The sequence below is a fragment of the Nocardia sp. NPDC049526 genome, assembly GCF_044465765.1.
In the GTDB taxonomy this organism is placed as follows: domain Bacteria; phylum Actinomycetota; class Actinomycetes; order Mycobacteriales; family Mycobacteriaceae; genus Nocardia.
The window spans coordinates 1-175362 of the sequence record NZ_JBITMA010000016.1 but is presented as its reverse complement, the minus strand read 5'-3'; the positions used below and the strand labels follow the sequence as shown (position 1 = coordinate 175362).

The 175362-nt window shown below is 65.3% G+C and carries 155 protein-coding genes and 6 pseudogenes; 93 read left to right on the top strand and 68 right to left on the bottom strand.

What is annotated here, in order from left to right; all coding sequences use genetic code 11:
- Positions 1-281: 281 nt before the first annotated feature.
- From ACIBW7_RS36680 to ACIBW7_RS36665, 4 genes are all read right to left on the bottom strand, one after another.
- The gene (locus ACIBW7_RS36680; RefSeq protein WP_397054589.1) at positions 282-1661 is read right to left on the bottom strand and encodes a tyrosine-type recombinase/integrase; all 1380 of its coding nucleotides are present in this window, start codon (positions 1659-1661) and stop codon (positions 282-284) included.
- A 421-nt stretch (positions 1662-2082) separates the two neighbouring features.
- A complete protein-coding gene (locus tag ACIBW7_RS36675; RefSeq protein ID WP_397054587.1) occupies positions 2083-3582 on the bottom strand; it encodes an MFS transporter in 1500 nt (499 codons plus the stop codon).
- A 117-nt stretch (positions 3583-3699) separates the two neighbouring features.
- Positions 3700-4719 (bottom strand): NAD(P)/FAD-dependent oxidoreductase, encoded by a 1020-nt coding sequence (locus tag ACIBW7_RS36670; protein WP_397054585.1) that lies wholly within the window; start codon positions 4717-4719, stop codon positions 3700-3702.
- A 97-nt stretch (positions 4720-4816) separates the two neighbouring features.
- Positions 4817-5632 carry an oxidoreductase gene (locus ACIBW7_RS36665; protein ID WP_397054583.1) on the bottom strand — a complete coding sequence of 272 codons (816 nt, stop codon included), beginning with the start codon at positions 5630-5632 and terminating at the stop codon, positions 4817-4819.
- Between the two features lie 204 nt (positions 5633-5836).
- Between ACIBW7_RS36665 and ACIBW7_RS36660 the strand changes: the two genes are divergently transcribed.
- Positions 5837-6460, top strand: coding sequence for a TetR/AcrR family transcriptional regulator (locus tag ACIBW7_RS36660; protein ID WP_397054581.1), 624 nt, complete (start codon positions 5837-5839; stop codon positions 6458-6460).
- Between the two features lie 1181 nt (positions 6461-7641).
- Here ACIBW7_RS36660 and ACIBW7_RS36655 read toward each other — a convergent pair.
- Entirely contained in the window at positions 7642-7770 is a 129-nt protein-coding gene (locus tag ACIBW7_RS36655; RefSeq protein ID WP_397054579.1) for a hypothetical protein, read from the bottom strand.
- A 515-nt stretch (positions 7771-8285) separates the two neighbouring features.
- Here ACIBW7_RS36655 and ACIBW7_RS36650 point away from each other — a divergent pair.
- From ACIBW7_RS36650 to ACIBW7_RS36640, 3 genes are all read left to right on the top strand, one after another.
- Entirely contained in the window at positions 8286-8717 is a 432-nt protein-coding gene (locus tag ACIBW7_RS36650; protein ID WP_397054577.1) for a hypothetical protein, read from the top strand.
- A gap of 899 nt (positions 8718-9616) precedes the next feature.
- On the top strand, positions 9617-10132 hold the full coding sequence (locus ACIBW7_RS36645) for a hypothetical protein (protein WP_397054575.1): 516 nt from the start codon (positions 9617-9619) through the stop codon (positions 10130-10132).
- Positions 10129-10863: a hypothetical protein gene (locus tag ACIBW7_RS36640; RefSeq protein WP_397054573.1), complete on the top strand. Its 735-nt coding sequence runs from the start codon at positions 10129-10131 to the stop codon at positions 10861-10863. The genes ACIBW7_RS36645 and ACIBW7_RS36640 overlap by 4 nt, the downstream gene beginning before the upstream one ends.
- Before the next feature lie 411 nt (positions 10864-11274).
- Here ACIBW7_RS36640 and ACIBW7_RS36635 read toward each other — a convergent pair whose 3' ends face one another.
- From ACIBW7_RS36635 to ACIBW7_RS36620, 4 genes are all read right to left on the bottom strand, one after another.
- On the bottom strand, positions 11275-11727 hold the full coding sequence (locus ACIBW7_RS36635; RefSeq protein WP_397054607.1) for a retropepsin-like aspartic protease: 453 nt from the start codon (positions 11725-11727) through the stop codon (positions 11275-11277).
- Entirely contained in the window at positions 11678-11902 is a 225-nt protein-coding gene (locus ACIBW7_RS36630) for a DUF5678 domain-containing protein (protein WP_397054571.1), read from the bottom strand. The genes ACIBW7_RS36635 and ACIBW7_RS36630 overlap by 50 nt, the downstream gene beginning before the upstream one ends.
- Before the next feature lie 2 nt (positions 11903-11904).
- A complete protein-coding gene (locus ACIBW7_RS36625; RefSeq protein ID WP_397054569.1) occupies positions 11905-12234 on the bottom strand; it encodes a trypco2 family protein in 330 nt (109 codons plus the stop codon).
- A gap of 1639 nt (positions 12235-13873) precedes the next feature.
- Complete coding sequence (locus ACIBW7_RS36620) at positions 13874-14440, bottom strand: PadR family transcriptional regulator (protein ID WP_397054567.1); 567 nt, start codon at positions 14438-14440, stop codon at positions 13874-13876.
- A gap of 120 nt (positions 14441-14560) precedes the next feature.
- On the opposite strand from ACIBW7_RS36620, the gene ACIBW7_RS36615 reads away from it, so the two are divergent.
- The 4 genes and pseudogenes from ACIBW7_RS36615 to ACIBW7_RS36600 form a co-directional block, all read left to right on the top strand.
- On the top strand, positions 14561-14977 hold the full coding sequence (locus ACIBW7_RS36615) for a nuclear transport factor 2 family protein (protein ID WP_397054565.1): 417 nt from the start codon (positions 14561-14563) through the stop codon (positions 14975-14977).
- 141 nt (positions 14978-15118) lie between these two features.
- On the top strand, positions 15119-16954 hold the full coding sequence (locus ACIBW7_RS36610) for an acyl-CoA dehydrogenase (protein ID WP_397054563.1): 1836 nt from the start codon (positions 15119-15121) through the stop codon (positions 16952-16954).
- 109 nt (positions 16955-17063) lie between these two features.
- Positions 17064-17742, top strand: a pseudogene (locus tag ACIBW7_RS36605) (acetyl-CoA C-acyltransferase); the annotation flags it as partial.
- A 259-nt stretch (positions 17743-18001) separates the two neighbouring features.
- Positions 18002-18097, top strand: a pseudogene (locus ACIBW7_RS36600) (transposase); the annotation flags it as partial.
- Between the two features lie 415 nt (positions 18098-18512).
- Here the strand turns inward: ACIBW7_RS36600 and ACIBW7_RS36595 are convergent.
- The 6 genes from ACIBW7_RS36595 to ACIBW7_RS36570 form a co-directional block, all read right to left on the bottom strand.
- A complete protein-coding gene (locus tag ACIBW7_RS36595; protein WP_397054561.1) occupies positions 18513-18737 on the bottom strand; it encodes a tyrosine-type recombinase/integrase in 225 nt (74 codons plus the stop codon).
- 11 nt (positions 18738-18748) lie between these two features.
- Entirely contained in the window at positions 18749-18916 is a 168-nt protein-coding gene (locus tag ACIBW7_RS36590; RefSeq protein ID WP_397054559.1) for a hypothetical protein, read from the bottom strand.
- A gap of 153 nt (positions 18917-19069) precedes the next feature.
- Positions 19070-20173: an MFS transporter gene (locus ACIBW7_RS36585; RefSeq protein WP_397054557.1), complete on the bottom strand. Its 1104-nt coding sequence runs from the start codon at positions 20171-20173 to the stop codon at positions 19070-19072.
- Between the two features lie 201 nt (positions 20174-20374).
- The gene (locus ACIBW7_RS36580; protein WP_397054555.1) at positions 20375-20503 is read right to left on the bottom strand and encodes a hypothetical protein; all 129 of its coding nucleotides are present in this window, start codon (positions 20501-20503) and stop codon (positions 20375-20377) included.
- Between the two features lie 194 nt (positions 20504-20697).
- Positions 20698-21627 carry an NmrA family NAD(P)-binding protein gene (locus tag ACIBW7_RS36575; RefSeq protein ID WP_397054553.1) on the bottom strand — a complete coding sequence of 310 codons (930 nt, stop codon included), beginning with the start codon at positions 21625-21627 and terminating at the stop codon, positions 20698-20700.
- 986 nt (positions 21628-22613) lie between these two features.
- A complete protein-coding gene (locus tag ACIBW7_RS36570; RefSeq protein WP_397054551.1) occupies positions 22614-23360 on the bottom strand; it encodes a GntR family transcriptional regulator in 747 nt (248 codons plus the stop codon).
- A gap of 285 nt (positions 23361-23645) precedes the next feature.
- Between ACIBW7_RS36570 and ACIBW7_RS36565 the strand changes: the two genes are divergently transcribed.
- The 4 genes from ACIBW7_RS36565 (at position 23646) to ACIBW7_RS36550 (ending at position 28490) form a co-directional block, all read left to right on the top strand.
- Positions 23646-24644, top strand: a complete 999-nt coding sequence (locus ACIBW7_RS36565) for an acyl dehydratase (RefSeq protein ID WP_397054605.1) — start codon at positions 23646-23648, stop codon at positions 24642-24644.
- Positions 24641-25861 (top strand): CoA transferase, encoded by a 1221-nt coding sequence (locus tag ACIBW7_RS36560; RefSeq protein WP_397054549.1) that lies wholly within the window; start codon positions 24641-24643, stop codon positions 25859-25861. Before ACIBW7_RS36565 ends, ACIBW7_RS36560 begins: the two co-directional genes overlap by 4 nt.
- Positions 25862-25944: 83 nt before the next feature.
- Positions 25945-27156, top strand: a complete 1212-nt coding sequence (locus ACIBW7_RS36555; protein WP_397054547.1) for an acyl-CoA dehydrogenase family protein — start codon at positions 25945-25947, stop codon at positions 27154-27156.
- A 140-nt stretch (positions 27157-27296) separates the two neighbouring features.
- On the top strand, positions 27297-28490 hold the full coding sequence (locus ACIBW7_RS36550) for an acyl-CoA dehydrogenase family protein (RefSeq protein ID WP_397054545.1): 1194 nt from the start codon (positions 27297-27299) through the stop codon (positions 28488-28490).
- A 72-nt stretch (positions 28491-28562) separates the two neighbouring features.
- Here ACIBW7_RS36550 and ACIBW7_RS36545 read toward each other — a convergent pair whose 3' ends face one another.
- From ACIBW7_RS36545 to car, 3 genes are read right to left on the bottom strand one after another with little or no spacing between them, the layout of a single operon-like run.
- Positions 28563-29345 carry an SDR family NAD(P)-dependent oxidoreductase gene (locus tag ACIBW7_RS36545; protein ID WP_397054543.1) on the bottom strand — a complete coding sequence of 261 codons (783 nt, stop codon included), beginning with the start codon at positions 29343-29345 and terminating at the stop codon, positions 28563-28565.
- A complete protein-coding gene (locus ACIBW7_RS36540; protein WP_397054541.1) occupies positions 29342-30496 on the bottom strand; it encodes an acyl-CoA dehydrogenase family protein in 1155 nt (384 codons plus the stop codon). The genes ACIBW7_RS36545 and ACIBW7_RS36540 overlap by 4 nt, the downstream gene beginning before the upstream one ends.
- Before the next feature lie 52 nt (positions 30497-30548).
- A complete protein-coding gene (gene car / locus ACIBW7_RS36535) occupies positions 30549-33974 on the bottom strand; it encodes a carboxylic acid reductase (RefSeq protein ID WP_397054539.1) in 3426 nt (1141 codons plus the stop codon).
- A 743-nt stretch (positions 33975-34717) separates the two neighbouring features.
- Between car and ACIBW7_RS36530 the strand changes: the two genes are divergently transcribed.
- From ACIBW7_RS36530 to ACIBW7_RS36490, 9 genes are all read left to right on the top strand, one after another.
- Complete coding sequence (locus ACIBW7_RS36530; protein WP_397054537.1) at positions 34718-35626, top strand: SDR family NAD(P)-dependent oxidoreductase; 909 nt, start codon at positions 34718-34720, stop codon at positions 35624-35626.
- A gap of 55 nt (positions 35627-35681) precedes the next feature.
- Positions 35682-36659 (top strand): NAD(P)H-dependent flavin oxidoreductase, encoded by a 978-nt coding sequence (locus ACIBW7_RS36525; protein WP_397054535.1) that lies wholly within the window; start codon positions 35682-35684, stop codon positions 36657-36659.
- Between the two features lie 29 nt (positions 36660-36688).
- Positions 36689-37165, top strand: a complete 477-nt coding sequence (locus ACIBW7_RS36520) for a PaaI family thioesterase (RefSeq protein ID WP_397054534.1) — start codon at positions 36689-36691, stop codon at positions 37163-37165.
- A 101-nt stretch (positions 37166-37266) separates the two neighbouring features.
- Complete coding sequence (locus ACIBW7_RS36515) at positions 37267-38745, top strand: aldehyde dehydrogenase family protein (RefSeq protein WP_397054532.1); 1479 nt, start codon at positions 37267-37269, stop codon at positions 38743-38745.
- Positions 38655-39632 (top strand): NAD(P)-dependent oxidoreductase, encoded by a 978-nt coding sequence (locus ACIBW7_RS36510; protein ID WP_397054603.1) that lies wholly within the window; start codon positions 38655-38657, stop codon positions 39630-39632. Before ACIBW7_RS36515 ends, ACIBW7_RS36510 begins: the two co-directional genes overlap by 91 nt.
- Positions 39625-40452, top strand: coding sequence for an N-acyl homoserine lactonase family protein (locus ACIBW7_RS36505; RefSeq protein WP_397054530.1), 828 nt, complete (start codon positions 39625-39627; stop codon positions 40450-40452). The genes ACIBW7_RS36510 and ACIBW7_RS36505 overlap by 8 nt, the downstream gene beginning before the upstream one ends.
- Positions 40449-41597: an acyl-CoA dehydrogenase family protein gene (locus ACIBW7_RS36500; RefSeq protein ID WP_397054528.1), complete on the top strand. Its 1149-nt coding sequence runs from the start codon at positions 40449-40451 to the stop codon at positions 41595-41597. The genes ACIBW7_RS36505 and ACIBW7_RS36500 overlap by 4 nt, the downstream gene beginning before the upstream one ends.
- 4 nt (positions 41598-41601) lie before the next feature.
- Positions 41602-43671 carry an acetate--CoA ligase family protein gene (locus ACIBW7_RS36495; protein WP_397054526.1) on the top strand — a complete coding sequence of 690 codons (2070 nt, stop codon included), beginning with the start codon at positions 41602-41604 and terminating at the stop codon, positions 43669-43671.
- Positions 43671-44996, top strand: a complete 1326-nt coding sequence (locus ACIBW7_RS36490; protein WP_397054524.1) for an MmgE/PrpD family protein — start codon at positions 43671-43673, stop codon at positions 44994-44996. The genes ACIBW7_RS36495 and ACIBW7_RS36490 overlap by 1 nt, the downstream gene beginning before the upstream one ends.
- A gap of 69 nt (positions 44997-45065) precedes the next feature.
- Here the strand turns inward: ACIBW7_RS36490 and ACIBW7_RS36485 are convergent, their stop codons facing one another.
- The 6 genes from ACIBW7_RS36485 to ACIBW7_RS36460 form a co-directional block, all read right to left on the bottom strand.
- Complete coding sequence (locus ACIBW7_RS36485) at positions 45066-45215, bottom strand: hypothetical protein (protein ID WP_397054522.1); 150 nt, start codon at positions 45213-45215, stop codon at positions 45066-45068.
- Positions 45216-45342: 127 nt separating this feature from the next.
- Positions 45343-46182 (bottom strand): enoyl-CoA hydratase-related protein, encoded by an 840-nt coding sequence (locus tag ACIBW7_RS36480; protein ID WP_397054520.1) that lies wholly within the window; start codon positions 46180-46182, stop codon positions 45343-45345.
- Positions 46183-46234: 52 nt separating this feature from the next.
- Positions 46235-47455: an acyl-CoA dehydrogenase family protein gene (locus tag ACIBW7_RS36475; protein WP_397054518.1), complete on the bottom strand. Its 1221-nt coding sequence runs from the start codon at positions 47453-47455 to the stop codon at positions 46235-46237.
- Positions 47452-48246: an enoyl-CoA hydratase/isomerase family protein gene (locus ACIBW7_RS36470; protein ID WP_397054516.1), complete on the bottom strand. Its 795-nt coding sequence runs from the start codon at positions 48244-48246 to the stop codon at positions 47452-47454. The genes ACIBW7_RS36475 and ACIBW7_RS36470 overlap by 4 nt, the downstream gene beginning before the upstream one ends.
- Positions 48243-48983 carry an SDR family NAD(P)-dependent oxidoreductase gene (locus ACIBW7_RS36465; protein WP_387285387.1) on the bottom strand — a complete coding sequence of 247 codons (741 nt, stop codon included), beginning with the start codon at positions 48981-48983 and terminating at the stop codon, positions 48243-48245. Before ACIBW7_RS36465 ends, ACIBW7_RS36470 begins: the two co-directional genes overlap by 4 nt.
- Before the next feature lies 1 nt (position 48984).
- Positions 48985-49800, bottom strand: coding sequence for an enoyl-CoA hydratase/isomerase family protein (locus ACIBW7_RS36460; RefSeq protein WP_397054514.1), 816 nt, complete (start codon positions 49798-49800; stop codon positions 48985-48987).
- Between the two features lie 205 nt (positions 49801-50005).
- On the opposite strand from ACIBW7_RS36460, the gene ACIBW7_RS36455 reads away from it, so the two are divergent.
- From ACIBW7_RS36455 to ACIBW7_RS36445, 3 genes are read left to right on the top strand one after another with little or no spacing between them, the layout of a single operon-like run.
- On the top strand, positions 50006-50452 hold the full coding sequence (locus ACIBW7_RS36455; RefSeq protein ID WP_397054601.1) for a MaoC family dehydratase: 447 nt from the start codon (positions 50006-50008) through the stop codon (positions 50450-50452).
- 22 nt (positions 50453-50474) lie between these two features.
- Complete coding sequence (locus tag ACIBW7_RS36450; protein ID WP_397054512.1) at positions 50475-51650, top strand: acetyl-CoA C-acyltransferase; 1176 nt, start codon at positions 50475-50477, stop codon at positions 51648-51650.
- A gap of 34 nt (positions 51651-51684) precedes the next feature.
- Positions 51685-52869: an acyl-CoA dehydrogenase family protein gene (locus ACIBW7_RS36445; protein WP_397054510.1), complete on the top strand. Its 1185-nt coding sequence runs from the start codon at positions 51685-51687 to the stop codon at positions 52867-52869.
- A gap of 22 nt (positions 52870-52891) precedes the next feature.
- Here ACIBW7_RS36445 and ACIBW7_RS36440 read toward each other — a convergent pair whose 3' ends face one another.
- Positions 52892-54115, bottom strand: a complete 1224-nt coding sequence (locus tag ACIBW7_RS36440) for a CaiB/BaiF CoA transferase family protein (RefSeq protein WP_397054508.1) — start codon at positions 54113-54115, stop codon at positions 52892-52894.
- 203 nt (positions 54116-54318) lie between these two features.
- Between ACIBW7_RS36440 and ACIBW7_RS36435 the strand changes: the two genes are divergently transcribed.
- Positions 54319-55086 (top strand): enoyl-CoA hydratase/isomerase family protein, encoded by a 768-nt coding sequence (locus ACIBW7_RS36435; protein WP_397054506.1) that lies wholly within the window; start codon positions 54319-54321, stop codon positions 55084-55086.
- A 3-nt stretch (positions 55087-55089) separates the two neighbouring features.
- Positions 55090-56205, top strand: coding sequence for an acyl-CoA dehydrogenase family protein (locus tag ACIBW7_RS36430; RefSeq protein WP_397054504.1), 1116 nt, complete (start codon positions 55090-55092; stop codon positions 56203-56205).
- A gap of 67 nt (positions 56206-56272) precedes the next feature.
- On the opposite strand, the gene ACIBW7_RS36425 is transcribed toward ACIBW7_RS36430, so the two are convergent.
- Complete coding sequence (locus ACIBW7_RS36425; protein ID WP_397054502.1) at positions 56273-57460, bottom strand: CaiB/BaiF CoA transferase family protein; 1188 nt, start codon at positions 57458-57460, stop codon at positions 56273-56275.
- 248 nt (positions 57461-57708) lie between these two features.
- Between ACIBW7_RS36425 and ACIBW7_RS36420 the strand changes: the two genes are divergently transcribed.
- Positions 57709-58479, top strand: a complete 771-nt coding sequence (locus tag ACIBW7_RS36420; protein ID WP_397054500.1) for a FadR/GntR family transcriptional regulator — start codon at positions 57709-57711, stop codon at positions 58477-58479.
- A gap of 57 nt (positions 58480-58536) precedes the next feature.
- On the opposite strand, the gene ACIBW7_RS36415 is transcribed toward ACIBW7_RS36420, so the two are convergent.
- On the bottom strand, positions 58537-59352 hold the full coding sequence (locus ACIBW7_RS36415; protein WP_397054498.1) for an SDR family NAD(P)-dependent oxidoreductase: 816 nt from the start codon (positions 59350-59352) through the stop codon (positions 58537-58539).
- 259 nt (positions 59353-59611) lie between these two features.
- Between ACIBW7_RS36415 and ACIBW7_RS36410 the strand changes: the two genes are divergently transcribed.
- On the top strand, positions 59612-60955 hold the full coding sequence (locus ACIBW7_RS36410; protein ID WP_397054496.1) for a phenylacetate--CoA ligase family protein: 1344 nt from the start codon (positions 59612-59614) through the stop codon (positions 60953-60955).
- Entirely contained in the window at positions 60952-61653 is a 702-nt protein-coding gene (locus tag ACIBW7_RS36405; RefSeq protein WP_397054494.1) for a hypothetical protein, read from the top strand. Before ACIBW7_RS36410 ends, ACIBW7_RS36405 begins: the two co-directional genes overlap by 4 nt.
- Positions 61654-61765: 112 nt before the next feature.
- Here ACIBW7_RS36405 and ACIBW7_RS36400 read toward each other — a convergent pair whose 3' ends face one another.
- Positions 61766-62596: an HpcH/HpaI aldolase/citrate lyase family protein gene (locus tag ACIBW7_RS36400; RefSeq protein WP_397054492.1), complete on the bottom strand. Its 831-nt coding sequence runs from the start codon at positions 62594-62596 to the stop codon at positions 61766-61768.
- A 781-nt stretch (positions 62597-63377) separates the two neighbouring features.
- On the opposite strand from ACIBW7_RS36400, the gene ACIBW7_RS36395 reads away from it, so the two are divergent.
- The 4 genes from ACIBW7_RS36395 to ACIBW7_RS36380 all read left to right on the top strand — a co-directional run bounded on the left by ACIBW7_RS36395 (position 63378) and on the right by ACIBW7_RS36380 (position 68025).
- Positions 63378-64517, top strand: a complete 1140-nt coding sequence (locus tag ACIBW7_RS36395; RefSeq protein ID WP_397054490.1) for an acyl-CoA dehydrogenase family protein — start codon at positions 63378-63380, stop codon at positions 64515-64517.
- 145 nt (positions 64518-64662) lie between these two features.
- A complete protein-coding gene (locus tag ACIBW7_RS36390; protein WP_397054488.1) occupies positions 64663-65865 on the top strand; it encodes an amidohydrolase family protein in 1203 nt (400 codons plus the stop codon).
- A gap of 55 nt (positions 65866-65920) precedes the next feature.
- Complete coding sequence (locus ACIBW7_RS36385) at positions 65921-67045, top strand: serine hydrolase domain-containing protein (protein ID WP_397054486.1); 1125 nt, start codon at positions 65921-65923, stop codon at positions 67043-67045.
- Between the two features lie 71 nt (positions 67046-67116).
- Positions 67117-68025: an enoyl-CoA hydratase gene (locus ACIBW7_RS36380; RefSeq protein WP_397054484.1), complete on the top strand. Its 909-nt coding sequence runs from the start codon at positions 67117-67119 to the stop codon at positions 68023-68025.
- 153 nt (positions 68026-68178) lie between these two features.
- Here ACIBW7_RS36380 and ACIBW7_RS36375 read toward each other — a convergent pair whose 3' ends face one another.
- From ACIBW7_RS36375 to ACIBW7_RS36330, 10 genes are all read right to left on the bottom strand, one after another.
- Complete coding sequence (locus tag ACIBW7_RS36375) at positions 68179-68697, bottom strand: MaoC family dehydratase (protein ID WP_397054482.1); 519 nt, start codon at positions 68695-68697, stop codon at positions 68179-68181.
- 111 nt (positions 68698-68808) lie between these two features.
- A complete protein-coding gene (locus tag ACIBW7_RS36370; protein WP_397054480.1) occupies positions 68809-70002 on the bottom strand; it encodes a thiolase family protein in 1194 nt (397 codons plus the stop codon).
- Positions 69999-70457 carry a Zn-ribbon domain-containing OB-fold protein gene (locus tag ACIBW7_RS36365; RefSeq protein WP_397054478.1) on the bottom strand — a complete coding sequence of 153 codons (459 nt, stop codon included), beginning with the start codon at positions 70455-70457 and terminating at the stop codon, positions 69999-70001. The genes ACIBW7_RS36370 and ACIBW7_RS36365 overlap by 4 nt, the downstream gene beginning before the upstream one ends.
- A complete protein-coding gene (locus tag ACIBW7_RS36360; RefSeq protein ID WP_397054476.1) occupies positions 70450-71607 on the bottom strand; it encodes an acyl-CoA dehydrogenase family protein in 1158 nt (385 codons plus the stop codon). Before ACIBW7_RS36360 ends, ACIBW7_RS36365 begins: the two co-directional genes overlap by 8 nt.
- Complete coding sequence (locus ACIBW7_RS36355) at positions 71604-72821, bottom strand: acyl-CoA dehydrogenase family protein (RefSeq protein WP_397054474.1); 1218 nt, start codon at positions 72819-72821, stop codon at positions 71604-71606. The genes ACIBW7_RS36360 and ACIBW7_RS36355 overlap by 4 nt, the downstream gene beginning before the upstream one ends.
- A gap of 120 nt (positions 72822-72941) precedes the next feature.
- Positions 72942-74480 carry an AMP-binding protein gene (locus ACIBW7_RS36350; RefSeq protein WP_397054472.1) on the bottom strand — a complete coding sequence of 513 codons (1539 nt, stop codon included), beginning with the start codon at positions 74478-74480 and terminating at the stop codon, positions 72942-72944.
- Positions 74481-74640: 160 nt separating this feature from the next.
- Positions 74641-76224, bottom strand: a complete 1584-nt coding sequence (locus ACIBW7_RS36345; protein ID WP_397054470.1) for a class I adenylate-forming enzyme family protein — start codon at positions 76222-76224, stop codon at positions 74641-74643.
- A 99-nt stretch (positions 76225-76323) separates the two neighbouring features.
- On the bottom strand, positions 76324-77172 hold the full coding sequence (locus ACIBW7_RS36340) for a PaaI family thioesterase (protein WP_397054468.1): 849 nt from the start codon (positions 77170-77172) through the stop codon (positions 76324-76326).
- A 4-nt stretch (positions 77173-77176) separates the two neighbouring features.
- Entirely contained in the window at positions 77177-77923 is a 747-nt protein-coding gene (locus ACIBW7_RS36335; RefSeq protein WP_397054466.1) for an SDR family NAD(P)-dependent oxidoreductase, read from the bottom strand.
- A 92-nt stretch (positions 77924-78015) separates the two neighbouring features.
- Entirely contained in the window at positions 78016-78447 is a 432-nt protein-coding gene (locus tag ACIBW7_RS36330; protein ID WP_397054464.1) for an SDR family oxidoreductase, read from the bottom strand.
- 115 nt (positions 78448-78562) lie between these two features.
- On the opposite strand from ACIBW7_RS36330, the gene ACIBW7_RS36325 reads away from it, so the two are divergent.
- Both ACIBW7_RS36325 and ACIBW7_RS36320 read left to right on the top strand, forming a co-directional pair.
- Complete coding sequence (locus tag ACIBW7_RS36325; RefSeq protein ID WP_397054462.1) at positions 78563-79312, top strand: enoyl-CoA hydratase; 750 nt, start codon at positions 78563-78565, stop codon at positions 79310-79312.
- A gap of 33 nt (positions 79313-79345) precedes the next feature.
- Positions 79346-80995, top strand: coding sequence for an AMP-binding protein (locus tag ACIBW7_RS36320; RefSeq protein ID WP_397054460.1), 1650 nt, complete (start codon positions 79346-79348; stop codon positions 80993-80995).
- 79 nt (positions 80996-81074) lie between these two features.
- Here ACIBW7_RS36320 and ACIBW7_RS36315 read toward each other — a convergent pair whose 3' ends face one another.
- Positions 81075-81707: a TetR/AcrR family transcriptional regulator gene (locus ACIBW7_RS36315; RefSeq protein ID WP_397054458.1), complete on the bottom strand. Its 633-nt coding sequence runs from the start codon at positions 81705-81707 to the stop codon at positions 81075-81077.
- 79 nt (positions 81708-81786) lie between these two features.
- Between ACIBW7_RS36315 and ACIBW7_RS36310 the strand changes: the two genes are divergently transcribed.
- The 4 genes from ACIBW7_RS36310 to ACIBW7_RS36295 all read left to right on the top strand — a co-directional run bounded on the left by ACIBW7_RS36310 (position 81787) and on the right by ACIBW7_RS36295 (position 85758).
- Entirely contained in the window at positions 81787-82629 is an 843-nt protein-coding gene (locus ACIBW7_RS36310) for an SDR family NAD(P)-dependent oxidoreductase (protein ID WP_397054456.1), read from the top strand.
- Positions 82626-83873, top strand: coding sequence for a cytochrome P450 (locus tag ACIBW7_RS36305; RefSeq protein ID WP_397054454.1), 1248 nt, complete (start codon positions 82626-82628; stop codon positions 83871-83873). The genes ACIBW7_RS36310 and ACIBW7_RS36305 overlap by 4 nt, the downstream gene beginning before the upstream one ends.
- A 48-nt stretch (positions 83874-83921) precedes the next feature.
- Positions 83922-84926 (top strand): LLM class flavin-dependent oxidoreductase, encoded by a 1005-nt coding sequence (locus ACIBW7_RS36300; protein ID WP_397054452.1) that lies wholly within the window; start codon positions 83922-83924, stop codon positions 84924-84926.
- Positions 84927-85005: 79 nt separating this feature from the next.
- Positions 85006-85758 carry an SDR family NAD(P)-dependent oxidoreductase gene (locus ACIBW7_RS36295; RefSeq protein ID WP_397054450.1) on the top strand — a complete coding sequence of 251 codons (753 nt, stop codon included), beginning with the start codon at positions 85006-85008 and terminating at the stop codon, positions 85756-85758.
- A 63-nt stretch (positions 85759-85821) separates the two neighbouring features.
- Here ACIBW7_RS36295 and ACIBW7_RS36290 read toward each other — a convergent pair whose 3' ends face one another.
- The gene (locus tag ACIBW7_RS36290) at positions 85822-86448 is read right to left on the bottom strand and encodes a PaaI family thioesterase (RefSeq protein ID WP_387285322.1); all 627 of its coding nucleotides are present in this window, start codon (positions 86446-86448) and stop codon (positions 85822-85824) included.
- A 117-nt stretch (positions 86449-86565) separates the two neighbouring features.
- Between ACIBW7_RS36290 and ACIBW7_RS36285 the strand changes: the two genes are divergently transcribed.
- Positions 86566-87330 (top strand): crotonase/enoyl-CoA hydratase family protein, encoded by a 765-nt coding sequence (locus ACIBW7_RS36285; protein WP_397054447.1) that lies wholly within the window; start codon positions 86566-86568, stop codon positions 87328-87330.
- Between the two features lie 103 nt (positions 87331-87433).
- Here the strand turns inward: ACIBW7_RS36285 and ACIBW7_RS36280 are convergent, their stop codons facing one another.
- Both ACIBW7_RS36280 and ACIBW7_RS36275 read right to left on the bottom strand, forming a co-directional pair.
- On the bottom strand, positions 87434-88912 hold the full coding sequence (locus tag ACIBW7_RS36280) for a class I adenylate-forming enzyme family protein (protein WP_397054445.1): 1479 nt from the start codon (positions 88910-88912) through the stop codon (positions 87434-87436).
- Between the two features lie 50 nt (positions 88913-88962).
- Positions 88963-90183, bottom strand: a pseudogene (locus tag ACIBW7_RS36275) (acyl-CoA dehydrogenase family protein).
- A 185-nt stretch (positions 90184-90368) separates the two neighbouring features.
- Between ACIBW7_RS36275 and ACIBW7_RS36270 the strand changes: the two are divergent.
- From ACIBW7_RS36270 to fabG, 4 genes are all read left to right on the top strand, one after another.
- Complete coding sequence (locus ACIBW7_RS36270; RefSeq protein ID WP_397054443.1) at positions 90369-91229, top strand: NUDIX hydrolase; 861 nt, start codon at positions 90369-90371, stop codon at positions 91227-91229.
- A gap of 175 nt (positions 91230-91404) precedes the next feature.
- The gene (locus ACIBW7_RS36265; protein WP_397054441.1) at positions 91405-92058 is read left to right on the top strand and encodes a PaaI family thioesterase; all 654 of its coding nucleotides are present in this window, start codon (positions 91405-91407) and stop codon (positions 92056-92058) included.
- Between the two features lie 69 nt (positions 92059-92127).
- Positions 92128-94443 carry an ATP-binding protein gene (locus tag ACIBW7_RS36260; protein WP_397054439.1) on the top strand — a complete coding sequence of 772 codons (2316 nt, stop codon included), beginning with the start codon at positions 92128-92130 and terminating at the stop codon, positions 94441-94443.
- A 53-nt stretch (positions 94444-94496) separates the two neighbouring features.
- Positions 94497-95225, top strand: a complete 729-nt coding sequence (fabG, locus tag ACIBW7_RS36255) for a 3-oxoacyl-ACP reductase FabG (RefSeq protein WP_397054437.1) — start codon at positions 94497-94499, stop codon at positions 95223-95225.
- Positions 95226-95285: 60 nt separating this feature from the next.
- On the opposite strand, the gene ACIBW7_RS36250 is transcribed toward fabG, so the two are convergent.
- The 3 genes from ACIBW7_RS36250 to ACIBW7_RS36240 form a co-directional block, all read right to left on the bottom strand.
- Positions 95286-95867 (bottom strand): TetR/AcrR family transcriptional regulator, encoded by a 582-nt coding sequence (locus tag ACIBW7_RS36250; RefSeq protein ID WP_397054435.1) that lies wholly within the window; start codon positions 95865-95867, stop codon positions 95286-95288.
- A gap of 132 nt (positions 95868-95999) precedes the next feature.
- A complete protein-coding gene (locus ACIBW7_RS36245) occupies positions 96000-97250 on the bottom strand; it encodes a CaiB/BaiF CoA transferase family protein (RefSeq protein WP_397054433.1) in 1251 nt (416 codons plus the stop codon).
- Positions 97247-97756 (bottom strand): DoxX family protein, encoded by a 510-nt coding sequence (locus ACIBW7_RS36240; protein ID WP_397054431.1) that lies wholly within the window; start codon positions 97754-97756, stop codon positions 97247-97249. The genes ACIBW7_RS36245 and ACIBW7_RS36240 overlap by 4 nt, the downstream gene beginning before the upstream one ends.
- A gap of 114 nt (positions 97757-97870) precedes the next feature.
- Between ACIBW7_RS36240 and ACIBW7_RS36235 the strand changes: the two genes are divergently transcribed.
- From ACIBW7_RS36235 to ACIBW7_RS36225, 3 genes are read left to right on the top strand one after another with little or no spacing between them, the layout of a single operon-like run.
- Entirely contained in the window at positions 97871-98290 is a 420-nt protein-coding gene (locus ACIBW7_RS36235; RefSeq protein WP_397054429.1) for a Zn-ribbon domain-containing OB-fold protein, read from the top strand.
- A complete protein-coding gene (locus ACIBW7_RS36230) occupies positions 98287-99432 on the top strand; it encodes a thiolase family protein (protein WP_397054427.1) in 1146 nt (381 codons plus the stop codon). The genes ACIBW7_RS36235 and ACIBW7_RS36230 overlap by 4 nt, the downstream gene beginning before the upstream one ends.
- A 31-nt stretch (positions 99433-99463) precedes the next feature.
- Positions 99464-100678 carry an acetyl-CoA C-acetyltransferase gene (locus ACIBW7_RS36225; RefSeq protein WP_397054425.1) on the top strand — a complete coding sequence of 405 codons (1215 nt, stop codon included), beginning with the start codon at positions 99464-99466 and terminating at the stop codon, positions 100676-100678.
- A gap of 70 nt (positions 100679-100748) precedes the next feature.
- On the opposite strand, the gene ACIBW7_RS36220 is transcribed toward ACIBW7_RS36225, so the two are convergent.
- Positions 100749-102278, bottom strand: coding sequence for an acyl-CoA synthetase (locus ACIBW7_RS36220; RefSeq protein ID WP_397054423.1), 1530 nt, complete (start codon positions 102276-102278; stop codon positions 100749-100751).
- Positions 102279-102380: 102 nt separating this feature from the next.
- Here ACIBW7_RS36220 and ACIBW7_RS36215 point away from each other — a divergent pair, with 102 nt between their 5' ends.
- Positions 102381-103220 carry an enoyl-CoA hydratase-related protein gene (locus ACIBW7_RS36215; RefSeq protein ID WP_397054421.1) on the top strand — a complete coding sequence of 280 codons (840 nt, stop codon included), beginning with the start codon at positions 102381-102383 and terminating at the stop codon, positions 103218-103220.
- Between the two features lie 57 nt (positions 103221-103277).
- Here ACIBW7_RS36215 and ACIBW7_RS36210 read toward each other — a convergent pair whose 3' ends face one another.
- Complete coding sequence (locus ACIBW7_RS36210; RefSeq protein WP_397054419.1) at positions 103278-104318, bottom strand: TIGR03617 family F420-dependent LLM class oxidoreductase; 1041 nt, start codon at positions 104316-104318, stop codon at positions 103278-103280.
- A 70-nt stretch (positions 104319-104388) separates the two neighbouring features.
- Between ACIBW7_RS36210 and ACIBW7_RS36205 the strand changes: the two genes are divergently transcribed.
- The 6 genes from ACIBW7_RS36205 to ACIBW7_RS36180 all read left to right on the top strand — a co-directional run bounded on the left by ACIBW7_RS36205 (position 104389) and on the right by ACIBW7_RS36180 (position 109958).
- Positions 104389-105531 (top strand): acyl-CoA dehydrogenase family protein, encoded by a 1143-nt coding sequence (locus ACIBW7_RS36205; protein WP_397054417.1) that lies wholly within the window; start codon positions 104389-104391, stop codon positions 105529-105531.
- 34 nt (positions 105532-105565) lie between these two features.
- The gene (locus ACIBW7_RS36200) at positions 105566-106372 is read left to right on the top strand and encodes a hotdog domain-containing protein (protein ID WP_397054415.1); all 807 of its coding nucleotides are present in this window, start codon (positions 105566-105568) and stop codon (positions 106370-106372) included.
- A 131-nt stretch (positions 106373-106503) separates the two neighbouring features.
- Positions 106504-106908: a hypothetical protein gene (locus ACIBW7_RS36195; protein ID WP_397054413.1), complete on the top strand. Its 405-nt coding sequence runs from the start codon at positions 106504-106506 to the stop codon at positions 106906-106908.
- 263 nt (positions 106909-107171) lie between these two features.
- Positions 107172-108341 carry a thiolase family protein gene (locus tag ACIBW7_RS36190; protein ID WP_397054411.1) on the top strand — a complete coding sequence of 390 codons (1170 nt, stop codon included), beginning with the start codon at positions 107172-107174 and terminating at the stop codon, positions 108339-108341.
- Between the two features lie 2 nt (positions 108342-108343).
- Positions 108344-109135: a crotonase/enoyl-CoA hydratase family protein gene (locus ACIBW7_RS36185; RefSeq protein WP_397054409.1), complete on the top strand. Its 792-nt coding sequence runs from the start codon at positions 108344-108346 to the stop codon at positions 109133-109135.
- Between the two features lie 49 nt (positions 109136-109184).
- The gene (locus ACIBW7_RS36180) at positions 109185-109958 is read left to right on the top strand and encodes an SDR family oxidoreductase (protein ID WP_397054407.1); all 774 of its coding nucleotides are present in this window, start codon (positions 109185-109187) and stop codon (positions 109956-109958) included.
- A 225-nt stretch (positions 109959-110183) separates the two neighbouring features.
- Here ACIBW7_RS36180 and ACIBW7_RS36175 read toward each other — a convergent pair whose 3' ends face one another.
- Complete coding sequence (locus tag ACIBW7_RS36175) at positions 110184-110864, bottom strand: TetR family transcriptional regulator (protein WP_397054405.1); 681 nt, start codon at positions 110862-110864, stop codon at positions 110184-110186.
- 71 nt (positions 110865-110935) lie between these two features.
- The gene (locus ACIBW7_RS36170) at positions 110936-112285 is read right to left on the bottom strand and encodes an acyl-CoA dehydrogenase family protein (protein ID WP_397054403.1); all 1350 of its coding nucleotides are present in this window, start codon (positions 112283-112285) and stop codon (positions 110936-110938) included.
- A gap of 127 nt (positions 112286-112412) precedes the next feature.
- On the opposite strand from ACIBW7_RS36170, the gene ACIBW7_RS36165 reads away from it, so the two are divergent.
- Entirely contained in the window at positions 112413-113513 is a 1101-nt protein-coding gene (locus tag ACIBW7_RS36165) for an amidohydrolase family protein (RefSeq protein WP_397054599.1), read from the top strand.
- 210 nt (positions 113514-113723) lie between these two features.
- Entirely contained in the window at positions 113724-114236 is a 513-nt protein-coding gene (locus ACIBW7_RS36160) for a PaaI family thioesterase (RefSeq protein ID WP_397054401.1), read from the top strand.
- A 279-nt stretch (positions 114237-114515) separates the two neighbouring features.
- Here the strand turns inward: ACIBW7_RS36160 and ACIBW7_RS36155 are convergent, their stop codons facing one another.
- Both ACIBW7_RS36155 and ACIBW7_RS36150 read right to left on the bottom strand, forming a co-directional pair.
- Positions 114516-115517 carry an alpha/beta hydrolase gene (locus ACIBW7_RS36155; RefSeq protein WP_397054399.1) on the bottom strand — a complete coding sequence of 334 codons (1002 nt, stop codon included), beginning with the start codon at positions 115515-115517 and terminating at the stop codon, positions 114516-114518.
- Between the two features lie 253 nt (positions 115518-115770).
- Entirely contained in the window at positions 115771-116529 is a 759-nt protein-coding gene (locus ACIBW7_RS36150; protein WP_397054397.1) for an SDR family NAD(P)-dependent oxidoreductase, read from the bottom strand.
- Between the two features lie 793 nt (positions 116530-117322).
- Here ACIBW7_RS36150 and ACIBW7_RS36145 point away from each other — a divergent pair.
- The 4 genes from ACIBW7_RS36145 (at position 117323) to ACIBW7_RS36130 (ending at position 124015) form a co-directional block, all read left to right on the top strand.
- Positions 117323-120043, top strand: a complete 2721-nt coding sequence (locus ACIBW7_RS36145; protein WP_397054395.1) for an ATP-binding cassette domain-containing protein — start codon at positions 117323-117325, stop codon at positions 120041-120043.
- On the top strand, positions 120036-120761 hold the full coding sequence (locus tag ACIBW7_RS36140) for an ABC transporter ATP-binding protein (protein ID WP_397054393.1): 726 nt from the start codon (positions 120036-120038) through the stop codon (positions 120759-120761). The genes ACIBW7_RS36145 and ACIBW7_RS36140 overlap by 8 nt, the downstream gene beginning before the upstream one ends.
- A 254-nt stretch (positions 120762-121015) precedes the next feature.
- On the top strand, positions 121016-122137 hold the full coding sequence (locus ACIBW7_RS36135; RefSeq protein ID WP_397054391.1) for an ABC transporter substrate-binding protein: 1122 nt from the start codon (positions 121016-121018) through the stop codon (positions 122135-122137).
- Between the two features lie 213 nt (positions 122138-122350).
- Positions 122351-124015: a CocE/NonD family hydrolase gene (locus ACIBW7_RS36130; RefSeq protein WP_397054389.1), complete on the top strand. Its 1665-nt coding sequence runs from the start codon at positions 122351-122353 to the stop codon at positions 124013-124015.
- 266 nt (positions 124016-124281) lie between these two features.
- Here ACIBW7_RS36130 and ACIBW7_RS36125 read toward each other — a convergent pair whose 3' ends face one another.
- The 5 genes from ACIBW7_RS36125 to ACIBW7_RS36105 form a co-directional block, all read right to left on the bottom strand.
- On the bottom strand, positions 124282-125286 hold the full coding sequence (locus tag ACIBW7_RS36125; protein ID WP_397054387.1) for an LLM class flavin-dependent oxidoreductase: 1005 nt from the start codon (positions 125284-125286) through the stop codon (positions 124282-124284).
- Complete coding sequence (locus ACIBW7_RS36120; RefSeq protein WP_397054385.1) at positions 125283-125861, bottom strand: nuclear transport factor 2 family protein; 579 nt, start codon at positions 125859-125861, stop codon at positions 125283-125285. The genes ACIBW7_RS36125 and ACIBW7_RS36120 overlap by 4 nt, the downstream gene beginning before the upstream one ends.
- Positions 125861-126634 (bottom strand): SDR family NAD(P)-dependent oxidoreductase, encoded by a 774-nt coding sequence (locus ACIBW7_RS36115; protein WP_397054383.1) that lies wholly within the window; start codon positions 126632-126634, stop codon positions 125861-125863. Before ACIBW7_RS36115 ends, ACIBW7_RS36120 begins: the two co-directional genes overlap by 1 nt.
- A 25-nt stretch (positions 126635-126659) precedes the next feature.
- On the bottom strand, positions 126660-127457 hold the full coding sequence (locus ACIBW7_RS36110; RefSeq protein ID WP_397054381.1) for an SDR family NAD(P)-dependent oxidoreductase: 798 nt from the start codon (positions 127455-127457) through the stop codon (positions 126660-126662).
- Positions 127458-127812: 355 nt separating this feature from the next.
- Positions 127813-128625: a mycofactocin-coupled SDR family oxidoreductase gene (locus ACIBW7_RS36105; RefSeq protein WP_397054597.1), complete on the bottom strand. Its 813-nt coding sequence runs from the start codon at positions 128623-128625 to the stop codon at positions 127813-127815.
- A gap of 271 nt (positions 128626-128896) precedes the next feature.
- Between ACIBW7_RS36105 and ACIBW7_RS36100 the strand changes: the two genes are divergently transcribed.
- Genes ACIBW7_RS36100 through ACIBW7_RS36085 form a run of 4 tightly spaced genes read left to right on the top strand, consistent with a single transcriptional unit; the run spans position 128897 to position 132681 of the window.
- Positions 128897-131290, top strand: a complete 2394-nt coding sequence (locus tag ACIBW7_RS36100; RefSeq protein ID WP_397054379.1) for a nitrate- and nitrite sensing domain-containing protein — start codon at positions 128897-128899, stop codon at positions 131288-131290.
- Complete coding sequence (locus ACIBW7_RS36095; protein ID WP_397054377.1) at positions 131275-131718, top strand: roadblock/LC7 domain-containing protein; 444 nt, start codon at positions 131275-131277, stop codon at positions 131716-131718. The genes ACIBW7_RS36100 and ACIBW7_RS36095 overlap by 16 nt, the downstream gene beginning before the upstream one ends.
- Complete coding sequence (locus ACIBW7_RS36090) at positions 131715-132092, top strand: DUF742 domain-containing protein (protein WP_397054375.1); 378 nt, start codon at positions 131715-131717, stop codon at positions 132090-132092. The genes ACIBW7_RS36095 and ACIBW7_RS36090 overlap by 4 nt, the downstream gene beginning before the upstream one ends.
- A 25-nt stretch (positions 132093-132117) precedes the next feature.
- A complete protein-coding gene (locus tag ACIBW7_RS36085) occupies positions 132118-132681 on the top strand; it encodes a GTP-binding protein (protein WP_397054373.1) in 564 nt (187 codons plus the stop codon).
- Between the two features lie 83 nt (positions 132682-132764).
- Here ACIBW7_RS36085 and ACIBW7_RS36080 read toward each other — a convergent pair whose 3' ends face one another.
- Positions 132765-133403 carry a TetR/AcrR family transcriptional regulator gene (locus tag ACIBW7_RS36080; protein WP_397054371.1) on the bottom strand — a complete coding sequence of 213 codons (639 nt, stop codon included), beginning with the start codon at positions 133401-133403 and terminating at the stop codon, positions 132765-132767.
- Positions 133404-133425: 22 nt separating this feature from the next.
- Positions 133426-134136: a TetR/AcrR family transcriptional regulator gene (locus ACIBW7_RS36075; protein ID WP_397054369.1), complete on the bottom strand. Its 711-nt coding sequence runs from the start codon at positions 134134-134136 to the stop codon at positions 133426-133428.
- 217 nt (positions 134137-134353) lie between these two features.
- On the opposite strand from ACIBW7_RS36075, the gene ACIBW7_RS36070 reads away from it, so the two are divergent.
- The 9 genes from ACIBW7_RS36070 (at position 134354) to ACIBW7_RS36030 (ending at position 145390) form a co-directional block, all read left to right on the top strand.
- The gene (locus ACIBW7_RS36070) at positions 134354-135820 is read left to right on the top strand and encodes an aldehyde dehydrogenase family protein (RefSeq protein ID WP_397054367.1); all 1467 of its coding nucleotides are present in this window, start codon (positions 134354-134356) and stop codon (positions 135818-135820) included.
- A gap of 26 nt (positions 135821-135846) precedes the next feature.
- Positions 135847-136737, top strand: coding sequence for an SDR family NAD(P)-dependent oxidoreductase (locus ACIBW7_RS36065; protein WP_397054365.1), 891 nt, complete (start codon positions 135847-135849; stop codon positions 136735-136737).
- Positions 136738-136813: 76 nt separating this feature from the next.
- Positions 136814-138004 carry a cytochrome P450 gene (locus tag ACIBW7_RS36060; RefSeq protein WP_397054363.1) on the top strand — a complete coding sequence of 397 codons (1191 nt, stop codon included), beginning with the start codon at positions 136814-136816 and terminating at the stop codon, positions 138002-138004.
- Positions 138001-138192 carry a ferredoxin gene (locus tag ACIBW7_RS36055; RefSeq protein ID WP_397054361.1) on the top strand — a complete coding sequence of 64 codons (192 nt, stop codon included), beginning with the start codon at positions 138001-138003 and terminating at the stop codon, positions 138190-138192. The genes ACIBW7_RS36060 and ACIBW7_RS36055 overlap by 4 nt, the downstream gene beginning before the upstream one ends.
- 186 nt (positions 138193-138378) lie before the next feature.
- Positions 138379-139413, top strand: a complete 1035-nt coding sequence (locus tag ACIBW7_RS36050) for a hypothetical protein (RefSeq protein WP_397054359.1) — start codon at positions 138379-138381, stop codon at positions 139411-139413.
- A 375-nt stretch (positions 139414-139788) separates the two neighbouring features.
- Positions 139789-140418 (top strand): TetR-like C-terminal domain-containing protein, encoded by a 630-nt coding sequence (locus tag ACIBW7_RS36045; RefSeq protein ID WP_397054357.1) that lies wholly within the window; start codon positions 139789-139791, stop codon positions 140416-140418.
- Between the two features lie 400 nt (positions 140419-140818).
- Positions 140819-142174: a phenylacetate--CoA ligase family protein gene (locus ACIBW7_RS36040; protein WP_397054355.1), complete on the top strand. Its 1356-nt coding sequence runs from the start codon at positions 140819-140821 to the stop codon at positions 142172-142174.
- Entirely contained in the window at positions 142171-142860 is a 690-nt protein-coding gene (locus ACIBW7_RS36035) for a hypothetical protein (protein WP_397054353.1), read from the top strand. Before ACIBW7_RS36040 ends, ACIBW7_RS36035 begins: the two co-directional genes overlap by 4 nt.
- A 76-nt stretch (positions 142861-142936) precedes the next feature.
- Complete coding sequence (locus ACIBW7_RS36030; RefSeq protein WP_397054351.1) at positions 142937-145390, top strand: GNAT family N-acetyltransferase; 2454 nt, start codon at positions 142937-142939, stop codon at positions 145388-145390.
- Between the two features lie 27 nt (positions 145391-145417).
- Here the strand turns inward: ACIBW7_RS36030 and ACIBW7_RS36025 are convergent, their stop codons facing one another.
- On the bottom strand, positions 145418-146044 hold the full coding sequence (locus ACIBW7_RS36025; RefSeq protein WP_397054349.1) for a TetR/AcrR family transcriptional regulator: 627 nt from the start codon (positions 146042-146044) through the stop codon (positions 145418-145420).
- 134 nt (positions 146045-146178) lie between these two features.
- Between ACIBW7_RS36025 and ACIBW7_RS36020 the strand changes: the two genes are divergently transcribed.
- From ACIBW7_RS36020 to ACIBW7_RS35945, 16 genes are all read left to right on the top strand, one after another.
- Positions 146179-147567, top strand: a complete 1389-nt coding sequence (locus ACIBW7_RS36020; RefSeq protein WP_397054347.1) for an SRPBCC family protein — start codon at positions 146179-146181, stop codon at positions 147565-147567.
- Positions 147564-148577, top strand: a complete 1014-nt coding sequence (locus ACIBW7_RS36015; RefSeq protein ID WP_397054345.1) for a thiamine pyrophosphate-dependent dehydrogenase E1 component subunit alpha — start codon at positions 147564-147566, stop codon at positions 148575-148577. The genes ACIBW7_RS36020 and ACIBW7_RS36015 overlap by 4 nt, the downstream gene beginning before the upstream one ends.
- Complete coding sequence (locus tag ACIBW7_RS36010) at positions 148574-149557, top strand: alpha-ketoacid dehydrogenase subunit beta (RefSeq protein ID WP_397054343.1); 984 nt, start codon at positions 148574-148576, stop codon at positions 149555-149557. Before ACIBW7_RS36015 ends, ACIBW7_RS36010 begins: the two co-directional genes overlap by 4 nt.
- Positions 149557-149802 (top strand): biotin/lipoyl-containing protein, encoded by a 246-nt coding sequence (locus ACIBW7_RS36005; protein WP_397054341.1) that lies wholly within the window; start codon positions 149557-149559, stop codon positions 149800-149802. The genes ACIBW7_RS36010 and ACIBW7_RS36005 overlap by 1 nt, the downstream gene beginning before the upstream one ends.
- Positions 149799-151517, top strand: coding sequence for an FAD-binding protein (locus tag ACIBW7_RS36000; protein ID WP_397054339.1), 1719 nt, complete (start codon positions 149799-149801; stop codon positions 151515-151517). Before ACIBW7_RS36005 ends, ACIBW7_RS36000 begins: the two co-directional genes overlap by 4 nt.
- 801 nt (positions 151518-152318) lie before the next feature.
- Positions 152319-153032, top strand: a complete 714-nt coding sequence (locus ACIBW7_RS35995; RefSeq protein WP_397054595.1) for an MlaE family ABC transporter permease — start codon at positions 152319-152321, stop codon at positions 153030-153032.
- Positions 153033-153036: 4 nt separating this feature from the next.
- Entirely contained in the window at positions 153037-153894 is an 858-nt protein-coding gene (locus ACIBW7_RS35990; RefSeq protein WP_397054337.1) for an ABC transporter permease, read from the top strand.
- Positions 153895-153914: 20 nt separating this feature from the next.
- Entirely contained in the window at positions 153915-155117 is a 1203-nt protein-coding gene (locus tag ACIBW7_RS35985) for an MCE family protein (protein ID WP_397054593.1), read from the top strand.
- Complete coding sequence (locus tag ACIBW7_RS35980; RefSeq protein WP_397054335.1) at positions 155117-156142, top strand: MCE family protein; 1026 nt, start codon at positions 155117-155119, stop codon at positions 156140-156142. The genes ACIBW7_RS35985 and ACIBW7_RS35980 overlap by 1 nt, the downstream gene beginning before the upstream one ends.
- On the top strand, positions 156139-157305 hold the full coding sequence (locus tag ACIBW7_RS35975; RefSeq protein ID WP_397054333.1) for an MCE family protein: 1167 nt from the start codon (positions 156139-156141) through the stop codon (positions 157303-157305). Before ACIBW7_RS35980 ends, ACIBW7_RS35975 begins: the two co-directional genes overlap by 4 nt.
- A gap of 5 nt (positions 157306-157310) precedes the next feature.
- The gene (locus ACIBW7_RS35970; RefSeq protein ID WP_397054331.1) at positions 157311-158579 is read left to right on the top strand and encodes an MCE family protein; all 1269 of its coding nucleotides are present in this window, start codon (positions 157311-157313) and stop codon (positions 158577-158579) included.
- Positions 158576-159718 carry an MCE family protein gene (locus ACIBW7_RS35965; RefSeq protein ID WP_397054329.1) on the top strand — a complete coding sequence of 381 codons (1143 nt, stop codon included), beginning with the start codon at positions 158576-158578 and terminating at the stop codon, positions 159716-159718. Before ACIBW7_RS35970 ends, ACIBW7_RS35965 begins: the two co-directional genes overlap by 4 nt.
- Positions 159718-161148, top strand: coding sequence for an MCE family protein (locus ACIBW7_RS35960; RefSeq protein ID WP_397054327.1), 1431 nt, complete (start codon positions 159718-159720; stop codon positions 161146-161148). The genes ACIBW7_RS35965 and ACIBW7_RS35960 overlap by 1 nt, the downstream gene beginning before the upstream one ends.
- Positions 161118-161843 (top strand): hypothetical protein, encoded by a 726-nt coding sequence (locus tag ACIBW7_RS35955; protein WP_397054325.1) that lies wholly within the window; start codon positions 161118-161120, stop codon positions 161841-161843. Before ACIBW7_RS35960 ends, ACIBW7_RS35955 begins: the two co-directional genes overlap by 31 nt.
- Positions 161840-162889: an RDD family protein gene (locus tag ACIBW7_RS35950; protein WP_397054323.1), complete on the top strand. Its 1050-nt coding sequence runs from the start codon at positions 161840-161842 to the stop codon at positions 162887-162889. The genes ACIBW7_RS35955 and ACIBW7_RS35950 overlap by 4 nt, the downstream gene beginning before the upstream one ends.
- Positions 162889-163377, top strand: a complete 489-nt coding sequence (locus ACIBW7_RS35945; RefSeq protein WP_397054321.1) for a hypothetical protein — start codon at positions 162889-162891, stop codon at positions 163375-163377. The genes ACIBW7_RS35950 and ACIBW7_RS35945 overlap by 1 nt, the downstream gene beginning before the upstream one ends.
- 382 nt (positions 163378-163759) lie before the next feature.
- On the opposite strand, the gene ACIBW7_RS35940 is transcribed toward ACIBW7_RS35945, so the two are convergent.
- A complete protein-coding gene (locus ACIBW7_RS35940) occupies positions 163760-164641 on the bottom strand; it encodes an alpha/beta hydrolase (RefSeq protein ID WP_397054591.1) in 882 nt (293 codons plus the stop codon).
- A 245-nt stretch (positions 164642-164886) separates the two neighbouring features.
- On the opposite strand from ACIBW7_RS35940, the gene ACIBW7_RS35935 reads away from it, so the two are divergent.
- Both ACIBW7_RS35935 and ACIBW7_RS35930 read left to right on the top strand, forming a co-directional pair.
- Positions 164887-165987 (top strand): amidohydrolase family protein, encoded by a 1101-nt coding sequence (locus tag ACIBW7_RS35935; protein WP_397054319.1) that lies wholly within the window; start codon positions 164887-164889, stop codon positions 165985-165987.
- Between the two features lie 386 nt (positions 165988-166373).
- Complete coding sequence (locus ACIBW7_RS35930) at positions 166374-166829, top strand: acyl-CoA dehydrogenase family protein (RefSeq protein WP_397054317.1); 456 nt, start codon at positions 166374-166376, stop codon at positions 166827-166829.
- A gap of 422 nt (positions 166830-167251) precedes the next feature.
- Here ACIBW7_RS35930 and ACIBW7_RS35925 read toward each other — a convergent pair whose 3' ends face one another.
- Positions 167252-167551 (bottom strand): hypothetical protein, encoded by a 300-nt coding sequence (locus ACIBW7_RS35925; protein ID WP_397054315.1) that lies wholly within the window; start codon positions 167549-167551, stop codon positions 167252-167254.
- A 14-nt stretch (positions 167552-167565) separates the two neighbouring features.
- Positions 167566-168171 (bottom strand): TetR/AcrR family transcriptional regulator, encoded by a 606-nt coding sequence (locus ACIBW7_RS35920; protein ID WP_397054313.1) that lies wholly within the window; start codon positions 168169-168171, stop codon positions 167566-167568.
- A 104-nt stretch (positions 168172-168275) separates the two neighbouring features.
- Between ACIBW7_RS35920 and ACIBW7_RS35915 the strand changes: the two genes are divergently transcribed.
- Complete coding sequence (locus ACIBW7_RS35915; RefSeq protein WP_397054311.1) at positions 168276-169154, top strand: alpha/beta fold hydrolase; 879 nt, start codon at positions 168276-168278, stop codon at positions 169152-169154.
- The gene (locus ACIBW7_RS35910; protein ID WP_397054309.1) at positions 169151-170014 is read left to right on the top strand and encodes an alpha/beta fold hydrolase; all 864 of its coding nucleotides are present in this window, start codon (positions 169151-169153) and stop codon (positions 170012-170014) included. Before ACIBW7_RS35915 ends, ACIBW7_RS35910 begins: the two co-directional genes overlap by 4 nt.
- Before the next feature lie 404 nt (positions 170015-170418).
- Here the strand turns inward: ACIBW7_RS35910 and ACIBW7_RS35905 are convergent.
- The 6 genes and pseudogenes from ACIBW7_RS35905 to ACIBW7_RS35880 form a co-directional block, all read right to left on the bottom strand.
- Positions 170419-170862: pseudogene (locus ACIBW7_RS35905) on the bottom strand (membrane dipeptidase); the annotation flags it as partial.
- A gap of 333 nt (positions 170863-171195) precedes the next feature.
- A pseudogene (locus ACIBW7_RS35900) lies at positions 171196-172058 on the bottom strand (alpha/beta fold hydrolase).
- 63 nt (positions 172059-172121) lie between these two features.
- The gene (locus ACIBW7_RS35895; RefSeq protein WP_387288562.1) at positions 172122-173120 is read right to left on the bottom strand and encodes an NADP-dependent oxidoreductase; all 999 of its coding nucleotides are present in this window, start codon (positions 173118-173120) and stop codon (positions 172122-172124) included.
- A gap of 11 nt (positions 173121-173131) precedes the next feature.
- Positions 173132-173929: an SDR family oxidoreductase gene (locus ACIBW7_RS35890; protein WP_397054307.1), complete on the bottom strand. Its 798-nt coding sequence runs from the start codon at positions 173927-173929 to the stop codon at positions 173132-173134.
- A 132-nt stretch (positions 173930-174061) separates the two neighbouring features.
- A complete protein-coding gene (locus ACIBW7_RS35885) occupies positions 174062-174745 on the bottom strand; it encodes a winged helix-turn-helix transcriptional regulator (RefSeq protein ID WP_397054305.1) in 684 nt (227 codons plus the stop codon).
- 258 nt (positions 174746-175003) lie between these two features.
- Positions 175004-175362 (bottom strand): annotated as a pseudogene (locus tag ACIBW7_RS35880) (hypothetical protein); the annotation flags it as partial.

Below are 175362 nucleotides of genomic sequence, written 5' to 3'. Positions count from 1 at the left end.
CCTGCGGTACGTAGTGCGCAAATAGCCGCGCGACACGTGTGAACTACACAGCGAGCCCAGATTCCCGGGTCCACCGTACAGCGGATCCCATCCGCCAATGCCGCATACCCGCCGTTCGTTGAACGCCCATCGTGTTGCGGTTGGATTGCCACGGCAGCCGGTTGCCTCCCTGCCAAGTGGCCGTCCGTGGGGAGTTGCCACTGGCCGCGGACAGACAGTGAACCCACTGCTGTCAGGTGGACAAGTCATCGTGAAATTTCGGCAACGATCACGGTCGAATGCTACTGCGTAGAGTCTTCTTTCAGGCTGGAGCGGACCGCGGTCAGGGAGATGAAGGCGCGGTCGGTGCCGATCTCGTCGGGTGTGGGACCTGCCGGGGTGGGCACGGCGGACAGCTTCTTCGCCAGTTGGAGCAGCACCTCGCGGTCGCCCTCCAGTGCGTCGCGCTCATCGTCGGTGAGGACGAGTTGCTCGAGCATCTGGTCCACGCCGTCCTTGACGGCGAGCAGCTGGCCCGCGCTGGACTGCTTGGGTAGGTAGAACGGGCAGCGTGCGCAGGCGAGCCGATGAGGGCATTTGGCGAAGAAGTCGTAGGTGCAGTAGCCGTTACCGAGGTCGTAGTACTTCCACGGCTGTTGCCCGCCGGTGGCCGCTCCGGACAGGATGGTCTCGCGGTCGATGAGCACCTGGATGGTTCGCACGTTGCGCGCGAAGTAGTCGGCCTTGTGGTAGGCGGCGGTGAGTCGACGTCGTAGGATCGCCGCGTAGTGCCGGGTGCTGGCGATGTGCTTGTGCCCCAACCACTCTTGGAGGTCGGCGATCGACAGGGGCTCACGGGCGTTGAGCAGTTGGGTCGCGATCGTCGACCGTGCACGGTGGCTGGTCAACGCGCCTCGCGAATCGGTTTCGGGGATGCCGGCTTTCGCGCACAACGCCGGGATGATCGTGTTGTTGAGGTAGGTGCTGCCGATCAGCTGGCCGCGGACGCAGAACAGGAACTGGCGGCGTTCGCCGGTCTTGCGGTCCTGTAGGTCGGGTTGCGGGGGCCGGACGTGTCGCCAGGCGTCGACGAGTTGACCGACGATCGGGTCGACGGGTTTGGTGAACGGTCGTGAGGTCTTGTTCTGCGGCACTCGCAGCAGGCAGATCGGGAAGGTTTCGCCGGTGTCGTTGTCGCGGCCTTCGTCGCGTTCGACGCAGTCGAGTTCGAGTCGTCGGATCTCATCGATGCGGCATCCGCCGAACAGCCAGATCCCGACGAGCGCGCGGACCATTTCGATGGGGTAGTAGGTGCGCCGCTTGCCGGTGGCTTTTGCTCGGTCGGTGCCGTATTCCTTGAGGTCCTCGGTGTTGGGGGTGAGTCCTGCGGCCATGAGTTTGGCCCACGCGACTTCGTCGATGACGCGAGGGTTGGGTCCGATCTGGGATCGCACCGACACGGGTCCGGACAGGACTTTGCGGGGGTCGAATTTCGGTGTGATCCATTCCCATTCGATCAGGTCGAGGAAGAATGTTCGCAGGCTGTCGATGCGTTGCACCTTGCCGACCGCGGTCAACGGTTGGCCGAACTTGCTGACGTTGCGGTTGTGTCCGGCCCACTGCCCGTGGACAGCGTGCAGGGTGTCGGCGACGTACTCGGCGGCGATGTTGCGGGTCCACAATTGTGGTTCGAGCGCTTCGGGGTGCTTGTCGGCAAGCCCACCGGCCGGCGATCAGGATCACCGAGAACACCCCGCGCACGGTGCCGGGTTCGTGCGTGGACAGGCGCCGCCACCGTTGTGCCCAGTCCAGCCAGCTCTTGTTGATCATGCGCATCGCGTCTTGCGCACTCCGGGGCTGCGCCGAGGAGGTGAAGGGGTCGGTGAACGGTGTCGTGCTGCGTCACCACGTCGAACGTCACGCTCACCGTGTGATCGGTTTCCAGGGGGGCCGGGCTGTCGCACACGGCAAAGGCGGGCAGGAGGGGTCCGTTCGGTAGGGGCCGGCCACCACCGTAGAGATGCCCTGCTTTCCTGCGCTGATTCGTGTCATGAGAACAACAGTCATCGCAGGTAGCAGGGCATCTCTAGGGTGGATCCAGGCTCAGTGGGCCATCACGGGCTCGCCCTCGGACGGCTCCAGAGCCCGATTCGGAATCAGGAACGCCGCGATCACCGCACCGACCACGAAGAACCCGGAGCCCCACGCCAGGGTGGCCGTGTAGCCCTCGACCCCGGCCTGCGCCGCGGCCAGCGCGCTGGGCTTGTGCGAAGTCAGGTAGTCGGTCGTCGCCGTCGTGGCAACGGTGGTCAGTAGCGCCGTACTGATGGAGCCGCCGATTTGCTGACCGGTGTTGATCAGCGCCGAGGCGACGCCCGCGTCATCGTGGTGCAAGCCTGAGGTCGCCCCCTGGAACGCGGTGGTCATCGCCCCGCCGATGCCGAGACCCAACAGGATCATGCCGGGCATGATGTGGGTGGCGTAGGTGCTGTCCAACTCGAGCCGGGTCAGCAAGGCCATACCGGCTGCGGCGACCAGGAAGCTGACGCTGACGACGACCTTCGGGCCGACCCTGGGCAGCACCAGCGAAGGCATCGTGGTCGACGTAGCGACGACGCCCGTGACCAGCGGCAGGTACGCCAGACCGGTCTTGATCGGCGAGTAGCCGAGGGTGGCCGCAAAGTAGTAGGTCAGGAACAGGAAGATCGAGAACATCCCCATGCCGATGACGAACACTGCCACGAACGAACCACCGCGGGTGCGGTCCAGCACGACGCGCAGCGGCAGCAGCGGATGCGCGACCTTGGTCTCCAGCAACACGAACACCACGAGCAGCACCGCGCCGACGATCATGGAGCCGAGGGTGACAGGGTTGGTCCAACTGGTGGACTCCACGTGCGCGAACCCGTAGACGATGGCGAACAGTCCGGCGCTCACCACGAGGATGCCCGGAATGTCGAGTTTGGGCTTCTCGGCGATCACGGGCTTGGCCAGCAGCAGCAATGCACCGATCAGGGCGGGGACCGCGAAGGCCACGTTCACGTACATCACCCAGCGCCAGGACGCCCATTCGGTGAGCATGCCGCCGACCAGCAGCCCGATCGCGCCGCCCGCACCACCCAACGCACTGAAGACACCGAAGGCCTTCGCCCTTTCTGGGGGTTCGGTGAAGGTCACGCTGAGCAGTGAGAGTGCCGCTGGCGCGAGCACCGCGGCGAAGAGACCTTGGGCCACGCGCGCCGCGACGAGGATCTCGAAGCTGGAGGCCGAGCCGCCGAGAACGGACGCGGCCCCGAAACCCGCCAAGCCGATCACGAAGAGGGTACGTCGGCCCAACAGGTCACCGAGTCGGCCGCCGAGCAGCAGCAGGCTGCCGAACGCCAGGGCGTAACCCGTGATGACCCACTGCCGGCTGCCGTCGCCGAAGCCGAGGTCTCGCTGCGCCTCGGGCAGCGCGATGTTCACTACGGTCGCATCGAGCATGACCATGAGCTGCGCCAGGCCTAGTACGACCAGTGCCCACCAGCGCACGGCATGCGAGCCGCGAAGGCCCGGCTTTTTCTTTCCGGAGGCGGGCGCCCCGCGGTCGATGCTGGTACTCATATTTCCCCTTGCTTGCTGTTGCTGGGCATGACTGAAATCCGTCTGGAAACAGATCGGTTCTCTCACCAATGAAGGTGAGGCGAGTCGGTGACGGGCTGCGATCTCAGGGCTTCAAGATCATCGTGTGGCCGCTTCTGGGCTACCCTCGGCGATCCCCTGGAGGGCCGCGTCGGTGTCCGCGGTGACCAGATGCTTGTTGATGTCGACGCCGGCCAGTGCGCCGGCTGCTGCGGAGGGCCCGACCTGGGCGACCAGATCGGTGGCGTTGCCTGCCACCCACACACCCGGCACCTCGGTGGTGCCGGCTACGCCGGAGGCGAAACCGCGGCCCATGTTCGGCAGGTCCCGCACCGGCAGGTTCAGACCTTCCAGGCCCTGGGTGCGGGCCTGCATCTGCGCGGCGACCGCGAGGACGCGGCGGGCCACGACCCGGCCGTCGGCCAAGCGCACCCCGGTCAGGGCACCGTCCTCGTCGTTGACGACCTCGGTGACCGGGGTGTCGATGATGCGGATGCCGCGGGCGGCGAAGCGGGCGCGGCTGTCCTCGTCCAGGTCAGTGCCGTGAGTGAAGTAGGTCAGGTCCTCGGTCAGCTGACGGAACAGAAGCGCGTGGCCGATCGAGGCCGGGCCGGTGGCGAGGACGCCGATGGGCTCATCGCGCACCTCCCAGCCGTGGCAGTACGGGCAGTTCACGACACTGTGCCCCCAGTGCTCGGCGAGCCCGGGCACCTCCGGCAGCACATCCGTGAGGCCGGTGGCCACCAGGATTCGGCGAGCGGTGATGCTGCGGCCGTCGGCCAGGGTGACGGTGAACCGCAGGTCCCCATCCGCCGACGGGGCGGCAGACTCGGCCGAGACCACCTCGCCGTGGACGATGCGTCCGCCGTAGTGGCGTACCTGCTCGCGGCCCCGCCGAAGGATCTCGGCCGGCGGGGTGCCGTCCAAGACGATGAAACCGTGCATAGCCTCCGCGGGCGCGTTGCGCGGGAAGCCGCTGTCGATCACGACGACCGAGCGGCGTGAGCGGGCGAGGATCAGTGCACCGTTCAGCCCCGCGGCGCCCCCGCCGATCACCACCGCGTCGACGGTTCCCTCGGCCAGTGCGTCGCTCGCGTACGGAGGAGTCGTCACAGCCATGGTCTCCTGCCTTTCCTTATCAGTCGTGGTTCGGTCAAACCCGGCGAGTTGACAGGCAACCCGCCGGAAGCTTTCTGGGCGTGTTCTGACTACGAGGTCAGCCTGCTAGGCGGTTGAGCTTGCGGATTTGTTTGTCGAAGGCACGCGACGGCACGATCCGGCGCAGGACGCTGACGCGTCCGGCCATCGAGCCGGCGGTGTACCGGAGCTTGGGCTTGGAATCGGTGGCGGCCGCGACGATCACCTTCGCGACAACGTCCGGGTCGTCGGCGTTGCGCAAGGCCGTGGCCAGCACGTCTCGGGACACCTCGCGCTGTGCGGCGTAATACGGCAGGGGCGAGTCGGGTGCCAGGCTGCTCGCCTCGAAACTCGTGCTTGTGTAGGCCGGCTCGATCAGCAGCATCCGGACGCCGTGCTCGCGAAGCTCGTGGTCGACGGACTCGGAGTAGCCCTCGATCACATGCTTGCTGGCGGCGTAGATGGCCATGAATGGGGCTGGGATCAGGCCGAGGACCGAGGAGACGTTGACCACGCGGCCACTGCCCTGGGCGCGCATGTGGGGCAGCACTGCGTTTGTCATCCGAATCACGCCGAAGACGTTGATGTCGAAGACCTCCTTGGTCTGGTGGATCGAGCTCTCCTCGCCAGCGCCGACCGCGCCCACGCCTGCGTTGTTGACCAGGACGTCGATCCGACCGAACCTCTCGATCACTTCGTTGACCAGGGAACGGACCGACTCGTCGCTGGCCACGTCGAGATCGAGGAACGTCACCCCGGCGAGCGGCTCGGCGTTCGCCGCGTTGCGGCTCGTGCCGACCACCGCGAAGCCGGCGTTCGCGAGGGCGAGCGCTGCGGCCCGTCCGATCCCGGAGGAGGCGCCCGTCACGAGGGCCACTGGGGGAGGTGTCTGCATGTTGGTTCCTTCGGTTGTGGGCAGGACTTTGTCGTGCGCTGTGCGGGGTCGCCTGTGCCCAGGTCGACACGGTCCGCGCCGGTCCTGCAAGCCCGGACCAAGCCGGTCCGACAAGCTCAGGATGGTTGTGTACTGAACTGTCAAAAATCTAGATAGTTCTGTACTGATTTGTCAAGAATGGCGGATCGGCCCTACCCTGTAGGTATGGCTAGACCGCGAAGCTTCGACCGCGAACACGTCCTCCATGCCGCCGAGCGGCAGTTCCGCACGGCGGGCTACAACGGCACGAGCGTCGACGACATCAGCGCCGCCACCGGCCTGGGCCGCGGCAGCCTCTATGCCGCGTTCGGCGGCAAGCAGGGCGTGCTGCTGCAGGCGATGGCCGGGTACTCCGCGCGGCTGGGGCAGTTTGCGCCGCAGGCGCTCGCCGGACCGGACGAGGGCGCCCTGGAACGACTGCGCGGGTTTTTGCTCCGCGCCGTCGAGGGGGTGCCACTCGCCGACGACGTACCCCCCGCCCCTGACCGGGCGGCGGCGGCCTGCTTCGCCGCCAAAATGGCCCTGGAGCTCGGCGCCTCCGACCCTGAGCTGGAACGCATGGCCAACGCCTGCTTCTCCGCGCTCGTGACGGCGGTGGCCGACTGTGTGCGAGCGGCGCAGCGCAGCGGCGACCTCGACCCCGACGCGGATCCCGACGACCTTGCCTACCTGCTGCTGACCATCATCCGTGGGATCGATGTCGTAGGCGCCTTCGGTCAAAGTCCCGCCCGCCTGACCTCGATTGCGGAGAGCGCGTTCGCATTGTTGCCTCGCCGGCGCCACCGCTGAGAAGGGCACGGCAGAACCTTTCCCGTCACTGGACCCTATATGCCGACACCGAGCTCGCCATCGGATCCTCCATCCCCCGAGTCCGCGGCCGCTTCGCGGCTCGTGCCCGTCGAGCTAGGGCTGCCTTTGGATTGAAACAGTCTGTCCAGCAGGGAGATCAGGAATTCAGACGGCGGTAGCTGTGGGATGTGTGGGCCCCACAACAACAGGTCTGGCATGGGTGTGGTGCCTGATGACGCGTCAGCGCCCCCCGACGACGGACTCGACGTCGGGGCGGCAAGGAAGTGGCCCTGCGGCCAACGCGCTCGAGTTGACGGTGGTCGAACGCGTGCGTATCACTGCACCATTCTCCGGCTCGACGCCCTCGGCCGTGTCGGTCGGCAATTTGACGAAGCTCAACCCGCCGTGCACACTGCTCTCATTAGAGAGCGACGCTCTCGGCGAGTCGCGGGAGGCGGACATGCAGGAAGTCTGGAAATGGTCCAACCTCACGCTGGCATTCGGGAGCTGTCGTCGCTTGCGGGTTTCCTGGGCACGGTGGCCCATGATGTTGAGGACCCGGATTGGGCGGTCGGTGATCCCCGCCGCACGTGATTCGGCGACGAGCATGGTGATCACCCGACGGATCGGTCCGCGCTTGAAATCCGATGTGCTTCTCTGCATTTTGCAAGTCGAACCTGAGATGTTCAGTCCAACGCAGGTGTTTCGGGGCAGAGGGGGCGCACTACAGCCACAGCCACCTGCGGCCACCCGCTCAGCCTCGCAGGGATGGGTCGCATGCGGTTCATCCTGCGCTATGCGGCATTGCCGGATGGGTCGGCACTCTCGTCAGACTGGGTCCTATTCGGCTGAACAGGTTCGAATCAGTAGCCATCAACCGGTGTGCACCGTGGTGCAGGGAGCACCACGGGATCTTCGCTACCCATGTCTTGTCGGTAGTCTTTCGGGGCTTGGCGATCGGGCCAAATATCCTGTACTGCATGCATCGTCGTGATCTCGTGCAAGCCCTGGCTAGGTCTATGCCGGATCAGGACAACGTCGTCGTCTATCCGGACCACCCTCTTCTTGTTCGCGGCCCTGATGTTCTGGCTCGCGATGACGACGGATTGGTGGCCTATTTCGTCTTCGCGACGCGTGATCCGAGGCCCAGTTCAGTGGCCAGCCGTACACGGACACTGCTATCACGGCTTGCGCTGCCGGAAGGTACCGAGTTCGTTTTGGTGTGCGAGTCGCGCACTCTGGAACTCCGAGACGACGATGTCGAGCTGTTCGACGCGGTCCGGTACGGCGTGCCGCGCGTAAGGTCCCACCGCAGGAGCCTAGAGCCTTCGGGATTCTCCCCGGGTGGCGTCGTCGCCGAGTTGAGGCCGTTCCACATGCGCCGGTTCGGTGACGCATGGGCTATGCGAGACGACGATCAACCGTCGGAATCGCCCGCGCAAGCCGACAGTTTAGAGAGATTTTCCAGGGGCGTGCCGATCTCCGGGTTGGGTGGGCGAGGGGTCGGCCGATGGCCTCGTCTGCCGGCCACTATGGATGTCAACAGGGGGGTACTCTACGCGTCCCCCCGTTCTATCCCGTCTGATCGGACTGCGGTGATCCGCCAGATAGGGCAGTGGATTTCTGTCGCAGTCGACTTCGACTACCCTTCAACCCTGGACTCATTGTCTGCGGCTGTCGCGGCGCTGCACTCTTATAACGCATATTTGCCGATACATCGTGCACGGACAGGACCTCTGTTCGAGGGCAAAGCCTCCGACATTCTCAAGCCTTACCGTGCAGCCGCGTTCGCGGGATTCCATACGATCATCGGGGGTACTTAGTAATGTCGAAAAAGACTCGACTTGATACCATGCGTCTCCTTGCCAGCGCACACCCAGCGCTGAGGAACTCTCCCGTCCTGACCGACATCGTCCATGAACTCAATCGGATAGCTGCTGCCGAACGATCCGACAAGACAGACAGCTGGCTGCTGAAAGTCCTCCACACCACACGCGCACTGGACACCTCGCTCAGTGAAGTGCTTGCGCACAAGGGATGGACTCCTACCAGCAAGTTCGGTTTGGGTGCGTACCTGATTGAGCTGCAGAACCACAGAGTCTTTACCCCGAGGCAACGGAGCGACTTTCAAAAGGCCATCGTCGACAAGCGGAATCGATATATGCATCGAGCGGGAGCGATGCCGAATCGGCTTGAGGCCAACAGCATCCTGAACGAAATGGATACGTGCTTGTCCTTCGTCCTGACGAATACGTAAGTGCCGCTGAGCAGGTCTGCTGCCTTTGAGAGTCGGTGCCTGCGCGGCGTTGGGAGTAGATGCAGAACACACACGATCGAGCGAAATCCGGCCTGATAGCTCTCATGGGGACGGGTGCCCGCGGCGGCGATGCGCGCCCATGCTCGTGCAGGAAGGTGAGCCTGTTCGCGCGCTCGGCGGACTCTTGCGCGCGATGGCCCATGACGTTCAAGACCCTGATCGGACGATCCGCGATCCCAGTCGAACGGGATTCACCGATCAGCGCCGTGACCACCCTCCGGACCGGTCCGCGCTCGAACCTGGACCTAGAGCGCCGGGTTCAACGCGAGGGATTTCGGCGGCCGCGCCTTGTCGCCGCGCTCGAAGCCCTTGCCGCAGCCGGGTCACGGCAGGTGGTTGTCCCGCCGTGTCCGCTATGCGACCGGCTGCTGCCCTTACGTCACGCCCTGGACGGACTACGTGTGTGCCAGCGCTGTTACGACCGGCGACACTATCAGCGCTGTTGTCGATGCGAACACGACGCCAAAGTGTAGGGCCGCACGCCCAACGGTGAGGCGTTGTGCCGGAGCTGCCATCAGAACGAGCCGATAAACCATGAAGCATGCGCGATCTGCCGTCGTCGCCGAAAGGTCGCTTCTCACAACGACATCGGCGAACCGGTGTGTGACACCTGCACGACCGCTCCGCTCGCCGAATGCGGAGTCTGCGGACTGGTGAAACCGTGCTTCGGTGTGGCGGCTGGCGCGCCGCGCTGTGAAGCATGTGCCCGCCCCATCGAACCCTGCGTGACATGCGGCAAGAATCTGCGCGTCCACGTTCGAACACCAGACGGCGGGCCGGTCTGCTCGACCTGCCACCGCAAGGACCCTCGATGGTTCGCCACCTGCACATCGTGTGGTGTGACAGGCCGACTGCACCACCGCGGGCTTTGCAAACACTGCGCCGCCGATACGGTCCTCACGGAGCTGCTCACCGGGCCGGACGGGAACATCCCTGCCGAACTCCAGCCGCTGCTCACCACGCTCATGGCCGGGGAACCGCGGCAACTCCTCGAATGGCTGGGTAAACGTGGCCGCCGACCCGGAAACCCGACAACCGCCGAGCTACTGCGGGGCCTGGCGACCGGCGAATGCGCGATCAGCCACGATGCACTCGATGCCCGATCCAGCAAGCAAATCGAACACCTTCGGTCGGTGCTGGTCTACGCCGGAGTGCTCCCGCCCCGACACGAATGCGTCGCAGCGCTACAGCGCTGGATCACAGCCAAGCTCGACACCATCAGCTCGAAGGACGACCAGCTGGTACTGCGATCCTTCATCACCTGGCACTGCCTGCTCGACTGTGGCACAGCCTGGATTCGCGCCCTGCGCCGGCATCGCAAATCAACGGTCTGCGCAATCGCATCAGCACCGTGACGGAATTCCTCGGGTGGCTGCGAGAACGAGGACGAGCACTGCACGACGTCGACCAAGCTCATGTCGATGAGTGGCTGACGACCGGCCCCAGCACGCGCTACTACCTGCGTGCGTTCCTTCAGTGGGCGGCGCGGCGCGGGCACGTCGGCGATGTGGTTGTCCCGGTCCGCAAGTCGAGGCAACATACGGCTCCGATCGATGCGGACCAGCGATGGGACATGGCACGGAACCTCCTGTACAGCAACGAGTTAGCGCTGCCGTATCGCGTAGCTGGCCTGCTCGTGCTGCTGTACGCACAGCCGATGGCGGCGCTCGCGGAGATGACCGTCGATCAGGTCATACGCGGCGACGACGGCGTTTACGTGCGACTCGGCCCGCTGCCATTGCACCTACCCGAGCCGCTGGACGCGCTCATGGTGCGACTGACGGAGGAGCATTCCGGTAAAGCATCGATCGCTCGGCGGGAGCGGTCTGTGTGGCTGTTTCCCGGGCGCGCAGCCCGGCCGGCACATCAGCTACATCCAGATGGTGACTCAGCTGCATCGGATTGGCATCCACGGCCTACCGACGCGAGCAGCGGCCCTGCTCGATTTGTGCACACAGCTACGCCGACGATCGTCAGCCGCCTGCTTGGTCTCAGTGTTGCAACAGCCGAAGCCTGGTCGCATACCACAGGGCTGGGCACCTACGCGAGCGTAATCGCGCAGCGGAACAACAGCTCTGGAACGTAGACGATCCACCCAAATGTCCGTGGCCGGGCACCACTGACAGCAGCAGGGAAGTGGAACAGGTTATCGTGCTGTAGATTGATGGAGGCTGCGTTCCCCATGCGACCGATGTGCGGCTACTACCGTGCGTTCGTAGACGGTGATCGGAGCGCTGCGCCGATTTGGGCCAGAGTGCGGGCTGGCGCGCTCGCAGCCTCGCAAATTCGGGTTGCTGTCCTCTATCGAGGGTGAGCTGGGCCGGCGCGGTCGGGTTCGGCGCGACGCCGATGGGCAGGTTTCCTGCGGTCTTCCAGACCCGCAGCCCTCGATGGCGCCAGCACGCTGGGGGGATCTGTACGAGCTCCGCTACCCCGCATCCCTCACCCCGGCGAGTCTGGGGTGAGCTACCCTTTCGAAACCAGCGGTCGGATTTACCTATTGTTTCCGAAGCCATCGAGTGCTCTCGAACCCTGTAGATCCGTATGCCGCGTATATAGAAGTACGACCCACAAGATCAACCGCACGAGGTGCGAAATATACGGGAACCGACCGCACGAAGGTTCCTTGAATCTTAAGGTCTACATTCATTAACCAACGTTGTGTTTTACCGGCAGCAGTGGAAATCACGATCGGCTGACCGCTATTCAGTGGGTCCAGTCCAATCGAAACTGCAACATTGCTCGGCAGCTGCGTGTGCAGCGCACCGGTATCCACAAGCGCCTGGGAGAATGTGGCGCTGGACCGACTGGGTCCGGCCGGACCAAAGAGAACGACTTCGGTTCGCGGGACACCGCTACTCGAGGGCTCGTCGTAATCGAAATCAACCTGGATTGTCACCTCAGACCCCTGGCTCGAACTCTTGGCCGTCGACAAAGGCAATCGCAACATCGGAGACAGAGCGACGGTCATCTTGCAACCGAGCCAGTACGTTTGACAGGTCTTCGTCAGCGGCTACTAGCTCACTGCCCTCCGAAGCAATCCATCGGTGGCGATACTCCTGGCTCAGCGCGCTCCAGTGTTCCCGGATCCATCGGCTACCTGCGGAATCCGATTCGTATGCCATCGCTACCCACTCCCGGTAGTCGTTCGGGCGATGGTCACAGTAGACGGTGAATCACCGGTTCCGGTTTCGAATACCGAATCGGCGTCGAATGGCCTGAATTTCGCGGTAACCTTGTGCGTTTGCTCCGAAGAAAGCCCTCCACCGATAGTAACGACGTAAGCTTTGATGCCCGCTTTACCCTCGCGTTTTACAGCTATGTTCAACTCTACAGAGCACTCGTCGAGTTTCAGCTTGAAGTCGTCAGTCGCTGCCGCTTGCGCAGTTGCTAGCTCGGATTTGAGGTACTTGATCATGTCCGAAAATTCGATGGGACCATCGGAAGATTTGGTCATCTCACCCTACCTAGTCATCGAGGGTAATGGAGTAAGCCTGCACCCGATCCTGCATCTCTTTGAAGATACCTGACCACGGCTGACATCAAACCGTTTGCGCGACGGATTCCGCAGCATGTCGAGAGATCGTAAGACTAACAAACTATTTGCCACACCGAACAACACGAGGAGCGAGTCGAGCGACAAGGTGGCTGCCACCGACGGAGCGAAAGAAGATGTCGCAGCTCTTCGTACCCTCGCGCAATGCCCTCACTCTCGGTCGCGATGGCTGGACCCACTCAGCATGCGGGGCAGGACACGAGTGCTTCGCGACAGGTAGGCAGGGTGCACATGAACGCCAGTTTGCTGGACTACACGGTCAAGGTGACAAATGTACGCGGCCCCTTGGCCTGCTGGCAGCGGCAGTCGAAAACGTGTCGATCAGCCAGGATCCGACAAGCGATTGTGACCGATTTCGTATGGCCTCCGCGCTGTAGCGACACACGATAGTCGGCTATTGCCGGTCGTCCAGCTGTCGTTCGCGTTGATCGGTGCGTCTGACGGATCGGGAACCTGTTTTCACAGCGGATCACATACTGTCGGTGGTCTTTTGACCGACAACGGCTGTCTGACAACGGGTGGCAAACGACATACGTTGAGCAGTAGTCCCCGCTATTTCCGGTGCCGGAATATCCGAAGTTGGCGGTACGCGGATAGCCCTCGGTCGCAGCGGTCAGCCACAGGCGCGTGTGCTCACCGTCGGTTCGTAGCGGCAGCCGCAGATACTCGGCCAGCCCGGCGACAAAGGCTCCGGTTCCGGCGCGATCGCCACGGTGCACAATCTGGATGGACCGCCACGCTCGGGCCGCAGCGGTGTAGCAGCGCCGCACCCGATATACCGCCCACCCACACGTATCCAGTGCGGCATCAGCGAGAGCGTGGACCTCGTGCGCGCCATCGGCGCGGAGCCGGTCTCGCAGCGACCTACCCGGCCCGAAAAGGCCGGAGCGGTGGTTCAATGCGACGATGACGAATTCGTCGACCAGGTGCTTGTACGCCTCCAACGGAGTGGCTGATAGCGGGCGAGCTGGTCGGGCCAGCTGGGCACCGACACGAAACGGCAAGTTATTGCGAATATCTGATAACGATCGCCGACGGGCCCCGCCGAGTCCGTGTCGAGGCTGACCCGGCAGCACTGATGGCAACAGCCCGAGATGATCTCAGGCTGTTGGTCTCCAGAGGGCTGTGCGGCCGGTTGTAGCCGCGCGATATGCGCCATTATTGCTCACTCACACCGACTGAAGTCAGGCCAGATGGGCGCGGCCAGAACGTCCTACGCTGACGCGCGCATGCTGACCGCGGAGCCCTGCCTGCCCGCGAATGCCGCTGAACCAGAGGCACATCAGTGATCGCCTACCATGCGGCGTTACGCCTCGATCCTCGGATCTCGCGTCAGACAGGAAAACAATGGACTGAATACCCTGTTAATCAGGCGATTCTGCCGTCTCACCTCAGCACGACGGCTCTTGCTCCAGTCCCCGGCAATACAGCCCGCCAGCACCCCCCGTGACGGGAGGCCACGAGTGACAACCTGGCACAGAACGCGCTCATCCCCGTTGCCTGTGCGCTGCGGGCTTTAGGTGGACCCCGGAGCGTGACCTCACTCGATGTGCGCGGTGGTACGCCGGTCGATGGCAGAGAGTGCGAATTCGCTCCAACGCAGGTTTTCCTGCTCGAAGGCAATGCCGCGGACGAGGGTGAGATACGGGCCGATTCGGGCCGATTCGGCCAGGTACGCCTGCTCGCTTCGCCCGTCCAGTAATCGTGTGCGCAGGCGTTCGTAGCGGGCCAGTTTCGCCTTCGAGCATTCCATGCGCTCGGTGATGGCTGTGCGGACAGCGGGGGAATCGCCGTCGCTCATCCCCTGGACCTTCACCAGCATCTCGTCGCGGATGGCAGTCGGTTTGACCGGCTCGGCGATGAACTCGTGCAGAGCTGCTCGCCCTGCCGCGGTGATCGTGTGCAGCCGCTTGTTGGGGCGGCGCTCTTGCTCGATGACCCGGGTCTCGATGAGCCCGTCCGCGGCCATTCTCTCGAGTTCCTTGTACAGCTGCTGCGGCGTGGACATCCAGAAGTTGGCCACCGAGGCGTCGAAACCCTTGGCCAGTTCGTAACCGGACGCCTCGCCCTCGAGAAGCGCGGCCAGCACCGCGTTGCGTAGCGACATCGGGTCAGGATATCGCGAAGTTTGTCTAATCAAATAGTTGACTATCAAGGGGCTAGACACGCGTGCTGAACCTCGCTACGGTGCCTCTCGATACTCAATTAATTGTCTATTGGAGGGTTTATGCATTCGCTCCGTGAAGCGGTCGAGGCACGCGATACTGCGGCCATCGAGGCACTTCTGGCCGACAACGTCGTGTTCACGAGCCCGGTGGCTCACAGGCCGTACCCGGGCAAGGCCCTCACCGCGGCGATTCTGCGGGCGGTGATCGAGGTCTTCGAGGACTTCGGCTACGTACGTCAGATCGAATCCGATGACGGCCGCGAGCACGCCTTGATCTTCGAGGCCACCGTCGACGGCAAACAAATCACCGGTTGCGACTTCCTGCATCTCGATGACGACGGCAAGATCGATGACTTCATGGTGATGGTGCGTCCGCTCTCGGCGGCGCAGGCGCTGGCAACGCGCATGGGGCAAAGGTTCGAGCGCATAAAGGCCGAGGCCACCGCGCCGCCGCTGCAGAAGTCGCCCGGCGCCTGAGTCGGGCACCGGCACCGACCTCGCTCCCCTGATCGCGGCCGCTCGGCACGGTGGTCGAGCTGCGGCTTTCTCCTTCGCTCATCGTCGGCACGACGTTCACAAAGTTATTCGGTGCCAGCAGCGCACCACGAAAGGTTCCCCATGGGTCACTACAAAAGCAATGTCCGCGACCTCGAGTTCAATCTGTTCGAGGTGCTCGGCCTGGACGCGATCCTGCGATCCGGTGACTTCGCAGGCTTGGACTCCGACACTGTTCGCGCCATGCTCACCGAGGCGGCGCGCCAGGCCGAAGGGCCGGTAGCCGAATCGTTCTCCGACGCCGACCGCCATCCTCCGGTCTTCGACCCGGCGACCCACACGGTCGCCATACCGGACAGCTTCAAGAAGTCGGTGCGGGTCTGGCAGGACTCGGAGTGGTTCCTGCTCGGAATGCATCCAGACCTCGGGGGTTCTGCGGCGCCGTGGCCGGTGACCTGGGCGCTCAACGAGCTTCTGCTCGGGGCAAACCCCGGCGTGTTTTTCTACATGCTGGGGCCGGTGATGGCCGATGTACTCTACCGCGTCGGCAACGACGAGCAGAAGCGGTGGGCCAAGCTCGCAGTCGACCGCCGGTGGGGCGCGACGATGGTGCTGACCGAGCCGGACGCGGGCTCCGATGTCGGCGCCGGCCGCACGACGGCGTACAAGCAGGACGACGGCAGCTGGCACATCGACGGCGTCAAGCGTTTCATCACCGGCGCGGAGTCGGATGATCTGGCGGAGAACATCTTTCACCTGGTTCTCGCACGCCCCGAGGGAGCCGGGCCGGGCACCAAGGGATTGAGTCTGTTCTTCGTGCCGAAGTTCCAGTTCGACCCGGCAACCGGAGAACTCGGCGACCGCAACGGGGTGTTCGTCACCAATGTCGAGCACAAGATGGGGCTCAAGGTTTCCGCAACCTGTGAACTGACCTTCGGCGGTCACGGCATCCCCGCCAAAGGTTGGCTGGTTGGTGACGTGCACAACGGAATCGCCCAGATGTTCAAGGTGATCGAGAACGCGCGCATGTCTGTCGGCACCAAAGCGATCTCGACACTGTCCACCGGATACCTCAACGCCCTCGACTACGCGAAGACCCGCGTGCAGGGCCCGGATCTGACCCGGATGACCGACAAGACCGCGCCACGAGTGGCGATCATCCGTCATCCCGATGTGCGCCGCAGCCTGATGATGCAGAAGGCCTACGCCGAAGGCCTGCGCGCGCTGTACATGTACACCGCCGCCCACCAGGATCCGGTCAGCGCGGCACGGGTCTCCGGCGCGAACCCGGACATCGCCCGGCGCGTGAATGACTTGCTGCTGCCGGTGGTCAAGGGCGTCGGCTCCGAGCGAGCCTACCAATACCTCACCGAATCGTTGCAAATTTTCGGCGGCTCCGGGTTCCTGCAGGACTACCCGATCGAACAGTACATTCGCGACTCGAAGATCGACTCCCTCTACGAGGGCACCACCGCGATCCAATCCATGGACTTCTTCTTCCGCAAGATCGCCCGCGACCAAGGCGTCGCCTTGGCGCACCTGCAAGCCGCGATCTCGGACTTCCTCGAATCCGACAGCGCGGACCCACGCCTGGCAGACCTGCGCATCAGCTTGGCGACCGCCCTCGAACATATCCAAGCGATGACCGAAAGCCTTTTCGCCTACCTGATGGCTGCCCAGGAACGACCAGCGGAGCTCTACAAAATCGGGCTGGCATCGGTGCGATTCCTGATGGCCTTCGGCGACCTGTTGATCGGGTGGCGTTTGCTCGAGCAAGCCGAAATAGCCCTCACGGCCCTGGACGACCGGCCCTCCGATGCCGATCGCGAATTCTATGAGGGCAAGGTCGCGGTGGCCGACTTCTTCGCGACAACCGTCCTTCCAGATCTCGCCGCGGCCAAGCATGTGGTGGCGTCGGTGCAATCCACTCTGATGGACCTTTCCGACGGGGCGTTCTGAGGCTCACCCGTAGCGCACCTGCACTCCGCGTGCGAACCGCGCCCGCCCTGAGCGAGCGCGCGATTCGGCCACGCAATCCACGACCGAGAGAGCTCCTCAGGAGGAACACGTGGCTTCGACAACCACAGCACCACGCAGTGTCGTCTTCGTAGACGGTCTGCGCACGCCGTTCGGTAAGGCCGGCCCGAACGGCATCTACGCAGACACCCCGCGCCGACGACCTGGTGGTCAAGACCATCCGGGAGCTGCTGCGGCGCAACCCGGCACTGGATCCGGCCCAGATCGATGAGGTCGCCATCGCCGCGTCCACCCAAACCGGGGACCAGGGTCTGACCATCGGGCGCACCGCGGCAATTCTGGCCGGCCTCCCCGAAACAGTGCCGGGTTTCGCGATCGAGCGATTGTGTGCCGGGGCCATGACGGCGGTCACCACCACCGCCTCCGGTATCGGCTTCGGCCAGTACGACATCGTGATCGCCGGCGGAGTCGAGCACATGGGCCGCCATCCCATGGGCCAAGGCGCGGACCCCAATCCGCGGTTCCTGGCCGATCAGCTTGTCGATCCCAGTGCACTGGTGATGGGCAATACCGCCGAGAATCTGCACGACCGATTTCCTGGCATCACCAAAGCCCGTGCCGACGCCTATGCGGTCGCCAGCCAGCAGAAATACGACGCCGCAAAACGGGCCGACTCGATCGCGAGCATGCTGGTTCCCGTGGCCATCCGGTCCCCACACGGCTGGGGTCTGGCAGTAGCCGACGAGCCGCCCCGCCCTGGCACCACACTGCTCTGGGCTGGCCTCAAAGATAACTGCCTGCTCGTGCCGGCCCAACACCGGCCACTTCTGCATCAGCGCCGCCGCGCCGCCCAAGCCTGCCTCCCAAGTCCGTGGTCACCCTGGGAGACATGATCACTGCCCGGGGCCAGATTCCACGTAACTTTCAAAATGCTCAAACGACAGATGTTCGGCCGAGCAAACCTCGACCTACTCAGGAAACGCACACTGCTACAGACGAATTGAACGTCACGGAGAGTGCGCCAGAGCCAAGATCCGCGACGGCAAGGTCGCCAACCGGCCCATCTATGTGGCGTTGGCGGTGACCTGCGAGGGCGGGCGCGAAATCCTCGGGTTGTGGGCCGGTGCTAGTTTGCTTGAGCCGTCGAGCATTTGCTGAATGTTCACTGGCTCTGATCTTGCTCGGTGTGTCGGAAGATCGACACGCAGACGGTGTTGCCAACCTGTAGGCCGGTTCGGCCTTCGACGGGCGGCCCCCAATGTGTCGACTGCAGTGGTCGGCGCGTGGCGCGGATCGTCGGGAGGCGATCGCGGGTTCATTGCCGATCTCACCAAAATCTCACACTTTCAGCCGGAACCTACGGGATATTTCAGGTCACGTTGAGGGGGCTTGAATCGTGAAAGAATCGGCCTACCAGTCTTTTTCGGCATCATTGAGACCCATCCGAAAAACTAGAACCTGTGTCAGGTGGTCGCAGGTTCAAATCCTGTCAGCCCGACACATGAGAAACCCCTTCCGACCAGCATCGGAAGGGGTTTTGTCATTCGCCGACCACCCGCAGAGCGGGACCGGAACGGGACCGAAGGTGTTCTGAGAGCTTGTCCCCGGCACCGGTGATCTCGCGTCGGTCCGGGTGTAGATACCGTTCGGTGGTTCGGCTGTCGGCGTGCCTGGCGATCTTCTTGAGCACATGCAGGCTCACCCCGGCATCTGCCATCCATGTCAGCCCGGTATGGCGCAGATCGTGACGGCGTGTTCGGAGCACCAACCTGCCGTCTACCCGTGCGCGAGCAGTCCGCGGTAGTAGTCGATATTGACCTGGTCGAGCCGGATGTACGGATAGCGCGCGAATACGTCCTCGTCGGAGGGTCGGTGCGCACTGCCGTTCGGGTGGGGGACCGTATCGACGCCGGAGTTTTCCGGCGTCGGTGATTCGCCGACCATTCTTACTCCCTTTCCAATCGGCAGACATCTGCCTACTCGATTGCTCGGCAGTCTCGGCTCAGCCGACCGCGCCTCATGCAATTCTATATATGATTACTCTATATGAACTCCGCTGAACGACGGCAGCTGCCGCCTCGGCGACGCCTCTTATATCTAGCGGACAGTTCTGATACGGAGAACCGCGAGTGCGCCGAGGCAGGTAAGACCGGCGACCGCCGGGTAGAGCGCGGCGTACCCGCCGAAGGCGGTGACGATCGCGGCCGCGGCCACTGGAGCGATCGTGGCCGGAAGGGTTGCGGCGATGTTGATCAGGCCGAGGTCTTTGGCGGCACTATCCGGATTCGGCAGCACTTGGGTGACCAGGGCCTGGTCGACCGACACGAAGGCGCCGAAACCGACGGTCAGAATGATCGTGGACGCCGCCAATCCCGGCACCGTCGGGACGGCGATCGGCAGGAGCGTGGCGAGCGAAATGAGCAAGCCCCCAACCAGAACAATAGGTTTACGCCTGCCGATGCGGTCGGAGAGGGGGCCGGCGACAAGTGTGGCCAGGATGAAGCCGGGCAAGCTGATGAGGTTGAGCAGGGACCCCACGCGTGCGGCTTGCGTAACTCCGAGTCCGATGTAGTCCTCGGTGATGTAGAGCTGATAGTTCAGCAGCATGAAGTAGCCGGCGCAGATGAGGAACCGGCCGAGGAAAACCCAGTAGAAGTCCGCATTTCGGCGCGGGTCGATCCACAGCGAGGCCACGACGACGGCGAGCGAGAAGGGCGAGCGAGCCTGAGCGCGGTTGTCGCGGTCGGGATTCAGTACCAGGAACACGAGTCCGGCGATCAGTATGGTCGCGGCCGCAACCAGATAGCCGGTGGAGATGCGATGGAGGAAACTCGCCCCGAGCACGGGAGCGAGCACCCCGGCCGTGATTACTCCGAGCCCCGCCAGGGTCGAGTAGCGGCCTCGAAGCCGGGGAGGTACTCGGTCCGGCTGGATCGCGGTCAAGGGGCACGCGAAGGTGTTGAATCCGAAATGCGCCGCCATCGCCGCTATGGTGAGCATAGCGATCGACGTGGCGAATCCCGTGCCCGCCAACGAAATGCATCCGATTGCCAATCCGACGGCCATACACGGTGTCCGGGCACCGAATCGGCTGCGGGTACGGTCGGACAGTAGGCCGACCAATGGCTGCGCCACGAGCCCGGCGACGGCAGCTGCGGCGTGCACCAGAGCCAGGTTGTGCACCTTGTCTGCATTGTTCATCGACTGCACCTGCAGTGCAGTGAAGTATCCGATGATGCCGTAGGCAAGCTGCGGACAAGCGGAGGCGAACGGGACCGTCGCGAACAAGCGACGGAGCGCGGGGTCTGCCGGGGATGTTGTGTCGGCGAGCGAATCTCGCGCAGACGAGGCGCTGTGGCCGGCGGCAGGCGCCTTGGACATGTCGTGCACGGAGACCTCTTCTCACTCAGGCGGGCACAGCGGCGGCCCTGCCGGAGCGCCACCACTGACATCGGTCTCCTGGTAATGCAGGGCCGCGATGAACATCGTCAGCGCCATCGAACGGCCCTGGTCGTTCAGTGGCGTGGCCATTTCCATCGCGCCGGAATTCGAGGACGCACCTGGTGACTTCGCTGCTCTCCGGTGCATACCGGGGCTCGCGCCGCAACAGCATCTGCTGGGTCGCCCCGGCGCTGGACAACAAGATGAGGGCCTTTCGAGGACAGCGGCGGCCCGTGAGCGCCGGTTGACCTGCACGAGTCGAGGCCCGTCTAACGGACAGACCGTTACTGCGGTTCGGTGGCGGCGAGCAGTTCGTCGCGGTGGCGTTCCGCCCACCGCCGGGCTGTGGTGGTGATGTCAAGGCCGTGCGCGGCGGCGTGCTCCGGCCGTGCCGGGTAGCCGACCTCGTCGAGCCAGACCTGGGTGGCCGACCAGGACGCTTTTCCGAGCCGCCGATCGACGTCAGTCGCCGGGAGGTGCGACGCTATGATGCGCCGCCCGGTAACCGCGCTGATGATTTCGGCCATCGCGGAGAAGGTCACGGCGTCGCTGCCCAGCTCGATCTCCGCTCCCGCGAAGCGCTCCGAGGCGCGCACGATCGTCACCACGATGGTGCCGAACTCCTCTGCGCCCATCAGCGCGACCTGGGTGTCCGGTGCGGTCGCCACCAGCAGTTCGCCGAGGGAAAGCAGTGGGAACATATGTCGGGCTTTGGGAGCGATGAAGTTCTCGAGGAAGAACGCCGGCTTTACGATCGTGTAGGTGAGTCCGGCGGCCCGGACCGTATCCTCGACGTCCTCCTTGCTATGCCAATAGTTGGTCATCGCGCCCGGGTCGATATGGGCGTGGTCGGTCCGCCATCCGGTCCCGGACACCGAGGTGTGGACGAGGTGCCGGACGCCGGCCTTTGCCGCGGCTTCGACCAGGTTCGCCCCTTGCCGCCGCTCTGAGTCCGGGTCCCGCGTCGGGGGCAGTTGTACGGAAAACACTGTGGAACGGTCGGTGCATGCGGCGAGTAGCGACGCGGGGTCCTCCAAATCGCCGACAGCCAGCCGGATACCGGCTGCTGCCAGTGCGCGGGCGGGCGCCGCGTCCGGGTTTCGCACCAGCGCGGTGACATCGATGCCGGCTTGCTGCGCCGCTCGGGCGACGGCTCCGCCCTGCATGCCGGTGGCGCCGGTGACGAGCAGCGAAACGGAATTGATCTCGCTCATTCAGATCCTTTCCCGAGCGAAAAGCTGTGAGGGCATCAGAAGACGCCGCTTCCGGTCAGCCCGCGCATACGTCTCCGTGGAGGAATTAATAGTGAGATAATATACCTCACTCCCGCGCGCCTGTTCAAAGGCGCAGCACGACCTTGTCCGTACCGGCCTGCGGTAGTGGGTCCGCCGCCATCCTTCGATCCCGACCGGCCGGGCGGCTTCCATGGATTCGATGTACTCGCGGCGCACGCGACGATCTCGAGCGGGAAGCAAAGCGAGTGTCGAAGTTGCGGTGCATGCTGCGTGGTGAGCACGGACGATCGCACAGCGGCTCCGTCCTCGACCACGCGCCATCCCGGGCTGGTCGGCTCAGTGCGATTTTCCGGGAGTCGATGCGTATGGCGGGCGGTTGCGCGGTCGTGTCGTGCCCTGGTCGGATACTCGATCCGCGCACCACGGGAGCGGCTATGCCGCTCGGTCGTCAGTCCGCGTGCGCCCGGGAGAAGCTGGGCCACCCCGACCGGCGTATATAAATTATATTACTATTTATCGGATCGCTTCGGCGGATACTGCATCGAAGAAGGAGTCGGAGATCATGGAGATGTCACCGCGAGGCTCGCGACCCTGGGCCCGATGTGTCGCCGACAAGGGCGAGCGTTACTCCAGTGGTCGCGAGAGCCGAGGACAAGAGGTGCCTGCCGGTCCATCGCCGAGTCGGCCGGCACGTCCGGAATACCTCGTCGGGTCTTCTATCCGTGAGCTACTGAACTTCTTCGAGAATTGCCCGAAATGCGGTTACTCCGCTACGGCTACGGTTGTCACGCGCCGGTTCAGCGGTGGAAGCATTGAAACCGAAATACACTTGAGCTGCGGTCTGCCCTGCGGCTGGACCGGTTCGCGACACCCTCTCGCCGCCGGAGCTCAGGTTCCACCGTCCTGAATCGTGACTCGGGCTGTCGACCGGGAATGCGGCCCGGGCGCGCCGGGCGAACGTCGCATCAGGGCGTACTGCGGCGCAGCGTCACCCGGTAGGTGTAGCGCTCGGGCAGGAAGTGGCTGACCGACAGATCGATGATCTGTCCGGTGGCATCGAAATACAACCGGTCGACGCGGAGCATCGGATGGCCTGGCGCACAATCGAGTCCGGCCGCGATGCCGGTGTCGGCGCACGAGACGGTGATCGACTGTGCGGCCTCGACGATCGGGCTTTCGAGATGGGGTTCGAGCAGGCCGATGACGGTATGCGGACTCGTCCCGCCGGTGCCGACCTCGCCGCGGTCGGCGATGTGCCGAGCGATGTGCTCGGGCAAGTGCACCGTGGTCACCACGAACGGAACCCCCTCGTGCATGCGGCGGAAGGTGATCGTGTACACGACATCTGTTTCGAGGCGCAGCCTGCCGGCGGCTTCGACATCGACCCGGCGGTGTAGCGGAGTGAGAACCTCCATGGTGGTATCGGAGGACAGGCTCATCAGATCCTCGATGGACCCATGGTGGCGCAGGTAGCGGCCACCGGTTTCGCGGACGAAGGTGCCGCGGCCGGGGATGCGGTGGACAGTGCCGTCGGCGACGAGGTCCTGGAACGCGCGGCGCACGGTTTGGCGGCTCACCCGATACTGCTGGGCGAGTTCGGCTTCGGTCGGCAACTTGCCACCGTCTCGGTAGTTGCCCGCGGCGATGCCGGCGCGCAGTGTCCGGGACACCAGCTGGTGCGCTGGTTCCCCCTCCCGTTCCCGATCTGTCATCGTGTTCTCCTACCTCGGCGTCTTGCAGGGAAGTCACGTAGACGCTGCGTAACCCGTATTTCTACCTCGTTGCGACCATGGGCGGGGCTCGATCGCCGTTCAAATGTACGGCCATTCTGCCCGAAAAATTAGTACAATAGATGTATTAGTATTGACATTGGTTGCTCGGGACTGTGAGTATCCACCACATAGGCCAGGCCGGTGCTCCCAGGCGGAGCAGTCCGGACCGAGGTGTATCCAGCAAGAACAGATCGAGGTAATCCGCACGTGGCAACAGATCAGCCGGTGGACCGACAATGGGTGGGTGGACCGTATTTCGACGAGCTCGAGCGCGGCGCAGTTTTCGATTCGGCCCCAGCGGTCACGCTGACCAGCGGTTTGGCCGCGTCCCACCAGGCGATCATCGGCGACCGGCTCCGACTGCCGTTGGACCTTCGACTGTCGGAGGCGGTAACAGGCGCCTCCGGACCGGTCGCGCATCCGGCGCTGGTGTGGGACATAGCAATCGGGCAGTCCACCCTCGCGACCCACCACGTCAAAGCGAACCTCTTCTACCGTGGTCTGCGATTCCATCGTTTCCCGCTGCTCGGCGACACCGTTTACACCCGAACCGAAGTGGTGGCCCTGCGCGAGAACTCACACAAGCCGGGACGGGCGCCGACCGGGCTCGCTGCACTGCGGATAATCTCCGTCGACCAGCGCGGCCGCACCCTACTGGACTTTTGCCGCTGTGCGATGTTGCCGTTGAGTTCCGGCGCCGCCACGAGCCGGAGGCGATACGAGGACGACCTGTCCACGATCGGCACCGAAAGTTCCGCAGCGCCCGACGCGGTCGGCGGCTGGGATCTCGAACGCTTCCGGCAGCGTGCCACCGGTCGGCACTTCGAGCCCGAGTTGGTCGGCTCGACCTTCCACAGCAGCGGCGATGTCGTGTCCAGCGCGCCGGAACTGGCACGGTTGACCCTCAATATCGCGGCGGTGCACCACGATGAACGGGTCGGAGAGGGAGGACGGCTGGTCTACGGTGGGCACACCATCGGGCTGGCGCTGAGCCAGGCCACGCGTGCGCTACCGAACCTGGTGACCGTGCTGGGCTGGGAGTCCTGCGAGCACACCGGCCCGGTACGTGAGGGCGACACCCTGACCAGCGAGGTGCACGTCGAAGGCGCGGAGCAGCTCGAGGTGGGTACCGCGGTGCGACTGCGCTCGATTGTGCAGGCGCACAGCGGGAACGCATCGAGCCGTCCTGTTCTGGACTGGCGATTCACGGGGCTGATGGCATGACGGACATGCCCGACCTGCGGCCGCTGGCCGGTGTGCGAATCGTAGAGGTATCGAGTTTCGTCGCCTCCCCGCTGTGCGGCCTCACCCTGTCGCAACTGGGTGCGGAAGTCATCCGTGTCGATCCGATCGGCGGGGCCGGGGACAAGAACCGCTGGCCGGTCACGGAATCCGGGGAAAGCATCTATTGGACCGGGCTCAATCGCGGAAAGCGTTCTGTAACTTGTGATATGCGCAGCCCGGAGGGGCAGCGTCTGGTGCAGCGTCTCGTCACCGCTCCGGGTGGTGGGATTTTGGTGACCAACGCCGGTGGAAGGGTTTGGTTGAGCCACGCGGCGTTGAGCGCCGTGCGGTCCGATGTGATCACGCTGCGCCTCACCGGGACCCCGGACGGAGGTGCCGCCGTCGACTACACGGTGAACGCGGCGTCCGGTTTCCCCATGATCACGGGACCGGAATCGCACGCCGGACCGGTGAACCATGCCCTGCCCGCATGGGATGTGGCGGCAGGTCTGTACGCCGCGCTGGCGATCGTCTCGGCGGTGCGGCGCCGTGAACGGACCGGCCGCGGTGCCGAGATCGACCTCCCGTTGTCGGATGTGGCGCTCGCAGTCTCCGGGTACCTCGGTTACCTCACCGAGGTCCAGGTCAACGGTGCCGGTCGCGCAGCCATCGGCAATGCGGTGTACGGCACCTACGGCCACGATTTCGTCACCGCGGATGCCGCGCGGTACATGGTGGTGGCGCTGACGCCCCGGCATATGCGTGACCTGGTACGTGTCACCGGATGCACCGCGGCGGTCGAAGCGCTGGAAACGGCACTGGGCGTGGACTTCTCGACCGACGCCGACCGATACCGCCATCGCGGTCTGCTCAACGCGCTGTTCGCATCCTGGTTCGCCGAGCACACCGCCGCCGAAGTCGAGGTGGCGCTGGCGGGCTGCTCGGTGTTGTTCGAGCGCTACCGCAGCTTCGAAGAGCTTGTCGGCGGCGGCCAACTCGAGACCAACCCATTGTTCTCGGTCCTGCACCAACCGCGTATCGGTACTTACCTAGCGGCCGGGCTCCCCGCCGCGTTCGACGGCGGCCACCTCTCGGCCGGAGCCGCGCCGCTGCTCGGTGCCGATGGTGCGGCGGTACTGCGGGACTTGCTCGGCGCGTCCGAAGACGATATCGACCAGCTGATCGACGGTGGCCACCTCGGAGTGGCGCAAGGCTGAGCGAGCCTTTCGCCTCCGTGGCCACAGTGAATGGGTTCGCCGATTCGGTCGGCCGCCCCTGCGTACAGGAATAGGAGCACACAATGACCGGCGAGAGCAACAGCGCAGACGCGCATACGGCCGCACCGGTATCGGCCGCGGACTTCGCCGATATTCTGGCGCAGACCCGGGCGTTCGTCCGCGACACAGTGGTACCGCGTGAACAGGAGATCGCCGAGACCGACCGGATTCCCGACGATATCCGCCGCCATGCCGCAGCGATGGGATTGTTCGGATACGCCATCCCGCAGGAATGGGGCGGCCTCGGCCTCGACCTGACCCAGGACGTGGAACTGGCCATGGAGTTCGGATACACGACCCTCGCTTTCCGGTCGATGTTCGGCACCAACAACGGCATCGCCGGCCAGGTACTGGTGAACTACGGCACGGACGAACAGAAGCAGCGATGGCTGGAGGCCATCGCCTCCGGTGAGGTGGTCGCCTCATTCGCACTCACCGAGCCCGGCGCGGGATCGAACCCGGCGGGCCTGCGCACTGCAGCCGTCCGCGACGGCGACGACTGGATCATCAACGGCGAGAAGCGTTTCATCACCAACGCCCCGTGGGCGAATCTTTTCGTGGTGTTCGCGCGGACCCGGCCGGCCGATGCCGACGGCCCGGGAATCGCGGTGTTCCTGGTGCCCGCGGATTCGCCCGGGGTCCAGGTCGGCGCCAAGGACCGCAAGATGGGCCAAGAGGGTGCGTGGACCGCGGACGTGCACTTCGCCGATGTCCGGGTGCCCGCCTCCGCGTTGATCGGCGGGAGCGAAGACGTCGGATATCAGGCGGCCATGGTGTCACTGACCCGCGGACGGGTACATATCGCGGCGCTCGCCGTCGGTGCGGCACAGCGCGGTCTGGACGAGTCGGTGAACTACGCTGCCACCGCCACCCAGGGCGGTACCGCGATCGGTGACTTCCAGCTGGTCCAGGCGATGATCGCCGACCAGCACACCGGAGTGCTCGCGGGCAGGGCGATGGTTCGGGACGCGGCAGCCCGCTACGTCTCCGGGGAGGACCGGCGGGTCGGTCCGTCGGCGGTGAAGCTGTTCTGCACCGAGATGGTGGGCAAGGTCGCCGACTTGGCCGTACAGATCCACGGGGGTACCGGCTATATCCGCGATGTCCCAGTGGAAAGGCTGTACCGGGATGTGCGGCTGCTCCGGCTCTACGAAGGTACCAGTGAGATCCAGCGCCTCATCATCGGCGGTCAGCTGGTGAAACAAGCCAAACGGCAGATCGGCGGATCACGGTGAAACGAGCGGCTCAGCAATTCTTTTGGCCGCTCGCGTCAGCGCGGTGACTCGCGCCCTCGCCACGACTGCCGGTCCGGCACCCACATCATTTGCCTCGGCGGTGGACCGAGTCCGGCCACCCCCTTCGAAAGGATCACCGCATGACAACCCTCGCCCGGACCTCCGGACTCACCGAGGTCCAATCCGAGATGCTGGCGACCGTCCGCACCTTCGTCGAGCGTGAGATCATCCCGCACGCACAAGAACTCGAACACTCCGATACTTATCCGGCCGACATCGTCGAGCGGATGAAGGAGATCGGCCTGTTCGGCATCACGATTCCCGAGGAATACGGCGGGCTCGGCGAATCGCTGCTGACCTACGCCCTGGTGGTGGAGGAGATCGCCCGCGGCTGGATGAGCGTGTCCGGTGTCATCAACACCCATTTCATCGTCGCGCATATGATCGCCCGGCACGGTACGCCCGCGCAGCGCGAGTACTACCTTCCCCGCATGGCGACCGGCGAGGTCCGCGGCTCGTTCTCGATGTCCGAGCCCGACCTCGGATCGGATGTCGCCGCCATCAGGACCCGTGCCACCCGCTCCGCCGACGACTACGTCATCGACGGAAACAAGATGTGGCTCACCAACGGCTCCACCTCCAATCTCACCGCGGTGCTGGTCAAAACCGATCTGGGCGAGGCGAAACAACACCGAAATCTCACCACCTTCCTGATCGAGAAACCCGTCGGGTACGGGGAAGTGCTTCCCGGACTCACCATTCCCGGCAAGATCGACAAGATGGGTTACAAGGGGGTGGACACGACCGAAGCCCATTTCGACGGCTTCCGCATCGGCGCCGACGCGATCCTCGGCGGTGAGCCCGGTAAGGGCTTCGGCCACATGATGGATGGCGCCGAGGTGGGCCGGGTCAATGTCGCCGCCCGTGCCTGCGGAGTGGCGATCCGGGCATTCGAGCTCGCGATCGACTACGCACAGCAGCGCTCGACATTCGGAAAACCCATCGTCGAGCATCAGGCGATCGCCTTCAAACTCGCCGAGATGGCGACGAAAGTGGAAGCAGCACACCTCATGATGGTCAATGCCGCTCGCCTCAAGGACTCGGGGGAGCGTAACGATGTCGCGGCGGGCATGGCGAAACTGCTCGCCAGCGAATACTGCGCCGAGGTCACCCAGGAGTCCTTCCGCATCCACGGCGGTTTCGGTTACTCGAAGGACGCCGAGATCGAGCGGCTGATGCGGGAGGCGCCGTTCCTGCTCATCGGTGAAGGCACCAGTGAGATTCAGAAAACCATCATCAGCAAGGGGATTCGACGCGACTACCGCGCCGGCTGAGCATCAGGACGAGGACGCTCTGCTGGATATGGGTCCGGAACGGCGTCCTCAGTGGCGGAGGGGCGGCGGTCGTCAGAAGATCCCGAACCCTCCGTCGAGCCGGAAGGTGTCACCGGTGTGGAACGACGATGCCGGGCTTGCCAGATAGATGGCGATCCCGGCCCAGTCCTCCGGGGTGCCCCAACGGCGCAGCGGGATGCGCGAGAGGATCTTTTCGCTGACGGCCGGATTGTCGAGCCAGCCCTCGAAGACCGGGGAGCGGGTCCATCCAGGCAGTACGGCGTTGGCCCGGATGCGGTGGCGTCCGAACTCTACGGCGAGCGAGCGGGCGAGTGCGAGTAGGCCGGCTTTGGCCGCCGCGTACGCCTCCTCCCGTGGTGAGCCGAACAGCGCGGCGATGCTGGAGGTGAGAACGATGCTGCCGCCGTTGCCGAGGGCTTTCATATGACGGGCAGCCTCACGGGTGGTGAGGTAGGCGCCGTCGAGGTCCACTCGCATGAGGTTGCGCCACTCGTCGAGAGTGGAGTCCAGATAAGGCGGGTTGGTCATGGAGTTGGCGAGTGCGGCGTTGGCGAAGCAGGAGTCGAGGCGGCCGAATTCATCCACGAGGCGGGTGAATCCGCCGACGACGGCGGCCTCGTCGGCGATATCCACCTCGTAAGCCACGGCACGGTGACCGTGCGCAAGTAACTGGTCGACGGCTGCTTTGTTCTTGCCGGTGTTACGGCCCCAGATACACACGTCGGCCCCGGCGCGGGCGAGACCGTCGGCCATGCCGAGGCCGACTCCAGAGTTACCGCCGGTGACGAGGGCGACGTGCCCGGTGAGGTCGAGCGGATGAGTGGAACCGGTCACGAGGACGCTCCTTGCCGGGTCGTGCCGGCCAGCAGTTCGCGGCCGACGATGATCTGCTGAATCTCGGAAACCCCTTGCGAGACATCGAAGAACACCGCCTCGCGGTAGAGGCGTTCGACGACCATCTCTCGAGTGAGGCCATACGCGCCACAGACGTGCAGGGCGGCCTCGGCAGACTCGCGCGCGGCGCGCCCGGCAACCAGCCGGGCGGAGGCGGCTTCCGCGGCCACGGCAAGACCACGGTCGAGCAGGTCCGCGCAGGTGAGGACGAGCGACTCCGCGGCCAGGGTCGACGCCGCGGCCCTGCCGAGCACGGCTTGGATGGTCGGGAACTTCCGGCCGATCGGCGCGCCCCGGTGTTCGCGGGTCAATGCGTAGGCACTTGCTTCTTCGAGGGCTCGGGCGGCGATTCCGGCGCTGATGGTGGCTGCCCGCACCTTGCCGAAGGCTTCGCCGGCGATCATGACTTCGAAACCGCCGTCGATCGTGCCCACCAGGGCATCCTCGGCGAGCCGGATCCCGTCGAGTGTCACCGGCCTCGCCTCGGTGCCGCCCATCGACAGCACTTCGCTGGGCGGGCCGGTCTGCCAGCCGGGGTCGCTGGTGTCCACCAGGAACGCGCCCAGCGCGGTTTCCGATGTCCGTGCGAACACCAGCGCGACGTCGGCCTGGCCGGCGAAGGAGATGAACTGCTTGGCACCGCTCAAGCGCCATCCCGTGCCGTCGGGTTCCGCTCGCGTAGTGATCTGGCGCGGATCGGAACCCGTGGCCGGTTCGGTGAACGCCCACGAGGCCATGGATTTGCCGTCGACGAGACCGGGAACGTAGCGCTCGACCTGTGCGGGCGTTCCGTGCTTCAGCAGCGTCATCGCGACTTGGATCGACGTGCCGGGATAGAGAGCCGCGACCGGGCAGTGCCGGGCGATTTCCCTGGTGGCGACGACGTAGGCGCGGACCGTTCCGCCATCACCGCCGTACTCCTCGGCGAACGGCAGCCTGGTCAACCCGATCTCGCGCACCGCGTCCCACAGTTCTCGGGAAAAGCCCTGTGCCCGGTCGACCGCCGCGGCCAGCGGGCCGACGGTCCGGGCGGCCTGACCGTCCACGGCAGTCCGCAGATCTTCCAGGTCCTGCTCCAGCCGCAACTTCATCAACAGCTCCCTTACAGCAAAATTGGTAATATTATTACACTATCTGCTCGCGTTACAGGAGATCGAGCGCCCGCAGGTCGGCGACGTACTTGACGATCAACTCACGGGTGAGGTGGGGGATCTCTGTGCTTCCGGCGACCGGTGTGGCTGCCAAGGCCTCCTCCAGTCGTGGGGCCCGCGCGGCGGTGTCGAGGGTCGGCGCCAGCGGGCGCTCGTAGGCCTTCAGCAAGGGCAGGAGGGAGCGTTGCCGTTGCTGCTCGGGGAGGTTGCGCATGGCGGCTTCGGCCCGTTTCAACCAGACGCCGTGGTCCAACCGTTCGATCTTGTGGCCGGCGTCGATGAGCCAGTCGACAAAAGTGTCCAGGGAGATGCCGTCGTCGTGTGGGTTGATCAGGTGGTAGGTGCGGTAGCCCTCGGTGTGGCCACTGCCGAGGGTGTTGACCGCGGCGGTGCTGAAATCGGCGGGCAGCCCGTCGTAGTGGGCTCGCGCCGGGCCGCCGACCTCGGTGCGCTGGTAGAACGAATCCGGCGCGAGGCCGGTAGCGACAATACTGAACAGCAGCCGGGTGAACATATCGGGCACATTGAGCTGTCCGGTGTAGCGACTGTGGGTGAGAATCATGTCGGACCGGAATACCGTCACCGGAAGGTCGCAGATGTCGTATGCCTCGCGCAACAGCACCTCACCGGCCCATTTGCTGTTCCCGTACCCGTTGGCGTAGCCGGCGTGGCACGTGCGGACCGGGCTCACCTCGCGGATGTCGGCGATCTCGTCGAACCGGCCCGGTTCGATCTGATGTGAGACGGCGATGGTCGACAGGTTCGTGAACGGCTTGATCCGGCCGGTGATCGCCAGCCGGATCAGCTCGGCCGTGCCGGTGACATTGGGGCCGAACAGCTGGTCGTAGGGCAGCATGTGGTTGACCAAGGCGCCGGGATGCACGATGGCGTCGACCTCGTCCGCCAGGCGCTGCCAGGTGTCGTCGTCGAGTCCCAGGCGGTATTCGCCGAGGTCGGCGACGAGTACTTCGAGGTGGTTCGCCGCCAGTTCCCGGTAATGCCGGAGCAGGTACTCGTCGCCGGTGTCGAAGGTATCGTCGAGTCGCCGGCGCGCTGCTGCTTCGTCGGACGCGCGCACGAGACAGATGAGTCTTCCGCCGTGTGCGGCAAGACGTTCGAGCCAATCCAGGCACAGGAATCGGCCGAGATAACCGGTCGCACCGGAGAGCAGGACCGTTGTCGGCTCGGCATCGACCGGTGCGGGCAGCAGGGCGGCCGCATCGAGGGTGGCCGCATCGATGAAGCGGTCCAGCCGCAGATCGCTCGCCCGGATCTCGGTCGCCCCGGCGCCGTGTACGGCGGCGAAGGTCGGTCGCGTGTCGGTCTCGGTGCGCTTGGTCTGTATGTAGTCGGCGAGCGTTTGCAGACTGCCGGCCGGACTGATGACCACGGAGACCGGTACCTCGACGCCGAAGATATCCTGCAGCAGGTTCGAGAACGTCAGCGCGGACAACGAGTCCCCGCCCAGATCGGAGAAGTGCGCATCGGTGTGCAGATCGGCGTTCGCGCAGCCCAGAAGGGCCCGTGCAGCGCGGGTGACCGTCTCGTTCACCGGCTGATCGGGACCTCCGGTCCGCAGTGCCTCCAGCTCATCGGCTTCGCCACGCGCGAGGGTGGCGTAGAGGTCCTCGAGTTGCTCGCCATACCGTTCGCGCAGGCGTGGCCGCAACAGTTTTCCCACCTCCGACAGCAGTCCGTTGGCGGTGCTGAAGGGTTGCTCCTCGATGAGGAAACCGCGCGGTATCTCGTAGGATTCCAGACCGGCGCGTTTCGCACTCGACTGCAGTGCCTCGGTCAGTCGTGTCCGCACGGTCTCGGTGTTGCCGCTGGTCTGCACGAGCGTCTCGGTCGGCACGATCACCGCCAGCAGGTACGCCTGGGCGCTGTTGCCGTACACATAGATCTGCCGGATCGCCGGGTCGTCGGTGAATACCTCTTCGACCTGCGAAATGGTGACGAATTCGCCTTGGGACAGCTTCTGCACGTTGTTGCGGCGGTCGATATAGACCAACTGGCCCGGACCGACCTCGGCCATGATGTCGCCGGTCCGATAGAACCCGTCCGCATCGAACATCGACGCGGTGAGTTCGGGTCGCTGATAGTAGCCGGCAATGATGTTCTCGCTCTTGACCAGCAGTTCGCCGCGCGGATGCGGTCGGTCGGTGCGGTGATAGCCGAGTTCCGGCACGTCGGCGAGTTTGTACTCGAGTACCGGCGGACTCGACACCCTGCCGTTATGCATCACATTGCCGACCTCCGTCGCACCGTAGGAGTCATGGATCGGCACGTCGAGACAGGACCGCACGAATGCCTTGATCTCCGCGGAGATCGGTGCGCTGCCCGCGCTCACCTGCTGGACCCGCCCACCCAGAACGTTCTCACGGATGTGGGCTTTCACAGCCGCGTCCAGACTGTCCGGATCGCTGAATTCGCCTCGTCGGGCGGCCCGTTCGCTCTGGTAGATCTGGTAGATCATGTCCAGTACTCGCGGCACCGCGTAGAACTCGGTCGGCTTGGCCAGTGCGATGTCCTCGAACAGGGTCGACAGGTTCGAGTATGCGGTGAAATGAGTAGTTCCGCCGCGCTGGAAGGTGCGCCAGAGAGTCGCGAGGCCGAACGTATGCCCCATCGGCATATAGCCCACATTGACCGGCGCCTCGCCGCGAGCTACCTGGGGAACCTTGCCCGTCCAATAATTCAGTAGGAGGTGTTCGGGATACATCGCGCCCTTGGGTGCGCCGGTGCTGCCCGAGGTGTATATCAGCAGTGCCAGCGGGTCCGCGCCGGGTTCGGGGACGAACAGCGGGGCGACCGGCAAGTTCCGTCCGAACGATTCGACCGCCCCGAGGGAGTCGATCGTGACATTGCCGAATTGCCGGTTCGTCGCTTCGAACGACTCGCGCTCGTCGTCGACGTCGGGGTAGTAGTCGAAGACGACCACCGACGGCTGGGGGGCGACCGCCGACACCAACTCGGCGGCCTTCGCCAGATGTTCCGCACTCGCCGCGATGACCCGGGGTTCTGTTTCGGCGACGATCGTGCGCAACTGTTCGACCAGGGCGCCGGCCTGCAACGGGACGAAAACCGCACCCAGAGCGGTGGTCGCGAGGTGGACCGTGACGTAATCGATGCTGGCGAACCCGATCGTGACGATGCGGTCGCCGGGCCGCACTCCCTCGGCGGACCATGCCGTGGCGATCGCCCGGGCTCGTGTCCACAGTTCGCTGTAGGTCAGGGCGGTGAACTCCGGGAGTAGGCGCCGGGACCGTCGACCGGATGTGGGGTCCTCGACGATTTCGGCGGCACGACCGGCTAGTGCCGAACGATCCGCGTATCTGCTCATGACCGCGTCGACGGTCTGGGCGAGCCCGAGGGGCGGGCGGCCCTCACTCGCCAGGCGCTCCCCATCGGTGCTCATACGATCGTGGCGCGCCTCAGGCTGTCCAGTACTCATCGCTCACAAACTCCCGTCTGCATTTCTGTACCGACGTCGACTGCGTGTTCGTCCAGCCGGGGGCGGTAGCATCTCGAGGCTGGAGTCCGGTCGGCGGCTCTGCCTCGGCGGATACGTTCTCGCCCCACCCGGGGTGGGGAGTGCCGCTTGCTGCCGTCCTGGCCGGTTCGAAATGTCGGCCTTTGCGGCGCGGCTGCGAGTGTTCGTTGTCGACGTCTTTGTCCTTGCGAAGTAACCGGTGTAGCTCCGCCGCACTCGAGGATAACGGGTTGATTAGTTACCTGTTTGCTTTTCTGTCAGCGAGAGTGCTCGACTGCGGCACATCCCAGGGGCATGCCGGTCGGCTGCGCCGACCCCGGTGGGCAAGTGACTGTGCGATCTCGCCGTGTCGGCCGAGTGTGTTGCATCCGCGCGCATCGTGTCCTCGGTAGGGCCCACCGGCCGACTACCGCGAAAGTCCGTGAGCGCGTCATCGGTGATGTGCTCGCGCATCCCGTCGGTGTCGCCACACTTCAGCCGTTCGTGCAGCGTGGTGCGTGGCCGATGTCACCGAGCTGAGGCGGGGGCCGATCCCTCGGGGCAGCTCCCCGATGAGGGCGCTAATATATAGATAGATATTATGGCTATTTACGTCCGCCAGTTGATATCTTGGTCCCTTGGACGGGGCCGTCCCGAACTGTTCCGACTCGCTGAGGAGTACTCGACCAATGGGCATGCTCGAAGGAAAGGTCGCCATCGTGACCGGTGGAGGGCGTGGTCTCGGCCGCGCCCATTGCCTCGCCCTGGCGGCAGCCGGCGCCGCCGTTGTCGTCAACGACATCGGTGCCGGGCTGCATGGTGAACCCGGCAAGGAAAGCCCGGCCGATGACGTCGTCCGAGAGATCACCGCCGCCGGCGGCACCGCCACTTCGAACGGGACCTCGGTGACCGACTGGGCCGGCGTCGAAGATCTCGTGCGTTCGACGGTCGAGCAGTTCGGCCACCTCGACATCGTGGTCAACAATGCCGGGATCGTGCGCGACCGGATGCTCTTCTCCATGTCGGAGGAGGACTTCGACGCAGTCATCGATGTGCACCTCAAGGGCACCTTCGTCCTCACCCGGCACGCGTGCGCCTATTGGCGTGAGGCGAGCAAGTCCGGCAAGCCGGTCAGCGGGCGGATTATCAACACCACTTCCGGAACCGGCTTGTTCGGCAACGTCGGTCAAGGAAACTACGGTGCGGCCAAGGCCGGCATCGTCTCGCTGACCACGATCACCGCGCTGGAGATGGCTCGCTATGGAGTGACCGCCAACGCCGTATCACCCATCGCCGCCACCCGGATGACCGAAGGTGTCGGTTCGGTGCAGGCCGATGTGCGAGCGGACGGCTTCGATCCGCGGGATCCCGCGAACACTTCGGGTGTCGTCGCCTACCTCGCGTCCGACGAAGCGGCATGGCTCACCGGGCAGGTGGTGCGTGTGGACGGCGACAAGTTCCAGCGGCTGACCGGATGGGCGATCGAGGGCGAGTACTCCAGCAGCGACGGCCGCGCGCTGGTGCCGGAGGAACTGGTCACCGCCGTGCCGCGCATCTACGGCGCGGCACCGCGGGGACGGGCCTTTCACCGTTCGTGAATTCGACGAGATCCAGCAGAGCAGTCAGGCCGGTAGGCCAGGAGAGGTTAGACCGATGATTTCGAACCGTATTACCGAGCTGTTCGGTGTCGATCACCCCATCGTGCAGGGCGGTATGCAATGGGTGGGCCGCGCGGAACTCGTCGCCCCCATTGCTGAAGCCGGTGCGCTGGGCATGATCACCGCCCTCACCCAGCCGACGCCGGACGACCTCCGCAAGGAGATCGCTCGGTGTCGCGAGATGACCGACAAGCCGTTCGGCGTGAACCTCACGGTGCTGCCGTCGATCCGCCCCATGCCCCACCGCGAATACGCGGAAACGATCGTGGACTGCGGGATCAAGGTCGTGGAGACGGCCGGCTCCAATCCGGAGCCCTTCATGGACCTGTTCAACGAAGCCGGCGTCAAGGTCATCCACAAGTGCACGAGCGTGCGCCACGCGGTGAAGGCCCAGCAGGTAGGTGTCGCCGCGGTGAGCGTGGACGGCTTCGAATGCGCGGGCCATCCGGGTGAAGACGATGTGACGAACCTCGTGCTGCTCCCGGCTGCCCGGGACGCCCTCGACATTCCGATCATCGCCTCCGGCGGCATCGGCGACGGCCGCGGGCTCGCCGCGGCGCTCATGCTCGGTGCCGAAGGGGTCAACATGGGCACCAGGTTCATGTGCACCGCCGAGGCGCCCATCCATGAGAACGTCAAGCAAGCCATGGTGGATGCCACCGAACGCGACACCGACCTGATTCTGCGCACACTGAACAACACCGCCCGCGTCGCGAAGAACAGCGTCAGCCAGGACGTTGTCCGGATCCTTGTGGAGGGCGGCCAGTTCGAGGATGTCCGCGAACTCGTCGCGGGTGCGCGTGGGCGCACCGTGTACGAGACCGGTGATGTCGAGGCCGGGATCTGGACCGCGGGCCAGGTCGTCGGGCTCATCAAAGACATCCCGACCGTCCGCGACCTCGTCACCAGGATGGTTGCCGAAGCCGAGCAGTTGATCGCTCGTGCGGGCGCGATGGTCAGCGTCACGGTCTGACTCGCGACATTGTGTGGAAAGGAGTTCCCATGCCGTTGACTCCCGAAGAGATGAGCGCCCGCGACTCGTGGTTCCGGGAGCACTGGAGTCATCATGTGCCGTTCAACACCGATATCGGGCTGGAGATCACCGACTGGGAACCGGGCGCGGTCCGTGCCCGGCTGAAGTATCAGCCACGGCTTTCCGCGCACGACGGCATCTTCCACGGCGGGGTCCTGGCGACAGTGCTCGACGCGGTCGGCGGGGGAGCGGTCGCGGCGGGCCACGACTACAACCTCGGCAGCCGTTTCACCACGGTCACCATGACGGTGCAGTACCTGGGTGTCGCGCCTGGAGAACCCGAGGTCTTCGTGGAGGGCGTCTGCACCAAGCGGGGGCGCCGACTGAACTTCTCCCGGTCTTCCGTGGTCACCCGGGACGGCAGGGTTCTCGCCGAGGCGGTGCTGACCGTCAGCGCGTCGGGTGAGCGTCCGCGGGTGGGAGATCGGGAAGCGGGCCGGTCCTGACCGACCGCGCACTCCGGATAGATTAATGATATAACCAAATTCGAATCCGGAGTTTCCTCATTCGGACGATGACCGCCGCGAAAAGCGCACTGGAGCGTGAGATGACAACGACATTCCGGCCCGAGGTTGCCGATGTGCTCGGCCGAGCACGCCTCACCGAGGTACTCACCGCACATATCGGCGGTGAGTTCACCGGGCTGGGTCGCGGCGGCTGGAGCGACGTCGACGACCCGGCCACCGGCGCGGTCGTGGCCGGCTTCGAGACGAGTTCGGCGGAGGTCGTCGACGCCGCGGTGCGCAACGCGGACGAGGCTTACCGGCGGTGGCGGGGGATATCGCCCGCCGAGCGCGGCAGGCTGCTGGCCGGTGCAGCCGCCGCCATCCGCCGCGACTCCGATCTGCTGGCTCGGCTCGAATGCATCGATTCGGGCAAGCCCCTGTCCCAGGCGCGGGCCGATATCGCCGGCAGCGCACGCTATTTCGAGTACTACGCCGGGCTCGCGGACAAAATCCACGGCGAGACATTGGCGCAGGCTCCGGGCACCTTCGCGTTCACCCGCCGTGAGCCGCTGGGCGTCGTCGCCCACATCACGCCGTGGAACGCGCCGCTCACTCAGCTGGCCAGGGGCGTTGCGCCGTGCCTCGCCGCAGGTAACGCGGTGGTGGTGAAACCGTCCGAGATGACCCCGCTCACCTCGGTCTATCTTGCTCGGCTGCTTGTCGAGACCGGTCTCCCGCCCGGACTGTGCAATGTTGTCCTGGGCGCCGCGGATCCCACGGGGAAAGCGCTCACCGAGCACGAACTCGTTCGGCACATCACGTTCACCGGTTCGGTCGCCGGTGGCCGCGCGGTCGGCGAGGTGGCCGCCCGCCGGATCATCGGTGTCAACCTCGAACTAGGCGGTAAATCGCCGACGATCGTCTGTGCCGACGCGGATCTGGAGGCGGCGGCCGCGGCCGGCGCCCAGGCCGTGGTGCGCAATTCCGGCCAATCCTGCTTTGCTACCACCCGATTGCTGGTGGACCGCGCGGTACGACCGCAGTTCGTGGAACTGCTCGCCGAGCGGATGGCGGGACTGTCGGTGGGGCACGGGCTCGACGACCCGGATGTCGGCCCGCTGATCTCCGACCGGCAGCTGCAGCGGGTCGCGTCCTTCATCGAATCGGCGCGTGTGGAGGGCGCCCAGGTGGTGATCGGTGGTGACCAGCCGTCGGTCGGCGGCCGGTTCATCAATCCGACGCTCGTCCAGGACGTTACCAACGAGATGCGTATCGCCCGCGAAGAAATCTTCGGGCCGGTGCAGTCCGTGCTCGAGTTCGAGACGCTCGAAGAGGCGATCGCGATCGCCAACGACACCGAATACGGGCTTTCTGCCGGGGTTTTCACCCGCGACCTGGCGACCGCGCACCAGGTGGCCGAACGCTTGGAGGCTGGTCAGGTTCAGGTGAACCGGTACATCGGCGCCGGCGTCGAGGTGCCGTTCGGAGGATACAAGAACAGCGGGCTCGGACGAGAGAAAGGGACCGAGGCAGTGCATCACTACACCCAAGTCAAGAGCGTCATCATGGACATCGCATGAGCGGGCACGGGCCGGAGGCGGCGACGCTCGGCTTCATCGGGCTCGGCGTCATGGGGTCGCGGATGGGCGCGAACCTGATCAGGCGCAGCAACCATCCGGTCGTCGTCTACGATCCCGTGGCCGCGGCGGTGGCCGCCGCCGCGGAACTGGGCGCCCGGGCTGCCGATAGCGTCGATGAAGTCGCCCGGGCCGCCGAAATCGTTTTCCTGTCGCTGCCTTCGATCGTGCAGGTCGAATCCGTTTGTGCCGAACTCGCCGCCGTGGCGCAGCCGCCGCGGGTCATCGTGGATATGAGTACCAGCGACGTCGCGGGCACTCGGGCGCTGGCCGCGCGTCTCGCCGAGGGCGGGATCACGCTGGTCGACGCACCGGTCGCCCGGCTGCGCCAGGCCGCCGAGGACGGCACGCTGCTGATCACGGTCGGCGCGGACGCCGGGATCTTCCGCGAGCTCGAGCCCCTGCTGTCGTGTATGGGCAGCGATATTGTGCATGCCGGGACCATCGGCAACGGCCAGGTTCTCAAGATCCTGAACAACATGGTGCTGTTCCTCAACATGAACGCCTTGGCCGAGGCGCTGGCTATCGGCCGTGCGGCCGGTGTCACCCCGGACACACTGTTCTCCACGTTGAAGCTCGGCTCGGCCGACAGCTTCGCCCTGCGCCGCACCGCATCGGCCACCATGCTGGTCGACGAGTTCCCCGAGCGGGCATTCCCCGTCGACTATGCGATCAAGGATCTCGCGCTCGCGCTGAAACTCGCGCAGGAATCCGATATTCCGGCTGCCGCCGGCCTCCAGACGATGGACCTTCTGCAGCGCACCCGCGATGCCGGATACGGCGCGAACTATTACCCGGTGATGGTCAAGCTGGTCGAAGGCGATGCCTGAGCCGGTCGCCGCACCCTGGCGGCTCTGGGGCGTCCGGATGGGCCGGGGCGAACGACAGACCCGCGACAATTTCCTGGTTCCGGGCGACCGGTGCGGCCACAGCGATATCGACTTCATCGTCTGGGTGGCCGCCCGCGGCGACGACGTGGTGGTCGTCGACACCGGATTCAGCCCCGAGGCCGGTCGGCGGCGCGGTCGCGAACTCGACCTCGGCCCGGGCGAGGCGGTCGAGCTGCTCGGGTTCCGGCGCCGCGATGTTCGCGCGATTGTCCTGACCCACCTGCACTTCGACCATGCCGGTAACCTCGGCGATTTTCCGGACGCGCGGATCGTGGTGCAGGGCGCGGAAATGGCGTATGTGACCGGCTCGGCGATGCGGCACCGCCGGCTCAGCCACTTCTACGAACCCGACGATGTCGCCGAACTCGTCCGTCTGCTGTTCGCCGGGCGTGTCGATGTTGTCCGCGGTCACCACGAGGTGCTGCCCGGCATCCAGGTCGAGCTGGTGGGCGGGCACACCCGGGGTTCGCAGATCGTCACGGTCGGCACCGGCCGCGGCCGGGTGGTACTGGCCGGCGACGCCATTCACTTCGCGGAGAACCTGCACGACTCGAATCCCTTTCCGGCCATGGTCGATGTCGAGGGCGTGCTCGACGGGTTCGCCACGATAGGAAGGCTGGCCGACTCGCCGGCTCATGTGATCCCGGGCCATGACCCGAAGCTCTTCGAGCAGTATCGGCTGCTCGACCCCGATGCGGCCGGCCGCATCGCCGTACTGCACGAGCCCCCGCTCGTATCCAGCCAGGAGGATATCCAGTGATCGACGACCCGGAGGTGCTCGCCGAATTCCATACGGCCACCGAAGCATTCGCGGCCGACCAGCTCGCACCCGGAGCCCTCGCCCGTGCGCACTCGCCGGACTACGAACGCGATACCGCGCGACTGCTGGCCAAGCAGGGACTGCTCGGACTGAGCATTCCCGAAGAGCTGGGCGGTCAGGGCGCCGGTCTGCTCGCCGCGGTCACCGCTATCCAGGCCGTGGCGAGCGGCTGCCCGCGCAGCGCGGATGTGGTGCAGGCGGGCAACTTCGGTCCGATCCGCACGTTCGCCCAGTACGCCTCCGAGGGCCAGCGGGCGAAGTACCTGCCCGGACTTCTCTCCGGCGACCTGCTGATCGCACTGGGAATGAGTGAACCGGAAGCGGGTTCGGCCGCTACCGAGATGACCACCAGCGCGACGTGCAAAGGGGACGGCTGGGTTGTCAACGGCACCAAGGTTTTCTCCACCCACAGCGCCGACGCGGATGTCTATCTCGTCTACCTGCGATTCGGTCCGGGCACCGGCGGTATCGGATCCGTGCTGATCGACCGCGGCACCCCTGGCCTGACCGTCGGCCCCCCGTCGCGGTACATGAACGGCGAGCATTGGTGCCCGCTGTACTTCGAGGACTGCTTCATCCCGGACTCCCAGGTTCTGTTGGGGGAGGGCGGTTTCAAAAAGCAGATCAGCGGATTCAATGTGGAACGGCTCGGCAACAGCGCCCGCTCGATCGCGGTCGGCCGTTACGCCTTCGACCGAGCCAAGGAATACGTCCTGACCCGGGAACAGTTCGGCCGGCCGCTGGCGGAATTCCAGGGGTTGCAGTGGATGTTCGCCGATGCCGCGGTCAAGCTGGAGTCCGCTCAGCTGCTGCTGGAACGCGCCGCGCGCAACGGCGATCGCAACGGCCTGCCGACCGCTGGTGAGACCGCGATGGCCAAGCTGGCCGCGAATCAGGCCGGATTCTTCGCCGCGGACGTGGCGGTGCAGGCGATGGGCGCGACCGGATTCGGCGAGGAAACGCTCGTCGAGTACTGCTTCCGCCGCACCCGCGGCTGGATGATCGCGGGCGGTTCGGTGGAGGTACTGAAGAATCGCATCGCCGAGGACGTCTTCGGCCGCCGGTTCTCGCAGCGGGCGCGGTGACGAAATGGAACCCGACTTCTACCGGGCATTGACCGACCCGCGGACGGTCGCCATCGTCGGTGCCTCGAACACACGGGGAAAGACCACCGCCCGCCCGCTCGGCTACCTCCGGGCACAGGGCTGGGACGGCGACGTCTACCCGGTGAACCCCACCCGGGAGATGGTGCTGGGTGAGCGGGCCTGGCCCTCGCTGAGCGCGCTGCCCGCCGTCCCCGATCACGCGCTCGTCCTTACCGGAGCCGATGCCGCCGTCGCGGCGGTCCGCGAATGCGCGGCGCTCGGGGTGCCGGTCGTGACCGTGATCGCCGACGGGTTCCTCCCCACCGATGCCGACGGCAGGCGCCGACGCGCGGAACTCACCGAGATCGTCGCCGGCTCCTCGCTGCGGCTGCTCGGGCCGAGCAGCCTCGGTGTCGCGAACCTGCCTCGTCGAATGGCGTTGACCGGCAACGCGGCGTTCGCTGACGACACCCTGCCCAGTGGCGATATCTTCGTGGCCTCGCAGTCGGGCAGCGCGCTGGGCGCCCTGCTGTCGCGGGGCGCGGAGATGGGCCTCGGATTCGCGTCGATGGTCTCGACCGGGAACGAATTGGATCTCTCGCTGGGCGAGATCTGCCGCAGCGCCGTCGACGACCCACAGGTAGGCGGCTTCGCGCTGTTTCTGGAAAACCTCACCCACGCAACGGATCTCGCCGATTTCGCCCGGCTGGCCGCCGAGCGGGGCAAGCCGGTCGTCGCCTACAAGCTGGGGCGCTCGGATGCCGGTGCCCGGCTGTCGGTTTCGCACACCGGCGCGTTGGCCGGCGACGACGCCCTCGCTGAAGCGTTCCTCACCTCGCTCGGCATCGCCCGGGTACGGACATTCGATGCGCTGCTCGAATCCCAGCATCTGGCACGGCGTGTCCCGGTGTCTGCGACGCCGTCGCGGCCGCGCGTCGGTGTCGTCTCGACCACCGGCGGTGGCGGCGCGATGATCGTCGACGCCCTGGCGGACCGCGGCGCGATCCTCACGGGCCCATCCGCCGAAACCGCGGCGCGCTTGGCGGATCTCGGAGTGCATACCCACGGCGCTGCCCTGATCGATTTGACGCTGGCGGGGACGAAGTACGCCACTATCAAGGCTGTCCTCGAGGTGCTGCTCGACGCGCCGGAGTTCGACGTCGTCGTTGCCGTGCCCGGGAGTTCGGCGCGGTTCACCCCCGAGGTCAGCGTGGCGCCGATCATCGAGTGCGCCGATCGTGGCACTCCGCTGACGGCCTTTGTGGTGCCCGCCGCCCCGGAAGCGCTCGCGATGCTGCGGGCCAAGGGCGTCAGTGCCTTCCGCACCCCCGAATCGTGTGCGGATGCGATCGCGGCCGTGTTCGCGCGACGCGCGCCGGTCCGGACGGAGGTGGCCGTACCGCCCGCAGGGGTCGCGCCGAAGCCGTTGGACGAGAACGATTCCTACACTCTGCTCGAGGAGATGGGGGTGCAGGTCGCGCCGCGCGCGGTGGTGCGCCTCGACGATCTGCCCGCCGAACTGCCGATAGCCGGCCCGGTCGCGGTCAAGCTGCTCGACGCCTCGGTGGCGCACAAATCCGAACTCGGTGGTGTGGTGCTCGGCGTCACCGACGGTCCGGAACTCGCTGCGGCGGCCGGTCGGATCCGCGATACGGCCGGGCAGCGCCAAGCCGGGCTGACCGTGGATCGGGTGCTCGTACAGCAGATGACCACCGGTGTTGTCGAAGCCCTGATCGGTTTCCGGCGCGACCCGGACGTGGGTCCGGTGGTGGTGGTCGCGGCCGGTGGCGTGCTTACCGAGCTGTATCGCGACAGCAGCGTGCGCCCGGCGCCGGTCGATCCGGCCGAGGCTCGCGCGATGATCGGTGAGGTAACCGCGTTGCGCGCCGCCGACGGCTACCGCGACCTGCCGCGCGGGGACCTGGACGCGCTGGCGCACGCGGTGAGCGCGGTATCCAGGCTCGCACTGCGGAATCCGGTCGTAGCCGAGGCCGAACTCAATCCCGTCCTGGTCCGTGCCGACGGTGTGGTCGCGGTCGACGCAGTGGTCTCGGTGTACTCGCAGGAGCTGTGATGGCAGTCGACACGGTGGTGGAGGCGCTGGCTGCGCAGGCAATCGAGCATCGCAAGCGGATGGCGGAACCGGACGTCGAGCGCTGGTCGCGCCGGGCGTTCGTGGACTGGCTGGGGGTGAGCCTGGGCGGCTCCGCCGGTCTGCCGGCCCAGGCGTTGCTCGCGGGCCTGCTACCGGCAACCGGGCCCAGCCGCATCATGGGTAGCACCGAACGGGTAGCCCCCTCGGTGGCGGCGATGGTGAACGGCGCTGCGGCGCACACCCAAGAACTGGACGACATCTACGCACCCGGGCTTTATCACCCGGGCGCCCCGACGGTGGCCGCCGCCCTAGCGGAAGCCGACCGGATCGATACGAGCGTCGGACGGTTGTTGCGCGCGATCGCCATCGGTTACGAGGTCGGGTGCCGGGTCGCGGCCGATCTGGGGCCCACTCACTATGCGCACTGGCATACGACCGGCACGGCGGGTGCTCTCGGCTCCGCAGCTGCCGTGGCGGACCTGCACGATGCGGACATTCCCACGTTCGCGAACGCGCTGTCGCTCGCGGCGACGATGTGCGGCGGCCTGCAGCAGACGTTCCGCAGCGACGCCGAGGGCAAACCGATGCACGCCGGCGCCGCCGCGCAGGCCGGAGTCGTCGCCGCGGCGGCCGCGGCCGGTGGCCTGAGCGGCGCGCGCAACGTGCTGGAGGGCCCCGCCGGACTGGCCGTCGCGACCGGGACCGATACGAACTGGCAGATCTCGCGCGCGGCGTGGGACCAGGCGTCGGCCATCGAGCGCATCACCGTCAAGCCCTATCAGTGCTGCGGTCACGCCTTCGCGCCGATCGACGCGGCGCTGTCGCTGCGCGACCGCGTCCGCGGGCACATAGTGGACGAGATCGTGGTCGAGACCTACTCCGCGGCCGTTGCGGTGGCGGGTATCGCCGAACCGGTCAGTCTGGCCGAGCGGCGGTTCAGCATCGCGCACCTGGTCTCCGCCGCGCTCACCCACCACCCGGCGGAGCCGTTCGACCCCGGCATCGAACCCGACGCGATGCTGCGCGCGCTGACCCGGCGGGTCCGCCTGGTGGTGGATAGCGAGATTGATGGGCGTTTCCCGGCCCGCCGTGGAGCGCGGGTGAGCGTCTCGGTGAACGGAGAGCGGTTCAGCGCCGACGTCCCGGATCGCTCCGGCAGCCCGGAACAGCCTCTCGACGACGAGCAGTTGGCGGCGAAGTTCGTGACAGCCAGCGGTCTCGGGGCAGCACAGGCCGCGGACCTGCTCGACCGGCTGGCGGTGACGGAACCGAGCCGGCCGGTGCATACGCTCGACCTCGGCTGAACTCGCAGACGACAACGGCGTCACCCCGATCAGGTCGGGGTGACGCCGTTGTCTCCGCAGCGATGGCCGTCAGATATCGAGGGATTGTGTTGGCAGGAGCCGGGCCGTGAGATAGAGCGGAACGGCCGCCTTCTCACCCGCGCAGACTTCGAGCGCACCGTCGACGAAGCGCTCCTCCCACTCATCACCCGATAGGGCGGGCGCGACAAATGGCGCCACCCCGATCCGGTCGGTGGCGCCATTTGTCTTTTTCGGCGACTGCCAGATCTTGGCGGCGCCGTGCCCGACGGTCGCCGGGCGATTCTGCCCCGGACGCTTTCCGTGAGGTTCGTTGTTCCGCTGTGGTTCAGTCCGGCAACGGGGCCGGCACCGTCGGCGTGGCCGGGTCCCACGGCGAGAAGGCGGGCGGGCGCTTCTCCAGGTAGGAGGCGACGCCTTCCTTGAAATCGCTGTGGCCGCGCAGCGTGTCGTACCACCAGCGGATCGCCATGGTGCGGGCTTCTTCGTGGGTGGTTTCCCATGCTTCGTAGACTTGCTGCTTCATCACGCCCATCGCCACGGGAGAGCTGTTGGCGGCGAGCCCACGCGCGTACTCGAGCGTGCGCGGCATCAACTCCTCGGGCTCGAAGACCCGATCGACCAGACCGAGGTTCAGAGCTTCCTGCCCCATCACGATGCGCGAGGAGAACAGGAGGTCCAAGGCGCGGGAGGTGCCGATCTCGCGGGGCAGCGTGAAGGCCAGACCGTGCTCGGCCATGATTCCGCGCTGCGAAAAAGCACAGGTGACCTTGGCTTTCGACGACAGAAAGCGGATATCGCAGTTCATCGCGGCGATAAGACCGATACCGGCGCAGGCGCCGTTGATGGCCGCGATCACGGGCTTGCGGATCGAGCGCGGTGTGGTGATCGGTGCCCGTTTGTGCGGCTCCGTGGTCAGGGCCGGGTCGGCGGTCTGAGCGGCCAGTGCCGAGGTATCCATGCCCGGGCAGAAGCTGCGGCCGGCGCCGGTGACCACGATGACCCGGACCTCGGGGTCGTTTTCGCATTCGTGCAGCAGCCGGTAGTACTCCAGCTCCATGGGGACAGACCACGAGTTGTTGCGGTCGGGGCGGTTGAAGCTCAGGATCGCGACGCCGTCGGTGTCCTCGCGCAGTACGGGTCGGTCCGAAGTACTGGAATCGGTCATGAGTGCCTCCTGGCGGATCCGGTGCGATCGAACGGGGCGCACCGATCGGAAATTATTGCGGGCGGGGTTCTTTGGGCAGGCCGAGCACCGACTCGGCGAGGATGTTGCGCTGCACCTGAGAGGTGCCGGCGTAGATGGTGCCGGAGATCGCCGCCATCCAGGTCTCGGTCCAGGACGCCGAGGAATTCGGTGCGCCGGGATCGTCGGCCCGATAGTGCCGGATCGGTGCGCGGCCGGTCGGCGCGAGCGCGTCCGCTCCGAGCAGACTCACCGCCAGATCCGTGGTCTCGCGGTGATGCTCGCTCCAGTAGAGCTTCGAGATCGAGGCGTCGCGGCCCGGCGCTTCGCCTTTGAGCCAGCCGGTGAGTGTCCGCAGCCCGAGATAGCGCATGATCTCGACCCGGGTATAGGCGCGGGCCAACTGGTCTCGGACCAGTTCGTCGGACGCGACGCCGCGTTCGCGGGCAAGGTCGATGAGCCGGTCGACCTCGGCGCGGAAGGAGATCGGGTTGGTGGCCGCCTCGTCCCCGCGCTCGAGGCCAAGCAGCGCCATGGCCGCTTTCCAGCCTTGTTCCGGGCCGATCACGACATTCGCTTCGGCCGTGCGGGCCCCGTCGAAGAACACCTCGTTGAAGTTGCTTCCGCCGGTCATCATCGTGATCGGCCGGATCGTGATGCCGGGCTGATCCATCGGGACCAGCAGCATGGTGATACCCCGGTGCCGGGGCGCTTCGGGGTCGGTCCGCACGAGCAGGAAGATCCAGTTCGCGCTGCGCGCGTCGGAGGTCCAGATCTTCTGGCCGTCGATAATCCATTCGCCGTCGACCAAGCGCGCCCGGGTGCGCAGACCCGCCAGATCCGATCCGGCGCCCGGCTCGGAGAAGCCCTGGCACCAGGTGTCCTCGCCGCGCACGATCCGCGGCAGGAAATGCTGCTTCTGCTCGTCGGTGCCGTAGCGCAGCAGCAGATTGCCGATCATCTTGATCGAGAAATTGTCGTTGAGACCATAGGGCGGGACACCCGCCTTCGCGAACTCCTCGGCCAGGACCACTCGCCCGAGTTTGCTCAACCCCGCGCCGCCGTATTCGGTCGGCCAGCTGGGCGCGATATACCCGGTCTCGGCGAGCTTGCCGCGCCACCAGGCAGTGAACCGGCGGGATTCGTCGCTGTCGAGAGCGCCCAGGCCCGCCCAGCCAGGCGGGAGTTCGCGGGCGAGGAATTCGCGGACTTCCGCGCGCAGTTTCTCGGCCTCGTGAGGGTAGTCGATATTCATCGGCGCTCCGCAGTGAATCGGGGGGACCGCTTCTCGACGAAGGCGCGGAATCCCTCGCGGCCGTCCGCGCTGTCGTGCAGGTCGGTGGCCACGGCCCGCTCCCGGACGATACCGGCAGCGACGGTGCCGGTCGCGGTCTCGCGGAGCAGGGATTTGGTCATCTGCGGGACCAGGGCCGCCCCGGCCGCGAGTTCATCGGCGAGCGCCCGTGCGTCGGACAACACCGACTCCGGCGAGTTGCTGAGATGATTCGCGAGACCGAGTTCGTAAGCGCGGGTTCCGGTGATCGTCCGGCCGAGCATGATCATCTCCATGGCGATACCGCGCGGGAGCAGTCGTGGCAGCCGCTGGGTTCCGCCCGCGCCCGGCAACACACCGAGTTTGGCCTCGGGCAGCGCGAGCTTCCCGGATCCGTACACCACTCGCAGGTCGCAAGCCAGCGCGAGTTCGAGTCCGCCACCCATGGCGGCGCCGTCGATCGCGGCGACGAAGGGCAGTGGGCTCGCTTCGATCAGCTCGAGGGCGTCGGTGAACGTGTGGATGAACTGCTCGAACTGGTCACGATGGCCGAATCCGGCGATCTCGTCGATATCGGCTCCGGCCGAGAACGCGCGCCCGGCGCCGTGCACAACGACCGCCCGCACCCGGGGATCGCCCTCCACTTCGCGGACGGCCGCGGCGAGCGCGATGCAGGTCGAGGTGCCGATCGGGTTGAGCCGCGCGGCCCCGTCGAGGGTCAGGGTCGCGACGCTGCCGCCGCGCTCGACCGTGACGCTGGTGGCCGCGCTCATGCCATCGTGAGGCCGCCGCTGACGGACAGCGTCTGGCCGGTGATGTAGGCGGCGCCTTCGCTTGCGAAGAAGACGACGGCGGGGGCGACATCGTCGGGCTGCCCGATGCGCTTCATCGGAACCGCCCGGCGCGTCGCCTCGAACATCTTCTCGCTGTAGTCGGCGACCTGTTGGAGCAGTGCGGTATCGGTCGGTCCGGGACACACCGTATTCACGGTGATGCCCTTGGTCGCCACTTCCCGGGCCAAGGCCTTGCCGAAGGAAATGACCGCGCCCTTCGTGCCCGAGTAGACGACTTCACCGGACGATCCGACCCGACCGGCGTCGGAGGAGATGTTGATGATCCGCCCGGACCGGCGCTCGATCATGCCGTCGAGTACGGCGCGGGTGACGGTGACGGTGCCCAGATAGTTGACCGACACGATCTTCTTCCAGGTGTCCTCGGTGGACTGGACGAACGGTTCGATCTTGTCGATGCCCGCGTTGTTCACCAGGACGTCGATCGGGCCGAGATCGGCTTCCGTTGTCGCGACCGCGGCCGCCACAGCGGAACTGTCGGTGATATCGACCCCGACCCCGATGCTGCGTGTGGGCAGCGTGGTCGCGAGTTCGGCCGCCGCCGCCTTATCGAGATCGCAGGCGGCGATCGAGTATCCGGCCTCGGCCAGGTGGCGGGCGATGGCGCCGCCGATCCCGCCGCACGCGCCGGTCACCAGCGCGACTTTGATGGTTCCCATATCAGTTCATCTCCTGTGCAGGCTCCGTCACGAACTGCGGTGCCCGCTTCTCGCGGTGCGAGGCCAGGCCTTCGCGCACCTCGGGACCGCCGAATCCGATGAACTCCATGCCGAGCGACGCCTCGAACGCTGGGATCGCCGAGCGGTACCAGTGATTGAGGCTGTGTTTGGTCCACTGGACCGCGGTGGGCGCGCCCTGAGCCAGCCGGGTCGCGATGTCCTCGGCCTTGGTGATCACCTCGTCGTCATCGACGCAGAGTGAAACCAGGCCGATGCGCTCGGCCTCCTCGCCGCTCAGCGGATCGCAGGTGAGCAGGTAGTACTTGGCCTTGGCCATGCCCATCATCAGCGGCCAGCAGATGGCGGCATGATCGCCGGCGGCGACGCCGAGGCGGGTGTGACCGTCGATGATCTTGGCCTTCTTGCCCGCTACCGAGACGTCGGCCAGCATGCCCACCACCAGGCCCGCGCCGACGGCGGGGCCGCGGATGCCCGAGACCACCGGCTTGTCGAACGCGACGAGGTTCAGCACGAGATCGCGCGCCTCGCGCATGGTTTGCAGCCGGGTGTCGTAGTCGTTGGTCATATGCTCGATGTGGTCGAAATTGCCACCCGAGGAGAAGGCCTTTCCGGCGCCGTAGATCAGGACCGAACGCACTTCCGGATCCTGTCCGAGAATCGGCCAGATGTCGGCGAGGTCGCGGTGCATCCGAGGGGTTACCGAGTTGAGCGCCGGTCCGTCCAGGATCAGGTGCATCACTCCGTGCTTGCCGAGTTCGAGTCTGAGGCTGGGGAAATCGGCGTATCGCTCGCCCATGGAAACTTCCTTCGGTCGACCTGGGGCTCCTCGCCGGTCGCATCCGACCGCCCGAGCGCCCTGGTGTTCGCTTATCTTGGGACTATATAGTTCTATCATTGAAATAGTAAGGCTGTTAGTGACGCCTGCCCCTGCTCCGGGTGCCGGCCCCGGCGAGAGGAAGTACTTCGTGACCGAGCACAACACCGATGATGCGGGCGGGCCCTTGGTCTTCACCGATCTCGAACAGATTCGGGATTCGGTGGGCAAACACCTCGGTCACAGTGCGTGGTTGACGATCGAACAGTCACGAATCGACCAGTTCGCCGAGGCCACCGGTGACCACCAGTGGATTCACGTCGACGCCGAGCGCGCCGCGACGGGCCCGTTCGGGGCGACGATCGCGCACGGTTGGCTCAGTGCTTCCTTGCTACCCGTGTTGACCAGCCAAATCTATCGTGTGCAGGCCAAGATGGCGATCAACTACGGCGTCAACCGGCTGCGCTTCGTCTCGCCGGTGAAGGTCGGCTCGGAAGTTCGCGCTTCCTCGACCCTCGTCGAGGTCACCGAGCACGGTCCGGCTGTGCAACTCACCGTGCAGACCGAGGTCGAAATCGCCGGTGGCGACAAGCCGGCGCTGGTCGTCGAGTCGCTCGGCCGCTACTACCTGTGATCACCAGTTCATGAGGAGACATATGTCCGACGTGATGATCGTCGAAGCCGTCCGGTCCGCGGTCGGCAAGAAACGCGGTGGCCTCGCCCACTACCCGGCACCGGATTTGTTCAGCGATATTCTCGCGGCGACCGTGGAACGGGCCGGGATCGATTCGGCCGTTGTCGGCCAGGTGGCCGGTGGCTGCGTGAGCCAGGTCGGCCAGCAGTCCGGCAATGTGACCCGCAGCGCCTGGCTGGCCGCGGGGCTCGACGAGCGGACCGCGGCGTTCACCGTGCACACCCAGTGCGGCTCGTCGCAGCAGGCGTTCACGCTCGCCTACGGGCTCGTCGCCGGCGGTGTCACCGATGTCGCGATCGCCGGTGGTGTGGAGTCGATGAACCAGGTGCCGATGACCGCGTCGGTGCTGCCCGAACTGGGGCGTTCGAAGACCGAGCGCTATGAACAGCACTACGAGATCACCACTCAGTTCGAGGCGGCCGAGCGGATCGCCGAGAAGTGGGGACTGTCTCGCTCCCAGCTCGAGCAGTTCGCTGTGACCTCACAGGAACGAGCGGCACGTGCGATCGCCGAACAGCGCTTCGCCTCGCAGATCGTCCCCGTGACGGCACCGGTGGTGGACGAGACCGGCGCGGTCACCGGAACGCGGATCATCGCGGTGGACGAGGGCCCGCGGCCCACCACCGCGGAAACCCTCGCCGGACTGCGGCTCAACCTGCCGGACCGGTCCGGTGCCCAGCACACGGCAGGCACGTCGTCCCAGATTTCCGACGGGGCGTCGGCGTTGTTGCTGATGACCGAGGCGCGGGCCGGGGAACTCGGCGTGCGCCCGCGGGCCCGGGTGGTCGACACCCTTCTGATCGGCAACGACCCGGTGATGATGCTGACCGGGCCGATCCCCGCCACTCAGGCACTGCTGGAGCGCACCGGACTGACTCTCGAGGATATGGACGTCGTCGAGATCAACGAGGCGTTCGCGTCGGTCGTCCTGGCGTGGGCGCACGAGACCAAGGCCGATATGAGCCGCGTCAATATCAACGGCGGAGCCATCGCGCTCGGACATCCGCTCGGAGCCACCGGTGGGGTACTGCTGACCAAGGCGCTGAACGAACTCGAGCGCGTCGGCGGGCGCTACGCCCTGGTCACGATGTGCGTCGGCGGCGGCATGGGCACCGGCACGATCATCGAGCGACTGTAGGGCCGCTCACCCCACCGACTGGAGGACCCTCACAGTGGATTTGACACTCACCCCGGAACTCGCGGACTTCCAGCAGGAGGTGCGCACCTGGTTCGACGAGCACGTCGTCGGCGAGTTCGCCCGGCATCGCGGTGTCGGGGTCTCATGGGACGCCGAAGCGTTCGACGTGCGGCTGGCATGGGATCGAGAACTCGCCGCCGGCGGCTGGTTGTGCATGGGCTGGCCGCAGGAGTACGGCGGCCGTAACGCCTCCGTCGACGAGCAGCTCATCTACCAACTCGAATACGCGCGGGCCGATCCGCCGTTCCGCGCCACGACGCAGGGGCAGGACCTCTTCGGGCCGACCTTGCTGGCGTTCGGCACCCGGGAGCAGAAGGCCCGCTTCCTGCCGCCGATCACTCGGGTCGAGGAACTGTGGGGGCAGGGGTTCAGCGAGCCGGGCAACGGATCCGATCTCGCCGGTCTGCGCACCCGGGCCCGGCGCGACGGTGACCGATGGGTCATCGACGGTCAGAAGGTCTGGACGTCGCACGGAGGATTCGCCGACTGGCTCTACGTGTTGTGCCGCACCGATCCGGACGCCCCGCGTCACCGCGGTATCTCCATGCTGCTCGTACCCGCCGACCAGCCGGGTGTCGAAATCCGTCCGATCCGCAACATGCTCGGTGGTGACGACTTCTGCGAGGTGTTCTTCAATGGGGCCACCACCTCCCAGGACCTTGTCGTCGGCGAGGTGAATCAGGGGTGGGGTGTGGCGATGGGTGCCCTCGGCACCGAGCGTGGCACCACGCTGCTCGGCGACCACTTGCGGATCCAGCACGAGGTCGACGCGATGATCGAAGCGGCCCGGTCGCACGGTCGCACTCCGAGCGCCGCGCTGCGCCGCGACCTGGTCCGGGCCTGGACCGAGGCACGCATCATGGAATGGAACGGTCGGCGGCTGATGACGGCCATCAAGGGCCGCGGTATCGACGCCACCGTGCAGGCATCCCTGAGCAAAGTGTTCGCGAGCGGCGCTCATATCCGCATGGGGGAGACCGCCATGCGTGCGCTCGACGTGGCCGCCGAAGTCGTCGGTGACGAGTACCAGCTCAACCGGCTACAACAGGTGTTCCTCGGCAGTCGGTCGGAGACGATCTTCGGTGGGACCACCCAGATCCAGCTGAACGTGCTTGCCGAACGCACCCTCGGCTTGCCGCGGGAGCCGCGCCCGGCGTGAGCCGGGCACGGACCGGGACCGGTCAGATCACCCCGTCCGCGGCAAGGGCGGCGATCTTCTCGGCGTCGTAGCCGAGCAGACCACCCAGCACCGCGTCCCGGTCCGCGCCCAGCGAGGGCGGCGCGGTGTATTCCGCGACCGGAGTGCCCGACATCCTGATCGGATATCGCAGGCCCGGAATCGGTCCCTTCTGCGCATGCTGCATGGTGATCTGCAGCTCGCGGGAGCGGACGTGGGGGTCCGCCAGCGCCTCGGCGATATCGTTGACCGGGCCGACCGGGACATCGACGGCTTCCAGTTCGGCGAGCCAGTGCGCGGCGGGCTTGCTCCGGAAGATCTTCTCCAGAATCTCCAGCAGCTCGAGCCGGTGGCCGATCCGCGCGGCGATCGAGTCGAACCGGGGATCCGAGGTGAGTTCCGGGTGCCCGAGGGCACCACACGCGCGACCGAACTGGTCATTGGAAGAAGCCACCAGGAAGATCATCCGGTCGTCGGCACAGCGAAATGCCTGCGAAGGGATTCCGCCGAACCCGCCGTTGCCGCGGCGTTCGGGAACTGTTCCGGAGACAAGGTAGTTCTCGACGTAGTGGGACATGCTCGCGATCCCGCAGTCGAGCAGCGAGACGTCGAGATGCTGTCCCTCACCGGTGCGGTCGCGGTAGCGCAGACCGGCCAGGATCGCCGACGATGTGTAGAGGCCGGTGAGGATGTCCACCAGCGACAAGCCGGACTTCATCGGCCCGGCGCCCGGTTGCCCGTCAGGCACTCCCGAGACGCTCATCATCCCGCTGACCGCCTGGAAAATACCGTCGTAGCCCGGCCGGGAGCGGTATGGACCGTCTTGCCCGAATCCGGTCACCGAACACATCACGACATGCGGGAACTGGGTGTGCACGTCCTGCCAGCCGAGGCCGTACTTGTCGAGTACGCCGGGGCGGAAGTTCTCCACCACCACATCGGAGCACGAGATCAGCTTGTGCAGGATTTCCTGTCCGCGGGCGGTTGTGAAATCGACCGTCACCGACCGCTTGTTGCGGTTACAGCTGAGAAAGAAGGCCGCCATTCCGGCGTTCGCGTCCTCGCCCAGGAAGGGTGGACCGTACTCGCGCGCGTCGTCGCCGCGCCCCGGTTGCTCGATCTTGATCACGTCGGCACCCAGATCTGCCAGCTGTTGCGTCGCGAACGGCGCGGCAAGAATTCTGCTCAGGTCCAATACTCTGACGCCGTCGAGTGCCTTCGGTGACATCGTCGCTACCTCTTTCCGATCGGGCCGGGCCGGTCGCTCCGGGTCCTGGGGTGTGCTCGTGTTCGCACATCGCCGGGCGATTGTGACAACATGAACGGGTTTAGGTATAAATAGTTGTATCTTTCTACTGTTCGGATCGTCAATGTCACTGTTGGGACGTGGAGACCCGAATTCGGCAACCAACTCGCACGAGGAGTGTGAACATGACAGACGAGCCCGTACTCGTCGCCACGGACGGTCCCGTCAGGGTCATCACCTTCAACCGTCCCGACGCACGCAACGCCTTCAGTTCGGACATGCACCTGGCTCTGCTGGCGGCGCTGCGCGCAGTGTGCGCCGACCCGGATGCGCGCGCGATTGTTCTGACGGGGGCCGGCCGCGCGTTCAGCGCTGGCGGCGATATCGAGGACTTCGCGGTCCTGGCAGATGATCTCGCCCTTCGCCGGGCCCGGCTGCGTGAGGGCCGGCAGCTCTTCGAGGATCTGCTCAACGTGCATCTGCCCGTGGTGGCCGCGGTGAACGGGCCCGCGGTGGGGTTGGGCTGCACCCTGGCCGCTGCGTGCGACATCGTGCACATCGCCGATTCGACGTATATGGCCGATCCGCATGTACAGGTGGCTTTGGTAGCCGGTGACGGCGGGGCGGTCGCGATGCCGCTGAGCATCGGCCTGCTTCGGGCCAAGCGCTACCTGCTGACCGGCGAGCGTATTCCTGCTGCCGAGGCCGTGGCCTTGGGACTCGCGACCTACGCCGACCCCGCAGATCAGCTGTTCGAGAACGCGATGGCCAGTGCCCGCGGACTCGCGGACCTGCCCCCGCAGGCGGTCCAGGACACCAAAATGGTCCTCAATCAGCACCTGCGGCAAGCCTCGGTCTCGATGTTGGGATACGGCCTAGCCGCTGAAAGCCAGTCACACGACACCGCCGACTACCGCTCGGTCCCGGACAAGTTTTCCGCCCGGAAGGGGTGAATCGTGGTGGAGTTCGCACTCAACGACGAACAGACCACGCTGCAGGAAGTAGTGCGGGAGTTCTTGACCGAACGAGCCGGTGAGCAAGCCGTCCGAGCCCGAATGGCCGAGCCCGCCGGCTTCGACCGGCAATTGTGGAAGCAGATGGGCGCGGAAATCGGGTTGCAAGGCATTGCCATCCCGGAGGAGTACGGCGGCGCCGGCTTCACCTTCGTCGAACTCGGGATCGCGCTCGAGGAACTCGGCCGGGCACTGACGGTGTCCCCATTCCTGGCTTCCGGCGTCATGGCCGCGCAGCTGCTGCTGGCGCTCGATGACGAGGCGGCCTGTGCGCGGTGGTTGCCGGGTATCGCAAGCGGGGATCTGGTGGCCACTGTGGCGCTGGCCGAGGATGAGGGCTCGTGGCAGCCGGATGCGGTAACCCTGGCCGCGCGGTCCGTGGAAGACGGCTGGCGGCTCGACGGACACAAGTCCTATGTCGTCGACGGCGCCGGTGCAGACCTGGTTCTGGTCGTAGCGCGTGCACGCGGCGAACTGGGTGTATTCGCGGTCGAAGCGACCGCGCCCGGGCTCGAGCGGACGCCGCTGCCCACGATGGATCAAACCCGCAAACTGGCCCGGCTGACCTTCTCCGACACCCCCGCCGAGCGGCTGGCCGGGTCCGATCCGACGTCTGCGGTCGTCCGAATGCTCGACCTGACATCAATCGCGCTCGCCGCCGATGCGCTCGGTGGCACCGGGCGGGTGCTCGATATGGCAGTGGAGTACGCCAAGGTACGCGAGCAGTTCGGCCGGCCGATCGGGTCGTTTCAGGCGATCAAGCACATGTGTGCCTCGATGTTGGTCGAACTCGAGTCGTCGCGGTCTGCGGTGTATTACGCGCTGTGGGCCGCCGCTACCGGGCAGGCCGATGTGCCCGTGGTGGCCCCGATGGTCAAGGCGCACTGCGTCGATGCCTATCTGCAGGCGGCGGGCGACAACATCCAGATCCACGGTGGGATCGGGTTCACCTGGGAACATCCGGCACACCTCTATTTGAAGCGGGCGAAAAGCTCTCAGGCTCTGCTCGGCGGCTCCGATTTTCACCGGCAGTTGCTCGCCGACCGACTCGGTATCTGAGCGAAACGCCTCGGGCCCGGTCGCCACATCGCGACCGGGCCCGAGGCGTTTGCGCCGAATGTGGCTCTCAAGCGGGTGACTCGACCACCACGCCCGAGTCGATCAGTGTGCCGACCCGCTCGGCGGCGATGCCCCAGTCGAGCAGTACTTCCCGCGAGTGGGCACCGGGAACTGCGGGTGGTCGGGCAATGGTGGCAGGCGTGGCGCCCAGCCGTGGTGCCGGCGCCGGCTGGACCACGCCGAATTCCTCGACGAAGGTGTGTCGGGCCAGGTTGTGCGGATGTTGCCTCGCTTCGGCGAAGTTGAGGACGGGGGTGACGCATGCGTCGGTCCCGTCGAACAATGTTGTCCAGTGCTCGCGGGGTTTCGTGCGGAAGATTCCTGCGAACAGTTCCTTCAGCTCATCCCAGTGGGTCGGATCCTCACGATCGGGCAGCTCGTCGAGCGACAATCCCAGCAGATCGACCATGGTCGCGTAGAACTGTGGTTCGATCGGAGCGACCGCGAGGTATTTCCCGTCCGCGGCCTCGTATATCGCATAGTAGGGGGCGCCCCCATCGCAGAAGTTTGTGCCGGGTTGATCCAGATTCCAGCGCCCCTGCGCCGTCATCGAATAGATCAGCGTCGTCAGCGAAGCCACGCCGTCGACCATGGCCGCGTCGATGACCTGGCCGGATCCGGAACGCTGTGCCTCGTGCAGTGCGCTGACGATACCGAAAGCCATCATGAGCCCGCCGCCGCCGAAATCGGCAATGAACCCTGGGGGTGAGGGGGGAGGAGAGTCGGCCGAGTGCTGCAGCAGTGTCAGGGCCCCGGTGAGCCCGAGGTAGTTGAGGTCGTGTCCGGCCATCCGGCTGAATGGTCCGTCCTGACCCCAGCCCGTCATCCGGGCGTAGACGAGTCGCGGGTTGTGACTGTGGCAGGTGTCGGGGCCGAAGCCGAGGCGCTCGGCGACACCGGGCCGGAACCCCTCGATGAGGACATCGGCGACGCCGACCAGGTCCAGCAGCGTTGCCAGACCCTCGGCCTGTTTCGTATCGATCGCCACGGAGCGTCGTCCACGGGCCAGCGCATAGACCTCCGGCCGGCCGGACACCGGTCCCGGGCGGTCCACCCGGACCACGTCGGCTCCCATATCGGAGAGCAGCATCGCAGCATACGGGCCGGGGCCCAGACCGGCGATCTCGATTACCTTGACTCCCCGGAGCGGGCCGTGCCGGGCAGCGGTCCCGCGGTCGCTGTCAGTAGCTGTCATGGAGGTCCAACCGAGGACTTGATAGATAAATCATTAACCTATTATTGCAAGGGTATTGCCAGCTGAGCAAGCCTGGGATGTTCCCTCGGGGCCTGCGAAATTCACGGTGACGGCCCAGTGGCCGTGTCGTTCGTGACACACCGGCGTCGGTCAGGCGGGGCGTCGGTGCGCTATACGGTATAGTTAAATAACTAGATGAGCGTGCGACGAAGCACAATCGACTGCGACAGAGAACCGAGAGGAAGGCAGTGACTCAGCTCGATACGGTGTCCGTCGAAAGGCTTCAGCCGCCCCGCTTGCCCAAGACTGCGGAACTGATCGCCGACCAGCTTCGTCGGCAGATCATCCGCGGCGACCTCGCCGAGGGGGCGGCCCTGCCGTCGGAGGCCGAACTTCTGGAACGGTTCAATGTATCCCGGCCGACACTGCGCGAAGCTTTCCGGGTGCTCGAGTCCGAATCGCTGATCACTGTGCGTCGCGGTGCCCATGGCGGTGCCCGAGTACAGGTGCCGAATATCGACGTGGCCGCTCGATATGCCGGCTTCGTGCTCGAGTTCCGCGGAACGACGCTGGCTGATGTATATGAGGCGCGGATTTTGATCGAACCGCCCATCATCGGCCTGCTGGCGGCGCGCCGGACCCCCGCGGATGTCGAGCGGTTGCGGGCCGCGCTCGTCGAACACGACGCCGCAGCTGATAGTCCCCTGCTGGCGATCAGGACGCATACCGCGTTCCACGCCCTATTGGTCGAGCTGACCGGCAACCAGACCCTGCGAGTCCTGACCGGCATGGTTCAGCACATCATCGACCGGGCCAATATCGACTGGGTGGAGGCGAAGGTCGCGAAGGCCGAAGAGACGGGTATCGGCCTGGGACTCAAGGCCCACCATCGGGTAGTCGATCTCATCGAAGCAGGTGTGGAGTCCGGCGCCGAGGAGGTGTGGCGCAAACACCTGACCGAAGCGCGCGACTACCTCTTGCGTCCGGACGTCACCACGGTGCTCGATCTGATGGGCTGATTCCGCCGAAATTCTCGCCATGGCCGACCGGTGCTGATTGCGCCGGTCGGCCTGCTGCTATGAGGTGAGGCGGCCGAGCATGCCGAGGCCGGTTGCGGTGGTGGTGCCGGCATCGACGGGCAGAACTGTGCCGGTGATCCATCGGGATTCGGGGCTGGCCAGGAACAGTGCCGCCCAGGCGAGGTCCCATGCGTCCCCTTCGGTGCCGAGCAGATTCGCTTTGCGGCGCACATCCCGTACACCGGTGTCACTGCCCTGGTCGCCCATGGGTGGGTAGAGGTGGCCGGGCACCAGGCAGTTGACCCGGATGCCGTCCGGTCCCCAGCGGTATGCGTAGTCGGTGGTCATCGACAACACCGCGCCTTTGCTCGCCGCGTATGCGCCCCCGCCGAATCCGCGCAGCGCCGCGATCGAGGAAACGTTGATGACCGAGGCCATCGAGCTTTTCGCCAGATAACGGTGTGCGGCCTCGCTGACCAGCGCGGTGCCCTTGGCGTTTACCGCGAACACTCGGTCCCACTCGCCGACGGCAATGCCGGTGTTGTTCATGACCACGTCGATGCGGCCGGTTTCTGCGGTGAACCGCTCCACCGCCCTATGTACCGCATTCTCGTCGGTGATGTCGGCGGTCAATGCGATGGCCGTTCCACCCTGGCGTGTGATCAGGTCACAGGTGGCCGCGGCACGCCCGGGCGAGGCGTCCAGCACGCCGGTCACCGCGCCCTGCGCAGCGAACAACGAGGCGCTGGCAGCACCGGTGCCGAGGAAGTCCCCTGAGCTTCCGGCGCCGGCGACCAGCGCGGCCATACCGGCCAATCGGGTGCCCCGGCCGTCGGCAAAGCCGCCCGGTTCGGGGACGGTCGCGGTGTCCAAGGGGCTTCCTTCCTTGCGTAATCCAACAGGTATCTCATTCAGGTCTTTGCCGGAGGAGGGGCGTCCCTGCGTGGGATCCGGTCGAATTGCTGCTGGACAGTCGGAACTGCGATTGGTAATCATATAGATGATTACACTATGTAATGTCGCGTTTGAACGAGTTCCGTAGGGAACAGCGTTCCCGCCGCCGCAGGGCCTAACTCGGCCTACGGTGTCACCGACATCGCTTGCTGATGTATGACCTACGAAGGAAGACGACGTGGACGCAACCAGGTCCAGTACGCTCGAATCGGGCGTGGACGATCCGAACCGGCGGTTCCTACAGCCGGACATCGAAACGATGCCGCGTGAGCAACTGCGCGCTCTGCAAGAAGAACGAGTGCTCGAGTTGCTGCCCGCCGCATATGAGAACTCACCGTTCTACCGTGAGCTTTGGTCGGCCGCCGGCGTGGATCCGGTTAAGGTGCGTTCGCTCGATGACTTCTTCGAGTTGGTGCCGACCTTCACGAAGGACGACGTGCGTGCCTACCGGGACCGGACCGGTGATCCCTTCGGCGGCCTGCTGCAAGTACCGACCAGCCGACTGACGTCGATCATGACCACATCGGGCACGACCGGGATGCCAGAACTGCTACCGGAGATGTGGGAGACCATGCCCCCGTTGCCGGCTTGCTCGGCCCGCGACATGTGGGAGATCGGCGTCCGGCCCGGGGACCGTGTGCTGGTACCCGCGGGCGTGATGCGCGGCTTCTATGACACGTTCTACCAGCAGATGGGGCTCGTCCCGATCTATCTCGACTCCTGGATCGGCCACGCTTCGGAAGTGGTCGCGGCCCTGCGGCGATTCCGGCCCACCTATATGCAGCTGCTGATGCCGACGCTGCTCGATCTGGAGCGGGTCGCGGATACCTACGACCTGCGAGAAGCGTTGTCTTCGCTCAAGGGCGCCGCGTTCGCCGGGCAGCCGCTCGGTGCGGCCCTGGCTGCCAAGGTGCGGGACGAGTGGGGTGTCGAGCTGTTCACCTACGGCAGCGCCGGTGATACGGGAACCGCCTGGGAGTGTCGTGAGCACAACGGCTACCACCTCTGGGAGGACCTGGTCGTTGCTGAAACACTGGAAACCGACAGTCTTCGGGCTGTTCCGATGGGCGAGGTCGGCGAGCTTGTCGCCACTGATCTGGACAATCGGGCAGCCCCGCTCATCCGGTATCGCAGCGGCGACCTCGTTCGGCTCGATTCAGGAACCTGCGGTTGCGGCCGTACCCATCGACGGGCGTGGATCATCGGCCGCCTGGGTGACGAGACGATCGTCCAGGGTCGGCCGGTAGTAATCAGCGAGTTGTGGCAAGCGATCGAAACGCTGGAAGCGACTCATGACGGGATGTTCCAGATCATTCGTGAGTCGCGGGTGGTCGACCGCCTCCGCCTGCGGGTCGGCTACCAGCCGGCCGAGGGATTGGACCTGGACGGCCTGCGCCACCAGCTGCACAGTGTGATCGCCGCACAGGTGGGCGTCGAACCGGAGATAGAACTGGTTCCGGTCGACGATTTGGTGGCCCGCAATTCCAGTGTGGCCAAGTTCGCGAGGGTGGTGAAGGCATGAGCCGTGAATCTATGACTGCAGCCATGGCCGGGCGGCACCCGTTGCTGGCCGGGATCGGGCATTTCTCCCGTCCGGATGGTAACCGCGCTTTCGAGATCGGTTGGCCGGAATACGAACGAGATACCGTGTGGGCCCGGCGGCTCCTGGAGGTCTGGGGTCTGGAGCCGGGACAGCACGCGCTGCTGATCGGCCGCAATTCCGAAGGTCCGTGGCTCGGTCCGGTGGTTCGCGCCATGCGTGAGTTGGGCGTGGTGTTCAGCAATGCCGAACCCTATGCCTGGGACGCCCGGCGCGCCGCGACCATAGTGAGCTTGCTGCCCGTCAAAGCGATTATCGGGCTGCCGGGGGAGATGGTCGAGCCGCTGCTTGCTGATGACCGGGCGGCCGCGGCCATGGTGGACAAGGCGCCGGTGATCTGGGCGCGGCGCGATGCGCTCGAACCGCTGCGTGCCGCCGGACTGCGGCCCGCCGAGATGGCAATGCTGGGACCCGCGCTCGGCCTGTCGTGCCGGGAAGCCACCGGGCTGCATCTCGATCCCGAGGAATGGCAGGTCACCGCCGTCTCGGCGCGGCCACGCCTCACGGTAACCGGGGACCGTCGGTACCGGGGACGGGATATCGAGCTGAACATGAACGGGACGGTCGACGAGGCGCGGTGTGCCTGCGGTCTGCCCGGGCCCCGGATCCGCACCGAATAATGCGGACACGGTAGGTCGGCGTCACCGATGGCGAAGTCGGTACACGGCAGACTTCGCTGTCGGCGCCGGTCCGAGCTTTCGCGGGGGACGGCGTTCGCCGCGCCCCGCTCTTTCAGTCCACAGTCTTCGGGTATGCGATCGAAGATCGCGCAAGAATTCGCCGCGCTCGTTCGAAAACGGGCTTGTCGACCATCTCCCCGTCCGCACGGACCGCTCCGGCTTGTCCCGTGAACGATGCGACAATGCGCTGAGCCCACGCGATGTCTTCTCGGCTGGGCCGGAACGCGGCTGCCGTAGCCGCGATTTGCGCCGGATGGATGCAGAGTTTCCCACCGAACCCCAGCGCGCGAGCCTGCTCAGCCGCCTCGGCGACGGCTTCGCTGTCTCGAATCCGGACACTGACACCATCGATCGGCGCCGGTAAATCGGCAACTTTCGATGCCAGGACCAGCGTGGACCGGGCCAGCAGCAGCGAGCGGTCGTCTTCGGTCGCATCGATATCGTGTGCGAAGTCGACCGAGCCGAAGGCCAGCCGCCCGACCTCGGGGCAGGCGGCGAGTTCGTGCGCATTGTGTATCCCGAGCGCGGTTTCGACCAAGGCGATAACCCCTCGGTCGCTGCCGAGACGCCCGCCGATCATCGAGAGGTTCGCGGCCCTTTCCGCTTTCGGTACGAGAACCCCGCGCAGCCCGGGACAGGTCGCGATCGTCTCGATGTCGGCGTCGGCCCAGGGAGTGTTCACGGCGTTGATCCTGACCCATGCCTGGCCGCGGTTCGATAGCCACTTCGCGGCGTCGGCGCGGGCGAGTGCCTTGTGGTTGTCGGCGACGGCATCTTCGAGGTCGATGATGACCTCATCGGCGCCGCTTTCCGCTGCTTTCGAAAATCGGTCGGGCCGGTCGCCGGGCACGAATAACCATGTGGACGACGATATTTCGATCATGAGGGATCACCGAGAGTGCACGGATGTCCGTTCGGTCGAACCGGGTGGGAACGGTGGTCGGACCAGAGCCGGATGCAGGGTAGTAGCGGCAGTTCGGGCCGGAGATTGCAGTCGACCGCCACGCGCGCGTATGGATGTCCCCGCATGCGTCGCGCGAACGCCTCCGCCGCGGCGAGATCGCACTGATAGTCGAGGCGGATCCCCATCGACGGGAATGTGACGCACACGCGGCGACGGTGAGGATCGAGCAGAGGGGGAATCGATGGCACAGCGGTCACATCCAGATCACTGTTCATGCTCTGTGTGGTAGGCGGCTGATGCATCGATCGGGCGACCGATCAGATGCCCATCACCGCGGAAATAAACATATTATCAAACTATATTGTCCGGCTGTAGCGAGCGTGCGAGTTCGTGGGGGTGATGAGCGCTCGACATGACGCCTCGCCCGACCCGTTTCATCTGCGCGGCACCAAGTTCGCGCCGCCACGGTGCAGCTTGATCACTTGCGTGGGCGCTGGCATCAATTCGGGCACAGGCGTATCGGCATGGGTCGGGAAATCGGGCAAGGCTCTCGTTCGGGAGATCGTGGGGGTGTTGTCGGCGCGTCTACCTCGCGTATCGCGCACAGGGCCCCGGATCGGGCCTTCGATGGAGCGCGCACATCGTGATGGAGCTCGCGAGCGGAGTCGCCACCACTCGTATAGTATAATAAGTTAGATAATGCAGGCTTATGTATGCCCGCGCGGCTCAGTGTGGGAAGGATGCACTCGTGGATTTTGGGATGACCGATGAGCAGGAGATGCTCCGGAAGACCGCCCGGGATTTCGTGACGAAAGTGTGCCCGCCGGAGACGGCGAAGCGGTGGGACGAGGAAGGGGTGCTTCCGACTGAACTCTTGGACGGTTTCGCCGGTCTCGGCTGGTTCTCGCTTCCGTTCTCCGAGCAGGACGGTGGTGAAGGCGGTGGCCCGCTGGAGCTCGCCCTGATCGCCGAGGAGCTCGGGCGCGCGAGTTTCGATGTGGCCATGTGCTTCATCGGGGTTCTGATCCCGGCCATGACCGTGAACCGGTGGGCGAACCCGGAGCAGAAACGTTGGGTGCGCGAACAGATCATGACGGGCAAGCATCGGCTCGCGGTGGCAATGTCGGAGCCGGAGGCCGGCTCCGATGCCGCCTCTTTGCGGACCAGTGCGGTCGACGCCGGGGACCACTATGTGGTCAACGGTCAGAAGATGTGGTGCACGGGCGGGAGTCAGCCCAACACGACGATCGCAATGTACGTGCGGACCGGTGCGCGGGAGCCCAAACACAAGGGTTTGACTCTGCTGCTGGTCGATCCGAACGCCGAGGGGGTGGAGATTCGCCGCACCCCGACGTTGGCTCGTCACATCCTGGGGACCACCGAAATCACGCTGTCGAATGTCAAGGTGCCCAAAGAAAGTCTGGTGGGGCCGGAGGGGGAGGCGTGGAAGGTTATGCTCTCGAATCTCGAGCTGGAACGGGTTCTGCTCAGCGGCGGCTATGTCGGAGCCGCGCAGGCGACGCTCGACGAGATGCTCGAGTATTCGAAGGTCCGGCATGCGTTCGGCCGCCCGATCGGTGAATTCCAGGCGCTCGCTCATGCGATGGCGGACATGCAGGTAGAAATCGACTCGGCACGCCTGCTGACGCGCCGAGCTGCGTGGATGCTCAAGCAGGGGATGCCCTGTACTCGCGAGGGCGCGATGGCCAAGCTCAAGGGCTCGGAGACGTATGCCAATGCCGCTCGCCTGGGCATGCAGGTGATGGCCGGTCACGGGTTCTCGACGGAGAGCGTCATGAGTTTCCGCTACCGCGAATCCATTGTGACCACCATCTCCGGGGGGACGAGCCAGATTCAGCGCAACGGGATCGCCCGGAGTATGGGCCTGCGAACCTACTGATTCTCCGTATCCGGAAGGGGTCCTGTTCGGTTCGGCCCTAACGAAGCCTTGTGATTGGATCTATCAATACGATAGAATCTCTCACATTTCGGTTATCTTTCTGGGTCGCCGTCGACGCGACCGACTGTGCGAAGGGACTTCACGAATGGCACTGATCACCAACTCGGTAGGGGTGCTCCCCTACAAGTTGCTGGATTTCGATCAGCACTCTGTCGAGGCGGAGGACTGCTTCACCCGGTTCATGCCCAGGGACAAGCTGGACACCGCGGTGCGGCCGATCATGTCGGCCGACGGCAAGAGCAAGCTCCTGCTGGCGAACGACCGGATCGTCACCGCCCTCGAAGCCGACCTCGACCAGGCGTACGTGCCCGGCTCGCTGGTCGAGATGCTCAAAGCGCGCTCATCCGGTAACGCCACCGACGCTGAGCGGTTCTACGAGCCGATCCAGAAGGAATACCGGGACAAGGACGCGCGCCTGGTCCAGTTGACCGAGCAGCAGATCGAGCGGTCCATCATGTACCCGGGCGGCTGGGGCCTGTTCGTGTGGGCCTACCTCCGGGGTGACGTACTGTTCGACAACCTCACCTCCTTCAACCGCTGGATCGACGAGGATTGGGGTTTCAACACCCAGAACCGGATCTACGCCCCCGCCCTGCTGTCGCTGGACAACCTCGATCGGGCCTGCGAAGAACTCGACCGGGTGTTGGCGGGCGGTGCCCGATTCATCATGCTTCCGCCGGGACCGGTCAACGGCCGGTCGCCCGGCGACCCCTACTTCGACCCGTTCTGGGCCCGGGTCAACGAGGCGCGGGCGGTGGTGTCCTTCCACATCACCGAGTACCACTATCAGGAAAACGTTGCGTCACACTGGGGTTGGGGCCTGGTCCCGCCGTTCCAGTTCTCCGCGTGGCAGTGGCAGAACACCTACGGTGAGCGGCCGATCACCGACACGTTGTCGGCCCTGATCTTCGACAACCTTTTCGGGCGTTATCCGAACATCAAGGTTCTGGTCAGTGAGTACGGCGCGGAATGGGTCCCGCACTTCATCCGGCACATGGACAAGAGCCGCGGGATGGCCCGCAACGGGCGCTGGCTGGGCGGTCAGCTGGACGAGCGGCCGAGCGCCATTTTCAAGCGGCATGTGCGCGTCGTGCCTTACCCGGAGGACGACACGATCGATCTCGCCGCTCGGCTGGGCGGCGTCGATGCCCTCGTCATGGGTTCGGACTGGCCGCACGCCGAAGGCCTGCGCGAGCCTGCGGACTTCTACGCCAAGGTGGAGGGGCTCGGCGAGGAGGCGCGCAAACGCTTCCTACGTGACAACGGGCTCGAGCTCTTCGGCGCCTGATAACGATCATGGTTTCTACGCAACCGGCCGGCCGAGGGAAAAGGCGCGAACGCGAATGACGGGCAGTGAAGTCGTCCCATCGAGTCGAGAGGTCGTCGCGGCCGAGGAAGTCGGTGTCGATCCGTATCGACTCGACGTGCTGCTCCGCCGGATCCGACTCGAGGTGGAACACGGGGCGCTCCCATCCGCTCAGGTGGCTGTCGCCCGGGCTGGTCGGCTGGTTGCGAACGAGACATGGGGTGCTGGAGCGCCCCGCTACCTCTTGCAGTCGGTGGGCCGGACCATCGTGGCGAGCGCGATCTGGAAACTCGTCGGTGACGGCAAACTCGACGTATCCGAACACGTCGCGGACATCATTCCCGAATTCGGTTCCAACGGAAAAGAAGTCGTCACGCTCACACATATGCTGACGCATACCGCGGGCCTGGCTTTCGCCCCGCTCGGGTTTCCGAAAATGACCGACCGAGATGCGCGCCTGGCCGCCTTCGCCAAATGGCGCCTCGACGGCACGCCGGGCGAGGTCCTGCAGTATCACCTGACGTCCACCGCGTGGATCATCGCGGAGGTGGTCGAACGACGGTCCGGGTTGTGCCTGGCCGATTACCTGCGCCGGGAGATCGCCGAGCCGCTCGGTCTCGACTTCGCCCTCGGACTGACCGAGGAGGAGCAGATCGCCACGGTCGCGCCGATGGTCTGCACGGACGGCGACGGCTCCGACGTCGACCCGTGGGGACCCTGGTTCTTCCGGGACCGCCGCGTGGTGGCGGCCGGCGAGCCGGCGCATTCCGTCTGCGCCGGCGCCGCCGATGTCGCGCTGCACTATCAGGCGCTGCTCCACTCGTCGCTGTGGTCGCGTGAAGTCATCGCGGAGGCGACCCGGCCGCAGATGACCGCGGTCCCGGCGGGCGACAAGCTCTACGGGGGCGGCGTCAAACCGGCTTCGGTCGGCCTCTTCGTGAACGTCCGAGGCGACAACCCGGATGGCTGGATGCCGGCGACCGGATCACCCGCCACATTCGGCCACGCCGGTTCTGCCTACCAGATCGGTTTCTGTGATCCGGAGAGCGGGGTGTCGTTCTGCGTGCTCAGCAACGGCTATCCGCAGACCGGATACGACCTGACGCCGCGCGGTTCGTCCATGCTGATCAACTGGTCGAATCTCGCGGCGGATCTGACCTGACCGAAACAGACCGTCCGAGGGCGCGCGGTCGGACGTGGCCGGCGCCGACCGAGAGGAATGGCCGCGCAGCTATGACAGCCGTGGACAAGTTCGAGTTCGTTCGTTATGAGGCGCTCGACGAGGGGCAGATCGTCCGGATAACGCTGAACAGGCCGCAGGCCCGCAATGCGCAGAATCGGGGGCTGCTGGTGGAGTTGGACGAGGCGTTCGGTCTCGCCGAGGCCGACGACACCGTCCGAGTCGTGATACTCTCTGGTGCGGGCACGGCCTTCTCCGCAGGACACGATATGGGTTCGGCGGTACAGCGGCAAGAGACCGAACCGGGGCCTGGTGCCCACCCCTCCACGCGCGTTCACGGTGGTAGCCGCACAGGTGCGGTCGAACAGCAGATGTTGCAGGAGTGGCAGCATTTCTTCGCCAATACGCGCAACTGGCGCAACCTGCGCAAGATCACCATCGCGCAGGTCCAGGGCAACGTGCTCTCTGCCGGTCTGATGCTGATGTGGGCCTGCGATCTCATAGTCGCGGCCGAGGATGCCGTCTTCGCCGATGTCGTAGGGACCCGGTTGGGGATGTGCGGCGTGGAATACTTCGCGCACCCCTGGGAGTTCGGTCCCCGCAAGACGAAAGAACTGCTGCTCACCGGCGACGCGCTGGATGCCGAGGACGCGTACCGCCTGGGTATGGTCAGCAAGGTCTTCCCGCCGGAGGAGCTCGAGCGCCGGACCGTCGAATTCGCCCGCCGGATCGCCGAGCGTCCCACGATGACGGCGCTGCTGATCAAGGATTCGGTCAACCAGACGCTCGACGCGATGGGATTCAGCACCGCGCTCCAGAACAACTTCTATCTGCATCAGCTCAACCACGCGCACTGGCGCGATGTGAACGGTGACGGTTACCCGGCTGCCAAGCCGGGGGTGGATGCACCCGACTGGCGCACCGCGGGGCAGCCACGGCTGGCCCGGCGCGATATTCCCTGAACATCGGTCCGCAACGTTCGCCCGACCTGCCACACGAGCCGCCCGTCCGCTACGGCGAAGGCCGCAACAGTTTTATCGAACACGCAAATGGGTGGCACCGCGGTGCCACCCATCACAGACTTCGAGGCACGTCCAGATCGGCCTGTCGTGCGGTCAGGACTGCGTTGCCTCGGGCTCGACGTAGTCGGCTCCGCGGATCAGTCGGACCGGGGTGAATACCAGGACCTCTTCGTCGCGCTGATTGCGTACGCTCACGTGAGCGGTGACCACCCCGCGGCCCGGTTTGCTCGATGCCCGTGATTCGGTGGTCCGCACCAGGGCGTGCAGGGTGTCGCCGACGTACACCGGGCGCTTGACCGACAGCTCCATGTGCATGAAAGCAAGGCCTGTCCCGTTGAGGACATTGGTCTGCAGGATCAGGCCTTCGGCGATGCAGTAGATCATCGCGCCTGGGATCAGCCGGCCGGTGTAGCCGCCGGCGGACGCATGCGAGTTGTCGTAGAACAACGGTTCGTTGAACCCGCCCCAGGTGATGAACTGGACAAGGTCCGCTTCGGTAACCGTGCGGCGCGCGGTGCGGAAAACCGACCCGGGGATCATCTCCTCCCAGGTCTTACCGCGCACCAGCGGTTCGACCTCGGCGCTGGATAGTTGTGGTTCGGTCACGGTCATGAATCTCCGATTCTCGTCTATGTAGGGCGCCACGCCAGCTCTATAGATTAATAGTTTAACTGATTTTCCGGCCGGAACGTATTGGCTGGTGCGTCCCGACGTGGCCCCGGTTCAGGCCGGCAGAGGGGCCTCGCGGCGCAGCACCGCACCTTGGGCGTTGAAGAAGAAGCCACCGGGTGTGAGCATGGCCGAGGCTGCACCGTCGACCTGCCTGTTTCCGGCGTCTCCGCGCAACTGCACGACTGCCTCCCTGAGGTGCCCGGCGCCCTGCGAGCCGCCTTCGGACAGACTGCCGCCGTGCGGGTTCACCGGCACCCGCCCGCGCAGCAGGATCCTGCCTTCGCCGGCATCCCAGTTGTCGCGCAGGAAATCACCGGCCTCGCCGTCCGCGCAGAATCCGTAGGACTCGAAGGCACGCAGGGTGATGATCGAGAAGCCGTCGTAGGGCAGGAAGACGTCCACGTCGTCGATCCAGAGGTCGCTGCGCGCGCGCAGAGCGGCGGCGGTGACCTGTTGCCCGGTGTCGCGCAGACCGGCGGTCAGATGTTCTTCGGGATGCGCGGTGATTCCCATCGCCAGCGCGTGTACCAGCACCGGGACCGTCGGCAGATCCGCGGCCAGATCCGCCGCGGTGACCACGAAGGCGTCAGCGCCGTCGATCGGTACATCCATGTCGTAGAGGCAGAGGGGCTCCCGGATCATTCGGGCGCCGAAATAGTCCTCGCGACTCATCGGGGCCTGCATGACCGCTCCGGGATTGTCCGCCGCATTGCGGCGGCCGTTGAGCGGGATCAGAGCCAGATCTTCGCGGGTGCGGCCGAATTCGGCCAGATAACGGGCCGCCCAGGCGGCGTAGCCGGTCGATCCGAACATGCCCCACGGCTCGGTGTCGGTGTGCCCGTCACCGGTCGAGGCGCGGCCGTCGGGAAGTCCGAACGCCGCGCGCGCACGGAACGCGCCGGCGCCGAGCCGGTACATCGAGTGATAGACGACCACGGCCCGGCAGGTGCCGGACGCCACCGCGTGCACGGCGCTCATGAGTCCGTTGACGATCGGTGGTTTTGCGGGCGCCCAGAACGTGACGTTCGGCAGTCCGAGGGCCGAAACCACGGTAGCCGCATCGACGCCGCCGGTGATGACGCCACTTCCGACGACCCCGTCGATGTCCTCGCGGCGGAGCCCGGAATCCCGGATCGCCTCGATCACCGCATCGGTGACCATCGAGAGTTCGGTGGTATCCCGGTCGCGTGCGTACGGAGAGCGGCCGAGACCGCTGATCGCCACGGTGTCCTTCAACGCGGTCATCGTGCCACCGCCCGGAAGGCGGGCCACGGCGCGCCTTCGCGTTCGATCCAGGTCAGCTCCACCGGCTGGCCGATCCGCTGCTGTTCGGGCGGGGTATCGACCAGCGGAGCCGCGATGCGCAATCCGGGCTGCTCGGCCAGTTCGACCGCGGCCAGCGGCCAGGGTGGTGAGTAGGGCACGCCCGGTGGGCCCTGATGGAGCAGGGTCAGCACGTGTACATGGCCGCGCCCGGTCACTTCCCGCGGCGCGTCAGCGGGGGACCAGCAGAAGGGGCAGCGTGAGCGTAGCGGCAGATGCCAGGCCAGACATTCGTCGCAGTGGCCGGCCAACAGTCGGCGCTCGAGCAGACCCGCGTAGTACGGGGCGTTCACCTGATCGAGCCGAATCCCGGGATATGCCGCGAACACGGCGCCGAATTCTGTTTCCGGAGTAGAGGTTTTCACGTTTTCAGACACCCATCCGTTCGAGTAGTCGGTGATGCGCCGCGGTAGGGCCACCGAGCAGGTTCTGTGCCGCACGGGCGCGGCGGAAGTACAGATGCGCGGGATGTTCCCAGGTGAACCCGATACCGCCGTGAACCTGGATCGTCTCCGCGGCGATATGTTCGAAGGCCTCCGAGGCGGTGATATAGGCGGCCACAGCCGCGGAGGAGGCGTCGGGCTGCTGCTCGGCGACGGCCGTACACGCCGCCTCGGTGGCAGCGTCGGCCAGTTCGGCGCGCACGAGCATATCGGCGAGTTTGTGCTTGATCGCCTGGAATGATCCGATGGGCCGACCGAACTGGACACGTTCCTTGGCATACGCGACGGACATCTCCAGGCAGCGGCGCAGCCCGCCCACTTGCTCGGCGGCAAGTGCGAGCCCGCCCAGGTCGACGACGCGCCGCAGCACCGAGGCCGCCGTGCCGGCCTCGCCGACCAGGACCGCTGGCGTGTCCGCGAGAACCACCTCGCCGAGCGGTCTGGTGCCGTCGAGAGTTTCCAACGCACGCACGGCGAGGCCGGCGGCACCCCGCTCCACGGCGAACAGGCTCGGCCCCTGGGGTGTTCGCGCCGCCACCAGGAGCAGGTCGGCCGTAACGGCATGGGGCACAAAGGATTTGGTTCCCGTGAGCAGCCAGTCGCCCGCGTCGGACGGGACCGCGGCGGTATCACAGGCATCGGCGTCCCAGCTGCCCGCCGCCTCGGCGACCGCGAGGGTGGCGATCGTGGTGCCGGCTCCGATGCCGGGCACATAGCGGGCGCACGCCTGTTCGTCGCCCGAAGCCAGCAGGGCCTGTGCGGCGAAGACGACCGAAGGTACGAAGGGCGAGCACAGCAGTGCCGCGCCCATTTCCTCCAAAACTACGCGCAGTTCCGGGAGTCCGAAGCCGTCGCCGCCGAATCGCTCGGGGATCGCCAGTTGCATCAACCCGAGCTGCTCGGCCATCTGTAGCCATACCTGCGGGTCGTGGCCGACCCGGTCCGGATCCTCGGCGATTTTGCGGACCGCTTCCTCCCCGGAGTGCTCGGCGAGGAAATCGCGCACTGTGGCGCGCAGGTCCGCTAATTCCTCGGCTCCCGCACTGTTGGTATCCACCCTGTCGTTCGTGCTGTCGCCGGTCATCGGGCGCCCTCCTTCGGCAGGCCCAGCACGCGCTCGGCCAGGATGTTCTTCATGATTTCCTCGGTACCGCCGAGGATGCGCAGCGCCGGCGCGCTCAGCAGCAGGTCTGCCCAGGCGAAGGTGCCCCAGTCGCCGGTGTCGGCGATGATCCGCGGTCCCAGAGCATCGGCGGCGAATCGGGATCCGCGGATCAGGTTCTGGGCGAGCGCAAGTTTCGAGATCGACCCTTCCGGGCCGGGTGCGCTGCCCGCGCGCAGCCTGCGGGCTGCGCGTTCGTTGAGCGACTTCGCTGCCTGCACACTCGCGAGCAGGGACGCGAGGTCGCGGCGCAGCGCGCCGTCCTCCGCCCGCGAGACGGCGCGCAGCAGCCCGCTCAACCGGTCGGCGGTGAGCGCACCGGCGGCCGCGCCGCCGCTCTCCCCGCCGACGGTCGCCCGTTCGTTCATGAGGGTGGTCATGGCCACCTTCCAACCCTCGTCGACGGCGCCGAGCCGTTGGGTGTCCGGGATTCTGACGTCGGTCAGGAAGACCTCGTTGAACTCGGCGCAGCCCGTCATTTGACGGAGCGGGCGAATTTCCACGCCCGGGGTGTCCAGATCGAGCAGGAAAGCGGTGATGCCGCGATGTTTGGGCGCGTCGGGATCGGTCCGGCACAGCAGCTCGCCGACCTGGGCGTGTTGCGCGACCGAGGTCCAGACTTTCTGCCCGTTGACCACCCAGTGGTCGCCGTCGCGGACCGCGCGCGTGGTGACGCCCGCCAGATCGGAACCGGCGGCCGGTTCACTGAACAGCTGGCAGGCAATGACCTCGCCGGAGTACATCGGCCGCAGGTACCGCTCATGTTGCTGTCGGGTGCCGTGGGCGACGATGGTGGGCCCGATCATGCCGAGCCCGATGACGCCGAGTACGCCCGTGTCGGGGACCTCGTACTCGGCCTCGAGGGCATCGTAGGCGAGATCGTGCAGTTGGCCGAGGCCGCGGCCGCCGAACTCGGCCGGTCCGGTGATCCATCCGAAGCCGTTCTCGAATCGGGTGCGCTGCCAAGCTCGCGCCGCTTGGACCGCGGCCGCCTCCTCCTCGGCCGGCAGGGTGCTGAAATAGCCGACACGGTCACTGCCCTGCCCCCAGTGGAACTGCTCGGTGCTCCGCCGCCGGGCATGGGCGTCGAGGAATTCCCGCGCTTCGCGGGTGAAGTCGGCAAGGTCGGTCGCCACGGCGATCCTCCGTCTCTTCCGGTCCGGACGTCACCGGACGATGGTCTGTCTCACGGTGCGCGACCGGCTGATTCGCGGCATCGTTGCGTGCCGCGCGGTATATACGCGGTGGCCCTCCGGCTACACCCGGATGACGTCCCCGCCGGGGTATCCGCCGCCACCGAAGCGCAGATCCAGCGCCGGATAATCCTTCTCCTCGCCGTCGCGGGGGATCTCGTCCACGAAGACAACGGATTTCGGCTTCTTGTACGACGCAATGCGTTGTTTGCAATAGGTGATCAGTTCGTCCTCGGTCACCGTGGCGCCTTCCTTCAGGACGACGACGGCTACCACCGACTGCACGAAGCGTTCGTCCGGTGTTCCGATCAGAGCGGCCTCACGCACCGCCGGATGGGTCTCCAGGCAGAACTCGACCTCTTTGGGGAAAATGTTTTCGGCGGCGGATTTGATCATCCGGGTGCTGGTGCCGACGAACTCGATGGTGCCATCGGCTTCGCGGCGGCCCAGATCTGTTGTGCGCCACCAGCCGTCGCGCATGCGCCGGGCGTTGGTCTCCGGCCGGTTCCAGTAGCCGGCGTGCACGATCTCGCCGCCGATCGCGATCTCACCGACCTCGCCGACACCGACCTCGTTCCATTCGTCGTCGACAATTCGTACCCGCGAGAACGGGCCGGGACGGCCGGAATTGCCCGTGCCGTGTCCGCCGTGGCCGTTGAAAATCGCCAGTCCGGTTACCTCGGTCTGCCCGAAGCCCCCAGGGAACAGTCCCCAGAGCGCTTGCTCGGTACCGACCAGGCCGTCTCCCCAGAGCTGGCCGTACACACCGGCCTTCAGACTCGTCAGATCGTGCCGGGCCGGATCGTATTTCTCCTTCATCTGAAGGATGGTCGGCGGCATCAAGAAGGCGGCGGTGACCTTCTCCCGCGTCACGATGTCGAGCAGTTCCTGTGCGTCGGCGCGGCGGACGAACACGTTCGTCGCGCCCTGGACGAATGCCGCCATCGCCTCCCACTGAAAGTTGCCGATGTGGAACAGCGGCCCGGAGTTGAGAAATACCGACTTGCTCGTGGTGGAGTTGAGATACGACGATTCGATGCCCATGCAGATGAGGTTGTGCTGGGTGATCATCGAGCCGTTGGGACGCCCGTCGATCGCCGCGGTGTAGATGACCAGTAGCGGGAGGTCGGCGTCGACGGTGTCCCAGATATCGGTCGACGGCTGTGCCGCGAGAACGGTGTCGACGTTGTCCGTCCCCGGCAGGTCGTGCTGCCACCAGACGGCGCCGCCGTCGGTGAGCTCCCTGGCGGCGCGCACGGTTTCGCCGATCTCCTCGTCTTGCCACACCACCACGGTCGGTGCGAAGTCGTCGATCACGAACGCCATCTCGTAGGCCGACATTCGCCAGTTGACCGGGCACACCATGGCGCCGAGTTTCGCGCAGGCGCCGAGAAGCTCGAAGACTCGCGCCGAAGTCTGGCCCAGCCACAGGACGCGGTGACCGGACTCGACGCCCTGTGCTGCGAGGGCATGCGCCAGCCTGTTCACCCGGTCGTCGAACTCCGGCCAGGTCAGGCGCAGGTCGCCGTCGATGACCGCGGTCTTGTCCGGAAAGCTACGACGATGCTCGCGAATGACATCACCGACGGTGACGAGACGCATGGGACCTCCTGAGATCGAGTGCTCATCGTAAGGCAGAATCAGTTTTATAATTATGCTACATGCCTGGCAAGTAGGCCAGGTCGCGGCCGACCTGGCGTGGGGTAGGCCGCCGCGGGCCATCGCACCCGTTGATGTGGTGGTGCCGACGGGCGGCTGCGCTTTACTGATCCTCGAGCAGTTGCCGCGCCAGCCGAACCTTCTGAACCTTGCCCGACGGTGTCAGCGGGAACGACTCGACGATGCGCCACTCCCGGGGGACCTTGAATCCGGCCAGGCGTTCGCGGGCGAATCCTTCGAGGTCCGCGAGCTCCGGTAACCCCGCAGCAGGCCGGATGAATGCGACCGGCACCTGGCCCCACTTCTCATCCGGTGCGGCCACGACAGCGGCTTCGGCGACAGCCGGGTGCTGGACGAGCACCGCCTCCACCTCGGCCGGGTAGATGTTTTCTCCGCCTCTGATGATCAGGTCGCGCAACCGGCCGCGCAGTGTGATGATGCCGTCGGAGTTCATCTCGGCGAGGTCGCCGGTGTGTAACCAGCCCTCCGGGTCCACCACGCCCGACCGTCGTGATTCGTCCTCGTGCCAGTACCGGCTCATGGTGAGCCTGCCGCGCACGCACAGTTCGCCGGCAACGCCCGGTTCGAGTGACTTCCCGGTGTCGATATCGGCGATCCGGACTTCGCGGTGCGGGTTGACTCTGCCGATCGTCGTTGCCTTGACCCACGCTGGGTCCCCCACCCGGGTCTGTATTGCCGAAGGAGCTTCCGATTGCCCGTAGCCATTGAGGATTTCGCCGCCGAATGCCCGCTCGACCCGGGTGATCAGCTCCGGGGCGATGTCCGAACCACCCAGCATCATCCACTTCAATCGCGGTAGGTCGGGTAAATCATCGCAGGCTTCCAGCATCGAGAGGACCATCGTGGGCACCCCGCCGAAGTAGGTGACCTCCGCGCGCCGCAACAGAGCGAGCGTGGCCGCCGGATCGAAACTCGGCAGTACGACGAAGGCGGAACCGCGGAGAAGCGCCGCGGAGCTGGTGCACACCGACCCGCCGACATGATGGAAGGGGAGCGGGGAGCAGACGATATCCTCCTCGTCGAGGCCGATGGTCACGTGGGACAGCGGCCCGACGTTGGCCCCGACGAGGTGGTTGAGAACCGCTCCCTTCGGCGCACCGGTTGTTCCCGAGGTGTACTGGACCCGCAGTACCGACTCGGGCGACACGTCGGGTAGCGCCGCCGGGGTGACCAGATCACCGCGTGTCACCGCCTCGAGCGGCAGAATTGCCGGCCGCGGGATCACCGCCAGTGCCTCGGCGGACTCGAGCAAGTCGCGGCCGCGCCATACCGGCCCGGCCAGCAGAACCCGCGCGCCGGAATCGGCGACGATATGCGCCGCTTCGGCGGTGGTCAGTGCCGGGTTCATCGGCACCAGCACCATTCCCGCCAGTGCGGCGCCGTACTCGGCCAGAATCCAGTCGACGGAGTTGGCAGCCCACAGTGCCACTCGGTCTCCGGGGTCGGCCACCTGCTGCAACCGCGCTACCGTCGATTCGACCCGGCCGAGCATCGTCATGAAGTCCAAGCGATGCAGGTTTCCGTCTTGTTCCCAGAGCAGTGCCGTGGCACTGCCACGGTGGCGGGCGATGTCTCGGAACCGCGCTCCGACCGAGCATTCTGTTAGTGCCAGGGCTGCTCGGCCCTGGCTGTCTGCGGGGTGATGCTCTTCACTTCTAACGGGCATTAGTTAACTATATAGACGCTGCCGTTGTCGGGTGTACACCTTTTGACGGGATTTACGCGGCATGTTCGGCGGGATGAGATAATTAATTTTGCTTTAGGCTCAGTGGGGAGTGGGGGCGAACGACATCATGACGTCCGCGATCACGGCCGGTCGGCCGTCGGGCGCCGCGACCTCTCCGCGAGCTACCCCGGATGTCCGGCCGCTGCGTATGCGGATGCCGTGCACCGGCACCGGTTCAGGTCCCGGGCCCGCGCTGCGAAGGTAGTGGCAGTTCAGGGACAGCACCTCCGGCGTGCGCACACCGTCGTCTACGGCCGATACGGCGGCGATTTCGGCCAGCAGCGCGCCGAGACCACCGTGCAGCGTGCTCGAACGGTTGTGAAACGGTGTCGGATCGGCGAGCTCGAATGACGTGCCGCCGAGGTCCTTACGGAATCGGGTGAGGCCGAGCATGCGGCCGAACGGAGTGCTCGTGGGATCGGCCGGATCGGTGGCCGCCCCGCGCGTTGCGGGCGGGTCCGGACACTGCGTGAGCGAGGTATCGCCGCGATCAGGGGTCCGCGGCCCGCGGATCGCCCACCAACTGGTGGCCCGAGCGAATTCGGTATCCGAATTGTCCAGCACGTGCGCCGTTGCCAGTACGTAGTCGCCGCGCCGAGCGGCGGGCGCGGCCACGGCCCGGATCTGCCCGGCGTGTTGTGGGCGGCCGGTGACGTGTACACCGAGCATTGCGGTGGAGAGTGCTCGGTCCGGTTCCAGCGCGCCGACCGCCAACCCGGTCGCGGCGTCGCACAGTAGTGCGGCCAGGCCCGCGACACCTGTTCCGGCCCACTGGGGGCCGAGGTCGAGGGCGGTCTGCACTCGCCCGTCGGTTGTCGGCGAGCTGCGAATGCCGAGGCGGGTCAACGCCGGGACCGGTGGCAGGGCCGTCCACCACTGCGTGGTCATGCGCTCAACCGCCCATACTCAGGCCGCCGTCGACCGTGAGGACGGAGCCGGTGCAATACCCGGCGTCGAGCAAGAATTCGACCGCGGCCGCGAGTTCGTCCGGATTACCCCGTCGGCCGACCGGGATCATTCCGAGAATGGCCGCGCGAGTCTTCTCCGGCATCGAGGCGGTCATATCGGTCTCGAATACGCCCGGCACCACGGTGTTCACTGTGATGCCGTGTCGAGCGGTCTCTCGTGCGAGCGACCGCGTCAATCCGTGCAGTCCGGATTTCGCGGCGCCATACGCGGCTTCGCTGGGACTGCCCATGACCGCGGTCACCGAGCTGACGTTGACGATCCGGCCATACCTGGCAGTCCGCATGAGCGCGATCGCGACGCGGGACAGATGGAATGCGGCCGAGAGATTCACCGCCACGATGCGCTCCCACTCGGAGACATTCGTATCCGAGGAGCGGGATTCGAGCAGCAGGCCCGCATTGTTGACCAGGTGATCGATGCGGCCGAACTCGCCGTGGACGTCCTCGACGAGCCGCACGCATGTGTCCGGATCGCCGAGGTCTGCCCGCACAACGCTGACGCCGTCCAGTTCCTCCTGCATGCGCTGCGCGGCGGCGGTATCGCCACGGTAGACGGCGACAACGCGGATGCCGCGTGTCGCCAGGCGCCTTGTGATGGCCGCACCGATCCCTCGGGTGCCTCCGGTCACGAGGGCCACGCGGGATGTGTCGCCGCGCCCTCCATCAGGCATCGACCGGTCCTTTCTCTCTTGTCGCACAACGTTCGGCTCTGTTGTCGCGCAAAGCTTGGGTTCGATCGCCACCGAGCGCGATACTGTCCCCGTCACATGAGCTGGTTCCCGGCGCCGATCAGTAGCTGGGTGCCGGTCATGAACCGTGATTCGTCGCCGACGAGGAAGGCGACCGTGGCCGCGACGTCCTCCGGCTCTTGCATGCCCTCCGGGAGAGCTGTAGTGGTGACCTGCTTGAAGAGCCAGGATTCGTAGTCGGTCGGCGTCGGGATGGCGGCGCCGTCGGCGAACGGACCTACCGCCATCGCGGTGTTTACGCCGTTCGGGTGGATCATGTTGACGCGGATGTCCTCCGTCGTGGCAGGCACCGTTATCGCGAAATCAACCGCGCCCGCGACATCGACCGCGATGATGTCGGCACCCTTTTCGGCCAGACGCACGCAGTGCGCGCGGCCTTGTCCGCGCGCCGCCCCTGTCACGAAGGCAACGCGCCCAGCGAGTTTGCCCACGAATTCTCTCCCCATCGTCGCGCCGTCGGGTTGCCGGGGCCCTTCGAGCCGCTCGCGCGTGGAGTGCGAAGCTACCGGCAAAGTGATTAATTATCTATCTGATAATATTCTATCCGGCGAGGAGGACTGCGTGACAACAACAGACGATGCGGTGATCTACAGCGAGGCCGCCGGGGTGGCGACCATAACGTTGAACCGGCCGGCTGCGCGTAACGCCATCGACTCGGCGTTGGCCACTGCCCTTTCCGCCGGCCTGGGCAGGGCGCTGGCAGCAGAGTCGGTTCGCGTGATCCTGCTGACCGGCGCCGACCCGGCCTTTTGCGCCGGTCTCGACATCAAAGAGTTCACCCGCACCCAGCGACCGCCGCAGGGGGCGACAGCCGCGATCACCGCCCTTTCGGACTCCGCGAAGCCCACAATCGGGGCGATCAACGGCGCTGTTGCGACAGGCGGGCTCGAACTCGCGCTGGGCCTGGATCTTCTCATCGCTTCCGACCGGGCGCGCTTCGCCGACACCCATGCGAAGGTCGGGATCCTCCCCGGCGGCGGAATGAGTGCCCGGCTGCCGCGCGCGGTAGGGCGGCGGTTGGCGCTGGACATGTCGCTGACCGGGCGCGTCCTCGGCGCTGAAGAGGCGTTGCGCAGCGGATTGGTGTCCCGAGTCGTCCCGCACGGAAATCTGATGCCGGTCGCGCGCGAAATCGCCGAGACGATCGCCGCGCACGATCCCTACGTGGTACGTGAATTGCTGTCGCTGTACCGGTACAGCGGCGAGCACTCGCTGCCTGAGGCGCTGGCGCACGAATTCGCCGAGCGGGAGGCACGCCGGGCCGCAGGGAGCCAGCTCGTTCCCAAGTCCGGAATCGGGGCGCGACCCTAGGCTCCTATCGGTTCGTGAGGGAGAACAGGAAATATGCCCGATCGCACGACGGCACCGGACCCCTGGTGGTACATCCCGCAGGAGTTGCGGATCCGCTACGACCTCATCTGCCGCAGTATCCCGAATGCATTGTGCAGGACTGCGGTGTCTTATCCGAATGGGCTTGCGCTTGTCGGTGAGGACGGCCACCGTACCTTCGCCGAACTCGAGGCCGACATGATGCTGGCCGTGCGGGCGGTGCAAGCGTTGGGGGTGCGGCCAGGGGATCGGGTCGCGATCTGGGCTCCCAACTGCGGCCGGTGGATTCTCGCCGCCCTCGCCGCCCTCGGTGCCGGTGCCGTTCTGGTACCGATGAACACTCGATTCAAGGGGGCGGAGGCGGCCTACATTCTGCGCAAGAGCGGAGCCCGCCTGCTTTTCGTCGCCGATGGATTCCTCGGCAACGACTACCTGGATATGCTGGCTCGCGCGGATCCGGACAGTGCCGTGCTGCGTCCGAGGGCGACGGTACTGCTCACCGGGACCCCGCGCGGTGACCGGATCGGCTGGGAGGAGTTCCTCGCCGGCGGTGCGGCGCTGCCGATCGAGCAGGCGACGGCCGCCGTCGACGCGGTGGGCCCGGAGTCGGTGTCGGACATCATGTTCACCTCGGGGACTACCGGTCACCCGAAGGGAGTGGCCCTCACGCACGGACAGTCCCTCCGCGCTCACGGCTACTACTCGAAGCTGATGGGATTTCGCCGCTCGGATCGGTACCTGATCATCCCGCCGTTCTTCCACTCTTTCGGGTACAAGGCCGGGTGGATGGCCTGTCTGGTGCACGGCGCCGCCATCCTGCCGCAGGCAACACTGGACGTCGATGAAGTGATGCGGCGAATCGAGCAGGAACGCGTGTCGATCCTTTTCGGACCGCCGACGGTGTTCGAGGCCATTCTGGACTCACCGCGACGGCCCGAGTTCGATCTCTCCTCGATCCGCAACGTCATGGCCGCCTCGACCGTTGTCACCCCGGACCTCATCACCCGCATCCAGGAGGAGCTGCGGCCCGAGACGCTATGGAGCGGCTACGGGCTCACCGAGGCGTCCGCCCTGGTGACGACGACGACCCCGACCGACGACCTCGACCACATCGCGCATACGGTCGGTCGCCCGGCCTGGGAGGTGGAGGTGCGGCTCGTCGACGGGGAAGGAACCGACGTCCCGGTGGGCTCGCCCGGGGAAATCTGGGTGCGCGGGTACAACGTCACGTCCGGTTATTGGGAGGATCCGGAGCTGACCGCCGAGGCGATCGATTCCGACGGCTGGCTCCATACCGGTGACGTGGCGACCTCCGACGCCGATGGCTACCTCCGAATCACCGACCGGATCAAAGACATGATCCTGGTGGGCGGGTTCAATGTGTATCCGGCGGAGGTGGAGCGCATTCTCGGAGAGCACCCTGCCGTGGAGTCGATCGCGGTCGTGGGTGCGCCCGACGCGCGGCTGGGTGAGGTACCCGTCGCCTATGTGGTTGTCCGCGACGATGCGACGCTGACCGAGGGGGAGTTCTTGACCTGGTCGGCCGAGCGTATCGCCAACTTCAAGCGTCCGCGCCGGATGATCGCCCTCGATGCCCTCCCGCGCAATTCCAGCCTGAAGGTCCTCAAGAACGTGCTGCGCGAACAGGCGACCGCACTGGAATGAGGCGGGGGCCCGCACTGTAGCGGCCGGAATCGGCCCAGTTATTCGGAATATGATTGACCTTTCCTGGTCAAGTGGTCGTTCACAGTGCGGTAGTAGGTGCGGCAGTGGGGGCGCACAGTGTGGCGACCTGACTCAGTAGCGCCCGCCGGCAGACGTCCAGGTCGAGTGAACTGTCGGTGAACCACTCCCAGACGACGCCCCGAATCATCGCCATGACAGCGGTGCTGACCGAGGTGGTGTCCAGGTCGCGGCGCACGGTGCCGAGTGTTGTCCCCTCCCGCAGCGCGGCCTCGATCCGGCGCCGGAACGCCACGTTCTGCGCATGGACGACGGGCCGCAGCTCCGGCAACGCCGTCACCGCCTCGAAGGTGATGACGATGTAGGCGCGGCATGCGTCGGGATTTCGGTCCAAGCCGTCGAGCACCGCGGCGATATCGGCTTCGATGCGCGCGAATCCCCGGTGGGTTTCGTCCAGAGGATTCTGTGCCAGCACGTACTCGACGACTGCTGCCAGCAGCTTCGATTTGGTGCCGAAGTAGTGGGTGGCCAGGCTTCTGCTGTAGCCGGCGCGTTCGCCCAGGTCTGCCAGCGTCATGTTGGCGTATCCGCTGTCGGCGAGTAACCGGACGGCGGTCTCGATGATGGCCGCGCGGGCGGCGCCGCGGCGTTGCGCCTGAGTGCGTTTCTGCATCCGAGTGATTGACGTCACCATCTGACCCATGTTACTTGTTAAGAGTCCAATTAATTTATTTACCTATTTACAGCTCGTCGATGCAGACGTGGAGGTTGATGTGGTCGACAGTGCAGTCGCCGTCGTGACCGGGGCCGGGGGTGGTCTCGGATACGGGCTGGCAGCCAGTCTCGTGTCCAGGGGTATGAGTGTGGTGATCGCCGATATCGATGGCGATGCGCTGGCGTCGGCCGAGGAACGCCTGCGTGCGGAAGGAGCAGACGTACTCGCCGTCCGCACGGATGTCAGCAAGGCGGAGTCGGTGATGGAGCTGTCCGCGCGCACCTTCGACCGCTTCGGCCGGGTGGACGTGGTGTGTCTCAACGCCGGAGTCTCCATGCGCGGGCGGGCGTGGGAGTTGTCCATCTCGGACTGGCGCTGGGTCTACGACGTCAACGTTTTCGGTGTCGTCCACGGGATCCGTGCCTTCGTTCCGGCCTTGCTGGAGGCGGGGACCGGCCACGTCCTGATCACCGCGTCGAACAGCGCCGTGACCACCCTCGCGGCGCTCGCACCCTACGTGTCCAGCAAGCATGCCGTGGTCGCCGTCGCCGAGACCTTGCAGCACGATGTGCGCGAGGTGGGCTCCGACGTCGGAGTCTCGGTCGTGCTGCCCGGCGCGATCCGTTCGGGCATGGCGGACGCATTGCGCCATCGGCCGGCCGACTACGGCAGCGCGTCGATTCCGGAGGACGTGACTCGCGCCAGCCGCGCGTTCCTCGACCGGTTCGGGGCCGATCCGCGCGCGATGGCGGACGACGTTCTGCGGCACGCCCTCGACGAGCGTCGTTTCTGCATCTTCACCGACCCGGCGGACGCGGCGATGCTCGTCACCCACACAGAAGCACTGCGCGACGGCGAGTTGCCGCCCGTCATCGCGCCGGTCTCACAGGAGGTCAAATGACTCGAGCAATCGTGACGTCGGCGGACGCGGAGGCACGGGCACGTGCCGCAGGCGTACCGATCGTCGACTTCGACCCGGAAAGCGATCCGGCATTCAAGGCCGACCCGCTCGGCACGATCCTGGCGGCGCAGCGGTACGGCGATGTCTTCTACAGCACCGCGGCACGCGGTTTCTGGGTCGTCACCCGGCACGAACTGTGCCGGATGATCAGCCAGGACCTGGACGCGTTCTCGAACCAGGAAACATTCACCTTCTACCGGAATCCGCCGCCGATCTTCCATATCCCGGCCAACCTTGATCCGCCCGACCACGGCAAGATCCGGCGGTTGATCGGGCCACTGCTCTCGGCCGCGGTGGTGCGCAAGCTCGAGGAGCGGGCCAGGGCTTCGGTCGCGAGGATCGCTGAGGAGGTCATCGCACGGGGCGAGTGTGACTTGATGGCCGATGTGGCACTGCGGATTCCGGCCGAGGTCTTCCTCGAGCACATGGGCCTGCCCCTCGACCGCGCCGACGAGATCACCGCTACCCGGCTGCTGCCGGGCAAACTCAATGCCAGCAACGACCCCGACGGCACGCAGCTGGCCGCGGCGGTAGCCGCAGTGCGCGACATGTTCGAGGAGGTGGTGGCCGAGCGACGCCGCCGGCCCGCCGACGACATCCCGAGTTATCTGCTGTCCCAGACCGTCGACGGCAAGCCGCTCACCGACGAAGAAGTACTGCAGCTGTGCCACACCCTGCTCGGTACCTCGCTGGGCACGACCGCGTCGACCATGACATTCATGTTCCAACGGCTCGCCGGAGAACCCGAGCTGCGACGGAGCATCAACGAAACGCCGGAGATCGTCAAAGGTCTCGTCGAGGAGGCGCTGCGGTGCTACCCGGCGATTCCGATCGTGTCGCGAACCGTTCGGTCCGACCGCGATTTCCAGGGGATCCCGTGGAAGGAGGGCGACCGGCTGGTGCTGCTGCTGTCCGCGGCGAACGCCGATCCCGACGTCTTCCCGGAGCCGGACCAATTCGATCCGGACCGCCGGCCGGTACGTCACCTGGGGTTCGGTGCCGGCCCGCACCGATGCGCCGGTTCGCTCCTGGCGCAGATGGAGCTCCGCGTTCTCGTCGAGGAATGGCATCGCCGTATCCCGGACTACTACGTCGGCGATCTGTCCGAACTCACGCACGAGGTGTCGGTCGCGGTCCGCATGACGACCTTGCCCCTTGTGGTCGGCGCGCCGGTCGCGCAATGAGCCTCTTCCCGGCGCGCAACCCTCCGACATCGCAAGGAACACATAGATATGCCCCATCTTCGCCTCTCGTTCGATCTTCGCCGACCGGAGTTCGTCACCGCCAGTTCGGCGGAGCTCGCAGCGACGATGCTCGACATCTGTGAGTGGGCCGACGGCCTCGGCTTCGACATGACCTACTTCGGCGAGCATCACGGTGCGGAGGACCACTACCTCCCCTCACCGCTCATCGCCTCGGCCGCCGCTGCCGGGCGTACCTCGCGGATGCGGTTCCGGCCCATCCTGCTCACTCCGCTTTATCACCCGATCCGCCTTGCCGAGGACATCGCGGTGGCCGACCTGGTCAGTAATGGCCGAATGAGCCCGGTCTTCGCCGCGGGCTACCGGAAGCAAGAATTCGACATGTACCACGTCGAACTGAGTGAGCGGCGCGAGCGGTTGCTCGAGGCCGTGGAGGTCTGCAAGCGCGCTTGGACCGGCGAGCCATTCGACTTCCGCGGCACCACGGTCACCGTCACCCCCCGGCCCGCCCAGTATCCCCGCCCGCCGATCATCATGGGCGGGGCGGCGGAGGTGCCCTCCCGGCGGGCCGCCCACCTGGCCGACGGCTTCGACCCGGCGGAACCCAAGGCATGGGAGTTCTACCGGGATGAGTCCCTGAAGCTGGGTCGCGACCCCGGGCCGTGGGTGCCCCGCAGCCCGACATTCCTGTACGTGTCCCATGATCCCGACGCGGCATGGGCGGAGGTCGGCCCGAACCTTCTGCACGCTGCGAACACCTACGCTCGATGGATCGCGCAGTCCGCGATGCGGGAAAGCGAGTGGTACCCCCCGATCTCGTCGGTGGACGAGCTGCGTGTCGGGAATGCCTACGAGATCGTCACTCCCGAGCGTTGCGTCGAGATCGGGCGCGAACTCGGCCCCGACGGGCACCTGGTCCTGCGGCCCCTCTTCGGTGGGACCGAACCGAAAAACGCGTGGGCCAGCCTGCGGCTGTTCGAGTCCGAGGTGCTGCCGCACCTCGAGGTCCCCGACCCGCTCCCGTGGACAGGCTGAGATCGACGATGCTTCCGGCGAGGATTTCCCCCGAGAGGCATCACATTCAACTGATTCTTTTCGTAGAGCGGAGTTGTATATGACAGGGACACGACTAGCCGGACAGACCATCCTGGTCACCGGGGCAGGGCAGGGCATCGGCCGGGGTACCGCCCTCGCGCTGGCGAAGGAAGGGGCCCAGGTCGCCCTCGCCGGTCGGACGAAGGCGAAGTGCGAGGTCGTCGCGAAGGAGATCGAGGCCTTCGGCGGGACCGCGTTCGCGCTCGGTTGCGATGTGACCGAGCGGTCCCAGGTGGACCGGGCGGTAGCGGACGTGGTCGAGCATTTCGGGGGCTTGACCGGGCTGGTGAACAACGCCGCCTCCAGCGTCCAGCAGCCACTCGCACAGGTCACCGACGCCGACGTCGAGTTGTGCTGGCGCTCCGGTGCGATGGGCACCCTCTACGGAATGCAGGCTGCGTTGCCGCACCTGCGCGCCGCGGGCGGTGGTTCGATCGTCAACTTCGGTTCGAGCACGGCGGTCGACGGCAACGCCACCTTCGGTGCCTATGCCATGGCGAAGGAGGCGATTCGCGGGCTGTCCCGGGTCGCCGCGCGGGAATGGGGGCGCTACAACATTCGAGTGAACGTCATTGTGCCCGTGGCCAATTCGCCGGCATCCGTGGAATTCGGCGAGGAGCACCCCGAGCGTTTCGAGGCGGTGCAGAAATCGCTGGCCCTGCGCCGGGTGGGCGACTGCGAGACCGATATCGGCCGCGCCGTCGTCGCCCTCGTATCGGACGATCTCTCCTATCTGACCGGTGACACCCTGATGCTGACCGGCGGTAAGTGAGTTACCGGTCCAGCGGTCCCTTTTCAGCACCGACCCGGGGCGGGCGGTGCTGAAAAGGGGCGGTCAGTGCTGGCCCGGGCGCAGCTGGACGAACAACCCCTCGGCCTCGGCGCACAACGTGGTGCCGTCCCGGAGTGTGCCGCGCAGGATCCGTTTGCGGCCCTCCTCGCTGACGAACCATGCCTCGATGTCGAGATCCTTCTCGACCGGCGTGATGCTGCGGTAGTCGACGTGCAGATATGCGGTGCGGGCCACGGTGCGCCCGCCGGACCCGGACAGCCGGCCGAGCAAGTCGTCGAAGACGAGCGGAATCGTGCCGCCGTGGGCGGCGCCGTTGCCGCCGAGGTGGAAGCGGCCGAAACGAACGCGTCCGCGGACGCTCTTGTCGTCCATGACGACGTCGCGGACCAGGGGTAGCAGAACCGAACCCCGGCCTGGCAGATCGGCCGAGAACCCGCTGATCTGCGACCATTCATCACGCTCGAAGCGGGCGAGGAGATCGGCCACGCGCTTGATGCCGATTGTCGCTTCGGTGGCGGCGTGCTCGTCGGGGACCGCGGCGGCGATCCGGTCCTGCAGCTCGCGGGCCGCGTCGATCATCTCCGCGTAGCCGGCGGGCGGTACCGGAGTGGTCCTGCTGCGCCACCAGTTCGGAGGGATCGGGTCCGTGACTTCCTGCGGCTGTGGCATGGATGGCTGTCCTTCCTTCGACGACGCTTCTCATCGCCGCACTGTGGCGCACAATATAGGTATATTAACTAAATACATTAGCTCACTATTCTCCGACTGCGAAGGGACGGTGTACCGGTGTCGGACGAGGTTGTGACCGAACGCGCGGGCAACATACTGATCATCACGTTGAACCGGCCGGAGGTTCGCAACGCTGTGAACGAGGTCGCCGCGCACGCGGTGGCAGCAGCGGCGGACCTGCTCGACGGGGACCCGTCGTTGGTTCTGGGCATCATTACCGGAGCGGGAGGTACCTTCTGCGCCGGAATGGACCTGAAGGCCTTCCTGAACGGTGAAATTCCCCGGATCGAAGGACGTGGGCTGGCCGGCATCGCGATCACCCCGCCACGTAAGCCGATGATTGCGGCTGTCGAGGGGCATGCCGTGGCCGGCGGCTGCGAGATCGCCCTGGCGTGCGACATGATCGTCGCTGCGCGCGACGCCTCCTTCGGTCTGCCCGAGGTCAAACGATCACTGGTGGCAGGCGGCGGCGGGCTGCTGCGGTTGCCCGAGCGGATCCCGGCCGGCATCGCGATGGAGTACGCACTGACGGGTCGATCGTTCGGGGCGGAGGATGCCGCCCGGTGGGGCCTGGTGAACCGGCTGACCGAACCCGGCGAGGCGCTCACCGGTGCGCGAGAGCTCGCCGCGGAGATCGCCGCCAACGGCCCGCTGGCCGTTCAGGCCAGCAAAGAGGTGCTTGTGTCAGCACGGGACTGGTCCGGCACCGACCGCTGGCAGCGGCAGCGGGAAGTGGCCGACCCGGTGCTGTTCTCGGCGGATGCGAAGGAGGGGGCCCGGGCTTTCGCTGAGAAACGGGCGCCTGTGTGGCGTGGCCGGTAAGCAACCGAGTAATTCTCGGTCGTAGCCGGGCCGGAGGAGCCTCCGCCCAGCTACCGCACCACGCGCATCGAAGTCGAACGACGGGCGCGGCGCCGACCGAATATCAGATGCCGACCTCGGCTGCGGCGCGGTCTGTGAGTACCCGGCGCAGAATCTTGCCGTTCGGGTTGCGTGGCATGTCGGCGATGAACTCCCATGCCGCCGGCACCTTGAATCCGGCAAGCCGGGCACGAGTGTAGGCGCGCAGCGCCTCGGAGTCGGGTTCGGTTTCGGCGGCGACGATATAGGCCTTGATGGTTTCACCCAGCCGCCGGTCCGGCACCCCGACGATAATCGCCTCCTGCACCTGCGGGTGCGTGAGCAGCACCTGTTCGACCTCGAGCGGATACACGTTCTCGCCGCCCCGGATTATCTTGTCGCCCCGCCGTCCGACCAGATACAGATAACCGTCGTCGATCCGGCCGAGATCGCCGGTGTGCTGCCAGCCCTCGGAATCGACGAGGAACGAGTGCGGAGCCCGCCCCCACACCTCGCCGATGCCCTCCTCGTCCGGATCGTTGATCCGCAGCTCCGTACCGGGTGCCGCCCGGCCCACCGACTTCAGCAGTTCCGGGCGGGGGCCGGCGGCGAGCCGATGGTCCTCCGGAAGCAGTACGGCCACTGGGGAGCCCTCGGTCTGACCGAACAGATTGACGAATTTCGCGTCCGGCATGACGAGCTGGATCCGCCGCATTGTCTCAGGGTGGATGGGCGCACCACCGTAGCCGAGCACTCGCAGACTGCTCGATGTCAGGGCGCCCGCCGACAGCAACATCTCGAAAACCGAGGGGATCGTCACCGCGTGGGTGGGACGCGCGGCTTCGAGCGCCTTCCACGCCTCGACCGAGAACGCCGGGAACACCGCCAGCGAGACGCCGTTACCGAGTGCCACCGCGATATTTCCGAGACCACCGACATGATGGAACAGGGACGTCGTGACGACTCGATCTTCCGGTTGCAGACCGAGGAGATAGCCGTTGACGTCGGCCCGGCGTCCGAGCGGGAATTCCTTCACCTCGACGCGCTTGGGCAGTCCGGTTGTTCCGGAGGTGTGCATCGCCAGCACGACCCGGTCCGGGTCGATATTCGGTTCCAGCGGGCCGTCCCCGGCGAGTTCGCCCTCGACCACGACCAGTCGCCTACCGGTTTCGGCCGCGAGGCGGGTGGCGAGGTCGGCGTACTCGGGTTCGGTGACCAGCAGATCCCCGTCCAGCTGGGCAAGACAGGCGACCAGTTCGGGCTCCGTCATCCGCGGTGCCAGGGGTGCGAGCGGGCGGTTCGCCACCGCCCCGGCGACCAGTAGGGCAATCGAGTTCGGCCGGGTGGTCAGCAGCGCCGGTACCAGCTCACCGGGTGTATCCGATTCTCCGCGCAGCAACTCGGCCCCGCCGGCGATCATCGTGCTGAACCGAGCCCGCGACCAGGTCTGTGGACCGTCCGGGGTGGCCTCGACCAATGCGATCCGCTCCGGGTCCTGCCGGAGGTGGCCCAGAACGCGCTGGGTCCAGGTCTGAAGTGGGGAAGGCTGGTAATCCTCGTACATGGACTCTCCGGATCGGGCGAGGGGTTTGCGAAAAATGCTGGTGAACCCGATCAAGACGGCCGGGGTTCCTTCGGCAGGCCGAGCACGGACTCGGCCAGGATGTTGCGCTGAATCTCGGAGGTGCCGGCGTAGATCGTCCCCGATATGGCGATCATCCAGGTGCCGGCCCAAGACGCCGACGAGTTGGGGGTGTCGGGGTCGTCCGCGCGGTAGTGCCGGATCGGCTGGCGGCCCGTCGGGGCCAGCGCGTCGGCGCCCAGCAGATTCACCGCGAGATCGGTCGTCTTGCGGTGATGCTCGCTCCAATACAGCTTCGAGATCGACGAATCGCGGCCCGGCGTCCGGCCGGCCAGCCACCCCGTCAGGGTTCGCATTCCGAGATACCGCATGATCTGCGCTCACGTGTAGGCCCGGGCGAGATCGTCGCGGACGGCCTCGTCTCGGTGGCGACCGTGTTCGGTCGCCAGCGCGATGAGCCGATCGACCTCGGCCTGGAAGTAGATCGGGTTGGTCGCCGCCTCGTCGCCGCGTTCGAGGCCGAGCAGAGCCATCGCCGCCTTCCAGCCCTCGCCGGGGCCGATCACGACGTTCTCCCGGGCGGTGCGGACACCGTCGAAGTAGACCTCGTTGAAGTTGTCGCCGCCGCTGAGCATGGATATCGGGCGGATCGTGATACCGGGCTGGTTCATCGGCACCAGCAGCATGGTGATACCCCGGTGCCGGGAGGCGTCCGGGTCGCTGCGGGCGAGCACGAAGATCCAGTTCGCGGTGCGCGCGTCCGACGTCCAGATCTTCTGGCCGTCGATCACCCAGGTGTCGCCGTCCAATCGGGCGCGTGTCCGCAGACCGGCGAGGTCGGAGCCGGCGCCGGGTTCGGAGAAGCCCTGGCACCAGCGGTCTTCACCGCTGACGATGCGCGGCAGGAATTGCCGCTTCTGCTGCTCGGTGCCATAGCGCAACAGCAGATTGCCGATCATCTTGATCGAGAACACGTCGTTCTTACCGTTCAACGGCACGCCGACGGTAGCGAACTCCTCGGCCAGCACGACCTGTTGCAGCCGGGTCAGGCCGGCACCACCGTATTCGGTCGGCCAGCTCGGGGTGAGATACCCGCATTCGGCCAACCGAGTACGCCACCACGCTGTGAACGAGCGTGCGTCGTCTTCGTCCAGGTTACCCAGGCCACGCCAGTCGTCGGGGAGCTCGCGTGCGAGGAAGGCTCGGATCTCGGCGCAGAAGTCCGCCATCTCCGGCGGATATTCGAGGTTCATGCCCGAGGGCCCCGGCCGGATCGCGTTGTGGACATACGGCTCCCTTTCCGCGTGCGCGCCTCGGGCGAGCGCGCAAGCATGGTATAGATCTATTATATAACTATATAGTCGCCTGGGTGTGGGTTCGGGGAACGCGCCTCGGACAGCACGAACGAACTGGCCGCGACTGGTGGAGTGGGTGGTACATGAACACGGAGGATGGAGCTGCGACAGGTGAACGACCGAATTCGCTACGCCCGCTGTCGCCACGCGGTGTCGAACAGCTGGCGGAATTCGACGGCAACGCCGTCCAGGCCCGTGACGCGTCAACCGTCGTGCTGCTGCGGAACGCCGCACGCGGGCTGGAGTCACTGTTTCTGCGTCGGCAGCCCAGCATGGCCTTTGCGGCCGGGATGCACGTTTTTCCGGGTGGGGGAGTGCAGCAGTCCGACAGGGAGGCCGGCGTGCCGTGGGCAGGCCCCTCTGCGCAGAAATGGTCGGACATTCTGGGGTGCTCGCCGGAACTCGCCCGTTCCCTTGTCGTCGCTGCGGTCCGGGAGACATTCGAGGAAACCGGAGTATTGCTCGCCGGTCCGAACGGGGTCACCGTTGTTGCAGACACGTCGACCGCGGCACTGCAGGATGCGCGCATCGCTCTGGAAGCGAAACAGTTGTCGTTGCGGGACTTCCTCCTGGCGCAAGGGCTAATGCTGCGCGCTGATCTGCTGCACGCGTGGGCGCACTGGATCACCCCGGCGCACGAACCCCGCAGGTTCGATACCCGCTTCTTCGTCGCGGCACTGCCGCAAGGCCAGCGGATCGGGGCGCTGCCGCGCGAAGCGGATCGAACACTGTGGCTCCCGGTTCGGGCGGCCGCCGACGCTGCGCGTGCCGGCGAACTCGCGATGATGGCGCCGACGAGTCACACCTGCCGGAGCTTGGCGGGGCTCGCCGACGTGGACAAACTGGCGGTCGCGGCGGCGCGGCCACTGGTGACCATCGAACCGAGAGTCGTCGATATCGCCGGCCGACGCTACCTCGACGTGCCTCCGGCGCACGAGTTCTAGTAGTTGGGTGGTCATGAGAACAGAGCTGACGAATTCGGAATGCGGGGGCTGTGCGGGCGCGTCCGGCACGTCGATGCCATCTGCGGAGCCGAATACCGGCTCCGGTTCCAGAAGGGTGATGTTCCGGATCCCCCTGGGACCGCTTGCCACGGCCGATACGTCTCGCGTCGATTCGATGTCGCTGGCGATCATCGCGGATGCCGCGGTGGGGACCGCGGTGCTCAGGGGACGGGCGGCCGGGGTCATGGCCGAGCTGTGCATCGACCACGTCGGCATCCCGGATTCCGGCGCCACCGCGCTCGACATACTTGCGGAGGCGCTCGAGACCGGGCCGGATACGGGTACCGGCCGGGCGACGATCCAAGACGACACGGGGGCCGTGGTAGCCCAAGCGATGGGTGTGGTGGCCGTCGATCCTGACGGTGGACCGGTGCAGTCGCGGGTACGCCCACGATCCTTCGATCCTCCGGACGCCCGGCTGGTGCCGCTCGATTCCGACTCCGTGCAGGTGGAAATCCGTCGCGATATGCTGAACGATCGCGGCACTGTCCACGGGGGCGTTCTGCTGGGGTTGGTGCACAAGGCTCAGGAGTGGTTCCAGCAGTGTCACGGGGTTCGTTGCCGGCCGCTGCGGGTCACCATCGACTATCTCCGGCCGGCACTCGATGACCGGCACCTCGTGTTGCGCTCTTCGCTCGAACGGCGTGGGCGCCGCCTGTGGATCGTGCGTACCGTGATTCTCGACCGGTCCGGTCGGACGGTGGCAGTTGCATGGGGGACGGGTGCGGTGACCGCTGGATCGATAGCTTCTCTCGAATTGAGAGGTTAAGGTCACAGTGTCGGGTGCCGGCGCATCCGTCACCGATCTGATCGGGCTTCATGAGGAGGCTTCTGGGTGGTGTCCGCACGAAAGGGACCAGTCGGCAATCTGCCCGCCCGGTTGGACGAGTTCGTCGGACGAAACCTGGAACTGGGCGACGTCCGCCACGCGATGGAATCCTCCAGACTCGTCACTCTGGTCGGGCCGGGAGGGGTGGGCAAGACGAGGCTTGCGCTGCAGGTGGCCGCGGACCTCCAACGCGCGTTCCCGCACGGCGTGTGGTTCGTGGACGTCGCACCGTTGCAGGACCCGGAACTGCTTGCCTCCACAGTGGCATCGGTGCTCGAGCTGCCCACCGGATCCTCGCGCTGGGCGCCGGGGCTGCTCGGACGGCAACTGGCGGATCGGGCGATGTTGCTGGTCCTCGACAATTGCGAGCACCTGAGCGAGGCATGCGCGGAACTGGTCGACACGTTGCTCAAGGCGGCGTCGCACCTGAAAATGCTGGTGACCAGCCGCCAGCCGCTCGGGGTCAAAGGTGAACATATTCGGAGCGTGCAGCCGCTGCGGGTGCCGGCTGCGGGGGATGAAAACCTCGATGAGCTGGCGCGCTGCGATGCGGTGCGCCTGTTTCTCGAGCGCGCTACTGCTGTGGAAACCGGCTTCGCGCTCACGGCCGACAATGCCGCGGCGGTTGCCGGGTTGTGCCGGCGTCTCGACGGGTTGCCGCTGGCTCTGGAACTGGCTGCCGCGCGGATCCGCCATCTGTCTCCGCAACAGATCCTGAGCCGACTCGATGGACGATTTCAGCTGCTGCGTACCGATAGCGCGCTCGCCGCCCCCCGCCAGCGCAGTCTGCATTCGTTGATCGGGTGGAGCTACGACCTCTGCACCCCCGCTGAGCGAGAGTTGTGGTCGCGGCTGACGGTCTTCTCTGGGTCCTTCAGCGCCCCTGCGGCCGAGGCGATCTGCGCGGGAACCATCGTCGCGCGGGAGGATGTTCTCGACCTGCTGGCTCGGCTCGTCGATCGATCAATCGTCGTTACGGTACGCCAGTCGTCGGAGGTGCGTTATCGGATGCTGGAGACCATCCGGGCCTTCGGTCAGGAGCGTATCGCCGCGAGCGGGGACGAGGAGAACCTACGTCGGCGGCATCGCGACTATTTCCGTGACCGGCTCGTCGAACGCTACCCGCACTGGTTCGGTCCGGGCCAATACGACACCATGGCGTGGGTTCGCGCCGAACGCGACAACCTCCGAGCCGCGATCGACTTCTGTCTCGGCGAACCTACGGATGCTCGCGCGGCCGCGGTTATCGCAAGCGGCCTCGGCGGGGAGACATTGCTGACCGGCCGGCTCGGAGAGGGAAGGCTGTGGATCGACCGTGTGCTGGCCGTCCTCGACGAGGACTGCACCGAACGCGCGATCCTGCTGTGGATTTCCGGCCAGTGTGCGGGGAATCAGGGTGATTTCGAGTCAGCCGAGCGGCTCCTACGCCGCGGGCAGCAGACCGCGCAGCTCATCGGCGCTCGCCACGAAGAGGCAATGGCCACTGTTTTCCTCGGTGCGCTCCGAATGTCGTTGGGCGCCTCGACGGAGGCCATCGAGCTCTTCGACCAGGCGCTCGAGTCGCTGGTGCACGACGACCCGCTGGCTCTCGCACTGCTCCTGCTGCACAAGGGCAAGGCGGTCTACCAGCTCGGCGACCCGGCGGCCGGGATGCGGCTGTGTCGGGAGTCGCTAGCCGTGTGCGAGCGCCACGACGAGCATTGGCATCGGGCCGAGGCACTGTGGGAACTGGCCAACCTCTGCTTGTACGAAGGCCAGACCGACGAGGCTGCTGTGCGGGCGTTGGAAAGCCTGCGACTGAACTGCGAATTCCGCAACCCCGTGGGGATCGCCCGGTGTATCGAAACCCTGGCGTGGATCGCCGAGGCACGCGCCGAGCATGCGCGGGCGGCAAGGTTGCTCGGCAGCACAGATGCGCTGTGGCGGACGACCGATGCGCTGTTCGACCTGCAGTCGGTGCGTCACCACGAGAGATGCCGCGATCAGGCGGTCCGAGCGTTGGGCGAGCGGGCGTTCCGGGCGCAATTCGAGGCGGGGGTCCGGGCACCGGTCGCCGAAAGTATCGCCTTCGCACTGGGCGAAGTTCCGGCGTCGTCCGCCGAGTCGGCGGATTCCGAGAACGTGCGGTTGACGCCGCGGGAATGGGAAATCGCCGACCTGCTCGCGCACGGCGCCAGCAACCGCGATATCGCCTCGAAGCTCGTGATTTCCCCGCGGACGGTCGAAGGGCATGTGGTCAATATTCTCGGCAAGCTCGGGTTTTCGTCCCGGGTGCAGGTCGCGGTGTGGATAGCCGAGCACGGTGCCGCGCGTCACTCGCTGTAACCCCGTATATAGTGCAATGAATAAGTGCTTAGTGCGAGGGAGGATCAACCGAAATGACCCTGTTGAAGGGGCGCGTCGCCGTTGTCACCGGCGGTGCCCAAGGACTGGGCTTGGCGATCGCGGAGACGTTCGTCGAGCACGGCGCTCAGGTGATGCTCGCGGATCTCGACGGTGAAGCCGCTGAGCGTGCGGCCGAGCGCCTCGGTGGAGCGGCGCGACGGTGCGATGTTACGGATGAAGACGGGATGACCGCCCTGATCGACGACACCGTACGACTTTTCGGATCGGTGGACATCATGGTCAACAATGCCGGAATCACGCGGGACAAGACCATGCGGAAGATGACTTCCGAGGACTTCCGCACGGTCCTGGACGTCCACGTCTACGGCGCGTGGCTGGGCACCCGGGCGGCCGGCGCCGTGATGCGCGAGCAGGGCCGCGGTTCGATCATCACCATGTCGTCGATCTCGGGCAAGGTCGGCAACTTCGGCCAGACCAACTACAGCGCTGCCAAGGCGGGCATGGTCGGCCTGACGAAGGCCGCGGCGAAGGAACTCGCCGGTGCGGGGGTACGGGTCAACGCCATCCAGCCCGGACTCATCCGGACCGCCATGACCGAGGCCATGCCACAGCACGCCTGGGACTCGAAACTGGCGGAGATTCCGATGAAGCGGGCGGGTGAGCCGCGCGAGGTGGCTTCGGTGGCGTTGTTCCTCGCCAGCGATCTGTCCAGCTACCTCACCGGCACGGTTCTGGAGGTAACGGGCGGCCGGTACATGTAACCGCGGCCGGTCCGGCCGGCCGAATCGACATGCGGCCGGCCGGACCGGTGGGGCGCGGTGTCATCGGGACCGATCCGAGGACACTCGCTGCTGGAAGGCCAGTTCGACGAGATCGGTGAGGCTCGAGGACGGATCGAACCTGTCCCAGTAGCGCAATGCCGCACTGAGGCAGGACACGGCGATCGACGCGACCAGGGTGTGTCGAAGCGTGGGCGTCGCCGCGCCTTCTTCAGTGGCGAGTTGCCGAGCGATCTCGCGTTCCCATCGCAGTCGGGTACGCAGGCTGCGGGCCTCGAGCGATCGGGTGGTCATGACCAGCCGAGTCAGGGTCTGCGTGCGTTCGTCCTGGAGTTCGGCCGCGAACTTCGTAATCGGTTCTTCCAGTGCGGCGACGTCGACCGAGGAATCCGAGCGCGCTGCCACGTACTCGACCATGGTCCTCGCGGAGTCGTCTTCGTCCCCGAAGAGGATGTCCTCCTTGCTGGGGAAATGCCGGAACACCGTCGCGCTCGACAGTCGCGCGGCGCGGGCGATCTGCTCGACCGTGGTGGCGTCGTACCCCTGCTCCGCGAACAGGACGAGCGCCGCCGCGGTGATGTCGTTGCGCGCCCGGATGCGGTTGCGTTCCCTGAGCGTGCTCACGTCGTGCCCCACTCTGCCTTGATAGAAGTTCTCGAAATGAAGGTTTCTAGCGCAAGTAACTTTATCAAGTACCGGTCATTTCCCACTCCGGGCGGATACAGGCGCCGAGCAGGGGTCACCGGGTCGTCGCCTTCAGCTGGCCGAACCGGCGTAGGCGGGACCTATCGCGCCCGCGGCGCGGAGTCGAGCGAGGTCTTCCCCGGCCAGGCCGAGACCGCGGAGAACGGTGTCGGTGTGCTCGCCGAGAGCGGGAATCGGGCCGAGGACCGGATCGTATCCGCCGAGCACCGGGGGTGCCAGCAATGTGCGCACCGGGCCTACCGGTGAGCTCACCTCCCGCCACCTGCCCCGGGCCGCCAGATGCGGGTGGGCCACGACATCTGTGGTCGTGTTGTAGCGCGCGTTGCCGATCCCGGCGGTGTCGGCGGATTTCTGGATGTGGGCCAGCGTGTGACGGGCGCACCAGTCGCCGATCACTCGGTCCAGCTCGGCGCGGTGGGCTACCCGCCCTGGACCGTCCCGATACCGTTCATCGGTTGCCAGGTCGTGGCGGCCGAGCAGCTCGGTGGCCAGCCGCTGCCATTCGCGGTCGTTCGTGGTGCCGAGTACGACGACCTGGCCATCGCTCGTCGCGTAGGAGCTGTAGGGCGCGACCGACGGCGACCCCATACCCACCGGTTCCTGGTCCTGGCCTGTGTACCCGCTCCAGGTCAAGGCGTAGCCCATCAGCTCGGTCATGGTGTCGAACAGGCTTACCGCAGTCTTCCCGCCGTGCCCGGTTCGGCCCCGGGCCTGAAGTGTGGCCAGAATCGAGATCACACCGTAGAGCCCGGTGCAGGCGTCCGCTACCGGGGGACCGGGCTTGGCCGGCTCCCCGGGGAGTCCGGTGATCGAGCATGCGCCGGACTCCGCCTGTGCGAGCAGATCGTAGGCGCGCTTGTCCGACAGCGGTCCACCACTGCCGTATCCGGAGATCTCGCAAGTCACCAACCTGGGGTACGTCAGTTCCAGGGATTCGGCGTCCAGCCCGAGCCGGGCCGTGGCGCCCGGAGCCAGATTCGTGACGAACGCGTCGGCATCGGCGAGCAGCCGGTGCAGGACTTCGAGCCCCTCCGGCGACTTGAGGTTGAGCGTGACCGATTCCTTGCCGCGATTGAGCCAGACGAAGTGTGCCGCCATTCCGTGGACCACCTCGTCGTAGTCGCGGGCGAAATCACCCCCCGCCGGATTCTCGATCTTGATTACCCGGGCGCCGAGATCGGCCAGGGTGCGAGTGCACAACGGGGCGGAAACCGCCTGCTCGAGGCTGACCACCGTGAGCCCGGCCAGCGGCCCCGAGCGCGCGGCCGGCGCTTCGTCGCCGATCTGCAGTCGGTCGTTCACCGGGCCTCCGCGGGTACGGGCCGATAGCAAGCCCACAACAGCGCTGCCCCCGCGGCCGAACCACCAACCGCCGAGAACAGGAATCCGGGCAGGCCCGACAGTGGGTCGGTGAGCCCCAGCACGCCGTCGAGCGACCACTCCCCGGGGCCGGTGGTGCTGAGAGCGACGCCGATGGCCGCGAGCACAAGGTTGTATTCCCAGCCGGAGTTGACCGAGTAGAACCCGTTGGCGCGATGCACAGTCCACGCGGCGACCAGCATCAATCCGACGAATCCCGCGCCGGCGAGCGGGGTGAGCAGGCCGAGCGCCAACATGATGCCGGCCCCGACCTCGGTGCCGGCCGCCGCGACGGCGTGTAACCGTCCCGGCCGCATTCCGATGCTGTCGAACCATCGAGCGGTTCCCGGGATCCGTCCGCCGGAGTAGAACTTCTGATAGCCGTGAGCGGCCATGGTAAGTCCTGCGATCACCCGCAACAGCAGTGCGCCTGCATCGAGTGCGGTCATTAGTTGCGCCTTCCGGTAGTAGGTATCACATTGCACCATATAGCGACCCGATACACACGGTCGCGGAATGCTGGTAGGTAGATAAATAGCTAAACAATTGTTACGATAGCCTCTATGACCACGCAAGTACCTGTCGCCGAGGGGGTCTTCACCTGGCCCTCCGACGATCCACGGTTGATCGCCTCGGAACGAGACGGCGTCCTGTCCTTTCCCGCGGAGCCCGGTGCGCCGGAACGTCTGCTGGGCAACCGCGGGACGTTGTGGAGCTTCACCACACAGCAGTTCCGGCCCCCGTCGCCGCCCTACGACGGCAACGACACCTCGGAGGCGTTCGTTCCGTACGCACTCGGCTACATCGAGCTGCCCGGGGAGCTGTTGGTGCAGGCCAGGCTCACCCAATCGGACCCGGCGAAACTGCGGATCGGCCAGCCGATGGAAATGGTGGTCGTGCCGTACACGGTTCGCGCCGACGGCACCGAAGTGCTCACCTACGCGTTCGCTCCCGCCGATACCACTGGAGGTGAAACCGAATGACCGACATTGCGGTAGTGGGTGTAGGCCTGCACCCGTTCGGCAGGCACGGCGACAAACAGGCTCTGCTGATGGGTGCGGAGGCCGCACGTGCGGCCCTGGCTGATGCCAACGCACAGTGGTCGCAGGTCCAGACGGCCTACGTCGGAAGCCACGAAGTGTCCAACCCGGACGCGATCGTGGGCTGGCTGGGGTTGACCGGGATCCCGGTGCGCGGTGTGTTCAACGGCTGCGCGACGGGAGGTACGTCGCTGCAGATGGCCGCGGAGGCGATCCGGCACGGCGAGGCCGACGTGGCGATGGCGATCGGGATGGACAAACACCCCCGCGGTGCGTTCGCCGCGGACCCCTCGGTGCTCGGGCTGCCGTCGTGGTACGGCCAGACCGGTATGTTCTTGACTACTCACTTCTTCGGAACCAAGGCCACCCGGTACCTCCACGACCACGGGGTCTCCACCGAAGCCCTCGCCCGGATCGCGGCGAAGAACCTGCGCAACGGCTCGATCACGCCGCACGCGTGGCGCCGCAAGCCATTGTCGCCCGAGCAGATCCTGGCCGCACCCGTGGTGAACCATCCGCTCACCCAGTACATGTACTGCAGCCCCGACGAGGGCGCGGCGGCTGTTGTGCTGTGCCGGGCGGATCTGGCCTCGAAGTTCACCTCCGCACCGGTGTATCTCCGCTCTTCGGTGCTGCGTAGCCGACGCTCGGGCGCATTCGACGTGAACAGCCCGTCGATGCCGTTGGACGGCGCGCCGAGCCCGACGGTCGACGCATCCAAGGCTGCCTTCGAGCAGGCGGGTCTGGGGCCGGACGAGATCCGGGTCGCGCAGTTGCAGGACACCGATGCGGGATCGGAACTGATCCACATGGCGGAGAACGGGTTCTGCAAGGACGGCGAACAGGAGCAGTGGATCGCGGACGGCGCCACCGAGATCACCGGCCGGCTTCCGGTGAACACGGACGGCGGGCTCATCGCCAACGGTGAGCCGATCGGCGCGTCCGGATTGCGGCAGGTCTACGAGATCGTGCTGCAACTGCAGGGCCGTGCGGGCGATCGGCAGGTCGCCGGCGACCCCAAGACCGGCTATACCCACCTGTACGGCTCTCCGGGAGCGTCCGCAGTGTCCATTTTCTCCCGGTGATCGACGAACCAACAAGAATCGAGGATCGACGGTGCGTGACGCCGTAATCTGCGAGCCGCTGCGAACCCCGGTCGGCGGGTTCGGCGGTGCGCTGAAGGATGTGCCCGCCCACGAGCTGGCGGCGACGGTGATTCAGGCGATCATCGATCGGACCGATATACCACCGGAAGCCGTCGACGATGTGCTGCTCGGCAACTGCTATCCGTCGATGGAGGCCCCCGCGATCGGGCGGGTGGCAGCGCTCGATGCGGGTCTCCCGGTGAGCGTCACCGGTTTACAGATCGACCGCCGGTGCGGCTCGGGGTTGCAGGCGGTGCTGTACGCGGCCGGTCAGGTTGCTTCCGGCGCCAGCGAGGTCGTGCTGGCCGGCGGTGCTGAATCCATGAGCTCCGCGCCGTTCTACTCGACCTCGATGCGGTGGGGCGCCAAGTCGGGTCCCGGTGTGCTGCTCAATGATTCGCTCGCGAGGGGGCGCGTGACCGCCGGCGGGGTGAATTTCCCGGTTCCGGGCGGGATGCTCGAGACTGCCGAAAATTTGCGGCGGCAGTACAGCATTTCGCGGCAGGAGCAGGATGAGTTCTCCGTGCGCAGTCATCACAACGCCGCACAGGCGCAGACCGCGGGCAAGTTCGCGGACGAGATCGTGCCCGTCACGGTCCGGGGCCGCAAAGGCGACACCGTTGTCGACCGCGATGAGCACATCCGCCCCGATTCCTCGGTCGAGCAGCTGGCGCGGCTGCGGCCCGTACTCGCCGCGAGCGACGCCGAGGCGACGGTGACCGCGGGCAATTCCTCCGGGCAGAACGACGGCGCGGCCGTCTGCGTCGTCACCCATCCCGCCAAGGCGGCAGAACTGGGCCTACGTCCGCTGGTGCGTCTGGTGTCCTGGGGGGTGGCCGGGGTGGCGCCGGCGACGATGGGCATCGGCCCCGTTCCCTCCGTACAACGTGCGCTCGCGGCGGCGGAACTCGGGCTGGAGAAGATCGATCTGATCGAGCTCAACGAGGCCTTCGCGGCGCAAGCGCTGGCCTGCACTCGCGAATGGGGTTTTACCCCAGCTGATTTCGATCGCCTCAATGTGAACGGGTCCGGGATCTCGCTCGGACACCCCGTCGGTGCCACAGGTGGCCGGATTCTCGCCACACTGGCGCGAGAGATGGTTCGCCGCGATGCCCGCTACGGCGTGGAGACGATGTGCATCGGCGGCGGGCAGGGCCTTGCCGCGGTGTTCGAGAAAGTGGCCTGAACAGGGCTTCGGAAAAGGATTGCCGGAACGTCGGCGGCGGTGGCTTCACCGTCGCCGACGTTCCCGTCGATCACGAATTCATCAGTTGCTGTTTGAGCTCGTGCTTGCGCAACTTACCGGTCGGGGTGCGTGGCAATTCCTCGGGAAACCGGATGTCGCGGGGCACCTTGAAACCCGCCAACTTCGCCCGGGCGAAGGAGATCAGTTCGGCGGCGAGGTCCGGGCCGGCCGCCTCCGGGTCCTGCAGTTGCACGGCCGCGGTGACGCGTTCGCCCATCTCCGGGTCGGGCAGCCCGACGACCCCCACGTCGGCGACCGAGGGATGCATCAACAGGACGTCCTCGATCTCGCGGGGATAGATATTGACCCCGCCCGAGATGATGAGGTGGGTCCGGCGGTCGGTGAGGAAAAGGTAACCGTCTTCGTCCAGGAACCCGGTATCGCCCACGGATGCCCCGCCGCGGGCGTCGCGGGCGGCCGCGGTCTTTCCCGGATCGCCGTGATAGGAGAACTCGCCGCTGTCGGCGAACCAGACCGTGCCGACTTCTCCGTCGGGCAGTTCGTTGCCTTCGTCATCGGTGATATACGGCCGCCCGAGTATCGGCTTGCCGACCGACCCTGGCTTGCGCAGCCATTCCTGTGAGGTGATGGTCGTGGCGCCCACCCCCTCGGTGCTGGAGTAGAACTCGAAGAAGATCGGCCCCCACCAGTCGATCATCGCTCGTTTCACGTCGACCGGGCACGGGGCCGCGGCATGGACGGCATGGCGCAGGCTCGACAGGTCGTATCGGGCGCGCATCTCGGCGGGCAACTTCAGCATGCGCACGAACATGGTGGGCACCCACTGACTGTGGGTGACGTGGTGGGTGGCGATCGCGGCGAGGGCCCGCTCGGCGTCGAAACGTTCGAGGACCACCACCGTGCCTCCGCTGCGGTGTACGCCCATGGTCCAGGCGAGTGGCGCGGCATGGTAGAGCGGGGCGGGGGACAGATAGACATCGCCCGGCGCGAATTCGAGCAGCTCACGCAGCCACCGTCCCGGCACGTCGGGGTGGCTGCCCAGGGGCAGGCCGGACAACGGCCGGCGGATACCTTTCGGACGACCCGTGGTGCCCGACGAGTACAGCAGGAAATCTCCCTCGGACTCGTCCGGAATCGGGGTGTGCGGCCGTAACGAGCGCTGTTGCTCGTAGCTTTCCCACCCGTCGTGCGCGGTACCGATCATCAGGCGACCGTGCGGCGCTAGTGCGGGGTCGGCCAGCAGCGCATCCGCGAGGGGGGCCAGCGCGTCCGAGGCGACCACCAGCTGAGCACCGCTGTCGCGCAGGATGTAGGCGGCCTCGTCGTCGGTGAGATGGGTATTGATACCGACGTAGTACAGCCCGGCACGTTGGGCGCCCCATACCAGTTCGAAGTATTCCGCTCGGTTGTCGGCGAGGATCGCCACACAACTTCCCGCTGTCAGACCACGGTCACGGAACAGATGTGCGGCCTGGTTCGACCGAGCCTCCAGCTCGCCGTAGGTAACGACCTGACCGGCCGGTTCGACGATGACCGCGAGCTGCGCGGGGTCGGCGCTGCCGAAGGGAGTCCCGGGCATTTTTCCTCCTCATATGTTGAGGACTAAATGATATAACTATTAATTCGTGGTGGCTGGTGGATGCGTGACAATCCCGCACTCACCCGATCGAGGAGGACCGACATGAGTGAGGCTGCAGCGCGGGTCGAGTGGACGATCACCGATGGGATCGCGGATGTGCGGCTCAATCGCCCGGAGAAACTGAACGCTCTCGACGACGAGATGTTCACCGCGTTGATCGGTACGGCCGCCGAGCTGCGCGCGGAGCCGGATCTGCGGGTCGTAGTGCTCTCGGGTCGCGGTCGCGGCTTCTGCGCCGGCCTCGACCTGGACGCCTTCCGCGCTATGGCCGAGGGGCGTGCGTTCCGCCCGGCGGATTCCGATGTCCAGGCCGCGGAGCTCGCCGGTGACGGCGACCCGGAGCTGACCCGCGGACAGCGCGCGGTGCTCGGATTCCGCAACCTTCCGGTCCCGGTGATCGCGGCGGTGCACCGCCCGGCGCTCGGCGGTGGCCTCCAGCTCGCGCTCGCCGCGCATATCCGGTTCGTGGCTCCCACTGCCACGCTCGGCCTGCTCGAGTTGAACTGGGGGGTGGCGCCGGATATGGGTGGCACACAACTGCTGCCCCGCCTGGTGGGATCGGATGTCGCCGCCGAGATGATCCTGACCGCCCGGCGGGTCGACGGTGTGGAAGCCGAGCGAATCGGTCTGGCTACCAGGTCGGTCGCCGAACCTCTCACTGCCGCAATGGAGTTGGCCCGCACGGTGGCCGCCCGAAACCCGGACGCGGTTCGCGCGCTGACCACGATTCTGGCGGCGCCGTCGTTCGCCGAGGGGCTGGCGGCCGAACAGGCCGCGCTGCGCACCGTTACCGGCGCACCGAATCAGCGCGAGGCGGCCGCGGCCGCGCTCGAGAAGCGTGCTCCCGTGTTCGTGACCGGGGCAGGTGCCGCGCGGAGCTGATCACCATGGCTGCATCGCGGAGCGAGCGTTCGGTGGACTCCGCGTGCTGTCGCCTTGTCAGGAGCGCGCGTTCAGTTCCGCAACCGCGGGCAGCCAGATTGCCGGGTCGTGGTCGTAAGGGGCGTAGAAGCTGAAGCGTTCCACGAGGTCGCCGAATCGGGCCTGCACGGCCGCGCCGAGCCGGTCGGGCTCGGCCACCACGGCGAAGGTGTCGAGCACCTCGTCGTCGATGAGTTCGCCCATGCGTCGCCAACGATCATCGTCCTCGCCCTTGGACAGCCTCGTTAGTTCACGGCCCAGCTCTTCCCATCCGTGCAGGGCGAGGACGGGCTGATAGGTGGGTGTACTGCCATAGAAGGCGATCTGGTCGCGCACCGCTGCGGCGGCACGAGCCATGTCTTCCTCGGTCGCGCCCGTCACCACCAATCCGGACAGGCTGATGGAGAAGTCGCGCAGGTCGCGCCCGGCGTTCTGCCGCCCCTTCTGTAGCGTCGGCACAGTCCGCTCGCGCAGGAACCGCTCGGTGGTGAACGGGTGCGGTAGCAGGCCGTCGCACACCGCGCCGGCTACTTCGGTCATCCGGTCGCCCACGGCCGCGAGGTAGACCTTCGGGGGACCCCAACGGCTCGGTTCGGGTGCGAAGAACGGGGTCATGAGGGTGTGGGTGTAGAACTCACCATGGAAATCCAACGGGCCACCGGTCTGCCAGCAGGTCCAGATCGCGTGCAGCGCATCGACGAATTCCCGCATGCGCCGTGCGGGATTGCTCCACGGCATCCCGAATCGGCGTTCGATGTGCGGTTTGATCTGAGTGCCGAGTCCGAGCAGCAGTCTGCCGCCGCTGAGCAGTTGCAGATGATGTGCCGTGTAGGCCAGCGACATGGGATTCCGGGCGAAGGCTACCGCGACCGCCGTGCCGAGTTTCAGGTGTCCGGTGCTTTGTGCCATGGGGACCAGCGGCAGGAACGGGTCGCCTGAGGACTCTGCGCTCCACAGCGCGTCGTATCCCTCGCTCTCGGCCCTACGGCCTTCCTCGGCCAGTGCGTCCAGGCTGTCCGTCCCCGGTGCGGGCTTTGCCAGTTTTACGTCGACATACATGGGTATCTTCCTCACTCCTCACATCGGACAGTATAATGAGTTAACTGAATGAAAGGATGGCGGCCAGATTATGCGACGCACGATTCTCGAACCGGAGCACGAGCAGTTTCGGCAGACCGCACGCACCTTCTACGAGAAGGAATGCGTGCCCTACGTCGACGAATGGGAGAAGGCCGGTCACACGAGTCGTGATGTATGGCTGCGGGCAGGGGAGTTGGGTCTGCTCTGCTGGGAGGCACCCGAAGAGTACGGCGGTGCGGGAATCAAGGACTTCCGGTTCAATGCGGTGCTCAACGAGGAGTACTGGCTCACGGGCTCGGTCGGTGTGGGCTTCGGCGTCCAGAACGACATCCTGATGCCGTACTTCCTCGAGCTGACCACCGAGGAACAGAGGCAGCGCTGGCTTCCGGGCATGGTCTCGGGTGAGCTCATCACCGCCATCGCGATGTCCGAACCCGGCGCGGGTTCGGATCTTCGCGGCATACGCACCACGGCCCGGCGCGACGGAGATCATTACGTCATCAACGGCTCGAAGACGTTCATCTCCAACGGTCTGCTGTGCGACCTGGTGGTGGTGGCGTGCAAGACCGATCCGGAGGCCGGGCACAAGGGCGTCAGCCTGATCGTCGTGGAGGCGGGTACGCCGGGCTTCACCAAAGGCCGCAAGCTGGACAAGATCGGCCAGCATTCCGCCGACACCGCCGAGCTGCACTTCGAGGACGTCCGAGTGCCAGTGGAGAACCTGATCGGCGAGGAGAACAAGGGTTTCTACCATCTGATGCGCAACCTGCCGAAGGAGCGACTCGGGATCGCCGTCCACGCGGTGGCCGGTGCGCAGCGCGCCTACAACCTGACCCTGCCCTATGCGCGTGAACGCCAGGCATTCGGCCAGCCGATCGGCACATTCCAGGTCAACCGCCATGCCCTGGCCGAGATGCAGACCAAGCTCGAGGTCATGTGGACATATCTCGACCAGTGCATCGCCGCGTTGAACGCCGGTGAGCTGACCGCGCAGGAAGCGGCGGGCGCGAAGTGGTGGACCACCGAAACCCAATGGGAGATCCTGGACCGGTGCCTGCAGCTGCACGGCGGCTACGGGTACATGAACGAGTACGAGATCGCACGGCTGTGGCGGGACGCACGCGTTCAACGCGTGTACGGCGGAACCAACGAGATCATGAAGGATCTCATCGGCCGCTCGATGGGCCTGTAGTGGTCGTGGGCGCGACGGCCATGCGGTGCCGCTCATGACCGCAGGGACCATGACGGGGGAGTTTCTGCCGCTGAGCCCGGTCGAGGCCGGCGTCGGACTCACCGCGCGGAGGGTCGGTCTCGGCCGGACGGAACTTCGTGCGCCGTTGCCGCCGGGTTCGCTCGACGCCGGCCGGCTGTCGCCGGCGCTGCTGGCGGTGGCGGCCGATAGCGCGGTGGCGACCGCGGTATTCGCTCATCCGGCGGGCTCGCCCACCGGCGTCACCGTAGAACTGCGGGTGGACCAGCTGGCCCCGGTCGCGCCGGGTGCCCGTCACCTCGACGTCAGCGCCGTCGCGCTGGGTGTGACCCGCGAATTCGGAACCGGGCGTGCCGAATTTCGGGACGACCAGGGAACTCTGATCGCTCATGCGGTGGGCGTGATGGTCGGTGACACCGCCGGTAAGCCCCCACCCTGCTACGGCGACAAGAACCCGCCGTCCCCGATGGACCCGTCGATTCTCCGGGTCCATTCCGAGGCCGATGGCTCGGCGCGGGTGGATGTCGTCGGGGACATGCTCAACTCTCGGGGTGTGGTGCACGGTGGTGTCGTCATGGCACTCGCCCAGCTCGCGCAGGAGCGCTGCCATCGCGCGCCCGGCGCGACGCTGCGGCCACTGGGGTTGAGCGTCTCCTACCTGCGACCCGCGCCCGGGGAAGATTTTCTGCGCTTCCGCTCCGCATACGTGCGCAAGGGCAGGCGGTTGTGGACGCTGCGCACCGAGGTCCTGCGGCCGGACGGAGTGGTCGTCGCGGTGGCGATCGGCACCGGGGCGGTGTCGGCAGTCCCAGCGGCGGGCTGATTCCGGCTGCGGTCGCCCTCTTCGACCGACCGAGTAGTGAATCCAGGTGTTTTCACGGGGTCGGCCCGGCGTTCCGTCGGGCACCGTGGACATGTGACCGGGATCATGGTCTGCGAGAGGAATCAATGCTGATGAACCACGTCTCCGCCCAGGAATCGTCCTATTGTGCCGCCGAGGACTGTCCGGCACCGGTGATCGCGATCGTGAACCTGATGCTCGATTGGGACCTTCCGGTCCTGGAGATCAGTTCGGACGAGTTGGCGGAGTGGCTCGAAGTCCCCGTAGATGCGGCCCGGCGGGCCCTGCTGGAGCTGGGTGCGCTGCCCGGTGCGGACGTGCTGCTGCCGGCGGAGCCGCACGCCCTGGTTCGGGCGACACTCGATGTCGACCGGTGTCCACTCACCGCCCCGCGCCCCGGTGCGCTTCGGTTGGTGTACAGCCGGGACGGCTTGCCCGAGAGCGGTGCGACCACCGCTTCTCGGGCGATCCGGCGGACCGGCGAGGCCACCGCCGAAGGGCTGCGCCGTCGAGCGTAGACACATGCTCCGCTCGGCGCCGAGCTCGACTGCCCCGCCGGCGCTTCGATTTCCGAGAGGTGCCGCGAACTGCGCTCACCGCTGGACCCACCCTGTCCCGGCAACGTTGCTATGGGGTTGTCCTGGGGGTAAGGCGGTTGGCTCGTCGGTCCACGCGCTTGCCAGGTGAGCGGGCTAGAGTGTAATTATTTAATTAATAGTTTCGGACACGGTGATGCCATGGCCGGGTTCCGGGCGATGATCGGACACGAGAGGACTTCCAGATGCGTGACGCTGTAATCGTCGAGGCTCTGCGCACACCGATCGGCAAGCGCAAAGGTGGCCTTGCCGATGTGCACGCCGTCGAGTTGTCGGCCCTGATACTGAAATCGATCGCCGAGCGAACCGGTATCGATCCCGCCGTCGTGGACGACGTGCACTGGGGCAACGTGATGAGTGTCGGCCAGCAGTCCGGCAACATCGGCCGCATGGCGGTGCTCGCCGCCGGCTGGCCGGAATCCGTCCCCGGCTTCACCATCGACCGGCAGTGCGGCTCGTCCCAGCAGGCCATCTCCACCGCCGCCGCGGCCGTCATCTCCGGCCAAGCCGACGTCGTGTTTGCCGGCGGCGTCGAGATGATGTCGGCCATACCGATGGGGGCCTCCAATGTGCCGGGAACCGGCGAGATGGGAGGACCTGCGGTCACCCGCTACGCCGACCGTTTGACCGACCCCGGCTTCGGTGGTGCGTTCAACCAGGGCTACGGCGCCGAGGTGATCGCCGATCAATGGAAACTGTCGCGCACGCAGCTGGACGAATACTCCGTTCGCTCGCACGAGCGGGCCGCCGCCGCGCAGGACGCCGGCTATTTCGAGACCGAGATCGTCGCGGTCGACACCGGGGCCGGCACCGTGAAATCGGACGAGGGGATCCGTCGAGGGTCCACCGTCGACAAACTCGCCACTCTGAAAACGCCCTTCAAGGAGGGCGGGGTTATCAGCGCCGGAAATGCCTCCCAGATCTCCGACGGGGCGGCAGGCGTGCTCGTGACGACCTCGGAGAACGCCGCGCGCCTCGGTCTGCCCCCGCTCGCCCGGATACACACCGCGGTGGTGACCGGCGATGATCCGGTCAAGATGCTCACCGGTCCGATCCCGGCGACCGCGCTGGCCCTCCGTAAGTCCGGGCTGAGCATCAGCGATATCGACGCCTTCGAGGTCAACGAGGCCTTCGCGCCTGTCCCGCTGGCCTGGCAGATCGAGACCGGCGCCGACGAGGCGAAACTCAATCCGCTGGGCGGCGCAATCGCGTTGGGGCATCCGCTCGGCTGTTCCGGCGCTCGCCTGGCGACCACACTCATCCATCACCTGATCCGGACTGGTGGGCGATACGGCTTGCAGACGATGTGCGAAGGTGGCGGGACCGCCAACGCGACGATCTACGAGCGGGTCTGACCATGGGAACTTCCGACGTGTCCGCGCCATCTCGGACGGCGGCCCTCCTCGTCGAGCAGCGCGAGCGTGTCCTGGTCATCACGATCAACCGGCCCGCGGCCCGCAATGCCATCAACGCCGAGGTCAGCCACGGTCTGGCCGACGCTATGGAGCTGCTCGACAAGAGCGCCGATCTCTCGGTGGGTGTGCTGACCGGCGCCGGCGAGAACTTTTGCGCCGGTATGGATCTCAAGGCGTTTCTTGCTGGTGAAAATATCGCTGTCGAAGGTCGGGGCCTCGGTTTCACCGAGGCCCCGCCGAGTAAGCCCGTTATCGCGGCGGTCGAGGGATTCGCTCTGGCCGGGGGCACCGAACTGGCACTGGCGACCGACCTGATCGTCGCGTCGCGTACTGCGGCCTTCGGTCTGCCCGAGGTCAAGCGCGGGCTCGTCGCGGGTGGCGGCGGATTGCTACGGCTACCGCGGCGCATTCCCTACCAGATCGCGATGGAGTTGTCACTGACCGGAGAGACCTTCTCGGCCGAGCTCGGCCACCGCTACGGTCTGGTCAATCGCTTGGTGGAGCCTGGTGCGGCACTCGACGGCGCTCTCGACCTCGCGGCGCGCATCTGCCGTAACGGACCGCTGGCCGTTGCCGCCACGAAGCGAATCCTCGTCGAGTCGGCCGACTGGACCGATGCCGAGGCATTCGACCGGCAGCGCACGTTGCTGGAGCCGGTCTTCGCATCCCGGGACGCCCGCGAAGGCGCCGAAGCCTTCGCGCAGAAACGCGAACCGGTGTGGACCGGCGAGTGAGCCGCATCTGGTGCGCATCCCCACAGCAGACATACCGAATGGAGAAGATATGAGCACTTCGGCGACCGAAGTGGCACTGGTAACCGGTGGCGCGGGCGGGCTCGGCGAAGCCGTGGTCCGCCGCCTGCACAAGGCGGGAATCGCGGTGGTCGTAGCCGACCTCGCCGACGACCGCGCCGGTCAGCTGGTCCAGGACCTGGGTACCGGCGCCCACTACGCGCGAACCGATGTGACCTCCGAGGAATCGGTACTGGGGGCGCTCGACGCGGCGGCGGAACTGGGCACGCTGCGCCATGTCGTGATCGCGCACGGTGGCTGGGGGGTTGCCGAGCGGGTGGTCAAACGAGACGGTACCCCGGCGAGCCTGGAGGGCTTCAGCAAGACGCTCGATCTCTATTTGGTCGGGACATATAACGTTTTGCGACTCGCCGCGGCCCGGATGGCTGGCGGCGAGCCGAAATCCACGGGCGAGCGTGGCTCGGTAGTCGCCACCGCGTCGATCGCGGCCTACGAGGGGCAGATCGGCCAGTCCGCCTATGCTGCGGCGAAGGCGGGTGTCGTCGGACTTACCCTGGCGGCGGCGCGTGACCTCAGCTCGGTCGGCATCCGGGTCAACACAGTCGCGCCCGGCACGATGCATACCGCGATGATGGAATCGGTGGGTGAAGAGGCGCTGGCGAAGTTCACCAGCAATATCCCGTTCCCGAAGCGCCTCGGTTCTCCGGACGAATTCGCGGCCCTCGTCGAACATCTGCTGACCAACGGCTACATCAACGGAGAAGTGGTCCGCCTCGACGGCGCCCAGCGGTTCGGCCCACGCTGATCACTCGGTCGATATACAACTCCCGGCCGCGACGAGGCCCGCTTCGGGGTGCACCCGTGGCGGACCTCGTCGTTTTGTCGGTACCGGTCGAGTGAACAGAGGCTCTCGGCGATCGAATAATGCACCCGCCATTGAGGTTGCGGGCCAGTAGTCCCGACACCGAGATCGCGCCCGCCACCGAGGTCGAGTCGTTCTGCGCCGGGACCTCGAGCAGGCCGCCGCTGGTCAGGCGCCGCCGAGGCCCGCGTCGCGACGGTTCGCCGCAACCCGCGCGCGCAGACCGTCGATGAGGAGGTCGATACCGAAGCTGTAATAGTCGGCCCCGTGAAGTTCGCCGAGGTGCGGGACAACCTGGGCCAGGGTGGGCGGCAGTTCGGCGTCGTCGCGCGGCACGTCGGCCAAGGCCACCTGGTAGCGGCCGAACAGATAGGTGTGGATCGTCGAATAGGCCAGCAGAACCTGTTTGTCTCGGAGTCCGGCGTCGACGGTGATCGCCATGATCGCATCCACCAGTCGGCGATCGGAGTGCAGCATTCGTTGCAGCAGCAATCCGGCGATACCCGGGTTGCGACGGAGTTGCGCGTCGATGCGGTCGATGAGCACTCGAAGTTGGACATCCCACGGTCCGTCGGCTTCGCCCGGGATCTCGACGTCGGCCAGGGTGCGTCTCGCGACGAGGTCGAGTAACGCCTGTTTGTCCGTGACGTAGGAGTAGGCAGCCATCTGCGAGCGGCCGAGTTGCTGCGACAGCCTCCGCATCGACAGTGCGTCGAGACCGTCCGTCCGGATGATCTGCAACGCCGCATCGACAATCTGGTCTTCGGTCAGCGTCGGCGGGCGTCCCCTGCCTCGCCGGGATGCCGTCACGGATCCGTCGACGGCTACCGACCGATCGCTGGATCCCACAGGGGCAGTGTACTCACCGGACCGGCGGGGTCCGGTGAGTGTCACCCGCGGGCTCCTGTCGCTCACGACGATCAGATCCCGAGGCGCTCGAGCAATCGTTCGTGGGCGAGTGCCGGACCGCCCAGCAACAGGTCGGTGCCGCGGGCGCGGGTCGCGATGGCTTCGACGGCAGCGGGATCGAGGTCGCCGGTCACCGCGGTCAGCCGGAGCGCGACCTGCCGAGCCGCGTTCGAGCAACCGATGTGTGCCATCGCCGCGGCCGCCGCGCCTGCGTCGAGATCGTCTTCGCCTTGGAGTCGCACCGCGCGGTACCACAGCGCCGTCGCGCCGGCCCGTAGTAGCTCGAGTTCCGCCAGCTTCCTGGTGTAGCCGCGCCACGAGTTGCTGTCGTCGGAGGAGGGCAGCACCTCGGACAAGCACTTCAGCGCTCGATCGACGAGCCCCATCTGCTCCCCGGCGAGTACTGTCGTCGCCCGGTCGACCGTGCGGTTCATGATGCGGCCGCCCGCTCCTTCTCTGCCGATCAAGACCGCGGGCGTGTTCTCGAAGCCGACGCGTACCAGGGGACGCGCTTCATCGAGCGAGTCCATGGATTCGATGGTGATGCCCGGTGCATTCCGGTCGACCAGGTACAACGACGGGCCACCGATATTGCGGGCGACCACGAAGATGGTCCGCGCCGCTTCCGCGCCCGGGACGAACCACTTTTCACCGGTGAGCTGCCAGCCGTCAGTGCTCGCCGTGGCGCGGGTTCGGACCAGTGCAGGATCCCACGAGCCGGACTTCTCCGCCGCGGCGAGTGTCGAGTGACGCACGTCCACGCTGTCGTCGGTCGGCGAACCGGCGATGGCGAAAGCCTGCGCGGCGAGCCCGGCGGCCGGAAAGTAGTCGGTTTCGCTGAGCGTGTATCCGGCCGAGTAGGCCACCTGCGCGAGACCGGTGGCCCGCGGGCCGAAGGCGGCGGCTTCCCACTCATCCTCGGAGAGAATCGCGGAGAGCGCTTCGTTGCGCTCGATAACGTGTCCGGTGACGTCTACCGCCAGCTCGTCTATTGCCCGTGAAGCGTCGGCGCTGAGTTGGCCGGTGGCCTGGACGAGCGGCAGTAGCTGCGCACGGAATGTGTTGCCCGTCGCTGCGAGCAGGTGCGGGCCCAGCACTTCGGCGACGAATTCACCGGCGGACGCGAGGACTCGGCTCTCCGCCGCTGCGAGGGCCGGCGCGGAGCACTCGACTGCGCCGGTGCGCAGCTCGCGAACGGCGGTCAGCCCCGTGAGCAGTTCGCTGAGCCGACGCCGGAGTGCGCGATCGTCCCAGGTCCAGGTGGATCGCGTCAGTGCGGACAGGGTTTCCGCGTTCAACATGGCGAGGTAGTCGTCGCGCTGTTCGCGGGTGAGGCCCCTGCTGCCGGTTGTGGGTTCCATCGCGCCTCCCAAGGCTGTCGTTCGACGTTCACTACATAGGATGACTTCTTTTCGTTACAGTGTAAAGTATGTAGGCGGGCCGGGCCGCGACGGTAGGACCCGAACGTCACTCGAACGAGGAGAGACCATGACTGAGGCGATGGCTGCCGTTCAGGAACAGCACGAGGACGGCAAGATCTGGGCAAATTCCGGCGACTCCCATTTGATGGAGCCGGAAGATCTGTGGACCGCCCGGCTGCCCAAACGTCTCGCCGACCGAGCACCTCGCTCGGAACGCGGCGAGAAATACGAGATCGTCTACATCGACGGCACGCAAATCGATCGTCAGCTCAACGATTTCATGGACGCCATGCGCCCCCCGGGGTTCAAGGACCTGAACATCAGGCTGCGAGATCTCGACCAGGAGGGTGTCCGCAACCAGCTCGCGTTTCCCTCGATGGGCTTCTGGACCTGCAATATCCGCGACCCGGAATTGGAGGCCGCGGTCGCCGGCGCCTGGAATGACTGGGCGATGGAAGAGGTGATGGGCCGTCAGGACCGGATCTTTGCTCCCGCGATTGTTCCGCTGCTGGATGTCAAGCAGGCCGTGGCGGAGGCCGAGCGTGCGGCCGAGATGGGCTTCCGGGCGCTGTATTTCCCGTGCGGTATCGACGACGACCGGGCTTGGGGCTTGGATCGGTGGGAGCCGCTGTGGACGGCTGCAGAAGAGATGAAACTCCCGCTCTGCTGGCATATCGGCACCGGCGCGGCGAACGTCGTTTACCGCGGTCCCGGAGGCGCGGTCGTGAACTACATGGAGACCACATACCCGGGGATGCGAGTGATCACGCATCTGGTCGCGGGCGGTGCGCTCGACCGGCATCCGGATCTGAAGGTGCTGATCGCGGAAGGCGGCGCCGGCTGGGTGCCCGCCATCGGTGACCGGATGGACGAGGCCTACCGCCAGCACGGCATGTTCGTGCGTCCCCGGCTGTCGCGGTTGCCCAGCGAAATCATCCGCCAGCAGGTGTACGCCTCGTTCCAGCACGACATCAGCGCCGTGCAGGTCATCGAAGACACCGAGTACAACAACGTGATGTGGGGCGACGACTATCCGCACCTGGAAGGCACCTACGGGCACACCCAAGAAACGCTGCACACCATCTTCGACAATGTCGATGTGAAGATTCGCGACCGGGTGTTGCACGGCGCGTTCGAGGAGTTCTTCCCGGCGGTAGCGGCCGCCTGAGCGCCCCGGACGGTAGCGGCGAGTCCGCTCGGATGTGTCCGGACGGTTCGGTGGCCGGCGCTGCGGCCACCGTGCAGTGCTGCTGCCAGTGCGCGGCCGGGCGGATTACCTGTCCCCGCCGGGCTTCGGCCCAGCTCGGTGCGTGCGGCGATCAGGTGCGGAAGTCTTTCTCATGAAAGGGCTCATGTGAACGAAAGCGGAACAAGAGAAATGGGACACCCCACCACGACGGTGGATTCCCGCGACCCGTCACCGGTGGATGCGCCCGAGTCGCCGGATGGGGTGCGCCTCTGCTTCGGGTGTCGCGCGCGGAACCGCTGCCGGTTCGAGATCGAGCGTGAACAACTCGGCGATGACGGTGTCGTGATCAGCCGCGTGGTGTGCTCGCGTGAGAACGAGGGCGGGCCGGAGGTAGCACACGGCGGTTGGACCGCCAGTGTGATGGATGAACTCGTCGGGCACACATTGTTACTGAACGACGAATTTGCGGTCACCGGGACGCTGACCGTCAAGTTCGTGCGTCCGGTACCTGTCGGGTGGCCGCTGATCGGACGGGCATGGATTGTGGGAACGGAGAACCGCAAGGCCTTCGTCCGCGCGACGCTGGAACTCGAAAGTTCCGGTGCCATCGTGGCCGAAGCCGACGCGACCATGATCAAGCGTCCCGCCGCCCATTTCGAGCTGCATTACCAGTGGCTCGAGACGCAGCGCGGCAAGGAATAACAGCCAGGACTCAGCCGCGTGGCCACGGACGGCGGCATAGCGCCTGCCGGTCGAGGTGCGCCTGTTGGCGTTGGCCTCGCCATGGCCCGCCCGGATCGCCGAGACATCGGGCGGGCCGCTCGTCGATGCAGCGCATCTCGAGTCGCGCACGGTAGCGGTGGTCGGCGCCCGCAGTGGACCGGATCGGGGAGTCCGGCCTTGATCGAGATCCTGTCGCCTGAGCCGCATCGGCATCTCGGCCCAGGCGGCAGGATATAGGGGCCACCGCAGAGGAGTCCCTCAGGCCTGCGTCTTCTTCGGCGGGACCCTTCGGGCGAAGCCCTCGATCGCGTCCCAGAATTCGGTGCGGGTGCGAGCGAAGTTGTGCATGTGCGCCATACGCCGCACGATCTTCACAGTGATATCGCGCGTTCCGCGATACGCGCTCGGCTCTGCCCATGGGTCAGGCAGGGTGTCGCGCTCGCCACTGGCCACCAGCACCGGCACGTCGATTGCCGCCGCTTCTGCCGAAACAGCACCGTCGGTCATCATGGTTACCGCGCACGCGGGAAGGGTCGTACTACCCCAGGGCGTAGAATCATCGCCTCGCACCACCCCGGAGTAGGGCCGGAAGGATGCGAGGTCGGCCTCCATCAATTCCGGCTCTTCGTCCGGCCAATGGAAACAGAACCGGTAATGGGAGTCGTCCGGGCTAGTTGGGCCGAGGACCTGATCCGCGATCGGTCGTAGGTCGGTTCCGCGAGGGGGCATCGGGTAATTGACCCGGCTACCGTCCGGGGCGGGAAAATTGGTGTAGATCCCACTCCAGCCCAGGAAGGCGACACCGTCGAAGGTACGGTGATTCGCCTGCTGCACGGTCAACAGACAACCTCCCATCGACTGACCCATGCCGACGGCGGCGACATACTCCATCGGTGGAACGCCTGCAATCAGAGTCCCTATCGACAATCCGTCCAGCACCGCCGCCACGGTGGCGTGGTTCGCCGCCGCGAGATTCTCGTAGGTGAGGCTGAATGTGTCGGGCTGATCACTGTCGCCGACATAGAGGTGATCGCACGCGACGAAAGCGAAGCCATGACTCGTGTGATACTCCGCTTGGCTGTAGCCAGGCAACGTCTGCATGTCGAAGTATCGTCGGCCGAATCCGCCGCCGGGGAATCCGAACAGAACCGGCAATGGACCGTCGACTTGGTCGGGTAGGTGCACCGTCACTGCCGTACGCAACTCGCCCGGCAGATCGGTGGCCCCGGTGACGTCGACGTTGAGGTCATATGACCGCATTACATCTCCTACAGATAGTGCAATCATTTAACTATGCGTCACGGTACGTGACTAGGATGGCGCGCGGGCCGAAACCGCCTAGGCCTGTGCATCTCCGGCTGGACCCACGTCAGACACCATGGGTATGCAGGTCAATGAGCTTCTTCATTCTGAGTCTCAGGGCCGGGGCAGCACGCCAGTTTGATCGAGCAACTCGACTACGTCGGTCATCATGTGGGGACGGTGTCCGCGAGGAGAATCCGTGCTGCGCTGGCTATCGGAAGAGAGATCGTCCGCCGTCCGCGAAGAGGGTGCGGCCGGTCATGTAGTCGGAGTAAGGGCTACTGAGGAAAACGACGACGCGACCGACGTCGGCGACTGGATCACCCATCCGCTGTATCGGAAACAGCGCGAATGTCCTCTCGAGTTCTTCATCACTCATCTTACTTTTTACTTTCTCCCAAGCGGGTGAGGACCCGTTTGGTACGACGACGTTCACTGTAATTCCGTACTTTCCCCATTCCGTCGCTACTGATTTCGTAAGTCCTCGAACTGCCTCCTTTGCAGCTCCGTACGTCGCCATATTCGCGACGCCCTCAGTCCCGGCCGCAGAGCCGAAATTGACCACCTTGCCGCCGTTCATCCGGAGATATGGAAAACATGCCTTCATACAATTGAAGGTGCCGAGCACGGAGGACTCGTAGGCATCGGTCAGGTCTTCTGCGGTCGCCTCATCGAAAGGCACGAGGTGGTGCGTCATTGCGTTGTTGATCAGGATGTCGAGCTTTCCGAATCTCGCGATTGCCGCGTCGACAGCATTGTCGACGGATGGTCGGTCTCTCACGTCGCATTCGATCGCCAGAGCTTCGTACCCGGCTGAGGTGATGTCGCCCGCTACTTTCTCGACCTTCGCGAACACGCGGTCCGCCAGGACGACGGCCGCTCCATCCGCTGCCAGTGCGTGAGCCACCCCTTCGCCCAATCCCTGACCCGCACCCGTGATGAACGCAATCTTGCCATCTACCAGACCCATGTGGTTCCTCTCTCGAGCTGTTCGCTATCTGACGCACGCCGGTGGTCCCCGGGGCAGGGATGCGACCGGAGACCTGCCCTGCTCGAGGTCGCCCCGCAGGCCGCGAGCGGCCACAGGCTGATTCGAGGCTCCGGCGGATTGGTGGTGCAGCCAACCTCGTCGTCCCGGTCGAAGCGGCATCTGGCCGGAACGACGAGGAAACCCCAGGCCGCAAGTGACTGGCAGATCGAATTCGATCGCCGCGTCGAGCGCGGGTGGCCTCTCCTGGGCAGGTCCCCACAATATAATCAGATAATTGACTGTATAGTACTGATTTAAGGTCAGGTGCCTGACTGAGCGATCTGACCCTCGGTGGCGCAGACCTGCCGACGAAGGCGTGGTGGAAACCCCGCGTTGCGGCGCAGGGCGATCCCCGGTGAGGCGACGGCCAGGAGTGCGGAGCGAGAACGCCCGCTGGGCGCACGAGTCCCGCCGGAATCGAATGGCTTTCCCCGATCGCGGCGGTAGACGGCCGACGGCACCACATTCGGCCAGATTCGATGCTCGCGCCGGAGCCTCCGCTCTGGGTGACAGGACCAGGTCTCCCATGCGTCTATTCGCAACGAGCCTGCCTCGCAACGCTGTTCAGTGATGGGTCCCCGGCACCTCGCTGACGGCGACTCGACTTGTCGCGAACCTCTTGTGCGTGTGGCCTACCTCACGTACATTCAGCTGAATTAACTAACCGATTCGCAAATGTCGAACTTTCTCGGCGCGGTTGACATCGCGACAAGGTTCGATCGGACGGAGTGGAATGGAGCACCTGACCTTTCTGCTCATGGGCTTGGGTAGTGGTGCGGTTTTCGGGGCTTTGGCTCTCGCCGTAGTGCTCACATATCGGAGCTCAGGAGTCGTCAACTTCGCCGCAGGGGCCATTGCGCTCTTCGGGGCCTACTTCTACGCATTTCTTCGTCAAGGTGAGCTCATCGTGCTCGTACCGGGGTTCCCCGCCACGTTGCAGCTCGGTAATCCACTCGGGCAGTGGCCCGCGATAGCGTTGGCCCTGGCCTCCTCGGCGGTATTGGGCGCTGTTTTATACCTACTCGTTTTCCGGCCGCTGCGACGGGCGCCAGCGGTCGCTAAAGCTGTTGCCGCCTTAGGGATCTCGCTATTCATACCAGCATTGTTGGCGGCGCGGCTCGGGACCTCGGCGATCGTGGTCGATCCGATCTATCCGTCGGGCGTGTACCGGTCCTCGGACTTTTCAATGCCGCACGATCGGATATATCTGGCGGTTACCGTCATCTTGCTGGCCGTCGCACTGGTGGTTTGGCTACGGTTCAGCCGATTCGGCCTCGCCACTCGGGCGGTTGCTTCCTCCGAGCGAGGCGCCTATCTGAGCGGTATGTCGCCCGATCGGATGGCCGCCTACAACTGGATGCTCAGTTCGGTCGTCGCTGGGCTCGCCGGTATTTTGATTGCACCCATCGCGCCTCTTGCCCCCGTCTCCTACACGTTGTTCATCGTGCCTGCACTCGCTGCCGCGGTAGTCGCTCGCTTCGAACTGTTGTTGGTAGCGGTTGCCGCCGGCCTGGGGATCGGCATGGTCCAATCCTGGTTCCAATACCTCACGACACAATTCTCGGTATTACCGACATCCGGTCTCGCCGAACTCGTGCCGTTGATCTTGATACTGGCCGTGCTCGTAGTCAGAGCTCGCCCGCTGCCCAGCCGCGGCGCGGTCGTCGTACAGACTCTTGGATCCGCGCCTAGACCGGCCAGGCCGTTGATCGGTACGGCCGCAGTAGCGATAGTTGCGATAGCGCTCCTTCCGGTCCTCGACGACCGGCTGCGGAACGGGTTGATCACCAGCGCAATCATGGCCGTCATCGCTCTGTCGATCGTGGTTGTCACAGGGTATGCCGGGCAAATTTCATTGGCGCAGCTGACAATTGCCGGAGTTGCCGCATTTCTCGTGGGGCCGCTGACGCGAGCGTGGCATCTGCCCTTTCCACTATCGCCCCTTGTCTCCGCCCTCATCGCTGCCGCTGTGGGGGTACTGATCGGGTTACCCGCGCTGCGAATTCGTGGTCTTTCCGTAGCGGTCGTGACGCTGGCGATGGCCTTCGCAGTCGAGGCTGTGTGGTTCCGCAACACCGATTTCGTTACTTCGTCCGGTGTCGCGGCACCTTCGCCGAGTCTGTTCGGCTGGGACCTCGGGATCGGCGCCGGCGAGGACTACCCACGAGTTCGGTTCGGTGTCGTATGCGTAATCGTACTTGCCGCAGTATGTTTCGCGACGGCGATGCTCAGACGCAGCAGGTTCGGCTCTCAGATGCTTGCTGTTCGCGCCAACGAGAAATCTGCCGCTGCCGCCGGAGTCAACGTTGTCTTCGTCAAAGTGCTCGCTTTTGCGATCGGATCGTTCATTGCCGGTTTGGGGGGATCGCTGCTGGCCTATCAGCAGCAGTCTGTGATCTTCGAGCCTTTCTCCGCGATGAATTCGGTCGCATTCTTCGCCACGGTATATCTGGCGGGAGTCACTTCCTTGTCGGGCGGCGTTCTGGCCGGCGTTGCGGCCACGAGCGGCCTGTTGTACATCATCATCGACGAGACGGTCGGAGCTGGTGGCTGGTACTCGACAATCGCCGCAGTCCTTCTGGTGATCGTGGTGATCGTCAACCCCGAGGGAATTGTCGGACCCATCCACAGCTGGATCGCCGGACGCCGATCGAAAGGTGTCGTCGCGGACATGGTCCACGACCACGATCTCGCCATCGAGAGCACGCCGGTGTCGGGGGGAGCCCGGGCTGCGCTGCAGGGCGACGGCGTGAGCGTCCACTACGGAGGCGTCGTCGCATTGGATGAGGCGACCCTGGAAATCCCGGAAGGCGCACTCGTCGGCCTGATCGGCCCGAATGGCGCGGGAAAGACCACTCTTATCGACGCGCTGTGCGGATTCTCCGAGTACACGGGCAATGTTCGATTGCTCGGAGAGAGGGTCGACGGACTGGTGCCGTACCAGAGAGTACGGCGAGGGTTGGGGCGAACCTTCCAAGCGCTGGAGCTGTACGACGACATGTCGGTGACCGAAAACGTCAAGGTGGCTCTGCGAGCCGGCAAATCCGAGGATGTGTCGGCACAGTTGTCCTCGATAGAACGAATCCTGGGCATGCTCGGTTTGTCGGCGGCGGCCGATCGATCAGTCAGCGAGTTGTCGCAGGGACAACGACAGCTTGTATCCATCGCCCGAGCGCTCGCCGGGAATCCGTCGGTTCTGTTGCTCGATGAACCGGCTGGTGGACTCGACAGCGACGAAAGTCTATGGCTCGGAACGCGTTTGCGCCGCGTCGCCGACTCCGGCATCGCTGTTCTGATCGTCGATCACGATATGGATCTCATTTTCGGATCGTGTGATCTGGTCTACGTGCTGGATTTCGGAAAAGTCATCGCCGTCGGCTCGCCCGAGGAGATCAGAAACGACGACAAGGTCGTAGCGGCTTATCTGGGAGGCGAGGTGCGCGCCGATGCATGAGATACTGCAAAAACCGACGTCGATGCCTGTCCTCGAGTGCGCCGAACTGGCGGTCGGCTATCGATCCACCACTGTGGCCCGGGATATCGACATCGCGTTGTACGAGTCGAAAGTGCTTGCGGTTCTGGGGCCGAACGGCGCAGGTAAGACGACGTTACTCAACACGATCGCAGGCTTCCTCAAGCGACGAAGCGGTTCGGTGAGGGTGGGCACGACCGATCTCGAGAACGGTGATCCGCGGCATGCGAACCGGCATGGATTGGTACTGGTTCCAGATGACAGGGCCTTGTTCAACGACCTCACCGTACGAGAGAACTTGAAGGTCGCCTGCAAGGACGATCAGACGATCGGTTCCACCCTGGATCTCTTCCCTGCCCTGCACAAGAGACTGAAGGTACGGGCCGGTGACCTTTCGGGCGGTGAGCAGCAGATGCTCGCCGTCGCGCGAGCGATGGTGCAGAGGCCGAAAGTCTTGCTCATCGATGAGATGAGCATGGGACTGGCACCGGTCATCGTCGAAGGGCTACTCCCCGTTGTTCGTCACATAGCCGAGAGTACGGGCGCGGTGGTCGTGCTTGTCGAACAGCACGTTCAGCTAGCACTCGAAGTAGCTGACGAAGCTGTTGTCCTCGTGCATGGACAGGTTCGGTTGCGCGGCTCGGCCGAAGAATTGCGAACCGACCCCGGGCGTTTGCGTGAGGTCTATCTGGGGGGCTGACGCGACAGCCGCCGCCTGCAGCAGCCGGCGGTCCGCATGCGATCTCGCTCCAGCAGGGTCCTGAGAGCCGCAAAAACCAAATCGGTGTCAACGCAAGGAGAGAAATGAAGGTCGGAAATCCCTGGCGAACTGTCGGTGCGGCAGTTGCCGCATGTGCAGTCGCCGCGGCCGCGACAGCAGGCTGTAGTTCGAACAGTGACAATACGTCCGGCGGAGCTGCCAAAGTCGATCCCGCAATTCTCGGGGCGCAGAACGTGGCTACTGGTGAGCCCGTAACGATCGGCTTCATCAGCGAGGGCAAAGCCGCAGCTTATGACACGAGTGCCGAAATAGCCGCGGCGAACGCGACAGTTGCGTATATCAACGAGCATCTCGGCGGCTTGCGCGGACACAAGGTCGTCTTGAAAACCTGTGAATCCAAAGGCAATCCGGCAGCCGCGACCGATTGTGCGAATCAGATGGTCGGAGGCGGCGTAGTTGCTGTCGCCGAAGGGGCGCTAGGGCTCGCCGACCAGACGATCGACGTTCTGTCACCGGCCGGTGTCCCGCTTCTGCTCAACTACGGGGCGACGCCGAAGTCGCTGTCCGCAGCGAACGTTTTCAGCCTGATGAACGGGGTTTCCGCCATTTTCGCCACTCCCGCGGCACTGGCGAAGGAACGGGGCATCACCAAGGCTGCGATGGTGACGATCGATGTGCCCGGCGCGACCGGAACCGCGAACCAGATCGGAAAGCTGACGTTCGCCAATGCCGGTGCGGCGTTGGACGTGGTAACCATCCCGCCGGGAACGCCTGATATGACCTCTCAAATCGCGGCGGCAAAGCGCAATGACCCGGGCATGTGGGTCGTTCTGGGCGACACAACTTTCTGCGGCGGTGCGCTGAAAGCGATCAGAACGGCTGCGCCGGATGCGCCGGCAGTCGTCAACGATCGCTGCGTGAGTCCATCGATCAGTTCCTCGATTCCCGGAGGTTTCAACGGCGTGCAGGTCGGCACTACGGCGAACCTGGATCCGGCCACCAACGATGTGAAGTTGTTCCAGGCGGCCCTCGACCAGTACGCGTCCGGTACCCCGGTCAACGCCACGTCGGCCGGTGGCTGGTCGCCGATCCTGGCGCTCGCGGAGGCGTTGAATTCCGCCCCGGGCACGGATGTCACCCGGCAGTCGATTTTGGAAGCCCTCCGTACGGCCCCGCCGCAGAAGTACCCGCTGACCAACGGTATCGACTTCCAGTGCAACGGTAAGGCTTTCCCGGTGTCACCGAATGTCTGTGCTTCCGATGTCATCGTGGCGACGGCGGACCGGGCGGGCAAGCTCGGGGACTACAGGATTCTCGAGACGGACCCGGCGTTGTTCACGCCACCGTCGCGCTGAGCCACTTCGGCCGGTGGTGACGGACGGTGGCGGCCTCGAACGCGATGGTCACCACCGAGCCGACAGATTCGGCGAGCAGATTCGCAGCGTGCGACAGAGTTGGGTGAGCTGCCGATAGTTATCGAGCATGTATTGCCCGCATCGGGGTTCGGCGGTGCCTCACACACTGCGGTCGACCAACTGCGATAACCGACGAAATTCAATGGAGAATCAATGTATGAGATTGCTGGGCGACTGGGCTGGGGAGTCATGAGCCGCGTCGCGCAGAAGCAGATGTCGTTGCCGAAGCCGTTGACCAGAAAGATTGTGGTGCAACGAGATCTGGAGATCCCGATGCCCGACGGCACAGTGCAGCTCGCCGACTTCTATCGGCCCGGGGCACATTCGGGATCGTTGCCAACGCTACTGGTGCGTTCTCCCTACGGTCGCCGCGGCTTGTTCCAGCTCTTCGCCAGACCCTACGCCGAGCGCGGATACCAAGTGCTCGTGCAAAGCACTCGAGGCACCTTCGGTTCCGGCGGCGAGTACGAGCCGTTGCGTAATGAACGCGCCGACGGACTGGCGACGATCGACTGGGTAATCGGGCAACCATGGTTCGACAGCAATCTAGTGCTGGGCGGTCCCAGCTATATGGGCTACGCCCAATGGGCGGTCGCGGACAAGGTGCCTTCCGAGGTCAAAGCCATCCTGCCGGTGACAACGTCGGCGAACGTCATCGACGTTTTCCACCGTCCCGAGGGCATGCTGGCCGAGAATCTGCTGGATTGGACGTCCATCCGATTCGCCGCGAATTCCTTGTCACCGCTGCTCTCCGAGATAGGAATCGTGCGCCGAATCCGAGAGGCACTCGCCGCAGGGCCGGTCGTCGATTCCGACGCACGTCTGGTCGGACAGTCGTGGTCGTTCTTCCAGGAGGTGATGCGACACCACAGTGAAGACCCGTACTGGGCCACGATCGATGTCGATCATCGAGAAACGATTGCCGGAACCACCGTGCCGGTCAATATTGTCGCCGGGTGGTATGACCTGTTTCTTCCGTACTCACTGCGCGACTACCGCACGCTCGTCGATGCCGGTCGGCAACCCCGCTTGACGGTTGGCCCGTGGTCGCACCTCGATGCCGGCCTCCGTGGTGCGGCAACCCGGGAAGCCATCGAGTGGGCACTGACGCTCGCGCGTGGCGGCCAGGTCGCCGAACAAGACCCCGTCCGGGTCTTCGTCACCGGCAGTGAACAGTGGCGCAGTTTCACATCCTGGCCGCCGCCGGACCGGACCACCGATCGTTGGCACCTGCACCCGCACGCCGCACTCGACAAGAATCCCGCGGTGCCGAGCGCCCCGGACAGCTACCGATACGACCCAGCCGACCCCACACCATCGCTCGGCATGTCCAAACTCGTCAATCGGCAAGTCGGCCCACAGGACAACCGAAAACTGGAAAGCCGCGCGGACGTATTGACTTTCACGTCCGCCCCGATGACTCAGGACTACGAAATTATCGGCGACGTCACCGCCGAGATCTGGCTCCGCTCCAGTCGGCCGAGCACCGACCTTTTCGTCCGCATCTGCAATGTCGACCCACGCGGGCGTTCGATAAACGTCTGTGACGGGATCACCGTGGTCGAGGCAGCCGAGCCGAACGCGCAGGAGCCGACCAAGGTGGTCGTGCCCGTCTGGCCTACCGCCCACTGTTTCCGCCGAGGGCACCGTATCCGTGTACAAATATCCAGCGGTGCACACCCGGTTTACGCCCGCAATGTCGGCAGTATCGGAGAACGCCTCACCGGCACCTCTCTGCACGTGGCCGACCAGGACATATTCCACGATCCAGAGCATCCGTCGGTCATCCTGCTGCCTGGTTCCACTGCGGGTAGGTGAACCAGGCAGCCTTGCGGCGGGCGCCTAGGTGAGCGCTTTCACCGAGTTGGCGGTAAACGTGGTGTGCTTCCCACACCTAGACCGTCGGCTCGATGTCGGTGACAGACGGAACGGTTGCCCCCATGCCGGGCTCGGGGATGAGGAACTCTTCGACGCCGCAGCCCGGCACGGTGCAGATGATGTCCAGTCTGGTTGCGGCTGCGGATATTCGGCGGGTTATGTAGTCCGATAGTCGGCCCCTACGGGTGGGTCGGCGGATCGGACGGTCATCGCAGCAGCGGAGCCAGCCGGGTGCACACGACGCGGACATGCTCGGCGACCATGTCTTCGGGCATGCCCCCGACCGAACCCCAGAGGAAGACGGTGGAAACCGGTGCGTCACCTGTCATCGTGCGAATGCGTCCCGCGATGTCCTCCGGCGTGCCGAACCAGAAGTAGTTCAAGGGACCCCGCGGTTCGCGGGCGGCCAATTTCACCGGATCCACCGGCCGCGGCGGTGGGGCATCGGTGCCCTGCACCATGTGCCGGCGGTACGAGTCGGCTTGGTAGCCGATATAGGGCGCGACGAGCGGCCAGTCTCGTTCCGGGTCCTCGGTGACCCAGGCCTGGATCCCGCCTCCCATGCGGGCGATCGCGGGATCGTGCCCACCGGCCACCAGGCCCTCGCGATATGCGGGCCAGCTCTCGTGATTCGGTGTCAGAAGTGGCGTTCCCAGTAAACCGGCACGGCGCGCGCCCTGGGGGCCGTGATATCCCAGCCACACCGGGAGCGGGTCCTGTACCGGTCGGGGAGTGACCCCGCCGTCGTACCACAGTTGTCGCAGCCGTCTCACCATGTCGTCGGTTGTGGCGTAGCGCTTGCTGTCCGGCATTCCGTACAGTTCGTACTCCGGCTTGCGGTATCCCGCACCGATACCGAGATCGACTCGCCCGTCGGAGATCAGGTCGACCAGCGCGGCCTGCTCGGCGACTTCGACGGGGGAGTGGAGCGGGGCGATCAGGATCGCGGTGCCGATGCGTGTTTTTCTAGTCCGTGCGGCCGCGGCCGCGGCGAAGGTCAACGGCTGGGTGAGGTAGCCGTCGTCGAAGAGGTGATGTTCGGAGAACCACAGTGAACCCGCGCCGAGTCGATCCGCTTCCTCGCACATCTCGAGGGTGAAGCCGTGCAGTCGTGCGGCGCTGGTCTCGAGGTGCTGCGGCTTTCGTAGATCGAAGTACAGGCCGACCTCGATCGGCGTGTACGTCGCATATGCCTTCGTTTGTACGGTCACGGTAGTCCTTCCACGACAGGCCGGTCGGTGGGAGCTGCGTGATGCGCGGGCCAGAACGCCGCCCACGCCGGATCATGGCCCGGCAGTGCGGGCGGCGGCCCGACCTGCCAGCTGTCGAATCCGGCCTGCTGCGGGCGTTCGAGCAGATCGGCTGCGTACCAATGCCGTTCGATGCGCTGCTCGAACAACCATTGCTCGCCGTCGCGTCGATAGCGGTCGTCGTACCGGATCGCCATCACCACCCAGCGGTCGTCCACCTCGTGCTCGGCTCGACAGTAGACCTGCCCGGTGGCGGTGACCGGACCGCCGTCGCCGTGGTCCGGTCCCAGCTCGATGCGATGTCCGCAGATCAGATGGATCGACCGATAGAACCAGCGCAACTGCGGTTCGATGAACCCGCGCAACGCTTCCCGGCCCGATCCGTGCCGACCGAGGCGGACGTCCGGAACGAAGAGCGACACCCAGGTGTCGACGTCGCGCTGATCCACTGCCAGGGCGTAGCGGACCGGCAACTGTCCGATCTCGAAACGCGCCTCTGCCAGCTCGATCCGGCGTTCCAGACTCGACCGGTCCATCATTCGCCTCCGGTCAGCATGAGCGTGTCACCGGTGAGATAGGCCAGATCCTCACTCATGAGGGCGACCACGGCACGACCGATGTCGCTCTCCGGATCACCCATCCGGCCGAGGGGGAGTCTGCGGACATGCTGTTGGAAGCGTTCCGGCTGTTGCTGTTTGAACTCCTCGGCGGCGGGGGAAAGCGCGGTCGGCACAACGACATTCACTCGAATCCCGTAACGCCCCCACTCCCGGGCAGCGACTCTGGACAGCCCGCGAATGCCTTCCTTGGCCATCGCATAAGCGCCGAACAGCGGAGCGCCGTTGATCGCTGTGCTGGATCCGAAGTTGACGATCGATCCGCCACCCCGCTCACGCATCCACGGCAGCGCGGTCTGCATCGCCCATAGTGTCGCCAATGGTCCACTGCGCCAGCACATATCGACATCGTCCTGTGTGACCTCGGCCAGCGGACCCTGGGCGGAGGACTGAGCATTGTTCACCAATCCGTCGAGGCCACCGTACTTTTCGGCGGTCGCGCCGATCGCATACTCGATCCGCGCGCGGTCGGTGACATCGCAATGCAATGCGAGCGCCTCTCCGCCGAATGCGGTGATTTCATTTGCGACCATCTCGCACTTCGCCAGCGTCCGGCCTGCCAGCGCGACAGACGCACCCTCTCGTGCGAGCGCCAGCGCAGCGCCCCTGCCGATCCCCTGGCCGGCGCCGGTTACCAGGATGACCTTTCCGCTCAACCGGCCGGGCCGGGCTGCTGTCTCAACGGAATTCACGATGAACCTTCTCTCGACACTCACGTCAGCCCATCACCGGCTGGTGCATGACAGCGCTGATGCCCGAGTCGACGACCAGGGCGGCACCGGTGATGGCCGCCGCGTCGGCCGATGCGAGGAATGCGACCGCGTTGGCGATGTCGGCGGGCTCGGCCATGCGTCGCAGCGGCAACTGCTCCATATATCTCTGCAGGCGTTCGGTACCGAGGTACGATTCGAAACTCGGGGTGCGGACCGCGCCCGGGATCACCGCGTTGACCCGTATGCCGAATTCACCGGCCTCCACGGCGGCCTCTTGTGTCAGTTGCAGGACACCGGCTTTGGCCACTCCGTAATAGGGAACAACTCCGGGAACTTTGCGCAGACCCGCCGCCGAGGCGGTGTTCACCACGACCCCGCGCCGTTGCGGGGTCATTGCTCGTATCGCCGCTCGCACCCCGCGGAAGGTGGCACCGAGATTTCCGTCGAGACCGTGCCGCCAGGCTTCGTCGTCGGTGTCGACGATGGACTTGTTCTCGCCGAACCCGACGTTGTTGTGCACGATATCTATTCGGCCGTGCCGGTCGAGAACCGCGTCGAACATCTCGTCGATAAATCCCGGTATGGTGACATCGCCGGCGACGACATCCGGATTACCGCCGAAGGTACGGATCAACTCCGCGGTCTCGGCAGCCTTCTCCGGCGAAACGTCGTTCACCACGACGGCGGCTTGTTCTCTGGCGAACAGCACGGCGGATGCACGACCGATCCCCGAGCCCGCACCGGTGACCAGCGCTACCTGATCGCGGAATCGTTCGCCCATCGTCACTCTCGCTTTCGACATCGTCGACCCAGGGTGTATCGGTAACCAGCTGGATGCCTTCCACTTCGAACGTAACCGACGGGTTCGGAAAACCCACGGGTCTGCTACGGGAACCACGTTCGCGTGCGGTTTTCCAGTCCAGCACCGTGGTCACCCGGCCGAGTTACGCCAGGGCATCCGCCTCACGATCGAGCAGGGAGGCATCGGTCGAATTGCATCGAGCGCTGCGGCGTTTCGGTGGCGCCGACGAACGCGGCCTCGGGTTGAGCCGACGGACGGCCGAACTCTTGGACCGTTACACGGCGCTGCGCGATTCGGCGATCATGCTGAGGCCGTGGTCGCCGAATCGGGGAGTCTGCCGGCCCGGGACGGCATTTCAGACCTTGGTGGCACCCATGTCGAGGGTCAGCTGAGTTCCGGTGACCGCGCGCGACAGGTCCGAGGCGAGCCAAACCACACCATCGGAGATGTCATCCGATTCGGCGATCGGCAACCCTGGCAGCAGCGAGGCGAACGACGCGAGGAAGTTGGGGTGTTCGGACAGTATGGTCGCCACTGTCGGGTCCTCGCCCATCGGCGTGGTGACCCCCCACGGGTGAATCGAGTTGACGCGGATTCCATACTCGCCCAGCTCGATCGCGGCAGTTTTCGTCAGCCCGACTACGCCGTGTTTGGCTGCGCTGTAATGCCCCTGCCCAGGCAGCGATTTGATGCCGGCGACGGAGCTGACCGTGATGATCGATCCGCCGTTGCCCGCGGCGATCATCGCCGGAGCGGCGGCCTTCAGGGTCCGCCATACGCCGCTGAGATTGATGTCGATCATGGTCTGCCACTGGTCCTCCGGAATTTCCCAGAAACGGTTCCAGTTGCTGATGCCGGCATTGGCAACCACCACGTCGAGACGGCCGCCGAGCTCCTGTACGCCCTCCGCCACGATCGCCTCGAGCGCCGCTGAGTCGCGGACGTCGGCGCGCCGTGCAACGATTTTCTGTCCCTCGGCCTCGACGAGGCTTACCGTGGTGGCCAGATCTTCCTCGGTCGCGGCGGGATAGGCGTTGGCTGCCGCTACAGCGGTGCAAGCATCCACCGCGATGATCGAAGCGCCTTCGCGGGCGAGGCGGATCGCGTGGTTGCGACCCTGGCCTCGGGCCGCGCCGGTGATGAACGCGACTTTGCCGGACAGCAGCATGGCTTCTCCCTTGTGCTTGTCGTTAACCGTCAACTCGGTGTCCCGCAATGCCTTTGCGCGTGACGATTCGATCTTCGTGTGGCCGAGTGCAGCACGAAAGGCGCCATGGCGGGAACGTCGTTCCCGCGAAGAAGAGGGTTCGTCGATCGGATGCTTCACGGTTTCCGCTGGTCAACCGGGCCTCTGCAATACAGACACCGAACGGTCTAGCTTAAATAATTAAAGGATCTTGTTGATTTAGCTCATCTGCTGCCCATGGTCGACTAGTTTGATGCGCGTGTTCAAGGCGTTACGCACCCTCCGGGCGCGGGTACTCGCGATCGCGCTCGTCCCGAGCATCGTGCTACTCATCATCGGTGGCGGAGGCGCCGCCTACCTCGTGGTGCAAGGCCAGCAATTGCGGAACTGGGGCAACGAGCAGGTTTCGGCGGCGACGCCAGGCCTCGAGTTCGGCATCGCAATCGCTCAGGAGCGGCGGTTGACGCTGATGCGTCTGGCCGGCCACCCCGAAATGGCCGGCGGCCTGCAAGACGTACGGCCGAAGGTGGACCGGTCGTTGCAGCAGATCATCTCCGCGGCACGCACTTTCAACGATATGCATCCCGGTTCCACCTCCGGTAGCGAGGATGCGCTGGCCGGGCTGGCGAGCGAACTACCAGTAGTACGTGCCAAGGTGGAGTCGAATGCAATTTCGATGATGGACGCCTACGCGTTCTTCAATCGTCTCACCGGCATCGTTCGACAGTCGATGGTGTCCTTCGCGCACAGTGCGCCCGACACCGAACTCGCACTCGCGCTCGGCACGGTCACAGATCTGTTCGCCGCCGCCGATGCTATGGCCCGGGGGCACGACCTTGCGGTCGCGGCCGAAGCGGCGGGTGCGTTGTCGCCCGCGGAGTTCGACGAGTTCGCCGGTCAAGTCGGCTTCTATCACGCTCAACTGCAGAATCTGGCGACGAGCATGACGCCTCAGGTGCGCGCGCAGTGGCAGGCACTCAGCGCGTCACCGGAGTTCAGAAGACTGGGCGATATCGAGAACGTCCTGATTCGGAGAGGCGTGACCCCTCCCGCCAGTGGTGCCGACAATTCGAGCAGTTCCGCGTCGACGTCCCAGAACCGGGGCAATGCCTCGCGCGCAGCCGGTTCGAGTGGGGCGAGCGACGGAGAGGTGGATGCGCCGCCCGTGTCGACAGCCGATTGGAATGCTGCGATCACCAAGGTCTCCGATGACATGTTGCGGATGTGGACAGGTGAGGGCGAATACGTCTCTACGCTGAGTCGCCAGATGGGAGAAGACAATTCACGGAACTCGTTGCTTGCGGGCGCTGCGGTTCTGATTGTCACGCTAGCGGCCTTCGCGACCACGCTGCAGTTGTCGCGGCGCATGATTCGCCGCCTGCACCGGTTGCGCGCGGAGACGACCCGGATGACAGACGACCAACTCCCCGGCATCATCGCGGCCCTGGATCGCGGCGAGCAGGTGAACATCGAGAACGAGATGACCAAACTCGATTTCGGCACTGACGAGATCGGTCAAGTCGCCGATGCGTTCAACCGCGCGCAACTTGCGGCAGTGAACGCGGCCGCCACCGAGGCGCGGACTCGCGAAGGCGTGAACTCCGTGTTCGTCAACATCGCGCACCGCAGCCAGGTCGTTCTTCATCGGCACCTGAAACTCCTGGACGAGGCCGAATTCGAGCAAGAGGACCCCAAGGTCCTCGATCTGCTCTTCCGGTTGCACCACCTAGCGACTCGTGAGCGCCGCAACGCCGAGAATCTGATCATTCTCGGTGGCCAACAGCCCCGGCGACAGTGGCGCAAGCCGGTCCGCCTCGATGAACTTGTGCGTGGCGCCGTTGCCGAGACAGAGGACTACGCCCGTGTTCGTGTGGGGCGATTGCCGGATGTCAGCGTGTCCGGTGGTGCAGTGGCCGATTTTCTGCATCTGCTGGCCGAGTTGATCGACAATGCGACGTCGTTCTCTCCGCCCGAGTCGCGGGTGGATGTATCGGGCAATGCGGTCGGCAAGGGCATCGTTATCGAAGTCGTCGACCAAGGGCTCGGCATGCCGGTCGAGCGAATGGATTCGTTCAACGAGACGCTGTCCAACCCACCGGATTTCGCGTTCGCGGCGCTATCGCGGGAGAATCGGCTGGGACTGTTCGTCGTGGCGCGGCTGTCGGCCCGGATCGATGTGTCGGTCCGGCTGGTGGAGTCGGAATATGGTGGCGTCAAGGCGATCGTCTTGGTTCCGCTGTCGCTGCTGTCCGAAGAAGAGGTTGCCCAGCCGTCCCCGGCGACCGAGGCGCTCACCTATGCGAGAGCGAATACAGAGGCCCTCTCCAGGCCGGCGAATACGGCATTGCCAGCGATGCCTGCCGACGCTGCCGCGCGGGAACCGCGGCGGCCGATCGCCGATCAGCATGAGCCGTCCCGCAGGCGGCCGACGCTACCACGGCGACGGCGTCAGGCGAGTCTGACGCCGGAGTTGGCGAACCGTACCGCCCCTCCGGACGAATCCTCGGAACCTCCGGTTCAGCGCTCCGCAGAGCAGGCGCGAGACCTCTTCTCCGCAATAGAGAGCGGTACTCGTCAAGGCCGAGCGGCGCCGCCGCCGGGGTCGCATCAGTTCACGACAACGTATGTGGAATGGGAACAGCAGTGACGACTTCCTCCAATATCACCAAGAATCTCGACTGGTTGATCGACGACTTTATCAACCGGATGCCGGGAATCGACTGTGCTGTTGTGCTTTCCACCGATGGAATGTTGATCAGCAAATCCAGTGCCATGTCACGGGAAAGGGCCGAGCACTTCTGCGCCATGGCGTCGGCACTGCACGGGCTCGCCCGCAGCGCGGCCGGCTATTTCGAGGTCGGCGGAGTCCGTCAGTCGGTCATCGAACTCGACCGAGCTGTGCTGTTCGTGACCTCGGCAGGTGACAACGCGTGTCTGGCGGTGCTGGCGGGCGAGGATATGAACATGGGCATGGTCGCGTACGAGATGAATCAGACCGTGGTGCGCGTGGGGTCGTTCCTGTCGACGACATCGCGTCCGAACGGTGCCCACGGGACGGGTCACAGATTGCCATGACCGATACCCGGGGGCCGTGGTTCGACGAGGATGCTGGTCCGCTCGTACCGGCCTATGCCGTCACGCGTGGGCGGACAACGGGGAGCCCCTACGAACTCGACATGATCACCTTGGTGGTCACCACCTCCCGCGGGCCCAGCAGCCAGTCGCGGATGGATGCGGAGTATCGCGCAATACTTCAGTTCTGTATTGCACCGAAGTCGGTCGCAGAGATTTCCGCACAGCTACGCCGCCCGCTCAGCGTCACCAAGATCCTTCTCGGTGACTTGATCGCGGACGGCTACATCGTTTATCGGTCGCCCAGTCCGGCCAATACGGATTCGGTCGATGTCAATTTACTTCGGACGGTTTTGGATGGAATTCGCGCACTCTGATCTCGGTGAATCGAAAGTTCTTCCGATGACTGCCGTGAAGATCTTGGTCGCAGGAGGTTTCGGAGTCGGCAAGACGACACTGGTCTCGGCGATCAGTGAGGTAGCTCCGCTGCGCACGGAGGAGGTGATGAGCGAGCTGAGCATCGGTGTGGACGATGTGGACGGCGTCGAATCGAAGACCACCACCACCGTGGCTCTCGACTTCGGCAGGATCACGCTCAACGATGAGCTGGTCCTATATCTGTTCGGGACTCCCGGACAGGATCGGTTCTGGTTTCTGTGGGATGAATTGTCTCGCGGATCACTCGGCGCCGTCGTCCTTGCGGACACTCGCCGGCTCACTGGCTCGTTCGCGGCGTTGGACTATTTCGAAAGCCGCCGAGTGCCCTTCATTCTGGCAGTGAATTGTTTCGACGAAGCCGATGTGTATACAGCAGAGGAGATCACGGAGGCTTTGGACCTGGATTCCGGCGTGCCGGTCGTGTTGTGTGACGCGCGCGAGCGAGATTCGGTCAAGAATGTGCTGCTGTCCTTGATGGAATATGTTCTCGCCCGTGCCGACTCGGGTCAGGCCGAAGCTCTGCTCTGACCGGATTGTCCGCTGTCGTCCCTGAGGCAGGTAATCGCCACAGGCGACGAAGTGTGTCGTCCTGGGCCCCGCTGCGAACCGGATTATCGGTGGCCGAGGGCACGCAGTACGAAAGCATGGACATGAGTGATCAGGTCGTCTTGGTCGGGCGGAAGTCCCTGCTTGACGCCGTTGGTCAGCAGCCCACGCACGAGGTATCCGACGAGCAACGCATCGCCCGCGGGGTTCCCCGGCCGCAGTTCGCCGTTGCGCATACCGCGGCGGACTATTTCGGACAGCTGCTTGTCGAAGATGCCGTACAGCATCGTGACCTGCTCGGGAAGTATGTCCAACATGTCCTGGTCCAGGAACAGGCGGGTGCGTTGTACGCGAGCTTGGTCGTACAGGGTGCCGATGTTGTACTGCAGCCATGTGCGCAGTTGCTCGGAGACCGGTGCCGCGGGGTCGATCCGGTCCCGAAGTCGGCGGTCGACGAGTCGGACCTCATCCTCGAGCAGGGCGAGCATCAGGTGGGCTTTGCTCGGGAACCGGCGGTAGAAGTGACTTGCCGAGGTGCTGGATGCCGCGAGAACCTGCCGGACCTTCAGCGACCGAAACCGCGACCGCTCGAGTACACGCCATGCCGCGGTGAGGATCCTCCGCGTTTCGGAGTCCCGCGCAGGCGGCGTGTATTCGGTCGTCTCGGACTCGCGTACTTCGCAAGCGGTGGCGAACGGCTGCACCTTTGCACCTCACTCATGCCAATCAGATAGATAATTCTACTGCATGTGTGAGAACTGGGCCAGTAGCCCCGTGGGCGGCTGTGCGAGCGGCGTTTCGCCGCCGGGCTATACCCGTTCCCGGTTCTGCGGCGTAGCCGGAGCCGGAGAGGATGTATTGCGCCAGCGCCATGGGGATTTCGGTCTCCTCGGTATCCGGCGGGAAAAGAGCGTCGCCCGCGAGTGCGGTGCCGAGAACGAGGGCCACTGTCATGCGGACTGATGCCTGGATGTCGTTCGTGGCTTGCGTTCCGTTGGCGGCCATGTATCGGTGAACGCCGTCGATCAGAGCGTGCAGGCACGGTGCGAGCGGTGACTCTTCGGCCGTGGGCGCATGTTCGCTGGCGCCAGCCGCCAGCGATACGAGAATGTGGCGATTTGCCGAACACAGGTCGTACAGACCCTGGGCGAAGCGGACGGTGATATCGCGGGGGCTTTGCGGTGTGTCGCCCATGGTGTCGGCAAAATTGTTCATGAACTCGACAAGTGGTGCGGCGGCGGTCGAACGAAAAAGTTCCGGCTTGGAGTCGAAGTGGCGGAAGACCATGGATTCGGTCACTCCTGCCCGCAGTGCCACCGAGCGGATGGTCGTCCGCTCGAAACCGTTCTCGATGAACTCCGCCGAGGCGGCGTCGGCAATAAGCCTCCTGACCTCTGCGGATGATCGTCGTTTTCGGCCGGTACTGACTGTGCCCATGCTTCGATCGTCGCACAGCCGAGTTAGGGAGTCGAACTCCCTTGACAACGTGACCTCGCTTACAGTTAGATGATTTATGAGATTCGCGTCACTCTTCCTGAATGCCTGACGATCCCTCGATCAGCGACCCATCGTTCGGTCCTGCATGCGCGGACGCGGCGATTTTCGTTGACGCGACTGCTCGATTCATCAAGTACAGATGTGAGGAGATCGGTAGATGCCCACGCTAGAAGGTCGGCTATTCATCGACGGAGAATTCCGCGAAGCGCGATCGGGACGCCGCTACGACGTGATCAACCCGGCGGACCAGTCGGTGATCGCGCAGGCGGCGGATGCCGGCGTCGAGGACGTCGACGATGCGATCACCGCGGCCCGGCACTTCGCGGATAGTTCCGACTGGGGAAATGATCACGAGTTCCGGCGAAAGTGCCTGGTGCAACTGCAGGAAGGGCTACGCGCGCGGTCCGACGAGATCAAGGCGCTGCTTACCGCCGAAGCAGGGATCTGCGTGCAGAACATGCCTACTCACGTCGACGTGATGGTCGAGGGCATGGACTTTTTCAACGACCTCATCACGTCGTTCGAGTGGGAAGAGGACCTTCCGGCCTTCGACATCCTCGGAAATCGCAGCCTACGCCGGATTCGCTACGAGCCCTATGGCGTCGTCGGAGCCATCACGCCGTGGAATGCCCCGTTCATGACCGCGATCTGGAAGGTGCACCACGGATTGGCCACCGGTAACGCGGTTGTCCTCAAGAGCGCACCGGATACGCCGTTGACAGCAGCGCTGCTCGCTCAGATCGTGAGCGAATCCACCGACATCCCGAAGGGTGCGTATCACGCGATCAGTTCCGCGGACAAGGCCATCGTAGGGGATGCCATGACCGCGGACCAGCGCATCGACCTCTACCACTTCACCGGATCGCCCGGCGTCGGCCAGCGGATCGCCGAGCGAGCAGCCAACGGCATCCGGCACACCGTGCTCGAACTGGGCGGCAAGTCGGCGAATGTGATTCTGCCGGACGCGAATCTGGACCTGGCGTGCGGCCTCGGCATGGTGATGTGCATGTCCAACAGCGGTCAGGGATGTGCGCTGGCGACACGAATGGTCGTGCACGCGGACGTCTACGACGAGGTGCTCGCCCGGCTGCAGCCGATGATCGCCAACCTGGCCTGGGGTGACCCCACGGATCCGGCGAACATGGTCGGGCCGATCATCCGCGAAGAACAACTCGAGCGGATCGAGGGATTGGTCGATCGAGCGGTTGCCGCCGGCGCACGGCTGCTGGCGGGTGGAAAGCGTGGCGACCGCCACGACCGTGGCTTCTGGTACGAGCCCACTTTGCTGGCCGACGTGGACCAGGATGCGGAGATCGCCCAGACGGAGGTGTTCGGTCCGGTGCTGTCGGTAATCCGCTACGAGGGCGGCGACGACGAGGCCGTGCGAGTCGCAAACAACTCTCGATACGGCCTGTCGGCCTACGTGCAGTCCTCCGACGAGGAACGAGCCTGGAAGGTCGCGCACAAGCTGCGGGCCGGAACGGTCAACATCAACAACTCCTTCTATCTCTCGCCGGACGCGCCCTTCGGCGGCTACGGCATCAGCGGTGACGGTGTGGAGCACGGTGTCGCCGGATTCCGGGAGTACCTGCGAATCAAGTCCATCGCGAGCCCCGAGCACTGATTCGCACCGATTCGAGGAGTTGTTCAATGCGCATGCAGGACAAAGTAGTAGCGATTACCGGATCGGGTTCCGGACTCGGCCGCGAGGGAGCCCTCCTGTTCGCGGCCGAGGGCGCGCGAGTGGTGGTCAGCGATGTGGTCCCGGGCCGTGCGAAGAAGGTTGCCGGTGAGATCGAGGCGCAGGGTGGCACCGCCACCGCGGTGGACGCCGATGTTCGCGTCGAGGCCGATATGAATCGGTTGGTGGAGGCCACGGTCTCGGCATACGGCCGGATCGATGTGATGTGGGCCAACGCGGGAATCCCGGAGCCCGGCTTCGGTATGCAACCGCTGGCGGAGTCGTCGTTGGAGGACTGGAACAACATCTTCGCGGTGAACAGCACGGGAATCTATCTGGCTTGGAAAGCCGCCGCCCAGTGGATGATCGCCGACAAGTCCGGCGGGGCCCTGCTGGCAACATCCTCGGCTGCCTCGTTCACGGCCTACCCCGGCTTTCCGATGTACACCGCTTCGAAGGCGGCGGTGAACGGTCTGGTGCGTGCGGCCGCGCTCGAATTCGGCAAGTTCGGGATCCGGGCCAATGCCCTGTGTCCGACGCACGGTATGTCGGTGAACTTCGCTCTTCCTTCGGAAGCCGAAGTGCTGGGCAAGTCCTACGAAGAAATGTCGCCGTGGAATCCCGACGAGCGAGCCATGCCCCTGCGCATGGAACGCCCACCGGTGCTGCGGGACAACGCCAACCTCGCGTTGTTCCTGGCCTCGGACGAGTCGGGCTACATGTCCGGCCAGACCATTGCCTCCGCTGACGGTGGACAGTTCGCGCGGACGTCCATCATCTTCCCGACCGACCTCGGCAAGAGTGCGGACATCACCTCGGGTTCCATTCCCGACGACTTGCGCGACCAGATCGACCGCTAGGTCCGGTCCACACCTGATCGTTGCGCCGGCGCCGACCGTGAAGTCGGCGGCGCCGGCCCTTGCCCATGGAGGGCCAATGCCACCTGCCAGCACCAGATTCGACCCTCGCGTGTCGGGGCTGTCCCAGCGTGTGAAAGATCTCGCCGAACCGCAACACGTCTACTTCGAGAAGGCTCGGGACGTCCGCGCCGAATACCTCGACGGCGCGCTGCACCTCTACCGCCACGAAGACATCCTCGCCGTCAACAAACACCAGGACATCCTCGGAAACGGTGGGCGCGGTGGAAGTTTCGGCCATGACGGACGCCTGATACCGCTGGAGATCGACGGGCCGGACCACAAGAAGTGGCGGCGCCTGCTCGACCCGCTCTTCGCCCCCAAACGCGCGCAGCACCTCGAAGACAGCATCCGCCGGTTGGCCGGCGAACTGATCGGCGAGGCTCAGAAGGCCGGTGGCGCCGAACTGTATCGCGACTTCTGTACTCCGTTGCCGTGCCAGACGTTTCTCGGTCTCGTCGGTGCCCCGCTCGCCGACCTCGACTTCTTTCTGGAGTTCAAAGAGGGAGTCATTCACCCCAAGGGGGAGACGACCGAGGAGATCGATGCGAACATGGCCGCGGCGGGAGGCAAGCTGCTCGAGTACTTCAACGGGTTCCTCGCCGAGAAGCGCCGCCGTATCGACAAGGACGACGATGTCATCGCCGAGTTGCTTCGTGCCGAGGTCGCCGGGGAGCCGCTCGCCGAGTTCGATCTGATCAACATCCTCTTCCTGCTCATGTTCGCCGGCCTGGATACAGTCACCGCGTCGCTGTCCTGTCTGATCACCTGGCTGGGCCGCCATCCCGAACAGCGGCAGGCATTGGTCGATTCCCCCGATCTGCTGATGCCTGCCATCGAGGAGCTGCTGCGATTCGAGTCGCCGGTCCCGTCCGGGATGCGGTACGCGCAGCGCGATATCGATCTCGGCGACGGTCTCGTCATTCCCGAGGGAGAGCAGATCAACGCGTTCTGGGCCGCGGCGAATGTGGATCCGACCTATCACGAGGATCCACTGCGCGTGGACTTCCACCGCGAGCGCACGGCGCATATGACGTTCGCCAGTGGCGTGCACCGCTGCCTCGGCTCGCATCTCGCCCGGCTCGAGTTGCGAATCGCTTTGCAAGAGTTGCTTGTTCGGACCCCGCAGTACGAGATCGACCTCGACGCCTTGGCCTACGACAACATCGCAGTCCGTGCCGTGACGAATCTTCCGGTGGTGCTGCGGTGAGACTTCGGCTCGACAGTGACCAGTGTGTCGGGCACGCGTTGTGCCACGCCGCCGATCCCGACCTGTTCCCCCTCGACGACGACGGCTATTCGAGTATCGGTTCGGTCGAGATCGCGGACTCCGATGCCGATCGGGCGGACCGGGGCGTCCGTGCTTGCCCGGAGCGGGCGATCCTGCGGGAGGAGTAAGGCCATCGCCGGCGTTGCGTTCCACCGCGCTCCGACTTACGGTAATGGTAGTTACCGAAAGTGCGGTCGGTGAACCTCGCCGGCGACTTCGTGGATTCATGACGGGACACCTCCGTGCCACCGAAGCCGCTTCCGTGTTCGGTGCGTCGGCGTCTGCGGTCGGCAATTCACAGAAGGACTGGTTTCATGACCTCTACCCTCGCAAACCTGTCACCGACAGGTTCGTTCAATCATGCGGCGATCAGCTCGGGTCGACGCTTCGAGCCGGCGGCTGTCCTCTCGCAGGACACCAGCGTCCACGGACTCGCACCCGAAGCTGGGTATATCTGGGGAACGGTGCGCGACGACGACGGTGGACTGCATTCGATCATGCGGCGCGTGCCCGCCGTTCGGGACAACAAGAAGGCGGGCGCCGATATTCGCTCCCTGGGCGGCAAACTGATCCTGCTCTCCAGCACCGGCGGCACCGAACAGATGCAGCTGCGTCGGGAGCCGCGCCACGCTCCCGAGAGCAACGAGCTGAGCCGGCGCGTTCTCGACACCGGCGCTGTCGAGTTCATGTCACTGGCAAACGATCACGGGCGGGCCGTGACCCTGGAACTGTCCGCACAGACGCTGCGTTATCAGGAGACCGATGTCATCGATGTGACCGGAACCCTGGCCGCCCCGCCGTTGCAGTGGTTCCTCCCGGGGCCGGATTCCTCGCTGCTGTACCTGACCCAGACGTGGTTGGTCGAGGGCGACCTAGCGGGCAAGCACGTGCGCGGATTCCTGTTCTGGGAGGAAGCGTGGATGCGTGACGGCGGCCGCCTGTACGTGGACAAGGATCCGCTGCACGATGCCGAGTACACGACCTGGTACTCGTGGGCCAACCACTTCGACGACGGGACCTCGGAGGTGGGGCACTTCCTGTTCGGCAACGGTGATTTCCACGTCGGAGTCATCGGTCACAGCGACGGCGCGGTCACGACAGCCCGCACCATGGACGCGGTGATCCGCCGCGATGCCGATGGTTACTGGCACGACGGCATCGACTACACGATCAACGGTGACCCGTGGGTGTGCGAACCGGATCCGAACGGCCGTATGGAAGGCCTCGGGCGGATTCCCAACCCGCAGCAGGAGGGCAGGATTCACCGGGTCTCGGACACCAGGGTTCCCGACGTCTGGATGGCGTGGGGCGAATCAGTGCCCGGGAACGGTGAACGCCGCCGCTGGTGATTCGTGATCGGCGAAAGTTCCTGCATGGCCGCTAGTTACCGGCCATGCAGGCTTTGCCGCTGACGTCGGCGGCATTACCCTCGGCCAATTTTCAGCGCAGGACGCGGAACACCTGACCACGATCTAAGGCAGTCCCAGTCTTGGCATCGATCGACTGTATTCCGGGTGCCAACGGCGCTCCGGTCGAACTCGCGGTCACTCATTTCGTGCCCGAGCACTACTCGTACCGGATCAGCTTGGGCCGCAACAGCTGAGGCGAGCAGGCCGTCACGACCGATCCGCACGCGCCCGGCCGACTCCGATCCGACCTGCCGAACGTGGCCGTTTGGCCGGACATTTTCGAGCTGCCGCGGCGAGATGACTTAGAGTCGACGGATGACGACTCGGACACCGGCTCGATCGTCGGATGCCGAACCTCGGCGCACCGGCCGTCCATCGGACGCCACGGTCGAGCAGAGGGTGTTACGAGAAGCCAGGGCCGAACTCATCTCCTCGGGTGTCGATGCCTTCAGTCTCACCGCCACTCTCCGTCGCGCGAAAGTCGGGAACAGCGGTTTCTACCGCCGCTGGTCGAGTGCGCAGGAGCTCATCGTCGATGCGCTGGCATCGATCGCGACTTGGCCGGAAGTTCCTGATCTCGGTGATCTCCGGCAGGAGCTGAGCATCCTGATCGAGGCATTCGACAGGCCGGCTGCATGGCCCGGGCTGCAGGTCTTGTTCACCTTCGCCGGTCAGGCCGCCCGGCATTCGGAGCTGTATGCCCACGTTCAGCGGACAGTGATCGTCCCCGGCAACGAACGTGTCGTCGCCGTGTTCGACCGTGCCTGCGCGCGAGGGGAATTCGCTGCGGATGCCGACCCGCGAGTGCTGGCGGCGGCATTTCTGGGCGCGTTGACGGTCGTCTTGCAGTGGTCGGGCGGTGCGTCCGGCGGCTTCGCTGTCGACCTCGCGGCAGTACTGGAGACCTTCCTCGCACTGTCTGGAGCGGCTCGGCCCGACAGGTAGGGACGGCCGGCCTACACGTCACTCCACTGTCACCCACCGTCGGCGCCGTTCTCGAGGTTGTTCGCCGCGACCCGGGCTCGCAGACCGTCGATGAGAAGGTCGATGCCGAAGTTGTCATAGTCGGCGCGGCGTAACGGCGGTCGGTGTGCAGCGTGCGCTGCACCAGCGACCCGGCGATTACGGGACGCTGCCGCAGCTGAGTGTCGAGATGGGAAGAGCACTCTTCGGGTGCTGCGCTCGCGGGTTCCGGAGGTTGTGCGAGGTCTGCGCCGAGAGGGGTGGTCGGCTACCGCCTATATAGGTAAATAGTTGTGCTGTTATGCTGTGCGTTGGGTCACGCTCCGGTCGGCGGTCGGGTAAGTGGACCGTTCGGACGATCGAGCGTGCGGAGGCCTTGGCGATGGAGGAGACATTGACTACCAGTGGGCTGAAAGACCCGCGCAGGACACTCGACGGTGATGTCCACGAGTTCCTGGAGCCCGATGTGGAAACGGCTTCCCGGGACGCCATCAGGGCGGCTCAGGAAGCCGCGGTGGTGGAACTGGTCCGGTTCGCGTGGGACAACTCGCCGCTGTATCGCGAACTCTGGAGTGCGGCCGGTGTGTCGCCGGACGATATCGAGACCCTGGAAGACTTCACGACGAAGATTCCGACCTTGACCAAGGCCGATATCCAGGCATTTCGAGCACGTACCGGCGACCCGTACGGCGGTCTGCTGTGCGTTGACCCGAAGGCGTTGACCTCGGTGACCACGACCTCGGGTACGACATCGGAGCCCGAACCTCTGCCGGAGGTCTGGACGGACGCACCGCCGTTGCCCGCCATCTCCGCCCGCGATCTCTACGTGCACGGCCTGCGGCCCGGTGACCGGGTGATCGTCCCGGTCGGGACGTTCCGCAATTACTGGGACGACTTCTATCTCGCGATGGGGCTCACCCCGGTGTTCGCGGATAGCTGGCTGGGACAGGGCGAGGCCTTGGTGCGGGCCATCCGCGAGCACAAGGTCGCGTACATGCAGGTGCACCTGCCGGCCATCATGGAGTTCGAGAAGCTCGAGGCGAAATACGATCTGCGCGAAGCGTTCGCGTCGGTGAAGTTCTTCGCCTTCGCGGGGCAGCCGATGGGAGCCGCGCTCAAGCGTAAGGTCACCGAGGACTGGGGCGTGAAGATCGTCACCTACACCAGCGCTGGTGACACCGGAACCGCCTGGGAGGGGCCAGAACTCGACGGCTTCACGCTGTGGGAGGACACCATGCTTCCCGAGGTGGTCGACACGGTGACCGACCGGCCCGTCGGCGATAGAGAGATCGGCGAGCTGATCGCGACCGATCTCGACAACCGCGTGGCGCCCTACATTCGGTTCCGCTCCGGCGACCTCGTGCGGATGACCCGTGAACCGTCGCCCAGCGGCCGGACGCATGCCCGGATGTGGTTCGCCGGTCGCCGCGGCGACGAGACGGTCGTGGGCGGTAAGGCGATCGTGGTGGGCGATGTGTGGCGGCTCGTGGAATCGCAGCCAGAACTGACCGACGGCATGTTCCAGATCATCCGGTCCAACGATCCGATGACCCGGTTGCGCCTGCGCGTCGGCTATGCGCCGGAGCGAACCGCGGACGTCGAGGAGCTCGAACAACGGCTTCTCGCAATCCTGGAGTCCGAGCTGCACGTCAGCGTCGATATCACCATGCTCACGGTGGAGGAGATCCTCCAGTACAGCTCGAGCGTGGCCAAGTTCCCGAGGACGGTCAAGGGATGACACGGAAGACAATGTTGGAAGCGGCTCGCAGGCTTCCTCGGTCCCCCATTTACGGCATCGGTGTCTGCCGCGCGGGGGAGGGATTCATCGACTACGAGATCGGCTGGGCAGATCTGGAACGCGATGTCGTGTGGGCGCACGAACAATTGGTCGCCGCGGGCATCAGCGCCGACGATCACGTACTGATCACCACGCCCAACCACGAGGGCCCGTGGCTGAGCCCGGTCATTCGAGCGCTGCGGCAGATCGGTGCGACTTACACTCCCGCCGAGACCTACAACTGGGATTCGGCGCGGTTCCTTTCGGTGCTGGCTCGCATGCCGATCACGGTGGCGATCGGCCTGTGCGCGGAAACTTTGGGTTCGGTGAAGGCGCAGAACCCGGATCTCGCGGCAGTGTTCGAGAAGGTGCGGGTGATCTGGGCCCGGCCCGACGCCCATGCCGAATTGGTTGCTGCGAACGTTGATTCGACCCTGATGGCCTTTCTGGGTCCGGCACTCGCGCTGGCTCGGCCCGACGCCCCGGAAGTGCTGCGAGTCGACGGCGCGGAATGGGATGTCCACGATAAGGACGGTCATCTGGTCGTCTCGGCCACCGCCGCCCGGACCGCGCGGATCGTCGATGTTCCGACGGGCCTGTCCGGACAGGTGAGGACGGCGGGCGACACCATCCTGGTGGAGTTCTGAGGGCGGCGCTCACCCCGTTGGTGGTGGTGGGTGAGCGCCCGAGTCGTGCGAGGTTCTCCGATCGAGAGGCGACGACGTGGCACACGATGCGGACAACGGGACACCGGGACTGCTCAGGGATGGACGTTCGGTGCTCGTGCGGCGCCTTGTCGCCTCCGATCTGGATCTCATCGTCGATTTCAGTCATCGACTGTCGCGCCGCACCGTCTCGATGCGCATGCTCGGGCCGGTCGTAACCCTGGATCGCGCAGGTCTGGCGCGATTCATGGACCTCGACGCCCGAGATCAGGTGGCGCTTGTGGCGATTTACGAAAATCGAGCGGTCGGTGTCGGCGACTTCGCTCGAATCGCCGGCAGGGACGACCGTGCCGAGGTGACCTTCACGATCGCAGACGAGTTCCAGTCCAACGGACTGGGCGGATTGCTGCTCGAACACATCGCCGCTGCCGCTCGCGACAGCGGGATCACGGTGCTCGAAGCCGATATTCTCGCCGAGAACATCGCCATGATCCGTACGCTCGAGAGTTCTGGTTATCTCGTCGAATTCGGGCCGCCTGGCTCGGTGATACACGCCGACATCGCCATTCACCCCAGGGCGCAGGTGGTCGCCGGCTCGGACCGCCGGGAGCATCTGTCGACTCGCTCGTCGATGCAGCGGATCTTCGATTCTCGCACCGTTGCCGTGGTCGGGGCGGGCCGCGGTACGGACAACTTGGGGCGCGGCGTGGTGAAAAACCTGGTGACGCATGGGTTTCCGGGGCGCGTCTATGCGGTCAACCCGAACACCCCTGCCGTGATGGGGCTGCCCACCCATCCCACCGTCAGGTCGATCGGCGAACCGATCGACCTCGTCGTGATCGCGGTCGCCGCCGACCTTGTCCCTGAGATCATGCGCGACTGCGCTGCCGCCGCGGTGGCCGCGGTGATCGTGGTGTCCGTCGGATTCGGTGAGCTGGGCGAGGCCGGCCGCGCCGCAGAACGGGACATGGTGCGATACGCACGTGCCCGGGGGATGCGCGTGATCGGGCCCGCGAGCATGGGGATTCTCGCGCAGCAGGGTTCGCGGCGCTTGGCCGCGACGTTTTCCGTGTCGCTGCCACCGCCGGGAGTCGTGGCTGTGGCAAGCCAGTCGGGCACCCTCGGCCTCGCGGTTCTGGAGCACGCCTGCAGGATCGGTCTCGGATTCTCGAGCTTCGCGTCGCTGGGGCGCTCTGTGGACGTCTCACCCAACGACCTGTTGCAGTGGTGGGAAGAGGACACGGCCACTGCGGTGATCCTGCTGGATCTCGAAAGATTCGGCAACGCAAGGAAGTTCGCGCGCCTCGCGCGCAGGGTCAGCGCACGAAAGCCCATTGTGACCGTAACCAGTGCTGTGCAGCCGTCGTTGGGTGGGTCCGTCGACCTGTGCACCATCGACCGCGGTGCGGTGACGGATACGCTGTTCTCCCAGACCGGGATTGTCGCGACCCGCACACTTGCCGAGATGTTCGACGTTGCAAGGCTTTTCGCGCATCAGCCGGTGCCGCGGGGAGAGCGCGTCGGAATTGTCACCAATGCCAGCCAGCCGGGTGTGCTGACGGCAGCTGCCAGCCGCGCCGCCGGCCTGCGATTGGCCGTCGTGAGCGAGGCGACGCTGGCGACACTGCGCGAGCTGGTGCCGAGCAGCGAACCGGACAATCCCTTCGACCTGTCTCCCCGAGCGGATGCCGATCGGTACGAGGCGGCGGTGCGGGCGCTTCTGGAAGACGACGGAGTCGATTCCGTAATCGCGCTCTTCACCCCACCGCTGGCGCAGAACCCGGACACTATTGCTACGGCATTGGTGCGCGCTGGTTCGGTCGCGCCCTACAAAACTCTTGTCGCCAGCTTCGATGGGGTGGAAGGGGTTTTGTCGGCACCAGAGGTGAGCGGACGGTCGGTACCCAGCTACACCTTCCCCGAGACTGCCGCGAGCGCCCTCGGGCGGGCGACCGCCTATGGGGTCTGGCGGCGCCAGCCCGCCGGTGTGCAGCGGCAGCCGAAGGGTATCGATGTGCACCGGGTACGTGCCGTCGTGGATCGAGCCGGGGTCGGTGTGGCCGCCGAGGCCGACGCCGCCGAACTTTTGGATGCCGTAGGCCTGGCGGTGCAGCCGAACCACGAGGTCACGGGACCGGAAGTCACCATCTCGATCGTCACCGACTCGACCTTCGGCCCGCTGGTCGCTTTCGGAGTGCTCGGTGAGCCGATCAGCCTGTTCGGAGACATCGCATTCCACATCACGCCGGTCAGTGATCTCGATGCCGCGCGGATGGTGCGTTCGGTGCGCGCCTTCCCGCTGCTCGAGGCGTTCGACGTGGACGGTTTGGTCGATGCGATTCTGCGCGCGGCATGGATGATCGAGGAATTGCCGGAGCTGACCGAATTGCGCCTGTCACCGGTGACGGCCGGCGCCGTGGGGCAGGGGGTGGTGGTGCGCGAGGCGCACGTCGTGTTCTCCGTGGCGGCGGAGGATCGCCGCCATCGGGAACCCAGAATTCAGTCGCCGTGAGGGGCTGGGGCGATTTTCTCCCCAGCCTCAGTCGGTGGGATGCGAAATGCCGTGCAGCACATAGTACGTCAGCTCAGTGATCGCGTCCGCGCGCGCGGGGGCGGAGCCGCCGACGAACAGCAGGTCCGCGTGAATCACCGCGGACAGCACCATGCCGAATGTGAGGCGCACCGTCATCATCGGGTCGCGGGTGGGCAGGCCGTGCTCCGCGACGCCGTCGCGGACAGTTCGTTCCAGGCGAGTGAAAAGCGACTCGATCCGCTCAGCAGCGGCCGGATGGTGTGTTCGCGCCGCGAGCAGCGCCGTGACGAGTTGGCGGTTGTCGTCGAAGAACTCGTACAGCAGCGTCACGTAATCGCGGGCCAATTCTTCGACCGATTCGCCGCTGAGGCCGTGATTGGACCAGTGCCACGTCCACCGGTCGACGAACTTCTCGAACGGATCCAATACGGCGAAGTCGAAAAGGCCCGCCTTGTTGCCGAAATGGCGAAATAGCAGCACCTCGGTGACGTCGGCCCGCCGCGCTATCTCCTTGGTCGACGCGCCGGCATAGCCCTGCTCCGCGAACACCTCGCGTGCGGAATCGAGCAACCGGGCGCGGATTTCGTCGCCGGTCCGACGGCCACGCTTGGTGCGACCGGCGCCGGTAGTCATATGCCGCCTACCGCCACTTCGCCCCGCCTTCCCGGTCGGAGGATCTTCATTCAGCCGTTGACAGACCTTACCGGAGATCTATATACAGTAATCACTATCTAATGAAGTGGCCTAGAACACATAGGAGGCTGATAGTGACTGATCTGACAGAGCTGCCCGCGCAGCCCGACACCTCCGATCGAGCCCGGACTTTCGACGAGCGTGTGCGCGACGACTTCGTGCCGAAAGCCCCGTACTACGCACCGGAATTCGTCCAACTGGAAAAACAGAGACTGTGGCCGGAGGTTTGGCAGGTCGCATGCCGACTGGAGGAGATTCCGCACCCCGGCGATTTCGTCACCTACGACATCGCGGACGAGTCGATCATCGTCAGCAGGGTCAGCGAAACCGACCTCGCGGCGTACTACAACGTGTGCCAGCACCGCGGACGCCGACTCACCGAAGGGTGTGGCAACGCCAAGAACTTCTACTGCCGGTACCACGGGTGGCGGTGGGATCTCGATGGCAATCCCAAGGAAGTCGTCGACCGGGACGACTACAACGGGGTCCTGCAGGATCCGGAGATCCGGCTGAAGTCCGTCGCAGTCGACACCTGGGGCGGGTTCGTATTCGTCTGCATGGCAGCTGATCCCGAGCCGCTGCGCGACTATCTGGCACCTGTGCCCGAGATCTTCGACGGCTACGAGTTCGAGAAGATGCGGTACCGCTGGTACAAGTCCGTGATTCTGCCCTGCAATTGGAAGGTTGCCCTGGAGGCGTTCAACGAGGGCTACCACGTCCAGGCGACACATCCTCAGATACTGCGGTTCTCCGACGACTGGACGGTGAGCGAGGCTTTCGGAAAGCACTCGATGTTCACCTATCCACCGGACAATCGGCCGTTGGGCTTCCCGTCCAAGCGGTTGGGCGGTGAAGTGCCCAAGGACCTCCGGCACGGACTGTTCGGCTTCCTGGAGATGATGGAGAAGGACCTGCGCGCCATCTACAGCGCGCGGGACTTCGAAGCGGCCAAACGCCTGCTGACGGAGGTGCCCGAGGACGAAGAGCCCACCACTGTCCTGATGAAACTGATGATGTTTCAGCGCGAAGCCGCCGTCGGCGACGGTGCGGGCTGGCCGGACGGTCTGAGCTTCGAGAACATCGTGCGGGCGGGAGTCGACTGGCACATGTTCCCGAACTTGATCGTGCTGCCCTACATGGACGCCGCGCTCTGGTACCGTGCCCGCCCCAACGGTGACGATCCTGATTCCTGCATCTTCGACGTGTGGTCACTGGGGCGCTATCCCGAGGGGCAGGAGCCGCCGCTGGAACGCCAGTTCTTCACCGACTGGCGAGACCACGACGACTGGGGCGGAATCCTTCCCCAGGATTTCCAGAACCTGCATCAGGTACAGCAGGGCATGAAGTCCCGGGGCTTTGCCGGTTCGCGCACGAATCCGATTCAGGAGAAGCCCATTTCGAACTTCCACCGCAACTTGCACCGCTATCTCGGCACGGATACCACCGGAGACGACATTCGATGACGACACCAGCCCCAACCACGCAGACCGCGGTGTCCGCCGCGATATCTTCCGAACTCCTGGTCGAGATCTACCGAATCGCCGAGCGCATCCACCACACCGACGAACGCATCCGTTCACTGCTCATGTCTGGTGAGATCGCCCTGTCCTACTACTCCCCGCGCGGCCAGGAGATCGTCGCCGCTGCGACCGCAGTGTCGCTGCGCCCGACGGATTACGTCGTCACGACCTATCGCGGCCTGCACGATCAGATCGCCAAGGGCGTACCGCTGCGATTGTTGCTGGCGGAGTACTTCGGCAAGGTGACGGGATCGTGCAAGGGCAAAGGCGGCCCCATGCACGTCACGCATCCCGAGTCCGGGGTCATGTTGACCACCGGTGTCGTCGGCAGCGGCCTTCCCATCGCGAACGGCCTGGCCCTGGCCGCGCAACTGCGCGGCGAAGATCGCGCGGTTGTGGCGAATTTCGGCGACGGGGCCAGCAATATCGGCGCATTCCACGAGGCGTTGAACCTGGCCTCGGTGTGGAAGCTGCCGGTGGTGTTCCTGTGCCAGAACAACGGTTACGCCGAGCACACCACCTACGCCAACGGCACCAGTTGCGCGAATGTCGCGGATCGAGCGGCCGGCTACGGCATGCCCGGGGTGACGGTGAACGGCGATGACCCCGCCGAAATGTTCACCGCGGCAACGCGTGCCGTGACAGCCGCGCGAGCCGGCGAAGGCCCGACCCTGCTCGAGGCGAAGACCTTCCGCTTCATGGGTCACTTCTTCGGCGATGACAGCAGCTATATCGATGAGGAGATCTACGCGCGGCGTCTGGCCGCGGATCCGGTTCCGGGTCTGCGTGCCCGGTTGATCGATTCCGGTGCCGCCGACGAGGCGCGGCTCGCCGCGATCGATGCGGACGCGCGGCGCGAGGTCGAGGACGCGATCGAATTCGCCAGGGCCGGTGATTATCCCGATGTGGATGAGCTCGGCCGCGATGTGTATGCCCAGGAGGTCACGGTATGAGCGCGGGAACCATCACCTTCGCGCAGGCGTCCAATATGGCGATGGATGAGGCCCTCGCCACCGACGAATCGGTATTCCTGCTGGGCGAGGACATCGCCGACCGCGAGGGGGGCGGTGTGGCGAAGGTGACCGCAGGGCTGTCGACAAAGCATGGGGCACACCGGGTTCGCAGTACGCCCATCAGTGAACAGGCGATCGCCGGTGCGGCGGTCGGCGCGGCGCTGGCGGGTATGCGCCCGGTTGCGGAGATCATGCTGGCGAATTTCCTGGCGGTCGCGATGGACCAGATCGTCAACCACGCCGCCAAGATTCGCTTCATGTCGGGCGGGCAGACAGGTGTGCCGTTGACGATCCGCACCATGAGCGGCGCCGGAATGGGTTCGGGCGGACAGCATTCCGATATGCCCGAGGCATGGCTGGCGCACGTTCCCGGCCTCAAGGTCGTCACCGGGTCGACCCCGGCCGAGGTCAAGGGTCTGCTGCTGTCGTGCATCTTCGACGACGACCCGTGCATCTTCCTGGAGACGATGCCGACCTATTGGGACAAGGGTCCCGCGCCCGAGCCCGGCCTGCGAATTCCGCTGGGAAAGGCCAACATCGCGCGTCCGGGCAACGACGTCACCGTCATCAGCTACGGCAGGCCGGTGGCCCAGGTACTCGCGCTCGCGGAACGCCTGGCCGGCGAAGGCATTGGTGTCGAGGTCATCGATCTACGGACGATTTCCCCCCTGGACAAGGACACTGTGCTCGCGTCGGTGGGGCGGACCGGGCGCGCGGTCGTGGTGCACGAGGCGGTGACGCGCTTCGGGGTGGGCGCCGAGATCTCGGCGATGATCGCGGAGGAACTGCGCGGTGACACGCGCACACCGGTGGTCCGGGTGGGATCCCGAAACTGCCCGGTGCCTTTCGCTCGGGTGCTGGAACAGGAATTCATGTACAGCGACGCCCGCATCGAAGCGGCGATCCGCGAGGTGATGTGATGCCGCTCGTTCACAAGATCAAGATTCCGAAACTCGGTATGGCCGTGGACGAAGCGACCCTGTCGGCGTGGCTGGTCTCCGACGGCGACCGGGTCGAGGCCGGTTCGCCGATCTATATCGCGGCCACCGACAAGGTGGAGCAGGAGATCGAATCGCCCGTCTCGGGAAAGATCAGGCTGATCGGCGTGGTCGAGCAGACGTATCCGGTGGGCACCCTGGTCGCCGAGATCGTAGGCGAGTCATGACCGCCGAATGGGACGCCGTCACCGATTGCCTGATGGTCGGCAGTGGCGGGGGCGCGCTGTGCGGCGCTCTCGCCGCCGCCGCGGCCGGCCGGCAGGTCCTTGTCATCGAGAAGACCGATGTGGTCGGGGGATCCACCGCGATGTCCGGGGGAGTGCTGTGGTTGCCGGACAACCCGGTCTCGGCCCGCGCCGGCGTCGAGGACAGCAGGTCGGACGCGCTGCGATACTTCGATGCGGTTGTCGGCCGGGACACCCCCTCGGCCTCGCCCGAGCGGGTGACGGCATTTCTCGACGCCATCGGGCCGATGGTGGAATTCCTTGAGCAGCAAGGCATTCCGTTTCGGCACTGCGAAGGCTATTCCGACTACTACGACGAACGGCCGGGCGGCAAGGCGCGCGGGCGATCGCTGGAAACCGAACTGTTCGATACGAAACAACTGGGCCCGTGGCAGAAGCGTTTCCGGATCAGCGAGACCCTGCCCGCGATTCCGATATATACGGCCGAGGTGGCCGCGATGACACGCGGCGTGCGGACGTGGCGATCGGCTCTGACGATAGGCAAGGTCGGGGCGCGGCTCGTCGCGGCGGCCTTGCGCCGCCGATCGGTCCGCGGGTCCGGCGCGGCGTTGCAGGGCTGGATGTTGCTCGCGGCGGCTCGTGCCGACGTTCCGATCTGGACTTCGACCCGAGTCACCGAACTGATCGAGGAGAACGGCGTCGTCGTCGGCGTGTGCGCCGTCCGCGACGGCCGCACGATCCGGATCCAGGCGCGCGACGGTGTGCTGATCAATTCCGGTGGGTTCTCGCACAACGCGGAGATGCGTGAGAAGTACGGCCGCAGCCCCACCTCGACCGGGTGGACGGTCGCCAATCCGGGCGACACCGGAGAAATGCTGCAGGCGGCGATGGATCTCGGCGCGGCGACCGACCTGATGGAAGAGGCGTGGTGGATTCCCTCCTCGGTCCAGCCCGACCAGTCGCCGCTGTACGCGGTTTTCGAGCGGTCCAAGCCACACGCGATCATGGTCGACGGCACGGGCGAGCGGTACGTCAACGAGGCCGCCTCTTACATGGAGGTCGGTCAGGCGATGTATGAGCGCAACGCTGTCGCACCGGCGATACCGAGCTGGTGGATCATGGACAGCCGCAACCGGCGTCGCTACATGTGGGGCATGGCGCCGGGCGGATGGACGCCGCGGCAATGGATTTCGAGCGGTTACATGATCAAGGCGGGTTCGATCGCCGAACTGGCCGACCGGTGTGGCATCGAGGAGGCCGCGCTGGAGAAGACTCTCGAGCGGTACAACACCGCCGCTGTGCACGGTAAGGATCCCGACTTCGCCAAGGGAGAACGCGCCTACGATCGGTACTACGGCGATCCGCGGGTGCGGCCGAATCCCTGTGTCGCGCCGGTGGACCGGCCGCCGTACTATGCCGTGGCGCTGTATCCGGGCGACGTGGGCACCTGCGGCGGACTGGTCACCGACGCGGACGCGCGAGTCCTGCGCGCCGACGGCACGGTGATCGACGGTCTCTACGCCACCGGCAATTGCACGGCCTCGGTCATGGGCCGGACCTATCCCGGCGCGGGTGCCAGCATCGGAGCGTCATTCGTCTTCGGTTGGCGGGCAGCCCAACACATGATTCGCGCCGGTGTGGCTCCGGCCGTAGGCAAGCAGGACAGGGGACCGGCGCACACTTCGGGCGCCGAGTAGTTACAGTCTCGGCCTTGGAGGAGGGTCCGCGATATGCGGGCCCTCCTTTGCGTCGGAGCGGGCTCGTCCGAACAACCGGCCGCATTCGGATCGGTTCCATGCGGGGTCCGCATGTGGGCGCCTCATGGAGTCGGTGGAAGTTGGCCTCGCAGAAGCAGATACGCGAGGACGGTGACGAATTGTTCGATGGGGCTGACCAAATCGAATGTCATATGCTCTCCCAGCTGTCATCGCTACGTGAAAATCCTTGCAAGAGAAACGCTTCCGGCTCGAAAATGCAGTCTCCCGATCGGCAGAATCCTGACGCTGTGCGGAACCACGTCCGGGTGTTCGGTCACGCCGCATCCGGCCGCAGCGAGAATACCTAAAATCGAGCTGAATCCGACTGATCATATATCTATAAGTTTCGTTCGCCTGGAGGTGGGGGTGCCGTCGGCTTGGGTAGCGATGGATGTGCTGGAACCGCGCAAAGGTGGACGGTGGTTCAGATGAATGGTCCAGACTCTGACCGACGAGTTCTAGGGAGCGCGAAGTTAAACCGAGAAACTATCCTAAATATTCTGTGGGACAGCCTCTTCGGTGAGATGCGCTCCGAGCCTGGCGTGATCCGGTCGATCGGGCCTCGGCTCGACTGCTGGTCGAGTGACCGAATGCTGTTGAGTAGCATGGCTATTGCAATCAGTTAAATAATCTGCCAAGATGAACGCCGATTGTGTGACAGAGCGCACATTTGAGTAACAAGGAGGGAAAGTGCGGCTTCCGCTCGATACCCCTGTGCGTGCCGTCGGAGACTTTTTCCACATGTGCGCGACGACCGCGCGTTTTGCCGTACGCCGGCCGTTTCAGTGGGCCGAGTTCTTCGAGCAGGGCTGGTTCTTGGTCCGTGTCGCGCTGTTGCCGACCTTGCTTGTCGCGCTGCCCTTTACGGTTCTGGTGATCTTCACGTTGAACATCCTGCTGGTCGAATTCGGCGCGCAGGATTTGTCGGGCGCGGGCGCCGGGCTGGGAGTGGTGACACAGGTCGGTCCACTCGTGACGGTGCTCATCGTCGCCGGTGCCGGCGCTACCGCGATTTGCGCAGATCTCGGCTCGCGAACCATCCGGGAGGAAATCGACGCGATCCGGGTGCTCGGAATCGATCCGATCCAGCGGTTGGTTGTGCCCCGTGTCTACGCCTCGACGCTGGTAGCGGTGCTGTTGAACGCATTGGTCGTGACAGTCGGACTCGTCGGTGGCTTCCTGTTTTCGGTTTTCGTTCAGAGCGTGACGCCCGGGTCCTACGTGGCCAGTCTCACCTTCGTCACCGGTGTTCCCGAGGTCGTCATCTCCGAGATCAAGGCGGGGCTGTTCGGACTGGTGGCCTCACTGGTGGCCTGCTACATGGGATTACATGTGAAGGGTGGTCCGAAGGGGGTGGGCGATGCGGTCAACGAAACCGTCGTCTACGCGTTCATGGCCCTGTTCGCGGTGAACGTCGTCGTCACCGCCATCGGCGTGAAAGCGACGGTGCGATAGCGCCATGTCGAATCTTGCCGTCGTACGCAGTCGGTATCCGAAACATTTTCGTCGATTGTCCGGTCTCGGACGCAGTGTTCGTCTCGTCGGCGAACACGGCGTCTTCTACTTCCGCGCTTTCCGTGAGATGGGGCATGCTTTATCCGCCTATCGCAAGGAGACATTGCGCATCGTCGCCGAAATGGGTATGGGCACAGGTGCGTTGGCGATCATCGGCGGCACGGTGGTGATCGTGTCCTTCATGACGCTCTCGGCCGGCGCGCTCCTGGCCATCCAGGGCTTCGCGTCCCTCAGCAATATCGGTGTCGAAGCGTTGACCGGATTCTTCGCGGCGTTCATCAACGTGCGGATCGCCGCACCGGTCACCTCCGGAATCGCGTTGGCGGCCACCATCGGTGCGGGCGCGACCGCCCGCATCGGAGCGATGCGCATCAACGAGGAGATCGACGCGATGGAGGTCATGGCGATCCGATCCATCGCCTACGTCGTGTCCACCCGAGTCATCGGCGGCCTGATCGTGATCATCCCGGTCTACTCGATGGCGGTGCTGATGTCGTTTCTCTCCGCGCAGCTGTACACGACCTATATCGCCGGCCAGTCGGCCGGCGTCTACAACCACTACTTCTATACGTTCCTGCGACCGGCCGATCTGATGTTCTCGTTTCTGCAGGCGATCGTGATGTCGATATCCGTCATGCTGATCCACTGCTTCTACGGCTATCACGCTTCGGGCGGTCCATCGGGAGTCGGATTCGCGGTCGGCCGTGCTGTACGAGCCTCGCTGATCGCCGTGGTGTCGGTAACTCTGCTCGTGTCACTGGCTGTCTACGGAACGTCCGGAAACTTCGACTTGGCGGGATGAGGACGATTTCTGTGGGATTTATGCGAAATTCGGGCCAGGGGAGGTACAAGAAGCCGCCCGTGCTGCGCGCCGGCATCCTGTTGCTGGCGGCGATGGTCGGTGTCGTCTGGCTGTGCCTGGCGTCGTTCCGCGGTGCGTTTCACTCGGTTGTCCATGCGCATGTGGTCTCCGACCGGTCCGGTCTGGTCATGGAACCCGGATCCAAGGTCAAGTTGCACGGCGTCCAAGTGGGAACCGTGGAATCAGTTTCCCTCGCAGCGGGGAAGTCGACGGTGAATATCGAGCTCGAGCCCGACAAGGTGACGCTGATTCCCGCGAACGTCGCGGCGGACATCAAGCCGACCACAGTCTTCGGCTCGAAATACATCGAGCTCGTTGTGCCAGAGAGCCCGGCGCGGTCGCACCTGAGCGCCGGCGCGGCGATACCCGCGCGCAACGTATCCACCGAGGTCAACACTGTATTCCAGAACCTCACCGACGTGATGAATCAGATCGAGCCCGACAAGCTCAGCGCGACGCTGGCGGCGTTGGATGAGGGGCTGAGCGGCAGGGGAGCGCAGCTCGGCCGAACTCTCACCGATGCGGATGCGTTGCTGGTAGCGCTCAATCCGCAGCTGCCTGCGCTGCGGGCCGATTTGCGCGGAACGGCCGATGCGGCAACCAATCTGGGCGATGCGGGCGTGAATCTGACGACGATTCTCCGAGACGCGTCGGTGACCTCGGATACGGTCGTCGCCCGTCGCGACGATCTGGACGGGGTGCTCGACTCGGCGGCGGCTCTGGGGCGCAGCGGTAGCACGGTATTCGGTGACAACGGCAGCGGAATCATCGACACGTTCCGGCTGCTGACGCCTACGACTGCGCTGTTGAGCAAATACAGCCCCGAGTTCGTCTGCATGTTGCACCTCGGAGCGATGGACGCGGAGAATATGGCCGAGACGATCGACGTCACGAACTATTCCGTGCGGCTGGATGCCGGTCTGCTGATGGGTGACGATCCGTATAAATATCCTCAGAATCTGCCCGTGGTGGCAGGCAAGGGGGGACCGCATGGTACGCCGGGGTGTTATCCACCGGTCACCTGGGATACGTATCCGGCACCCTATCTGAGAATAGACAACGGAGCGCCATTGCACGGTCCGGGAACCGATCATCCGCGCCCTGCGGATCCCACAATCGTCGAATTCATGTTCGGATTCACATTGCCTGGGGGTGGTCGCTGATGCGAATCACCGGCCCGGCCGTGAAGTTCGCGGTATTCATCGCTACGATGAGTTTCTTCCTGTTCGCCATCGTTACGGTCTTCGGAAATTTGAGGTTCGATCGGGAGACCGATTACCGTGCCATTTTCAACGATGTCTCGAGTTTGCGAGCGGGTCAGTTCGTGCGAATCGCGGGAGTCGAGGCTGGACGTGTGCACAGTGTTTCGGTCATCGACGACTCGAAGGCGCTGGTCACCTTCTCGGTCGCCAAGAATGTGGCGCTCACCGGCGGTACCCATGCGGTGGTGCGCTACGAAAACCTCGTCGGCGACCGGTATTTGGAGCTGACGCAAGGGGCGGGGTCGTCTCGGCCGCTGCCGAACGGCGCGACGATCGGAGTGGACAAGACGGCTCCGGCACTGGATATCGACGCGCTCATCGGCGGATTCAGGCCTTTGTTCAAGGCGCTGGACCCGGACCAGGTCAACCAATTGTCCAGTGAACTGATCGCGGTCCTGCAAGGTCAGAATGCGGACATCTCGAATTTCCTGGCCCACACGGCGAGCCTTACCTCGGCTCTGGCCGACCGCGACGCCTTGATCGGCAGCGTCATCGGCAACCTGAATTCCCTGCTCGGCACGATCGACGACAAGAACGGTCAGTTCGATTCGATGATCGACAATCTGCAGAAAGTGGTCAGCGGAATCTCCGCGCAGACCGAGCCGATCGGCGCTGCATTGACACATATCAACGATGTATCGAGTTCAGTCGCTCTATTGCTGGACGCTACGCACGGGACGATCCGGTCCGATGTTGCTGAATTAGGTCGGGTCAGCACGAATATCGACAACGACCGGAGCTATGTGGACAATCTGCTGTCGCAATTGCCGGACAGATATCAACGCCTGAGCCGATTGGGTCTCTATGGCGACTTCTTCTCGTTCTATCTGTGCGATGCGACGTTGAAGGTCAACGGCCCCAAGGGCGACCCGGTGTATATCAATGTTGTCGGCCAACGCGCAGGAAGATGTACTCCACCGAAATGAACGGAATGCTGGAATCCAACTCGTTCCGCGCGGGCCTGATCGGCGCCGTTCTCGTGATCGCGGGCGTGCTGAGCGCGCAGAATTACGACCGCATCCCCTACCTGGCCGCACATCGAGAATACGAGGCGTATTTCGCGGAGGCTGCCGGGCTGCGGGCCGGCGCCCCGGTCCAGGTTGCCGGCGTCACGGTCGGGCAGGTGACGAACCTGAACCTGAGCGGTAACAAGATCCTGGTCCGGTTCACCGCGAACGGCGTCCGGCTCGGCGACCAGACCGAGGCGGCCATCAAGACCAAGACAGTGCTGGGTTCCAAGATGATGGAACTGCGCCCACGGGGCAGCGCGGCGCTGCGCCCCGATTCGGTGATCGGTCTGGAGCACACCTCCACTCCCTATGTCCTGCCCGACACGCTCGGGGATCTCACGACGTCGATCAGCGGGCTGAAGACCGACCAGCTTACCCAGGCATTGCATGTGCTGAGCTCGAGCCTCGACGCGGTGCAGCCGGATCTAGCCGGCGCGCTGGATGGCGTTGCGCGCCTGTCGGAGTCGGTCGACAGCCGCGATCGGATGCTGAGCGATCTACTCTCGCACGCCTCGGGAGTCACGCAGGTGCTGGCCAAGCGCAGCGACCAGTTGAACCGGCTGGTTGTCGACGGCAACACTCTGCTGGCGGGCCTGGACGCGCGCGGCTCCGCGATCGCAACCTTGCTCGACAACCTGAACCAGGTGTCGCAGCAACTGCGGCAGCTGGTAGCCGAAAACCGGGAGCAGTTCGGCCCGGTCCTGGATCGGTTCGACAATGTCCTCGACCTGTTGGATGAGCGCCGATCCGAGATACAACAGTCGTTGCTTCCGCTGAGCCAGTACGCGCTGTCGCTCGGCGAGTCGGTGGCGTCGGGGCCGTTTTTCAAGGCCTACATCGTCAACCTGCTGCCCGGCCAGTTTCTGCAGCCCTTCATCGACGCGGCCTTCAAGGACGCCGGGGTGGACCCGTCGATCCTGGGCGGGCCCACATACAAGATCGACGGCGGATACAACCACCCACCGGGCACGGTGCCACCCGAGGACACCGCCCCCGGCCTGCCGGTGCCCGCGGCACCGCCCCCGCCGTTCCCGACATTCCCGCCGGTACCCACGCTTCCGATCCCCGGAGCCAGGTGATTGCGATGACAATGATCAACCTCCTGCGGCGCGTCACGATAACGCGGCGCAGCGCACTCCGCATCGGGGCAGTGATCGCGGTCTGCGCCGTAGCGTTGGTCGGAGCGCGCGTGTACCAGTATCTGACCCGAACGACGGTCATCGCCTACTTCAGTAACACCAATGGCCTGTACGAAGGTGACAATGTCTTGTTGCTGGGGCTGAAGATCGGCGCGGTCGACGAGATCCGCACTGATGGCGACAAGATGCGCGTCACCTTCCACTACAAGTCCTCGGTGAAGATCCCCGCGACCGCGAAGGCCGTCATCCTGTCTCCGACACTGGTCTCCGCGCGTGCGATTCAGCTGACTCCGGCGTACGAGCGGGGCCCGGAGCTCTCGGATAACGCGGTGATTCCGATCGACCGCACCGCCGTGCCCGTGGAATGGGACGACTTCCGCAAACAACTCGATCGCCTCGCCTCGTCCCTCGGTCCGACCTCGACCGAGCCGAACGGTCCCTTGGGTTCATTCGTCAACTCCGGTGCGAAGGCATTGGACGGCAACGGCGCCCGCCTGCACCGGACAATCATCCAGTTGTCCGACGCTCTCACCACGTTGTCCAACGGCCGTCATGACCTGTTCAGCATCGTGCGCGACCTCCAAGTCTTCGTTTCGGCACTGGCCGCGAGCAATCAGCAGATCGTCGAGATCAACGGCCATCTCGCATCGGTGAGTGGTCTGCTGACGGCAACCGACCACGACCTGTCCGACGCATTGGTCCAACTCGACGGTGTCGCAAACGATCTGAAGACGTTTATCGGCCAGAACCGTGACGGAGTACAGCATGCCGCCGACGCCTTGACGACCCTCACCACCACGCTGAACCAGAGCAAGCCGGCAATCGAGAACCTGTTGCACGTGGCTCCGAACGCATTCGGAAACTTCAACAACATCTACAACCCGGCTCAGGGGGCTCTCACCGGTGCGCTGGCCGTTACTCAGATGCAGAACCCGCTGCAGTTCATCTGCGGCGCCGTGCAGGCCGCGAGCCGCTTGGGCGCCGCCGAGGCGGCGAAGTTGTGCGTGCAATACCTCGGTCCGGTGCTGCAAAGTCTGAAGTTCAATTATCCGCCGGTCGGAGTCAACGTGGCCGACGGTGTGGATGCCCGCCCCAACCAGGTGGACTACAGCGAACCGGCGCTGAACCCGTACCCGGACGGCCCGCCTCCCTCCGGTGCGGTCGTCGCGCCCGGGACTGGTCTGGCGGGACTGCTGCCGGGAGGACCCCGATGAGCGGCGGGACACGGACCGGGGCCTTTCGTCCGGCGCGACTCGCGGCACTCGCGAGCTGCGCGATCGTGCTCGCGGGATGCGGTGCATGGCGTGGGGTGAACTCGATGCCGCTGCCCGGGACCGAGGGGAAGAGTGCCGGTTCGTTCGAGATACGCATCCAAATGCCGAATGTCGCTGGAATTCAACCGAATTCGCGAGTGCGAGTGGCGGACGTAAATGTCGGGACGATCACGCACATCGACCTCGAGCAGTGGCATGCGCTGGTCACCGTCCGTTTGAACGGCGATGTCCAGCTGCCGGAGAACGCGGTCGCCAAGGTCGGTCAGACGAGCCTGTTGGGCAGCCAGCACATCGAATTGTCGCCACCTCCAGGCGAGTCCGCGGTCGGACTGCTGCACAACGGCGATGTGATCCCGCTGCAGCGGGCCGGACAGTACCCGACGACGGAGCAGACCCTCTCGGCGCTGTCGGTAGTGCTCAACGGCGGCGGCATCGGGCGACTGCAGCAGATCGACAAAGAACTGAACTCCGCCCTGTCGGGCCGGGAAACAACGGTGCGGGACTTCATCACCCAGCTGTCGACTTTCACCCAGGGCTTGGACGAACAAAAGCAGGACATCATCGCGGCGATGGCAGGGCTCGACCATCTCGCTGGGACAGTGAACCGCCAGGACGAGACCTTGTCTCATGCGCTGGATTCGATCCCGCCCGCGCTCGCGGTGCTGAACACCGAGCGTGACAAGCTCGTCCAGGCTGTGACGGCGGTCGGCGATTTCTCCCGGAAGGCCAACGACGTGGTGGTTGCCAGCCGTGACGACGTGGTCCAGAATCTCCGCAACCTGGAGCCAGCACTGCGGGCTCTGGGAGATGCGGGCCAGGGCCTGACCCGGTCACTGGGTATCTATGCCACCTATCCCTGGCCGGAACGCAACCTGGACAAATGGATTCGCGGCGACTACGCGAATCTCAGTGCGGTCATCGATCTGACCCTCGGTCGCATCGACAACTCGCTATTGCAGGGCACATTTGTGGAGGGGCAGCTGACCGCGCTCGAGACGGCGCTGGGCCGTACCAAAGACAGGCAGCCGGGTTTGGGCACACCGAACCCGCTGACCGATCCGGTCTCCGGAGGCCGATGATGAGACTCACGCGATTCGTCCGGATTCAGCTGACGGTGTTCACGATCCTCACCGTCGTATCCCTCACCGTGATGGGCCTGAAGTTCGTTCAGATACCGGCACTGCTGGGCATCGGCCGCTACCAGGTCACAATCGAGCTAGCCACGAACGGAAACCTCTACAAGACAGCGAATGTCACCTACCGTGGCAAGACGGTGGGGCGGGTCACCGACATCGAACCCGCGTCCGACGGCGTGGTGGCGACGCTGAGTATGGACAGCGACACCAAGATTCCCGACAACGTGGACGCGAATGTGCACAGTCGCTCCGCTATCGGCGAACAGTACGTCGACCTCGTACCGCGCACATCAGCGCCGCCCTACCTGCGCGACGGCAGCCGCATACCGGTCGATCGGACCTCGGTGCCGCAGGATATCGGCACCCTGCTCGACACGGTCGACAGCAGCCTCGCCGCGCTGCCGTCGGACAATCTGCACAAGCTGATCGATGAGAGCTATCGCGGTTTCGACGGCACCGGTCCCAGCATCGCCCGCCTGCTCGATGCGGCATACGGTCTCAGCAAGGACGGCCGCGAGAACATCACCCCGATGACAAGCCTCATCGAGAACGCTGGGCCCGTGCTCGATGCGACCGTCGCTTCCGACGCATCGATCAGGGCGTGGGCGGGGAATGTCGCGACCCTCACCGGCCAGCTCGCGGATAGCGATGCGACGCTGCGGGATCTGCTGGTGCATGGTCGCGCGGCGGCCGACCAGGCCACAGCGCTGTTCGACAAGCTGCAGCCCACCTTGCCGGTGCTGCTGGCCAATATGGTCGGTCTGGGACAGGTTGCGGTCACCTACAACGCTGCGCTGGAACAGATACTGGTGCTGTTGCCGGCCGGAGCCGCCGCCCTGGACACCATGGCGTACCCGAACAGGCACGGTACCCCCGGTGATTTCATGTCGTTCAAACTCGGCGTGAACGTTCCACCGCCGTGCACGGTGGGTTACCTGCCGGCGTCGCAGCGGCGCGATGCCAGCGCCGAGGACGAGCCGACCCGACCCGTTCGGCCGCTGTATTGCGCACTGCCGCAGTCGGATCAGAACGCGGTGCGCGGAGCGCGGAACTATCCGTGTGCCGAACATCCCGGTAAGCGCGCACCGACCGTCGAGATGTGCGACAGCGACGAGCCATACCGCCCACTGGGCACCAACCCGTGGATCGGTGAGTCGCAGGCCTACGTGGACAACCCGCAATACCACCCGTCCGCGTACGCCGGCCCCGGCGCCGGGACGAACGGCCCGCCCGGTCTGGGGGTGAGTACCGCAACCTACAGCACGGACGGCACATATACCGGCGTGGACGGAAGGACCTATCGGCAGACCGACCTCGCCACCAACTCAGGAAGGGAGTCGACATGGCAGACGATGATGAGCCCGGCAGGGTGAGCGATGCCGAGGCAGACGCCGTTTCGATCGACGAGGACGGCTCCAGGACGGATGCGGTTGCGTCGGAGCAGGACCGATCCGATGGCGATGCGAAGGACGGCGCCACCTTGTCGGAGGACCCAGTGAGTCAGGGCGTGCCGGAGCATGTTCCGCAGAGGCGGGACGAGCCCCACTCGGACAAGGGGCCTCGGGTGCCCCGCCCCCGCGTCCGGCTGCTGACCGCCGTTGTCGCGGTGACCGCACTGGTGGCGGTGGCCGCGGCCGTCGGCAGCGGCTACCTGGCAGACCACCACCGCACGGCGCAGGCAGCGAGCGACCGGCGTCTCGCGTTTGTGCAGTCGGCGCGGCAAGAAGTACTCAATGTCCTTACCGTGCACTACGATTCGGCCGACAACGATGTGCAACGCATCCTCGACGGCGCCACGGGGCAGTGGCGCGCGGAGTTCGCCCCGCAGGCACAGCCCTTCGCCGGCGCCGTGCGCGAGGCGAAAGTCGTGACCACAGCCGAAATCGCCGGGGCCGGACTGGAACACGTGAACGACGACGGAAGCGCCCTGGTTCTGCTCACCGCGCACTCGAAGGTGTCGAATTCTGCGGGCGCACATGAGGAACCGCGAACCTTCCGGGTCCGGGCGACCGTGTCGCCCGACGGCGACAGGCTCAAGATCTCGAAGATGGAGTACGTGGTATCATGACGGTCGAGCTCGAGAACCACTCCAGCACAACGCGATCCGGCGATCTGGAAGACGCGGCCATCGAGCCGGCCGGAACCGAAAAGGAAAAGCGTACGACTGAGGTCGCGGAGACACGTGGTAAGAACGAACTCGCGAATGCGTCGTGGCGGGCCCGGGTGCTCGCCTACGCGATCGACCTGATCTGCCCGGCCGCGACACTGGCCACAGTGTGTCTCATCGTGCTCGATGATCCACAAAATATTTACGTACAGATCGGATCCGCCGTGGCCGCGGTCGCCGTCGCTGCCTTCGTGCTGTGGAATACCGGCTACCGCCAGGGAAAGACGGGCCGGACGATCGGCAAGCTGGTCGTCGGCATCCGCACCACTGCGGCAGGCACCGTGGCCGCGCCAGGAATCACGCGAACGCTGCTGCGAGAGGTGGCTCATATCGTCGACACCGTCCCGTTGCTGCTCGGCTGGTTGTGGCCCCTGTGGGACGAACATGGCCGCTCCTTCGCCGACAAGCTCGCCGAGACCCGGGTAAGTGCCGACAGTGCAACAAGTTCGAGCGAAGCGCGCCCGAGGGCTTTGTGGATCGCATGCCTGGTTTTCGTCTTCTTTGCCGCAGCCCTCGTTGCTCTCACCGCGACGCAATACGCCCACAACTATCGAAGCGATCGCGACACCGCGACGGTCGCGGCCAGCGCACCGGATATCGCGCAGAACGTCACGGTCGCGCTGTTATCCTACCGAGCGGCGACGGTGGACAAGGATCTGGCGTCGGCGTCGTCCAAGTTGACCGGCAGCTTCAAAGACTATTACGACAAGTACACGAAGGATGTCGTCATCCCGACCGCTAGGGAGAAGTCGGTGAATACCCACGCACAGTCCGTCGGTGCGGCAGTGGTTTCCGCGGATTCCCGGAACGCCGTCGTGCTCGTATTCGTCAACCAGATCACCACCACCGCTCAGGACCCGCAGCCGTCGGCGATGGCGAGTACGGTCCGGGTACAGCTGACCGAATCCGACGGCCACTGGCTGGTCTCCGGATTCGAACCGATCTGATGGCCGAGCATATTTCGGTATCGCACTCCGGCAGTGCGGCCGCTGTCGACGGGCGAATCTCGATGTGGCGCACGATTACCACAGCTCTCCTGCCACGCGCGCTGGCGCTGGCTCTGCTGCATGTACTGGCCCGGACCGGTCTGGCGTACACGGTGGCATATTGGACGCCGTTCAGCGTGGTGGCCCGATGGCTCGCCTTGGCTATCGTCGTCGTGGCCGCAGCGGTATTGGGCGCGATCGACGGCCGGCGCCATCGCGCCCGCGTGGATCGGTCCGCGCGCGATCTCCCCGTCTTCTGGCTCGGTCTCGCATTCGTCGCCGCGGGGCTCTCTGGGCTGGTCTACGGAATACTCGGGCAGATTTCCAGCATCCGCACCGACGGCAATGCGTTCGTCTTCGAAGTGACGGCGGGGGTGGCCTGGATAGTGCTGGTGATCTATGTTCCGGCGATGGTCGGCGTTTCGATCGAGCGGCGCCTCGGCTCCTGATATTGCCCGCGACGGGGCTGTGCCGGTCTCGATGCGCCCCACCACCGTGTTCCCAGCGGTGAAGTATGCGGGACAGAGAGGGCCCGTATCGTGCGGAAGTAGCCGACTTCGCGTCATCTAGCAGCTCGGATGCCGTTGTGTCTCACCGTACGAGGCTGCCTTCTCCCCGGCCTCGGCAGAGAGCGGTGTCGGTATCGGAGAAGCGTGGGTCGCTTCTCCTGAGTCCGTCCCGGAGCTGGCCGCCGCGGATGACTCACCGGCCATCCGCATTCGTCGGCTTTTTACTGTCGAACTCTGATTGGAATGATGCGCGGGGAAAAGAGAGTGCCGCCTGAATGCTGTTCCGGCGAACGAATGGGCAGGCGCACGCCGGAGTCGGCGGTCAGGCCAGGAGTGCGGACAGCAGCGCCGCGACCTGGGCAGCACGGTATGTGCGCGAAATCCCCGCACACGCGAGTACTTCATCGAAGCCATGAAACGCGCCGTTCACCTCGAGTGTTTCGCACGGCACCCCCGCAGCGCGGAGGCGTTCGGCGTAGGCGATGTTCTCGGAATGGAACAGATCAAGGGTGCCGACGCCGATCCAGGCGGGAGCGAGTCCGGCCAGGTCGGTTCGCCTGGCCGGGACGGCTTCGGCCGGATCGGCGGTTCCGAGATAGGACTCCCAGCCGAAGCGGTTGGCACTGGTATTCCATAGCCGAAAGTGGCCGGTTTCCAGGTCCGGTCGAACAGATCGGTCGTCCAGCATCGGATAGGACAGGAGCTGAAATATCGGCTGGACGCCGCCTCGATCGCGGGCGGCGAGGGCCAGTGCGGCCGCGAGTCCTCCGCCGGCGCTGGCCCCGGCGATGGCGATTCGCTCGGCGTCGACATCCGGTTGCGCGCCGAGCCATTGTAGGGCGTGGTAGCAGTCGTCCAGTGCTGCCGGATAGGGGTATTCGGGTGCGAGCCGATAGTCGACGGCCACCACAACGGCGCCGAGTTCCGCCGCGAAGTGACAACAGAGGGCGTCGTTCTGTTCGGCGGTGCCGAGCACATAGCCGCCACCATGTATCCAGAGCACCCCCGCGGTCCGCGACCGAGCGCCTGCGGGCCGATGTACGCGCACCGAGACACCGTCGCCGATTCGGGCGACCTCGGTGGTGTCCTTTCCGTTCGCGGACGTGACCCGCCGTATCAGCGGCAACAGGCTGGGGGTGACGACGGCGGATGGCAGGAGTGTCGCCGCGAGTCGCAGGTCCGGATGGAAAGGGGAGGTGTTCAAACGATTTCGTAGCGCGGTCGCCAGCCCCGCCGCGCGCCGAAGTAGAGGCGGTTCCACTGCTGATCCTTTTCTGCCGGCGGCGACAGCTGCTTGTCGACTTTGGCGACCGGCTTGGCGGAGTGCGCCGCTGCGTCTCCCCGGCTGCCTCTGTACAGGGTGCCCCTTTTTCGTTACGGTGTAAAGTATACCCCGGGCGGACCGCTGGACGGTTCGTACCGGAAAGGCACTCGAACGAGGAGAGGCACATGACAGAGGCGATGTCCGCCGTTCAGGAGCAAGCCGGTGCGGACAAGATCTGGGCGCATTCCGGCGACTCCCATCTGATGGAGCCGGAGGATCTGTGGACCTCGCGTCTGCCGAAGCGGCTCGCGGACCGTGCGCCCCGCTCGGAACGCGGCGAGAAGTACGAGATCCTCTACATCGACGGCATGCAGATCGACCGCCAGCTCAATGACTTCATGGACGCCATGCGCCCGCCGGGCTTCAAGGACCTCCAGATTCGTTTGCGTGATCTGGACCAGGAAGGCGTGCGCAACCAACTCGCGTTCCCGTCGATGGGCTTCTGGACGTGCAACATCCGCGACCCCGAGCTGGAGAATGCTGTTGCCCGAGCGTGGAACGACTGGGCCCTGGAAGAGGTGATGTCCAATCAGGACCGGATCTTCGCCCCGGCCATCGTTCCCCTCAGGGATGTCGAGAACGCCGTTGCCGAGGCGGAGCGTGCTGCGGAGTTGGGCTTCCGCGCTTTGTATTTCCCGTGCGGCATCGATGACGACCGGGCCTGGGGTCTGGATCTGTGGGAGCCGCTGTGGACCGCGGCCGAACGGCTTGGCCTTCCACTCGCGTACCACATCGGAACGGGCGCGCAGAACGTCGTGTACCGCGGTCCCGGCGGTGCGGTGGTGAATTACATGGAGACCACCTATCCGGGCATGCGGGTGATCACTCACCTGGTCGCCGGTGGCGCGCTCGACCGGCATCCGGACCTGAAGGTCCTCATCGCCGAGGGCGGCGCCGGCTGGGTGCCGGCCATCGGTGACCGCATGGACGAGGCCTACCGGCAGCACGGAATGTTCGTGCGCCCGCGGCTGTCCCGCCTGCCCAGTGAGATCATCCGCCAGCAGGTGTACGCCTCGTTCCAGCACGATGTCAGCGCTGTGCAGGTCATCGAGGACACTGCTTACGACAATGTGATGTGGGGCGACGACTACCCGCATCTGGAAGGTACCTACGGGCATACTCAGCAGACGCTGCACTCGATTTTCGACAATGTGGATATCAAGATCCGAGATCGCGTCCTGCACGGCACCTTCGAGGAGCTCTTCCCGGCGGCTGCGGCTGCCTGACAGCGTGAAACCATGAGCGCTCGTTGATCTACTACTTCCGAGCGTCCCGTCTGTGCACGATGGCTGCAAGCCCCCAATCTTCGGTATGCCAGGGCGGCGCAAACAATTCCCGGTTCGTGTAGCAGCTGACCAGAAGGCCCGGGGGCGACTCGGGGCGGGTTGACCTCGGTGTTTAGCCACTGAGGTCGACCTGCGGGAAACGGTAGCTATGCGCTGCTGCGGCTGGGCGACTATTGAGCTAGACGGTGGGTGCGTCTGGTAGGTGGGTGGCGATGTTCCAGGCGTCGGGGATGGTGTCGGTGCTGGTGAGGATGTCGAAGTCGAGGTAGATCACTTCGAGAGTGCAGGATCACTGATGGACGTAGCTGTGACCGCCAACACCGCCTTTGAACTCGTCCCCGGACACGATTGCCCATCCACTCGCGGCCTTGCACGCACGCCTCACAGCCGTCCAGATGGTCATCTATCGCACCGCCGCCCGGATCGACTCGGGCCTCGACGACGATAGTGCGGCGGCCGACAGCAATATCGCCAAACTACTCGCGGCCGACGTCGCGTTCGACTCCGCCGACCACGCTGTGCAGCCTGCTCGGCCCCCGATGGGAGCCTTGCCGGAAATCGTGCGGTGTCTGGCATGTGCGATGGCGCGGCTGAGGCTTTATTGCGCCGTTCCCATGCAAACCGCCGCAATGAGTATCCGCTCGGCATGCGTGAACGGCCACATGGTACTCGGAGCCACCGCCTGGGACGACCGCGATGGCTTGATCGACATCTACCTCGACGCGCGACTGTCCCGCTCCGGCCCGGTCAGCAACGAATTCACCCTCAACTGGCCGTTGTAGGACATGACGGTGATATTGAGCGGGCGGGCGTGATAGGTCGGTGAGGGCGGAGATGGGTAGTTGCCGGCCGTCCGAATTCCTTCGGCTTACAATGGCATCTGCGGTCCGGGCACGTTGGAGACGACCATGTTGGCCAGGGGGAGTGCTGGGGCGGCGACGCGCAGGAGCTTTGCGCCAGATATCTGGCGATGCGCCAGGTCGGGTGAGCAAAAGGACAGTCGGGGCATTTGCTGAATATTCACTGGCTCCGACTTTGTTGGTGAGATCGGCACCCGCGATCGCCTCCCGACGATCCGCGCCCCGCGCCGACCGCGCAGTCGACGCGTTGGGGTCCTTCCGTCGAAGTCCGAGCCGACCTACAGGTTGTCGACACCGTCTGCGTGTCGATTTTCCGACACACCGATGCATCCGGCTGTGATCGATCAGGTGTCGGCGAACCTCCGTAGCTCGTGAACCCGACTCGGCTGCAGCGCTACTCGCGGCATCCCGTAGCCGGGCATACTGCCAGATAGTCCATCTGACAGTCCCAAGATTGGTCGTCCTGAAACGGAAATGGGTTGGAGGAGTTGTTTGAATTCGCCGTTGCGCACCATCTTGTCCAGCGGGTTGATGCTCGCCGCGCGGATGTCGACGAGGACGTCGTTGCGGCCCGGTGTCGGGGTGGGGATGTCGGCGGGCGCGAGTCCGTCCTCGCCGTAGTGGTCGACCACGAATGCCTTCATCGGTGCTTCCGTCCTTACTGTCGTGGTGAGCCCGAGGGGGTTGTCGGCGGCTGGGCCAGGGCCAGGGCGTTGGTGAGGCCGGCGGCGAGGACGCGATCGGAGAGTTCGCGATCGGTGAGCGCACGGGCGAGCTGCAAGGTGCAGATCAGTGCGGTGAACAGCCCTGTCGCTCGATCGTAGGAAGCCTCGGGGTCGTCGGGGTCCAGGCGGTGTGCGATGAGGGTGAGGATGGATCGCATGCCGGTGGTGTAGGCGTCACGGATCTGTATGTCGCAGCGGCTGATCTCGTCCAGCAGCGCCGCCGACGGGCACCCGTTTTCTCGGTCATCGCGGTGGGCCGGGGACAGGTACTCGCGAATGAAGCGCTCCAACCCATCGGGCCCGTCGGGCATCGCCTCGATCATCGCGCGCTGGGCCGCGAGCTGATCTGCGACGACGCTCGCGACGAGATCGCCCTTCGAGGTGAAGTGCCCGTAGAACGCGCCGTTGGTCAACCCGGCGTCTGCGACCAGGGACGCGATGCCCGATCCGTCGAGACCGTCGCGCTTGAACCTGCGTGCGGCGGCATCGATCAGCCGTCGTCGCGTCGCGTCCTTGTGATCAGCGGCGTACCTGACCATGGGCGGTGCTCCGTTCGGGTTCAGTGTCCCTCTCGACATTACATTACGATCATAATAGTATGACCGTAATTCAATGAACGAACTCATGCAGAAGGGACGCCATCATGCCCACCTGGAAAGACGTACCGACACAGACCGTCGACGCCGACGGTGTCACCTTCGCCTACCGGGAGCTCGGGGCGCAGTCCGCGGTGCCGGTCGTGTTCCTGCACCACTTCACCGCCGTCCTCGACGACTGGGACCCGCGGGTCATCGACGGCATCGCCGCGCACCACCGCGTCATAGCCTTCGACAACCGAGGAGTGGGCGCGACCGGGTCGTCGGTGCCCTCCGATATCGAACAGATGGGCGTAGACGCGATCGCGTTCATTCGCGCGCTCGGCTACGATAAGGTCGATCTGTTCGGCTTCTCTCTCGGCGGGGCGGTCGCGCAGATGATCGCTCTGCAGGCTCCGGACCTCGTGCGTTGCATGATCCTGGCCGGGACCGGGCCGCGCGGCGGCGGCGGCATCGCCAAGATGCCCTTCATCGTCGGCGCCGCCTATCTCAAGGGGTTCCTGACACGCAAGGACCCCCGGCACTATCTGTTCTTCCCGCGTGATACGGAAGGCAAGAAGGCCGCGACCGAGTACTTCGACCGGCTGGCCGAGCGCACCCGCGGCCGCGACAAGCCGATCTCGCTTCGGGCCCGGATCGCCCAGCTGCGTGCGATCACCAGCGCGGGGCTGCACGCTCCCGACGACCTCTCGACGATCACGGTCCCGGTCTTCGTCGCCAACGGCGATCACGACCTGATGGTCGCCAGCGAGCACTCGGCCGACATGGCGCGTCGCTTGCCCGACGCGTCGCTGCAGATTTATCCCAACTCAGGCCACGGCGGGGTGTTCCAGCACCACCGCGCGTTCGTCCCCGAAGCGCTGAAGTTTCTGGCCGCCGCCGACACCCACCCGACTCGCCAACCACAACTGGAGGCCCAGCCATGAATTCCGACCAGCGTCCGAATGGCATCGTGAAGTCCTACCAGGACGCGCCCACGCGGACAATCGAGGCGGGTGGGATCACCTTCGCCTACCGTGAACTCGGCCCCCGCGGTGGTATCCCCGTCGTATTCTTTGTTCACCTCGCGGGGAACCTCGACAATTGGGACCCCCGAATCATCGACCCGATCGCAGCCGGTCGCCACGTGATCGCCTTCGACAATCGCGGGGTCGGCGCTTCGACTGGTTCGGTCTCCGACACCGTCGAGGCCATGGCCGACGACGCGGCCACGTTTATCCAGGCGCTGGGTTTCGAGCAGGTCGACATCTTCTCCTTCTCCCTCGGCGGCATGGTCGCACAGGCCCTGGTCATCCAGCGCCCGGAACTGGTACGGAAGCTCATCCTCACCGGCACCGGCCCGGCTGGCGGTAAGGGCATCGACAAGGTCGCCTACACCACGTACTTCGACATCACGCGGGCCGCACTGACACGCTCGGACCCCAAGGAGTACCTCTTCTTCAACCGCGACACCGAAGGCAAGCGGGCCGGTCGCGCATTCATCGAACGCCTCCAGGAACGGACCGACGATCGAGACGTACCGGTGCACGTGACGACATTGCGGACCCAGCTCAAAGCGATCAAGCGATGGGGCCGTTCGGCACCAGCAGACCTGTCACAGCTGAGCCAACCCACCCTGATCGCCAACGGCGACCACGACCGCATGGTGCCATCGCAGCTCTCCGAGGACCTCCACCGCCGAATCCCCGGATCGGACCTGATCATCTACCCCGGCTCCGGGCACGGCGGAATCTTCCAGTTCCACGACAAGTTCGCCCCGATCGCGGTCGCCTTTCTCGCCGACTGACGCACAGGCCCCTCCAGATTCGTCGGTTTCTCCAGCCTGATGTCCGTCGCGGAGTGTTCCTGCGCTTCTCCGGCTCCAGCCCCGAAACTGCTCCGAGGGGACGAAGTCGAGAAGATCAGCATCGACTACGAAGTCCGGGTGGACGAGGTCGAGGTCAGAAGAGAGTGTCGCGGATGCGGAGCGGCCGGTATCCGGTCGGCCCGAGTGCGGCGAGTTCGGCATCGATGTCGACCTCGATCGCGCCGAAGAAAGTCCTCCGATGTTCTGATCATGCTGGGGTCAGGAGAAGTCGGGCGATGTTGTCTCCAGCGATTTGGTTGATATCGGTCGGGTTGAATCCGGCCAGAGATTAGCGCGTCGAATAGTTTCGGAATGTCTTGCGGGCCGTCGAAGCCATGGATGCGGCGGGGCACCCCGTTGGTGTCGGTGCCGAGGCAGATGTGATCGATGCCGACGACGTCGGCGATGCGTTCGGCGTGGCGGGCGAAATCGTCGATCGTCGACATCGCTCGGTTCTCGTCACGGTAGGGCCACAGTCCAATGATGCCGCCGGTGGCGGCAATTGCCTGCAGGTCGTGGTCTGGCAGGTAGCGCGGGAAGTCGTGTATCGCCGCTGCGCCGGTGTGTTAACACAGAACAGGGCGACGGGCTCGCATGCAGACGTCCTGGATGGTGGCCGTGTCGGCGTGGGCGAGGTCGATCAGCATCGTGCGGGATTCGAGTTCGCTGACGAGTTCTTTTCCGAGACCCGTGAGATCAAGGCGCCGACCACGTGCCACATCGGTGCCGCCCAGCTCTCCGTCCCAGCCCATGCAAATTGTTCCGAACGCGTTGTCCGCATAATGCATCATGCCGACGACCCGGACACCGAGGGTCTCAACGAACTGCCTCGCCACTTTGAAGGCACAACCCGTCGTAGACACCGACACGGGTGCATCGACTCGCTGAACGGTAAGCGACATGGACTCCGACCTGGTGTCCTTCGGTACTAACCCGGATATGCCGTCAAACTAATGGACGAGGGTTCTTGCGATTCTCATCGCAACGGTCGACATACCCCAGGCTGTGGCTGCAACGGACATTCCGTCCCGTTTAGTGAGACCTGCAATGAGCGTGGATGAGCGCCAAGATCACAAGAGCCCCGCCGCTCGTTGCCGCCTACGACATGTCGGTGCTCAGGCCTAGTCCTTCTCGCCGCTGCCGAGGAACTTGACGGCCAGCGGCACGAACTCTTCGTGGTACTGAAAGATGCCGCCGTGGCCCGAATTCGGGTACATGACCAGCTTCGATCCGGCGATGCGTCGGTGCAGGTCCTCGGACAGCGCTGATGGCACCATGCGATCGTTGTCGCCGTTGGCGATCAAGGTCGGCTGATTGATGACCGACAGGTCGGACGGTGTCGAGTGGCCGAATCGCTTGATGGTCATCAGCTGGCGGTGGAAGCTCAGTAGAGCGATGTCCCGGTCGCGATCGGCGCTTCGTTCCCGCAACCGTGCGATGAATTCCTTGGCGGCGCGCTTGCCAGTCGCGTCGCGGTTGAAGAAGAGGAACTCTTTGACATCGGAACGGGTGGGCGCCGAGCGGAGGATGTCGTAGTAGGTGGTCGCCACCACCTTGTCGATGTCCTTGCCGCCGCGGGGTCCTGTGCCCGTGAGCACGAGCTTGCGGACCAGGCCGGGATGCTTGATGACCAGGTCCTGCAGGATCATGCCTCCCATCGAGAACGAGAAGGCGTCGATGTCGGTGAATCCGAGCGCGGTGATGAAGGTGTAGGCATCGTCCGCGGCTTCCTCGAGAGTGCGCGGCACCTTGCCGGTCGACGCGCCAACGCCGGGCTGGTCGAAGGTGATCACGTGTGGTAGGCAGCGATGGCGTCGACGATGCGCGGGTCCCAGTTGTCGAGGGTGCCCGCCAGGTGGACGAACATGATGACGGGTATGCCGCCGCGTGGGCCGAGCTCACGATATGCGTAGGTGATGCCCTCGGCGGTGGTCGTGCTGGTCGGCGCCTGGGCATAGGACGTGATCGGGTGACTGCTGGTCATCGTCGGGTCCTTGGTCCTTGGTCTCGGCTTGCGAATCCGCGTGGTCTGTCGGGTCGGGCCGGCTCAGGAGGTCATGGTCATGACGGTTTTGCCGCGGGTGCCGTCGGTGCCGATCCTCCCGAGGGCGTTGGGCAGTTCGGTGAAGGGGATCGAGGCGCCCACGACCGGTCGGATGATTCCCGCATCTACGAGTTCGGCCAACTGGGCCAACTGTTCACCGCTGGCGTGCATGTAGAGGAAGTCATAGGTCACGCCGCGGCGCTTCGCGGCTCGGCGCACCTTCGCGCTGAGGACCCAGAACACCAGGCGCAGCACGGCGTTGAGGTCGACGGCGGAGGCGAAAGCCGGAGTCGGCGGTCCGGCGATTCCGATGACCTTGCCGCCGGGCTTCACCACGCTCACCGACCTCAGCACGCTCTCGGTCCCGACGCCATCGACAACCAGGTCGTAGTCCTTGAGGAGGTCCTCGAACCGCTGGGTTCGGTAGTCCACCACGACATCGGCGCCGAGCTCGCGCGCGAACTCAACGTTGGAGCCGCTGACTGTGGTGGCTACGGTCGCCCCCAGGTGCTTGGCGAGTTGGATCGCGACGGTGCCCACGCCGCCTGTGCCGGCGTGGATGAGGACTTTCTGGCCCGCTTGCAGGTGTCCGATCTCGACGAGTGCTTGCCAGGCTGTCAGAGCGACGAGGGGTAGCCCTCCTGCTTCCTCCATCGAGATGCTGGTGGGTCGGTGGGACACGTCAGCCTGGTCGATGGCCACTCGCTCGGCGAACGTGCCCATGCGACTGACGCGTGGACGTGACCAGATCTCGTCGCCCACGGCGTACGAGGTGACGTTACGACCGACGGCCACCACGGTGCCCGCGACATCGTTGCCGAGGGTGAAGGGAGGGCGATCGGGAACGAGCGCCTTGAACTCGCCCGTGCGGATCTTCTCGTCGAACTGGTTGAGGCCCGCCGCCTCGACCTTGACGAGGACGTCATTCGGGCCGAGGGATGGCTCGGGGACCTCGGTCAGCCTGATGGGTTGCTTGTATTTGGTCACTTGAAACGCACGCATGGACAATCTCCTTAGTGGTGGTGCTCGCTAGCGAGCGCAGTGGGCTTCCGGGGAGGGGCGTCGAGCTGGCCTCGGCCAGAGCTCTGCTTACGGCTTTGGGCCGCCCGCGAGTTGGGGGTACAAGCTTCGATTGGGGCGCTCAGGCCCGCTTTCACGTTTGCGCTGAATTCGTCGGCGATCACTTCATACTCGTCCGCCTCGACAGCGTCGAATACCTTGCGAACGAGGTCTTGTGGCGCCATGATTTCGCCCGAGGCGTTGGCTGCCGCTGCCATCGGGGTGTCGACAAAACCGACGTGCACACCGACGACCTGAACGCCGCGCTCGTCGAGTTCCAGTCGCAGCGAGTTGGTGGCTGACCACAGCGCCGCCTTTGACGCGCTGTAGATACCGCCAAGTGCGTACCAACTCGCGACCGAATGCACGTTCACGAGCGCCGATTCCGCATGAGCCGTCAGCACGGGAGCGAATGCCTGAGACAGCAGAACCGGACCGAAGAAGTTCGTTTCCATCACTTCACGCAGCTGTCCGACGGGAGTCTCCAAGAGGCTCGGCGATGTGTGCAGGATGCCAGCGTTGTTGATCAGCATTGTCAGGTCCGCCGCAGCCTCGACGGCCGCCGATACTGATTCGGGATCATTCACGTCGAGTTGTAGAGGGACGATTCGTTCGTCGTCCCAGGCCCGGGGAACGCGTGCCGTGGCGTAGACCTTCGAAGCGCCCCGGCTGAGCGCTTGCGACACGAATTCACGGCCGATCCCGCCATTGGCACCGGTGATCAGTAGGACGGCTCCGTCGAGAGATGTCAACGTGACCGCGTTCCTTTCCAGATGAGGACTCGCGTGGCAAGCCGTTGCTGACGCCCGGCAAGTAGCGAGATCCCCAACGCTATACGATTCGTATAGTGACTGCCACCGTTACGTATATGCCTTCGGTCACACCTAGCGGAGAGTGGCGACGCGCGCGTCGGGGACATAGACCAGGGCGCGGTACAGCTCGATGAAGGCAGTGCGCGAACCGCTCAGGATCGATACCCGTCCGTCCTTGACCGCTTGGGACGGCGTGAGCGTGCGGCGTGCGAGTTCAATGAACGTCTGCAGATCGCAGGAAATACTCACGATCGGGGTACTCGGGGACGGACCGGACCGGGCCAAAAATCGACCGTCCCGCAACTGCAGATGGAAAAGCTCGTCGCCGACCTGGAATTCGAAGTCATCTCGACGAGCCGGGTCCAAGAGCTTTGTTTGGGTACCCGTGAGGGCCATTGCGATGAGTTCCGCTCGCGTGGTCTGGGGGTCGATGCGTTCATCGGCCGGCAGGTCGAGCCCCCACAGGCCCAAGGCGATAAGCGGCTCGCGCAGCCGCTCGCCCAAATCGGTCAATACATAAGCGGGCACCGCGGCCGGAGCGGGCAGCGTGGTCCGGCGGACGATCCCTGCTTCCTCGAGCCCTTTGAGACGATCGGAGAGCCGATTGCCTCCGATACCGGGGAGTTCGGCAAGCAGGCTCTTGAAGCGCTTTGGCCCCAGCAGGAGTTCACGGATCACCAACAGGCTCCAGCGTTCACCGAGGATGTCGAGCGAGCGAGCGATCGAGCACATCTGGCCGTACGTCTTGGTCGTCATACCTCGAGTGTAATCCGTTGACATACATTTTCGGCCTTATCGCTATACGCTTCGTATAAAAGGAGGAAGCGATGACGCCTGCATTGGTCACCGGCGCCGGTCGAGGAATTGGGCTCGCCATCCTCACGAATTCTCGGACTGAACAACATGGCCCGGGCTTGGATCAGTGCCCGGATCGAGGAGTCCTCTATGCGGCTTAACTGTTTCCTGCTGAGGGCGTTGATCCAGCTGGATGACTGCGTGTTTCCCCCTGGTGCGCTATCCGCTGTCGGTGACTCCGGGGCATCGACGTCTTGAGTCGCCAACTTGACAACTCAGCGTGGGGGAGACCGGCTGCCACACTTCGGTGCCGCCCTTTTCTCGTAGGAGGATCACCGACTGCACGGGATCGAGATCTTGGGGACGCAAGGCCAGGGCACCGCCTCGGCGGCAGGCGGTTTCGGTGTGCAGGCGCAGCAGCAGGGTGTCGAGCTCGGGGTCGTTGCCGGTGGTGGCGGCGACGCGGTTGATCTCGGTGAGGATGTCTTCGGGCAGTGCACGCCGATTGGATCGCGTGCGCCGGGGTTTGGTCAGCCGCGCGGCCGGGTTGTCGCGCGGGTCGATGATCCGGTTGTCTT

Bases quoted from the DNA above. Each gene is read 5' to 3' on its own strand.
- ACIBW7_RS36620 (WP_397054567.1), bottom strand. From the start codon at position 14,440: ATGTCGCTACGCAACGCGGTGCTGGCCGCGCTTCTCGAGGGCGAGGCG.
- ACIBW7_RS36230 (WP_397054427.1), top strand. From the start codon at position 98,287: ATGACCGACATTGCGGTAGTGGGTGTAGGCCTGCACCCGTTCGGCAGG.
- ACIBW7_RS36040 (WP_397054355.1), top strand. From the start codon at position 140,819: ATGGAGGAGACATTGACTACCAGTGGGCTGAAAGACCCGCGCAGGACA.
- ACIBW7_RS36305 (WP_397054454.1), top strand. From the start codon at position 82,626: ATGACTCGAGCAATCGTGACGTCGGCGGACGCGGAGGCACGGGCACGT.
- ACIBW7_RS36570 (WP_397054551.1), bottom strand. From the start codon at position 23,360: ATGACAGATCGGGAACGGGAGGGGGAACCAGCGCACCAGCTGGTGTCC.
- ACIBW7_RS36050 (WP_397054359.1), top strand. From the start codon at position 138,379: ATGACCTCTACCCTCGCAAACCTGTCACCGACAGGTTCGTTCAATCAT.
- ACIBW7_RS36390 (WP_397054488.1), top strand. From the start codon at position 64,663: ATGGCACTGATCACCAACTCGGTAGGGGTGCTCCCCTACAAGTTGCTG.
- ACIBW7_RS36065 (WP_397054365.1), top strand. From the start codon at position 135,847: ATGCGCATGCAGGACAAAGTAGTAGCGATTACCGGATCGGGTTCCGGA.
- ACIBW7_RS36210 (WP_397054419.1), bottom strand. From the start codon at position 104,318: ATGTATGTCGACGTAAAACTGGCAAAGCCCGCACCGGGGACGGACAGC.
- ACIBW7_RS36150 (WP_397054397.1), bottom strand. From the start codon at position 116,529: ATGGGTCTGGTAGATGGCAAGATTGCGTTCATCACGGGTGCGGGTCAG.
- ACIBW7_RS36090 (WP_397054375.1), top strand. From the start codon at position 131,715: ATGACCGATACCCGGGGGCCGTGGTTCGACGAGGATGCTGGTCCGCTC.
- ACIBW7_RS36185 (WP_397054409.1), top strand. From the start codon at position 108,344: ATGGGAACTTCCGACGTGTCCGCGCCATCTCGGACGGCGGCCCTCCTC.
- fabG (WP_397054437.1), top strand. From the start codon at position 94,497: ATGACCCTGTTGAAGGGGCGCGTCGCCGTTGTCACCGGCGGTGCCCAA.
- ACIBW7_RS35925 (WP_397054315.1), bottom strand. From the start codon at position 167,551: ATGAAGGCATTCGTGGTCGACCACTACGGCGAGGACGGACTCGCGCCC.
- ACIBW7_RS36610 (WP_397054563.1), top strand. From the start codon at position 15,119: ATGGGTCACTACAAAAGCAATGTCCGCGACCTCGAGTTCAATCTGTTC.
- ACIBW7_RS35895 (WP_387288562.1), bottom strand. From the start codon at position 173,120: ATGCGTGCGTTTCAAGTGACCAAATACAAGCAACCCATCAGGCTGACC.
- ACIBW7_RS36675 (WP_397054587.1), bottom strand. From the start codon at position 3,582: ATGAGTACCAGCATCGACCGCGGGGCGCCCGCCTCCGGAAAGAAAAAG.
- ACIBW7_RS36495 (WP_397054526.1), top strand. From the start codon at position 41,602: ATGGAACCCGACTTCTACCGGGCATTGACCGACCCGCGGACGGTCGCC.
- ACIBW7_RS36440 (WP_397054508.1), bottom strand. From the start codon at position 54,115: ATGTCACCGAAGGCACTCGACGGCGTCAGAGTATTGGACCTGAGCAGA.
- ACIBW7_RS36515 (WP_397054532.1), top strand. From the start codon at position 37,267: ATGACAACGACATTCCGGCCCGAGGTTGCCGATGTGCTCGGCCGAGCA.
- ACIBW7_RS36490 (WP_397054524.1), top strand. From the start codon at position 43,671: ATGGCAGTCGACACGGTGGTGGAGGCGCTGGCTGCGCAGGCAATCGAG.
- ACIBW7_RS35920 (WP_397054313.1), bottom strand. From the start codon at position 168,171: ATGGTCAGGTACGCCGCTGATCACAAGGACGCGACGCGACGACGGCTG.
- ACIBW7_RS36060 (WP_397054363.1), top strand. From the start codon at position 136,814: ATGCCACCTGCCAGCACCAGATTCGACCCTCGCGTGTCGGGGCTGTCC.
- ACIBW7_RS36615 (WP_397054565.1), top strand. From the start codon at position 14,561: ATGCATTCGCTCCGTGAAGCGGTCGAGGCACGCGATACTGCGGCCATC.
- ACIBW7_RS36630 (WP_397054571.1), bottom strand. From the start codon at position 11,902: ATGGCATACGAATCGGATTCCGCAGGTAGCCGATGGATCCGGGAACAC.
- ACIBW7_RS36085 (WP_397054373.1), top strand. From the start codon at position 132,118: ATGACTGCCGTGAAGATCTTGGTCGCAGGAGGTTTCGGAGTCGGCAAG.
- ACIBW7_RS35955 (WP_397054325.1), top strand. From the start codon at position 161,118: ATGGCAGACGATGATGAGCCCGGCAGGGTGAGCGATGCCGAGGCAGAC.
- ACIBW7_RS36480 (WP_397054520.1), bottom strand. From the start codon at position 46,182: ATGACCGATTCCAGTACTTCGGACCGACCCGTACTGCGCGAGGACACC.
- ACIBW7_RS35950 (WP_397054323.1), top strand. From the start codon at position 161,840: ATGACGGTCGAGCTCGAGAACCACTCCAGCACAACGCGATCCGGCGAT.
- ACIBW7_RS35885 (WP_397054305.1), bottom strand. From the start codon at position 174,745: ATGACGACCAAGACGTACGGCCAGATGTGCTCGATCGCTCGCTCGCTC.
- ACIBW7_RS35915 (WP_397054311.1), top strand. From the start codon at position 168,276: ATGCCCACCTGGAAAGACGTACCGACACAGACCGTCGACGCCGACGGT.
- ACIBW7_RS36160 (WP_397054401.1), top strand. From the start codon at position 113,724: ATGGGACACCCCACCACGACGGTGGATTCCCGCGACCCGTCACCGGTG.
- ACIBW7_RS36330 (WP_397054464.1), bottom strand. From the start codon at position 78,447: ATGGGGAGAGAATTCGTGGGCAAACTCGCTGGGCGCGTTGCCTTCGTG.
- ACIBW7_RS36215 (WP_397054421.1), top strand. From the start codon at position 102,381: ATGAGTGAGGCTGCAGCGCGGGTCGAGTGGACGATCACCGATGGGATC.
- ACIBW7_RS36585 (WP_397054557.1), bottom strand. From the start codon at position 20,173: ATGAACAATGCAGACAAGGTGCACAACCTGGCTCTGGTGCACGCCGCA.
- ACIBW7_RS35910 (WP_397054309.1), top strand. From the start codon at position 169,151: ATGAATTCCGACCAGCGTCCGAATGGCATCGTGAAGTCCTACCAGGAC.
- ACIBW7_RS36195 (WP_397054413.1), top strand. From the start codon at position 106,504: ATGAACCACGTCTCCGCCCAGGAATCGTCCTATTGTGCCGCCGAGGAC.
- ACIBW7_RS36340 (WP_397054468.1), bottom strand. From the start codon at position 77,172: ATGACCACGCAGTGGTGGACGGCCCTGCCACCGGTCCCGGCGTTGACC.
- ACIBW7_RS36370 (WP_397054480.1), bottom strand. From the start codon at position 70,002: ATGACCGCGTTGAAGGACACCGTGGCGATCAGCGGTCTCGGCCGCTCT.
- ACIBW7_RS36235 (WP_397054429.1), top strand. From the start codon at position 97,871: ATGACCACGCAAGTACCTGTCGCCGAGGGGGTCTTCACCTGGCCCTCC.
- ACIBW7_RS36625 (WP_397054569.1), bottom strand. From the start codon at position 12,234: ATGACCAAATCTTCCGATGGTCCCATCGAATTTTCGGACATGATCAAG.
- ACIBW7_RS36190 (WP_397054411.1), top strand. From the start codon at position 107,172: ATGCGTGACGCTGTAATCGTCGAGGCTCTGCGCACACCGATCGGCAAG.
- ACIBW7_RS36520 (WP_397054534.1), top strand. From the start codon at position 36,689: ATGCCGTTGACTCCCGAAGAGATGAGCGCCCGCGACTCGTGGTTCCGG.
- ACIBW7_RS36290 (WP_387285322.1), bottom strand. From the start codon at position 86,448: ATGCCACAGCCGCAGGAAGTCACGGACCCGATCCCTCCGAACTGGTGG.
- ACIBW7_RS36220 (WP_397054423.1), bottom strand. From the start codon at position 102,278: ATGCCCGGGACTCCCTTCGGCAGCGCCGACCCCGCGCAGCTCGCGGTC.
- ACIBW7_RS35965 (WP_397054329.1), top strand. From the start codon at position 158,576: ATGAGCGGCGGGACACGGACCGGGGCCTTTCGTCCGGCGCGACTCGCG.
- ACIBW7_RS36460 (WP_397054514.1), bottom strand. From the start codon at position 49,800: ATGGGCGAGCGATACGCCGATTTCCCCAGCCTCAGACTCGAACTCGGC.
- ACIBW7_RS36400 (WP_397054492.1), bottom strand. From the start codon at position 62,596: ATGATCGAAATATCGTCGTCCACATGGTTATTCGTGCCCGGCGACCGG.
- ACIBW7_RS36405 (WP_397054494.1), top strand. From the start codon at position 60,952: ATGAGCCGTGAATCTATGACTGCAGCCATGGCCGGGCGGCACCCGTTG.
- ACIBW7_RS36635 (WP_397054607.1), bottom strand. From the start codon at position 11,727: ATGTTGCGATTGCCTTTGTCGACGGCCAAGAGTTCGAGCCAGGGGTCT.
- ACIBW7_RS36015 (WP_397054345.1), top strand. From the start codon at position 147,564: ATGACGACACCAGCCCCAACCACGCAGACCGCGGTGTCCGCCGCGATA.
- ACIBW7_RS36280 (WP_397054445.1), bottom strand. From the start codon at position 88,912: ATGTACGAGGATTACCAGCCTTCCCCACTTCAGACCTGGACCCAGCGC.
- ACIBW7_RS36550 (WP_397054545.1), top strand. From the start codon at position 27,297: ATGACAACCCTCGCCCGGACCTCCGGACTCACCGAGGTCCAATCCGAG.
- ACIBW7_RS36130 (WP_397054389.1), top strand. From the start codon at position 122,351: ATGTATGAGATTGCTGGGCGACTGGGCTGGGGAGTCATGAGCCGCGTC.
- ACIBW7_RS36560 (WP_397054549.1), top strand. From the start codon at position 24,641: ATGACGGACATGCCCGACCTGCGGCCGCTGGCCGGTGTGCGAATCGTA.
- ACIBW7_RS36105 (WP_397054597.1), bottom strand. From the start codon at position 128,625: ATGCTGCTGTCCGGCAAAGTCGCGTTCATCACCGGCGCGGCCCGAGGC.
- ACIBW7_RS36155 (WP_397054399.1), bottom strand. From the start codon at position 115,517: ATGCGGTCATATGACCTCAACGTCGACGTCACCGGGGCCACCGATCTG.
- ACIBW7_RS36295 (WP_397054450.1), top strand. From the start codon at position 85,006: ATGACAGGGACACGACTAGCCGGACAGACCATCCTGGTCACCGGGGCA.
- ACIBW7_RS36380 (WP_397054484.1), top strand. From the start codon at position 67,117: ATGACAGCCGTGGACAAGTTCGAGTTCGTTCGTTATGAGGCGCTCGAC.
- ACIBW7_RS36095 (WP_397054377.1), top strand. From the start codon at position 131,275: ATGGGAACAGCAGTGACGACTTCCTCCAATATCACCAAGAATCTCGAC.
- ACIBW7_RS36145 (WP_397054395.1), top strand. From the start codon at position 117,323: ATGGAGCACCTGACCTTTCTGCTCATGGGCTTGGGTAGTGGTGCGGTT.
- ACIBW7_RS36140 (WP_397054393.1), top strand. From the start codon at position 120,036: ATGCATGAGATACTGCAAAAACCGACGTCGATGCCTGTCCTCGAGTGC.
- ACIBW7_RS36425 (WP_397054502.1), bottom strand. From the start codon at position 57,460: ATGACAGCTACTGACAGCGACCGCGGGACCGCTGCCCGGCACGGCCCG.
- ACIBW7_RS36525 (WP_397054535.1), top strand. From the start codon at position 35,682: ATGATTTCGAACCGTATTACCGAGCTGTTCGGTGTCGATCACCCCATC.
- ACIBW7_RS36475 (WP_397054518.1), bottom strand. From the start codon at position 47,455: ATGAATATCGACTACCCTCACGAGGCCGAGAAACTGCGCGCGGAAGTC.
- ACIBW7_RS36665 (WP_397054583.1), bottom strand. From the start codon at position 5,632: ATGCAGACACCTCCCCCAGTGGCCCTCGTGACGGGCGCCTCCTCCGGG.
- ACIBW7_RS35960 (WP_397054327.1), top strand. From the start codon at position 159,718: ATGAGACTCACGCGATTCGTCCGGATTCAGCTGACGGTGTTCACGATC.
- ACIBW7_RS36010 (WP_397054343.1), top strand. From the start codon at position 148,574: ATGAGCGCGGGAACCATCACCTTCGCGCAGGCGTCCAATATGGCGATG.
- ACIBW7_RS36170 (WP_397054403.1), bottom strand. From the start codon at position 112,285: ATGGAACCCACAACCGGCAGCAGGGGCCTCACCCGCGAACAGCGCGAC.
- ACIBW7_RS36005 (WP_397054341.1), top strand. From the start codon at position 149,557: ATGCCGCTCGTTCACAAGATCAAGATTCCGAAACTCGGTATGGCCGTG.
- ACIBW7_RS36265 (WP_397054441.1), top strand. From the start codon at position 91,405: ATGTCGCTGGCGATCATCGCGGATGCCGCGGTGGGGACCGCGGTGCTC.
- ACIBW7_RS36505 (WP_397054530.1), top strand. From the start codon at position 39,625: ATGCCTGAGCCGGTCGCCGCACCCTGGCGGCTCTGGGGCGTCCGGATG.
- ACIBW7_RS36375 (WP_397054482.1), bottom strand. From the start codon at position 68,697: ATGACCGTGACCGAACCACAACTATCCAGCGCCGAGGTCGAACCGCTG.
- ACIBW7_RS36465 (WP_387285387.1), bottom strand. From the start codon at position 48,983: ATGGGAACCATCAAAGTCGCGCTGGTGACCGGCGCGTGCGGCGGGATC.
- ACIBW7_RS36320 (WP_397054460.1), top strand. From the start codon at position 79,346: ATGCCCGATCGCACGACGGCACCGGACCCCTGGTGGTACATCCCGCAG.
- ACIBW7_RS36200 (WP_397054415.1), top strand. From the start codon at position 105,566: ATGACCGCAGGGACCATGACGGGGGAGTTTCTGCCGCTGAGCCCGGTC.
- ACIBW7_RS36670 (WP_397054585.1), bottom strand. From the start codon at position 4,719: ATGGCTGTGACGACTCCTCCGTACGCGAGCGACGCACTGGCCGAGGGA.
- ACIBW7_RS36540 (WP_397054541.1), bottom strand. From the start codon at position 30,496: ATGAAGTTGCGGCTGGAGCAGGACCTGGAAGATCTGCGGACTGCCGTG.
- ACIBW7_RS36000 (WP_397054339.1), top strand. From the start codon at position 149,799: ATGACCGCCGAATGGGACGCCGTCACCGATTGCCTGATGGTCGGCAGT.
- ACIBW7_RS36575 (WP_397054553.1), bottom strand. From the start codon at position 21,627: ATGAGCGAGATCAATTCCGTTTCGCTGCTCGTCACCGGCGCCACCGGC.
- ACIBW7_RS35945 (WP_397054321.1), top strand. From the start codon at position 162,889: ATGGCCGAGCATATTTCGGTATCGCACTCCGGCAGTGCGGCCGCTGTC.
- ACIBW7_RS36075 (WP_397054369.1), bottom strand. From the start codon at position 134,136: ATGGGCACAGTCAGTACCGGCCGAAAACGACGATCATCCGCAGAGGTC.
- ACIBW7_RS36270 (WP_397054443.1), top strand. From the start codon at position 90,369: ATGAACACGGAGGATGGAGCTGCGACAGGTGAACGACCGAATTCGCTA.
- ACIBW7_RS35985 (WP_397054593.1), top strand. From the start codon at position 153,915: ATGCGAAATTCGGGCCAGGGGAGGTACAAGAAGCCGCCCGTGCTGCGC.
- ACIBW7_RS36025 (WP_397054349.1), bottom strand. From the start codon at position 146,044: ATGACTACCGGCGCCGGTCGCACCAAGCGTGGCCGTCGGACCGGCGAC.
- ACIBW7_RS35975 (WP_397054333.1), top strand. From the start codon at position 156,139: ATGAACGGAATGCTGGAATCCAACTCGTTCCGCGCGGGCCTGATCGGC.
- ACIBW7_RS35995 (WP_397054595.1), top strand. From the start codon at position 152,319: ATGTGCGCGACGACCGCGCGTTTTGCCGTACGCCGGCCGTTTCAGTGG.
- ACIBW7_RS36395 (WP_397054490.1), top strand. From the start codon at position 63,378: ATGACCGATGAGCAGGAGATGCTCCGGAAGACCGCCCGGGATTTCGTG.
- ACIBW7_RS36335 (WP_397054466.1), bottom strand. From the start codon at position 77,923: ATGCCTGATGGAGGGCGCGGCGACACATCCCGCGTGGCCCTCGTGACC.
- ACIBW7_RS36590 (WP_397054559.1), bottom strand. From the start codon at position 18,916: ATGGTCGGCGAATCACCGACGCCGGAAAACTCCGGCGTCGATACGGTC.
- ACIBW7_RS36360 (WP_397054476.1), bottom strand. From the start codon at position 71,607: ATGACCGGCGACAGCACGAACGACAGGGTGGATACCAACAGTGCGGGA.
- ACIBW7_RS36100 (WP_397054379.1), top strand. From the start codon at position 128,897: ATGCGCGTGTTCAAGGCGTTACGCACCCTCCGGGCGCGGGTACTCGCG.
- ACIBW7_RS36580 (WP_397054555.1), bottom strand. From the start codon at position 20,503: ATGGCCACGCCACTGAACGACCAGGGCCGTTCGATGGCGCTGACGATG.
- ACIBW7_RS36555 (WP_397054547.1), top strand. From the start codon at position 25,945: ATGACCGGCGAGAGCAACAGCGCAGACGCGCATACGGCCGCACCGGTA.
- ACIBW7_RS36450 (WP_397054512.1), top strand. From the start codon at position 50,475: ATGTCCGACGTGATGATCGTCGAAGCCGTCCGGTCCGCGGTCGGCAAG.
- ACIBW7_RS36300 (WP_397054452.1), top strand. From the start codon at position 83,922: ATGCCCCATCTTCGCCTCTCGTTCGATCTTCGCCGACCGGAGTTCGTC.
- car (WP_397054539.1), bottom strand. From the start codon at position 33,974: ATGAGCACCGATGGGGAGCGCCTGGCGAGTGAGGGCCGCCCGCCCCTC.
- ACIBW7_RS36045 (WP_397054357.1), top strand. From the start codon at position 139,789: ATGACGACTCGGACACCGGCTCGATCGTCGGATGCCGAACCTCGGCGC.
- ACIBW7_RS36385 (WP_397054486.1), top strand. From the start codon at position 65,921: ATGACGGGCAGTGAAGTCGTCCCATCGAGTCGAGAGGTCGTCGCGGCC.
- ACIBW7_RS36660 (WP_397054581.1), top strand. From the start codon at position 5,837: ATGGCTAGACCGCGAAGCTTCGACCGCGAACACGTCCTCCATGCCGCC.
- ACIBW7_RS36350 (WP_397054472.1), bottom strand. From the start codon at position 74,480: ATGCGTCTCGTCACCGTCGGTGATGTCATTCGCGAGCATCGTCGTAGC.
- ACIBW7_RS36120 (WP_397054385.1), bottom strand. From the start codon at position 125,861: ATGGACCGGTCGAGTCTGGAACGCCGGATCGAGCTGGCAGAGGCGCGT.
- ACIBW7_RS36240 (WP_397054431.1), bottom strand. From the start codon at position 97,756: ATGACCGCACTCGATGCAGGCGCACTGCTGTTGCGGGTGATCGCAGGA.
- ACIBW7_RS36180 (WP_397054407.1), top strand. From the start codon at position 109,185: ATGAGCACTTCGGCGACCGAAGTGGCACTGGTAACCGGTGGCGCGGGC.
- ACIBW7_RS36070 (WP_397054367.1), top strand. From the start codon at position 134,354: ATGCCCACGCTAGAAGGTCGGCTATTCATCGACGGAGAATTCCGCGAA.
- ACIBW7_RS36470 (WP_397054516.1), bottom strand. From the start codon at position 48,246: ATGAGCGCGGCCACCAGCGTCACGGTCGAGCGCGGCGGCAGCGTCGCG.
- ACIBW7_RS36035 (WP_397054353.1), top strand. From the start codon at position 142,171: ATGACACGGAAGACAATGTTGGAAGCGGCTCGCAGGCTTCCTCGGTCC.
- ACIBW7_RS36345 (WP_397054470.1), bottom strand. From the start codon at position 76,224: ATGCCCGTTAGAAGTGAAGAGCATCACCCCGCAGACAGCCAGGGCCGA.
- ACIBW7_RS36110 (WP_397054381.1), bottom strand. From the start codon at position 127,457: ATGTCGAAAGCGAGAGTGACGATGGGCGAACGATTCCGCGATCAGGTA.
- ACIBW7_RS35935 (WP_397054319.1), top strand. From the start codon at position 164,887: ATGACAGAGGCGATGTCCGCCGTTCAGGAGCAAGCCGGTGCGGACAAG.
- ACIBW7_RS36650 (WP_397054577.1), top strand. From the start codon at position 8,286: ATGTCGAAAAAGACTCGACTTGATACCATGCGTCTCCTTGCCAGCGCA.
- ACIBW7_RS35990 (WP_397054337.1), top strand. From the start codon at position 153,037: ATGTCGAATCTTGCCGTCGTACGCAGTCGGTATCCGAAACATTTTCGT.
- ACIBW7_RS36165 (WP_397054599.1), top strand. From the start codon at position 112,413: ATGACTGAGGCGATGGCTGCCGTTCAGGAACAGCACGAGGACGGCAAG.
- ACIBW7_RS36530 (WP_397054537.1), top strand. From the start codon at position 34,718: ATGGGCATGCTCGAAGGAAAGGTCGCCATCGTGACCGGTGGAGGGCGT.
- ACIBW7_RS36435 (WP_397054506.1), top strand. From the start codon at position 54,319: ATGACAGACGAGCCCGTACTCGTCGCCACGGACGGTCCCGTCAGGGTC.
- ACIBW7_RS36205 (WP_397054417.1), top strand. From the start codon at position 104,389: ATGCGACGCACGATTCTCGAACCGGAGCACGAGCAGTTTCGGCAGACC.
- ACIBW7_RS36315 (WP_397054458.1), bottom strand. From the start codon at position 81,707: ATGGTGACGTCAATCACTCGGATGCAGAAACGCACTCAGGCGCAACGC.
- ACIBW7_RS35970 (WP_397054331.1), top strand. From the start codon at position 157,311: ATGACAATGATCAACCTCCTGCGGCGCGTCACGATAACGCGGCGCAGC.
- ACIBW7_RS35980 (WP_397054335.1), top strand. From the start codon at position 155,117: ATGCGAATCACCGGCCCGGCCGTGAAGTTCGCGGTATTCATCGCTACG.